Annotated in this window: 216 protein-coding genes, 4 tRNA genes, 3 pseudogenes and 1 riboswitch (2 of these 224 only partly in view); of the genes and pseudogenes, 159 read left to right on the forward strand and 64 right to left on the reverse strand. The window is 70.9% G+C overall.

Going from position 1 to position 227824, the window contains the following annotated elements; translation table 11 throughout:
• Positions 1-32: the 5' end (the start) of a GNAT family N-acetyltransferase gene (locus ACGF3C_RS07355; protein WP_393220749.1), read on the reverse strand. Its footprint begins 985 nt before the window's first position; only the first 32 of its 1017 coding nucleotides appear in the window; the start codon lies at positions 30-32; its stop codon lies beyond the left edge, outside the window.
• Positions 33-107: 75 nt separating this feature from the next.
• Positions 108-1628: a lytic murein transglycosylase gene (locus ACGF3C_RS07360; protein ID WP_393219696.1), complete on the reverse strand. Its 1521-nt coding sequence runs from the start codon at positions 1626-1628 to the stop codon at positions 108-110.
• 37 nt (positions 1629-1665) lie between these two features.
• Here ACGF3C_RS07360 and ACGF3C_RS07365 point away from each other — a divergent pair, with 37 nt between their 5' ends.
• Positions 1666-1875 carry a zinc ribbon domain-containing protein gene (locus ACGF3C_RS07365; RefSeq protein WP_357233008.1) on the forward strand — a complete coding sequence of 70 codons (210 nt, stop codon included), beginning with the start codon at positions 1666-1668 and terminating at the stop codon, positions 1873-1875.
• Positions 1876-2027: 152 nt separating this feature from the next.
• Complete coding sequence (locus ACGF3C_RS07370; protein WP_393219700.1) at positions 2028-4868, forward strand: ATP-binding protein; 2841 nt, start codon at positions 2028-2030, stop codon at positions 4866-4868.
• A gap of 262 nt (positions 4869-5130) precedes the next feature.
• Here the strand turns inward: ACGF3C_RS07370 and ACGF3C_RS07375 are convergent, their stop codons facing one another.
• Together ACGF3C_RS07375 and ACGF3C_RS07380 are read right to left on the reverse strand one after the other, a co-directional pair.
• Positions 5131-5667: a phospholipase gene (locus ACGF3C_RS07375; protein ID WP_355005744.1), complete on the reverse strand. Its 537-nt coding sequence runs from the start codon at positions 5665-5667 to the stop codon at positions 5131-5133.
• Between the two features lie 179 nt (positions 5668-5846).
• Positions 5847-7505, reverse strand: a complete 1659-nt coding sequence (locus ACGF3C_RS07380; RefSeq protein WP_393219704.1) for a glycoside hydrolase family 10 protein — start codon at positions 7503-7505, stop codon at positions 5847-5849.
• A 201-nt stretch (positions 7506-7706) separates the two neighbouring features.
• Here ACGF3C_RS07380 and ACGF3C_RS07385 point away from each other — a divergent pair, with 201 nt between their 5' ends.
• Positions 7707-9206, forward strand: a complete 1500-nt coding sequence (locus ACGF3C_RS07385; protein WP_357228802.1) for an amino acid permease — start codon at positions 7707-7709, stop codon at positions 9204-9206.
• A gap of 133 nt (positions 9207-9339) precedes the next feature.
• On the opposite strand, the gene ACGF3C_RS07390 is transcribed toward ACGF3C_RS07385, so the two are convergent.
• The 3 genes from ACGF3C_RS07390 to ACGF3C_RS07400 all read right to left on the reverse strand — a co-directional run bounded on the left by ACGF3C_RS07390 (position 9340) and on the right by ACGF3C_RS07400 (position 12339).
• Entirely contained in the window at positions 9340-10065 is a 726-nt protein-coding gene (locus ACGF3C_RS07390) for a methyltransferase domain-containing protein (protein ID WP_357228799.1), read from the reverse strand.
• Between the two features lie 289 nt (positions 10066-10354).
• Positions 10355-10663, reverse strand: coding sequence for a hypothetical protein (locus tag ACGF3C_RS07395; protein ID WP_357196436.1), 309 nt, complete (start codon positions 10661-10663; stop codon positions 10355-10357).
• 38 nt (positions 10664-10701) lie between these two features.
• Positions 10702-12339: an ABC-F family ATP-binding cassette domain-containing protein gene (locus ACGF3C_RS07400; protein WP_357228797.1), complete on the reverse strand. Its 1638-nt coding sequence runs from the start codon at positions 12337-12339 to the stop codon at positions 10702-10704.
• Between the two features lie 62 nt (positions 12340-12401).
• Here ACGF3C_RS07400 and ACGF3C_RS07405 point away from each other — a divergent pair, with 62 nt between their 5' ends.
• The 5 genes from ACGF3C_RS07405 to ACGF3C_RS07425 all read left to right on the forward strand — a co-directional run bounded on the left by ACGF3C_RS07405 (position 12402) and on the right by ACGF3C_RS07425 (position 15493).
• On the forward strand, positions 12402-13172 hold the full coding sequence (locus ACGF3C_RS07405) for an ROK family protein (RefSeq protein WP_124860484.1): 771 nt from the start codon (positions 12402-12404) through the stop codon (positions 13170-13172).
• A gap of 130 nt (positions 13173-13302) precedes the next feature.
• A complete protein-coding gene (locus ACGF3C_RS07410; RefSeq protein ID WP_355005736.1) occupies positions 13303-13671 on the forward strand; it encodes a tetratricopeptide repeat protein in 369 nt (122 codons plus the stop codon).
• A gap of 119 nt (positions 13672-13790) precedes the next feature.
• Positions 13791-14045 carry a Smr/MutS family protein gene (locus ACGF3C_RS07415; protein WP_007465523.1) on the forward strand — a complete coding sequence of 85 codons (255 nt, stop codon included), beginning with the start codon at positions 13791-13793 and terminating at the stop codon, positions 14043-14045.
• Positions 14046-14316: 271 nt separating this feature from the next.
• Positions 14317-14754, forward strand: a complete 438-nt coding sequence (locus tag ACGF3C_RS07420; protein WP_393219712.1) for a VOC family protein — start codon at positions 14317-14319, stop codon at positions 14752-14754.
• A gap of 172 nt (positions 14755-14926) precedes the next feature.
• Positions 14927-15493: an NUDIX hydrolase gene (locus ACGF3C_RS07425; protein ID WP_393219715.1), complete on the forward strand. Its 567-nt coding sequence runs from the start codon at positions 14927-14929 to the stop codon at positions 15491-15493.
• Here the strand turns inward: ACGF3C_RS07425 and ACGF3C_RS07430 are convergent, their stop codons facing one another.
• The gene (locus ACGF3C_RS07430) at positions 15494-16258 is read right to left on the reverse strand and encodes a helix-turn-helix domain-containing protein (protein WP_393219718.1); all 765 of its coding nucleotides are present in this window, start codon (positions 16256-16258) and stop codon (positions 15494-15496) included. It lies immediately after the preceding gene.
• A gap of 148 nt (positions 16259-16406) precedes the next feature.
• Between ACGF3C_RS07430 and ACGF3C_RS07435 the strand changes: the two genes are divergently transcribed.
• Positions 16407-16742, forward strand: coding sequence for a hypothetical protein (locus ACGF3C_RS07435; RefSeq protein WP_393219721.1), 336 nt, complete (start codon positions 16407-16409; stop codon positions 16740-16742).
• 196 nt (positions 16743-16938) lie between these two features.
• Entirely contained in the window at positions 16939-17157 is a 219-nt protein-coding gene (locus ACGF3C_RS07440; RefSeq protein WP_393219724.1) for a hypothetical protein, read from the forward strand.
• A gap of 19 nt (positions 17158-17176) precedes the next feature.
• On the opposite strand, the gene ACGF3C_RS07445 is transcribed toward ACGF3C_RS07440, so the two are convergent.
• The 3 genes and pseudogenes from ACGF3C_RS07445 to ACGF3C_RS07455 all read right to left on the reverse strand — a co-directional run bounded on the left by ACGF3C_RS07445 (position 17177) and on the right by ACGF3C_RS07455 (position 18576).
• Positions 17177-17377, reverse strand: a complete 201-nt coding sequence (locus ACGF3C_RS07445) for a hypothetical protein (RefSeq protein WP_393220828.1) — start codon at positions 17375-17377, stop codon at positions 17177-17179.
• 101 nt (positions 17378-17478) lie between these two features.
• Positions 17479-17919: pseudogene (locus tag ACGF3C_RS07450) on the reverse strand (GNAT family N-acetyltransferase); the annotation flags it as partial.
• 30 nt (positions 17920-17949) lie between these two features.
• On the reverse strand, positions 17950-18576 hold the full coding sequence (locus ACGF3C_RS07455) for a class I SAM-dependent methyltransferase (RefSeq protein WP_393219727.1): 627 nt from the start codon (positions 18574-18576) through the stop codon (positions 17950-17952).
• 190 nt (positions 18577-18766) lie between these two features.
• On the opposite strand from ACGF3C_RS07455, the gene ACGF3C_RS07460 reads away from it, so the two are divergent.
• From ACGF3C_RS07460 to ACGF3C_RS07470, 3 genes are all read left to right on the forward strand, one after another.
• Complete coding sequence (locus ACGF3C_RS07460; RefSeq protein WP_393219730.1) at positions 18767-19264, forward strand: NUDIX hydrolase; 498 nt, start codon at positions 18767-18769, stop codon at positions 19262-19264.
• Positions 19265-19404: 140 nt separating this feature from the next.
• On the forward strand, positions 19405-19599 hold the full coding sequence (locus ACGF3C_RS07465; protein WP_357230190.1) for a hypothetical protein: 195 nt from the start codon (positions 19405-19407) through the stop codon (positions 19597-19599).
• Entirely contained in the window at positions 19572-19895 is a 324-nt protein-coding gene (locus ACGF3C_RS07470) for a hypothetical protein (protein ID WP_357230191.1), read from the forward strand. The genes ACGF3C_RS07465 and ACGF3C_RS07470 overlap by 28 nt, the downstream gene beginning before the upstream one ends.
• An 87-nt stretch (positions 19896-19982) precedes the next feature.
• Here ACGF3C_RS07470 and ACGF3C_RS07475 read toward each other — a convergent pair whose 3' ends face one another.
• Entirely contained in the window at positions 19983-20474 is a 492-nt protein-coding gene (locus tag ACGF3C_RS07475; protein ID WP_393219735.1) for a GNAT family N-acetyltransferase, read from the reverse strand.
• 93 nt (positions 20475-20567) lie between these two features.
• On the opposite strand from ACGF3C_RS07475, the gene ACGF3C_RS07480 reads away from it, so the two are divergent.
• Positions 20568-20888: a metalloregulator ArsR/SmtB family transcription factor gene (locus ACGF3C_RS07480; RefSeq protein WP_366610663.1), complete on the forward strand. Its 321-nt coding sequence runs from the start codon at positions 20568-20570 to the stop codon at positions 20886-20888.
• On the forward strand, positions 20885-21367 hold the full coding sequence (locus ACGF3C_RS07485) for an SRPBCC family protein (protein WP_393219739.1): 483 nt from the start codon (positions 20885-20887) through the stop codon (positions 21365-21367). The genes ACGF3C_RS07480 and ACGF3C_RS07485 overlap by 4 nt, the downstream gene beginning before the upstream one ends.
• A gap of 159 nt (positions 21368-21526) precedes the next feature.
• Here the strand turns inward: ACGF3C_RS07485 and ACGF3C_RS07490 are convergent, their stop codons facing one another.
• A complete protein-coding gene (locus ACGF3C_RS07490) occupies positions 21527-23947 on the reverse strand; it encodes a M28 family peptidase (RefSeq protein WP_393219742.1) in 2421 nt (806 codons plus the stop codon).
• A 290-nt stretch (positions 23948-24237) separates the two neighbouring features.
• Between ACGF3C_RS07490 and ACGF3C_RS07495 the strand changes: the two genes are divergently transcribed.
• From ACGF3C_RS07495 to ACGF3C_RS07525, 7 genes are all read left to right on the forward strand, one after another.
• Positions 24238-25437, forward strand: a complete 1200-nt coding sequence (locus tag ACGF3C_RS07495; RefSeq protein WP_393219745.1) for a PP2C family protein-serine/threonine phosphatase — start codon at positions 24238-24240, stop codon at positions 25435-25437.
• Positions 25434-27158, forward strand: coding sequence for an ATP-binding protein (locus ACGF3C_RS07500; RefSeq protein ID WP_393219749.1), 1725 nt, complete (start codon positions 25434-25436; stop codon positions 27156-27158). Before ACGF3C_RS07495 ends, ACGF3C_RS07500 begins: the two co-directional genes overlap by 4 nt.
• A complete protein-coding gene (locus tag ACGF3C_RS07505) occupies positions 27155-27607 on the forward strand; it encodes a response regulator (protein ID WP_355005723.1) in 453 nt (150 codons plus the stop codon). Before ACGF3C_RS07500 ends, ACGF3C_RS07505 begins: the two co-directional genes overlap by 4 nt.
• On the forward strand, positions 27600-28409 hold the full coding sequence (locus ACGF3C_RS07510; protein ID WP_393219754.1) for an inositol monophosphatase family protein: 810 nt from the start codon (positions 27600-27602) through the stop codon (positions 28407-28409). Before ACGF3C_RS07505 ends, ACGF3C_RS07510 begins: the two co-directional genes overlap by 8 nt.
• A gap of 181 nt (positions 28410-28590) precedes the next feature.
• A complete protein-coding gene (locus tag ACGF3C_RS07515; protein WP_393219757.1) occupies positions 28591-29607 on the forward strand; it encodes a coiled-coil domain-containing protein in 1017 nt (338 codons plus the stop codon).
• Positions 29608-29643: 36 nt separating this feature from the next.
• Entirely contained in the window at positions 29644-31206 is a 1563-nt protein-coding gene (locus ACGF3C_RS07520; protein WP_393219760.1) for a fused MFS/spermidine synthase, read from the forward strand.
• Positions 31207-31277: 71 nt separating this feature from the next.
• Positions 31278-32930 (forward strand): protein kinase, encoded by a 1653-nt coding sequence (locus tag ACGF3C_RS07525; protein WP_393219763.1) that lies wholly within the window; start codon positions 31278-31280, stop codon positions 32928-32930.
• A 62-nt stretch (positions 32931-32992) separates the two neighbouring features.
• Here ACGF3C_RS07525 and ACGF3C_RS07530 read toward each other — a convergent pair whose 3' ends face one another.
• Together ACGF3C_RS07530 and ACGF3C_RS07535 are read right to left on the reverse strand one after the other, a co-directional pair.
• Entirely contained in the window at positions 32993-33661 is a 669-nt protein-coding gene (locus tag ACGF3C_RS07530) for a potassium channel family protein (protein ID WP_393219767.1), read from the reverse strand.
• A gap of 68 nt (positions 33662-33729) precedes the next feature.
• Positions 33730-35064, reverse strand: a complete 1335-nt coding sequence (locus tag ACGF3C_RS07535; RefSeq protein WP_393219770.1) for a TrkH family potassium uptake protein — start codon at positions 35062-35064, stop codon at positions 33730-33732.
• 139 nt (positions 35065-35203) lie between these two features.
• On the opposite strand from ACGF3C_RS07535, the gene ACGF3C_RS07540 reads away from it, so the two are divergent.
• The 8 genes from ACGF3C_RS07540 to ACGF3C_RS07575 all read left to right on the forward strand — a co-directional run bounded on the left by ACGF3C_RS07540 (position 35204) and on the right by ACGF3C_RS07575 (position 45080).
• Positions 35204-36325 (forward strand): glycerophosphodiester phosphodiesterase, encoded by a 1122-nt coding sequence (locus ACGF3C_RS07540; RefSeq protein WP_393219773.1) that lies wholly within the window; start codon positions 35204-35206, stop codon positions 36323-36325.
• A 582-nt stretch (positions 36326-36907) separates the two neighbouring features.
• Entirely contained in the window at positions 36908-38107 is a 1200-nt protein-coding gene (locus ACGF3C_RS07545; protein ID WP_112699098.1) for a substrate-binding domain-containing protein, read from the forward strand.
• A gap of 2 nt (positions 38108-38109) precedes the next feature.
• Positions 38110-38853 carry an ABC transporter ATP-binding protein gene (locus ACGF3C_RS07550; RefSeq protein ID WP_357229837.1) on the forward strand — a complete coding sequence of 248 codons (744 nt, stop codon included), beginning with the start codon at positions 38110-38112 and terminating at the stop codon, positions 38851-38853.
• A gap of 58 nt (positions 38854-38911) precedes the next feature.
• Complete coding sequence (locus ACGF3C_RS07555; RefSeq protein WP_357229835.1) at positions 38912-39637, forward strand: ABC transporter ATP-binding protein; 726 nt, start codon at positions 38912-38914, stop codon at positions 39635-39637.
• Positions 39637-40527: a branched-chain amino acid ABC transporter permease gene (locus ACGF3C_RS07560; RefSeq protein ID WP_091402581.1), complete on the forward strand. Its 891-nt coding sequence runs from the start codon at positions 39637-39639 to the stop codon at positions 40525-40527. Before ACGF3C_RS07555 ends, ACGF3C_RS07560 begins: the two co-directional genes overlap by 1 nt.
• Positions 40524-41627 carry a branched-chain amino acid ABC transporter permease gene (locus ACGF3C_RS07565; protein WP_357229833.1) on the forward strand — a complete coding sequence of 368 codons (1104 nt, stop codon included), beginning with the start codon at positions 40524-40526 and terminating at the stop codon, positions 41625-41627. Before ACGF3C_RS07560 ends, ACGF3C_RS07565 begins: the two co-directional genes overlap by 4 nt.
• A 113-nt stretch (positions 41628-41740) precedes the next feature.
• Positions 41741-43864, forward strand: a complete 2124-nt coding sequence (locus tag ACGF3C_RS07570) for a DEAD/DEAH box helicase (protein WP_393219780.1) — start codon at positions 41741-41743, stop codon at positions 43862-43864.
• Between the two features lie 289 nt (positions 43865-44153).
• The gene (locus ACGF3C_RS07575; RefSeq protein WP_393219784.1) at positions 44154-45080 is read left to right on the forward strand and encodes a hypothetical protein; all 927 of its coding nucleotides are present in this window, start codon (positions 44154-44156) and stop codon (positions 45078-45080) included.
• A gap of 123 nt (positions 45081-45203) precedes the next feature.
• On the opposite strand, the gene ACGF3C_RS07580 is transcribed toward ACGF3C_RS07575, so the two are convergent.
• Positions 45204-45620 (reverse strand): helix-turn-helix domain-containing protein, encoded by a 417-nt coding sequence (locus ACGF3C_RS07580; RefSeq protein WP_210785506.1) that lies wholly within the window; start codon positions 45618-45620, stop codon positions 45204-45206.
• A gap of 247 nt (positions 45621-45867) precedes the next feature.
• On the opposite strand from ACGF3C_RS07580, the gene ACGF3C_RS07585 reads away from it, so the two are divergent.
• A complete protein-coding gene (locus ACGF3C_RS07585; RefSeq protein ID WP_393219788.1) occupies positions 45868-46308 on the forward strand; it encodes a hypothetical protein in 441 nt (146 codons plus the stop codon).
• On the opposite strand, the gene ACGF3C_RS07590 is transcribed toward ACGF3C_RS07585, so the two are convergent.
• Positions 46305-47468, reverse strand: coding sequence for a class I SAM-dependent methyltransferase (locus ACGF3C_RS07590; protein ID WP_393219791.1), 1164 nt, complete (start codon positions 47466-47468; stop codon positions 46305-46307). The two genes, ACGF3C_RS07585 and ACGF3C_RS07590, sit on opposite strands and share 4 nt — an antisense overlap.
• An 88-nt stretch (positions 47469-47556) precedes the next feature.
• Positions 47557-49245 carry a DEAD/DEAH box helicase gene (locus ACGF3C_RS07595; RefSeq protein WP_357233827.1) on the reverse strand — a complete coding sequence of 563 codons (1689 nt, stop codon included), beginning with the start codon at positions 49243-49245 and terminating at the stop codon, positions 47557-47559.
• A 417-nt stretch (positions 49246-49662) separates the two neighbouring features.
• On the opposite strand from ACGF3C_RS07595, the gene ACGF3C_RS07600 reads away from it, so the two are divergent.
• Positions 49663-50304, forward strand: a complete 642-nt coding sequence (locus ACGF3C_RS07600) for a ferritin-like fold-containing protein (RefSeq protein ID WP_393219795.1) — start codon at positions 49663-49665, stop codon at positions 50302-50304.
• Between the two features lie 75 nt (positions 50305-50379).
• Here the strand turns inward: ACGF3C_RS07600 and ACGF3C_RS07605 are convergent, their stop codons facing one another.
• Both ACGF3C_RS07605 and ACGF3C_RS07610 read right to left on the reverse strand, forming a co-directional pair.
• Positions 50380-50607, reverse strand: a complete 228-nt coding sequence (locus tag ACGF3C_RS07605; RefSeq protein ID WP_088950288.1) for a DUF3107 domain-containing protein — start codon at positions 50605-50607, stop codon at positions 50380-50382.
• 64 nt (positions 50608-50671) lie between these two features.
• Positions 50672-51310 (reverse strand): TetR/AcrR family transcriptional regulator, encoded by a 639-nt coding sequence (locus ACGF3C_RS07610; RefSeq protein ID WP_030489514.1) that lies wholly within the window; start codon positions 51308-51310, stop codon positions 50672-50674.
• A gap of 1751 nt (positions 51311-53061) precedes the next feature.
• Here ACGF3C_RS07610 and ACGF3C_RS07615 point away from each other — a divergent pair.
• The 6 genes from ACGF3C_RS07615 (at position 53062) to ACGF3C_RS07640 (ending at position 59838) form a co-directional block, all read left to right on the forward strand.
• Entirely contained in the window at positions 53062-54714 is a 1653-nt protein-coding gene (locus tag ACGF3C_RS07615; protein ID WP_393220752.1) for a hypothetical protein, read from the forward strand.
• 23 nt (positions 54715-54737) lie between these two features.
• Positions 54738-55712: an alpha/beta fold hydrolase gene (locus ACGF3C_RS07620; RefSeq protein ID WP_393219799.1), complete on the forward strand. Its 975-nt coding sequence runs from the start codon at positions 54738-54740 to the stop codon at positions 55710-55712.
• Positions 55713-55717: 5 nt separating this feature from the next.
• Positions 55718-56566: a DUF3152 domain-containing protein gene (locus tag ACGF3C_RS07625; protein WP_393219802.1), complete on the forward strand. Its 849-nt coding sequence runs from the start codon at positions 55718-55720 to the stop codon at positions 56564-56566.
• Between the two features lie 96 nt (positions 56567-56662).
• Positions 56663-57484, forward strand: a complete 822-nt coding sequence (locus ACGF3C_RS07630) for a DUF3152 domain-containing protein (protein ID WP_393219805.1) — start codon at positions 56663-56665, stop codon at positions 57482-57484.
• A gap of 123 nt (positions 57485-57607) precedes the next feature.
• On the forward strand, positions 57608-58789 hold the full coding sequence (gene moeZ / locus ACGF3C_RS07635; protein ID WP_393219808.1) for an adenylyltransferase/sulfurtransferase MoeZ: 1182 nt from the start codon (positions 57608-57610) through the stop codon (positions 58787-58789).
• 212 nt (positions 58790-59001) lie between these two features.
• Positions 59002-59838 (forward strand): prenyltransferase/squalene oxidase repeat-containing protein, encoded by an 837-nt coding sequence (locus ACGF3C_RS07640; RefSeq protein WP_393219811.1) that lies wholly within the window; start codon positions 59002-59004, stop codon positions 59836-59838.
• A gap of 167 nt (positions 59839-60005) precedes the next feature.
• Here the strand turns inward: ACGF3C_RS07640 and ACGF3C_RS07645 are convergent, their stop codons facing one another.
• On the reverse strand, positions 60006-61247 hold the full coding sequence (locus tag ACGF3C_RS07645; RefSeq protein WP_355005703.1) for a glutamate-5-semialdehyde dehydrogenase: 1242 nt from the start codon (positions 61245-61247) through the stop codon (positions 60006-60008).
• 25 nt (positions 61248-61272) lie between these two features.
• Positions 61273-62430, reverse strand: coding sequence for a glutamate 5-kinase (gene proB / locus ACGF3C_RS07650; RefSeq protein WP_357232822.1), 1158 nt, complete (start codon positions 62428-62430; stop codon positions 61273-61275).
• A 13-nt stretch (positions 62431-62443) separates the two neighbouring features.
• Here proB and ACGF3C_RS07655 point away from each other — a divergent pair, with 13 nt between their 5' ends.
• From ACGF3C_RS07655 to ACGF3C_RS07665, 3 genes are read left to right on the forward strand one after another with little or no spacing between them, the layout of a single operon-like run.
• The gene (locus ACGF3C_RS07655; protein WP_357232824.1) at positions 62444-62758 is read left to right on the forward strand and encodes an MGMT family protein; all 315 of its coding nucleotides are present in this window, start codon (positions 62444-62446) and stop codon (positions 62756-62758) included.
• Between the two features lie 32 nt (positions 62759-62790).
• On the forward strand, positions 62791-64191 hold the full coding sequence (locus tag ACGF3C_RS07660; protein WP_357232826.1) for an MFS transporter: 1401 nt from the start codon (positions 62791-62793) through the stop codon (positions 64189-64191).
• The gene (locus ACGF3C_RS07665; RefSeq protein ID WP_393219818.1) at positions 64188-65696 is read left to right on the forward strand and encodes a pyridoxal phosphate-dependent decarboxylase family protein; all 1509 of its coding nucleotides are present in this window, start codon (positions 64188-64190) and stop codon (positions 65694-65696) included. The genes ACGF3C_RS07660 and ACGF3C_RS07665 overlap by 4 nt, the downstream gene beginning before the upstream one ends.
• Before the next feature lie 58 nt (positions 65697-65754).
• Here the strand turns inward: ACGF3C_RS07665 and ACGF3C_RS07670 are convergent, their stop codons facing one another.
• The 3 genes from ACGF3C_RS07670 to ACGF3C_RS07680 all read right to left on the reverse strand — a co-directional run bounded on the left by ACGF3C_RS07670 (position 65755) and on the right by ACGF3C_RS07680 (position 68365).
• Positions 65755-66312 (reverse strand): RNA polymerase sigma factor, encoded by a 558-nt coding sequence (locus ACGF3C_RS07670; protein WP_393219820.1) that lies wholly within the window; start codon positions 66310-66312, stop codon positions 65755-65757.
• 288 nt (positions 66313-66600) lie between these two features.
• Positions 66601-67812: a hypothetical protein gene (locus tag ACGF3C_RS07675; RefSeq protein WP_393219823.1), complete on the reverse strand. Its 1212-nt coding sequence runs from the start codon at positions 67810-67812 to the stop codon at positions 66601-66603.
• A complete protein-coding gene (locus ACGF3C_RS07680; RefSeq protein WP_393219826.1) occupies positions 67805-68365 on the reverse strand; it encodes an RNA polymerase sigma factor in 561 nt (186 codons plus the stop codon). Before ACGF3C_RS07680 ends, ACGF3C_RS07675 begins: the two co-directional genes overlap by 8 nt.
• A 195-nt stretch (positions 68366-68560) precedes the next feature.
• Here ACGF3C_RS07680 and ACGF3C_RS07685 point away from each other — a divergent pair, with 195 nt between their 5' ends.
• The gene (locus ACGF3C_RS07685; protein ID WP_124861683.1) at positions 68561-69142 is read left to right on the forward strand and encodes an NADH-quinone oxidoreductase subunit B; all 582 of its coding nucleotides are present in this window, start codon (positions 68561-68563) and stop codon (positions 69140-69142) included.
• 54 nt (positions 69143-69196) lie between these two features.
• Here ACGF3C_RS07685 and ACGF3C_RS07690 read toward each other — a convergent pair whose 3' ends face one another.
• Positions 69197-70123: a hypothetical protein gene (locus tag ACGF3C_RS07690; RefSeq protein ID WP_393219830.1), complete on the reverse strand. Its 927-nt coding sequence runs from the start codon at positions 70121-70123 to the stop codon at positions 69197-69199.
• A 178-nt stretch (positions 70124-70301) separates the two neighbouring features.
• Here ACGF3C_RS07690 and ACGF3C_RS07695 point away from each other — a divergent pair, with 178 nt between their 5' ends.
• Positions 70302-71618 (forward strand): DUF2252 domain-containing protein, encoded by a 1317-nt coding sequence (locus tag ACGF3C_RS07695; RefSeq protein ID WP_357231027.1) that lies wholly within the window; start codon positions 70302-70304, stop codon positions 71616-71618.
• A 16-nt stretch (positions 71619-71634) separates the two neighbouring features.
• On the opposite strand, the gene ACGF3C_RS07700 is transcribed toward ACGF3C_RS07695, so the two are convergent.
• Positions 71635-72681 (reverse strand): glucose 1-dehydrogenase, encoded by a 1047-nt coding sequence (locus ACGF3C_RS07700; protein WP_357231030.1) that lies wholly within the window; start codon positions 72679-72681, stop codon positions 71635-71637.
• A gap of 105 nt (positions 72682-72786) precedes the next feature.
• Between ACGF3C_RS07700 and ACGF3C_RS07705 the strand changes: the two are divergent.
• Positions 72787-73383 (forward strand): annotated as a pseudogene (locus tag ACGF3C_RS07705) (NADH-quinone oxidoreductase subunit C); the annotation flags it as partial.
• A 404-nt stretch (positions 73384-73787) separates the two neighbouring features.
• Positions 73788-74750 carry a complex I subunit 1 family protein gene (locus tag ACGF3C_RS07710; protein ID WP_355005693.1) on the forward strand — a complete coding sequence of 321 codons (963 nt, stop codon included), beginning with the start codon at positions 73788-73790 and terminating at the stop codon, positions 74748-74750.
• 290 nt (positions 74751-75040) lie between these two features.
• On the opposite strand, the gene ACGF3C_RS07715 is transcribed toward ACGF3C_RS07710, so the two are convergent.
• Positions 75041-76060, reverse strand: a complete 1020-nt coding sequence (locus ACGF3C_RS07715) for a glutathione S-transferase C-terminal domain-containing protein (RefSeq protein ID WP_357233939.1) — start codon at positions 76058-76060, stop codon at positions 75041-75043.
• An 81-nt stretch (positions 76061-76141) separates the two neighbouring features.
• Between ACGF3C_RS07715 and ACGF3C_RS07720 the strand changes: the two genes are divergently transcribed.
• From ACGF3C_RS07720 to ACGF3C_RS07760, 9 genes are all read left to right on the forward strand, one after another.
• Positions 76142-76570 carry an ester cyclase gene (locus ACGF3C_RS07720; protein ID WP_355005691.1) on the forward strand — a complete coding sequence of 143 codons (429 nt, stop codon included), beginning with the start codon at positions 76142-76144 and terminating at the stop codon, positions 76568-76570.
• Between the two features lie 103 nt (positions 76571-76673).
• Complete coding sequence (locus ACGF3C_RS07725; protein WP_393219835.1) at positions 76674-77270, forward strand: NuoI/complex I 23 kDa subunit family protein; 597 nt, start codon at positions 76674-76676, stop codon at positions 77268-77270.
• Between the two features lie 25 nt (positions 77271-77295).
• The gene (locus ACGF3C_RS07730) at positions 77296-77850 is read left to right on the forward strand and encodes an NADH-quinone oxidoreductase subunit J (RefSeq protein WP_355005689.1); all 555 of its coding nucleotides are present in this window, start codon (positions 77296-77298) and stop codon (positions 77848-77850) included.
• The gene (nuoK, locus tag ACGF3C_RS07735; RefSeq protein ID WP_357233947.1) at positions 77847-78209 is read left to right on the forward strand and encodes an NADH-quinone oxidoreductase subunit NuoK; all 363 of its coding nucleotides are present in this window, start codon (positions 77847-77849) and stop codon (positions 78207-78209) included. Before ACGF3C_RS07730 ends, nuoK begins: the two co-directional genes overlap by 4 nt.
• Positions 78206-80137 carry an NADH-quinone oxidoreductase subunit L gene (locus ACGF3C_RS07740; RefSeq protein WP_393219839.1) on the forward strand — a complete coding sequence of 644 codons (1932 nt, stop codon included), beginning with the start codon at positions 78206-78208 and terminating at the stop codon, positions 80135-80137. The genes nuoK and ACGF3C_RS07740 overlap by 4 nt, the downstream gene beginning before the upstream one ends.
• 114 nt (positions 80138-80251) lie before the next feature.
• The gene (locus ACGF3C_RS07745) at positions 80252-81760 is read left to right on the forward strand and encodes a NuoM family protein (RefSeq protein ID WP_393219842.1); all 1509 of its coding nucleotides are present in this window, start codon (positions 80252-80254) and stop codon (positions 81758-81760) included.
• A gap of 55 nt (positions 81761-81815) precedes the next feature.
• Entirely contained in the window at positions 81816-83303 is a 1488-nt protein-coding gene (locus ACGF3C_RS07750) for a proton-conducting transporter membrane subunit (protein WP_357232962.1), read from the forward strand.
• Positions 83304-83419: 116 nt separating this feature from the next.
• On the forward strand, positions 83420-84295 hold the full coding sequence (gene htpX, locus ACGF3C_RS07755; protein WP_124858758.1) for a zinc metalloprotease HtpX: 876 nt from the start codon (positions 83420-83422) through the stop codon (positions 84293-84295).
• 138 nt (positions 84296-84433) lie between these two features.
• Positions 84434-85693: an MFS transporter gene (locus tag ACGF3C_RS07760; RefSeq protein ID WP_393219847.1), complete on the forward strand. Its 1260-nt coding sequence runs from the start codon at positions 84434-84436 to the stop codon at positions 85691-85693.
• 266 nt (positions 85694-85959) lie between these two features.
• Here the strand turns inward: ACGF3C_RS07760 and ACGF3C_RS07765 are convergent, their stop codons facing one another.
• Complete coding sequence (locus tag ACGF3C_RS07765; protein WP_091402478.1) at positions 85960-86454, reverse strand: YajQ family cyclic di-GMP-binding protein; 495 nt, start codon at positions 86452-86454, stop codon at positions 85960-85962.
• Between the two features lie 147 nt (positions 86455-86601).
• Here ACGF3C_RS07765 and ACGF3C_RS07770 point away from each other — a divergent pair.
• A tRNA-Tyr gene (locus ACGF3C_RS07770) sits at positions 86602-86685 on the forward strand.
• Positions 86686-86900: 215 nt separating this feature from the next.
• Here the strand turns inward: ACGF3C_RS07770 and ACGF3C_RS07775 are convergent.
• Positions 86901-87833 (reverse strand): hypothetical protein, encoded by a 933-nt coding sequence (locus tag ACGF3C_RS07775; RefSeq protein ID WP_393219851.1) that lies wholly within the window; start codon positions 87831-87833, stop codon positions 86901-86903.
• A 1081-nt stretch (positions 87834-88914) separates the two neighbouring features.
• On the opposite strand from ACGF3C_RS07775, the gene ACGF3C_RS07780 reads away from it, so the two are divergent.
• The 56 genes from ACGF3C_RS07780 (at position 88915) to truA (ending at position 132348) form a co-directional block, all read left to right on the forward strand.
• The gene (locus ACGF3C_RS07780) at positions 88915-91440 is read left to right on the forward strand and encodes a putative bifunctional diguanylate cyclase/phosphodiesterase (protein WP_393219854.1); all 2526 of its coding nucleotides are present in this window, start codon (positions 88915-88917) and stop codon (positions 91438-91440) included.
• Positions 91441-91533: 93 nt separating this feature from the next.
• Positions 91534-91606, forward strand: a tRNA-Thr gene (locus ACGF3C_RS07785).
• Positions 91607-91630: 24 nt separating this feature from the next.
• Positions 91631-91703: transfer RNA gene (locus ACGF3C_RS07790), tRNA-Met, on the forward strand.
• Positions 91704-91835: 132 nt separating this feature from the next.
• Positions 91836-92003 (forward strand): 50S ribosomal protein L33, encoded by a 168-nt coding sequence (rpmG, locus tag ACGF3C_RS07795; RefSeq protein WP_007073056.1) that lies wholly within the window; start codon positions 91836-91838, stop codon positions 92001-92003.
• 127 nt (positions 92004-92130) lie between these two features.
• A complete protein-coding gene (locus tag ACGF3C_RS07800; RefSeq protein WP_238667525.1) occupies positions 92131-92577 on the forward strand; it encodes a MaoC family dehydratase N-terminal domain-containing protein in 447 nt (148 codons plus the stop codon).
• A 1-nt stretch (position 92578) separates the two neighbouring features.
• On the forward strand, positions 92579-92968 hold the full coding sequence (locus ACGF3C_RS07805; RefSeq protein ID WP_393219858.1) for a MaoC family dehydratase: 390 nt from the start codon (positions 92579-92581) through the stop codon (positions 92966-92968).
• A 129-nt stretch (positions 92969-93097) separates the two neighbouring features.
• A tRNA-Trp gene (locus ACGF3C_RS07810) sits at positions 93098-93170 on the forward strand.
• Positions 93171-93383: 213 nt separating this feature from the next.
• Positions 93384-93773, forward strand: coding sequence for a preprotein translocase subunit SecE (gene secE / locus ACGF3C_RS07815; RefSeq protein WP_091403530.1), 390 nt, complete (start codon positions 93384-93386; stop codon positions 93771-93773).
• A gap of 38 nt (positions 93774-93811) precedes the next feature.
• Positions 93812-94534: a transcription termination/antitermination protein NusG gene (gene nusG / locus ACGF3C_RS07820; protein WP_238667527.1), complete on the forward strand. Its 723-nt coding sequence runs from the start codon at positions 93812-93814 to the stop codon at positions 94532-94534.
• 186 nt (positions 94535-94720) lie between these two features.
• Positions 94721-95152, forward strand: coding sequence for a 50S ribosomal protein L11 (gene rplK, locus ACGF3C_RS07825; protein ID WP_124820953.1), 432 nt, complete (start codon positions 94721-94723; stop codon positions 95150-95152).
• A 78-nt stretch (positions 95153-95230) separates the two neighbouring features.
• Complete coding sequence (gene rplA / locus ACGF3C_RS07830) at positions 95231-95947, forward strand: 50S ribosomal protein L1 (RefSeq protein ID WP_091402424.1); 717 nt, start codon at positions 95231-95233, stop codon at positions 95945-95947.
• 80 nt (positions 95948-96027) lie between these two features.
• Positions 96028-96918, forward strand: coding sequence for an ATP-binding cassette domain-containing protein (locus ACGF3C_RS07835; protein ID WP_393219865.1), 891 nt, complete (start codon positions 96028-96030; stop codon positions 96916-96918).
• Positions 96915-97604 carry a hypothetical protein gene (locus tag ACGF3C_RS07840; RefSeq protein WP_393219868.1) on the forward strand — a complete coding sequence of 230 codons (690 nt, stop codon included), beginning with the start codon at positions 96915-96917 and terminating at the stop codon, positions 97602-97604. The genes ACGF3C_RS07835 and ACGF3C_RS07840 overlap by 4 nt, the downstream gene beginning before the upstream one ends.
• A gap of 334 nt (positions 97605-97938) precedes the next feature.
• The gene (rplJ, locus tag ACGF3C_RS07845; protein WP_112584808.1) at positions 97939-98484 is read left to right on the forward strand and encodes a 50S ribosomal protein L10; all 546 of its coding nucleotides are present in this window, start codon (positions 97939-97941) and stop codon (positions 98482-98484) included.
• A gap of 55 nt (positions 98485-98539) precedes the next feature.
• Positions 98540-98926: a 50S ribosomal protein L7/L12 gene (gene rplL / locus ACGF3C_RS07850; RefSeq protein ID WP_091402415.1), complete on the forward strand. Its 387-nt coding sequence runs from the start codon at positions 98540-98542 to the stop codon at positions 98924-98926.
• Between the two features lie 569 nt (positions 98927-99495).
• Complete coding sequence (locus ACGF3C_RS07855) at positions 99496-102927, forward strand: DNA-directed RNA polymerase subunit beta (RefSeq protein WP_393219872.1); 3432 nt, start codon at positions 99496-99498, stop codon at positions 102925-102927.
• 80 nt (positions 102928-103007) lie between these two features.
• Entirely contained in the window at positions 103008-106895 is a 3888-nt protein-coding gene (locus ACGF3C_RS07860; protein ID WP_393219875.1) for a DNA-directed RNA polymerase subunit beta', read from the forward strand.
• A 95-nt stretch (positions 106896-106990) separates the two neighbouring features.
• A complete protein-coding gene (locus ACGF3C_RS07865; RefSeq protein WP_210784125.1) occupies positions 106991-107359 on the forward strand; it encodes a hypothetical protein in 369 nt (122 codons plus the stop codon).
• Between the two features lie 688 nt (positions 107360-108047).
• A complete protein-coding gene (locus ACGF3C_RS07870) occupies positions 108048-108428 on the forward strand; it encodes a hypothetical protein (protein ID WP_393220755.1) in 381 nt (126 codons plus the stop codon).
• Positions 108429-108936: 508 nt separating this feature from the next.
• Entirely contained in the window at positions 108937-109311 is a 375-nt protein-coding gene (gene rpsL, locus ACGF3C_RS07875; RefSeq protein ID WP_007465318.1) for a 30S ribosomal protein S12, read from the forward strand.
• Position 109312: 1 nt separating this feature from the next.
• A complete protein-coding gene (gene rpsG, locus ACGF3C_RS07880; protein ID WP_030489583.1) occupies positions 109313-109783 on the forward strand; it encodes a 30S ribosomal protein S7 in 471 nt (156 codons plus the stop codon).
• 74 nt (positions 109784-109857) lie between these two features.
• Positions 109858-111954 carry an elongation factor G gene (gene fusA / locus ACGF3C_RS07885; protein ID WP_308193421.1) on the forward strand — a complete coding sequence of 699 codons (2097 nt, stop codon included), beginning with the start codon at positions 109858-109860 and terminating at the stop codon, positions 111952-111954.
• A 212-nt stretch (positions 111955-112166) separates the two neighbouring features.
• Entirely contained in the window at positions 112167-113360 is a 1194-nt protein-coding gene (tuf, locus tag ACGF3C_RS07890; protein WP_030489585.1) for an elongation factor Tu, read from the forward strand.
• Positions 113361-113710: 350 nt separating this feature from the next.
• Complete coding sequence (gene rpsJ, locus ACGF3C_RS07895; RefSeq protein WP_007073037.1) at positions 113711-114019, forward strand: 30S ribosomal protein S10; 309 nt, start codon at positions 113711-113713, stop codon at positions 114017-114019.
• A gap of 11 nt (positions 114020-114030) precedes the next feature.
• A complete protein-coding gene (rplC, locus tag ACGF3C_RS07900; protein WP_366612191.1) occupies positions 114031-114696 on the forward strand; it encodes a 50S ribosomal protein L3 in 666 nt (221 codons plus the stop codon).
• Positions 114693-115343, forward strand: coding sequence for a 50S ribosomal protein L4 (rplD, locus tag ACGF3C_RS07905; protein WP_030489587.1), 651 nt, complete (start codon positions 114693-114695; stop codon positions 115341-115343). Before rplC ends, rplD begins: the two co-directional genes overlap by 4 nt.
• Positions 115340-115642 carry a 50S ribosomal protein L23 gene (gene rplW / locus ACGF3C_RS07910; protein WP_007465304.1) on the forward strand — a complete coding sequence of 101 codons (303 nt, stop codon included), beginning with the start codon at positions 115340-115342 and terminating at the stop codon, positions 115640-115642. The genes rplD and rplW overlap by 4 nt, the downstream gene beginning before the upstream one ends.
• Positions 115643-115654: 12 nt before the next feature.
• Positions 115655-116494, forward strand: a complete 840-nt coding sequence (rplB, locus tag ACGF3C_RS07915; protein ID WP_053653944.1) for a 50S ribosomal protein L2 — start codon at positions 115655-115657, stop codon at positions 116492-116494.
• Between the two features lie 12 nt (positions 116495-116506).
• On the forward strand, positions 116507-116788 hold the full coding sequence (gene rpsS, locus ACGF3C_RS07920) for a 30S ribosomal protein S19 (RefSeq protein WP_007465299.1): 282 nt from the start codon (positions 116507-116509) through the stop codon (positions 116786-116788).
• A 42-nt stretch (positions 116789-116830) separates the two neighbouring features.
• A complete protein-coding gene (gene rplV / locus ACGF3C_RS07925; protein ID WP_007465297.1) occupies positions 116831-117289 on the forward strand; it encodes a 50S ribosomal protein L22 in 459 nt (152 codons plus the stop codon).
• The gene (gene rpsC / locus ACGF3C_RS07930; protein ID WP_091402401.1) at positions 117289-118158 is read left to right on the forward strand and encodes a 30S ribosomal protein S3; all 870 of its coding nucleotides are present in this window, start codon (positions 117289-117291) and stop codon (positions 118156-118158) included. The genes rplV and rpsC overlap by 1 nt, the downstream gene beginning before the upstream one ends.
• 3 nt (positions 118159-118161) lie before the next feature.
• Positions 118162-118587 (forward strand): 50S ribosomal protein L16, encoded by a 426-nt coding sequence (rplP, locus tag ACGF3C_RS07935; protein WP_053653940.1) that lies wholly within the window; start codon positions 118162-118164, stop codon positions 118585-118587.
• Positions 118587-118823: a 50S ribosomal protein L29 gene (gene rpmC, locus ACGF3C_RS07940; protein WP_007465283.1), complete on the forward strand. Its 237-nt coding sequence runs from the start codon at positions 118587-118589 to the stop codon at positions 118821-118823. The genes rplP and rpmC overlap by 1 nt, the downstream gene beginning before the upstream one ends.
• Complete coding sequence (gene rpsQ, locus ACGF3C_RS07945; RefSeq protein WP_112584814.1) at positions 118820-119098, forward strand: 30S ribosomal protein S17; 279 nt, start codon at positions 118820-118822, stop codon at positions 119096-119098. Before rpmC ends, rpsQ begins: the two co-directional genes overlap by 4 nt.
• Positions 119099-119195: 97 nt before the next feature.
• On the forward strand, positions 119196-119564 hold the full coding sequence (gene rplN / locus ACGF3C_RS07950; protein WP_007465279.1) for a 50S ribosomal protein L14: 369 nt from the start codon (positions 119196-119198) through the stop codon (positions 119562-119564).
• Positions 119561-119881, forward strand: coding sequence for a 50S ribosomal protein L24 (rplX, locus tag ACGF3C_RS07955; protein ID WP_172899047.1), 321 nt, complete (start codon positions 119561-119563; stop codon positions 119879-119881). The genes rplN and rplX overlap by 4 nt, the downstream gene beginning before the upstream one ends.
• Positions 119881-120447 carry a 50S ribosomal protein L5 gene (rplE, locus tag ACGF3C_RS07960; protein ID WP_196919809.1) on the forward strand — a complete coding sequence of 189 codons (567 nt, stop codon included), beginning with the start codon at positions 119881-119883 and terminating at the stop codon, positions 120445-120447. Before rplX ends, rplE begins: the two co-directional genes overlap by 1 nt.
• Position 120448: 1 nt before the next feature.
• Entirely contained in the window at positions 120449-120634 is a 186-nt protein-coding gene (locus tag ACGF3C_RS07965) for a type Z 30S ribosomal protein S14 (protein WP_007465272.1), read from the forward strand.
• Between the two features lie 116 nt (positions 120635-120750).
• Positions 120751-121158, forward strand: a complete 408-nt coding sequence (gene rpsH, locus ACGF3C_RS07970; protein ID WP_007465270.1) for a 30S ribosomal protein S8 — start codon at positions 120751-120753, stop codon at positions 121156-121158.
• A gap of 16 nt (positions 121159-121174) precedes the next feature.
• Positions 121175-121717, forward strand: a complete 543-nt coding sequence (rplF, locus tag ACGF3C_RS07975; RefSeq protein ID WP_357230387.1) for a 50S ribosomal protein L6 — start codon at positions 121175-121177, stop codon at positions 121715-121717.
• The gene (rplR, locus tag ACGF3C_RS07980; RefSeq protein ID WP_030329901.1) at positions 121714-122103 is read left to right on the forward strand and encodes a 50S ribosomal protein L18; all 390 of its coding nucleotides are present in this window, start codon (positions 121714-121716) and stop codon (positions 122101-122103) included. Before rplF ends, rplR begins: the two co-directional genes overlap by 4 nt.
• Positions 122104-122136: 33 nt before the next feature.
• A complete protein-coding gene (gene rpsE, locus ACGF3C_RS07985; RefSeq protein WP_357206394.1) occupies positions 122137-122751 on the forward strand; it encodes a 30S ribosomal protein S5 in 615 nt (204 codons plus the stop codon).
• Positions 122751-122933, forward strand: coding sequence for a 50S ribosomal protein L30 (gene rpmD, locus ACGF3C_RS07990; RefSeq protein WP_007465262.1), 183 nt, complete (start codon positions 122751-122753; stop codon positions 122931-122933). Before rpsE ends, rpmD begins: the two co-directional genes overlap by 1 nt.
• Positions 122933-123376, forward strand: a complete 444-nt coding sequence (rplO, locus tag ACGF3C_RS07995) for a 50S ribosomal protein L15 (RefSeq protein WP_030329906.1) — start codon at positions 122933-122935, stop codon at positions 123374-123376. Before rpmD ends, rplO begins: the two co-directional genes overlap by 1 nt.
• A gap of 232 nt (positions 123377-123608) precedes the next feature.
• Positions 123609-124937: a preprotein translocase subunit SecY gene (gene secY, locus ACGF3C_RS08000; RefSeq protein WP_357207564.1), complete on the forward strand. Its 1329-nt coding sequence runs from the start codon at positions 123609-123611 to the stop codon at positions 124935-124937.
• Positions 124938-125591, forward strand: coding sequence for an adenylate kinase (locus tag ACGF3C_RS08005; protein WP_088950228.1), 654 nt, complete (start codon positions 124938-124940; stop codon positions 125589-125591). It abuts the gene before it with no gap.
• An 87-nt stretch (positions 125592-125678) separates the two neighbouring features.
• Positions 125679-126530, forward strand: a complete 852-nt coding sequence (gene map, locus ACGF3C_RS08010; RefSeq protein ID WP_393219892.1) for a type I methionyl aminopeptidase — start codon at positions 125679-125681, stop codon at positions 126528-126530.
• Positions 126531-126666: 136 nt separating this feature from the next.
• Entirely contained in the window at positions 126667-127200 is a 534-nt protein-coding gene (locus ACGF3C_RS08015; protein ID WP_393220758.1) for a DUF1707 domain-containing protein, read from the forward strand.
• Positions 127201-127527: 327 nt separating this feature from the next.
• The gene (gene infA / locus ACGF3C_RS08020) at positions 127528-127749 is read left to right on the forward strand and encodes a translation initiation factor IF-1 (RefSeq protein ID WP_007073013.1); all 222 of its coding nucleotides are present in this window, start codon (positions 127528-127530) and stop codon (positions 127747-127749) included.
• Positions 127750-127840: 91 nt separating this feature from the next.
• Positions 127841-127954, forward strand: coding sequence for a 50S ribosomal protein L36 (rpmJ, locus tag ACGF3C_RS08025; RefSeq protein WP_043965539.1), 114 nt, complete (start codon positions 127841-127843; stop codon positions 127952-127954).
• Between the two features lie 266 nt (positions 127955-128220).
• The gene (rpsM, locus tag ACGF3C_RS08030) at positions 128221-128601 is read left to right on the forward strand and encodes a 30S ribosomal protein S13 (RefSeq protein WP_030329917.1); all 381 of its coding nucleotides are present in this window, start codon (positions 128221-128223) and stop codon (positions 128599-128601) included.
• Between the two features lie 87 nt (positions 128602-128688).
• Positions 128689-129096, forward strand: coding sequence for a 30S ribosomal protein S11 (gene rpsK, locus ACGF3C_RS08035; RefSeq protein ID WP_030329919.1), 408 nt, complete (start codon positions 128689-128691; stop codon positions 129094-129096).
• 13 nt (positions 129097-129109) lie between these two features.
• The gene (gene rpsD, locus ACGF3C_RS08040; RefSeq protein WP_030329921.1) at positions 129110-129736 is read left to right on the forward strand and encodes a 30S ribosomal protein S4; all 627 of its coding nucleotides are present in this window, start codon (positions 129110-129112) and stop codon (positions 129734-129736) included.
• A gap of 98 nt (positions 129737-129834) precedes the next feature.
• Positions 129835-130857 (forward strand): DNA-directed RNA polymerase subunit alpha, encoded by a 1023-nt coding sequence (locus tag ACGF3C_RS08045; protein WP_007465227.1) that lies wholly within the window; start codon positions 129835-129837, stop codon positions 130855-130857.
• Between the two features lie 34 nt (positions 130858-130891).
• Positions 130892-131449 carry a 50S ribosomal protein L17 gene (gene rplQ / locus ACGF3C_RS08050; RefSeq protein WP_091402374.1) on the forward strand — a complete coding sequence of 186 codons (558 nt, stop codon included), beginning with the start codon at positions 130892-130894 and terminating at the stop codon, positions 131447-131449.
• Between the two features lie 68 nt (positions 131450-131517).
• Complete coding sequence (gene truA, locus ACGF3C_RS08055) at positions 131518-132348, forward strand: tRNA pseudouridine(38-40) synthase TruA (protein WP_393219897.1); 831 nt, start codon at positions 131518-131520, stop codon at positions 132346-132348.
• Positions 132349-132360: 12 nt separating this feature from the next.
• On the opposite strand, the gene ACGF3C_RS08060 is transcribed toward truA, so the two are convergent.
• A complete protein-coding gene (locus ACGF3C_RS08060) occupies positions 132361-133470 on the reverse strand; it encodes a hypothetical protein (protein ID WP_393219900.1) in 1110 nt (369 codons plus the stop codon).
• A 102-nt stretch (positions 133471-133572) separates the two neighbouring features.
• Here ACGF3C_RS08060 and ACGF3C_RS08065 point away from each other — a divergent pair, with 102 nt between their 5' ends.
• From ACGF3C_RS08065 to ACGF3C_RS08080, 4 genes are read left to right on the forward strand one after another with little or no spacing between them, the layout of a single operon-like run.
• Positions 133573-134178 (forward strand): methyltransferase, encoded by a 606-nt coding sequence (locus ACGF3C_RS08065; RefSeq protein WP_357222592.1) that lies wholly within the window; start codon positions 133573-133575, stop codon positions 134176-134178.
• A 41-nt stretch (positions 134179-134219) separates the two neighbouring features.
• Positions 134220-135899, forward strand: a complete 1680-nt coding sequence (locus ACGF3C_RS08070; RefSeq protein ID WP_393219904.1) for an ABC-F family ATP-binding cassette domain-containing protein — start codon at positions 134220-134222, stop codon at positions 135897-135899.
• On the forward strand, positions 135896-136693 hold the full coding sequence (locus ACGF3C_RS08075) for a nucleotidyltransferase domain-containing protein (protein WP_357222596.1): 798 nt from the start codon (positions 135896-135898) through the stop codon (positions 136691-136693). The genes ACGF3C_RS08070 and ACGF3C_RS08075 overlap by 4 nt, the downstream gene beginning before the upstream one ends.
• Positions 136694-136730: 37 nt before the next feature.
• Positions 136731-137693: an aldo/keto reductase gene (locus tag ACGF3C_RS08080; RefSeq protein WP_357222598.1), complete on the forward strand. Its 963-nt coding sequence runs from the start codon at positions 136731-136733 to the stop codon at positions 137691-137693.
• Positions 137694-137838: 145 nt separating this feature from the next.
• On the opposite strand, the gene ACGF3C_RS08085 is transcribed toward ACGF3C_RS08080, so the two are convergent.
• Positions 137839-138387 carry a hypothetical protein gene (locus ACGF3C_RS08085; RefSeq protein WP_393219909.1) on the reverse strand — a complete coding sequence of 183 codons (549 nt, stop codon included), beginning with the start codon at positions 138385-138387 and terminating at the stop codon, positions 137839-137841.
• 66 nt (positions 138388-138453) lie between these two features.
• Complete coding sequence (locus tag ACGF3C_RS08090; protein ID WP_393219912.1) at positions 138454-144285, reverse strand: ThuA domain-containing protein; 5832 nt, start codon at positions 144283-144285, stop codon at positions 138454-138456.
• A gap of 313 nt (positions 144286-144598) precedes the next feature.
• Positions 144599-144708: riboswitch (TPP riboswitch) on the forward strand.
• Between ACGF3C_RS08090 and thiE the strand changes: the two genes are divergently transcribed.
• From thiE to thiC, 7 genes are all read left to right on the forward strand, one after another.
• Positions 144703-145329 (forward strand): thiamine phosphate synthase, encoded by a 627-nt coding sequence (thiE, locus tag ACGF3C_RS08095; RefSeq protein ID WP_357222604.1) that lies wholly within the window; start codon positions 144703-144705, stop codon positions 145327-145329. (Overlaps the previous riboswitch by 6 nt.)
• Positions 145323-146492, forward strand: coding sequence for a glycine oxidase ThiO (thiO, locus tag ACGF3C_RS08100; RefSeq protein WP_393219916.1), 1170 nt, complete (start codon positions 145323-145325; stop codon positions 146490-146492). The genes thiE and thiO overlap by 7 nt, the downstream gene beginning before the upstream one ends.
• Entirely contained in the window at positions 146483-146683 is a 201-nt protein-coding gene (thiS, locus tag ACGF3C_RS08105) for a sulfur carrier protein ThiS (protein WP_357222606.1), read from the forward strand. Before thiO ends, thiS begins: the two co-directional genes overlap by 10 nt.
• A complete protein-coding gene (locus ACGF3C_RS08110) occupies positions 146680-147459 on the forward strand; it encodes a thiazole synthase (protein WP_355009620.1) in 780 nt (259 codons plus the stop codon). The genes thiS and ACGF3C_RS08110 overlap by 4 nt, the downstream gene beginning before the upstream one ends.
• Complete coding sequence (locus ACGF3C_RS08115; protein ID WP_357222608.1) at positions 147456-148196, forward strand: thiamine phosphate synthase; 741 nt, start codon at positions 147456-147458, stop codon at positions 148194-148196. Before ACGF3C_RS08110 ends, ACGF3C_RS08115 begins: the two co-directional genes overlap by 4 nt.
• Complete coding sequence (gene thiD, locus ACGF3C_RS08120) at positions 148193-148978, forward strand: bifunctional hydroxymethylpyrimidine kinase/phosphomethylpyrimidine kinase (protein ID WP_357222611.1); 786 nt, start codon at positions 148193-148195, stop codon at positions 148976-148978. Before ACGF3C_RS08115 ends, thiD begins: the two co-directional genes overlap by 4 nt.
• 17 nt (positions 148979-148995) lie before the next feature.
• A complete protein-coding gene (gene thiC, locus ACGF3C_RS08125; RefSeq protein WP_357222613.1) occupies positions 148996-150588 on the forward strand; it encodes a phosphomethylpyrimidine synthase ThiC in 1593 nt (530 codons plus the stop codon).
• Positions 150589-150730: 142 nt separating this feature from the next.
• Here thiC and ACGF3C_RS08130 read toward each other — a convergent pair whose 3' ends face one another.
• From ACGF3C_RS08130 to ACGF3C_RS08145, 4 genes are all read right to left on the reverse strand, one after another.
• Complete coding sequence (locus ACGF3C_RS08130; RefSeq protein WP_393219922.1) at positions 150731-153718, reverse strand: hypothetical protein; 2988 nt, start codon at positions 153716-153718, stop codon at positions 150731-150733.
• A gap of 76 nt (positions 153719-153794) precedes the next feature.
• Positions 153795-154103 (reverse strand): cupin, encoded by a 309-nt coding sequence (locus ACGF3C_RS08135; RefSeq protein WP_357222617.1) that lies wholly within the window; start codon positions 154101-154103, stop codon positions 153795-153797.
• The gene (locus ACGF3C_RS08140; RefSeq protein WP_357222619.1) at positions 154100-155050 is read right to left on the reverse strand and encodes an LLM class F420-dependent oxidoreductase; all 951 of its coding nucleotides are present in this window, start codon (positions 155048-155050) and stop codon (positions 154100-154102) included. Before ACGF3C_RS08140 ends, ACGF3C_RS08135 begins: the two co-directional genes overlap by 4 nt.
• 2 nt (positions 155051-155052) lie before the next feature.
• Positions 155053-155838 (reverse strand): ABC transporter ATP-binding protein, encoded by a 786-nt coding sequence (locus ACGF3C_RS08145; RefSeq protein WP_355009627.1) that lies wholly within the window; start codon positions 155836-155838, stop codon positions 155053-155055.
• Positions 155839-156108: 270 nt separating this feature from the next.
• On the opposite strand from ACGF3C_RS08145, the gene ACGF3C_RS08150 reads away from it, so the two are divergent.
• The gene (locus ACGF3C_RS08150) at positions 156109-157140 is read left to right on the forward strand and encodes an ABC transporter substrate-binding protein (RefSeq protein WP_357222621.1); all 1032 of its coding nucleotides are present in this window, start codon (positions 156109-156111) and stop codon (positions 157138-157140) included.
• Between the two features lie 103 nt (positions 157141-157243).
• Positions 157244-158101, forward strand: coding sequence for an ABC transporter permease (locus ACGF3C_RS08155; RefSeq protein ID WP_393219928.1), 858 nt, complete (start codon positions 157244-157246; stop codon positions 158099-158101).
• Between the two features lie 203 nt (positions 158102-158304).
• On the opposite strand, the gene ACGF3C_RS08160 is transcribed toward ACGF3C_RS08155, so the two are convergent.
• Positions 158305-159483, reverse strand: coding sequence for an ABC transporter substrate-binding protein (locus ACGF3C_RS08160; RefSeq protein WP_357225304.1), 1179 nt, complete (start codon positions 159481-159483; stop codon positions 158305-158307).
• A gap of 444 nt (positions 159484-159927) precedes the next feature.
• Here ACGF3C_RS08160 and ACGF3C_RS08165 point away from each other — a divergent pair, with 444 nt between their 5' ends.
• The 4 genes from ACGF3C_RS08165 (at position 159928) to ACGF3C_RS08180 (ending at position 164537) form a co-directional block, all read left to right on the forward strand.
• Positions 159928-163074 (forward strand): nitrate- and nitrite sensing domain-containing protein, encoded by a 3147-nt coding sequence (locus tag ACGF3C_RS08165; protein WP_393219932.1) that lies wholly within the window; start codon positions 159928-159930, stop codon positions 163072-163074.
• Positions 163071-163478, forward strand: coding sequence for a roadblock/LC7 domain-containing protein (locus ACGF3C_RS08170; protein ID WP_007465177.1), 408 nt, complete (start codon positions 163071-163073; stop codon positions 163476-163478). Before ACGF3C_RS08165 ends, ACGF3C_RS08170 begins: the two co-directional genes overlap by 4 nt.
• A gap of 89 nt (positions 163479-163567) precedes the next feature.
• A complete protein-coding gene (locus ACGF3C_RS08175) occupies positions 163568-163933 on the forward strand; it encodes a DUF742 domain-containing protein (RefSeq protein ID WP_007465174.1) in 366 nt (121 codons plus the stop codon).
• A complete protein-coding gene (locus ACGF3C_RS08180; protein ID WP_030329978.1) occupies positions 163914-164537 on the forward strand; it encodes an ATP/GTP-binding protein in 624 nt (207 codons plus the stop codon). The genes ACGF3C_RS08175 and ACGF3C_RS08180 overlap by 20 nt, the downstream gene beginning before the upstream one ends.
• Before the next feature lie 92 nt (positions 164538-164629).
• Here the strand turns inward: ACGF3C_RS08180 and ACGF3C_RS08185 are convergent, their stop codons facing one another.
• The 6 genes from ACGF3C_RS08185 to ACGF3C_RS08210 form a co-directional block, all read right to left on the reverse strand.
• Positions 164630-165718, reverse strand: a complete 1089-nt coding sequence (locus ACGF3C_RS08185) for a uroporphyrinogen-III synthase (RefSeq protein ID WP_393219935.1) — start codon at positions 165716-165718, stop codon at positions 164630-164632.
• A complete protein-coding gene (nirD, locus tag ACGF3C_RS08190) occupies positions 165718-166065 on the reverse strand; it encodes a nitrite reductase small subunit NirD (RefSeq protein ID WP_357227454.1) in 348 nt (115 codons plus the stop codon). The genes ACGF3C_RS08185 and nirD overlap by 1 nt, the downstream gene beginning before the upstream one ends.
• Positions 166062-168599 (reverse strand): nitrite reductase large subunit NirB, encoded by a 2538-nt coding sequence (gene nirB / locus ACGF3C_RS08195; protein ID WP_393219938.1) that lies wholly within the window; start codon positions 168597-168599, stop codon positions 166062-166064. Before nirB ends, nirD begins: the two co-directional genes overlap by 4 nt.
• Entirely contained in the window at positions 168596-170035 is a 1440-nt protein-coding gene (locus ACGF3C_RS08200) for an FAD-dependent oxidoreductase (protein WP_393219941.1), read from the reverse strand. The genes nirB and ACGF3C_RS08200 overlap by 4 nt, the downstream gene beginning before the upstream one ends.
• Positions 170032-172251 carry a molybdopterin oxidoreductase family protein gene (locus tag ACGF3C_RS08205; protein WP_393219944.1) on the reverse strand — a complete coding sequence of 740 codons (2220 nt, stop codon included), beginning with the start codon at positions 172249-172251 and terminating at the stop codon, positions 170032-170034. The genes ACGF3C_RS08200 and ACGF3C_RS08205 overlap by 4 nt, the downstream gene beginning before the upstream one ends.
• Positions 172252-172458: 207 nt before the next feature.
• Positions 172459-172704 (reverse strand): hypothetical protein, encoded by a 246-nt coding sequence (locus ACGF3C_RS08210; RefSeq protein ID WP_393219947.1) that lies wholly within the window; start codon positions 172702-172704, stop codon positions 172459-172461.
• Between the two features lie 368 nt (positions 172705-173072).
• Here ACGF3C_RS08210 and ACGF3C_RS08215 point away from each other — a divergent pair, with 368 nt between their 5' ends.
• From ACGF3C_RS08215 to glmM, 7 genes are all read left to right on the forward strand, one after another.
• Positions 173073-173768, forward strand: coding sequence for a methyltransferase domain-containing protein (locus ACGF3C_RS08215; protein ID WP_357199084.1), 696 nt, complete (start codon positions 173073-173075; stop codon positions 173766-173768).
• Positions 173769-173857: 89 nt separating this feature from the next.
• The gene (locus tag ACGF3C_RS08220; protein WP_091403518.1) at positions 173858-174115 is read left to right on the forward strand and encodes a DUF6364 family protein; all 258 of its coding nucleotides are present in this window, start codon (positions 173858-173860) and stop codon (positions 174113-174115) included.
• A complete protein-coding gene (locus tag ACGF3C_RS08225) occupies positions 174105-174398 on the forward strand; it encodes a hypothetical protein (RefSeq protein ID WP_112676883.1) in 294 nt (97 codons plus the stop codon). Before ACGF3C_RS08220 ends, ACGF3C_RS08225 begins: the two co-directional genes overlap by 11 nt.
• 161 nt (positions 174399-174559) lie before the next feature.
• On the forward strand, positions 174560-175942 hold the full coding sequence (locus ACGF3C_RS08230; RefSeq protein ID WP_357199086.1) for a nitrate/nitrite transporter: 1383 nt from the start codon (positions 174560-174562) through the stop codon (positions 175940-175942).
• Positions 175943-176151: 209 nt separating this feature from the next.
• Positions 176152-176595 carry a 50S ribosomal protein L13 gene (gene rplM, locus ACGF3C_RS08235; protein WP_053653864.1) on the forward strand — a complete coding sequence of 148 codons (444 nt, stop codon included), beginning with the start codon at positions 176152-176154 and terminating at the stop codon, positions 176593-176595.
• A 20-nt stretch (positions 176596-176615) separates the two neighbouring features.
• Positions 176616-177089 carry a 30S ribosomal protein S9 gene (gene rpsI, locus ACGF3C_RS08240; protein ID WP_112626216.1) on the forward strand — a complete coding sequence of 158 codons (474 nt, stop codon included), beginning with the start codon at positions 176616-176618 and terminating at the stop codon, positions 177087-177089.
• Between the two features lie 120 nt (positions 177090-177209).
• Positions 177210-178565 carry a phosphoglucosamine mutase gene (gene glmM, locus ACGF3C_RS08245; RefSeq protein ID WP_091402319.1) on the forward strand — a complete coding sequence of 452 codons (1356 nt, stop codon included), beginning with the start codon at positions 177210-177212 and terminating at the stop codon, positions 178563-178565.
• A 72-nt stretch (positions 178566-178637) separates the two neighbouring features.
• Here the strand turns inward: glmM and ACGF3C_RS08250 are convergent, their stop codons facing one another.
• Together ACGF3C_RS08250 and ACGF3C_RS08255 are read right to left on the reverse strand one after the other, a co-directional pair.
• A complete protein-coding gene (locus ACGF3C_RS08250; protein WP_393219955.1) occupies positions 178638-179834 on the reverse strand; it encodes a pyridoxal phosphate-dependent aminotransferase in 1197 nt (398 codons plus the stop codon).
• A gap of 40 nt (positions 179835-179874) precedes the next feature.
• Positions 179875-180576 (reverse strand): MmpS family transport accessory protein, encoded by a 702-nt coding sequence (locus ACGF3C_RS08255; protein ID WP_393219958.1) that lies wholly within the window; start codon positions 180574-180576, stop codon positions 179875-179877.
• Positions 180577-181137: 561 nt separating this feature from the next.
• On the opposite strand from ACGF3C_RS08255, the gene glmS reads away from it, so the two are divergent.
• A complete protein-coding gene (glmS, locus tag ACGF3C_RS08260; protein WP_357228873.1) occupies positions 181138-183051 on the forward strand; it encodes a glutamine--fructose-6-phosphate transaminase (isomerizing) in 1914 nt (637 codons plus the stop codon).
• Between the two features lie 58 nt (positions 183052-183109).
• Here the strand turns inward: glmS and ACGF3C_RS08265 are convergent, their stop codons facing one another.
• Positions 183110-184702 carry an alpha/beta hydrolase gene (locus ACGF3C_RS08265; protein ID WP_393219962.1) on the reverse strand — a complete coding sequence of 531 codons (1593 nt, stop codon included), beginning with the start codon at positions 184700-184702 and terminating at the stop codon, positions 183110-183112.
• The gene (locus ACGF3C_RS08270; RefSeq protein ID WP_393219965.1) at positions 184699-185034 is read right to left on the reverse strand and encodes a hypothetical protein; all 336 of its coding nucleotides are present in this window, start codon (positions 185032-185034) and stop codon (positions 184699-184701) included. Before ACGF3C_RS08270 ends, ACGF3C_RS08265 begins: the two co-directional genes overlap by 4 nt.
• Positions 185035-185169: 135 nt before the next feature.
• On the opposite strand from ACGF3C_RS08270, the gene ACGF3C_RS08275 reads away from it, so the two are divergent.
• From ACGF3C_RS08275 to ung, 6 genes are all read left to right on the forward strand, one after another.
• Entirely contained in the window at positions 185170-185538 is a 369-nt protein-coding gene (locus ACGF3C_RS08275; protein WP_355009651.1) for a holo-ACP synthase, read from the forward strand.
• Positions 185539-185593: 55 nt separating this feature from the next.
• Entirely contained in the window at positions 185594-187063 is a 1470-nt protein-coding gene (locus tag ACGF3C_RS08280) for an NAD(P)H-hydrate dehydratase (protein ID WP_393219969.1), read from the forward strand.
• A gap of 90 nt (positions 187064-187153) precedes the next feature.
• Positions 187154-188272, forward strand: a complete 1119-nt coding sequence (alr, locus tag ACGF3C_RS08285) for an alanine racemase (RefSeq protein WP_355009653.1) — start codon at positions 187154-187156, stop codon at positions 188270-188272.
• Positions 188269-189372 (forward strand): alpha/beta fold hydrolase, encoded by a 1104-nt coding sequence (locus ACGF3C_RS08290; protein ID WP_393219973.1) that lies wholly within the window; start codon positions 188269-188271, stop codon positions 189370-189372. The genes alr and ACGF3C_RS08290 overlap by 4 nt, the downstream gene beginning before the upstream one ends.
• A complete protein-coding gene (gene tsaE, locus ACGF3C_RS08295; RefSeq protein ID WP_357261185.1) occupies positions 189369-189851 on the forward strand; it encodes a tRNA (adenosine(37)-N6)-threonylcarbamoyltransferase complex ATPase subunit type 1 TsaE in 483 nt (160 codons plus the stop codon). Before ACGF3C_RS08290 ends, tsaE begins: the two co-directional genes overlap by 4 nt.
• A 66-nt stretch (positions 189852-189917) precedes the next feature.
• Positions 189918-190619, forward strand: a complete 702-nt coding sequence (gene ung / locus ACGF3C_RS08300) for a uracil-DNA glycosylase (RefSeq protein WP_393219977.1) — start codon at positions 189918-189920, stop codon at positions 190617-190619.
• Between the two features lie 39 nt (positions 190620-190658).
• Here ung and ACGF3C_RS08305 read toward each other — a convergent pair whose 3' ends face one another.
• Positions 190659-191363, reverse strand: coding sequence for a helix-turn-helix domain-containing protein (locus ACGF3C_RS08305; RefSeq protein WP_393219980.1), 705 nt, complete (start codon positions 191361-191363; stop codon positions 190659-190661).
• Positions 191364-191884: 521 nt separating this feature from the next.
• Between ACGF3C_RS08305 and tsaB the strand changes: the two genes are divergently transcribed.
• Genes tsaB through ACGF3C_RS08325 form a run of 4 tightly spaced genes read left to right on the forward strand, consistent with a single transcriptional unit; the run spans position 191885 to position 194348 of the window.
• Positions 191885-192562: a tRNA (adenosine(37)-N6)-threonylcarbamoyltransferase complex dimerization subunit type 1 TsaB gene (gene tsaB, locus ACGF3C_RS08310; RefSeq protein ID WP_393219983.1), complete on the forward strand. Its 678-nt coding sequence runs from the start codon at positions 191885-191887 to the stop codon at positions 192560-192562.
• The gene (gene rimI / locus ACGF3C_RS08315; RefSeq protein ID WP_393219985.1) at positions 192559-193041 is read left to right on the forward strand and encodes a ribosomal protein S18-alanine N-acetyltransferase; all 483 of its coding nucleotides are present in this window, start codon (positions 192559-192561) and stop codon (positions 193039-193041) included. Before tsaB ends, rimI begins: the two co-directional genes overlap by 4 nt.
• Positions 193034-194080, forward strand: coding sequence for a tRNA (adenosine(37)-N6)-threonylcarbamoyltransferase complex transferase subunit TsaD (gene tsaD / locus ACGF3C_RS08320; RefSeq protein WP_355502014.1), 1047 nt, complete (start codon positions 193034-193036; stop codon positions 194078-194080). Before rimI ends, tsaD begins: the two co-directional genes overlap by 8 nt.
• A gap of 13 nt (positions 194081-194093) precedes the next feature.
• Positions 194094-194348: a hypothetical protein gene (locus tag ACGF3C_RS08325; protein WP_039906914.1), complete on the forward strand. Its 255-nt coding sequence runs from the start codon at positions 194094-194096 to the stop codon at positions 194346-194348.
• A gap of 33 nt (positions 194349-194381) precedes the next feature.
• Here the strand turns inward: ACGF3C_RS08325 and ACGF3C_RS08330 are convergent, their stop codons facing one another.
• From ACGF3C_RS08330 to ACGF3C_RS08360, 7 genes are all read right to left on the reverse strand, one after another.
• Complete coding sequence (locus ACGF3C_RS08330; protein ID WP_393219989.1) at positions 194382-195122, reverse strand: DUF4142 domain-containing protein; 741 nt, start codon at positions 195120-195122, stop codon at positions 194382-194384.
• A gap of 174 nt (positions 195123-195296) precedes the next feature.
• Complete coding sequence (locus tag ACGF3C_RS08335; protein ID WP_357206744.1) at positions 195297-196478, reverse strand: ROK family protein; 1182 nt, start codon at positions 196476-196478, stop codon at positions 195297-195299.
• A gap of 22 nt (positions 196479-196500) precedes the next feature.
• Positions 196501-197763 (reverse strand): sugar ABC transporter permease, encoded by a 1263-nt coding sequence (locus tag ACGF3C_RS08340; protein WP_393219993.1) that lies wholly within the window; start codon positions 197761-197763, stop codon positions 196501-196503.
• Positions 197760-198578: an ATP-binding cassette domain-containing protein gene (locus ACGF3C_RS08345; protein WP_357206748.1), complete on the reverse strand. Its 819-nt coding sequence runs from the start codon at positions 198576-198578 to the stop codon at positions 197760-197762. Before ACGF3C_RS08345 ends, ACGF3C_RS08340 begins: the two co-directional genes overlap by 4 nt.
• A gap of 115 nt (positions 198579-198693) precedes the next feature.
• The gene (locus tag ACGF3C_RS08350) at positions 198694-199779 is read right to left on the reverse strand and encodes a substrate-binding domain-containing protein (protein ID WP_357206750.1); all 1086 of its coding nucleotides are present in this window, start codon (positions 199777-199779) and stop codon (positions 198694-198696) included.
• 179 nt (positions 199780-199958) lie between these two features.
• A complete protein-coding gene (gene ybaK, locus ACGF3C_RS08355; RefSeq protein WP_393219997.1) occupies positions 199959-200438 on the reverse strand; it encodes a Cys-tRNA(Pro) deacylase in 480 nt (159 codons plus the stop codon).
• A 25-nt stretch (positions 200439-200463) separates the two neighbouring features.
• Positions 200464-201660 carry a methyltransferase domain-containing protein gene (locus tag ACGF3C_RS08360; protein ID WP_393220000.1) on the reverse strand — a complete coding sequence of 399 codons (1197 nt, stop codon included), beginning with the start codon at positions 201658-201660 and terminating at the stop codon, positions 200464-200466.
• A gap of 259 nt (positions 201661-201919) precedes the next feature.
• Here ACGF3C_RS08360 and groES point away from each other — a divergent pair, with 259 nt between their 5' ends.
• The 3 genes from groES (at position 201920) to ACGF3C_RS08375 (ending at position 205699) form a co-directional block, all read left to right on the forward strand.
• Positions 201920-202234: a co-chaperone GroES gene (gene groES, locus ACGF3C_RS08365; RefSeq protein WP_030330046.1), complete on the forward strand. Its 315-nt coding sequence runs from the start codon at positions 201920-201922 to the stop codon at positions 202232-202234.
• Positions 202235-202304: 70 nt separating this feature from the next.
• Positions 202305-203939 (forward strand): chaperonin GroEL, encoded by a 1635-nt coding sequence (gene groL, locus ACGF3C_RS08370; RefSeq protein WP_393220003.1) that lies wholly within the window; start codon positions 202305-202307, stop codon positions 203937-203939.
• A 134-nt stretch (positions 203940-204073) separates the two neighbouring features.
• Complete coding sequence (locus ACGF3C_RS08375) at positions 204074-205699, forward strand: molybdopterin-dependent oxidoreductase (RefSeq protein WP_393220006.1); 1626 nt, start codon at positions 204074-204076, stop codon at positions 205697-205699.
• A 582-nt stretch (positions 205700-206281) separates the two neighbouring features.
• Here ACGF3C_RS08375 and ACGF3C_RS08380 read toward each other — a convergent pair.
• Positions 206282-206842, reverse strand: coding sequence for a hypothetical protein (locus ACGF3C_RS08380; RefSeq protein WP_393220009.1), 561 nt, complete (start codon positions 206840-206842; stop codon positions 206282-206284).
• Between the two features lie 778 nt (positions 206843-207620).
• Positions 207621-208004: a WhiB family transcriptional regulator gene (locus ACGF3C_RS08385; protein WP_355010075.1), complete on the reverse strand. Its 384-nt coding sequence runs from the start codon at positions 208002-208004 to the stop codon at positions 207621-207623.
• A 253-nt stretch (positions 208005-208257) separates the two neighbouring features.
• Between ACGF3C_RS08385 and ACGF3C_RS08390 the strand changes: the two genes are divergently transcribed.
• A complete protein-coding gene (locus ACGF3C_RS08390) occupies positions 208258-209073 on the forward strand; it encodes a response regulator transcription factor (RefSeq protein ID WP_355010074.1) in 816 nt (271 codons plus the stop codon).
• 223 nt (positions 209074-209296) lie between these two features.
• Here the strand turns inward: ACGF3C_RS08390 and ACGF3C_RS08395 are convergent, their stop codons facing one another.
• Complete coding sequence (locus ACGF3C_RS08395) at positions 209297-209716, reverse strand: DUF5319 domain-containing protein (RefSeq protein WP_355010073.1); 420 nt, start codon at positions 209714-209716, stop codon at positions 209297-209299.
• Positions 209717-209902: 186 nt separating this feature from the next.
• On the opposite strand from ACGF3C_RS08395, the gene guaB reads away from it, so the two are divergent.
• Positions 209903-211465 carry an IMP dehydrogenase gene (gene guaB / locus ACGF3C_RS08400; RefSeq protein WP_357197765.1) on the forward strand — a complete coding sequence of 521 codons (1563 nt, stop codon included), beginning with the start codon at positions 209903-209905 and terminating at the stop codon, positions 211463-211465.
• Between the two features lie 30 nt (positions 211466-211495).
• Positions 211496-212614 (forward strand): GuaB3 family IMP dehydrogenase-related protein, encoded by a 1119-nt coding sequence (locus ACGF3C_RS08405; RefSeq protein ID WP_393220015.1) that lies wholly within the window; start codon positions 211496-211498, stop codon positions 212612-212614.
• A gap of 70 nt (positions 212615-212684) precedes the next feature.
• On the opposite strand, the gene ACGF3C_RS08410 is transcribed toward ACGF3C_RS08405, so the two are convergent.
• Positions 212685-213800, reverse strand: coding sequence for a sugar phosphate isomerase/epimerase (locus tag ACGF3C_RS08410; RefSeq protein ID WP_357229858.1), 1116 nt, complete (start codon positions 213798-213800; stop codon positions 212685-212687).
• Positions 213801-214019: 219 nt separating this feature from the next.
• Between ACGF3C_RS08410 and ACGF3C_RS08415 the strand changes: the two genes are divergently transcribed.
• Both ACGF3C_RS08415 and ACGF3C_RS08420 read left to right on the forward strand, forming a co-directional pair.
• Positions 214020-215423 carry a M1 family metallopeptidase gene (locus ACGF3C_RS08415; RefSeq protein ID WP_393220019.1) on the forward strand — a complete coding sequence of 468 codons (1404 nt, stop codon included), beginning with the start codon at positions 214020-214022 and terminating at the stop codon, positions 215421-215423.
• Positions 215424-215533: 110 nt separating this feature from the next.
• Positions 215534-216991, forward strand: coding sequence for a M1 family metallopeptidase (locus tag ACGF3C_RS08420; RefSeq protein WP_393220023.1), 1458 nt, complete (start codon positions 215534-215536; stop codon positions 216989-216991).
• 7 nt (positions 216992-216998) lie between these two features.
• Here the strand turns inward: ACGF3C_RS08420 and ACGF3C_RS08425 are convergent, their stop codons facing one another.
• A complete protein-coding gene (locus tag ACGF3C_RS08425; RefSeq protein ID WP_393220026.1) occupies positions 216999-218117 on the reverse strand; it encodes an LCP family protein in 1119 nt (372 codons plus the stop codon).
• A 145-nt stretch (positions 218118-218262) separates the two neighbouring features.
• Here ACGF3C_RS08425 and ACGF3C_RS08430 point away from each other — a divergent pair, with 145 nt between their 5' ends.
• The gene (locus ACGF3C_RS08430) at positions 218263-219960 is read left to right on the forward strand and encodes an FAD-dependent oxidoreductase (RefSeq protein WP_393220029.1); all 1698 of its coding nucleotides are present in this window, start codon (positions 218263-218265) and stop codon (positions 219958-219960) included.
• Between the two features lie 152 nt (positions 219961-220112).
• Positions 220113-221669 (forward strand): glutamine-hydrolyzing GMP synthase, encoded by a 1557-nt coding sequence (gene guaA / locus ACGF3C_RS08435; protein WP_355010065.1) that lies wholly within the window; start codon positions 220113-220115, stop codon positions 221667-221669.
• Between the two features lie 7 nt (positions 221670-221676).
• Here the strand turns inward: guaA and ACGF3C_RS08440 are convergent, their stop codons facing one another.
• Positions 221677-222045: a PspC domain-containing protein gene (locus ACGF3C_RS08440; RefSeq protein WP_393220033.1), complete on the reverse strand. Its 369-nt coding sequence runs from the start codon at positions 222043-222045 to the stop codon at positions 221677-221679.
• Positions 222046-222188: 143 nt separating this feature from the next.
• Between ACGF3C_RS08440 and ACGF3C_RS08445 the strand changes: the two genes are divergently transcribed.
• From ACGF3C_RS08445 to ACGF3C_RS08455, 3 genes are all read left to right on the forward strand, one after another.
• Positions 222189-223139, forward strand: coding sequence for an NUDIX hydrolase (locus ACGF3C_RS08445; protein WP_124856350.1), 951 nt, complete (start codon positions 222189-222191; stop codon positions 223137-223139).
• Positions 223140-223533: 394 nt separating this feature from the next.
• The gene (locus ACGF3C_RS08450; RefSeq protein WP_393220037.1) at positions 223534-224484 is read left to right on the forward strand and encodes an NUDIX hydrolase; all 951 of its coding nucleotides are present in this window, start codon (positions 223534-223536) and stop codon (positions 224482-224484) included.
• Positions 224485-224829: 345 nt separating this feature from the next.
• Positions 224830-225780, forward strand: a complete 951-nt coding sequence (locus tag ACGF3C_RS08455) for a CDP-alcohol phosphatidyltransferase family protein (protein ID WP_357233139.1) — start codon at positions 224830-224832, stop codon at positions 225778-225780.
• A gap of 57 nt (positions 225781-225837) precedes the next feature.
• Here ACGF3C_RS08455 and ACGF3C_RS08460 read toward each other — a convergent pair whose 3' ends face one another.
• Both ACGF3C_RS08460 and ACGF3C_RS08465 read right to left on the reverse strand, forming a co-directional pair.
• Positions 225838-227091 carry a phosphatidylserine decarboxylase gene (locus ACGF3C_RS08460; RefSeq protein ID WP_357233141.1) on the reverse strand — a complete coding sequence of 418 codons (1254 nt, stop codon included), beginning with the start codon at positions 227089-227091 and terminating at the stop codon, positions 225838-225840.
• Between the two features lie 598 nt (positions 227092-227689).
• Positions 227690-227824 (reverse strand): annotated as a pseudogene (locus tag ACGF3C_RS08465) (hypothetical protein); its annotated part runs 114 nt beyond the window's last position; the annotation flags it as partial.

Here is a 227824-nt window from a genome sequence, read left to right on the forward strand (position 1 = left end):
GACGCGGTCCTGGGGTCCCACTCGCGCACCATCACCCGTCTAGCTTGCCGCTAACAGAGGCCCGGGGGAAGTGTCCAGTTCTCCAACGTATCGAGACGATCACTTCACTAGCGACTGGCCCGTCCGTACCGGTTCGCGGTGTCGTAGACGTCCTGGGCGTACCGCCGTACGTCGTTGTAGGAGAGGATCGCGTTCCACCAGTCGCCCGCGATGCTCAGGTTCCGGCCGCCCTTGCAGAGGTAGTTCCCCGCTGCCAGTGCCGCGTCGTCCAGGTCATGCGGGTCCTTGACGCCGTCGTTGTCCGCGTCCGCGCCGATCTCCTGCCAGGTGGTCGGGATGAACTGCATCGGCCCGATGGCGCGGTCGAGGGTCGAGTTCCCGTCGAGCGCCCCACGGTCGGTGTCGATGATCCGCATCCGGCCGTCCTTGCCGTCCAGCGGCAGCCCGAAGATGTTGGGCACCGCCTTGCCGTCCTGCCCCAACTGCGCCCCGTTGGTCGACCCGTGATCCGATTCGACCTTTCCGATCGCGGCCAGCGTGGTCCAGCTCAGCGCACAGCTGCGGTTGGTCTGGGCGAGCACCAGCTCGGCGTAGCCGTACGCCTGCATGGCTACCGCCGGGACACCGACCTTGGCACCGACCTGCTGCGCCCAGCCGGCCAGGGCATCCGACGGTCGGCCACCGACCACCGACCCGGTCGGGAGCCCGTTGCCGGGCAACCCGCCGGAGGGCAGCGGAAGGGTCGGCAGCGGTCCGGTCGGCAGCGGCCCGGTGGGCAGCGGGCTGGTCGGCAGGCCGGAGGGCATCCCAGGCGCTGCCACCCCGCTCGGCGCGGCCGAGGCGTCGACGGCGACCGGGCGCGGTGCACGGATCGTGGCCGGTACGAGCAGCGCTCCCACCGCGCCGGTCGCCGCCACCAGTGCCAGCAGGAAGACACCGGGCAGGGTCAGCCGACCACTCGGCCGGCGCGCCCACGCGCGGGTCGCCTGGGTCGCTGCGGCTGCTGCCCGACGGGGTTGCAGCCGTACCGCGTGCGCGAACTGCACCCGCCGTCGGCGGGCCGGGTCGGACGCCGGCACGGCCGGGATCTCATCCACAGTGGTCTTCGCCGGATCTGCGGCGTCGGCTTTCGCGTCCTTGGCCTCGGGGGTGTAGGCCTTACCGGCTTCGGCCTTCGCGTCCTTGGCCTCAGCGGTCTTGGCCTCACCGGTCCTGGCCTCATCGGTCTTGGCCTTCGCGGTGTCGACCTTCGCGTCCTTGGCCTTGCCCGTCTCGGCGTTGGCTGCCGCAGCGAGGGGGTCGGCTGCGGGGCTTGCGGTCGGGACAGATTCGGCCGGGACCTCCGGGCCGGCGGCGCGCGAGTCCGGTTCGGACCCGGCGGAGTCGGCTGCGGAGGACTTCGCCGCTGGCGGAACCGCCGTGGCGGCTGGTGGCGTGGTGGCTGGTGACGTGCCCGGCGCGCCGGCGGAACGCCCGCTCAGCCAGGGGCGGCGGGGGCGGGGCACCTTGCGCGCCTGGTCGGGCGCTGCCCCGGAGCCTTCGAGCGGCCCGTCCAGCGGCGCGGCCGGTCGTAACGGTTGCACACGCGTGTCGTCCTCGCCGTCCACCACCTGTCGAGTATCACCCATGCTCCGCGAACCGTCAGATCCACGTACCCTGGGTGGCATGCCCCGGTACGAGTTCCGCTGCCGCGCCTGCGGCGACACCTTCGAGGTCAACCGTTCGATGGCGGCGGCCGGTGAGCCGGCCAGCTGCCCTCAGGGACACGCCGACACGGTCAAGCTTCTTTCCGCGGTCGCGGTCACCGGTCGCAGTGGTGGTGCCCCGGCACCCGCCGCTGGTGGTGGCTGCTGCGGCGGCGCCTGCGGCTGCTGATCGGGTCAATTCGCCGCCGCCTGGTGGGCCAGCCTTGCCGGGAGCGGGTCCGAGTGGCACGTTGAGGCGGCACTTGCCCGGCCGTTCTCACGATGTGTGATCGTTCGGACTCAGGCAGCATGAACCCGACGTCACGGGCGGAGGTTCCTCGCATGTCGCCACGGATCCAGCTCCCGAGCGGTTGGGTGACCTTCGTATTCACTGATATCGAGGGCTCCACACGGCTGGCTCAGCTGCTCGGCCCGGACTACCGCCCGGTGCTCGCCGAGCATCGACGGCTGCTGCGCCGCACGCTGGCCAGCACCGGTGGCGCGGAACTGCTGACCGAGGGCGACTCGTTCTTCCTGGCCTTCGAGGAAGCTTCCGCGGCGATGACCGCGTGTCTGACCGCTCAGCGGGCACTGTCCAGCCACGACTGGCCCACCCCCGAAGCCGCGCCCCGGGTGCGGATGGGCCTGCACACCGGCTATGCCGAGCCACGTGACGGCGAGTACGCCAGCGCCGAGGTGCACCGGGCCGCCCGGGTGGCGGCCGCCGCGCACGGCGGGCAGGTGCTCTGCACGGCGTCCACCGCCCGTCGGGCCGATCCGATGCCGCCGGGTGCGACCCTGCTCGACCTGGGGCTGCACCGGCTACGCGGCTTTGACGACCGTGAACGGCTGTTCCAACTCGTCGCACCGGGTCTGGAGCGACAGTTCCCCCGGCCCCGCACCGCTGACGCGGTGGCGCACAACCTGCCCACCCAGGTCACCTCGTTCGTCGGCCGGCAGGCCGAGCGCATCGAGCTGAGCCTGCTGGTGCGTCAGAACCGCCTGGTCACCGTGCTCGGCGCCGGCGGCGCGGGCAAGACCCGGCTCGCGGTGGAGTTGGCCAGCGGAGTTGTCGAGGCGTACCCGGACGGGGTCTGGTTCGTCGACATCGCCTCGGTGACCGACCCGGGGTTGGTGGCGTTCGCCATCGCCGCCGTGCTCGGCCTGCGTCCCGAGCCCGGTCGGCCGATGCTGGACACCCTCGTCGAGTACGCGGCCGGCCGTCGGATGCTGGTAGTACTGGACACCTGTGACACCCAACCGGCCGCCTGCGCCGAGGTGATCGCGCGGCTGCTGTCCGGTGGAAGCGGCGTACGGGTGCTGGCCACCAGTCGCGAGTCGTTCAGCCTGCCCGGCGAGGTGGTGTGGCGGATTCCGCCGCTCTCGGTCGACCCGCGCGCGGACGGCGCGGAGAGCGACGCGGTGGCGCTGCTGCTGGACCGCACGGCGGCGGCCCGTGGTGGTCGGCAGCCGGACCCGGCCGAGTCCGCCGACCTGCGGCGGGTCGTGCAGCGGTTGGACGGCCTGCCGCTCGCCATCGAGCTGGCCGCCGCCCGGCTGCGGGTGCTCTCGGTCGGTCAGCTCGCCGAGCGCCTGGACGACGTCCTCGGCACCCTCGACGCCGGCCGGGAGGACCCGGATCCGCCGCCGGTGGAGCGGGGCTGGTCCGGCAACCAGCAGGACACCGTGGACCTGGTCGCTGCGGCCGCCGGGGCGTCGCCACCCTCACCGGCGAGCCGAGCGGTGCAGCGCTCGGCCACCGAACGGCATCTGACCATGCAGGCCACCGTCACCTGGTCCTACCGGACGCTGGGGCCCCGGGCCGCCCGCCTGCTGCGGTGGCTGGCGGTCTTCGCCGGCCCGGTGGATCTGGCGACGGTGGAGTGGCTGCTGGGTGACGATCCGCTGGACCCGCTGTCGGTCCTGGTGGACAAGTCGATGGTGTTGGCCGAGCCGCGTGCCTCCGGCAGCACCTACCGGATGCTCGACCCCATCCGTGCGTACGCGGCGCGACGGCTGGCCGAGGCGGGCGAGGAGCAGGCCGCCCGGGACCGGCACGTGGCCTGGTCGGCGCACGCGTTGGACCGGGCCCACCTGGGCCAGGACGGCCGGCCGGTGACGCTGTCGCTGTATGCCCTCGATCCACTGGCCGGGGAGCTGCGCGCCGCGCTGCGGTGGTGCGCCACCGGCGGCAGCGCCCGTGCGGGTCTCGGCTTGGCGGGTGGGCTTGACCAGTGGTGGCTGGAGCGGGGCCTGGCCCGCGAGGGGCGGCTGTGGCTGTTCCGGCTGTACGGACGGATCGCTGAGACGGGGGAGCGGATCCCGGAGGCGGAGCTGGCTGCGGCGTACCACATGCATTCGCTGCATGCCAGCGCCGACGGTGAGTTCGCCGAGGAACTGCGCTACTCCCAGCGGGCGGAGGCAGCGGCCCGGCAGGCCGGCGACGCGGGTTTGCTGGCTCGGGTGCTCGCCGGCAGGGCGGCGCCGCTCGTCGACATGGGGCAGTTCGCCGAGGCCGAACGGGTGTGCCGGGAGGTCATCGACTGGGCGCACGGGCAGGACGTGGTCGGCGAGGCTCTGTTCGCGGTCTTCAGCCTGGCCGAGCTGCTCTGGCGGCGGGGTGCCCTGGAGGAGGCCGCAGAGCTGCTGGGCGCGGTGCGTCCGGTGGAGGCGGCCCGGCCCGTGGAGCGGGGACGGCGTTCGGTGGACATGCTGCTCGGCATGGTCGCGCTGGCCCGCGGCGACGTGATCGCCGCACACGAGCATCTGCTGGTGGCGCTGCGCTCCCGGATGGGTCACGGCTACCACGGGCGGGCGTGCGACACCTTGAACGCGGTAGCGGTGCGCTGCGCGATCGGCGGGGAGCGGTTGACCGCCGCCCGCCTGTTCGGAGCGGCACAGGCCACCCGGGCGAGCATGCGGGCCACCCCCGGCATCTTCGGGGGTTACTGGGCCGAGCAGCAGGGGGAGTTGCGCGCGGTGCTGGGCGACGCGGCCTTCGACGACGCGTACGGCGAGGGTGCGGAGCTGGGGCTGGACGAGGCCGCAGCGCTGGCACTCGACGTGGAACACCCGGACCTGGCGGCGGACTCGACCCGCTTCAGCACCGGCCTGTCCCAACCAACCCCCCGCCGTCCCGCCGACCCCGACCGCCACCCAGCCACCCGAACCGAACGCGCCTAACCCCACCCAGCCCCACCCTGCCTCGCCCCTGCCCTCCTCCCTCGCGCCCTCGCCCCGCCCCCCGGCCTTGCCCTGCCCTGCCCCGACCCGCCGATCTTGCTCTTTCTGTTGTGAGATACCGGTGCCAAAGCGGCATATCGACAACCGAAAGTGCAAGATCGGCGGGCCCGGGCGCGGGCGCGAGCGCGAGCGCGAGGTGCGAGGTGCGAGGGCGTGGGGTGGGGCGCGGGGCGGGGAGTGCGGGTGGGGGTGGGGGTGGGGGTTAGTGGGTTGCGGCGTTGGCTTCGGCTTGGGCCTTCATTCGGGCGGCGCGGTCGATGTCGGCCTGCTGGACGGCCGCTACCGAACCGAAGATGCTGACCGCCTGGTAGTAGGTCCAGGCCAGGCTGTAGCAGGCCGGCCGAACGACCGAGTTGTACGTGGTGCAGACACGCTTCAGGTCCTCGTAGAAGGCGTTGTCGAGGCGGGACTTGTTTGCGGAGAACTGGCCGACCGCCTTGTAGTTGCGGTAGCCGAAGTCGTGCCGGTAGCAGCCCAGGTTGAAGGTGAAGCCGAGCGGGTTGTCCGGGCTGGACGAGCAGTAGTCGGTGGACCAGTTGAAGTTGTACTCGGCCCAGGGTGCCCGGTTGACCCGGGCGCTGTTCCACGAGTTGTAGCTGGACGCGCTGGTCTGGGTCCAGCTGGACAGCACGGAGAGCTTCTGGGCGGGGGTGACGGCGGCGGCGGGTGAGGCGATGGCGAGGGTGGCGAGCAGCGCTGACGCGCCCGAGGCGAGCAGGGTGGCGAGACGTCGGGGCACGGGTTACCTCCGCGGGGGTGAGCGGGTGGGACGGAAGTTACCGGCGGGTTACCGGATGTCGATGAGTGTCGATCAGCTGATCAACTAGGTGGTATGCGCATCGCCAACTATTGGTGACATACGTCGAAACAGACGAATGCCCCGGACGCACGAGGCGTCCGGGGCATTCCGAGGGATGGTCAGCGCAGGACGAATGCCGGCGGGCTGGCGGGGCTCTCGTTGGCCGACCGGTCCACCGCGGTCAACTGGTAGGTGTAGCGCCGACCGGGCTCGGCCGACGTGTCCACCCAGGACTGGACGTTGCCGGGCGTGGCCCGGACGCTCTCGACCAGGTGCGCGGCGTCGGCAGTGGCGCACCGGCCGGGCAGGGTGGTGCCGTCGAACCGGTAGATCGCGTACGAGGTGGCGGTGCCGAGCGGGCCGACGCCGTCGGCGGGTTGCCGCCAGGTGAGCCGGACCCCGTCGGCCTGCCGCGTCGCCTTGGTGACCACCGGGAAGAGCAGCGGCCGCGCCGGCAGGTGGGGCATGGCCGGCACCAGCGCCGGGCGGGAGTAGTGCTCACCGGCGTAGATGTCGGTGGCGCCGAGCCGGTTGGCCCGTACCTGCACCGCGGAGAAGTGCACGTTGCCCCGCACCTCCGGGTACGACCGGTTGAGCGTCAGGTGGTCGGACAGCTCACGCGGGTTCTGCCAGTACGGCCCGTACGCCGGGTCTCCGCTCTTGTAGTCGGCCTGGCCGATGTAGAGCTGCACGCGGGTGCCGCGCACCGTCTCGGCCCACCACGGCACGAGGCGCGCGTAGTCGGCGGCCGGGTACTGGCCGATGTACCAGTAGAGCTGCGGCACCACGTAGTCGATCCACTCCTGCTTGATCCACTTACGGGTGTCGGCGGAGATGATGTCGTACGACTGGCTGCCGGTGGTGTCCGAACCGAGCGGGTCGGCGGTCTTGTTGCGCCAGATGCCGAACGGGCTGACCCCGAACTTCACCCACGGCTTCGCCGCCTTGATCTTGCCGTTCATCTCCTGTATCAGGAGGTTGATGTTGTCCCGCCGCCAGTCGGCCCGGTCGGTGAAGCCCCGGTTGTGGGCCGCGAAGGTCGCGTCGTCCGGCACCTGGTACGTGCCGCTGGGGTAGGGGTAGAAGTAGTCGTCGAAATGGACGCCGTCGATGTCGTACCGCTTGACTGCGTCCATCATGGCGGTCTGGACGAACTCGCGTACCTCGGGGATTCCGGGGTTGTAGTAGAGCCGGCTGCCGGCCACGCCGGCCGGTGGGTAGGCGAAGGTCCAGTCGGGGTGCTGCTGGGCCGGGTGGCCGGGGGCGAGCTGGGCGAGGTCCGCGCCGGCGCCACCGGGGGCCGGCATGGAGACACGGTACGGGTTGAACCAGGCGTGGAACTCCAGGTTCCGCTTGTGCGACTCGTCGACCAGGAAGGCCAGAGGGTCCCAGCCCGGGTCCTGGCCGCGTACCCCGGTCAGGTACTCCGACCAGGGCTCGTACGGCGAGGGCCAGAGCGCGTCGGCGGTGGGCCGGACCTGCACCACGACGGCGTTGTGGTGCAGTCGCCCGGCCAGGTCGAGCAGCTCGCGGTACTCGGTCTGCTGCGCGGCGATCCGGTCGGGGCTGGTCTGGGACGCCTTGCTGGGCCAGTCGATGTTGACCACCGACGAGATCCACATGGCCCGGAACTGCCGTTTCGGGGTGGCCGGGTCGGTGGCGCAGGTGGTGGTGGTGGTGTCGGCCGCGCTGGGCGCGGCACTCGCGGGGGTGGCGGTGACGAACGTACCGAGCAGGGCTGTGACCAGCCCGGCGACTCCGAGTCGGGTGGCTTTCATGCGGTGTGTCCCTTCGTTGGGGCTCCCGGATGTTTCGCGCGGTGCGCGGCAAGATTCGCCGTCGATGTCCGCGTTGCTGGTAGGAAATTTTCACAATCTGGCCGACGCCGCAAGAGTTCGTGGTTGACCAATCGCTCCGCTGGGTAGCAACGCCGGTCACCGGCCGCCACGGGGTGGTCGCACGGTGGGAGGGGTGACCGGGTGTCCGTGCTGCGCACAAAACCAATCAAGGACGTGATAGCCCAGGGTGAGGCGGACGGCAGCGACGGCCAGTTGGGGCTGAAGCGACGGCTCGGCGCGATCGACCTCACCGGCTTCGGCATCGGCATCGTGATCGGCACCGGCATCTTCACGCTCACCGGGATCGAGGCCCGGGACAGCGCCGGGCCGGGCGTGGTGATCTCCTTCGCCATCGCCGGCGTGGTGGCCCTGCTCGCCGCCCTCTGCTACGCCGAGCTGGCCTCCAGCGTGCCGACCGCCGGCAGCGCCTACACCTACGCGTACGCCACGATGGGCGAGATCGTCGCCTGGATCATCGGCTGGGACCTGCTGCTGGAGTTCGCTCTCGGCGCCGCGGTGGTGGCCCGAGGCTGGTCCGGCTACCTCGCCGAACTGCTCGACCTGCCGACCCGCTGGTTCGGCGAGGAGGGCAGCACCGTCAACGTGGGCGCCATCGCCATCGTGCTGATCCTCGGCGTCGTGGCGATCGTCGGCATCCGGGAATCCGCCCGGATCACCAACCTGCTGGTGCTGGTCAAGGTGGCCATCTGCGTCTTCGTGGTGGTAGCCGGGCTGTTCTTCGTCAAGGCCGCCAACCTCACCCCGTTCATCCCGCCGGCCGAGCCCGCCGGGAGCGGCGACGACGGCATCAAGCAGCCGGTCACCCAGGCGCTCTTCGGGCTTGAGCCGTCGGTCTTCGGCTTCGTCGGGGTGCTCAGCGCCGCCGCCGTGGTCTTCTTCGCGTACACCGGCTTCGAGGCCGTTGCCAACCTGGGCGAGGAGACGCGCAAGCCCAAGCGGGACCTCACCCTGGGTCTGCTCGGCACGCTGCTGATCTCCACTGTGCTCTACATCGGCGTCTCGCTGGTGGTGGTCGGGATGGTGCCGTACACCGAGATCGACCGGGGCGCCCCGATCGCGTCGGCCTTCGAGTCGGTCGGCGCGGGGTGGGCCGCAGTGCTGGTCTCCATCGCCGCGGTCGCGGGCCTGACCAGCGTCATCCTGGTCGACCTGGTGGCGATGGGCCGGATCGGCTTCGCCATCGCCCGGGACGGCTTGATCCCGCCCTCGATCGCGAAGGTGCACCCGCGTTGGGGCACCCCGTACCGGATCTCGGCGATCATGACGGTGGCGGTCGCGCTGCTGGCCGGCTTCCTGCCGCTGTCCGCGCTGGCCGACCTGGTCAGCATCGGCGCGCTCTGCGCGTTCGTCCTCGTCTCGGTGGCGGTGCCGATCCTGCGCCGCAAGCGGCCGGACCTGGAGCGGCCGTTCCGGGTGCCGTTCTCACCGGTGTTGCCGATCGTCTCGGCGCTGGCCTGCTTCTACCTGATGCTCAACCTGTCGGTGGAGACCTGGCTGCGGTTCCTGGCCTGGATGCTGCTCGGCGCGCTGATCTACTTCGGCTACGGCTACCGCCGCAACCGGCTGGCCCAGCACGAGCCCGCCGTCGCTCCTCCGACCCCCCGTGAGCCGACTGCCTGACCCGAGGGTGCGGAAGGGCCCGATCTGCGGGGCCCTTCCGCGCGACCTGCGCAGCTATGGTGCTGCGCGCCGCCGGCCTCGACGACCTCCGCGCCACCCACCGCCTGGAATTCCGCGAGTCCACCCGGATCCGCTAGTCGAAGAAGCGGGCCAGGTGGGACTGCGGTGCCGGGTCGGCGTCCGGGGGGAGGGGCGTCAGGTCGGCGAAGATCGAGGCGCCGTCGCAGCCCGCGTGCAGTGGGTACCAGCGCGGCGTGCCCGGTGGCCGTAGCTGGCAGATCCCCTTGAACGTCTGCACGTCCATCAGCCGGACGTGAGTCGGGTCGGCCACCGCGTTCACATGCCCCCACCAGGGGCTCATCACGTGCAGCACCCCGCCGGGGCGGAGCACCCGGTGACACTCGTCGACCAGCGGCAGGAAATCGATCAGGTGCTCCAGGATGTGCACCGCGAAGAGGACGTCCACCGAGTTGTCGGCGAGCGGCAGCGAGCCGGACAGGTCCGCCACCGCATCCACGCCGGGCGCCGGGTAGATGTCCAGCCCCAGGTTGCTCGACCACTGCTTGGTCGGCCCACAGCCGAGGTCAACCACCACCGGCGCCCGCCCGCCGATGCCGACCCGGCACCAGACGCCGTAGACACCGGCGAGCCGTCCGACCAGCTCCCGCACCAGCCGTAGCTGGGCGGGCTCGGCCACCTGGCCGCTCAGATGCGCCACCCCCCGGTCGAACCGCACATCGACCGCCAGGTCGCGCAACCGATCATCGTGGCGGACCTGATCCGCCCATGCCTGGGCGAGGAAATCATCGATCGCCCGCAGCCGGTCGGCCGAGGGCGGAGTCTGTGCCAAAGCGACCATTCGGGCCACCTCCCGCCGCGCGATACCCGCAATCCCGCCCGTTATGCCCCACTCGTCCACCTCGCCGCTCGCTGAGGCGAGGTCCGCCCACGCGCGTGTCGCGGGTCGCGGGCCGAGTCGCACTCATCGTGATGTCACACAGTCATCACGATGACTCCACGACATCACGGTCAACAGCGGCACGGGCTTCGCGCCGGCACGGGTCTCGCGCCGGCACGGGTCTCGCGCCGGCACGGGTCTCGCGCCGGCACGGGTCTCGCGCCGGCCGCCTCGGCCCGGAGCGGTCGGATCAGCCGGAGATGGTGCGTCGGCCGCCGCGCATTCGCTGGCGGGGTGGCGGGTCGGCAGGCTTCGGCCGCTTCAGGTGGTAGCGGTGCAGTTCGTGGTTGCCGGGCAGGGACGGGTCCTCGCTCATCGCGACCAACTCCCAGCCCTGGTCGCCGGCCCGGTTCAGGTGGGCCAGCGAGGTGTCGCCGTACGGCGTCACGTCGACCATCGAGCCGTCCGGGCCGTACCAGACGAAGACGACCTCCCAGCCGAGGTCGGTGGTCGCGGCCTGGCGGCGGCGGACCAGCAGGGCGTACTCCCACTTGAGCATGGCGTCATTCTCACCCCGCGCCGGCCCACGGGCACGGATCAATCCTCGGCGATCCGCCCGGCGTCGACCCGCAGTCGCCGGTTGGTCTCGATGGCCGCCAGCATCCGCCGGTCGTGAGTGACCAGCAGCAGCGTTCCGGGGTAGCTGGCCAGCGCCGATTCGAGCTGCTCGATGGCGGGCAGGTCCAGGTGGTTGGTGGGCTCGTCCAGCACCAGCAGGTTGACCCCACGGCCCTGGAGCAGGGCCAGCGCCGCCCGGGTGCGCTCACCGGGGGAGAGGGTGGCCGCCGGTCGGGGCACGTGCGCCCCCCGCAGGCCGAACTTGGCCAGCAGGGTCCGCGCGTCCGCCGGCGACAGGTGGGGTACGGCCGCCTCGAACGCGTCGATCAGCGGCATGTCGCCGAGGAACAGCCCGCGGGCCTGGTCCACCTCGCCGATCACCACGCCGGGCCCGAGCGAGGCGGTGCCCTCGTCCAGCGGCAGCCGGCCCAGCAGCGCGGCCAGCAGGGTGGACTTGCCCGAGCCGTTCGCCCCGGTCACCGCGACCCGGTCCGCCCAGTCGATCTGGAGGTCGACCGGGCCGAGGGTGAAGCCACCACGGCGTACCACGGCTCCGCGCAGCGTGGCCACGACGGCGCCGGCGCGGGGCGCGGCGGCGATCTCCATCCGCAGCTCCCACTCCTTGCGGGGCTCCTCGACCACGTCGAGCCGTTCGATCAGCCGATCGGTCTGCTTGGCCTTGGCGGCCTGCTTCTCGCTCGACTCGGCTCGCAACTTGCGGCCGATCTTGTCGTTGTCGGTGGCCTTGCGGCGGGCGTTCTTGACGCCCTTCTCCATCCAGCCACGCTGGGTCCGGGCCCGAGCCTCCAGCCCAGCCTTGGTCTCCGCGTACTCCTCGAAGTCCGCGCGGGCGTGCCGACGGGCCACCTCGCGCTCCTCCAGGTACGCCGCGTAGCCGCCACCGTAGTGGTTGACCTGCTGCTGTGGCAGGTCCAGCTCCAACACCCGGGTCACAGTGCGGGTGAGGAACTCCCGGTCGTGGCTGACCAGCACCGTGCCGGCGCGCAGCCCGGTGACGAACTCCTCCAGCCGTTCCAGCCCGGCCAGGTCCAGGTCGTTGGTCGGCTCGTCGAGCAGGAACACGTCGTACCGGCTGAGCAGCAGCGACGCCAGCCCGGCCCGGGCCGCCTGACCGCCGGAGAGCCCGGTCGTCGGGTGGTCCAGGTCGACCGCGAGCCCCAGGTCGGCGCTCACCTGCTCGGCGCGCTCGTCCAGGTCCGCGCCGCCGAGGGCGAGCCAGCGCTCCAGGGCGTCGCCGTACGCGTCGTCGGCGCCCGCCGCCCCTGCGGTCAGCGCCTCGGTCGCCGCGTCCAACGCCGCCTGCGCGGCGGTCACCCCGGTCCGGCGGGCCAGGAAGTCCCGTACCGTCTCGCCCGGTCGCCGTTCCGGCTCCTGCGGCAGGTGCCCCACGCTCGCGGTGGGCGGGCTGAGTCGCACGCTGCCGGCCTCGACCGGCAACAACCCGGCGAGGGTACGCAGCAGCGTCGACTTGCCGGCCCCGTTCGGCCCGACCAGCCCGACCACGTCGCCGGGGGCGACCACCAGGTCCAATCCGGCGAAGAGTGGGCGGTCGCCGTGCCCGGCGGCCAGGTCCTTGACGATCATCGTGGCGCTCATCAGGACGGCAGCCTATCCGGCCGCCTGCATATCACCGCTCCCCAGCGGGCAGACTCAACGACGTGGTGACCACACTGGCGATCGACTGTGGGGGCGGGGGCATCAAGGCGTCCGTGCTCGACGAGGCGGGAACGATGCGGGCCCGGCCGTTGCGGGTGCCCACCCCGTACCCGTTGCCGCCCGCGCTGTTTGTCCGGACCCTGCTGGATCTCGGCGGGCGCCTGCCAACGGCGGACCGGCTCACTGTCGGCGTACCCGGGATGATCCGGCACGGAGTGGTCGTGAGCACGCCGCACTACGTGACCCGCAGCGGCCCCCGCAGTCGGGTCGACCCGGACCTGCTCGCCGAGTGGTCCGGCTGGGACGCGCGCGGCGCGCTGGCCGACGCGTTCGGGGTGCCGGCGCTGGTGCTCAACGATGCCGAGGTGCACGGTGCCGGAGTGGTCGCCGGCACCGGCTGCGAGCTGGTGCTGACCCTGGGGACGGGGCTGGGCAGCGCGCTCTTCGACGGCGGGGTGCTCGCACCGCACCTGGAGCTGTCGCACGCGCCTGTGCGCTGGGGCACCACCTACGACACGTACGTCGGCGAGCCGGAACGGCGGCGGCTCGGCGACGCCTTCTGGTCCCGTCGGATCCGGCAGGTGGTGGACGGGCTCCGCCCGGTGTTCCGCTGGGACCGGCTCTACCTGGGTGGGGGCAACTCCCGACTGATCCGGCCCGAGCAGCTGGCCCGGATGGGCGACGACGTGGTGGTGGTGCCGAACACCGCCGGAATCGTCGGCGGTGTCCGCGCCTGGGAACTTTCGGCCGGACGACGCAACGCCCGCACCTGACCGTTCGACGCCTCTTCGGCGGCCATCGGCGGCCGGAAGTGACCTGATCTCGACCCCGGGAACAGTCGCCAAACGTCCGGTGTTGTGCCAGCGTCGGAACAGGTGACGGTGCGACCCGAGGAGGTGGCAGATGGATCTTCTGGCGGACTACCGGCGGGCGACCATGTTCTTCGAGACCGGTGACCCCAGCGGTGCAGCCCGACTGCTGGAGCCGATCATCGACGCCGAACCCGGCAACGCTGCGGTCCGGCAACTGCTGGCCCGGGCGTACTTCCAGTCGGCCCAGCTCAACCGGGCCGAGGAGCACCTGCGTGAGCTGGTCGAACGGGACCCGAGCGACCACTACGCGCACCACGTGCTCGGTCGGACGTTGGAGCGGCTGAACCGGCACACCGACGCGCTGCGGCACCTGCGGATCGCCGCAGCGATGTACGCGGCCAACGACGACTACCGGACCGCGCTGGAGCGGGTGGAAACCCGAGTGGGCGGTCGACGCTGAGCGCGCGGGTCGACGTGGCAGGGGCGGTCCTTCGGGGCCGCCCCTTCGTCGTCGTCGGACGACCTGGCGGACGTGCCTAGGATGGCGGACATGGGACCTGACCGGCCGGGGGCTGCGGCATGAAGCTCAAGCTGGACCTGCACGAGATCTTCAACAAGGGCCAGGACATCGACCGGGCGTTGCGCGGGATCATGGACGAGGCGGTGGCGAAGAAGGCCACCCTCGTCGAGATCATCCCCGGAAAGGGGTCCGGCCAGCTCAAGAAGCGGGTGCTGCGGTTCCTCGACCAGAAGGACGTCAAGCAGCTCTACCACCGCGTGGAGAAGGACTCGAAGAACTTCGGCCGCCTCTTCGTCCACTTCCGCTGGAAATAGCGACCGCATGGCCTCTGATCTGCCTTTCAAGGCTCTACTGAAGCCATCGAACCATGGTCATGCCGGTTCCAGGCCGCCAAGGGCTCGCGGAGCGTCTGCGCTGGCCGGGTCTCCGAGTCGGGGCGACTTCGCCACCGGCGAGGTCCAGCGGGGCGGTCCCCAGGAGCCTCGGTGGTTCACTGCGTGGACGTCTCAGCGGTGATGTCGTGGCGGGGATGCCCGGAGCCGGGCCGGCCGCTCGGTGTGGCCTTCGGCGGTCTACGGTGTGGCGATGTCAGAGCAGTGGTCCTTGACCGTCGACTGCGCGAGCCCGCGTGAGCTGGCCGCGTTCTGGTGCCTGGCGCTGGGGTACGTACCGGCCGCCCCACCAGAAGGGTTCGGCACCTGGGAGGCATGGCAGGCCCATTTCAAGGTTCCTGAGGACGAGTGGGACGACGGCGCCTTCATTGAGGACCCCGACGGGATCCGGCCCGGTATTTCGTTCCTGAAGGTGCCGGAGCCGAAGGTAGTCAAGAACCGCATGCACTTCGATATCCACGTCGGCGGCGGCAGGCACGAGCCGTTGGAGGTGCGCTGGCTGCGGGTCCAGGCGATGGTCGAGAAACTGGTGGCAGCGGGCGGGACCGTACTCCGGGTCGACGAACCGGACGGTACGCCTGACCACGTGACGATGGCAGACCCAGAGGGCAACGAGTTCGACGTCCTTTAGGCCTGTTCGGGCGGACAGTTGGCCAAGCCGCGGCCCTCAACAGCGTCACGCAGGTCCTGATACCGATGGGTCACGCAGGTCCCGAGCCCTGACTCCGTCGAGGTGAGTCTCGGATGGATCTTCGTCGTGTGGTGTGACGGTCCGTCTGCGCCAGCGGTCGGACACTGAGCTGGTGACGGAGGAGCAGGGTACCGAGCCGACGCGGTGGACGATTCACGGTGAGCGGGTGGTGGACGGCAGCCGGCGGGCGCGGTTGAGCATCGCCGACGTGGAGCTGCCGGACGGGGTCCGTTTCGAGCAGTACGTGATCCGGGCGCCCCGGTCAGCCATGGTCGCGGTGCTTGACGAGCAGGAGCGCCTGCTGCTGATGCGGCGGCACCGGTTCGTGTTCGACAGGTGGGTGTGGGAGCTGCCCGGGGGTTATGTCGACGACGGCGAGCAGCCGGCGAGCTGTGCGGTCCGGGAGGTCGAGGAGGAGACCGGGTGGCGTCCGGGTCCGGTGGAGCCGATGCTGTCGTTCCAGCCGTGGGTGGCGACCGCGGACGCCGAGAATCTTCTGTTCCTTGCACGCGAGGCGACACATATCGGTTCGCCGGTGGACGTTAACGAGGCCGAGCGGGTGGCCTGGGTGCCGTTGACGGAAGCACGGGACCTCGTGTCTCGGGGTGAGATCGTGGGATCGGGCACGGTGATCGCGGTGTTGGAGCTGGTCGCGCGCAAAGCCCGGGGCGAGCTGTAGTCAGCGGCGTTGACCGAGGGTCACGTCGACACGGTTGATGAAGTGTCGAACGGCTGGCCGGCGGCGGTGCGCTGTGAGTTTGGTTTGCAGGTCGCGTAGGTACCGGACGGCTCGGGCTGATCGCAGTTGAGAGGTCAGCGTGAGGGCTTTGGCCCCGATGACGCTGGCGCGATCGGGCTCGCCGTTATGGGCGTGGATGGATGCGAGAAGAGTGAGATTGAAGGCCTTTCCGCGTACGTAGCGTTCGTCCATCTGCAGTGAGCAGGCGGTGAAGCGTTCGGCCTGCTGGTAACGGCCGAGGGCATGGAAGCAGTGGCCGAACTTGGCTGACAGGTACGCCTCGTCGAAGTAGCCGAGCCATTGCGGGTCGCTGCTGCGGTCGGCCCGGTCGAGGGTCTGTTCTGCCTGGTGCAGTGCGGTGGTGCAGGCGCGTTCGTCGCGTGCGGCGGCGTGGGCATGAGCTTCCATGACCAGCGCCTCGGCGGTCAGCACTGCGAGGCCGAGCGACATCCGGGTCTCGTCCGGCATGCCGCAGCCGTCGGCGATCCGCTCCAGCACGTCGATGGAGGTGACCTTCCGGCCCGCTATCACCCGGCTGACATAGCCCTGTTCCAGGCCGACCACGGCCCCGATGCGCGTCTGACTAGCCCCCGTATGCCGGACAAGCAGCCGGACCAGAGTGCCGATGTCGCGGACACGCACTGCTGTCCTGACGTCCTGCCGCGCCCAGAAGCCGTCCGGAGTCTGAAGCTGGTCGACTGGCACAACCGGTCCTACCCGTCGTCGACTGACTACGCATCGTGCTCAACCTGGAGCCTAGGTCTGGTGCCCGCGCAGGTCGAGCCGCTCATGTCACCGTGACATGGCTAGCGGACATGGCCCAGAGGCCGCAGCCGGCAGGACCGTCTTGGGCATGTTGTTCGATATCGACAACCCACCAGTCGAGCCGCCCGATGGCTGCCGCCACCGGCTGCTGTGGCGTCTGTGCCGAGCACTGTGGGAAGACCACCGCCCCGACCGTGCCGGCCACTTCCTCATCGTCGGTCGCGTCCACGACGACCAGCTTGTGTCGTGCCGCCTGGCACGCCTCGCCGTAGAAGGCCTGCGAACTGCTAGCGGCGAGCAGTCCGCCGCGTCGCAGCTGTGGCTCGATATCGCCCGGAGCCGAATCGCCACGGGTGACCTCAACCTCATCGCCGTCATGGCGGAGGCAGGTTGGCACCGTAGCCGTGCGGGTCTGACGGAGTGAGGATGGCTGCTATTTACGGCCTGGCGGCCCTCATCGACCACGCCCAGGCTCAAGTCGCCGCTGCCGACGAACTTCTGAACCGCCACGACGAGGTCGGGCTCGACCTGTGCCGATGCGGCCGGCCGCATCCCTGCTCGGAGCGACTGGGGTGGCTCCAGAGGCGGGCGCACTTCGTACACCTCATTGGCGACCTACGGTGACCACCCACGGGCCGGTGCTGCCGTTCTGGACCTGCGGAGGCTGCAATGCGGCCTGGCCCTGCCGAACCCGACAGCAAGAACTACGCGCTGAGTACGAGGGCGCAGCCGTCTCCCTGGCGCTCTACATGGGTGCTCAACTGGTCTGCGCCTCGCGAGACCTGACCTGGGTGCCGGCGGGGGTTCTGCACCGTCGCTTCCTGGGTTGGACCCGGTGAGCATCTTCGGTGGCGGCGGTCAGAGGCTGGCGATGAGGAGTCCGCACACGGCCAGTGGAAGCACCGCGGACAGGCTGCCCAGCATGGCCGCCGAGCGGATCCGGGTACGGGCGATGAGGATCGCGAGCATGGCCAGGCTGACCAGCAGCGCGAGGAACAGCGCGGGCGTAGCCGTGTAGAGCCCGAAGAGCAGCGCCCGCGCCCGTTCCGAGTCGCACACCTCGGTGCAGCGTTACGCCTGTTCAGAGGTGAGGGTGGCACCATGCGCGTCAGCCCGATCTCAGCGACCATGGTGTCCGCGTCCTCGAACGACTCAACCGTGCGGAACCCCTCAGCGGCATACACCCTCGCAGCGAAGTTCGCCCGCTCCACGCTCAGCGACACCGTGCGGATGCCACGTTCTCGTGCGGCCTGCAGAACGGCGCGCAGAAGCGTCCGCCCCACGCCCCGGCCCCGCCAGGTTTCCACCACGCCGATAGTCAGCTCCGGCACGTCGTCACTCACGTACCCGTAGCCTGGATCGGCGGAGGTCAGGTACCGGAACCAGGCCGCGCCGATTGAACGACCAGCCGAGTCCACCGCAACCAGGCCGAAGTCGTCTGGTCGCATCCAGCCGGTGACGTAGTGAGCCAGCGCAGGGTTCGCCAGGATCTGTTCGCGCGACCAGTTGCGCTCAGGCAGCCAGTTCACGGCCTCCACGAGCATGTCGACCAGGAATTCGGAATCAGCAGAGGTGGCCGCGCGAATGCCGAGGTCAGTCACCGCCGTAGCCTCGCACAGGGCCGGGCCTGGTCAGCTCTGTGGTCGCTGCGCCCAGAAGAGGGTGTGCCCGCTGCTGCCTTCGGGGACGAAGTCCTCGGCGATGATTGCCAGCCCCGCCTGTCGCAGCCATGAGCGGTAACTGGAGGCATCGGCTTGGCTCCACCACATGGTGGCGTCGCCATCGAGCCAGTTGTCGTCGGTGCCTGTCCAGGCGCTGTTGCCGACGGTGGTGAGCAGCCAACCGCCGGGGCGTAACCAGGTGGCGATGCTCTTGATGAGCTGCGGTTGATCGGCCAGGGGCATGTGGATGACTGCGTACAGGCAGACCACGGCATTGAACGAGGCTGGCGGCAGGTCGAGCCCGGTGGCGTCGGCGCGGAGAAAGGTGCCGTTGGGCACTAGGCGGCGCGCCCGCTCGATCTGCACGTCGCTGATGTCTACGCCGGTCACGCGGTGTCCAGCGTTGGCGAGGAAGCGGGCGACCGGCACCCCACAGCCGCACCCGAGGTCGAGGACCGCTGCTGAGGCAGGCAGGCGCTTGTGTAAGCCGGCGAGCCAGGGAGCGTACTGACCGTCGTCAGCGTTGTCCGATCGATAGTGGTAGGAGAGTGCGTCGTACCCGCGTCGGACCACGTCACGCTCGTCACTCCCGCTCATTCCGGGAACGCTACGAGGCTCGGTGCCGCCTGCCGATCCCTTTATCTCGGTACGGCTGAGCCCTGCCAGCGGTAGAGGTCGCGCAGTAGGGAGATCTCGGCACCGTGATGCCCTCCATGGGGAACCGCTCGGAGGTGCACCACGACCGTCGCGGGCGTCGACGGTGATCGTCGACCCCTAGGGTGTTCTGATGTCGGCGGTTAACCTGCGGCGGTCGGCGCGTGCGGTCGTCCTCGATGAGGACGACCACGTTCTGCTGCTCAGACTCGCCATTCCCGATCCAGCGGGCACGATCGCCGTTTGGATCACTCCCGGGGGTGGTGTCGAGGACGGCGAGACGCCATTGGCCGCCCTGCGGCGAGAGCTTCGCGAAGAGGTCGGTCTTGCTCTCGATGTCGACCCGCCTCAGGTCTGGCACCAGGAGATCGTCGCCGCCGGGTTCGCGCCCGGCCACGATGGCGTGGTGAACGACTACTTCCTCGTTCGGACCGCGTCGTTCACGCCGCGCGGTTCGATGAGCGATGAGGAGCTCGCGGCCGAGCACGTCATCGGCTGGCGTTGGTGGTCGCTGTCAGAGATCAGGGAGTACGTCGGCCCGGAACTGTTCTCGCCTCGCGATCTCGCCACGCCCTTGGCCGAATTGATCAGTGCCGGAGTGCCGGCCCAGCCCGTTGCGCTCGGCCTGTGAACCACACCCCTGCGGGATCAGTTGCGGCGTCGCCGGTCCCAGCGAAGGCTTCGACGCCTACGGCGGGCGGCGCAGGTTGGGCGTGAGGATCGGCCGTACCGCCGACGCGGAAGCGCGAGGCAGCGTGCTCTCATGACCGCGTGAATCTGACGTCACTGATCCGGGCCAGTAAGCGGCAATTCCTGTTCGGCGCGGTGATGTGGTGTATCGGCGCCCCGCTCATCTTCTACGCCCTCTTCCAAGGGATGCTCACGCTCTACTTCATGGGGTTGGCGACGATGGCCGTCGGCACTGGCATCGTCGCCAGGTGCCTGCGGCAGACGGCTGGAAAGTGACCATGCCGGACTCGCTGAACGTGTGGGCGGGCTGGGCCTGCGTCGGGTTGGCCCTGCTGTTCGCACTCAATGGGGTGCGGCTCCTGCGGGAGGAGCGGCATCGACGTCCGACGACCAACCGGCCATTCAGCGGACGTGAGCTGATGTGGGAGAGCGTCGCGATGGCGTTGCTGGGAACCGGCAATCTGATCGGCGGATCATGGGTGTTGCTCGTCATTCCGGCAGTGATCATCATGATGGTGCTCCTCGCGCGGCTGTTTGCCCGCTCAGGCGGTCGAAGGCGTCAGTCGCGCTAGCCAGGTTAAGCCACCCAGGCTGTCACGCCGGCCGCAGTCGAGCCGGCCGGCGACCGACCGGGTGTGCGACCCGGGCGGCTGACGGTGTCATGGAAGGGTGCGCACCATCGTGTCCGCGTCCTCGAAGGACTCGACAGTGCGGAACCCCTCGGCGGCGTACAGCCTTGCGGCGAAGTTCGCTCGCTCCACGCTCAGCGACACCGTGCTGATGCCACGTGCTCGGGCGGCGTCGAGAACGGCCCGTAGTAGCGCCCGCCCCACACCTCGGCCCCTCCAGTTCTCCACCACGCCGATGGTCAACTCCGGCACGTCGTCACTCACGTACCCGTAGCCAGGGTCGGCGGCGGTCAGGTAGCGAAACCAGGCCGCGCCGACCGGCCGCCCAGCCTCATCCACCGCCAGCAGGCCGAAGTCGGTCGGCTGCATCCAGCCGGCGACGTAGTGCGCCAGTGCCGGATTCGCCAGGATCTGCTCGCGCGACCAGTTGCGCTCAGGCAGCCAGTTCACGGCCTCCACGAGCATGTCGACAAGGAAGTCGAAATCAACCGGGGTAGCTGCGCGGACGTCGAGATCAGTCACTCCCGGAGCCTCACACACAAGATCGATACGGCCAATGCCATTCCATCTGCGGACCTGCTTGACGAGCATGTCGGTAAGTCGTAGCTTACGTTCGTGGTGACTTACGGAGCACATTCGGGCTGGGAGGCGCTCGGCGATCCAAGCCGGCTCGCCATCGTCCAGCGCCTGGCCGAGCGGCCCTGTGCCGTCGGGGAGTTGGCGGACGAGCTTCCGATCAGCCGACCGGCCGTGTCGCAGCACCTCAAGGTGCTCAAAAGTGCCGGCCTCGTCATCGACCAGGCGATGGGAACCCGCCGGGTCTACCGGTTGAGTCCGGTGGGGTTGAGCGCGCTGCGGGACCAGCTCGACACCTTCTGGCGTCGAGCGCTCAACGGATATCAGGACGTCGTCGAAGAGACGGAGGAGAGTTCATGACGCAAGCAGCTACAGCAATGGTGCGCCGCCAGATCGTCGTCAACGCACCGGTCGAGCGGGCCTTCACCGTGTTCGCCGAGCGGTTCGGCGACTTCAAGCCACCCGAGCACACCCTGCTCGACGTCCCGGTCACCGCTACCGTGTTCGAGCCCAGGGTCGGCGGGCACATCTACGACGTCGGGGCCGACGGCAGCGAGTGCCGGTGGGCGCGCATCCTCGCGTACGAGCCGCCGACCCGGATCGTCTTCAGCTGGGACATCGGACCGACCTGGCAGATCGAGACGAACCTGGCCCTCACCAGCGAGGTGGAGATCCGATTCGTGGCCGAGACCCCGTCTCGGACCCGGGTCGAGCTTGAGCACCGGAACATCGACCGACACGGCCCCGGCTGGGAGTCGCTTCGGGACGGCGTCGACACCGACACCGGGTGGCCGCTGTACCTCAGTCGTTACGGGTCCTTCTTCGGCGCCGACAGCTAGCGGCGCGCGAACCGCTCGACGGAGGGAAATTTTCGGTTCAGTGGGCTGCGGCGACGGTAATCGCTGGCACCGGATCGGTGCCGGCCAACCGGAGCCGGTGGGCTGACCGGAGGAGAAGGTGGTCCGGCGACGAATCACTCGCCGGACCACCTCCAACCGTCAGAGGGGATAGGTGCGGGCGACCGCCAGCATCTCCGAGCTGTGCGACCCGACGACGCCGACGGCCGGCGGCCGGGGGCGGAAGCCGGGCAGCGCGTCCAACCCGTCACTGGCGTCCATCGCCCGCAGCGCGACCTGCCCGGCGATCGGGCGCACTGTCAACACGACCTCGATGCCCTCCGCCGGCGGGGCGTGGAACACCAGCCCGAAGCCCCACTTCCCGGCGCGGGGCTCCACCGGCACCGACCGCCCCGCCACGTCGGCGCGCAGCACGGTGGCGGTCGACGTGTCGACGTGCAGGGTGGCGAGCCGGGCCACCCGCTGCGGGGTGAGCCGCAGCCGCAGCGTGCGCTCGCCGCCCGCGGTGGCGTCGGCCACCACCTCCAGCTTCGGCGCCGGCAGGTTCGCCGACTGCGCCGGTCCGGCCCGCAACTCACCGTCGCCGAGCCCCGGGAAGTCGTCGCCGACATCGGTGACCCCGTCCACGTAGCCGTCCGTCCACGGCTGCGGGTCGCTCTCGTGGCTGAGCCAACGGGCCTGGCCGGTGCCGGCGTCCAGGGCGTACATCAGGTGGGTGGGAGCGGGGTGGGCGGCGTCGAACCGGTCGACGCCCAGGCCGACCCCGGCGAGCACCACCGCCGCCGCGGCGGCGGCGCCGGCCGGCAGCACCGCGAGCCGCCGGGCCCGCAGCGCGAGCAGACCACGCTGGCCGCCGGCCTGCGGGTGCAGCAGGTCGACCACCGGCAGGGCGACCAGGCCGAGCAGCACCGCGACCAGCGCGGCCACCCCGCCCATTGCCATCCCCAGCGCGGGGAAGAGCAGCACCACTGTGGGCAGCAGGATGACCACACCCACTGCCGCGGCGGCCGTCACCGCCACCACCGGCCACGGTCCGGTCTGCCGGGTACGCAGCGCGACGAGCCCGCCGAGGGCGCCGGCCAGCGCTGGCACTGTGGTGAGGTACGCCCCACCCGGTACCGCCACGGCGAGCAGCACCCCGAGCACTGCCAGCCAGGCCAGCCCGCCGACGGCCAGCGCGGCCGGGCCGATCCGGCGGCGGGTCAGCGCGTACCAGGTGAACAGGATGGCGGCGGCGAGCGCCAGGACGGCCAGCCGGTACCAGATCGGCCGGTACGGGTCGAGCAGTTCCGCGTACCCCGGTCGGATCGTGGTGATCGCCAGCCAGAGCAGTTGGGCGGCGACCGGCGCGGCGACGATCGGCACCAGGGCCAGCGCGAAGCCGGCGGCCAGCCGGCCGGTGCTGGCCCGGCCGCTGCGGCGGGTCAGCCAGCCCAGGGCGGCCACCAGTGCCACCGCGAGCAGGGCCAGCGGCACTGTGAGCCAGCCGGGGTAGCGGACCAGCCCGCCGGGGACGGGGAAGTAGGTGGCGTCGTGCCCGGAGCGCAGGTCGGTCAGGTCGGTGCCACCGAACTCCCGGGCGAGGCCCAAGGCGTTGTCCCCGTGCTGCTGGAGGCTGCCCCGGTCCATGGCGGCCGGGGTGTCCAACGGCGTGTGGTAGATCGCGCCCCCGTCGATGTACGCCGAGTTCAGCCCGACGAACTTCTGATCGAGGAAGGCGGTGAAGTCGGTGTCGTTGGGCAGCGCGCGGTAGATCTCCACAGCGAACGAGGTGCCGACCGGGTGTGGGGCGGCCCGGCCGAAGATGTCCACCAGCTTCGCGTTGTTCCGGGACGTCTCGAACATGATCACGGGCCCGGTGGAGCCCCGCGCCTCCAGGTTGAGCACCACACCGCCGTCGGCGGCCAGCGGGTGGCTGGCGGCGAACGCGGACGCGCCGCAGAGGCACGCCTCCTCGGCGTCGGTCAGGACGAAGACGATGTCGTTGCGCGGCCGGGGGCCGGTGGTCAGCGCGCGGGCCACCTCCAGGATCGTCGACGTGCCGGCCGCGTCGTCGTTGCCGCCCGGCCCGGTCTGCACCGAGTCGTAGTGGGCGACCAGGAAGACCCGGCCCGTCGAGTCGGTGCCCGGCATCCGGGCCACCACGTTGCGCACCCGGGCCAGCGTCGCCCCTCCCGCCGCCCCGCTGAGCTGACCGGCCTCCGGTGCCACGGTGTCCTGCACCTCGGTCTCCAGGCCCAGCCCCCGCAACTGCTGCTCAAGGTGAGCGCGGACCTGCTCGTTGGCCGGGCTGCCGGCGACGTGCGACCGGGCGGCGATCACCTGGACGTCCTCGTACGCCCGGCCGGCGCTGAACGCGTCCGCCGGGGCGTCGGCCGACCTCGGGGTGGGGGTGCGCAGGTCGAGCAGACTGCCGGCGCCGACGGCGGCCAGCGCGACCAGAGCCGCCGCGGCGGCCACGAGCCGCCGGCGCGGCCGGGTCAACGCGCGGTCGGCAAGGGGTACGCCCGGGACCGGACGGGGTGGCGTGCCCGTCGTGGCCGGGGTGGTGGGTGCTCCCACGGGAACTCCTCGGGGGGTGGTGGGGCCTGGGGTGGGATCATCCTGCCCGTCGGCGGTCGCTGAGGGGATGGCCGGTACGTCAGGCGTCCATCAGCCGCCCGGTTTGTCCGCGGCCGAGCAGTGATGCGCCCCATCCCCGCCCGCGCCGGAGGCATCGTGTTGTGTGCGACCGTTGTCTAATACAGGATCAGCGGGGCACTCGAAAGGAGCCCGACATCACCAGCGAACTCCCGCGTCTCGCGGCGGTGACCCGGCCGCACCGGGGGGCCGGCTCGGCCGGTTCCCCAGTTGTGCCGTACCCGCACGGTGGTCTGGCGCGGCACGCCAACCTGCCGCCGGGTGAGCGGCTGCGCGTGCTGCTGGTGGAGGACGACGAGGGCGACGCCTTCCTGGTCGGTGAGCTGCTCGCCGAGACGAACTCGATGATCGACCTGCTGGTCGCCACCAGCCTGCGCGAGGCGCGGCAGCGAATCACCAACGTCGACTGCGTCCTGCTCGACCTGGGTCTGCCCGACGCCCAGGGGCTGGACGGGCTGCGCCAGGTGTTGGAGATGTCCAGCGGCGCCGCGGTCTGCGTGCTGACCGGCCGCACCGACGAGCACCTGGGCGTCGTGGCGGTCGCCGAGGGCGCCCAGGACTACCTGGTCAAGGGCCAGGTCGACGGGGTGCTGCTGACCCGGGCGCTGCGCTACGCCGTGGAGCGTAAGCGCGCCGACGAAAACGCCCGACGGTTGCGCGAGGTCGAGCTGCGCCAGGCCGAGTCGGCCCGACTCGAACGCGGTCTGCTGCCCCAACCGCTGATGACCACCGACCAGGTCGCGGTGCACACCTTCTACCGGCCGGGCCGGCACGCCGCCCTGATCGGCGGGGACTTCTTCGACGTGGTGCAGACCCACCCGGACCGCCTCGACCTGATCGTCGGCGACGTCTGTGGGCACGGGGTGGACGAGGCCGCGCTCGGGGTCGAGCTGCGGGTGGCCTGGCGCGCCCTGGTGCTCGCCCGGGTGCCGGACGACGTGGTGCTGCCCGCTCTGGAGCAGGTGCTGATGAGCGAGCGCCGCCTCCAGGAGATCTTCGCGACGGTGGCCACCGTCAGACTGGACCTGGACGCCAACCGGGCCACCGTACGACTGGCCGGGCACCCGCCACCGCTGCTGCTCTCCGGCGGCCGGGTCGCCCCGGTGCCCGCGCCCGGCGGCCTGCTGCTGGGCGTACGACCTCGCCGGCCGATCGCCTACGACCTGGAGTTCGACACCGATGACTGGTCCCTGTTGATGTACACCGACGGCCTGATCGAGGGGCGGGTGGGTGCCGGCAACGAACGGCTCGACGTGCCGGGCCTCAGTGGCTTGCTGGACGAGCCGGCCAACCGTTCGGTGTCGCTGCCCGAGCTGCCGGCGTGGCTGGTCGGGCGGGCCGAGCGGCTCAACGGTGGGCCGCTCGCCGACGACGTGGCCATGCTGCTGGTCAGCCGGGGCGGTGGCCGGTGAGGCCGGTCATCGGCGGCTGGAGTCTCCGCCGCCGGGTGATCACCCTGCTCACCGTCGTGGGTTTTCTGTTGATCGGGCTGGCCGGCGCGGAAGCGGCGATGGCCGCCCGCAACCGCACCCAGATCGACGCGGTGCTGAACGAGACCGGCCCGTTGCGGGTGCAGTCCCAGGAACTGCTCAACGCGTTGCTCGACCAGGAGACGGCGATCCGCGGGTACGCGGTCAGCGGCGACCAGGACGACCTGAACCCCTACCGGGAAGGGCTCGCCCAGGAGCAGAGCGTCATCGTCTCGATGCGGAAGCTGCTAGACGACTATCCGGAGATCAGCCAGGAGCTGCGGACCGTCGAGGAGCGTGTCACGCAGTGGCGGCGGTCGGTCGCGGAGCCGGTGATCGTCACCACCGAGCAGAGCGGCACCAGCGCCGGGCAGGCGTTGGTCACCGAATCTGCCCGGCAACAGTTCGACGAGGTGCGCTCGGCGGTGAACGACCTCCAGGAGGAGGTCCTGGCCGCCCGGGAGCAGACCGCCGCCAACGTGCGTACCAGCAGCAACGTGCTGGTCGTCCTGCTGATCGTGGCCGCCCTGGTGGTGGTCATCGCCGGTACGGTGCTGCTGCTCTCGCTGGACCGGATGGTGGTCCGGCCGCTGACCGGCCTCGCCAACCAGGTCCGCGAGGTCGCCGAAGGCGACTACCAGCACCGCATCGCCACCGTCGGCCCGCCGGAGTTCATCCAACTCGGCGAGGACGTGGACGCGATGCGGCAGAAGATCGCCGCCGACCTGGCCGAGGTCCGGGCCGCCCGCGAGCGCATCGAGTGGGTGAACAGTCAGCTCCAGAAGCAGGCCGAGGAGTTGACCCGTTCCAACCGGGACCTGGAGCAGTTCGCGTACGTGGCCTCGCACGACCTGCAGGAGCCGCTGCGTAAGGTCGCCAGCTTCTGCCAGCTGCTCCAGCGCCGTTACGCCGGGCAGCTCGACGAGCGGGCCGACCAGTACATCGCCTTCGCCGTGGACGGCGCGCAACGGATGCAGCGCCTGATCAACGACCTGCTCGCGTTCTCCCGGATCGGGCGGCTCACCACCGGCTTCGTCGAGGTCGACCTCAACAAGGTGATGGGCGACGTGGCCGGCCAGACCGAGGCCGCCCGGCAGTACGCGGACGCCGAGTTGACCTGGACCGGGCTGCCGACGATCTCGGGTGAGGAACCGCTGCTCACCAACCTGCTGGCCAACCTGGTCAGCAACTCGATCAAGTTCCGCCGCCCGGACGTGCCGTCGAAGGTGCACGTCTCGGCCCGCCTGGTGGGTGCCGAGTGGGAGATCACCTGCCAGGACAACGGCATCGGGATCGAGCCGGAGTTCGCCGACAAGATCTTCGTGATCTTCCAGCGGCTGCACTCGAAGGACGCGTACCCGGGCACCGGCATCGGGTTGGCGATCGTCAAGAAGATCGTCGAGTACCACGGCGGCCGCGTCTGGGTGGACACCGACGTGCCCGAGGGCACCGCGATCCGGTTCACCCTGCCGGCCCTTCCCGAGGACGTCGCGGCGGCTGCCGCCGCCGATTCCGCGGTGGAGCCGACCGATGGTGACGCGACGCCCTCGACCGAGGCTCCGGCAGAGCTGATCGAGCAGGCCGACGGCCCGGACCAGCCGGACCGGGCCGACCCGACGCTGGAAAGCGGTAGAACGGGTGACATGAAGGAGACGGTGGGATGACCGCGCCGGCGGACGGCAAGAGCCCGATCGAGGTCCTGCTCGTCGAGGACGACCCGGGTGACGTGCTGATGACCCAGGAGGCGTTCGAGGAACACAAGCTGCGTAACCGGCTGACCGTCGTCTCCGACGGGGCCGAGGCGCTGGCCTACCTGCGCCGGGAAGGTCAGTACGCCGACGTGACGGCGCCCGACCTGATCCTGCTCGACCTCAACCTGCCCCGGCGCGACGGCCGGGAGGTGTTGGAAGAGATCAAGAAAGACCCGAACCTGCGCCGGATCCCGGTGGTGGTGCTCACCACCTCGCAGGCCGACGAGGACATCCTGCGCAGCTACCAGCTGCACGCCAACGCCTACGTGACCAAGCCGGTGGACTTCGAGCGCTTCATCTCGGTGGTCCGTCAGATCGACGAGTTCTTCGTCAGCGTGGTCAAGTTGCCGCCGCGTGGCTGACACCCTGCTGGACGACGTCGGCGGCCTGCTCTGGGAGGCCGCCGACCAGGTCGTGCTGCCACTGTTCCGCAAGCTCGACGACGATGACGTGTCGGAGAAGGCGCCCGGTGAGGTGGTCACCGTCGCGGACCGCCGGGCCGAGGAACTGCTCTCGGCGGGGCTGCGCCGGCTGCGGCCGGGCTCGAAGGTCGTCGGCGAGGAGGGTGTCGCCGACGATCCGGGGTTGCTGCGGCACCTCCGCGACGGCGGGGACGTCTGGCTGGTCGACCCGGTCGACGGGACCGCCAACTTCGCCGCCGGTCGCCGGCCGTTCGCCCTGATGGTGTCGCTGCTGACCGACGGGCGACCGGCCGCCGGCTGGATCCTCGACCCGCTGGCCGGCACTCTCGCCTCCGGCTCGGCGGACGAGGGCACCCTGCTCAACGGTCGACCGGTGGACGGCACCGGCTCGGTGCCGCCGCTCGGCGAGCTGCGCGGCGCGGCGATGACCCGGTTCCTGCCGCCGGAGACCCGCGACCGGGTCCGCGCCGGCGGGCGGCGGCTCGGTGAGCTGCTGCCCGGCCAGCACTGCGCCGGTCGGGAGTACCTGGACATCCTCACCGGCGAGCAGCAGTTCGTCCTCTTCTGGCGCACCCTGCCCTGGGACCACGGCCCAGGCACGCTGCTGGTCCGTGCCGCCGGGGGCGTCGCCCGCCGATTCGACGGCGTCGACTACCACCCCGCCGACGACGGCCGCGGTCTGCTCGTCGCCGCCAACGAGCAGGTCTGGGCCGACGTGCGCGAGGCGCTCCTCAGCCCCTGATCCGCGCGCTGCGCGACCGCCCTGGAACGCTGCGTCGACATCGAGGCAGCCTGAGGTTCAGCAGGCTGGTCACCGGCCCACGATCCGGTATCGTGACCGGCGGTCTCCGCCAGCGGGCCGCCGACCGGCGTCGCCATGCAGCGTTCAATCGGGGGCCGGCGGTCGACGGAAGGACGCTTTCGTGCCCAGGAACAGGTTCAGCCCGCGGCTCGGTCGCCGCGCTCTGTTCGCCGTGCTCGCCGCCGTCGCGCTGGTGCTCGGCGGTGCCGCGGTGCCCGCGTACGCGGAGCCGGACGAGGGTGGCAGCAAGAAGCTGCGGGACGCGCTGGAGCTGACCGCCAGGGGCCACATCGAGGCCAAGGCCAAGCTGGACAACTCCAAGCGTCGCCAGACCGCGCTGACCGGCGAGCTGACGACGATCGAGGGTCGGCTGGTCGGGCTCACCAGCCAGGTGGGTGAGGTGGCCGCCCAGTCGTACCGGGTGGGTCGGTTGAGCGCTGTCTCGATGCTGCTCAACACGGCCACGCCGGAGGCGTTCCTGGAACGCGCGGGCGACCTCGACCTGATGGCTCAGCGGGACAGCAAGCGGCTGCGTGACCTCACCGAGGCCCGGCTGCAGGCGCAGCAGGCCAAGGTGGCCATGGACGCCGAGGTTCGCGAGCAGCAGAAGCAACTCGCCGTGATGGCGAAGAAGAAGAAGGAAGCCGAGGAGGCGCTCGCCGAGGTCAGCTCCGGCGGCAGCAACGGTTTCAGTGGTGGCAGCTCCACCTCGGCGAAGCCGGCACCGCGTAACTCCGACGGGTCCTGGCCGTCGGAATCCTGCTCGGTGAAGGACCCGACGACCTCCGGGTGCATCACTCCGCGCACCCTCAACGCGCTCAAGCAGACCCAGGCGGCCGGCTACAAGCGGCACGTCTCCTGCAAGCGCAGTGGTGGCGGCGGCGAGCATCCGAAGGGCCGTGCCTGCGACTTCTCGGCCGCCACGAACGGCTTCGAGGACAAGAACGCGACCGGCGGCGACAAGGCGTACGGGGACAGCCTGGCCGCCTGGCACGTGCGCAACGCCGACCGGCTGGGCGTGCTCTACGTGATCTGGTACCGGCAGATCTGGCATCCCGGCACCGGGTGGCGCTCGTACAGTGGAAGCGGCTCTCCGGCGGCATCCCACACGAACCATGTTCATCTATCGATGTACTGACCCGGAGCACCAGCTTCGCTGCGTACCATCGCGACGATGAGCTCCCCACCGTCCGACGTAGCGGCCCTGCCGGCACCCCCGGCCCAGCCCGTGCCGATCACCGGCCGGGCGCTGCCCAACGGCCTGGCCGCGTTCCTGGTCTTCTTCTCCAGCGGTGCCGTGCTGGTGCTGGAGACCGTCGCCCTGCGCCTGGTCGGCCCGTACGTCGGGGTGACCCTCCAGGTGACCAGCTCCGTGATCGGCATCGCGTTGGCCGCCATCGCGTACGGCGCGTGGTCCGGTGGCTGGCTGGCCGACCGGCGCAACCCGCGGGGCCTGCTCGCGCCGGCGTTGGTGCTGGCCGGCATCGCCACCGCTGTCACCCTGCCCGTCGTCCGGTACGCCGGTGAGGTGTTGCGCGGTGGTGCGGCCAGCGGCATCCTGCTGCTGGTCGCGTTGGCGGTGTTCGTGCCGGCCGCGCTGCTGGCCGCGGTCACCCCGCTGGTCGTGAAACTCCAGCTCGCCGACCTGCGCCGCACCGGCCAGGTGGTCGGTCGACTCTCCGGGATCGGCACCCTGGGCGGCATCACCGCGACCCTGCTGACCGGGTTCGTGCTGGTCGCCGCGCTGCGCAGCACCGTCATCCTGCTTGCCCTGGCGCTCGCGCTCGGGCTGGTCGGCATCGGCCTCGGCTGGTACCTGCGCCGAGAGGAGCCCACCGAGCTGCCCGGTCCGGCCCGGGCCCGGGCCGCGCTGGCCGTGCTCGGCCTGGCCGGGGCGGGGCTGAGCACCGTGGCACCCAACCCGTGCGACATCGAGACGGCGTACCACTGCGCCCGGGTCACCGCGGACCCTTCCCGGCCCAGCGGACGGACGCTGCTGCTCAACTCCGCCCAGCACTCGTACGTGGACCTCGCCGACCCGAAACACCTGGAGTACGCGTACACGAAGTGGATCGGCGCGGTCGGCGACGTCGCCGCGCCGGCCGGGCAGCGCCTGGACGCGCTGCACCTGGGCGGCGGTGGGTTCACGGTGCCGCGCTACCTGACCGCGACCCGACCGGGCACCGACAACCTGGTGTTCGAGATCGACGGCGGGCTGGTCGAGCTGGGTGAGCAGGAGCTGGGCGTACGGCCGGGGCCGGACCTGCGGGCGGTGGTGGGTGACGCCCGGATGCTGGTTGCCGCCGAGCCGACCGACAGCCGTGACCTGGTGGTCGGCGATGCGTTCGGGCACCTGGTGGTGCCCTGGCACCTGGCCACCCGGGAGATGGCCGCCGACGTGCGGCGGGTGACCCGCCCCGGCGGCGTGTACGTGCAGAACGTCATCGACTACCCGCCGCTGCGGTTCATCCGCGCCGAGTTGGCCACGGTGGCCGCCGAGTTCGGGCACGTCGCGTTGATCGCGCCACCGGAAGCGCTCGCTGAGGAGCGGGGCTCCAACTTCCTCATCGTCGGCTCCGACGCGCCGTTGCCGCTGGAAGCCGTCCGGGCCCGGCTGGCCGAGGTGGACCCGAAGGTCAGCCTGCTGTCCGGTGCGGCGCTGACGGACTTCGTCGGTCAGGCGATGGTGTTGACAGACGACTACGCCCCCGTTGACCAACTGCTGGCCACCGCCTGATCGGGTGACAATCCTGACCGATTCCGATACTCCAGGTGTAGGCGGGCCGTTACTGGGCAACATCGCTCACCATGGGCGGTGGGGACCGGAACGGCGCGCAGTTGCTCGATGAGCGGTACCGGCTGATCGAGCAGCTCGGCGCGGGTGGCATGTCGGTGGTCTGGCGTGGCTATGACGAGGTGCTGGGTCGCCAGGTCGCGGTGAAGGTGTTGGCCTCCCGGCTGGCCAGCGACCGGGCCTTCCGCCACCGCATCCGGATCGAGGCGCAGGCCGCCGCGCGGCTCTGCCACCCCAACATCACCAATGTGTACGACTACGGCGAGTCCGAGCAGGTCGGTCTCACCGTGCCGTACGTGGTGATGGAGCTGGTCGACGGCGCTTCGCTGGCCAGCCGGCTGGGTCGGGAGAGCCAACTGCCGTGGCGGGAGGCGGTGACCATCGGCGCCGAGGTCAGCTCCGCGCTGGCCACCGCGCACGCTCGCGGAGTGGTGCACCGCGACGTCACACCGGGCAACGTCATGCTCACCTCGACCGGCGTCAAGGTGGTCGACTTCGGCATCTCCGCGCTCGTCGGGGAGAGCGAGAAGGGTCCGGACGGCGCGCTGTTGGGCACTCCCGCGTACCTCGCCCCGGAGCGGCTGGACAACGGTCAGGTCTCCCCGGCCACCGACGTGTACGCGGTTGGGCTGCTGCTCTACCGAATGCTCACCGGTCGACTGCCGTGGCTGGCCAGCACTACCACCCAGATGCTGCGCGCCCACATGTACAACGACCCGGAGCCGATGCCCACCGTCCCGGGGCTGCCCGACGGGGTGGCCGACCTGGTCGGACGCTGCCTGGCCAAGCGACCCGCGGACCGGCCGGCCACCGCCGAGCTGACCCGGACGCTCGCCGAGGCGGCCGGCATGCTCGCGGCGGTGCCGGTCTCCCCGGCCGCCGGGCCGCTGGACGCGGCGATGCTCGGCAGTGCGCGTACCACCATCCTGCCCTGGTCGGCGGCGACCGACGCGTTGCCGCTGTCGCGGACCCGTAACCGTCGGACGCAGCAGCGGGTGACCCGGCGTCGGCGGGTGGAGGCCGGCGTGGCCGCCGTCGGGCTGATCGCTGTCACCGGGGCGATGTGGGGGTTCACCTCGCGCAGCCCGGCCAGCGGAGAGGACCGGCCGACGACCGAGGCTCGGATGGGGATGCCGACGGCGGCGCCCTGCGAGGTGGCGTACGCGTTGCGCACCGACTCCGGCACCGACTTCTCCGCCGAGCTGACGCTGACCAACACCGGTGGCCGTGAGCTGCGGGACTGGGCGATGAGCTTCACCTTCCCCGGGCAGCAGAAGGTGACGAAGGCGGAGCCCGCGCCGGTGCACCAGCAGGGGAGCACGGTGCTGATCCGACCGGCGGCCCAACGCACCACGCTGGCCCCCGGTGCGGCCGAGAAGGTGACCCTCACCGGCAAGTACAGCGGGGCGAACCCGTTGCCTGTCGAGTTCCGACTCGGCGAGGCGACCTGCGGGGTTCGGGTTTCCGGCGTCGCCGGCAGCGCTCCGTCCACGGCCCCGCCGGCCAAGGCCGCCACGGTGAAGGCCCCGCCGAAGAAGACGACGGCACGCGGCGGCTCCGGCGCGGGCGGCGGCGCGTCGAAGGCCAAGCCACCGAAGCCTGCGAAGGCCCCGGCGAAGCCCGCGAAGCCCGCGAAGGCCGCCGGTGGTGGCCCGGGAAAAGTGTGAAGGTGACCAAGGGGCCGCGTGGTCACCGGAAGTGAGCAGGCCAGCGTAGGGGCTGTAACAGGTCAGCGCATCCCCGCGAATCGCTGCACCTGGTCGATCCCACCCTCGACGATGAGCACCCCGCCCTGGGCAAGCGTGGTGTCGTCGGAGGTGTACCGGAAGCGTTCGCCCGGCAGTTTGGCGCCGATCACGCGTACCCCGAAGCGCTCCTCCGGTCTCAGGTCGAGCAGGGTGCGCCCGACCAGGGACTCCGGCACCCGGACGGTGGCGATGGCGAAGTCGTCGTCGAACTCGATGAAGTCGAGCAACCGGCTGACGATCAGGTGCGCGACCCGGTCCCCGGTCTCCGCCTCCGGAAAGATCACGTGGTGCGCGCCCACCGACGCCAGGATCTTGGCGTGCTTCTGCGAGGTGGCCCGCGCCCAGATCTCGGGTACGCCCAGCTCGACCAGCGCCAACACGGTGAGCACACTCGCCTCCACCGAAGCCCCGATGGCCACCACGGCCCGCCCGAAAGTGGTGATGCCCAGCTGCCGCAGCGCTCCCTCCTCGGTCGCGTCGGCCTGAACCACCCGGTCGAGCTGCGCCGACCAGCGCTGCACCTTCGTCGGGCTGCGGTCGATCGCCAACACCTCGCGGTCCATCCGGGTCAGCGACCCGGCCAGGTGGCAACCGAATCGACCCAGCCCGATCACCACGATGCCGCCGCTGTCCGCCCGTCTAGCCGACACCTCGGCCCTCCCTGCTTCCAATGGCGTGTCTCCGGTGTGCGGGCCGGCCGACACCTCCGGAACACGTCCTAGCCGACAATGGGTTGCTCCTGGGGATAGCGGTAGAGCCGGCGTCGGGTGTTCAGGGCGATCGCCGACCCCAGGGTGAGCGTCCCGACGCGGCCGATGAACATCAGCACGGTCAGCGCCAGTTGGCCGCCGGGCGGCAGTTCGGCGGCCAGACCGATGGTCAGACCGGTGGTGCTGAACGCCGAGGTGATCTCGAACAGGGCCGCGACGAAGCGGACGCCCTCGGTGAACAGCAGCAACAACATGGTTCCGGCCATCACCAACGCGACGCTGAGCAGCGCCACGGTGATCGCCTGCCGCTGGCTCGCGGTGGCCACCCGCCGGTGCCCGATCGTCACGTCGGGCTCACCGCGCAGCTCCGCCCAGATGGTGAACGCCAGCAGGAAGAACGTGGAGACCTTGATGCCCCCGGCCGTGCTGGCGCTGCCGCCGCCGATGAACATCAGCACGATCAGCAGGGGATAGCTCTCCTCCTGGAGAGCGGTGATGTCCAGGACGCTGAAGCCGCCGGTGCGGCTCAGCGCGATCTGGGTGAACGACGCGAGGACCTTCCCGGGTACGTCGTACTGGCCGATCGTGCTCGTGTTGGTCCATTCGGCGGCGAGCAGGCCACCGAAGCCGAGCAGCAGCAGCACCGCGCTGCCCCAGATGGTCAACTTCGTCGCCACCGCCCAGCGGGTCGGCTGCCGCCATTCGCGGACCGCCTCGAAGAGGGCGGGAAACCCGAGACCGCCGATGATCGCGCCGATCGCCAGGGGCAGCGACACCCACGGATCACGGCTGAAGGCCAGCAGGCCATCGGTGTAGAGCGCGAAGCCACCGTTGTTGAACGCCTGCACGGCGTGGAAGACGCCCGACCAGAGAGCCTCGGAGAACGGGTAGTCGTAGGTCAGCCAGAGTCGACCGGCGACCAGCACTGTCATCACCGCCTCGCAGGCGAAGACGGTCAGCGCGATCCGGCGGAGCAGCCGACCCACGTCACCGAGGCCGAACTCCGCCGTCTCGGCCTGCACCAGCAACCGGTTGCGCAGTCCGAGCTGACTGGAAACCACCAGGATGACCAACGCGGCGACGGTGAGGATGCCGAGGCCGCCGAGCTGAGTGAGCAGGGTGATCACCAGCAGGCCCCAGCCGGACCAGTAGTTCGGCGTGTCGGTGATCGCCATGCCGGTGACCGACACGGCCGAGGTGGCGGTGAAGAGCGCCGTGACCACTGGTGGGCGTACGTGTTCGGCGGTCGCCCAGCGCGCCATGAGCAACCCGGTACCGAGCAGGATCGGCACCAGGAACGCGAACGGCACCAGCCGCACGGGATTGCGGAAGAACCGGTGCACCAGACAATCTTCCTGTCCGCCCGCGTCCCCGGAGTGGGAACGGGCATTCCGGAGATTCATCTGCCGGCCAGCCATCGACCAACTCCTGGCAAATCACGGGCGGTCTGCTTACCCGGACCATCGATGACAGGAGACGGCGTTGCGACGTACCCTCTCGACCCTCGGCGTGGCCAGCGCTCTGCTCGCCGCCGCCGTGGCACTGCCGACAATGGCCGCGGCCGAACCAACGGCCGACGCGAACCGCTCCCGGGCCAACGACCGACCAATAGTGATCGGTCACCGTGGCGCCAGCGGCTACCGGCCGGAGCACACGCTGGAGGCGTACCGGTTGGCGATCCGGATGGGTGCCGACTACATCGAGCCGGACCTGGTCTCCACCTCCGACGGCGTGCTGGTCGCCCGGCACGAGAACGAGATCTCCGGCACCACCGACGTGTCGACCCGCCCGGAGTTCGCGGCCCGTAGGACGACGAAGACCATCGACGGTGTCGCGGTGGCCGGGTGGTTCACCGAGGACTTCACCCTCGCCGAGCTGAAGACGCTGCGGGCCAAGGAGCGACTGCCGCAGGTACGCGTGGCGAACACCGCCTTCGACGGCCGCTTCGAGGTGCCCACCCTCCAGGAAGTCATCGACCTGGCCCGGACCGAGGGGCGGGCACGGGGCCGCACCATCGGCATCTACCCGGAGACCAAGCACCCGAGCTACTTCGCGTCGATCAAGCTGCCGTTGGAGGAGCCGCTGCTGCGGGTGCTGCGGCAGAACAAGCTGGACCGGAAGAACTCGCCGGTCTTCATCCAGTCGTTCGAGACGGCCAACCTGCGACGCCTGAGCCGACTCACCGACGTGAAGCTGGTCCAACTGCTCGACGCGACCGGCCGCCCGTACGACTTCACCGTCGCCGGCGACGCCCGCACCTACCAGGATCTGGTCACGCCGGCCGGGCTGAAGTGGATCGCCGGGTACGCCGACGGCATCGGAGCGAACAAGAACCTGATCGTTCCCCGGAACGCTGCCGGCGCCCTGCTCGCCCCCACCAACGTCGTACGCGACGCGCACCGGGAGCGCCTGCTCGTGCACTCCTGGACGTTCCGGGCCGAGAACCAGTTCCTCCCGGCGGACTTCCGGATCGGCGCCGACCCGAACGCGCGCGGCGACATCACCGCCGAGTACGAGCTCTTCCTCGGCTTGGGCCTCGACGGGGTCTTCAGCGACCACCCGGACACCGCAGTCGCCGCCCTGGCCGGCCGCGCCGCGCGCTGACCCACTCCGCGCCCCCTGGGAGTCCCCGCCGAGCTGACCTCGGCCCGGAGCTGATCCGCTCCGAGTCGACGACCGGGCCGACACGCCCGGCCCACGCGCTGGCCCGTCGTCCGCCACCCGGACGACGGGCCAGCCCTGTGCCCGCCCGCCTGAAGGGGCCCCCGGGGTGCGGGCATCACGCGTGGAGAAGGGGCTCCTGGTCGGTCACCGTAGGTGGAGCGAGAAGATCGCGCCGATCATGCGGTTTCGGTTGTCGACATGGGTGGAATGCGGCTTGTGTCGGGACAGGAAGTGCAAGATCGCGGAGCAGGGGCAGCGCGGTGCGGGGCGGTGCGGTGCGGCGCGGTGCGGCTGACCGAACCGGGGCGAATGGCGCGGGGCGACACACGGTTCGGTTGGTCCGTGGGGGTTCGGGCCATCGAGGGCATGAGCTCCCGGCTGGTAATGCGGCCCGTTGTAACCTCCGGCCACCTCAATCCTGTTACTTGTGTGTTTCCGCCACATAGCTCGTGGGTGACGTCACTTCTAGCGTGAGCCGTCACGAAGAAGTTCTCTCCCTCTGAGTCCTCATGTGGAGTCGCAATGACGGTCCGGACGACGCGGCGGGCGTTCCTCTCCGCCGCCACGATGATGGCCGCGGCGCTGGCCGCCACGGCCTGTGGCAGCCCGCAGGACACCGCCACCGGCGGCGGCGACAGTGCCGCACCGGTCAAGGTCGGCCTGGTGTACTCCCAGTCGGGAGCCCTGGCCAGTTACGGAAAGCAGTACATCGAGGGGTTCAAGGCGGGGCTGGACTTCGCCACCCAGGGCACCGGCAAGGTCGGTGACCGGAAGATCGAGCTGACCGAGGTCGACGACGCCGGCGATCCGGCCAAGGCGGTCTCCGCGGCGAAGGACCTGATCGGCAAGGGCACGAAGATCATCGCCGGCTCCACCGCCTCCGGTGTGGCGCTCCAGGTGGCGCCGATCGCGGCGCAGAACAAGGTGCTGTTCATCTCCGGTCCGGCCGCCACGGACGCGGTGACCGGCGCGAACAAGTACACCTTCCGCTCCGGTCGGCAGTCGTACCAGGACGTGGTGACCGCCAAGTCGTTCATCGGCGACCCCACCGGCAAGAAGGTGGTGGTCTTCGCCCAGGACGGCGCGTTCGGTGACGCCAACGAGGCCGCCGTCAAGGCTGTCATCGGCAGCGCGGGCGCGACGGTGAGCAGCGTCCGGGCCCCGGCCAGTGCCACCGAGTTCACCCCGTTCGCCAGTCAGATCAAGGCCGCCAAGCCGGACCTGCTCTTCGTGGCGTGGGCGGGCACGACCGCCCCGGCCATGTGGCAGACCCTCGACCAACAGGGCGTCCTCTCGTCCACCACTGTCGTCACCGGCCTGGACATCCGCGCCTCGTGGCCGACCTTCGGTGCCGCCGGCGCGAAGATCTCCTTCCTGTCGCACTACTTCGACGGTGCCAGCGACACCGAGGCCAGCAAGGCGCTGAAGGCAAAGGTCAACACCATCGACCTGTTCCACCCGGACGGCTTCGCCGCCGCGCAGATGGTGGTCCGCGCCGCGCAGGAGGGTGGGGACGACGTCGACAAGATGGTCACCGCTCTGGAGGGCTGGAGCTTCGACGGGGTCAAGGGCAAGATGACCATCCGGGCCGCCGACCACGCGCTGCTCCAGCCGATGTTCCAGGCCAAGCTGACCGGCAGTGGCACCGCGTTCACGGCGACCGCGCAGAAGAGCCTCACCGGTGACGAGACCGCGCCGCCGGCCGTGGCCATGAAGGGCTGACCATGCTCGCCACCCGCGGTCTGACCTGGCGGATCGGTGAGGTCGCCATCGTCGACAGCGTCTACCTCGACCTGGCGCCCGGGGAGTTCCTGGGCGTCATCGGGCCGAACGGCGCCGGTAAGACCTCACTGTTCAACCTGATCACCGGCCTGCGCCGGGCCACTGAGGGCCGGGTCGTCCTGGACGGGCAGGACATCGGGGAGCTCCCGCCGCACCGGCGGGCCCGCCTCGGTCTGGGCCGTACCTTCCAGGCGTCCTCGGTCTTCGGCTCGCTGAGCGTGCGGGAGAACGTCCGGCTCGCCGTACAGGCGCACCGCGGGGGCTCAATGGCGTTGTGGCGGCGGGCGGCGGCCGACCGGGAGGTCGCCGTCGCCGCCGACGCGGCGCTCGACCGGGTCGGCCTCGCCCACCGGGGTACGGCCCTCGCCGGCACCCTGGCCCACGGCGAGAAGCGCAAGCTGGAGATCGCCCTGCTGCTCGCCGGTGAACCGCGGGTGATGCTGCTGGACGAGCCGATGGCCGGGGTCAGCGCCGAGGACGTGCCGGAGCTGGTCGCCGTCATCAAGTCGTTGACCGGCGACAGCGGCCGGGCGGTGCTGATGGTCGAACACCACATGGACGTCATCCTGGAACTGGCCGACCGCATCGCCGTCATGCACCACGGTGCGCTGCTGGCCTGCGACACCCCGGAGACGGTGATGGCCAACCCCACAGTGCAAGAGGCCTATCTGGGGGAGTCGCTGTGAGCGCGAGGAGTGAGCCGGGTTTGCGAGCCCCGCAGTCGCGAACGGAGGCATCTCAGTGATGGAACCGATCCTCAGTGTGGAGGACCTGTCGGTCCGGATCTCCGGGCTGCACATCCTCCAGGGGGTGTCCTTCACTGTCGCCCCGACCGGCGTGACAGTGCTGCTCGGTCGCAACGGCGTCGGCAAGACCACCACGCTGCGCGCGATCGTCGGCCTCACCCCGCCGGCCGGGGAGGTCCGCGGCACCATCCGGATGGGCGCGCAGAGTCTGCTGGCCCGGCCGACGCACCGGCTGGTCCGCGGTGGGCTCGGCTACGTGCCCGAGGACCGCTGCGTGTTCGCCGGGCTCACCGTCGCGGAGAACCTGCGGCTCGCCGAGCGGCGCGGCACCACCCCGGCGTACGACAAGGTCTTCGCGCTCTTTCCGGAGCTGGACCGACGCGGACGGCAACGGGCCGGTTCGCTGTCCGGCGGGCAGCAGCAGATGCTCGCCATCGGTCGGGTGCTGCTCAACGACAACCGGCTGCTGCTCGTCGACGAGCCGACCAAGGGGTTGGCGCCGAAGGTGGTGACCGAGGTGGCCGAGGTGTTGGAACGGGTCGCGGAGTCGGTGCCGGTGCTGCTGGTCGAGCAGAACCTCGCCGTCGTACGCCGACTGGCCCGCGACGCGGTCGTGCTGGCCGCCGGCAAGGTGGCCTGGACCGGCGACGCCCACGAGTTGCTGTTGGAGACCGCGTTGACGAAGTCACTGCTCGGTGTCGGCTCGGCGGAGGTGTCGCACTGATGGGCACCGTGATTCTGTTGGCGCTGACCGGGCTCGGGCTGGCGGCGCTGTACTTCCTAGTCGCGTCCGGCCTGTCCCTGGTCTTCGGCCTGGCCGACGTGCTCAACTTCGCGCACGGGCTGTTCCTCGGCGTCGGCGCGTACGGCACCTGGTGGGCGGCGGGCAACCTGCCGGGCGCCGGCCCGGACGGGTTCGGCTTCGTGTTCGCTGTGGCCTTCGGGGTGGCCGCCGGCACGCTGGTCGCGATCCTGGTCGAGCTGGTGCTGATCCGCCCGCTGTACTCCCGCACCATCGAGCAGGTGCTGGTCACCGTCGGGCTGTCGCTGGCCGGGGTGGCGCTGCTCCAGGCCACCTGGGGTGCGGACGCCCGTCCGTTCCCGCGTCCGGACTGGACCCGGCAGGTGACCGGGATCTTCGGCGCGCAGGTGCCCAACGGTGGCCTGCTGCTGATCATCGCGGCGGTGCTGGTGCTCGGCGCGATCCTGGCGTTCCTGCGGTGGACCCGGTACGGCCTGGTGATCCGGGCCGGCGTGGAGAACCGGGAGATGGTGACCGCGCTGGGCATCGACGTCCGCAAGGCGTTCACGCTGGTCTTCGCGATCGGTGGGGCGGCCGCGGCGCTCGCCGGCGCGCTCGGCGGGGTCTACTTCGGCACCGTCTCGCCCGGGCAGGGCGGCTCGCTGCTGATCTTCGCGTTCATCGTGGTGGTGATCGGCGGGATGGGCTCGGTCGTCGGCTCCGCGTACGCGGCGGTCGTGGTCGGGCTGGTGCAGCAGTTCGTCAACTACTACGGCACGTCCGGGCTGGGCGACATCTGCGTGGTCGGGCTGCTGGCCGTGGTGCTGCTGCTGCGCCCGCAGGGCATCGCCGGAAAGGTGGCAACGGCATGACGGTGATCGACGCTCCTCCCGCGCAGGTGCCCGACGAGTTGACCCCGCAGCGGGGGCGGTGGCACCGGGTGCGCCCGTTCCTGCCGCTGGTAGCGCTTGTCGTGCTGGCGATCCTGCCGTACTCGACGATCTCCCTACCGGGGATCTTCGAGGGGCCGGTCAACTCACCCGGCACCCTGCAGATTCTCGCCATCTGCCTGATCTTCGGCGGGCTGGCGGCCGGGTACGACCTGCTCTTCGGCCGGACCGGGATGCTCTCCTTCGGGCACGCGCTGTACTTCGCCGCCGGTGTCTACGGCACCGACATCCTGGTCACCAGGGCCGGTCTGCCGCTGTGGCAGGCGGCGCTGCTGACCATCACCGGCGGCACCATCCTCGCCGCGCTGCTCGGCGCTGTGGCGCTGCGTACCGTGGGCATCGCGTTCGCCATGGTCACGCTGGCCTTCGCCCAGGTGGGCGCGATCCTGGTGGCCCGGGACTTCGGCGGGCTCACCGGTGGCGAGGAGGGCCTGCCGCTGGACGTGTCAGGGCTGCCCGCCGGGCTGGTCGGGGTGACGAACACTGTCAACCTGTACTGGTTGGCGCTGGCGTACCTGACGCTGGTGGTCTTCGTGGTGCACCGGGTGAGCGGCTCACCGACCGGTCGGGTGCTCGCCGGGCTGCGTGACGACGAGCGGCGGATCGGCGTGCTCGGGTTGGACCCGTACCGCTACAAGCTGGTGGCGTTCACCTTGGCCGGCGGGTTGGCGTCGGCGGGCGGGGTGGTCTACGTCCTGATCGTCGGCGGCGCGTCGCCGCACATCACGTCCTCCGAGCTGACCCTGTCGCTGCTGGTCATGGTGGTGCTCGGCGGGCCGGGCACCCGGTGGGGTCCGGTGCTCGGTGGTGTCCTCTACATGTACCTGGACCACCGGCTCACCGCCTTCGGCACGAGCGACGCGGTGGACAACCTGCCGGCCGTCCTCAGCCGTCCGCTGAGCCAGCCGCTGTTCGTCCTGGGCACTGTCTTCATTTTGGCCGTCTACTTCTTCCCAGGCGGCCTGACCAGTCTGGCCCCCCGCCTGTCCCACCTGACCCGAGCCCTCCGCCCCCGCCGATAACCCCGGGCTGATCTACCCGTTGATCAAGAGGTTTGCGTCAGATTCCGACCGGATGGTGACGCAAACCTCTTGATCAACAGGGGTATGACGGACGGCGCTGGTAGAAATGCCGGGTGAAGACAGCAGAGCGGGCAGCGGTACGCGAGCGGGCCGAGGCGGTGCTGCGCCGGCTGGCCGGCGACCACGCCCGGCTGCGCGAGGATCAGTGGCGCGCCATCGAGGCGCTGGTCGTCGACCGGCGGCGGGTGCTCTGCGTCCAGCGCACCGGTTGGGGCAAGTCGGCTGTCTACTTCGTGGCCACCGCCCTGCTGCGGGAGCGGGGGGAGCACGGCCCGACAGTCATCGTCTCGCCGCTGCTGGCGTTGATGCGCAACCAGGTCGAGGCCGCCGCGCGGGCCGGCATCCGGGCCCGCACGATCAACTCGGCGAACCTCGACGAGTGGGACGAGATCACCGCCGAGATCCAGACCGGCGCTGTGGACGTGCTGCTGATCAGCCCGGAACGCCTCAACAACCCGGATTTCCGCGACGGCGTCCTGCCGAAGTTGGCCGCCACCACCGGCCTGCTGGTGGTCGACGAGGCGCACTGCGTCTCCGACTGGGGGCACGACTTCCGGCCGGACTACCGGCGGCTGCGGACGTTCCTCGCCGAGCTGCCCGAACGCACCCCCGTGCTGGCAACCACCGCCACCGCCAATGCCCGGGTCACCCAGGACGTCGCCGAGCAGCTGGGCGACGCCCTCATCCTGCGCGGCACCCTGGACCGCGAGTCGCTGCGCCTCGGGGTGCTCGACCTGCCCAGCCCGGCGCACCGGCTGGCCTGGCTCGCCGACCACCTGGACCAGCTGCCCGGCTCGGGCATCGTCTACACGCTGACAGTGGCCGCAGCCGGGGAGACCGCCGAGTTCCTGCGCTCCCGGGGCTACCCGGTCGCCTCGTACAGCGGGCAGTCCGACGACGCCGACCGGCGCGCCGCCGAACAGGACCTGCTCGACAACAAGATCAAGGCGTTGGTCGCCACCAGCGCCCTCGGCATGGGCTTCGACAAGCCTGACCTGGGCTTCGTCGTCCACCTCGGCGCGCCACCCTCGCCGATCGCGTACTACCAGCAGGTCGGCCGCGCGGGCCGCGCCGTCGAGCACGCCGAGGTGCTGCTGCTGCCCGGCGTCGAGGACGCAGCGATCTGGCGTTACTTCGCCTCGCTGGCGTTCCCGCCGGAGCAGCAGGTCCGGGCCGTGCTGGCCGCCCTGCACACCGACCGCCCGCTCTCCACGCAGGCCCTCGAACCCCTCGTCGACCTGCGCCGGGCCCGGCTGGAGCTGATGCTCAAGGTGCTCGACGTGGACGGCGCGGTCCGCCGGGTGCGCGGTGGTTGGCTCGCCACCGGCGAGCCGTGGATCTACGACGAGGCCCGGTTGCGCCGCGTCGCCGAGGCGCGCACCGTCGAGCAACAGGCCATGCGGGAGTACGCGACGACGTCCGACTGCCGGATGCGGTATCTACGGGAACGCCTGGACGACACCGAGGCGGTCGACTGCGGCCGATGCGACAGGTGCGCCGACCCACTCTTCGCCGCAGACGTGTCGACAGCAGCGCTCGCCGCCGCGCAGACCTTCCTGGGTCGACCCGGCGTGGAGATCGCTCCGAAGAAGCTCTGGCCGACCGGGCTCGACGCGGTGGGCGTACCCCTCAAGGGCCGGATCGCCCCCGCGGAGCAGGCGCTGCCGGGCCGGGCCGTCGGGCGCCTCTCCGACCTGGGCTGGGGCAGCCGGTTGCGTGCCCTCGTCGGCCCGGAAGCGCCGGACGCGCCGGTGCCCGACGATGTCGCCGGCGCGGTCGTGGAGGTGCTGAAAGCGTGGGCGCACGGCGACAACCCGTGGCCTCGTCGGCCGGTGGCGGTGGTCGCTGTCGGTTCCCGGCGGCGGCCCCGGCTGCTCGGCTCGCTGGCCGAGCGGATCGCCACAGTGGGCCGGCTTCCGCTGCTCGGCGAGGTCACCGCAGCCGGCCCCGACGGCCCGGCCGGGCCGCGCGGCAACAGCGCCCAACGGGTACGCGCGCTGCACGACGCCTTCACCGTGCCGGCCGACCTGGCCGACGCCCTGGCCGAGCTGGACGGCCCGGTGCTGCTCGTCGACGATCTGATCGACTCGGGCTGGACGATGACGCTGGTGGCCCGGGCCCTGCGTCGGGCCGGCGCGACCGACGTGCTTCCGCTCGCCCTCGCCGTGGCCGGCTGACCCGCTGCCCGCACGTCGGTTTCCCTCGGCGATGTTCGGGTCTGCGCTGCGGTCCGTGCCTGTTCGGGGCGTTGCCCGGCGCTGCGGCGCGATCTGCGCCGGTCGGGGTGGGAAAGTTCCCGGGCGGTGTCGAGTGCGACGGTCGCCACGCTGTCCGGGCGTCGGCCTGACCCGGCCGGGCGCGACGGTACCGTGGTCGGCATGACCGACCAGCAGCCCTTCACCCGTGCGCGGACCATTGCGGGCAGGATCGCTGGCGGCGAGGCCGGTCAGGCGCTGGGCGTCGGTCGTGGCTGACCAGGGCCCCGTCGAGCCGGACCGGAGCACCCTCCGGCTGGCGCTGGTGGTCGGCGGGCTGGTGCTGGCGGTGCTGCTCGGCTTCGGCCTCGGCCGGCTGAACGCCAACGGCGCTGTCACCGGCAGCCCGTCGTTGGCCGCCGAGCACACCGACCCACCGGGCGTCGCGCCGCACAACCACGGCAGTGTCACGGCCACCGATCAGGGCGCGGCCGTCGAGCCGGGCGGTCTGGCGGTCAGCTCGGCCGGGTTCACCCTGGTGCCTCTGGCCACCGAGTTCGTGGCGGGTCGCCCGGGTCAGCTCCGCTTCCAGGTGCGCGACGCGCAGCGCCGGCCGATCAGCCGGTTCGCCATCGTGCACGACAAGCCGATGCACCTCATCGTCGTCCGGCGGGACCTGACCGGTTATCAGCACCTGCACCCGACCATGGCGGCGGACGGCACCTGGTCGGTGCCGTTGACCCTCGCGCAGCCCGGCCTCTGGCGCGCGTACGCCGATTTCACGGTGGTCACCGACAACGGCGCGCAGACCGCTGTGACCCTCGGCGCGGACCTGGTGGCCCCCGGCGACTACCGACCCCGTCCACTGCCGGGGCCGGCCACATCGACGACCGTGGACGGCTTCACCGTCGGCTACCAGGGCACCGCGCAGGCCGGGGCGACAGTGCCGCTGACCTTCCGGGTGGATGGTGCTGGTGGCGCAACCCAGTTGGAGCGGTACCTCGGGGCGTACGGGCACCTGGTGGCGTTGCGCGAGGGCGACCTCGGCTATCTGCACGTGCACCCGGAGGCCGAGTTGGTGGACGGTCAGATCAAGTTCTGGTTGACCACCCCTGGTGCGGGCCGCTACCGCCTCTACCTCGACTTCCAGGTGAACGCGGAAGTCCGAACGGCCGAGTTCACCCTGACCGTCCCCTAGCCCGGCTCCCCGACCACTGTCCCGTTGATCATGAAGTTATTGCCCTTCGCCTCGGCGTGTCGTGGCAATAACTTCATGATCAACGGCATCAAGGGGCGAGGCCCGGGGCCGGGGCGGGGCGGGTCAGCTGGCTCGGCGGATGGGGCGGCGGGCCAGGTAGCGGAGCAGGTCGCGGATGTGGTGCTTCTCCTCGGCGGGGACCGTGGGGTCGGCCAGCCGGTCCAGGATGGCCCGGACGTCGGCCTCGACCGGGCCGTCGTCGTGGCGTCGGCGAGGAGCGGGCCCGGCGTCGGGCAGGCCGAGCGCGCGGAACGCGGCAGCGACCGGCAGATCCAGCGCGGCGCAGAAGCCGCGCACCTTGGCCAACTCGGGATAGTCCTGCCAGTCGCCGGCCAGCCAGCGGAAGACGGTGGAGCGGCCCACGCCCGTGTGCGAGGCAAGATCAGTCACGGTCCAGCCACGTTCGTCGCGAGCGTCATCGATGGCGCGCCGGACGAAGCGAGCAAAGGCCATCTGCGGTGATACGTCGGCTGATCCCATCCCTGCGTGTCTTCCCCCCTGCCGGAGCACCGGGACGATGCGCCTTCCGAGGGTAGTACGCGAGAAGCCGGAAACAATTGACTGACCGCACAAACTGTCCCGTGGGCGAGACTTTTCTCTGGAAGCGTGTGTGCAGAACGAAAATTGCATCGAGCGATCTTCATCGTTCTTCCATTAAGCTCGGTGCCCGTCCCGACATCGCGTCTGTCGCCTGCCGCCTCCGACCGGACCATCGCCGAGGAGCACCATGGCCGAATTGAGCCGCCCCCAGCCGTACCAGCCCGGTGCGGTGAGCCTCTTCTTCGTCGCCAAGGCCGGCGTCTTCGCCGCCGCGTTCTGGATCTGGTTGCTGGTCCTGGTGCTCCGCACCGACTCCGCGACCGGTCTCGAGGTGCTGGCCGCCACCGGTGCCATCACCACCACGCTGGTCGCTGTCCTGCTCGGCGCCCGGATGGCGTTGCAACACAACGCCGCCATCCGGCACGCCGAGGTGAAGAAGCTGCTGGTCGACATCTCCTGGAACGCCTTCGCGGCAGCCGGCAACGCCGAGACCGAGGGCAAGGTCGTGCCATTCCCGACCGCCCCGGTCGACGGTGACTGGGCCGTCCAGCGGCCCGCCGCCGACCGGGTGTCTGTCCTCGACCGTGGTGCCAGCGAGCGCAACGGTGGCCGGGGCCGCCGACGCTAGTCGCCCGGGGGTGCCTCTTCGGCGGCCAGCAGGGTCTCCAGCCGGGGAGTGACCTGCCACTGGTCCACCAGCTCGCGGTACTCCGCGCGCTGTGGCCCGGTCGCCCCGGCACCGGTACGACGGGCGCGGATCAGCAGGTTACGCGGGGTGTGCTGCGAGTCCACGAACTCCACCACCTCGGTCCGGTAGCCGTGCACCCGCAGCAACCCGGCGCGCAGCGCGTCGGTGAGCACGTCGGCGAAGCGCTCGCGCAGGATGCCCTGCCGGGTCAGCAGCTCGTACGGGGTCGGGGCGGGATGGGCGCGGAGCTGCTTCGCCAGATCGTGGTGGCAGCACGGCGCGGCCAGCACCCAACGGGCCTCCCAGCGCACCGCGCGGGCCAGCGCCTCGTCGGTGGCGGTGTCGCAGGCGTGCAGCGCCAGCACCAGGTCGGGCGCGGGGTCGACGACAGCGTCGGCGATCGTCCCGGCCACGAAGCTGACCTGGTCGGCCCAGCCGAGCCGCTGCGCCAGCTCGGTGTTGCGCCGCCGCTGGTCCTCCCGGACGTCCACGCCGACCAGTTGGACGTCGAGCCCCCGACTTGTCAGGTAGCGGTACGCCGCGAACGTCAGGTAGGCGTTGCCGCAGCCCAGGTCGACCACCCGTAGCGAACCCGTCAGGTCGTCGGGCAGGGTAGCGGCCAGGGCCCGCAGGAACGCGTCCACCTGGCGGCGCTTGGCCGCCGAGCCGCCGATCTCGGCGAAGATCGGGTCACCGGGGTCGAGCAGGTATTCCTTCGCCCGGTCGTTCCCGGTGGGCGTCGCCACCGGACGGGACGTCGCGGCCCGATGCACCTGCGCCTCGCCGGACTTGGTCACCCGCAGCTGAAGGGTCGCGTCGGCCGTCTCGACGTGCCAGTTGCCGAACGGCTCGGCCAGCAGTTCGTCGATCGCCGCAGCGGCCTCCGGGCCGGAGGCGAGGTTGCGGGTGTAGGGGCGAGCACCGTCGGACGTGGTGATCTGCATCCGGGGCCCGGCCTTGAGCCGCACCGGCCGCAGTTCGGCCCGCTCAACTGTGGGGCGGCGACCGCGTCGACGTCCGGCGGCGACCGCCCGGGTCAGCGCGGGGTCGAGCAGCAGCGCCCGAACCTCGGTCAGGGCGGCGTCCAGTGGTTGCGGCATCGTTCCATCTTCGGCAGGTGGGGTGGGAGAAGGGAACATCCCCCGTACCGCGCGAGGCGGTGCGGGGGATGTCAGGTGTGGCTGGTGGTCAGTCCGCTGTCGCTTCGGCCGGCGTACCCGCATCGGAACCGCCACCACGGCGGCGGCGTCGGCGACGCGGCTTGGACGCCTCGCCCTCGGACGCGGTGGCCGGCTCGGACGGGCCGGCGTCGGCGGAGATCACCGCCGTCGTCTCGGCCGTGACCGCCTCGCCGGCCCGGCGGCGACGCCGACGGCGAGGGGTACGGGTGCCTTCGTCGGCGGCGTCGGCCGCAGGTGCCTCGGCGGCGGCCGGCGTGGCGGCGTCGGAGCGGTCGCGGCGGCCATCGCCCCGACCACGGCGCTCGCCGCGACCCTCACCACGACTCTCGCCGCGTCGGGGGCCACGACCACCGCTGTCGCCCCGACGGGAGCGGGTCGTCCCACCCAGATCCTCTTCGATCTCGGCGGACAGCCCGGCCCGGGTGCGCTCGGCCGTGGGCAGCGTGCCGCTGACCTCGGTGGAGATGTGCAGGTCGGTGTAGAGGTGCGGCGACGTGTGGTACGTCTCCGGCGGCTCCGGCATCTCCAGACCGAGGGTCTTGTCGATGATCCGCCAGCGCGGCATGTCGTCCCAGTCGACGAAGGTCACCGCGACACCCGTCGCGCCGGCCCGGCCGGTACGACCGATCCGGTGGGTGTAGGTGTCCTGGTCTTCCGGGCAGTCGTAGTTGATGACGTGGGTGACGCCTGTGACGTCCAGCCCACGGGCCGCCACGTCGGTGGCGACCAGGATGTCGATCTTGCCGGCCCGGAAGGCCCGCAGCGCCCGCTCACGGGCACCCTGGCCGAGGTCACCATGTACGGCGGCGACCGCGAAGCCACGGAAGTCGAGATCCTCGGCGACCCGGTCGGCCGCCCGCTTGGTACGCGTGAAGATCATGGTCAGCCCGCGCCCCTCCGCCTGGAGGATGCGCGCCACCACCTCGACCTTGTTCATCGAGTGGGTGCGGTAGACCAACTGCTGGGTCTGCGGCGACGGGCCGGTCTCGGCGGTGTGCCCGGCGTGGATCGTCATCGGCTGGCGCAGGAAGCGCCGCGACAGGGTGACGATCGGGTCCGGCATGGTGGCCGAGAAGAGCATCGTCTGCCGGTCTTCCGGAAGCATCGCCAGGATCTTCTCGACGTCGTCGAGGAAGCCCAGGTCGAGCATCCGGTCGGCCTCGTCGAGGACGAGCGCGTGCACCCGGTCGAGCCGGAGGTGCTTCTGCTTCTGCAGGTCCATCAGTCGGCCGGGCGTGCCGACCAGGATCTCGACGCCCTTGCGCAGCGCGTCGATCTGCGGCTCGTACGCCACGCCGCCGTAGATCGGCAGCACCCGGACGCCACGCGTCCGGCCGGCGGCGGCCAGGTCCTTGGCGACCTGGATGCCCAGCTCACGGGTGGGGACGACGACCAGCGCCTGGGGGACGCCGTCGCTGCCCTCGCCCGGGGCGAAGACCCGGTCGAGCAGCGGTACGCCGAAGCCGAGGGTCTTGCCGGTGCCGGTGGGCGCCTGGCCGATCAGGTCGACGCCGCGCAGCGCGATCGGGATCGCGTACTCCTGGATGGCGAAGGCGCGGGTGATGCCGGCCGAGGCCAGGGCCTCGACGGTCTCGGCGCGGGCGCCGAGTGCGGCGAACGTGGGGGCCTCCGGTCGAACCGGGGCGGTGGGGGCCAGTTCCTGGCCGTCCAGCAAATCTTGAGTCAGGTCGCTCATGTGGATGTGGGGGTGCCCTCTCGTGGGTGCGCCCGTCATGTCCTCAGGGCGCGTTCGGTATGACGCGGGCCACACGGTCGGCGGCAGATTGCCGAGCCGGACCGGGCCGCACGCGCGCCGCGGGCTGAGCTTCGATCAGATCGGCGCCCACGGCAACTGCTCCATGTTACCTGAACAGGCATACCCCCGTCCCGATTCCCAGTCGGCCACTCGCCACGCGGGGCAAGCAATTGTGACCCACCCCACACCAGCCCCCAGTCCCGCCCGCGCCCTCGTTCGCCGCGCCCCGCCCCCGCCAGCGTCGATCATGGAGTTGCGGTAGTGGACAAAAGGTTCAAAAACCCAGCAACCGGGCACCATGACTTCGTGATCGGCGGGGGCCAGCGCGGAGGGCAGCCACGCGATAGCCTGCCGCTCGTGTCCGCCTCCGGTTCCGCGTACGCCGATTTGCTGGGTCTGGTCGCCTTCGGCGAGCTGCTCGCCTTCGAGCGGATGGCGGGTGATGCCCGGCTCGCTCCTGACCTGCGCCGCCGGGCAGCGCTCAACGAGATGGCCGCGGCTGAGATCGCCAACTACCGGCGCCTCGCCGACCGGCTCACCGCGTTGGGCGTACCGCCCGAGGATGCGATGGCGCCCTATGTCGAGCCGTTGCAGGCGTACCACGACTCGACCGAGCCGCGGGACTGGGCGGAGGTGGTGACGAAGGCGTACGTGGGCGACGCGATCACCGACGACTTCGTTCGCGAGATTGCCGACGCGCTGGAGGAACCGGACCGGGCGCTGGTGCTGGACGTCCTGCACGACTCCCGGTACGCGGACTTCGCCGCTGCGGAGATCCGGGTGGCCGTCGCCGACGACCCCCGGGTGGCCGGTCGGCTCTCCATGTGGGCCCGACGGCTGGTGGGTGAGGCGTTGTCCCAGGCCGGCCGTGTCGCCGCCGAGCGGGCCACCCTCACCGCGCTGATCGCACACGACGGCCGGGTCGACGTGCCGGGGCTGTTCGGCAGGCTCACCACCGCGCACACCGCGCGAATGGCCGCCGCCGGGCTGAACAACTGACCACCCGGCCGGGTCGGCCGGCTCCGGCCTGCGGCAGGTGGGCCGAGTGCCGACCTGCCGCGATGGCCGGACCGGTCAGCGGACGGTGAACCCGACCGCCCGGGACGACGCCTCGGCGATCTCGACGTAGGCGACCTTCTCGACCGGAACGATGACCCGCCGGCCCTTCTCGTCGGTCAGGGAGAGCGTGCCGCCGTTGCCGGCGAAGGCGTCGGTCACGATCTGCTCGATCTCGGCCGGCGACTGCGCGCTGTCCACTACCAGCTCGCGTGGCGCGTACTGCACGCCGATCTTGACCTCCACTGTGCCTCCTCAACTGGGGCGAGAGAACCGCCCTGCGAAGGCTATCCGATCACGGGCCCGGCGGTCAGGCTGACTCACCTTGCAGCGGGAAGCTCGCGATGCCCCGCCACGACAGCGCGGCCACCAACGCCTCAGCTTCGGCCTTCGGCACCTGTCGGCCGCCGGCCAGCCAGAACTGTGCGGCCGTCTCCGCCGCGCCGACCAGCCCGGAGGCCAGCAGCTCGGCGTGCGCCCGACTCACCCCGGTGTCGGAGATGATGGTGTCGGTGATCGCCGCGATGCAGCCCTGCTCGACCCGCTCCACCCGCTGCCGTACGGCCGGGTCGTTGCGCAGGTCCGATTCGAAGACGAGCCGGAACGCCTCGCTCTCGTGGTCGACGAAGTCGAAGTACGCCCGTACCGACGCGCTGACACGTTCCTTGTTGTCGCTGGTACCGCGCATCGCATCCTGCACCTGAGCGACGATGGCGTCACAGTGCGTGTCGAGCAGCGCCAGGTAGAGATCCATCTTTCCGGGAAAGTGTTGGTAGAGCACCGGCTTCGAGACCCCGGCCCGCTCGGCGATGTCGTCCATCGCGGCGGCGTGGTAGCCCTGCGCGACGAACACCTCCTGCGCCGCAGCGAGAAGCTGCTTACGACGCGCGGAGCGAGGCAGGCGGGTGGGCCGGCCAGCGGTCTGTGCACCGTTCCCCGCAGCGGTCATGGGATCCTCCGAGTTCTCCGTACGAGCCGGCATTTTCCCCCCAGACCGGGCGAGGCCCGTGACCTCGGTCGTGGAAATGGCCCGCCGCTGTAACTTATCGCCACTCTCGGCACACGGTAGCCTCAGCGGGGGCGACCAAGGAGCGCGCGGTGAGTGAAACAGGGCAACCCGGAGCCGCCACCCCGGGAGATCACGGTGACGGAGCGGGTCAGCACGACGACCCGAGCCGTTCCGTCAGTGGGTGGGCGCCTCAGGCGGGTGGGTGGCCCCGAGCCGCCGACCACGAGGACGCCCGGGATGAGGCGCCGCGCTGGCAGCCCGACCCCGCGTCGGGCTGGCGGAGCTCCTCGACACGGCACGGTGACCTGCCATCGCCGCTGGTGGGGCGGTCGGGCGACCCGGAGTCGCCGACCCGCACCAACGGCCACCAGGTCAACGGCGTGCACCACCCGGACGACGTCAACGGCGTCCACCACCCCGGTCTCGAACCGCCCTCGGGGCGCCCCACGCCGGTGAGCGCACCACCCGGGCTGCCCGAGGAGGGTCGCCTCGGGGCGGCCGGCGACCGGCTCGTGGTGCCCGCCCAACGTCCCGCACCGCCAGCGGAGCAGGGTGCCGTCGAGTCCGACCCGGGCCCCGCCCCACACTCCAGCGCCGATCCGGCTGCCGCGCACCGTGCCCGCTGGGCCGAGCCCGGCTTGCCCACCTCGGCCCCGCCGGCCGTCCAGGTGCCACCCGTCGGCACCGCGGCGTCGGGTTTCGAGGTTCCACCCGGTTTCCACGCGCCGATCGCCGAGCGGCTGGCCGCCGACGAGAGTCCGACCGCCCCACGCGACTGGCGGGACCCGCTCGCACCCGAGCCCGCAGCCACCTCGGGACGCAACCCGGGCCCGGCCGCCTCCGCCGACGAGGGCGAGCCCGGTCGCGCTTCCGAGGGTTCCCGCCCGGCAGACACGCATCGCGCCGGCGAGGCGCATCGCACCGGGGACGCGCAGCGTCCCGGCGAAACGCACCGGGCCGGGGAGTCGTCGGCCATCGAGCCCGACTGGTCGGGGCCGAGCTGGAACCGCCCGAGCTGGGGTGGCGGGTGGGCCCCGCCCTGGTCCCGCCAGGACGACGAGCCGGCTGGCCCGGCTGCACGGGACGAGTCGGCGCCGGACTGGGTCGGCGAACCCCACCAGCCGTACGAGCCGGTGCGCGCCGAGGTGCCCCGTCCGTACGAGCCGGTGCGCGCCGAGGTGCCCCGTCCGTACGAACCCGGCCGGGTCGAATCCGCGTCCACCCCGGAACGCCCCGCCGAACCGACCAGTGGTCCGCCTGCTGAGCGTCCGTCCTGGGCGGGTTCCGGGGCGACCGGCGGACCCCGGTCCGACCGCCCGTCCTGGGCTGGCGGGGCCGATCCCGACCCCACCAACGCGTCGCCCGCGCGGCCCTCCTGGGCCGGGGGGGCCGATCCGACGCCGACCAGCCTGCCGCCGGTGCGGCCGTCCTGGGCCGGCGGGTCCGAGGCGGCGACCAGTGTGCCGCCGGTACGACCGTCCTGGGCCGGCGGTTCCGAACCGCCCGCCACCGGCGCGGCGGCGACGCGACCGTCCTGGGCCGGCGGCGCCGATCCGGCGCCGGCCAGCTCCCCGCCGACGCGACCCTCCTGGGCCTCCAGCCCCGCATCGTCCGACCCGCCCCTACCGGCCGAGGCGACGCCTCCGGTACCCGCCGGACCGCCGCCGGCTCCGGCCGGGCCACCGCCCACGGTGACCGACGCGCCACCGGCTCCGGCAGGCCCGTCGCTGGTCGCGGAGCGCTCGTCCTGGACCGGCGGTTCGCCGACGGCGAGCAGTTCCGGGGCCGAGCGGCCGGACTGGTCCGAGGGCCGGCTCCCGGCCACCCCGGTCGAGCGCCCGTCATGGCCGGCCAGCCGGTCGGCCAGCACCGGTGGGGGCGACGGAGGCGAGACGCCTGGCCGGGCCCGGCCCGACGTCCGACCGACCGGGCCGTTCCGGCTCCGGCCGGCGACACCCGAGCCCGGTCCGTCACCCGTCGAGCCGCCCACACCGGCCGCGCCGGTGAACGGCTCGCCATCGACTGACGCCACCCTGCCCTCCACCGCAGCGGTTCCGCCCACCAACCCCAAGGGTTCCGGCCGCCGCGATCAGTCCGCACCGACGTCCGCCTCCGCCTCCGCCTACGCGGCGCGCCGATCCGCTCCCGACCCGACGTCCCCGGCCGACGATGGCCGGCAGTCGGCTGCGAGCGCGGTGGTGCTGCCGCAGCGCGTCCCCGCGGAACCGGACGTGCCCGTCGTGCCGGAGCCGCCAGCCGTGGAGCCACCCGCCGAAACTCCGGAACTGGCCCGCATCGCCACTCACCTGCGCCGGGACGACGAGCCAGCCCCACTGCGCGAGCGCCCCGAGGGGTTCGATGTCAACGCGATCCTGGACGCCGTCCGGGAGGTGGCCGGTGTCCGCGACGCGGCCCTGCGCCGCACTCCGGCGGGTGCGCACAGTCTGCGACTGGACCTGGCCGACGGTGCCGACCCGGCCGAGGTGAGCCGGCAGGTGGCCCGGCTGCTCCAGGAGCGGATGGGGTTGGCCGCGGCCCCGCAGAACGTGCCCGGCCTGCCCAGCACGCCACCACCACCGGTTCGCCGTCGCGCGGCCGAGCCCGCCGAGCGACGTGCCCCGGAGACTCGAAACGCGGCTTCGCGCGACCCCGGCGAGGTTCGCTCGGCCGAGCCGCCGACGGTCGCCCGCCCGTCAAGCGGTCGGGTCGAGTCCCTGCCGGCCGGGCCGGAGCAGCGGACCGGCACGGACCCGACGCGCCGCCGCCGGTCGAACGCTCCGCACCGGGGGCGCGCCACGGTGGAGGAACCAGGGTCGGTCTCGTCCGCGCCGGCCGGCGCCGCGACCGGTAGCCCGGCGACGCTGGGCACGTCGTACTCCGGTGGTCAGGTGACCACGACGGAGTCGGCGCCGTCGCGGCCACTGGAGACCGGCGGTACGCCGGGGCCCCGGGTGGTGATCGACCACGTGCAGGTCAGCACCTTCGGCCTGGACGCGAACGTGGAGGTCCGGCTGCTTGCCGGGGGCGACAGCGCCTCCGGGTACGCCACCGGGCCGGCGGTGGACGGCTACGTGTTGCGGCTCTGCGCGGTGGCGGCGGCGGCCGCGGTGGACGAGTTGCTGCGCGGTGCCGAGAACGCCGAGCGGGGGCGCTGTTTCGTCGAGCACGCCGCCGTGGTGCCCTTCGGCAACTGCGAGGTGGCCACCGTTGTGGCGCTGCTGGTCTGTGAGGGCTGGGTCGAGCAGCTCGCCGGGTCGGCCCTGGTCGCGGGTGATCCGCGTCAGGCTGTGGTCCGGGCGACGCTGGCGGCGGTCAACCGTCGGCTTGAGGCGCTGCTGTCCTGAGTGGTTCGAGGCAGACTGGAGCAATGAGACGCGCCACCCTCTGGCCGGATAACCTGCTCCCCGACGACCGCGTCCCGCCGCCATGGCCGGGCCGGGAGGTCCGCCTCGACGGCCGGCTCACGTACGTCCGGGACACCCCGGCCACCGCCGCCGGTGCGGAGCCGGCGTTGTACGTGCACGGGTTGGGCGGGTCGTCGCAGAACTGGACCGACCTGGCCGGTCTGCTCGCCGACCGGCTGGACGGTCAGGCCATCGACCTGCCCGGCTTCGGCCGTAGCGAGCCGGGCCCGAGCTACACGATTCCGGCCTTCGCGAATCTGGTCGTCCGCTGGATCGAGCATTCCGGTCGAGGGCCGGTGCACCTGTTCGGCAATTCGCTGGGTGGCGCGGTCGCGGTCCAGGTCGCCGCGCTCCGGCCGGATCTGGTCCGCACCCTCACCCTGATATCCCCGGCGCTGCCGTTCCTGGATTTCCGGCGCTCGTTGCAGGGGCGGATGCTGCCGGTGCTCGCCATTCCGCGAGGTGAGCGGCTGGTCGCCCGGCATCTCACCCAGCTTGCTCCCGAGGTGATGGCCCAGCAGGTGCTGGAGGCGTGCGTCGCCGACCTCAGCCGGATCTGCGATCAGCGCCGGGCCGAGGCGCTGGAGGAGATCCGGGTGCGGTACGAGGCCGAGCACTACGCCGCCGCGTACGTCCGGACGTTCCGTGGGCTGGTCTCCAGCTTCCTGCGGGCGTACCTGCGGGGGCCGGGGTCGCTGTGGCGCCTCGCCGAGGCGGTACGCGCACCGACCCTTGTGGTGGGCGGTCTGCAGGACCGTCTGGTCGACGTGCGGGTCGGGCCGCAGACCGCCCGGCTCATTCCGGACAGCCGACTGATGATGCTCGAGGGCGTCGGCCATGTGGCGCAGTTGGAGGTTCCCCGGCTGGTCGCCCGCGCGGTGGTCGGCCTGCTCACCGAAACGGGGGACGCCGCGGGGCGGTCTGATCTGGCAGGCTGACCTGGATGCTCAGCTCAGCCCGCCATTCTGCTCGCCGTCGGCGACGTGTCGCGCTGGTCGCCCAACTGGTGGCGGTGGTGGTGGCCGTCGGCGCGGCGGTGACCGTGATCGCCGAAGGGCCGGGTGGGCACCCGGGCGCTGAGCGGTTGGCCGCCGAGGAGATCAGCGCGCCGCCGCCGCTGGTGGCCGGGCCGCTGCCGCCCGCCCCTTCGCCCTCCGGCGCGATCACGCCGAGCCTGCCCCCGGTGTTGCGGGTGCCCGGCGCGGTTCCGAGCGCGGGCACGGGCGGGTTCGGCTACGACGCCCGTTCCGGCCCGGTGCTGGGGCGGGCCGGTGAGCTGCGGCGTTACCGGGTCGCTGTGGAGTCGGGCAGCGCGGAGGACGTCACCGAGTTCGCCGAGGCGGTGGAGGCGGCGCTGGCCGGGCCGGGCAGTTGGGTCGACAGCGGCAGGTTGCGGCTCCAGCAGGTGCCGGGGGCTGCGCCTCGGGACTTCACCGTCTACCTGGCCACCGCCCGCACCGCGGGTCGGATGTGCGCGAAGGGTGGGGTCGACATCCGGATCGACGGCCGCCCGTACACGTCCTGTCGCGCGCCCGGCCAGGTGATCATCAACCTGGATCGGTGGCGGTTGTCAGTGCCGCACTTCGTCTCGGCCGGTGTGCCGCTGACGGTCTACCGGACGTACGTGGTCAACCACGAGGTGGGTCACCAGCTCGGGCATCGGCACGAGCGCTGCCCCGGCAAGGGCCGGCCGGCTCCGGTGATGATGCAGCAGACGCTGTTCCTCAACGGCTGCCGGGTCAACCCCTGGCCGTACCTGAACGGGCGTCGGTACACGGGCCCCGCTCTCTGAGTACGACACGCCGACCATTGACCCCTCCATCAGGCGTCTTGTGGCAATAGCGGCAAAAACGGAGAAATGCCCGAATAATCTGGCAGGCTTGATCCTATGACGCCGTCGTCCCCTTACGGCCCGCCCCGGCCGCCCGAGCCCAGCTCGGCGTTGCGGGGTGCGCGTCCCGCGTTCGTCCGGATGCACCGGCGTCGTCGTCGCAGCATGCTGCTCGGTCTGCTCGTGCTCGCGGGCGCCATCGGGGTGACTGTGAGCCGGGGCGGCGAACCATCGGTCGAGCCTCCGGCCACCACGCAGGGCGGAATGGGCCACGGAGGTGGGGCGGCCGCGCACCCGGCGCCCACCGGCTATCCGTCGGTCGGAGCGGGACGCTTCACGGCAGCCGACGGCGAGACACCGGTGTACGGCACGGACGGGCCGCTGCACCGGTACCGGGTCGTCGTGGAACGCGGCGCCGGCCAGGACGCCGACGTGTTCGCCTCCCGGGTGGACGAGGTGCTGACCGACCCGCGCAGTTGGATCGCGTCCGATGAGCTGCGGGTGCAACGGGTGGCCGACGCAGGGGCCGCCGACTTCACCATCTACCTGGCCACCCCGGTCACGTCCGAGCGGATGTGCGCCGAGGGTGGGTTGACCACCGAGCGCTACACCTCCTGTCGCCTGCCCGGTCAGGTCATCATCAACCTGGCCCGCTGGATGGAGGCGGTCCCCGACTACGGCGCCCCGCTGGACACCTACCGGACCTACGTCATCAACCACGAGGTGGGCCACGAGTTCGGCGCGGAGCACGAGGCGTGTCCGGGCCCGGGGGAGCCCGCCCCGGTGATGCAGCAGCAGACGTACGGCCTGCAAGGCTGCGTCGCCAACGCCTGGCCGTACCTCGACGGTCGTCGCTACGCGGGGGACATCGTCCCCTGATCCGCCGGGTCCTCGGTTATTCCCGCTCCCGCATACCGGACCACGTGTCGTCCCTCATGGCCGAGGAGGGCTCCCGCGAGCAACAATGGCGCGGTTCACACCGCCGATCCCGGGGAGTCCACCGTGTCGTTGCCCCCGCTCGTCGAGCCCGCCGCCGAGCTGACCGTAGACGAGATCCGCCGCTACTCACGCCACTTGATCATCCCGGACGTCGGGGTGACCGGCCAGAAGCGGCTGAAGAACGCCCGGGTGCTCTGTGTGGGCGCCGGCGGCCTCGGGTCGCCCGCCCTGTTGTACCTCGCCGCGGCTGGGGTCGGCACGCTCGGCATCATCGACTTCGACACCGTCGACGAGTCGAACCTCCAGCGCCAGGTCATCCACGGCGTCTCCGACATCGGCCGGTCCAAGGCCGAGTCGGCCGCCGCGTCGATCCGCGAGATCAACCCCCTGGTGAAGGTGGAGATCCACAACACCGCGCTGGACCGCGAGAACGTCCGCGAGATCTTCGCCCAGTACGACCTGATCGTCGACGGCACCGACAACTTCGCCACCCGCTACATGGTGAACGACGCGGCGGTGCTGCTGGGTAAGCCGTACGTCTGGGGGTCGATCTACCGCTTCGACGGCCAGGCGTCGGTGTTCTGGGCCGAGCACGGCCCCTGCTACCGCTGCCTCTACCCGGAGCCGCCGCCGCCCGGCATGGTTCCCTCCTGCGCCGAGGGCGGCGTGCTCGGCGTGCTCTGCGCGTCGATCGGTTCGATCCAGGTGAACGAGGCGATCAAGCTGCTCACCGGCATCGGTGAGCCGCTGGTCGGCCGCCTCATGGTCTACGACGCCCTGGAGATGGAATACCGCAAGATCAAGGTCCGCAAGGACCCGAACTGCGCGCTCTGCGGCGACAACCCGACGGTCACCGACCTGCTGGAAGACTACGAGGACTTCTGCGGCGCGGTCTCCGAGGAGGCCCAGGAGGCGACGCTCGACTCGACCATCACCGCACTGGAGCTCAAGGAGTGGCAGGACGCAGGCAAGGACATCTTCCTCGTCGACGTACGCGAGCCGGCCGAGTACGAGATCGTCCAGATCCCCGGCGCCACCCTGATCCCCAAGGGCGACATCATCTCCGGTGAGGCCCTCGCCAAGCTGCCACAGGACCGGCAGATCGTGCTGCACTGCAAGTCGGGCGTCCGCTCGGCGGAGGCGCTCGCCGCGCTCAAGGCGGCCGGTTTCAAGGACGCCGTGCACGTTCAGGGCGGCGTGCTCTCCTGGATCAAGCAGATCGACCCGTCGCTGCCCGCGTACTGACCGATCGAGCCGGGGCGGCCACGCCGCCGTGCCGGGGCGGCCACGCCGCCGTGCCGGGGCGGCCACGCCGCCGTGCTGGCGCGGCCCGCGCGACCGCCCCGGCAAATCGACGCAGATGACGCCGAGCGGCCGTCCGGCCGGAGCGACGCAGCCATCCCGGGCTGGCCGATTCTCCGAGGCGGCATCGCGTCTGCGCAGGTAGCGTCTCCGCCGTGGTCGACTTGGAAGCCGCGATCGGGTTCGTCGTGGCGCACGGGGATGCGGTGGAACGCGCCCGCCTCTCCTGGCTCCGCAACGGCACGGCCGTGCCCGCCGAGTTGCTGGAGACGGCCGAGGTAGGCCAGTCACCGGACGGCGGTTGGCCGGCCACCTGGGGCGGCGAGGTCGCCTCGATCGACGCCACCTGCTTCCGGCTCGTCGAGCTGGACGACCTGGGGGCGCTCGGCCGTCCCGCCGCCCGCCGCGCCCTGGACTGGCTGGCGTCCCGGCAGCAGGCCGACGGCGGTTGGGAAGAGGACGCGTCGCTGGCCGACTCGGCACCGGAGTGGGCCCGTCCCGGCGACCCGGAGGCCGGGTTCCTCGTGTCGGCCAACGCCGGCTTCTGGCTCACCGTCGCCGGGCTGGACGCCCGGGCGTCGGGTCCGCTCGACCATCGGGTCGGCGGGGCGTACGCCGGGGTGGTGCAGGCGGCGGCCCACTCGCTCGCCGCGCGGCTGCGCCCGGACGGTAGCTGGCCGTCGTACCTCGCGGCGGGCTGGCTGAGCGCGGCCGTGCTGCACCGGCAGGAGATGTTCCAGGAGTCCGCCCGGATCCAGGTGGCGCTCGCCGAACGGATGCCGAAGATGTCCCCCGGGGACGTGGCGTGGCTGGCGGCCACGTTGCGCCGCGCCGGCGTCGACCCACAGGACTGGATCATGGTGCGGGCGCTGCGCCGGCTGACCGAGACCCAGCGCAGCGACGGCGGCTGGGAGAGCGACGACGGCCACCAGTTCGACGTGCACGTCACGCTGGCCGCGATCCGGGCGGCCCGCCCCGCGCCGCCCGGCTGAGCCGCCCGCCCCGCCCCGCCCCGCCCCCGCCCTGCCCCCGGCGATCTTGCAGTTTCTGTCGCGGATATGCAAATAAATGCCCCTTATGCCGGGGCAGAAACTGCAAGATCGCGGGCGCGGGGCGCGGGGCGCGGGGCGCGGGGCGCGGGGCGCGGGGCGCGGGGGCGTTAGCGCACGTGTCCGTCGCCGGTTACGACGTACTTGGTGCTGGTCAGCTCGGGCAGGCCCATCGGGCCGCGAGCGTGCAGCTTCTGGGTGGAGATGCCGATCTCCGCACCGAAGCCGAACTCGCCGCCGTCGGTGAACCGGGTCGACGCGTTCACCATCACCGCCGCCGCGTCCACCCGCGCGACGAAGTCACGGGCCGCGCTCGCCGAGTCGGTGACGATCGCCTCGGTGTGGCCGGTGCCGAAGCGGCGGATGTGCGCGACCGCCGCGTCCAGCGAGTCGACCACCGCCACCGAGATGTCGGCGGACAGGTACTCGGTTGCGTAGTCCTCCTCGGTTGCCGGGACCACTGCGGCGGAGTGGGCGGCCACCTCGGGTGAGCCGTGCACTGTCACCCCCGCCTCGGCGAACGCGGCCAGCACCAGCGGCAGGAACGCGTCGGCGATGCCCGCGTGCACCAGCAGCGACTCGGCCGTGTTGCAGGTGGACAGGCGTTGCGTCTTGGCGTTCAGCGTCACCGCGACGGCCTTCGCCAGGTCGGCGGCGGCGTCGACGTAGACGTGGCAGTTGCCCACCCCGGTCTCGATCACCGGCACTGTCGACTCCTCGACCACTGTGCGGATCAGCGACGCGCCACCGCGCGGGATGAGCACGTCGACGAGACCCCGGGCGCGCATCAGCTCCTTGACCGAGTCACGGGAGCTGGCGTCGAGCAACTGCACCGCGTCGGCGGGCAGACCGGCCCCGGCGACGGCGTCACGCAGCACCGCGACCAGTGCGGCGTTCGAGTGCGCTGCCGACGACGACCCGCGCAGCAGCGCCGCGTTGCCGGACTTGAGGCAGATCCCGGCGGCGTCCACCGTCACGTTGGGCCGCGCCTCGTAGATGATGCCGACCACCCCGAACGGCACCCGGATCTGGCGCAGCTCCAGGCCGTTGGGCAGGGTGGACCCGCGGACCACCTCGCCGACCGGGTCGGGCAACGCGGCCATCTCACGCAGCGCGTCGGCGATCCCGGCGACCCGGCCCGCGTCGAGCGCGAGCCGGTCCAGCACTGCCGCGCTCAGCCCGGCCTCGCGGCCGGCCGCCAGGTCCGTCTCGTTCGCGCTCAGGATCTCCGGGGTACGCGCCACGAGCGCGTCGGCCATCGCCACCAGCGCGGCGTCCTTGACGGTACGGGTGGCAGTGGCCAGGTCGGCGGCGGCGTCCCGCGCCCGCTTCGCCTGCTCGACGACGCTCATCGACTACTCCTCAGCTGGCAGTGGCTTACAGCAGCACCAGGTCGTCGCGGTGGACGACCTCTCGTTCGTACGCCGGGCCGAGCGCCGCGGCGAGTTCGGACGTGGAGCGGCCGAGCAGCCCGGGTAGCTCCACCGCGTCGTAGTTGACCAGCCCTCGGGCGACCGACGCGCCGGCGGTGTCCACCAGGTCCACCGGGTCGCCGGCGGTGAATGTGCCGTCCACGGCGGTGATGCCGGCCGGGAGCAGCGACTTGCGCCGCCCGACGACGGCGGCGACCGCGCCCGGGTCGAGGTGCAGCCGGCCCCGGGGTGAGGTGGCGTGGGCCAGCCAGAACAACCGGGCCGTCGGACGTCGCCGCTGCGGGTGGAAGAGCGTGCCGACCGGTTCGCCGGCCAGCGCCGGCGTGGCCAGGTCGGCGGCGGTGAGCACCACCGGGATGCCGAAGCCGGTGGCGATCCGCGCGGCCTCGACCTTGGTCACCATGCCACCGGTGCCGACGCCGGACCGGCCGGCCCCGCCGATGGTGATGCCGGCGAGGTCCGTGTCGTCGCGCACCTCGGCGATCCGGGTGGAGCGCGGGTTGGTGGGGTCCCCGGTCCAGAGCGCGTCCACGTCGGAGAGGAGCACCAGCAGGTCGGCGTGCACCAGCGCGGCCACCAGGGCGGCCAGCCGGTCGTTGTCGCCGAAGCGGATCTCCTGGGTGGCCACCGTGTCGTTCTCGTTGACGATCGGCACCGCCCGCAGGTCGAGCAGCTTGCGCAGCGTCCGGTACGCGTTGCGGTAGTGCGCTCGCCGGGTCACGTCGTCGACGGTGAGCAGCACCTGCCCGACGGTGCGGCCGTGCCGGGCGAAGCTGGCCGCGTACCGGCCGATCAGCAGCCCCTGCCCGACGCTGGCGGCGGCCTGCTGGGTCGCCAGGTCGCGCGGGCGTCGGGACAGCCCGAGCGGGGCGAGCCCGGCGGCGATGGCGCCGGAGGAGACCAGCACCACCTCTCGCCCCTCGGCGGTGAGTCGACCGAGGGTGTCGACCAGCGTGTCGACGCGCTCGTCGGCCAGCCCGCCGGTGGCGGTGGTCAACGAGGAGGATCCGATCTTGACGACGACCCGCCGGGCCGTCGTGACTGCGTCGCGCACCCGACCATTCTGCGTGGTCACCGCCGCACCGCCCGGCGGCGTTCCCATATGGTGGCGGATTGTGACTCCAGACGAGTACGTCGAGGCGGTTCTCGACCTGGTCGAGCGGATCCCGGAGGGCCGGGTCATGTCGTACGGCGCGGTGGCCGACGCGCTGTCCGAGCGCTCGGGCCGCGCCTCGGCCCGGTTGGTCGGCACCATCATGGCCCGGCACGGGGGCTCGGTGCCCTGGCATCGGGTGGTGACCGCGAGTGGTCGACTGCCGCCGGGGCACGAGCGGGAGGCGCGGTCCCGACTGCGGGCCGAGGGGGTGCCGCTGCGCGGCGAGGGTGTGGACATCGCGGCGGCGGGCTGGTCGCCCGATGAGGGGATGTGACCCCCGACTCAACGTGAGTAATGTTCGGCCCCATGAAAACGCCGCCGGGCCCCGGCTCGCTGCCTCGACGGGTGCACGCCGGCTACGCGCTCGGCTCCCTGGCGACCGGAGCGTTCGGCACCGTGCCCGGTCTGCTGCTGCTGCCGTACCTGACCGACACGCTGGGCGTAGCCGCCGGGCTGGCCGCGCTGCTGGTGCTGTTGCCCAAGGCCTGGGACGTGCTGGTCAACCCGGTCGCCGGGCGGATCTCCGACCGCACCCGGTCGCGGTGGGGCGCCCGCCGGCCGTACCTGCTCGTCGCCGGCCTCGCGCTCGCCGTCCTGTTCGCGTCGATCTTCGCCGCGCCGTTCGGTAACGGCTCGGGCGCTGCGGCGTACGTGGCGTTCGCCTTCCTCGCCACCGCCACCGCGTTCGCCTTCTTCCAGGTGCCCTACGTGGCGATGCCGGCGGAGCTGACCGGCGACTACGCCGAGCGAACCCGGTTGATGACCTGGCGGATCGCGGTGCTGGCGCTGGCCATCCTGGTCTCCGGCGCGGTCGCGCCGCTGGTGGTCAGCGCCGGTGGTGACGGCGTGGCCGGGCACCGCTGGATGGGCCTGTTCGTGGCGGTGCTGATCGCCCTCGGCGCCCTCGGCGCGTTCCTGGGCACCCGGTCCGCGCCGACCGGCACCGTGGGCGAAAGCGAGCCGACGCTGCGCGCCCAACTCGCCGTGGCCGGCGCCAACCGTCCGTTCCGGGCACTGCTGATCTGCTTCGTGGTGCAGTCCGCCGGGGTGGCGACGATCCTGGCCGGGGTCAACTACTTCGCGGGGCAGATCCTGCGCGACGAGGAGAGCGGGCCGACACTGCTCTTCGTCTGCTTCGTCGGGCCGGCGCTGCTGGTGATGCCGGTCTGGAGCCGGATCGGTGCCCGGCTGGGCAAGCGCACCGCCCTGGTGGTCGCCTCGCTGATCCTTGCCGTCGGGGCCTTCGCCCTGGTCGCCGCGCCGGTGCTGCCGGCGGTCGCCGTCTATCTTCTGGTCGCGCTGATCGGCGTGGGGTACGCCGGACAGCAGGTCTTCGCATTGGCGATGTTGCCGGACTGCATCGCGCACGAGACGGCGCGCACCGGCCGACGGCAGGCGGGCGTCTTCACCGGGCTGTGGACCGCCGGGGAGACCTTCGGCCTGGCGCTCGGCCCGGGCATCTACGGACTGGTGCTCCAGCTCTCCGGCTACGTGTCCTCCGACACCGGCTCGGCGGCGGCCCAGTCCGACACGGCGAGGCTGGGCGTCCTCCTCGGCTTCACGCTGATCCCGGCGCTGCTGATCGCCCCGCCGATCCTCCTGCTCCGCCAGTACACCCTCACCGCCCACAGCGACCTGGTCGATCATGGAGTTGTGCTGGGGGACGACAGCGTTGACCGCCACGAGAAGGGCACCGTTACCCCATGATCGACGAGAGCAGGGTTGAGGCCGGAGCACTTTCCGCCACCGGGGTTCCGGCGGAAGAGGTTCTGGAAGAGGTGCGCAAGCTGCGGGCGGGTGACGCGCCCACCCACGGGGGACGGCTGTTCGCCTACGTCTACGACCCGGCGGTCCCGGGGCTGGACAAGCTGGCCGCCGCCGCCCACCGGGAGAGCGCGCACGTCAACGGGTTGGACCCGACCGCGTTCCCGTCCCTGCTGGCCATGGAGAACGCGCTTGTCGGCGCCGCCGGCCGGGTGCTGGGCGCCGGCCCCGGCACCACCGCCCCGGACGTCGTCGGCAGCGTCACCAGCGGCGGCACCGAGTCACTGATCCTCGCCGTCAAGACCGCCCGGGACGCCCACCCGGAGATCGCCGAACCCCGGATCGTGGTGCCGTCGAGCGCACACGCGGCATTCGCCAAGGCGGCGCACTACCTGCGGGTGGCGCTGGACGTCGTGCCCGTCTCCCCGGAGACGCTGCGTCCCGACCCGGCCGCGATGGCCGCCGCGATCCGCCCGGAGACAGTGCTGGTCGCCTGCTCCGCGCCGTCGTACGCGCACGGCGTGGTGGACCCGGTCACGCAGATCGCGGCCGCCGCGGCCGAGGCCGAGGTGCGCTGCCACGTGGACGCCTGCTTCGGCGGCTGGACCCTGCCGTACCTGCGTCGGCTCGGGGAGCCGGTGCCGCCGTTCGACTTCGCGGTGCCCGGGGTCACCTCCATCTCGGTCGACCTGCACAAGTACGCGTACGCGCCGAAGGGGGTGTCGGTGCTGCTGCACCGCGACGCCACGCTGCGCGCCCCGCAGTACTTCGCGTACGCCGACTGGCCCGGCTACACCATGATCAATCCGGTGATCGCGTCCACCCGCTCGGGCGGCCCGATCGCCGCCGCGTACGCCACGTTGCGGCACCTGGGCGACGAGGGTTACCTGCGGCTGACCGCCCTCACCCGGGACGCGGTGGCCGGGCTGGCCGACGCGGTCCGCGCCGTCGACGGGCTGCGGCTGATGGCCGAGCCGGAGTCGACGGTCGTCTGCTTCACCGCCACCGACGGTGGCCCCGACCTGTTCGTCCTGGTCGACGAGCTGACCGCGCGGGGCTGGCACACCCAACCCCAGCTGTCGTACGACGGCCTGCCCGCCAGCGTGCACCTCACGGTGACCGCCGCTGTCGCGCCCCGGGTCGCCGAGTTCGGGCCGGACCTGACCGCCGCGGTGGCCGCAGCCAGGGCCGCCGGCCCGGTGCGGCTGCCCGTCGAGCTGGCGGCACTGGTCGGCGCGCTGACCCCCGAGGCGCTGACCCCGGACCTGATCGTCGGCCTGGCCGCCGGGCTGGGCCTGGGTGGCGAGGAGGGGTCGGATGCGGGACCGCTGCCGGAGCGGATGGCACTGGTGAACACACTGCTCGACGCCGCGCCATCGGCGCTGCGCGAGCGGTTGCTCGTGGAATTCGTCAGTCTGCTGCAACGCCCCAGTTGGGCGCCGAGCTGACCGTGCGGCTACGGGCCCGGCCTGGGGTGCCGGCCGGGCCCGTAGCCGCGGGTCGATGTCAGACCTTGCCGGTCTCCTCGATGCTCTCGTCGAGCAGTTCCGCCAGCGCTGTCCGGCCGCGGTGCAACCAGGACTTGATGGTGCCCTCGGCCACCCCCTCCTGACTCGCTATCTCATTGACCGGCAGGTCGGCGAGGTAGCGCAGGATGACGGCCCGCCGGTGGTGGGCGGGCAGTTGGGCCAGCGCGGCGTCGATCGCCACCCGATCGGGCGTCGGCCCGGCCATCGTGGCCTCGGCCCGCCGTTGCCGGAGCAGGTGGTTGCGCGCGGTTTGGAGCCGTCGCCAACGGCTCCGGGCGAGGTTCAGGGCGACCTGTCGGACCCAGGCGACCGGGTCGTCGTACCGGGCCAGCTGGTCCCACCGGGTCAGGGCCCGGCAGAACGCCTCCTGCGCGAAATCCTGGGCCTGTGAGAGGTCGCCCACGTAGGCACTCAGTTGGCTGGTCACGTTGCGAAAGTGCGCGTGGTAGAAGTCGTCGAAGCTCACTGTCGTGCTGCGCTCTCCGGCCTTCGCGGCAATTGCCGCCGGTGGCTCGTTGGCACGGGTCCCCGTCATCACTGTCACTGCCTCCCCGTTCGCCGTCGGGCCCGTACCCGAGGCGGTCGTACCACTCGCTCAGCGGGGATCGTTTCCGTGGTCCCCGTTGTCGGCGGTCCTGCTCGGCGCGCCGTACCCCCGTAGAAGCCCGCAACGGGCCTCGGGGTTGCCGTCGACGCTGTGGATCGACTGTCGTATGGGGGACTGAGTGGCGAGGCGGGGTCGGACGCGGGCCAGCGCCCGCGTGGTGGGCGGAGCGCCGGCCGCGTCGTACGCCCCCGTGGCGTACGACGCGGCCGGCGACCGTCAGCCGTAGGTCAACGTCATCTGAACCAGGTTGTCGGCGCTGTTGACGTCCGGCAGGACGTCACGTTCGCTGTCCATCGGCTGGACGTCCACGTCCGCCTTGTTCGTGCTCAGCGTGATCCCTTCGAGCACCCGGAAGTCCAGGTCCAACCGCATCTCCGCCCCGGCGGCCAGCTGACCCAGGCGGCAGGTGATCGGTTCGACGCTGTCGTGGACGCCCGCGCACGTGCCCCACCCGTCGACGTCCGCGCGCACCACAGCGGGCACGCCCAACCGCAGCACCACGTGGGCGACCGGGCCCGTGCCCCGGTTACGGATCCGCACCGTGGCCGTACCCGTCCGGGAGCCGTCGTCGGCAGTTCTCAGCACGAGGTCACCGGTGGTGACGGAGACGTCCGCCAGGTTCGGGTTCGGACCGAAGCTCGTCGGCCCGGAGACCTGGCTGAAGGCGTCACCCTTCCAGCGGTAGCCCCGCCACTGCCGTTGTGACCACCTGGCGTTCCAGCCACCCCCGGGAGCGATGTCACCGACCTGAACGCGAACCGTGCCGTCGCCCACGACATCCAGCGCGAACAGCCACTCCGGCTTGTCGATGGTGGTCGCGACCACCCGGCCGACAGTCGTCGCCTTTCCTTCCTCGTCGCGGTCGAAGGCGACCACCTGCATCGGCCCGCGGGTGCCGAGCACGCACTGCACGAGAGCCACGGTCTCCACCGCGCCGTCTCCGTCGATGTCGCCGTGGTCGAGCGCCAAAAGCCAGTTCGCGCCCTCCCGGGCGTCGCCGGTGAGCCGCGTCTGCGACGTCGGGCAGCCTCGTCCGGCCCGCCACGCCGGCAGGGTCACCGGCACCCCCAGCAGCTGGGCCCGGCTGAGCCGGCCGTCCGGCACCCCGATGGTCGGGCTGGCACTGGTCCCGGCAGGGCTGGGGGTCGGACTCGTCGGCGTCGGCGCCGGCGTCGGTGACGCCGAGATGCTCGGCGTCGGGTCGACCGGACCAGGCCGATGGTCCGGGCCGCTCAACGCCGCGTATCCGACGGCCGACCCGCCGAACAGGGCGAGCGCCGTCGTGGCGGTGGCAGCCAGCCGGCGTCGGCCGCGGCCTCGTACGGTCCGTCGAACGGCGGCGGGCCCCGGCGCCTCGACCTCCGCCAGCGCGGTACGGCGGTAACGGGCGAACTCTTCGGCGAGGTCAAGAATCTCCTGCTCAGACATCCCGCACCTCCTCATTGGTGTCGCGTAGGTGAGCGGCGAGCGCGGTTCGGCCCCGGTGCAGCCAGGACTTGACAGTCCCTTCGGCGACCTGTTCCTGGGCGGCGATCTCCGCGACCGTCAGGTCGGCGAGGTAGTGCAGTACGACGGCCCGCCGCTGTTTCGGCGGCAACTTCGCCAACGCGGTGTCGACGGCGACCCGGTCGGGGCTCGGCTCCGCGACGTGTGTCTCGCGCTGCCGCAGCAGCCACTGCTGGGCGGTCCGCAGCCGCCGCCAGCGGTTGTGGCCGAGATTCCACGCGACCCGACGGACCCAGGCCAGGGGGTCCTGGTATCCGGCGAGCCGGTCCCAGCGGGCGTACGCCCGACAGAACGCCTCCTGAACCAGGTCCTGTGCCTGCCCCCGGTCACCGGTGTACGCGGTCAGTTGCACCACCAGACCGCGGTAGTGGGCGTGGTAGAAGTCGTCGAATACCAGCTCTGCCGGCGCGGAGGTCGCGGCTCCCGGTGGGTCCGGTGGGCGCCCACCCACCGGCACATCTCGTGTCACAAGCACTTGTCCTCCCCGTGGCGACTGCCGGCGTCGTGTTCGCCAGCACCGGTCACACAAGCGAGCGCACCGGTAGGTTGCGCGTCAATCGCTGCCGATCCTTGTCGGCTCGGGGACAATTGGTGGACCGCTCGGGCCGATCACCGCCGGACCGCACGGACGCCGGCTGTGATTCACTGTCGGTGAGGAGAGGGGGCGGTCGTGCAGCTGCCGGCAGTGCTCGGCGAGCCGATCCGGTTCGTGCTGAACTGGGGGCGCCGCTACTCGCTCTGGGTGTTCAACTTCGGTCTGGCCTGCTGTGCCATCGAGTTCATCGCCACCAGCATGGGTCGGCACGACTTCATCCGACTCGGCGTGATCCCGTTCGCCCACGGCCCCCGCCAGGCCGACCTGATGGTGGTCTCCGGCACGGTGACCGACAAGATGGCCCCGGCGATCAAGCGCCTGTACGACCAGATGCCCGAGCCGAAGTACGTCATCTCGTTCGGCGCCTGCTCCAACTGCGGCGGCCCCTACTGGGATTCGTACTCGGTGACCAAGGGCGTCGACCAGCTCATCCCGGTCGACGTGTACGTGCCCGGCTGCCCGCCCCGGCCGGAGGCGCTGCTGCACGGCATCCTTCGCCTGCAGGAGAAGATCGCCGCCGAGCAGTCCGGCATCGGAGGTGTGCCGCAACGGGACGTGCTGGCCGCGCCGCTGGACGCCCCGCCCCGCGAGGCCGCCGCGCCCCGCTCGGTCGACTCGCTCACCGCCCCGCCGGTACGCCCACCAGCCGCGAGCTGAGGGCGGCCGGCCGCCACCCGGAGCTGACCCGGGCGACGGCCGACCGTCGGCAGGTCAGCTGGCCGGCAATGCCAGGGTGAACGTGACGGTGTTGTCGCTGGGGTCGACGTCGGGAACTGTCTCGTTCCAGTAGAGGGTGGCCAGCTCTACGGTGATCGGGGTCGCCTCGTCCGCCGGGTCGGTCGGCCGGCTGATGAACAGCGCCACGTCGCGCTCCTCACCCTGCATCAGCAGCCCGCCCGGCACGAATGCCTGTGGGCCGTACACCGGGCCGTCGAAGGGCTCGGTGAACCGGATCATCGACCCGGCGGGCAGCTGCCTGGCAGTCAGCGAGTTGGCGAGCTGCCGGGCGTCACCCGCGTACCGGACCCGGAGCGGCACCCGCCGGGTGTTCTCGGGGCCGTCGGTCACCGGGCCGGCCAGCTCGACGGACGCGTTCGCCTGGGCGTCCTGCACGTACGTCTGCGGGCGGGCGAGCTTGCCGTCGAGGGAGCGGAACTGTGCGCTGAACGGCACCGTGCCCAGGGATCCGGTGTCGTACGAGTAGGCGGTGACCAGGCCTCCGTCCGCAATCATCGGGTAGCTGCGAGGGGTGGTCAGCACCTGGAACTCCACAGTCGCCCGGCGAGACTCGCCCGGGGCCAGATCGTTGCCACGCGGCAGGGCGCAGGTGCGGACCAACAGCCCTTCCTCTACGCCGTCCGATTCGCAGCGTGACTCCACGCCCCCGGAGAAGGAGCCCGCCACGGCCTCGCGGATCCGGAAGTAGAAGCCCTGCGTGCTGTCACTGTTGTTGGTGATGGTCACCCGAAGGCTGCCCCGGTAGCCGCGTTCGGTCGGCTCGAGCACCAGCCGGCTCAGCGAGAACGTGGGGGCGTCGGCGGAGACCGACGGTGCGGCCGAGGCTGGTCCGGCCCCGCCGATCGTCGCCGTCAGGCCGAGTAGTGCGGCGGTGAGTAGAGTCCCCGTTTTGCGGAGCATCTGTATCTGGTCCTCCATGGTCGACGCCCGGCGAGGGACCTGTCGCCGGTCGTGGCGATGCCTCGATCGACGAACGTAACCATGGTGTCCGGGCCCCCGCGCCGTGACCCGGACAGCATGATCGATGGATGGGCCGTTCGCCACCCCGTTGTGGACCCGCCGCACTAGCCTGCGCACTATGAGCAGCTCAGGGGACCAGCGCTCCGCCCACATCGTCGACGTGCTCACCGAGGAGTTCGGCGCGTCGATGGCTATCGACCCGGCCGCCTTCCGCCGCAAGTTCCGCAAGATGGCGGCGTCGCCGTTCGCCTTCTACCGGGGCAGCGCCGCGCTGTTCTACGCCGACCAGCTCGGCGACTTCGCCGACGACCGGTTCCTGAACGAGCAGACCAGCCGGGTGTGGATCCACGGTGACCTGCACGCGGAGAACTTCGGCACCTACATGAACGCCTCCGGGCAGCTCGTGTTCAACGTCAACGACTTCGACGAGGCGTACGTCGGGCCGTTCACCTGGGACCTGCGCCGGCTCGCTGCCAGCGTGGCGCTGCTCGGCTACGGCAAGGCGCTCTCCGACACGGCGATCGGGGAGCTGGTTGCCGGGTTCGCCCGGTCGTACCTGACCGAGCTGCGGGCCATCGCCGCCGGCGGTGACGACGCGATCGGTTCGATCACCCTGGACAACGCCGACGGGGTGCTACGCCGGGTGCTCCAACAGGCCCGGCTCAACACCCGCGTGGACCTGCTCGCCGCGCAGACCACCATCGACAACTACGAGCGACGTTTCTCCATCGGCGACGGCGTCTTCGAGATCGACGACGCCACCCGGGACCTGGTCAGCGCCGCCTTCCAGGAATACCTGGGCACCCTGCCGAACGCCTCGACGCAGCTGCGCCCGGTGGCGGCGCGGATCAAGGACGTGGTGCTGCGCAAGGGGGTGGGCATCGGCTCGGCCGGGCTGCCGTCGTACAACCTGCTGCTGGAGGGGCACACCCAGGCGCTGGAGAACGACGTCGTCATCTACATGAAGCAGGCTCAGGTGCCGGCCGTGGCGCGGTACGTCACCGACGAGTCGGTCCGCGGCTACTTCCAGCACCAGGGGCACCGGACCGCCGAGTCGCAGCGGGCGTTGCAGGCGCACGCCGACCCGTGGCTGGGCTTCACCGAGCTGAATGGGGCCGGTCAGCTGGTCGCCGAGGTTTCCCCGTACGCCGCCGACCTGGACTGGTCGGACGTGAACGAGCCGGAGGAACTGACCGGCGTTCTCGTCGACCTCGGTCGGGCGGTGGCCCGGATGCACTCGGTCGCCGACGACGAATCCAGTCACGACCTGGTGGACTACTCCACCGAGGAGGCGATCGTCGCGGCGGTCGACGCCGACGAGTCGGGATTCGTCGCCCACCTGGTGGACTTCGCCCACGCGTACGGGGTGCGCGCCCGCCAGGACCACCAGCTCTTCGTCGACCTGTTCCGCAACGGTCGACTGCCGGGCATCTGATCGGGCGCGGCGTCGCTCAGGACGCGAACTCCAGCACCACCTTGATGTCGTCCGGCCCGGGGGTGTACGCGTCGGCGTACCGGTTCACCGGCACCCGCCGGGTGATCAGCGACTCGAGCCAGATCTGGTCGGCGCGGGCGAGCGCCTGCGCCGCCATGTTCCAGTGCCGCCGGTTGGCGTTCACCGAGCCGAACACCACGTTGTTCTCCAGCACCAGGGCCCGGTTCAGCGCCCCGGCGTCGAAGTCGATGCTCCGGCCACCGCTGGACACCCCGGCGAGGCAGACGATCCCGGTCGGGGCCGCCTTGCACATGACGTCGAGGACCACTGTGGGAGCGCCGGTGCACTCGATCACCACGTCCGGCTCGAAGGGCAGGTCGTTGACCGGCACGGTGTGATAGGTGGCGCCCAGCCCGGCGACCAGCTCCGGCTTCGGCCCCTCGGTGTTGCGGTCCAGCACGTGGACGGTGAGCCCGCGCTGGGTGCCGAGCAACGCGGCCAGCAGCCCGATCGGCCCGGCCCCGGTCACCAGGACGGTCTGCGGCTGCCACTCGGCCCGGTGCCCGATCCGCTCGATGTGGTCCCACGCCTTCGCCACCACACTTGTCGGCTCCAGCAGCACGCCCACCTGGGCCAGCGTCGGATCGAGCGCGACAGCGAACCGCGGTTCCACCCGCCAGCGGTCCCGGGCGAACCCGGCCAGTGCCTTGATGCCATGTTCGGTGTACTGACCGTTACGGCACATGTCCCACTCGCCGACCGCGCAGTTCGGGCAGGGCACCGGGTCGGGATACCTGACGATTCCGGCCACCAGGTCACCGGGTTGCAGGGTGCCGCTGGAGTCCTCGATCACCCGGCCCAGTGACTCGTGCCCGATGACCAGGCGGTCGGCACCCGGCGGCGCCTCGCCGTACTCCCCGGCGATGATCTCGTGGTCGGTGCCGCAGATCCCCACCGCCAGCGCCTCGACCAGGACAGAGCCCTCCTCGGCAGCCGGCTCCGGCTGATCGTCGACGAGGCTCAGCGAGTTGGCGACCCCAGGTCTTACCGTCACAGCGCGCACGTCCTCATCTTTCCCCGCCCAGGCGCGCGCCGCGCCCAAAGCCGGCAGATCGCCGGGCATCGGCGGCGGCCAGGTGCGGCCTCGGCCGGCACTAGGATCAGCGGCATGACTCCCGAAGAGGTCGGCGCTCGACTGGTCGCGCTGCTCGCGCCGGCTGAGGCGACGCCGTCGGTCTCCGGCGGGCAACGTTTCGCCAGGGCCACCATCGACGTGCCACCCACGAGTTGGCTCACAGCGGTTTCGGCCGCTCGTGACGACGCCGAGCTGGCCTGTGACTTCTTCGACTGGCTCTCCGCCGTCGACGAGTTGGCCGAGGGCTTCGACGTGGTGGCGCACCTCTGGTCGACGCGACTGCGGCACGGCGTGCTGCTGCGTACGCGGTTGCCGAGAAGCGCGCCCACTGTCACCTCGGTGGTCGACGTCTACCCCGGAGCCGCCTGGCACGAGCGGGAGACGCACGAGATGTTCGGCATCGACTTCGCCGGGCATGAGGAGCTGCTGCCGCTGCTGCTGCCGCCGGAGTTCGAGGGCCACCCGTTGCGTAAGGAGTTCGTGCTGGCTTCCCGGGTGGCGAAGCCCTGGCCGGGCGCGAAGGAGCCGGGCGAGTCCGAGGCCGGCGGCGGGCGTCGACCGATCCGCCCGCCGGGCGTACCCGCTCCGGGCGAGTGGGGGCCCACGCCCACCCCGGCCGGCGCCGGTGGAGTGGGGGAGGGCCCGCGTGGCGGCACCCCCGCCAGACCGGCCCGTGAGCGTCCGGCGCGGCCCGCCCCGGGGGCCCGTCCGGCGCGTACTCCCCGACCGGTCGGCACCACCGACGGCCCTATCCCTGCCGACCAGCCCGCGCCCGACGCAGGCCCGGCCGCACCTGACCAACCTGGCACCGGCCCGACTGCCGCGCCCGCGTCCGGCGCGGCCACATCTGCCGAGCCCGTGTCCGGCGGGCCGGCTGCCGAGCACGTGCCCGGCGTCGACGAGATCGGCCACGTCGCGTCCGGCGCGGCCGCATCGGACAAGCCCGGCGAGGGCTCGGCCGCGTCGGGTGGCGAGCCGGTCGCGGACCCGCCGGGCCGCGATGGCCGGAGCGACCACGACGGGGGTACGGCCTGATGCCGCTCTGGGTGGAGTTGGTGCTCCGGATCGGCGGCGTGGTGGTCGCTTTCCTCACCCTGCCGTTGCTTGTCGGCCAGGCCGAGCACAAGGTGATGGCGCACATGCAGGGTCGGCTCGGCCCGATGTACGCGGGCGGCTTTCACGGCTGGGCGCAGCTCGTGGCCGACGGGGTCAAGTTCGTGCAGAAGGAGGACATCACCCCGCGCGAGGCGGACCGGGCGGTGTTCCGGTTGGCGCCGGCGGTGGCCCTGGTGCCCTACCTGCTGGTGTTGCTCGTCATTCCGCTCGGTCCGAACGACCTGGTCGGGCAACCGTTGGACATCGGCCTCTTCTTCGTGCTGGCCGTGGTCGGCGTCGGGGTGGTGGCGGTGCTGATGTCGGCGTGGGCGTCGGCCAACAAGTACAGCCTGCTGGGCGGGTTGCGCGGGGCGGCCCAGCTGCTCGGTTACGAGCTGCCGCTGGTGCTGGCCGCCGCGTCGGTGGCGATGGCGGCCGGCACGCTCAGCCTGTCGGGCATCGTCGAGGCGTGGCAGCCGTGGTGGCTGCTCTGGCAGGCACCCGCGATGATCATCTTTTTCGTCGCCGGGCTGGCCGAGATCCGTCGACCACCGTTCGACATGCCGGTGGCCGACTCGGAGCTGGTCTTCGGCTACATGACCGAGTACACCGGTCTGCGGTTCGCGTTCTTCCTGCTCGCCGAGTACGTCGGCATCGTGGTGATCGCCGCGCTGACCACTGTGCTGTTCCTGGGTGGTTGGCAGGGCCCGTTCGCCGACGACCAGTTGGGCTGGCTCTGGACGCTGCTCAAGATCTTCGCGGTCTCCTTCGTGATCATCTGGCTCCGGGTTTCCTACCCGCGCCTACGCGAGGACCAACTCCAACGCCTCTGCTGGCTGGTCCTGGTCCCGGCCGCGCTGGCGCAACTGGTCCTGACCGCAGCCGTCCGCATAGCGCTGTAACCCCGCCCCGCCCGGCCTCACCCCGGCCCTGCCCGGCCCTGCCGCACCTGCTGCGTCGATCATGGAGTTGTGGTGGGTGACAAAGCGCCCGTACAGGAGTAGTCCAGGCACCACAACTCCATGATCGACAGGGTCGAGAGGTCATCGACCCGCGATCTTGCACTTACTGTGCCGACAGAAGGGGCAAATTGCTCGAACCGGCAACCGGAACTGCAAGATCGACGGCGCAGGCGGCGCAGGCGGGGCGGGCGCGGCGGGCAAGGCGCGCGCGGGCGCGGGGGGGGGCTTGTTTAGGGCAGCGGGGTGTGGGCGGGGTTTACGGGCTCGACCGGGGGTGGGGGTGGGGTGCCGTCGCCGAAGGGGCGGCCGCCCAGCGCTTCCCGACCGTGTGGGGTGAGCCAGTTGGACAGGTCCGGGCCGAGCGGCACGATCCCGGTCGGGTTGATGTCGCGGTGTACCTCGTAGTAGTGCCGCTTGATGTGGTCGAAGTCGATGGTGTCGCCGAAACCGGGAGTCTGGAACAGGTCCCGGGCGTACGCCCACAGCACCGGCATCTCGCTCAGCTTCTGCCGGTTGCACTTGAAGTGGCCGTGGTAGACCGGATCGAAGCGGACCAGCGTGGTGAACAGTCGTACGTCGGCCTCGGTGATGGTGTCGCCGACCAGGTAGCGCTGGTCGGCCAACAGCTCGGTGAGCCAGTCCAGCCGGTCGAAGAGCCGGTGGTACGCCTTGTCGTACGCCTCCTGGTTGCCCGCGAACCCGCACCGGTAGACGCCGTTGTTGACGTCCCGGAACACCACGGCGTTGACCTCGTCGATCTGCTCCCGCAGGTGCTCGGGGTAGAGCTGCGGTGCGCCCTCGCGGTGGTACGCCCTCCACTGCGTGGACAGGTCCAGGCTCATCTGCGCGTAGTCGTTGGTCACCACCTGCCCGGTCGGCACGTCGACGATCGCCGGCACTGTGATGCCGCGCTCGTAGCCGGGGAAGCGCTTGAAGTACGCCTCCTGGATGCGCTCGATGCCGAGCACCGGGTCCCGGCCGTCGGGGTCGAGGTCGAAGGTCCAGCTCCGGGCGTCGTGGGTCGGGCCGGCCACCGCCATCGACATGGCGTCCTCCAGACCGAGCAACCGCCGCACGATGATCAGTCGGTTGGCCCACGGGCAGGCCCGGCTGACCGCCAGCCGGTACCGGCCCGGCTCGACCGGGTATCCGTCGCGCCCGTCCTCGGTGATCCGGGTGGCGATGTACCGCTGGTCGCGGGTGAACTCGCCGCCCGGCTCGACGTACTTGCCGCCTTTTTCCTCGCCCACGTCGCCCTCCCGGTCTGGTCTGTTGTCTCTACCCAATCCTCGCGGATCTACGGCGCACAGTGGTCCGGATACCCTGCCGGCATGACGGATGTGGAGGCGGCGGCCCGGCGGTTCATCGCCGATGTGTGGAATGCCCGCCAGGAGGAGTCGGCGTACGAGCTGGTCGCCGAGGAGTGCCCGGGGCTGGGCGGCACCGGGCCGGAGGCGACGTTGGCCTGGCACCGCGAGCGTCGGGCGGCCTTCCCGGACCTCCGCTACAAGATCGTCGACGTGGTCGCGGCCGGCGAGCGGGTGGCGGTGCACTGGCGGGCCGCCGGCACCCACGCCGGGCAGTTCGGGCCGGTGCCGCCGACCGGGCAGGTGGTCAGCTATTCGGGGGCGACGTTCCTGCGTTTCGACACTGCGGGCCGGATCGTCGAGGTGTGGAGCTGCAACGAGTTGTTCCAGTTGTTGCAACAACTCGGTGTCGAGATGCTCCCACCGGCCGTCGTCGGCGGACCCGGGGCGTGATCCGGCTGTTCCGCAGGTGACCGCGCTCCTCGGGTGAGCCCTGAGGTCGTCGACCTGTGGGTGGTGGTCGCGCGCGCAGTGGCCACAGGGCAGGATGGTCGACATGAGCGACCCCAGCGAGCGCGGTGACACCAGCGAGCGCGGCCTCCCCGGCGCGGGCCTGGTGAAGGGGCTGGCGGTCACCCTCAAGACGATGACCAGCCGGTCGACCACTCAGCAGTACCCCGATGTGGCCCCTGAGCTGCCGCCCCGTTCGCGTGGGGTGATCGTGTTGTCGGAGGAGAACTGCACGGTCTGCATGCTCTGCGCCCGGGAGTGTCCGGACTGGTGCATCTACATCGACTCGCACAAGGAGGAGGTGGTGGTGCCCGGCGCCGCCCGCCCCCGCCAGCGCAACGTGCTCGACAAGTTCGACATCGACTTCTCGCTCTGCATGTACTGCGGCATCTGCATCGAGGTCTGCCCGTTCGACGCGCTCTACTGGTCACCGGAGTTCGAGTACGCCGAGTACGACATCAAGGACCTGCTGCACGACAAGGACCACCTCGGTCAGTGGATGGCCACCGTTCCGCCGCCGCCCGCGCACGACCCGAACGGCGAGCCGGCCAAGGAGGAGACCTCCGCCGCGCGCAAGGCGGCCGCCGCACGTCCCGCTCCGCCGGCGGTACGCCCCGACGCCGACCAGGACCCGGCGTCGTGAGCGCCCGGGCCGGAAGGGCGCTCCGGTGACCGGCGCGGACGTGCTGCTGCTCGCCCTCGGCGCGGTGGCGGTCGGCGCGGGCGTGCTGGTGGTGACCACGAAGCACCTGGTCCGGGCCGGGCTCTACCTGGTGGTGTGCCTGGGCGCGTTGGCTGGTGACTTCCTGGTGCTCAGCGCCGAGCTGGTGGCCTGGGTGCAGGTGCTGATCTACGTGGGCGCGGTGGTGGTCCTGCTGCTGTTCGCGGTGATGCTGACCCGGGCCCCGATCGGCGCTTCCGACGACCTGGACCGGCCGGGCTGGCCGGCCGCGCTGATCGGTGGCGGCGCCGGGCTGGGGCTGGCCGCGCTGCTGGTCGACGCGTACCGCTGGAGCACGGTCACGTTGCCTGACGCCGGCACCGCCGAGCGGCTGGGTGAGCAGATCTTCCAGTCCTGGGTGCTGCCGTTCGAGGTGCTGTCGGTGCTGCTGCTCTCCGCGCTGGTGGGCGCGATCGTGCTGTCCCGGCCGGACATCGGCCGTGCCGCCCCGCAACGCGACGCAGGCGACCTGGTCGACAGCGAGCCCGGGGGGCGCCGGTGAGGCCGGTCATCCCGTACGTCACCGCCGCGCTGCTGTTCGGCCTCGGCGTGTACGGCGTACTGCGCCGCCGCAACGCGGTGCTGGTGCTGATGTCGGTCGAGTTGATGCTCAACGCCGTCAACCTGATCCTGGTCACCGCGGACACCACCGCCCGCGCCGTGCTCCCGCACTCGGGGCAGGTCTTCGCGCTGTTCGTCATCGTCCTCGCCGCCGCCGAGATCGGGGTGGGGCTGGCGATCGTCCTTCAGCTCTACCGGTTGCGGGCGACCGTCGCGGTGGATGACGTGCCGCTCACCGAGTCGCCGGATCCCTCCGGTGGGCGCGAGCCGGTCGTCGCAGACTCGGAGGCTGGCCGGTGACCGGGCTGCTCGGGGCGCTGCTGCCCGCCGTACCGCTGGTCGCCGGGTTGCTCGGTCTTCTGCTGCCACCGGCCCCTCGGCGCGACAGCGCGACCGGCGGCGACCGGGCCCGGTCGGCCGCCGTGGCGCTCGGCGTCACCGGTGCGGCCGGCGCGCTGGCGGTGGCCGTCGCTCTGCTGTTCACCGTCGACGGGCCGACGGAGACGTCGGCCACCTGGGTCGACTTCGGCGGGCTGGCGGTGACCCTCGGCGTACGACTGGACGGCGCCGCCGCGCTTGTCGCGGTGGCGGTCACCGCTGTCGCCCTGGCCGTGCAGGTCTACTCGATTGGCTACCTGCGGCGCGGTCCACACGACGACGTCGACGTGGATCACCGCTACCCGCCCTACGCCGCCCAGATCAGCCTCTTCACCGGTGCCATGCTGCTGGTGGTGGTCGCCGGCGACCTGATCATGCTGTTGGTCGGCTGGGAGGTGATGGGCCTCTGCTCGTACCTCCTGATCGCCCACGACCGCCGACTGGCCGGCGCCCCCGCCGCCGCCATGAAGGCGTTCCTGGTGACCCGGGTCGGTGACGTCGGGTTCCTGCTCGGCATCGCTCTGCTGGGTGTGTCGACGGGCAGCTTCCGGATCGCCGACGTGCTCGCCCACGACCATTCCGGCGCGACGTTGACCGCTGCCGGCCTGCTGCTGCTCGCCGGTGTGGCCGGCAAGAGCGCGCAGTTCCCGCTGCACACCTGGTTGCCGGACGCGATGGCCGGCCCGACCCCGATCTCCGCGCTGATCCACGCCGCGACGATGGTCGCCGCCGGGGTGTACGCGGTGGCCCGGCTCTACCCGCTGTTCACGGCCGCGCCGGTGACGCTGACGGTGCTGGGGGTGCTCGGCGCGATCACGCTGCTGCTCGGCGCGCTCGCCGCCACCGCCCAGGACGACATCAAACGCGTGCTGGCCTGGTCGACGGTGTCCCAACTGGGTTACATGACCGGCGCGCTGGCGGTCGGTTCACCGTCGGCCGCACTGTTCCACCTGCTCACCCATGCCGCCTTCAAGGCGCTGCTGTTCCTCGCCGCCGGTGCCGTGATCCACGCCGTCGGCACCACGCTGATGTCGGAGATGGGCGGGCTGCGGCGCAGCATGCCGGTGACGTTCTGGTGCACTGTGGTGGGCCTTGGCGCGTTGGCCGGGGTGCCGCCGTTGGCCGGTTTCTGGAGCAAGGACGGCGTGCTGACGGTGGCCGAGTCGGCCGCGCTGGAGGGCACCGGGCCGGCCCCGTCCTGGGTGGGCTGGATCGTCTGGATCGCCGGGCTGATCGGCGTGGCGGTCACCGCCTGGTACGCGGGTCGGCTGCTGTTGCGCGCCTTCTTCGGCGCCCCGCGCCTGCCCCTGGTCCAGCCGCACGACCCGCCGGCCGTGCTCCGCTGGCCGGTGCTGCTGCTGGCCGTGCCGGCCGCGCTGCTCGGTCTGGCCGGGTTCGTCGGGGCGTTCGCCGACCGCCTGCGGTTCCCCACCGTCCCGGTGGCGGGCTCCGAGGACGGCCTGGTCCACCTGGGGCCGGGGGTGCTGCTGCCGCTGGCGTTCCTGCTGTTCGGCGCCGCGCTGGTGACGCTGGGCTGGCGGCGCGACCCGGCCGCCGACCCGGCCGCGGCGCTGGGTCCGCTGCGGCCGGTCTTCGCCAGCGCGTTCCGGCTCGACGACGTCCAGCGCACCCTCGTGGTACGTCCCGTCCGTGCACTGGCCCGCGCCGCGCGCACGGGTGACGAGGTGGTGGTGGACGGCGCGGTCGAGGGCAGTGGGCGAGCCGCGTCCGGTCTGGGCGCGGGGCTGGCCGCGCTGCACCGCGCGGCGCTGCCCCGGGCCGCCGCCGGCGTACTGGCCGGTGCTCTGCTGATCGGCCTGGCCGCCGCCGTGTTGGGAGTTGTCCAGTGAGCGCGAGGAGTGAGCCGGGTTTGCGAGCCTCGCAGTCGCGAACAGAGGCGGTCCAGTGAGCGCGAGGAGTGAGCCGGGTTTGCGAGCCTCGCAGTCGCGAACAGAGGCGGTCCAGTGACGTTGGGGCAGGGGTTGCTGGTCGCGGTGCTGGCGGCGCCGGCGCTGGGTGCGGTCGCGGTGGCGGCGACGCCCCGGGACCGGGCGGCCCGGCTGGTCGGCACTGTCGCGGCGGCGTTGACCCTGCTGGCAGCGGTGCCGCTGGTGTTCGACCGTCGGGGCTGGGTCGTCTGGTCGGGCAACGAGCCGGCGGTGCGCCCGTGGCACCAACTGGACCTGCCCTGGGTGCCCGGTCTGGAGTTGCGCTTCCACCTCGGCGTCGACGGCATCTCCTGGCCGCTGGTGGTGTTGACCGCGCTGCTCACGTTGCTCTGCTGCGCGTACACGATGTGGCGGGTTCCGGACGGCGGTAGCGGCCGGGCGCTCGTCGCGCTGCTGCTGGTGGTCGAGGTGGGCATCCTGGGCACTTTCCTCGCCCTGGACGTGGTGTTGTTCTTCCTCTTCTTCGAGGTCGTCCTGCTGCCGATGTACGCGATCATCGCCGGCTGGGGTGGCGCGGACCGGCGTCGGGCGGCCCGGAAGTTCGCCCTCTACACGCTGTTCGGCTCGGTGCTGCTGCTGGTCGGCGTGTACGTCGTGGTCGCCGCCGCCGGCACCGCCGACCTGGTGACGCTGACCGGTGGCGCGGGGATGTCCCGGGGCACCCAGTTGGCCGCGTTCACTTTGCTCGCGTTGGCGTTCGCGGTGAAGAGCCCGCTGTGGCCGTTGCACTCCTGGCTGCCCGACGCGCACACCCAGGCACCCACAGTGGGCAGTGTCGTGTTGGCCGGTGTGCTGCTGAAGATGGGCACGTACGGCCTGATCAGGGTCGCGGTGGGGGTGGCGCCGGAGGGAGCCCGTTGGGCCGCGCCGGTGCTCGGTGTGCTCGCCGTCGCCGCGATCCTGATCGGTTCGCTGGTCTGCCTGGCCCAGTCGGAGGTGAAGCGGCTCATCGCGTACTCCAGCGTGGGGCACATGGGCTTCGTGCTGTTGGGCGTCGCCACGCTGACCGCCACCGGCATCCAGGCGGCGTTGATCGGCAACGTCGCGCACGGGGTGATCACCGGCCTGCTGTTCTTCCTGGCCGGGGCGGTGAAGGACCGTACCGGCACGGGCACCCTCACCGAGCTGTCCGGGCTGCGGGAGACCTCGCCCCGGTTGGCGGGTCTGCTCGCGTTCGCGGCGGTCGCGTCGCTGGGCCTGCCCGGCCTGGCCGGTTTCTGGGGCGAGGCGTTCGCGGTGATCGCCGCCGTGCAGGTGGGCGGTCCGCTCTGGACCACCCTCGGGGTGCTGGCGGCGGTCGGTGGGGCGCTCACCGCCGCGTACTTCCTGCGGTTGCTACGCCAGGTCACCCACAACCGGCCGAGCCCCGCCGTCGGTCGGGTCGGCCCCGGCCTGGCCGGTGCGGAGTTGACCGCCTGGGTGCCGCTGGTGTTGCTCGCGTTGGCCATCGGGTTGGCGCCGACGCTGGTCCTCGGCGTCGCCGAGGCTCCCGTCGACGCCCTGATCGGGGTGGTTTCGCGGTGAGCGCGAGGAGTGCAGCGGAGCGGAGCCCCGCAGTCGCGAACGAAGGCGAGCCCCGATGAACGTCGTGCAGAGCGTGGACAGCGTCGCGCTGCTGCCGGCCTATCTGGCCGCCGGCACGGCCGTGCTCGTGCTCATCACCGATCTGCTCGTGGCCCGGCCACGGGCCACCATCGCCGTGGCCGCGCTCGGCGCGCTCGGCACCGCCGTCGGCTCCGCGCTGGTCGGGGCGGGTGCCGAGCGGCGGACGTTCTGCGTGGGTGCCGACTGCTCGTGGATCTTCGGCGGTCGGGCGGCAGTGGTCGCCGTGGTGGTCGCGCTGCTCACGGTGGGCGTGCTCGGGCTGTCGGTGCCCGCGCTGCGGGCCGGGCGCTCACCGGTCGGGGAGTACGCCTTCCTGTTGGCCTGCTCGATGACCGGCGGCGTGGTGCTCGGCGCGGCCGGCGACCTGATCACGCTGATCGTCGCGCTGGAGACGCTGACCCTGCCGCTGTACGTGCTGGTCGGCCTGCGCCGGGGCAGCCTCGCGAGCGCCGAGGCGGCCCTGACCTTCTTCGTGGTCAGCGTGGTGGCGACCACGCTGACCCTGCTCGGCGCGGCCCTTCTGTACGCGGTGACCGGTGGGCTGCACCTGGACCGGCTCGGTGCGTTGATCGCCGAGCAGCCAGAGGTGCGGGACCTGCCGTTGACCACCGCCGCGGTGGCGGTGCTGCTGGTCGGCCTGGCCTTCAAGGTGGCGGCGGTGCCGTTCCACGCCTGGGCGCCGGCCACCTACGACGGCGCGCCGCTGCCGGTGGCCGCGTACCTGTCCACAGCGTCGAAGCTGGGCGGCCTGGTCGCCCTGCTCGCCGTGGTGCAACGGGCGCTGCCGGCGGACCAGACCGGTCCGGTGCTCGCCCTGCTCGCCGTGCTCACCATGACCGTCGGCAACCTGGTCGCCCTGCGTCAGCGGCGGACCGTCCGGCTGCTCGCCTGGTCGTCCGTCGCGCAGGCCGGGTACATCCTCGCCCCGTTGGGAGCGTTGGCGCTGGCCGCCGGACGCACGGACGAGGCACGGTCCGCCGCGTACGCGGCTGCCATCGCGTACGCCGTCTTCTTCGTGGTGTTGGAGCTGGCCGCGTTCGCCGCAGTGACCGCGCTGCGGCCGGCGGGTGCGGACGGCGGCACGCTGGACGACCTGCGCGGGGCAGCCCGCCGGCACCCGTGGCGAGCTGCGGCGTTCGGTCTCGCGCTGGTGGGTCTGGCCGGTCTGCCGCCGGGGCTGGCTGGCCTGTTCGCGAAGGTGACGGTGGTCCGGGCGCTGCTGGACGGTGGCGCGGCCTGGCTGGCGCTGGTGGTGGCGGTGAACGCCGTGATCGGGCTCGCCTACTACCTGCGGGTGACCGCCGCGCTGTGGGCACCGACGCCCCTCGCCGCCCCGAACGTCGGCGGTGCCGCGGCCGTACCCGTGGTGGGTGTGGTGGGGGTGGTGCTGGCGGTGGCGACGGTGGCCGCCGTGGTGCTGGGTGTCGCCCCGCAGCTGGTGCTCGACCTGGCCGGCCGTTGACCTGACCTGCGACTTCGGTCTCAGTGAACTCTCAGCGTTGTAACGGATGGTTGACGGGTACCGGGTTGTTGAACCGGTCAGCGGATCCCGGCGATCCGTGCACCGAAGGAGACATCGTGCACCACAACCGTCTGAAGACCGCAGCGCTGCTCGGCCTGCTCAGCGCCCTGATCCTGGCGGTGGGCTACTGGTTCGGCGGCAGCGGCGGCCTGGTCATCGCCGTCGTCGTGTCTCTGGTCATGAACGGCGTCACCTACTTCTACTCCGACAAGCTCGCACTGCGCTCGATGGGGGCGCAACCGGTCACCGAGGCGCAGTTCCCCGAGCTGTACCGGATGGTCCGGGAGTTGGCCACCGACGCCCGGCAGCCGATGCCGCGGCTCTACGTCAGCCCCACCGCGCAGCCCAACGCGTTCGCCACCGGTCGCAACCCGCAGCACGCGGCCGTCTGCGTGACCCAGGGCATCACCGAGATCCTCGACTACCGTGAGCTGCGCGGCGTGATCGGGCACGAGCTGTCCCACGTCTACAACCGGGACATCCTGATCTCCAGCGTGGCGGCCGGCCTGGCCAGCATCATCACCCTGCTGGCGAACCTCGCCTTCTTCATCCCGCTGGGCGGCGGGGACGACGAGGATCGACCCAACCCGGCTGTGCTGCTGCTCACCCTGATCCTGGGCCCGATCGCGGCCACTGTGATCCAGTTGGCGATCAGCCGGAGCCGCGAGTTCCAGGCGGACGCCTCGGGCGCCGAGCTGAGCCGCGACCCCCTGGCCCTGGCCAGCGCGCTCCGCAAGATCGACGCGGTGGCCCGACGTCGGCCGTTGCCGGCCCAGGGGCAGCTCACCAGCACCGCCCACCTCATGATCGCCAACCCGTTCCGGGGTGGCGGCATGGCGGCGCTCTTCTCCACCCACCCCAAGATGGAGGACCGCGTCGCCCGGCTGGAGCAGATGGCCCGCAACTCGGGGCCGGTCCAGTTCCAGCGCTGACCCGCTGAAAACACCGCCTCCGCCCGTACCTGGCCACGCCAGGTACGGGCGGAGTGCTGTATTTCCGTTGTCTAGCGGCAGAGTGATGGCGTTAGGGTCATAACGGCTCACGCTCATTACATCCTCGGGAGGTTCACGGTGACCGCGCTGCGTCAGTACCTGGGTGTCTGGCGGATCCCCGGCGCGCCCATGCTGCTGATCTTCGGCATCATCGGGCGGCTCGGAATCGGCATGACCCCGCTGGCGCTGCTCCTGGTCGTCGAGCAGGTGACCGGGCGCTACTCGCTGGCCGCCATCGCCGGCGGCATCTACGCCCTCGCCGGCGCCGCGCTCAGCCCGGTGGCCGGACGGATCGCCGACCGGGTCGGCCCCAGCCCCGTCCTGCTGCTCACCGCCGTGGCCCACCCGCTGGCACTCATCGGGCTGCTGCTGGCCAGCCGCTCCGGCGACGACGCGCTCCCCGTCATCTACCTCGCCGCAGGCGTGGCCGGTGCCACCTACCCGCCGCTCAGCGCCGCCATCCGAGGCGCCTGGAACGACCTGACCGGCCCCAACTCCGGCCGATACCACCTGCGCAACACCGCGCTGGCCGCCGAGACCACACTGTTCGAAATCGTCTTCGTCCTCGGCCCACTGCTCGTCGCCGGCTTCGTCCTCGTCGCCGACGCGGCGGCCGCGCTGATCGGTGCGGCAGTGGTCACCCTGGTCGGCACGACCACCGTGGCCCTCGGGCAGGTCATGCGCGGCTGGCGTCCGCACCCGCAGGAACACCACGCGCGCGGCCTCGGCCCGCTACGGGTCGCCGGCTTCCCGGCCCTGCTGATCTGCGTCGCCGGCCTCGGCATCGCCTTCGGGGCCGCCGGTGTGATCGTGCCGGCGTTCGCGAGCGACCACGCCACCGGCGACCCGGAGAGCCTCGCCGGCGTCCTGCTCGCCGTCTGGGGGGTCGGCAGCGCCACCGGTGGGATCTGGTTCGGCGTCCGCAAGCCGGCACCGAACATGACCCGACAGTTCGCCCTGCTGCTCGCCGCGGTGGCCGCCACCTTCGCCGTGTTCGCGGTGATGCCCACCCCGCTCGCGCTGGGTGTCGCGCTGGTTGTCGGCGGGGCCGCCATCGCGCCCGCGCTGACCCTGGAGAACACCCTGGTCGGCCGGATCGCCCCGACCGGGATGTTGAACGAGGCGTACACCTGGGTGGTCACCGTCGCTGTGGCGTCGAGCGCCGCCGGCGGCTCGGTGGCCGGCGTGATCGTCGACCACGCCGGTGGCGTCCGCTGGGCGTTCCTGTTCGCCGGGGCTGCGGTCGCCGTCGGGGCCGCGGTCGCCGCACTACCCGCCGGGCCCATCGCCCGCGCGGAAACCACTGCGGTACGCGCCGAACACCCCGTCCCCGTCTGACCTGCCGTCTTCAGGCTGGTCGGCCTGCGTTGTGGTCGGCCCGCGTCCTGGTCGGCCCGCGTCCTGGTCGGCCCGCGTCCTGGTCGGCCCGCGTCCTGGTCGGCCCGCGTCGTGGTCGGCCCGCGTCGTGGTCGGGTTGCCCTTGATCGACTCGGGTTCCTGAAAGTCGCGGTGTCCCATCCGCCCGGACGCCCCGACTCTCAGGAAGCCGAGTCGATCTCAGCTGGACGCCCTGTGGCCGGGGACCGGATCGCTGTGGATAGCCGTCAGCGGTAGTTGTTGAACTGGAGGGCGACGCCGAAGTCCTCGCCCTTGAGCAGCGAGATGACCGCCTGGAGGTCGTCCCTCTTCTTGCCGGTGACCCGCAGCTGGTCGCCCTGAATCTGCGCCTGCACGCCCTTGGGGCCCTCTTCGCGGATCTTCTTGCTGATGGCCTTGGCCTTGTCCGTCTCGATGCCCTGGATCACCTTGCAGTCGATCTTGAAGATCTTGCCCGACGGGCGCGGCTCCCCAGCATCCAGCGACTTCAGCGAGATGTTCCGCTTGACGAGCTTCTCCTTGAACACGTCCAGTGCGGCGCGGACGCGCTCCTCGGTCTCCGCCTGAAGGCCGATCGCCTCCTCGCCAGACCAGGAGATCTCAGCGCCGGTGCCGCGGAAGTCGAACCGCGTCGCAAGCTCCTTCTCCGCCTGACGAAGGGCGTTGTCGACCTCCTGACGGTCAACCTTGCTCACGATGTCGAACGACGGGTTCGCTGCCATGATTCTGCTCCTGCTGTCCGGCGGTCTGGGCCTGCCGTCGGCCGCCGACCAGCGGCACGACCCCCTGACCGTACCCGGTTGCGTAGGTGCCGGGGGGAGCCGCTATCCTTGCTTCCGCCGCCGCGTTACGACGCGGTGGGGTGCCCTGGCGGGTTGCCCGAGCGGCCAATGGGAGCGGACTGTAAATCCGTCGCGAAAGCTTCAGAGGTTCGAATCCTCTACCCGCCACCAGGTGCAGACACGGCCCCTGACCAGCAGAGATGCGGATCGGGGGCCGTTGTCATTGTCCGGCCCAGCGCACCGTTGCCGACCGCACGCGAGGCGCGATGATCTGCGCGAGCAGCCTGCGGGCGATGATCCTCCAAGACGGCGGCGCAAGGACTGCCTCTTGGCGCTTTCAGCGTGCCGGCCAGCACGGCCCCCCACGTCAAAAGGCGAGCCAGCGGTCAGCGCGGGTGGTAGACGACCGCTCTGACACCCGAGACAGTGCGGATCGAGGCGGCGATGCGGCCACGGTCATCGAGGCCGACGAACTCGCCGTACATGCTGATCCCGGCGAGGCTCAGGTCGTGCAGAACGCCGCGTCGCCACAGCGCCGGGCGGGAGATTCCGTCGCTGGCCGCGGAGGTGGCCAGGATCTCGCCGCGGTTGTTGATCGCCCGCAGTTCGGTGGTGTTGCCGCCGAGAGTGCCGACGTCCAGGGCTCGGCCGTGCCGCCAGAGGATGCCGCGCGGGAACTGGTCAGCCGAGAACTGCCAGCCGATCACCCGGCCGCGGTCGTTGAGGGCGTAGGTGTTGCTGCGGTTGAAGGGGCCGGCGCCGAGGTCGGTGACCCGGCCGCTGTGCCATCGGACGGCGTGGAAGCCGTCGGGTGGCAGGTACACCCCACCTGAGACCTGGCCGTGTTCGTTGATGTCGGACACCTCGGTGAGAGGCAGGGACCGGGCATGGCCGTTCGTCCACAAAACGGGGCCTTCGTCGGTGCGGCCGACAACCTGGCCGCGGTTGTTGATCGCCAGGGGTAGGGCGGACGGACCCAACGGCTGCACCACACCGTGATCCCAGACGTACCCGCCGGAGCCGTCGGCGGGGTAGCCGACGACCTGCCCGCGGTCGTTGACGTCGGTCGGGGTGAAGGCACCGAGATCGGTCATCCGGCCGTGGCGCCAGAGGAATCCGCGGTAGCTGCCGTCGGTGGCTTGGGCGCGGCCGACCACGTCGCCGCGGTTGTTCATGGCGCTGACGAAGCTGTTGTCGCCGCCGAGGGTGCCGAGCTCCACCAGGCGGTAGCCGGGTGCCGGGGCGGGAGTTGCGGCGGACACGGTTGGTGCCGCCGTCAAGGCGGCCGCGAGGAAAGCTGCGCCGAGGATGGATGGCATGGGACGGCTCCCTTCGGAGCGTTGCCGGGCGAACCCTGTGCACAGGCTAGGCGGATCCCGTCGCTCGGCCAGAGTGCCGTCACATGGCCGACTGCCCCGCCATCCTGCCCACTAGTGGAACCGTTGTTCGGTGACGCACCGGTGGGCGGTCTCACTCGCGAGTCCCTTGTCGACACCGTGGCGCTGTACTGGCTGACCGGTACCGGCATCCTGCCCGCCCGGTGGTACTGGGAGCAGGAGCGGTTTCAAGCAGCGGCCCAGGCGGCCGGTCAGACTCCGCCACCGGTCACGGTGCCGGTCGACTTCACCACGTTCCCCGGCGAGATCTGGGCCGCTCCGCGGAGCAGTGCCGAGGCTGCCTACCCCGGAATTGCGTACGTCAATGAGGCTGACCGCGGTGGGCACTTCGCGTCCTGCGCTGCCATCCTCAGCGGCCGTGGGCCGGACGTGACCGGCCTGCCCGCCGCGAGCGGGTGTCGCCGAGGGCGGTTCACAGGGTGGCGGCGGCGCTGGAGTTGCATAGATGATTGCGGTTTGCCGCATGAGGCGTCACAATCTGCTTCGGGAAAGTCACGCATGATCGGGGCGTTCAGCCCGCAAGGCGAGCCTCGTACGACTGGCCGGCACAGCAGGTCGAGGTCCGGTAGGAGTGCTAAGCCGCATAGGAGTTGTTAGCGGAGCTTGTCGTTTCTTGAGGGGCGGCGATCGGTCGGACGGTAAGACGATCTGGCCAGACGTGGTGGGTGGACAGGCCGACCGGTTCGTAATTCCCCGTCCGCAGCCCGGGGCCGTCGTGGAACTTTCCCCCCTGCCACCGCTGTGGCACCATCGGGGAACGCAGTTTTCTGACACCCTTGGTGGTAGGAGTTTCCGATGTCTGGTCTAACGCGTGGCCGGCTGCTCGGTCTGATCGTGGCGATGGGTCTTGTCGTGTCCGCTGTCGGGGGCGTTGTCGTCAGCAGTGAGATGCAGGCGACAGGGGTTGAGTGGGGTGCTCCGGTCAGCAGCAGTGGCACGGGAGCCGTTGTCAACGAGCGTTGATGTCGGCGCGCTTCAGCGCCACCGATGAGGGGACACGAGCGTGCCGGGCAACAACGTCCCCCGCCGTTCAACGGAACGTGCCTGGCTGATCACCGGCCCCCTGGCTTCTCTCGCTATCCTCATCACCACATTCCTGGCCGTTACTGAAACCATAAAACCCCGCGACCTTCTGGTTGCGGGGTTGCTCGTGCTTGTGATGGTGGTGGCCGGCGTACCGACTCTGAGCTTCGTCGTCCGACGTCAGGCCGTCGTGGTCACCCTCACCGAGATCCCGTTGGTGCTGGGGCTGTACTGGCTCTCGCCGGTGCTCGTGGTCCTGATCGCGACGATCGCCGCGGTGGTCACTCAGGCTCACCGTCGCTACCTGCCCCCCAAGTTCTGGTTCAACGTCGCCCGGGATGCCGCCGGCGTGTCGGTGGCGGGCGTGGTCGTGGTGGCGGCGCCGCCGCTCGACGGGGTTGGGCCCGCCACCTGGGGGGTCCTGTTTCTCGCGGTCAGCGCGAACACGCTGATCAGCCTGGCCTCGGTCGTCGGCGTGATCAGCCTGTTGCAGGGCTGGCAGGGGCTGCGGGGTACGACGGCGATGGCCGTGCAGGTCTTCCTCACCACAGCGCTGAACGTGGCGGTGGGGCTGCTCATCCTGATCGCGCTGGTGACGACACTGTGGTCGACGTTGCTCCTGGTGGCCATCACCGTCGCCGGCGTCATGCTCTACCGCGCGTACTCCCGGTTCCTTCGTCAGCACCGGACCCTCGGCGACATGTACGAGTTGACCCGGGCGATGACCAGCGCCGGCCACGAGGGGGCGCTCGCGGACGTGCTGCTCGATCGGATCCGCACCCTCATGCAGGCCGAGTACGCGACCCTCTGGCTTCCGGCGCAGCGCCGGCATCCGGAGGTGCTGCTGACCGCACGGCTGGACGACCGGGGGCTGCTCGACGTGGCGCCCACCCCGGTGGTGATTCGTGAGCGGGCTTTCGAGGCGGGCCACAACGTCACCCTCGGGCGACTGCTGGGCGGCGATGCGGAGTTGCGTCGCGCGATCGCCGGCCGTCAGGTGAAGGACGTCATCGTCGTGCCGCTGCGGTCGGGGAAGGTGGTGATCGGCACGTTGGAGGTGGTCAACCGCCTCAGCGACGTCGGCCACTTCACCAAGGCCGATGTGCCCGTGCTGGAGACGGTGGCGGCGCACGCGGCCGTCGCGTTGGAGAATTCGCGACTGGTCGACCGGCTGCGGCACGACGCGTACCACGACACGTTGACCGGGCTGCCGAACCGGCGGCGCATCACCGGCGCTCTTGACGAATCGGTCAAGATCGGCGCGCCGGACGAGGTGGTTGCGCTGCTGCTCTTCGACGTCGACGGGCTGCGCCAGGTCAACGAGTCCCTGGGGCACGCGGCCGGGGACAAGGTCCTCACCGAGGTCGCCAATCGGTTGCGGGCCAGCGCGCCGTCGTCGGCTCTGGTCGGCCGTGCCGGTGGGGACGAGTTCCTGGTGACGTTGCGGTTGGAGAGCGCCGAGGCGGCGGTCGAGTTGGCTGCCCAACTGCGCGACCAGATCCGCGACGAGATGGTCTTCGACGCGCTCACCCTCGACGTGGACACCGCCGTCGGGGTGGCCGTACACCCGGATCATGGCAGCGACGCGGCGACCCTGCTGCTTCGGGTCGACCTCGCCGCCACCGCGGCCAAGTCGGTACCGGGCAGCGTGCAGCTGTTCAATCCCGCGCTGGAGTCCCGTTCGCTGCGCCGGTTGGGTCTGGCCGGCGATCTGCGCCGAGCACTGGACCAGGACGAGCTGGAGGTCTACTTCCAGCCCAAGGTGACTCTGCGGGACCGGCGCCTGGTGGGTGTGGAGTGTCTGGCCCGCTGGGAGCACCCGGCGCACGGCACTGTCGCGCCCGAGGACTTCGTGGCGGTGGCCGAGCACACCGGCCAGCTGAGCCGGCTCACCGAGGTGGTGCTCCGGGAGGGCCTTCGGCGCAGCCGGGACTGGGCGCTGGCCGACCAGCCGCTGCCCATCGCGGTCAACCTCTCGGCCCGTACGCTCATCGACCGACACTTCCCGGATCGGGTCCAGGAGTTGTTGACCGAGTACAAGGTGCCGGCGCAGCGCCTCACCCTGGAGATCACCGAGTCGGGGGTGCTGGACGGCACGGACCGGCCCATCCCCACCCTGCAACGGCTGCGGGATCTCGGCGTACGACTGTCGGTGGACGACTTCGGCACCGGTGACTCGTCCCTGGCGCACCTGCGCCGGCTGCCGGTGCACGAGGTGAAGGTGGACCGCTCCTTCGTGCAGGGCATGGCGACCGACCCGGGGGACCTGGCGATCGTCAACGCGGTCGTCACCCTCTCCCAGCAGTTCGGCCTGACGGTGGTGGCCGAGGGGGTGGAGAGCGAGCTGACCCTGGAGCTTCTCCAGGACATCGGCTGCGAGATCGGGCAGGGTTTCCTGTTCAGCCGGCCACTGCCGTACGAGCGGTTGGCTGCCTGGTTCGGCGCCCAGGTCGAGCCGGAGACGACCTCGAACGGAGAGCTTCCGCGCCTGCGTGTCGTGCCCTGAGCAGGGCGCGGACGATCACCGGGGATCCGATTTCACCTGTCGAGCCGGGCCGTGTACTCTTACTCCTGCGCGCCCCACGGGGAGATCGCGCAGGCCCCCTTAGCTCAGTCGGCAGAGCGTCTCCATGGTAAGGAGAAGGTCTACGGTTCGATTCCGTAAGGGGGCTCGAGGGTTCAGCTGGACCCATCGCAGCGGTGTAGCTCAGATGGTAGAGCAAGCGGCTCATAATCGCTGTGTCGCCGGTTCAAGTCCGGCCACCGCTACTCTCGTCTTCCGGGCTCGTTGCCGGTGGTCGTAAGAATGGGCGCTTCCGGCGCCCACTTTGCATGTCCGCGCTGTCAGCGTCTAGGCTGGCGCGTCGTAGTTGTTTCCGTTAGCGAGGAAGGCACTCCGCCGTGGCGAAGGCTACCGATGTCCGGCCGAAGATCACTTTGGCGTGTGTGGAGTGCAAGGAGCGCAACTACATCACGCGCAAGAACCGGCGCAACGACCCCGACCGCATCGAGCTGAAGAAGTTCTGCCCGCGCGACGGTCGGCACACGGTCCACCGCGAGACCCGCTGACTGCTGGCCGGCCTCAGGGGCCGGCCGTTGTCGAAGCTTTCCAATCGCCGATCTGACCGGTTTGGTGCGGCTCCGCCGCCGCCTACCGATCAGGTCGGCGATTGGGCTTTCCGTGTAGGTTCGCGGCATGCCTCTGGACCCTTCCTTCGTCGGCCGGACGTATCCGCCGACCGCCCCCTACCAGGTGGGGCGAGAAAAGATCCGCGAGTTCGCCAGCGCCATCGGCGCCACCGACCCGGCCCACCACGACCCGGAGGCCGCGCGGGCGCTGGGCCACGCCGACGTGGTGGCCCCGCCGACCTTCCCGGTGATCGTGACGATGGCCGCGAGCAGCCAGATCATCGAGGACCCGGCCCTGGGTGTCGACTACAGCCGCCTGGTGCACGGTGACCAGCGGTTCGCGTACACCCGGCCGGTGGTCGCCGGCGACGAGCTGGTCTGCACCAACACCATCGAGGACGTCAGCACCAGGGGTGGGCACGGCTTCCTGACCACGCGCACCGACGTGAGCACCGTCGGCGGGGAACCCGTGGTGGCGGTCTGGGCCAGGTATGTCATTCGCGGGGAGGCGTGAGATGGAGTTGCCAGCACAGACGTTTCAGGTGACCCGCGCGGACCTGGTCCGCTACGCCGGCGCCTCGGGCGACTTCAACCCGATCCACTGGAGCGACCGGGTCGCCACCACTGTGGGTCTGCCCGGGGTGATCGCCCACGGCATGTTCACCATGGCCCTGGTCGGGCGGGCGGTCACCGAGTGGGCCGGGTCCCCGGACGCGGTGGTCGAGTACGGCGTGCGTTTCACCCGGCCCGTGGTGGTCCCCGACGACCAGGGGACCGAGATCGAGGTGACGGCGCGGGTCCGCGAGGTGACCGAGGACGGTCTCACCCGGCTCGACGTGACCGCCACCTGCCTGGGTGAGAAGGTGCTGTCGCAGGCGCGGGCAACCATCCGGACGGCAGGCTGAACCGAGCCCGCCACGCGTGGCGGAGAGACCGGTTGGGAAAGTCGGGCGGCTACCCGTACACTGGTCCGCCGTGGGGCAAGTGACCCCTGCTCGGTCGTCTGTGGCCGCGTGGGGCGAGTGTTGCCACATAGGGGTGTAGCTCAATTGGCAGAGCAGCGGTCTCCAAAACCGCAGGCTGCAGGTTCAAGTCCTGTCACCCCTGCGCCTCAGGCCTGACCGTTCCCGTGGGTCGCGCCGCCACCTGGCGGCGTCCGGCCCGTGGTGGTGGCATCGGCGGGGTGGCTCCGAGGCAATCGGGGCCCTCCGGGTGATCCACCGGCCGCGGCCCGTCGCGGGACGGTTGGGTCCGGCCGGCGTGACCAGCGCCGCGTGCGCCACTCGGCGTACGACCCCAGATTCCGCGACGGAGGGCGAAGTGGCCGACAACAAGCGGCGCGACGACGACGGCGACGATCGTCTGGACGACGAGGTCGTCGACGACGTGGCCGACGACGACGCCTCCGGCGCGGACGAGCCGGTTTCCCGGGGAGGCACCGCCACGCGGTCCCGTGCCCGGGCGGAGTCGGCGGACAGCCGGCCGACCACGCGGTCGGAAACGGGTCGGGTGGGCGTCTTCGGCCGCATCGCCCGGTTCTTCCGCGAGGTCGTAGCTGAACTGCGTAAGGTCATCTGGCCGACCCGCAAGGAGTTGCTGACCTACACCGCCGTGGTGGTGGCGTTCGTCGCGGTGATGCTGACGATCGTGGGTGTGCTGGACTTCGGCTTCGCCAAGGTCGTGTTGTTTGTCTTTGGCAACTCGGACTGACCGGCTGCCTCCAGCCATAGTGACGGAAGTGAGCGAGCGTGCCTGAGTACGACGAGACCGCCGGACCGGTGGACGAGCAGTCCACGGTCGCGACGGCGGCTGGTGACGAGTCGGTCGAGGCCGCCAGCGAGCCGGAGTTCCCTACGACCGAGCCCGCACCGGACGAGGACTACGACCCCGTCGCGGAGCTGAGGCAGAAGCTTCGCTACGCGCCGGGTGACTGGTACGTGGTGCACTCGTACGCCGGCTACGAGAACAAGGTCAAGACCAACCTCGAGACCCGGATCACGAGCCTCGACATGGAGGACTTCATCTACCAGGTCGAGGTGCCGACCCGGGAAGAGGTCGAGGTCAAGAACGGTAAGCGTTCGCAGATCCAGGCCAAGGTCTTCCCGGGTTACATCCTGGTCCGGATGGAGCTGACCGCCGAGTCGTACTCCTGCGTTCGGAACACCCCGGGTGTGACCGGCTTCGTCGGCGCGACCGACCGGGCCGACCGGCCCGCTCCGCTCTCGCTCGACGAGGTGCTGAAGTGGCTGGCGCCGGCTGTCGAGACCGAGCAGAAGAAGTCGAAGCCGGAGATCAAGGTCCTCGACTTCGAGGTGGGCGATTCCGTCACCGTCACCGACGGCGCGTTCGCGTCGCTGCCGGCCACGATCAGCGAGATCAACGCCGACCAGCAGAAGCTCAAGGTGCTGGTGTCGATCTTCGGTCGTGAGACTCCGGTGGAGCTCAACTTCAACCAGGTCGCCAAGATCTGATTGGTCGTCGGCGGCGGGCCCGGCCCGCCGCCGACGTCGGCGTACGCGCTCTCGCTCGACCTCGGCGGACGAGTGGGCTGCGGCCTGCGCTACTCTTGAATGTCGCCGCTGTCGCACCGCGCTGACCGTGCGCGCCCGAGGGCGGCGACAGCCGCATTTTCCCAGCTCCAAGCCCCAGGAAGTGACATGCCTCCGAAGAAGAAGCTCGTCAAGACGTTCACGCTTCAGCTGCCGGCGGGCCAGGCCACGCCGGCGCCGCCGGTCGGCCCCGCGCTCGGCCAGCACGGCGTGAACATCATGGAGTTCTGCAAGTCCTACAACGCGCAGACCGAGTCTCAGCGGGGCGACATCGTCCCCGCCGAGATCAGCGTGTACGAGGACCGGTCCTTCACGTTCGTGCTGAAGACCCCGCCCGCCGCCCGGCTGCTGATCAAGGCCGCCGGTGTGCAGAAGGGCTCGGGTGTTCCGCAGTCCGAGAAGGTCGGCTCGGTCAGCCGCGCCCAGCTGCGTGAGATCGCCGAGAAGAAGATGGCCGATCTCAACGCCAACGACATCGCCCAGGCCGAGAAGATCATCGCCGGCACCGCCCGGTCGATGGGCATCACCGTCAACGACTGACGTCGGCCCCGACCTTCGTTCCGACCGTGGGAGGGCTCGCGCCGAGCGGCCCGCCAGAGACCACAGGAGTAATCAGCAATGCAGCGCAGCAAGAGCTACCGCAAGGCCGCCGACGTCATCGACCGGTCGAAGCTCTACACCCCCACCGAGGCCGTGAAGCTGGCCAAGGAGACCACCAACGTCAAGTTCGACGCCACGGTCGAGGTCGCCATGCGCCTCGGCGTCGACCCCCGCAAGGCGGACCAGATGGTCCGCGGCACGGTCAACCTGCCGCACGGCACCGGTAAGACCGCCCGCGTGATCGTGTTCGCCAGCGGCGCGAAGGCCGAAGAGGCCGCCGCCGCGGGTGCGGACGAGGTGGGCACCGATGAGCTGGTCGCCCGCATCCAGGGTGGTTGGCTCGACTTCGACGCGGCGATCGCCACGCCGGACCAGATGGCCAAGATCGGCCGGATCGCGCGGATCCTGGGCCCGCGCGGTCTCATGCCGAACCCGAAGACCGGCACGGTGACCATGGACGTCACCAAGGCGGTGCAGGACATCAAGGGCGGCAAGATCACCTTCCGGGTGGACAAGCACTCCAACCTGCACCTGATCATCGGCAAGGCCTCCTTCACGGAGACCCAGCTGGTGGACAACTACGCTGCGGTGCTCGACGAGGTGCTGCGTGCCAAGCCGTCCGCGGCCAAGGGCAAGTACCTCCGCAAGGTCATCCTGACCACCACGATGGGCCCGGGTGTCCCGGTCGACCCGAACCTGGTGAAGAACCTTCGGGAGGACCAGGCCGACGCCTGAGTCGACAGTTCGCTCCGCCGGGGCGCCGCCACGACCGTGGCGGCGCCCCGGCGCGTTCGAGGTGTGGCAGGCTCGACGCCATGCGGCTGGAGAACGTCTGGTTGCGGTACCACCGGCGAGGGCCGTGGGTGCTGCAAGGCATCGACGTGCGAATCGGTCCCGGCGAGGTGGCGATCGTGCTGGGTCGCAACGGGGTGGGCAAGTCGACACTGCTCCAGGTGGCCGCGGGGGTCCTCCGCCCGGGCCGTGGCCAGGTCACCGGCCGGCCGGCACGGGTGGGCTGGGTGCCGGAGCGTTTCCCGGCGGACCAACCGTTCACGGTGACCCGCTATCTGACCGGGATGGCCCGGGTGGCGGGGCTGGGCCGGGCCGCGGCCGACGACGCGGTGACCTCCTGGACGGACCGGCTCGGGCTGTCCGCCTTCCGCTCGGTCCGGTTGCCGGAGCTGTCCAAGGGCACCGCGCAGAAGGTCGGCCTCGCCCAGGCGCTGCTGCGCCCACCGGGCCTGCTGGTGCTCGACGAGCCGTGGGAGGGGCTGGACGCCGCCACCCGTGAGCTGGTGCCCGAGCTGATCGCCGAGGTGCTCGCCGCCGACGGGTCCGTCCTGGTCAGCGACCATCGCGGCGAGACGGTCCGGCTCCCGGCCGCGCGCCGCTGGCTGGTGGCCGACGGCTCGCTCTCCGAGGAGACGTCGTCGACGGACGAGACGATCGCGGTGGTCGAGGTCGCGGTGCCGGCCGCGCGGGTCGCCGGCACCGTCGCCCGGTTGCGCGCCGAGGGCCATCAGGTGCTGCGGGTACGCTCCGACGCCTCCACCGCCACGTCCCAGGCCCTACCCGTCGAGCCGCTCCGGTCGGCCGGTGCCGCCCGACCCGCCGAGCCGTCGCTCGGAATGGCCGGGGAGTTGACGGCGGGCCGGCCGGACACCGCCGACGCGGCTGTCGAGTCGGCAGCGGGGGAGACCCGGTGAGCGCCCTGGTCCGGATGCGGTTGGCCGGTTTCCTGCGAACCGGCCGGGCGTTGGCGCCGTTGCTCGCCGGCCTGATCACGCTCGGCACCCTCTACGGCGGTGGTCGCGCCCAGCCGGCGGAGGCGTACGGCGTTTCCGCGGTGGTGCTCTTTCCGGTGCTCGCCTGGCAGACCAAGATCCTCTTGGATGTCGAGCCGGACGTGCAGCGTCGGCTGGCGCAGGTGACTGTCGGGGTGGCCCGGGAGCGGTTGGCCGGGCTGCTCGCCGCCGCGGTGGCGGCGCTGGTGACGGTGGCCGTCGCGCTGCTTTTTCCGTGGCTGGTCGGCGGAGTGTCCGGTCCGGTCGACCCGGGGGATCGGTCGATTCCGGTCGGGCTCGCGCTGGGATTGTGGGCGCACGTGCTGGTCGTACCCGCTGCGGTTGCTCTTGGGGCGCTGGCCAGCCGGGCGTCGGTGGGCGGTGCCGGGTACGGCGTCGCGGTGTTGGCCCTCGGCGGGGTCGGCGCTGTGGTGTTCGGCCTTAGCGGCTCGGTGGCACCCTGGCTGGCACCGCCGATCATGGCCGCCGCTCGCACCACCGCCGGCGACGCCGCCGCGTTGACAGTGCTGGGGCTGAGCGGGTGGGCGCTGGCCTGGAGCGCCGCGGTCGTCGGCGGCTACCTGTGGCGTCGGCGGGCCCAGGGCTGACAGGGTCGGTGACCCAGCTCACCAGGGGCGATTTGGCGCTCGTGAGCTGGGCGCGTACTGTTCACACAGTCATCCGTGTTCTCATGGATGAGGAACCACCCAGAGACCGCTGGTCACCGTGCTTCGGCACGGTCGAAGGTCCCGCGACAACGGGCGACCCGCGTAGGGCGGCAAGCGTAACTCGGCAGTGAGCATGGTCCGCCGACCATGACGAACCGCCGGCCCTCGCCCCGTGCGCCCTGCGCCGGGGCTTTTTCGTTGTCGCGCTGCCTCCGCCCCCGTTCCGGCTTCGGCCGAGACGGGGACCAGCCTCGAGTAACGAGAGAGGAGGGACATGGCGGACAAGCCGATCCGGGCCGACAAGGCCACGGCCGTCGCTGAGCTGACCGAGAGCTTCCGCAGCTCGGGCGCCACCGTGCTGACCGAGTACCGCGGTCTGACGGTTTCCCAGCTCACCCAGCTTCGGCGCTCGCTCGGCGCCGACACCAGCTACACGGTCGCGAAGAACACGCTGGCCAAGCGTGCTGCGACGGACGCGGGCATCACCGGCCTCGACGAGCTGTTCACCGGTCCTACCGCGCTGACTTTCGTTTCGGGCGACGTCGTCGAGGCGGCGAAGGGGCTTCGCGACTTCGCGAAGGCCAACCCGAAGCTCGTCATCAAGGGCGGTGTCTTCGAGGGCAAGGCCATCACTGCGGCCGAGGTCACGAAGCTCGCCGACCTGGAGTCCCGCGAGGTGCTGCTGGCCAAGCTGGCCGGCGCGATGAAGGGCAACCTGAGCAAGGCCGCGGCCCTGTTCCAGGCCCCGCTGTCGAAGACCGCCCGTCTGGCGGCTGCACTGCAGGACAAGCGCGAGAAGGAGGGCGCCGAGGCGGCCTGAGGCCCCCACGGCGCACCAGTTCTTTACTTAACAGAATCAGGAAAGGACGCCAGATATGGCGAAGCTCAGCACCGACGAGCTGCTCGACGCGTTCAAGGAGATGACGCTGATCGAGCTCTCTGAGTTCGTGAAGCAGTTCGAGACGACCTTCGAGGTCACCGCTGCCGCTCCGGTCGCGATCGCCCAGGGTGGCGGTGGCGGCGGCGCTGCTGCCGAGGCCGAGCCGGAGCAGGACGAATTCGACGTCATCCTCGAGGCTGACGGCGGCAAGAAGATCCAGGTCATCAAGGTCGTGCGTGAGCTGACCGGCCTGGGCCTCAAGGAGGCCAAGGACGCGGTCGAGTCCGCGCCGAAGGCCATCCTGGAGAAGGTCAACAAGGAGACCGCCGACAAGGCGAAGGCCAAGCTCGAGGGTGAGGGCGCCAAGGTCACCCTCAAGTGACCTGACGTTCCACCAACGCGTACCCGGCTCGTGAGCTGGGACACCATCGCGTCGCGGCGGGCGGTGATCCGACACGGATCACCGCCCGCCGTATTGGTGGATCCGGGCGCGACCGGTCCTGAGCTGGGCTCCGACCGTGGGTACCCTTGACCCGAACGAGCGTGGTGGGTCGCCCTCCAGTGGGAAACAAGGGACAACCCGGATACCGGCCCTTGACGCGGCCCGGGGCTGCCAGGCACGCTGACACCAGCAAGACACCGCGCTTGCGACGGCCACGACGTGGGTATGACAGCGGCGGCACCATCGGCCGCTGTAACCCGAGCGGCCCAGTGGGGAGTTGCGTTCTGAGCGGCCCGGCAGACCCCGGTTGACGGGGGCCGAGGCGCGCTCCGCAAACAACCTGCGGGGTGGGCTGGACAGCGGTTAGCCTCTCGGCTACACTGCTAGTTTGCGCTGCCTTCCGACTTGACCCCTGCTTGGAAATGTCCGTTTACGGATATTTCTGGTGGGGTCATTGGAGTGCACGCGTACCAGCCGTTCTGCAGCACCGGTCCTCGGAAGGACGCATCTTGGCAGCTTCCCGCCCTGCGAAGACCAGTCGTACGTCGAGCGCATTCGCTCCCCGCCGAGTTTCATTCGGCAGGATCACCGAACACCTCGAGGTCCCCAACCTCCTTGCCATTCAGAACGAGTCCTTCGACTGGCTCGTCGGCAACGAGGCTTGGCAGGGCCGGTCGGCGGACGACCCGCACGCACGATCGGGTCTCGCGGAGATCCTTGAAGAGATCAGTCCCATTGAGGACTTCTCCGGCACCATGTCGCTCTCCTTCTCGGCGCCGCGCTTCGACGAGGTCAAGGCCTCGATCGAGGAGTGCAAGGAGAAGGACCTGACCTACTGCGCTCCGCTCTTCGTGACCGCGGAGTTCACCAACAACACCACTGGCGAGATCAAGAGCCAGACGGTGTTCATGGGTGACTTCCCGATGATGACGCCCAAGGGCACCTTCGTCATCAACGGCACCGAGCGCGTCGTGGTCAGCCAGCTCGTCCGGTCTCCGGGCGTGTACTTCGACAAGCAGCCGGACAAGACCTCCGACCGCGACCTCTCCAGCGTCAAGGTCATCCCGAGTCGGGGTGCCTGGCTGGAGTTCGACATCGATAAGCGCGACACGGTCGGTGTGCGCATCGACCGTAAGCGTCGGCAGGCCGTCACCGTCCTGCTCAAGGCCATCGGATGGTCGGCCGAGCGAATTCGTGAGAAGTTCGGCTGGTCCGAGCTGATGATGACCACGCTCGAGAAGGACCACATCGCCGGCGCCGACGAGGCTCTGCTCGACATCTACCGCAAGCTGCGCCCTGGCGAGCCGCCGACGCGCGAGAACGCCCAGACCCTGCTCGACAACCTCTTCTTCAACCCGAAGAGGTACGACGTCGCCAAGGTCGGGCGCTACAAGTTCAACAAGAAGCTGGAAGTCGACGTGCCGATCACCACCGGCACGCTGACCGAGGACGACATCGTCGCCACCGTGGAATACCTGTGCCGGCTGCACGCCGGTGAGGACGGCTACGAGGCCGACGACATCGACCACTTCGGCAACCGACGCCTCCGTACCGTGGGCGAGCTGATCCAGAACCAGGTTCGGGTCGGCCTGTCCCGGATGGAGCGGGTCGTCCGCGAGCGGATGACCACGCAGGACGTCGAGGCGATCACCCCGCAGACCCTGATCAACATCCGCCCGGTGGTGGCGGCGATCAAGGAGTTCTTCGGGACGTCCCAGCTGTCCCAGTTCATGGACCAGACCAACCCGCTGGCGGGCCTGACCCACCGGCGTCGGCTGAGCGCGCTCGGCCCGGGTGGTCTGTCCCGGGAGCGGGCCGGCTTCGAGGTCCGCGACGTGCACCCGTCCCACTACGGCCGGATGTGCCCGATCGAGACGCCGGAAGGCCCGAACATCGGCCTGATCGGCGCGCTGTCCACCTTCGCCCGGGTCAACCCGTTCGGCTTCATCGAGACGCCGTACCGGAAGGTCGTCGAGGGTCGGGTCACCGACCAGATCGACTACCTGACCGCAGACGAGGAGGACCGGTTCGTCAAGGCCCAGGCCAACGCGCGCCTGAAGGCTGACGGCACGTTCGCCGAGGAGCGGGTGCTCTGCCGTCGTAAGGGCGGCGAGACCGAGGACGTCCTCCCCGGTGCCGTCGACTACATGGACGTCTCGCCCCGGCAGATGACCTCGGTCGCGACCGCCATGATCCCGTTCCTCGAGCACGACGACGCCAACCGGGCACTGATGGGCGCGAACATGCAGCGCCAGGCGGTGCCGCTGGTCAAGGCCGAGGCGCCGCTCGTGGGTACGGGCATGGAGTACCGGGCCGCTGTCGACGCTGGCGACGTGGTGGTCGCTGAGGTCGGCGGTGTGATCGAGGATCTCTGTGCCGACTACGTCACCATCCACCAGGATGACGGCCACCGCCGGACGTACCTGCTGCACAAGTTCCGCCGCTCCAACGCCGGCTCCTGCGTCAACCAGAAGCCGGTCGTCTTCGAGGGCGACCGCGTCGAGGCCGGTCAGGTCATCGCCGACGGTCCGTGCACCGACGAGGGCGAGATGGCACTCGGACGCAACCTGCTGGTGGCGTTCATGTGCTGGGAGGGCCACAACTACGAGGACGCGATCATCCTGTCGCAGCGCCTCGTGCAGCAGGACGTGCTCACCTCGATTCACATCGAGGAGCACGAGGTCGACGCCCGGGACACCAAGCTCGGCCCGGAGGAGATCACCCGCGACATCCCGAACGTCAGCGAGGAAATGCTCGCTGACCTCGACGAGCGCGGCATCATCCGGATCGGCGCCGAGGTCGTCCCCGGTGACATCCTGGTCGGCAAGGTCACGCCCAAGGGTGAGACCGAGCTGACCCCGGAGGAGCGCCTGCTCCGCGCGATCTTCGGTGAGAAGGCGCGTGAGGTTCGGGACACCTCGCTGAAGGTGCCGCACGGCGAGACCGGCACGGTCATCGGTGTGCGCACGTTCTCCCGCGAGGACGGCGACGAGTTGCCGCCGGGTGTCAACGAGCTGGTCCGGGTCTACGTCGCCCAGAAGCGCAAGATCCAGGACGGCGACAAGCTCGCCGGCCGGCACGGCAACAAGGGCGTCATCTCGAAGATCCTGCCGGTCGAGGACATGCCGTTCCTCGAGGACGGCACCCCGGTCGACATCGTGCTCAACCCGCTCGGTGTGCCGAGCCGGATGAACATCGGCCAGGTGCTGGAGACCCACCTCGGTTGGGTCGCCAAGACCGGTTGGAAGGTCGAGGGCGACGACGCCGAGTGGAAGCGCCAGCTCCGCTCGATCGACGCGCACGAGTCCGAGGGCGACACCAACGTGGCCACCCCGGTCTTCGACGGTGCCCGCGAGGAGGAGATCTCCGGTCTGCTCGAGTCGACCCTGCCCAACCGGGACGGCAAGCAGCTGATCGGTCGTACCGGCAAGGCGCAGCTCTTCGACGGTCGTTCCGGTGAGCCTCTGCCGGACCCGATCGCGGTCGGCTACGTCTACATCCTGAAGCTCAACCACCTGGTCGACGACAAGATCCACGCTCGCTCGACCGGCCCGTACTCGATGATCACGCAGCAGCCGCTGGGTGGTAAGGCGCAGTTCGGTGGTCAGCGTTTCGGTGAGATGGAGTGCTGGGCGATGCAGGCGTACGGCGCTGCCTACGCCCTGCAGGAGCTACTCACGATCAAGTCCGACGACGTGCTCGGCCGCGTGAAGGTCTACGAGGCCATCGTCAAGGGCGAGAACATCCCGGAGCCGGGCATCCCGGAGTCGTTCAAGGTGCTGCTCAAGGAGCTGCAGTCGCTGTGCCTCAACGTTGAGGTGCTCTCCAGCGACGGTGTGGCCCTGGAAATGCGCGAGACCGACGACGAGGTGTTCCGGGCCGCTGAGGAGCTGGGCATCGACCTGTCCCGGCGCGAGCCGAGCTCGGTCGAAGAGGTCTGAGGTGAGCGGTCGGGGGCCGGCTCGCCGGCCCCCGACCCCACCCGAGAATTAGCAGTACAGACGACGACATAGGGGACATAGTGCTCGACGTCAACTTCTTCGACGAGCTGCGCATTGGTCTCGCCACCGCCGACGACATCCGTCAGTGGTCGCACGGCGAGGTCAAGAAGCCTGAGACGATCAACTACCGCACCCTGAAGCCGGAAAAGGACGGGCTCTTCTGCGAGAAGATCTTCGGTCCGCAGCGGGACTGGGAGTGCTACTGCGGTAAGTACAAGCGCGTTCGGTTCAAGGGCATCATCTGTGAGCGCTGCGGCGTCGAGGTGACTCGCTCCAAGGTCCGCCGTGAGCGGATGGGGCACATCGAGCTCGCCGCTCCGGTGACCCACATCTGGTACTTCAAGGGCGTTCCGAGCCGGCTGGGTTACCTGCTGGACCTCGCCCCCAAGGACCTCGAGAAGATCATCTACTTCGCCTCGTACGTCGTGACGAGCGTGGACGCGGAGTCGCGTCACCGCGACCTCTCGACGATCGAGAACGAGATCCTGGCTGAGAAGCGGCAGTCCGAGAACAGCCGCGACTCGGAGATCGAGAAGCGGGCCGCCAAGCTCGAGGCCGACCTGGCCGAGCTGGAGGCCGAGGGTGCCAAGGCGGACGTCCGGCGCAAGGTCAAGGAGGGCGGAGAGCGCGAGATGCGCCAGATCCGCGACCGGGCCCAGCGCGAGATCGACCGCCTGGACGAGGTGCTGGACACCTTCCGCAAGCTGGAGCCGAAGCAGCTGGTCACCGACGAGCTGCTCTACCGCGAGCTGCGCGACCGGTTCGGTGAGTACTTCACCGGGTCCATGGGCGCCGAGGCGATCAAGGCGCTGGTCCAGAACATGGACCTCGACGCCGAGGCCGAGAGCCTGCGGGAGACCATCCGGTCCGGCAAGGGTCAGCGGAAGATCCGGGCGCTCAAGCGACTCAAGGTCGTCGCGGCGTTCCTGAACACCCGCAACTCGCCGCTCGGCATGGTGCTGGACTGCGTCCCGGTCATCCCGCCGGACCTGCGCCCGATGGTGCAGCTCGACGGTGGCCGCTTCGCGACCTCCGACCTGAACGACCTGTACCGCCGCGTGATCAACCGGAACAACCGCCTCAAGCGGCTGATCGACCTCGGCGCGCCCGAGATCATCGTCAACAACGAGAAGCGGATGCTCCAGGAGGCCGTCGACGCGCTGTTCGACAACGGCCGTCGCGGCCGGCCGGTCACCGGCCCGGGTAACCGCCCGCTCAAGTCGCTGTCCGACATGCTCAAGGGCAAGCAGGGCCGGTTCCGCCAGAACCTGCTGGGCAAGCGCGTCGACTACTCCGGCCGTTCGGTCATCGTGGTCGGCCCGAAGCTCAAGCTGCACCAGTGCGGTCTGCCCAAGCAGATGGCGCTGGAGCTGTTCAAGCCCTTCGTGATGAAGCGGCTGGTCGACCTCAACCACGCACAGAACATCAAGTCCGCCAAGCGGATGGTCGAGCGTCAGCGCCCGGTCGTGTGGGACGTGCTGGAAGAGGTCATCGGCGAGCACCCGGTGCTGCTCAACCGGGCGCCGACCCTGCACCGCCTGGGCATCCAGGCCTTCGAGCCGCAGCTGGTCGAGGGCAAGGCGATCCAGATCCACCCGCTGGTCTGCACCGCGTTCAACGCCGACTTCGACGGTGACCAGATGGCGGTGCACGTGCCGCTGTCCGCCGAGGCTCAGGCCGAGGCGCGGATCCTGATGCTGTCGTCGAACAACATCCTCAAGCCGGCCGACGGTAAGCCGGTCACCATGCCTACCCAGGACATGGTCATCGGTCTGTACCACCTCACCCACCTCACCGCCGGTGAGAAGGGCGAGGGCCGGGCGTTCAGCTCTGACGCCGAGGCGCGGATGGCCTTCGACAACGGCGAGCTGCACCTGCAGGCGCCGGTGAAGATCCGCCTGCGTGACGTGGTCGGGGTCGACAACGGCTCTGGTGCCGAGGCGTGGACCGCCCCGGAGGGCTGGGTCGAGGGTGACCCGCTGACCGTGGAGACCACCCTGGGTCGGGTGCTGTTCAACGAGACGCTGCCGCAGGGCTACCGCTTCGTGAACTACGAGATCCGCAAGGGTCAGCTCTCCGCGATCGTCAACGACCTCGCCGAGCGCTTCCCCAAGGTGGCGCTGGCCGCCACCCTGGACGGGCTCAAGGAGGCCGGTTTCCACTGGGCCACCTGGTCCGGCGTGACGATCGGCATGGAGGACGTCATCGCTCCGCCACGTAAGGCGGAGATCCTGGCGCGGTACGAGAAGGACGCCGACCAGATCGACAAGCAGTACCAGCGTGGTCTGATGACCGCCGAGGAGCGTCGCGGCGAGCTCATCGAGATCTGGACCAAGGCGACCAACGAGGTCGCCAAGGAGATGGACACCGCGCTGCCGCAGGAGAACCCGCTGTGGAAGATGATCAACTCGGGTGCTCGCGGTAACCTGCTCCAGCTCCGGCAGATCGCGGCGATCCGTGGTCTGGTGGCCAACCCCAAGGGCGAGATCATCCCGCGGCCGATCAAGGCCAGCTACCGGGAGGGTCTGTCCGTGCTGGAGTACTTCATCTCCACGCACGGTGCTCGTAAGGGTCTCGCCGACACCGCGCTGCGGACCGCCGACTCGGGTTACCTGACCCGTCGTCTGGTGGACGTCTCGCAGGACGTCATCATCCGCGAAGAGGACTGCGGCACCGACCGGGCGATCCCGATGCAGATCGGCGAGAAGCTGGACGGCAAGCTCGTGGTCCACACCCACGCCGAGACCAGCGTGCACGCCCGTACGCTCGCGGACGACATCAAGGGGCCGGACGGCACCGTGGTGGCCGAGCGCGGTCAGGACATCAACTCCATCGGGGTCGACAAGATCGTCGCCGCTGGTGTGGAGACGGTCCGGGTGCGCAGCGTGCTCACCTGCGAGTCGAAGCTGGGCGTCTGCGCGGCCTGCTACGGCCGGTCGCTGCCGACCGGTAAGTCGGTCGACATCGGCGAGGCGGTCGGCATCATCGCCGCCCAGTCCATCGGTGAGCCCGGTACGCAGCTGACGATGCGTACCTTCCACACCGGTGGTGTCGCGGGTGAGGACATCACCCAGGGTCTCCCGCGTGTTCAGGAGATCTTCGAGGCTCGGGTCCCGAAGGGTAAGGCGCCCATCGCCGACACCCCCGGTCGGATCCGGATCGAGGACGGCGAGCGCTCGCGAAAGATCATCGTGGTGCCGGACGACGGCAGCGAAGAGATCGTCTACGACAAGATCTCGAAGCGGGTCAAGCTCCGTACCCACGACGGCGGTCACGTCGCGGTCGGCGAGAAGCTGACCGAGGGCACCATCGACCCGCACGAGTTGCTGCGGATCATGGGTCCGCGGGCGGTCCAGGTCCACCTGACCAGTGAGGTCCAGGAGGTCTACCGCTCGCAGGGTGTGCTCATCCACGACAAGCACATCGAGATCATCATCCGCCAGATGCTCAAGCGGGTGACGGTCATCGACTCCGGCTCGACCGAGTTCCTGCCGGGTGTGCTCGTCGACCGGGCGCTGTTCGAGTCGGAGAACCGCCGGCTCGTCTCGGAGGGCGGCGAGCCCGCCGCTGGTCGTCCGGTGCTGATGGGTATCACCAAGGCCTCGCTGGCCACCGACTCCTGGCTCTCGGCGGCCTCCTTCCAGGAGACCACCCGGGTGCTGACCGACGCTGCGATCAACTCGCGCAGCGACTCGCTGGTCGGCCTCAAGGAGAACGTGATCATCGGAAAGCTCATCCCGGCCGGTACCGGCATCAGCAAGTACCGCAACGTCCGGGTCGAGCCGACCGAGGAGGCCAAGGCCAAGGTCTACTCGATGACCGGTTACCCGGAGACCGACTACGGGTTCGGGCCGGCCGGCGGGCAGGCCGTGCCGCTGGACGACTTCGACTTCGGGTCGTACCGCTAAGCACCAGTCACACGACGAGGCCCCCGGTGAAAGCCGGGGGCCTCGTCGTGTCCGTGCCAACCCACCGCTTGCGCCGGGTTCGGCATGATGGGGGGATGACGACCGCACCCGGGCAGGTGTCCGTCGCCCAGCAGGGCGTGCGCCACCCGCTTGACCCGGACCCGGCCCGCGCCACGAAGGCACGGGCGGTCTTCGCGCTGGGCCTGCTCGGCATGCTGACCGGGTTGTTCATCGGTGGCGTGGTGCCGGCCACTGTGGCCCTGCAACTGGCCCGGCAGGCGCGCCGGGAGGCGTACGCCTCGGGGGGTTTCCTGACCGGCGGCGTCTGGCTGCGGCGGGGGGAGTGGATGGCCTGGACCGGCCTGGTGCTGGTCGCGGTCAGCGTCGTGGCCGCTGTGGTCATCGGGGTGGTCCGGTTGGCCGGCGCCCCGTTCGGCCACGACTACCCCGCGAACATGGACTGAGCCACCGGTGGCCGCGCCCGGCGCGGGCGGCGGTGCTGCCGGCGGTAGCCTGGCCGGTGTCCACCGTGTGACGGTGGCGGCCTTTCGACAGGAGGACCTCGTGACGGAACCGGCGCGGCCCCCTGCGGACGAACCGGCTGGTCCGCCGGACGTGCCGGCTCCGCCACCCGAGCCGAGCGACTGGGCGCGACCCGGCCCGAGCGACGAGACCCACCAGCCGGCGTCCACCCCGGGCCCGCAGCCCCCTGCGGCGCCGCCTCCCGGTTGGGGTCCGAACGGCTGGGGCGCCACCGCGACGCCCGGCTCCGACCAGCCGTACCCGGTCTCCAGCGCACCGACCTCCACCCCGCAGGGCTGGGGCCCGCCCACCTCAGGGCCGGGAGTGCCGCCCGGCTGGGGCCCGCCGCCGGCTGGTTCGGGAGTGCCGTACGGCTGGGGCCCGTCCTCGTCCGCACCGGCTGTGCCGCCAGGCTGGGGTCCGTACCCGTCTGCGCCGTCTGCGCCGCCCGGGTGGGGCCCGTCGCCGTCCGGGCCGGTTGCGCCGCACGGCTGGGGCCCGTCGTCGTCCGGGCCCGGGGCGCCGCACGGCTGGGGACCGCCGCCGCCGGGGCACGGCCCCGGGTGGGGTGGCACGCCGGAGCGTTCCGTACCGCCGCCCACCGACGACCAACGCCGGCCGCCGAAGCGGGTGGAGGCGGTTTCGGGTACGCCGTTCGGCGTCGTGCACCTGGACGTGGCACCGGTCACCTCCGGGCTGGCCATCGGGGCGGTGGTTGCGGGGATCGCCGCACTTCTGGTCTCACTGCTGGTGATCTGCTTCGGAGTGGCTTTCAAGAACGACGGCGGGGCCTGGGCCTCCGGGGCGTTCGCCGCGCTGGGTGTGCTGGCCGGCGGGGCGGCGGTCGTCATCGGGCTGCTCGGCCGGCGACAGATCCGGCGGCCGACCGTCCCCTCCGCGGTCCAGTTCACCGGTCGCGGGCTGGCGATGGCCGGGATCAGCTGCGGCGCGGCGGGGGCGCTGCTCAGCCTGCTGGGCCTGGGCCTTGCCCTGCTTCTCACACTGACGTGAGGGTCATCACCGACAGATCCGGCACCTGACAGCGGTTTTCCGCGGAAGGCTTCCGGTCGCCCCGGGGGCGATGGGTGCTTCTGCGGGGAAGCCGGTACACTTGTATTCGTAGGTGCCCATCGCGGGCGACGGGGCAGGACGAGATCCGGCCGGCTGGTGTGAGACAGTCGCCGGGCCATTCCGTTTTGACCTGGGCGGTTGTGGTAGGTACTCTTTCCCCTTGTGCCCGGGCATGCCCGGGCAACTCGTGCGTGCGCTGTTTCCGGCTTACGGACGGCGGCACGACAAGCCAAGGATCCGGAGCGGGGCGACCCGCGCGCCGGTGACAAAACCCGCTACGAACGCGAGAGCGTCGCAACGGGGCCGTGACGAGGGCGACACGCCCGACCGCGGGTGCCGGGGTCTCCGCAAGGCGACCCTGGTCGGAATGTAGGAGAGCCGGTCATCAGGCCGGTTAACGAGCAGACGGCGCGGCCGCGGATGCGGCCGAAGGGAGCGGAGAAACCCGGTGCCCACGATCCAGCAGCTGGTCCGAAAGGGCCGCCAGGCGAAGACGACCAAGACCAAGACCCCGGCGCTGAAGGGTTCCCCTCAGCGGCGCGGCGTGTGCACCCGCGTGTACACCACCACCCCGAAGAAGCCGAACTCGGCGCTGCGCAAGGTCGCTCGCGTGAAGCTCAGCAGCCAGATCGAGGTGACCGCCTACATCCCCGGCGTCGGTCACAACCTGCAGGAGCACTCGATCGTGCTCGTTCGCGGCGGCCGGGTGAAGGACCTCCCCGGCGTGCGTTACAAGATCGTTCGCGGCTCGCTGGACACCCAGGGCGTCCGCAACCGCAAGCAGGCGCGCAGCCGTTACGGCGCGAAGAAGGAGAAGAGCTGACATGCCGCGTAAGGGACCCGCTCCGCGGCGGCCACTGGTCGCTGACCCGGTGTACAACTCGCCGCTGGTCACCCAGCTGGTGAACAAGATCCTGCTCCGTGGCAAGCGTCAGCTCGCCGAGACCATCGTGTACGCGGCTCTCGAGGGCTGCCGCGAGAAGTCCGGCACCGACCCGGTCGTCACCCTCAAGCGGGCGATGGACAACGTCAAGCCGACCCTCGAGGTGCGCAGCCGTCGTGTCGGTGGCGCCACCTACCAGGTTCCGGTCGAGGTCCGCCCGACCCGGGCGACGACCCTGGGCCTGCGCTGGCTGGTCACGTACTCCCGCGCCCGGCGCGAGAAGACCATGGTCGAGCGGCTGATGAACGAGCTGCTGGACGCGAGCAACGGCCTCGGTGCCGCCGTCAAGCGGCGCGAGGACACGCACAAGATGGCCGAGTCGAACAAGGCCTTCGCGCACTACCGCTGGTAACACCCTGGTTCCGGCGCCTCCGGGCGCCGGAACCGCCACCAGTTGTGTCGAGACGACGATAAGTAGGGATTGAAGTGGCCGCCGCAGACGCGCTCGCCAAGGTACGCAACATCGGCATCATGGCGCACATCGATGCCGGTAAGACCACGACCACCGAGCGAATCCTGTTCTACACCGGCATCACGTACAAGATCGGTGAGGTCCACGAGGGCGCTGCCGTCATGGACTGGATGGAGCAGGAGCAGGAGCGTGGTATCACCATCACCTCCGCTGCTACCAAGTGTGAGTGGAAAGACCACACGATCCAGATCATCGACACGCCCGGCCACGTCGACTTCACGGTCGAGGTCGAGCGGTCGCTGCGGGTCCTGGATGGTGCGGTAGCGGTCTACGACGGTGTCGCCGGCGTGGAACCGCAGACGGAGAACGTCTGGCGGCAGGCCGACAAGTACAACGTCCCGCGTATGTGCTTCGTCAACAAGCTCGACCGGACCGGCGCCGACTTCTTCCGCTGCGTGCAGATGATGATCGACCGGTTGAACGCCACCCCGCTGGTGCTCCAGATCCCGATCGGGCTCGAGGGTGACCACATCGGTGTCGTCGACCTGATCGGCATGCGCGCGCTCACCTGGCGTGGGGAGACCCAGAAGGGTGAGGACTACGCGGTCGAGGAGATCCCGGCCGAGCTGGCCGACTCCGCCGCCGAGTGGCGCGAGAAGCTGATGGAGACCCTCGCCGACGTCGACGACGCGGTGATGGAGAAGTACCTGGAGGGCGACGAGATCTCCGTCGAGGAGATCAAGGCCGCCATCCGGCGTGCCACCATCGCCGGCAAGGCCAACCCGGTGCTCTGCGGCTCGGCGTTCAAGAACAAGGGCGTTCAGCCCATGCTCGACGCCGTGGTCGACTTCCTGCCGTCGCCGCTGGACGTTCCGGCGATCGAGGGTACGGCCACCGACGGCGAGACCCCGCTGCTGCGTAAGCCGTCCAACTCGGAGCCCTTCTCCGGCCTGGCCTTCAAGATCCAGACGGACAAGCACCTGGGCAAGCTCACCTACGTGCGGGTCTACTCCGGCACGCTCGATTCCGGTTCTCAGGTGGTCAACTCCACCAAGGACCGCAAGGAGCGCATCGGCAAGATCTACCAGATGCACGCCAACAAGCGGGAAGAGCGTCCGTCGGCGCAGGCCGGCGACATCATCGCCGTGCAGGGTCTCAAGCAGACCACCACCGGCGACACTCTCTCCGACCCGGCGAACCCGGTCATCCTGGAGTCGATGACCTTCCCGGAGCCGGTCATCTCGGTGGCGATCGAGCCGAAGACCAAGTCCGACCAGGAGAAGCTGGGCACCGCCATCCAGCGCCTGGCCGAGGAGGACCCGACCTTCCGCGTCCAGCTGGACGAGGAGACCGGTCAGACGGTCATCTCCGGCATGGGTGAGCTGCACCTGGACATCCTGGTCGACCGGATGCGCCGCGAGTTCAACGTCGAGGCCAACGTCGGCAAGCCGCAGGTGGCGTACCGCGAGACCATCCGCCGCAAGGTGGACAAGGTCGAGTACACCCACAAGAAGCAGACCGGTGGTTCCGGCCAGTACGCCCGCGTGATCGTGAGCGTCGAGCCGCTTCCGCTGGACAACGACTCGCCGACCTACGAGTTCGCCAACGCCGTCAGCGGCGGCCGCATCCCCCGGGAGTTCATCCCCTCGGTGGACGCCGGTGCGCAGGACGCGCTGCAGTACGGCATCCTGGCGGGCTTCCCGCTGGTCGGCGTGAAGCTGACCCTGCTGGACGGCCAGTACCACGAGGTCGACTCGTCGGAAATGGCATTCAAGATCGCCGGCTCGATGGTGATGAAGGACGCGGCCCGCAAGGCCGATCCGGCACTGCTCGAGCCGATGATGGCCGTTGAAGTCACCACTCCTGAGGAGAACATGGGTGACGTCATCGGTGACCTCAACTCCCGCCGCGGCATCATCCAGGCGATGGAGGAGCGCAGCGGCGCCCGCATCGTCCGGGCCCTGGTGCCGTTGTCGGAGATGTTCGGCTACGTCGGCGACCTGCGGTCGAAGACCCAGGGCCGGGCTAGCTACAGCATGCAGTTCGACTCCTACGCCGAGGTTCCGCAGAGCGTCGCGAAGGAGATCATCGCCAAGGCAACGGGCGAGTAGCGCTCTGAGCAGGTGATTCGTGGTTGGTCGCGGGAGGGTTCACCCGCCCGCGGCCACCACGATCGGATCGCGTGAGACCGGGCCTGTAGGCTTCATCGCCGCAGAACCCACAAAGGCTCTCCGGCCTTCGGGCCGGAAAGGCTGTCGACAGAGTCCTAAGCGCCGACCGGCGCGCCGGGCGTACGAACCAAGAAGTCCACAGGAGGACACCAGTGGCGAAGGCTAAGTTCGAGCGGACTAAGCCGCACGTCAACATCGGCACCATTGGTCACATCGACCACGGTAAGACGACGCTGACGGCGGCCATCACCAAGGTCCTGCACGACCAGTACCCGGACCTGAACCCCTACACGCCGTTCGACGAGATCGACAAGGCGCCGGAGGAGAAGGCCCGCGGTATCACGATCTCGATCGCGCACGTCGAGTACCAGACCGAGTCGCGGCACTACGCGCACGTCGACTGCCCTGGGCACGCCGACTACATCAAGAACATGATCACCGGTGCCGCGCAGATGGACGGCGCGATCCTGGTGGTCGCGGCGACCGACGGCCCGATGCCGCAGACCCGCGAGCACGTGCTGCTGGCCCGTCAGGTCGGTGTGCCGTACATCGTCGTGGCGCTCAACAAGAGCGACATGGTCGATGACGAGGAGCTCCTGGAGCTCGTCGAGCTCGAGGTCCGTGAGCTGCTCTCCTCGCAGGAGTACCCGGGTGACGACCTGCCGGTCGTTCGGGTTTCGGCGCTGAAGGCCCTCGAGGGTGACCCCGAGTGGACCGGCAAGCTGCTGGACCTGATGACCGCTGTCGACACCTCGATCCCGCAGCCGGAGCGCGAGGTTGACAAGCCGTTCCTGATGCCGGTTGAGGACGTCTTCACGATCACTGGTCGTGGCACCGTCGTCACCGGTCGCGTGGAGCGCGGCGTTCTCCTGCCGAACGAGGATGTTGAGCTCGTCGGTATCAAGGAGAAGAGCTTCAAGACCAAGGTCACCGCGATCGAGATGTTCCGGAAGACCCTGGACGACGCCCGCGCAGGTGAGAACGTCGGCCTGCTGCTGCGTGGTACCAAGCGCGACGAGGTCGAGCGCGGCATGGTCGTCGTGAAGCCGGGCTCGAACACCCCGCACACGGAGTTCGAGGCGACGGTCTACATCCTCTCCAAGGAGGAGGGTGGCCGTCACACCCCGTTCTTCCAGAACTACCGTCCCCAGTTCTACTTCCGGACCACGGACGTCACCGGTGTCGTCACCCTCCCCGAGGGCACCGAGATGGTCATGCCGGGTGACAACACGTCCATGTCGGTGAAGCTGATCCAGCCCATCGCCATGGAGGAGAACCTCAAGTTCGCGATCCGCGAGGGTGGCCGCACCGTCGGCGCCGGGTTCGTCACCAAGATTAACAAGTGAACTAGGTAACCCCGATTAGACCCGCCGCCGGTCGTGCGGCATACTAGTCAGGTTGCGTAACGACAGTTCGTCGCCTGTGTTCGGCTTTCGCTGAACCTCCGGGTGGCGAGGCAGTCGAGCGTAGGGTGGTTGGCGGCCCAGTCGCCAACCACCCTCGCACGGCGTTCAGGTCGCGGTAGTGCGATCGGCGCCTTGACCCCCAGTGCGGTCAGCACCACTCCGGTACGTAGGGGCGGAGCTCGGCCCGAGGGCGCGACACGCCCGACCGCGGGGGTCGGCGAAGTGGGCCTGTACCAGCCGGTACAGGCGCCCGCAACACAGCGGCATCGAGAGAAGGAACAGAAGCCACCATGGCGGGACAGAAGATCCGCATCCGGCTCAAGGCCTATGACCACGAGGTCGTCGACTCCTCGGCTCGGAAGATCGTCGAGACGGTGACGCGCACCGGGGCGCAGGTCGCGGGCCCGGTGCCGCTGCCCACGGAGATCAACCGTTTCTGCGTTATCCGCTCGCCGCACAAGTACAAGGACTCGCGCGAGCACTTCGAGATGCGCACTCACAAGCGGCTGATCGACATCATCGACCCGACCCCGAAGACGGTCGACTCGCTCATGCGCCTCGACCTGCCGGCTGGCGTCGACATCGAGATCAAGCTGTAGGGACCGGACAAATGGACAGGCAAGTCAAGGGGATCCTGGGCGCCAAGCTCGGCATGACCCAGGTCTGGGAGAACAACCGCGTTGTTCCCGTGACCGTGGTCGAGGCCGGCCCGTGCGTCATCAGCCAGGTTCGTAGCGCCGAGAAGGACGGTTACTCCGCGGTCCAGCTCGCGTACGGCACCATCGACCCGCGCAAGGTCAAGAAGCCGGTCAGCGGGCACTACGCCAAGGCGGACGTGGCGCCGCGCCGGCACATCGTCGAGCTGCGCACCACCGACGCCGGGGAATACTCGCTCGGGCAGGAAGTCACTGTCGAGGAGTTCCCGGCCGGCGTCACCATCGACGTCACCGGCAAGACCAAGGGCAAGGGCTACGCCGGCCCGATGAAGCGGCACGGCTTCCACGGCCTGGGCGCCGGGCACGGCGTCGAGCGCAAGCACCGCTCGCCCGGCTCCATCGGCGCCTGCGCCACTCCGGGGCGTGTCTTCAAGGGCACCCGGATGGCCGGCCGTATGGGTGGCGTTCGGTACACCGTGCAGAACCTCACCGTCCAGGCGGTCGACACCGAGAACAACCTGCTGCTCGTCCGGGGTGCCATTCCTGGTCCCAAGGGCGCGCTCGTTCTGGTCCGTACCGCGGCCAAGAGCAAGGTGAAGAAGGGCGGTGCGGCCAAGTGACCACCGTTGACGTGCGCACCGTCGAAGGCACCACCAGCGGCTCCGTGGAGCTGCCGGAGGACATCTTCGACGTGCAGGCCAACGTCGCGCTGATGCACCAGGTCGTGGTGGCCCAGCTCGCGGCGGCCCGACAGGGCACGCACAAGGCCAAGACCCGCGGCGAGGTCGCCGGTGGCGGCAAGAAGCCGTACAAGCAGAAGGGCACCGGTCGCGCCCGGCAGGGCTCGATCCGCGCGCCGCAGTTCGCCGGCGGTGGCGTCGTGCACGGTCCCGTGCCGCGCGACTACAGCCAGCGGACCCCGAAGAAGATGAAGGCCGCCGCTCTGCGGGGTGCCCTCTCCGACCGGGCCCGCGCCGGGCAGGTGCACGTCGTCGAGGCGTTCGTCTCGGGCGAGAAGCCGTCGACCAAGGCGGCCCTGGCCACGCTGACCAAGCTCACCGAGGCCCGTCGGGTCCTGGTCGTGCTGAGCAGCACCGACGAGCTGAACTGGGTGTCGCTGCGCAATGAGCCGCGGGTGCACCTGATCGAGTCCGGCCAGCTGAACACGTACGACGTGCTCGTGGCCGACGACGTGGTCTTCACCAAGGACGCCCTGGACGAGTTCCTGGGCGTGCCCGCCGAGACCACCGAGGAGGGTGGCAAGTGAGCACGATCGCCGACCCGCGCGACATCATCGTGGCGCCGGTCGTCTCGGAGAAGAGCTACAGCGAGCTGAACCGGAACTGGTACACCTTCCTGGTGCACCCGGACGCGAACAAGACCGAGATCAAGATCGCTATCCAGCAGATCTTCAACGTCCGCGTCCTGACGGTCAACACGCTCAACCGCCAGGGTAAGCGCAAGCGCACCAAGACCGGCTTCGGTCAGCGCAAGGCGACCAAGCGGGCGATCGTGAAGCTGGCTGACGGTGACCGTATCGAGGCCTTCGGCGGCCCGGTCAGCTGAGGGGTGTAGACAATGGCTATCCGTAAGTACAAGCCGACGACGCCGGGCCGACGTGGCTCGAGTGTCGCTGACTTCGCCGAGATCACCCGGTCCACGCCGGAGAAGTCGCTGCTGGCTCCGTTGCCGAAGAAGGGCGGGCGTAACGCCCACGGCCGGATCACCACGCGGCACCACGGTGGCGGTCACAAGCGTCAGTACCGTCTGATCGACTTCAAGCGGGTCGACAAGGACGGCGTGCCGGCGAAGGTCGCTCACATCGAGTACGACCCGAACCGCACGGCGCGCATCGCGCTGCTGCACTACGCCGACGGCGAGAAGCGCTACATCCTCGCGCCGAAGGACATGAAGCAGGGCGACCGCGTCGAGTCCGGTCCGGGCGCCGACATCAAGCCGGGTAACAACCTGCCGCTGCGCAACATCCCGGTCGGTACCACGATCCACAACGTGGAGCTGCGTCCGGGTGGCGGGGCCAAGCTGGCCCGTTCCGCCGGCGTCGGTATCCAGCTGCTCGGCCGCGAGGGCGCGTACGCGACCCTGCGTATGCCGTCCGGCGAGATCCGGCGGGTGGACGTGCGCTGCCGCGCCAGCGTCGGCGAGATCGGCAACGCCGATCAGTCGAACATCAACTGGGGTAAGGCCGGCCGGATGCGGTGGAAGGGCAAGCGCCCGACCGTCCGTGGTGTCGCCATGAACCCGGTCGACCACCCGCACGGTGGTGGTGAGGGTAAGACCTCCGGTGGTCGCCACCCGGTCAACCCGCAGGGTAAGCCCGAGGGCCGCACCCGCCGTAAGGGCCAGCCGAGTGACCGGCTGATCGTCCGCCGTCGCTACGCCACGCGTAAGCGCGGCTGAGGGAGATAAGACATGCCTCGCAGCCTGAAGAAGGGCCCGTTCGTAGACGACCACCTGCTCAAGAAGGTGGAAGTTCAGAACGACAAGGGCTCCAAGAACGTGATCAAGACCTGGTCGCGGCGCTCGACGATCATCCCCGAGATGCTGGGGCACACGATCGCCGTGCATGACGGACGCAAGCACGTCCCGGTGTTCGTGACCGAGGCGATGGTCGGGCACAAGCTCGGCGAGTTCGCGCTGACCCGCACGTTCAAGGGTCACGAGAAGGACGACCGGAAGAGCCGTCGGCGCTGACGCCGCCAGGCATACGGATAGAGGGAACAAGGGGTTACAGCGATGCCAGGAAAGGGCGACGCTCCGGTGCTTCCGGGCGCGCGGGCGGTTGCGCGGCACGTGCGCATCTCGCCGATGAAGGCGCGCCGGGTGGTCAACCTCGTCCGCGGCCTGCCCGCGAAGGAGGCGCTCACGGTGCTGCAGTTCGCGCCGCAGGCTGCGAGCGAGCAGGTGTACAAGGTGCTCGCTAGCGCGATCGCCAACGCGGAGAACAACGAGCGGCTGGACCCCGACGCGCTGCTCGTCAGCGAGGCCTTCGTGGACGAGGGCCCGACGATGAAGCGGTTCCAGCCGCGGGCGCAGGGTCGGGCGTACCGAATCCGCAAGCGCACCTGCCACATCACTGTGGCGGTCGAAGCGGTCGCGCCGGCAGCGCCGAGGAAGGCCGCGGCGAAGAAGGCCGCCCCGGCCACGGAGGCCGCACCGGCCGAAGCGCAGAGCAAGACGGAGGACGCCGAGTAATGGGTCAGAAGGTTCACCCCACTGGGTTCCGGCTCGGCATCTCGACCGACTGGAAGTCCCGCTGGTTCGCGGACAAGCTCTACAAGGACTACATCGGCGAGGATGTCAAGATCCGCCGCATGATGTCCAAGGGCCTCGAGCGTGCCGGGATTTCCAAGGTCGACATCGAGCGCACCCGCGACCGGGTCCGGGTCGACATCCACACCGCCCGGCCGGGCATCGTCATCGGCCGTAAGGGTGCGGAGGCCGACCGGATCCGCGGCGAGCTTGAGAAGCTCACCGGCAAGCAGGTTCAGCTGAACATCATCGAGGTGAAGAACCCCGAGTCGGACGCTCAGCTGGTCGCGCAGGGCGTGGCCGAGCAGCTGTCCAGCCGGGTCAGCTTCCGTCGGGCGATGCGCAAGGCCATGCAGTCGGCGATGAAGAACCCGGTCTGCAAGGGCATCCGGGTTCAGGTCTCGGGTCGCCTCGGCGGCGCCGAGATGAGCCGGACCGAGTTCTACCGTGAGGGCCGGGTTCCGCTGCACACGCTGCGGGCCAACATCGAGTACGGCTTCTTCGAGGCCCGTACCACGTTCGGTCGGATCGGTGTGAAGGTCTGGATCTACAAGGGCGACGCCGTCCCGGGCCGGGAAGCTCCGGCCGAGGCCGGTCCGTCCCGCCCGCGTCGTGGTGAGCGCGGCGACCGTCCCGAGCGTCCGCGCCGTGGCCGGTCGGGTTCGTCCGGCACCACGGCTGGTGGCACCGAGGCCGGTCGGGCTGCTGCGACCACCATCGCGCAGCAGGCCGAGACGCCGAGCGGCGAGCCGGTCGACAGCGCAGCTGTCGCCGCCACTGCTGCTCCGGCAGAAACGCAGCAGGAGGGCTGACAGATGCTGATGCCGCGCAAGCCCCCGAAGGGCTTCCGCAAGCCGCACCACCCGGACCGCAGTGGCGCGTCCAAGGGTGGTAACCGGGTGGTGTTCGGCGAGTTCGGGATCCAGGCTCTCGAGCCGGCGTACGTGACGAACCGGCAGATCGAGTCGGCACGTATCGCGATGACTCGCCACATCAAGCGTGGTGGCAAGGTCTGGATCACGATCTTCCCGGACCAGGCCCTCACCAAGAAGCCTGCCGAGACCCGGATGGGTTCCGGTAAGGGTTCGCCCGAGTGGTGGGTTGCCAACGTCAAGCCGGGGCGGGTTCTCTTCGAGATGTCCTTCCCCAACGAGCAGACCGCGCGAGAGGCCATGCGTCGCGCGATCCACAAGCTCCCGATGAAGTGCCGCATTGTTACGCGCGAAGTGGGTGAATCCTGATGGCAGCGGGCGTTAAGGCGACCGAGCTGCGTGAGCTCTCCGAAGAGGAGCTGGTCACGAAGCTGCGGGAGGCCAAGGCGGAGCTGTTCAACCTCCGCGTGCAGGCCGCAACCGGGCAGCTGGACAACAACCGGCGGTTGCAGGTCATCCGTCGGGAGATCGCCCGGATCTACACGATCATGCGCGAGCGCGAGCTGGGGCTCTCGGCCGCGCCGACTGAGGTGACTGCATCATGACCGAAGACACCGCCACCGCCACCGCGCGGTCCCGCCGCAAGGTCCGTGAGGGCCTGGTGGTCAGCGACAAGATGGACAAGACCGTCGTGGTCGAGGTCGAGGACCGGGTTCGGCACGCTCTGTACGGCAAGATCATGCGCCGTACGAGCAAGCTGAAGGTGCACGACGAGCAGAACGCCGCTGGCACCGGTGACCGGGTTCTCATCATGGAGACCCGGCCGCTGAGCGCCACCAAGCGTTGGCGGATCGTGGAGATCCTGGAAAAGGCCAAGTAGCGAAGGCTCGAGCTCGCCCGGCGTTGCGTCGGGCGTTGGTTCCGCCAGGCTCCGGCCGCTACGGCGGCCGGAGAACCGGCAGACATAGGAGATAGACGTGATTCAGCAGGAGTCGCGACTGCGCGTCGCCGACAACACGGGTGCTCGGGAGATCCTGTGCATCCGGGTTCTCGGTGGCTCCGGTCGGCGCTACGCGAGTATCGGCGACGTCATCGTGGCCACCGTCAAGGACGCGATCCCGGGTGCCGGTGTGAAGAAGGGCGACGTCGTCAAGGCTGTCGTCGTTCGCACGGCCAAGGAGAGGCGGCGTCCGGACGGCTCGTACATCCGCTTCGACGAGAACGCCGCCGTCATCATCAAGGACGGCGGGGACCCGCGTGGAACCCGTATCTTCGGCCCGGTGGGCCGGGAGCTGCGGGACAAGCGGTTCATGAAGATTATTTCCCTCGCGCCGGAGGTGTTGTGACCGTGAAGGTCAAGAAGGGCGACACGGTCGTCGTCATCGCCGGCAAGGACAAGGGTGCCAAGGGCAAGGTCATTCAGGCCTACCCGCGGCAGGACAAGGTCCTGGTCGAGGGCGTGAACCGGGTCAAGAAGCACACCCGCATCAGCACCACCCAGCGTGGCGCCAAGACCGGCGGCATCGTCACCCAGGAGGCCCCGATCCACGTCTCGAACGTGCAGGTCCTGGACTCCGACGGCAAGCCGACCCGCGTCGGTTACCGGATCGACGACAACGGCCAGAAGGTCCGCATCGCGCGTAGCACCGGTAAGGACCTGTGATGACCACGGCTACCGAAAAGACCCTGCCGCGCCTCAAGGAGCGGTACCGCAACGAGATCGTGGCCCAGCTGCGTGAGCAGCACAGCTACGGCAACCCCATGCAGGTGCCGCGGCTGGTCAAGATCGTCGTCAACATGGGTGTCGGCGAGGCTGCTCGCGACGCCAAGCTGATCGACGGCGCGGTCCGCGACCTCGCCACGATCACCGGCCAGAAGCCGCAGGTGCGGCGGGCGACCAAGTCCATCGCGCAGTTCAAGCTCCGCGAGGGCATGCCGATCGGCGCGAAGGTCACCCTTCGCGGCGACCGGATGTGGGAGTTCATGGACCGGCTGCTCTCCATCGCGCTGCCGCGTATCCGCGACTTCCGCGGTCTGGACGGGCGCAAGCTGGACGGGCACGGCAACTACACGTTCGGTCTGACCGAGCAGTCGGTGTTCCACGAGATCGACCAGGACCGGATCGATCGCCAGCGGGGCATGGACATCACGGTGGTCACGACCGCCACGACCGACGACGAGGGCCGGGCGCTGCTCAAGCTCCTGGGCTTCCCGTTCAAGGAGAACTGAGATGGCCAAGAAGGCGCTGATCATCAAGGCGGCCGCGAAGCCGAAGTTCTCGGTTCGCGCGTACACCCGCTGCCAGCGGTGCGGGCGTCCGAAGGCGGTCTACCGCAAGTTCGGGCTCTGCCGGGTCTGCATCCGGGAGATGGCTCACCGCGGTGAGCTGCCGGGCGTGTCCAAGGCTTCCTGGTAAGGGCGACCGCGTCCCGGCCGTCGGCCGGGAACTCCTGCACCGATTAGGTATTGCTCTTCGCCGTAGGCCCGGGGCTGATGCCCCGGGAACCCCGGCGAGAAAGGCTGACGAAATCCATGACGATGACCGACCCGATCGCAGACATGCTCACGCGTCTGCGTAACGCCAACCAGGCGTACCACGATCAGGTGAAGATGCCCTACTCCAAGATCAAGGCGAACATCGCCGAGGTCTTGAAGGCCGAGGGTTACATCGCCACCTGGTCGGTCGAGGAGCCCGAGGAGGGCGCCGTCGGCAAGCGACTGGTCGTCGAGCTGAAGTACGGCCAGAACCGCGAGCGGAGCCTGGCCGGCATCAAGCGCGTGTCCAAGCCCGGTCTCCGGGTGTACGCCAAGTCGGACGGGCTCCCGCGGGTGCTCGGTGGGCTGGGCGTGGCGATCATTTCGACGTCCCAGGGGCTGCTGACCGACCGGCAGGCCCGCAAGCGGAGTGTTGGCGGGGAAGTCCTCGCCTTCGTCTGGTAACGGGAGACAGGTAGAAATGTCGCGAATTGGACGTAAGTCGATCCCGGTGCCAGCCGGCGTCGACATCACGATCGACGGGCAGACCATCAAGGTCAAGGGCCCCAAGGGCCAGCTCCAGCACACCCTCGCCGAGCCGATCAAGGTCGAGCGGGCCGAGGATGGGCAGCTGAGCGTCAACCGGCCGAACGACGAGCGCAAGGCCAAGGAACTCCACGGCCTGAGCCGTACGCTGGTTGCCAACATGATCGTCGGGGTCACCGAGGGCTACCGCAAGAGCCTGGAGATCGCCGGCACCGGTTACCGGGTCACCGCCAAGGGTTCGGACCTCGAGTTCGCGCTCGGGTTCTCGCACCCGGTGGTCGTCCCCGCCCCGGCGGGCATCACCTTCACGGTGGAGCGGCCGACCCTGTTCCACGTGGCTGGCATCGACAAGCAGCAGGTCGGTGAGGTCGCCGCCAACATCCGGAAGATCCGCCCGCCGGAGCCCTACAAGGGCAAGGGCGTCAAGTACCAGGGCGAGGTCATCCGCCGCAAGGCTGGAAAGGCAGGTAAGAAGTGAGCGCCACGCTGCTCAAGCGCCGCCGCGGTGTCGCCGCCAAGCGCGCCGTTGGGCGTGCGCGTCGACACTTCCGCGTCCGCAAGAACGTCAGCGGTACGGCCGAGCGTCCGCGCCTGGTCGTCACCCGCTCGCTGCGGCACATGGTCGCCCAGATCGTCGACGACACCAAGGGTCACACCCTGGCGTCGGCGTCGACCCTGGACGCCTCGCTGCGCGGTGCGGAGGGCGACAAGAGCGCCCTGGCTGGCAAGGTGGGCGCGCTGCTCGCCGAGCGGGCCAAGGCCGCCGGCGTCTCCAAGGTCGTCTTCGACCGCGGCGGCAACCGGTACGCGGGGCGAGTCGCCGCGCTTGCCGACGCCGCCCGCGAAGCCGGGCTCGAGTTCTAACAACCCCGTCACGAGAGAGAAGGAAGGCTGCTGATGCCAGGTCAACAGCGCCGTGGCGGCGGGTCCGGTGGCAACGAGGGTGGTCGCCGCGACAACCGCCGTGAGGGCGGCCGCGGAAACGCGCCCGTCGAGAAGACCCCGCACCTTGAGCGGGTCGTCGCGATCAACCGCGTCGCCAAGGTCGTGAAGGGTGGTCGTCGCTTCAGCTTCACCGCCCTGGTGATCGTGGGCGACGGCGACGGCACGGTCGGCGTGGGCTACGGAAAGGCCAAGGAGGTGCCCGCGGCCATCGCCAAGGGTGTCGAGGAGGCCAAGAAGCACTTCTTCAAGGTCCCGCGGATCGGTCAGTCGATCCCGCACCCGGTGACGGGTGAGGACGCCGCTGGTGTGGTGCTGCTCAAGCCGGCCTCGGCCGGTACGGGTGTCATCGCCGGTGGACCGGTGCGTGCCGTGCTGGAGTGCGCTGGGATCCACGACGTGCTCTCCAAGAGCCTCGGTTCGTCGAACCCGATCAACATCGTGCACGCCACCGTGGCGGCCCTGAAGGGGCTTGAGTCCCCCGAGCAGGTCGCGGCGCGTCGTGGTCTGCCGGTGGAGGACGTCGCGCCGGCCGCCATGCTGGCGTCGCGTGCGGGGGTGGCGAACTGATGGCACGCCTGAAGGTCACCCAGCTCCGGTCCGGTATCGGGACCAAGCACAACCAGCGTGAGTCGCTGCGTTCGCTCGGTCTCAAGCGGATCAACGACGTGGTGGTCAAGGAGGACCGGCCCGAGATCCGCGGCATGATCTTCACTGTGAGCCACCTCGTGAAGGTCGAGGAGGTCGAGTAATGACGATCAAGGTGCATCACCTGCGCCCGGCGCCCGGTTCCAAGACCGCGAAGACCCGTGTGGGTCGCGGTGAGGGTTCCAAGGGCAAGACCGCTGGTCGCGGTACCAAGGGCTCCAAGGCTCGCAAGAACATCTCGGCGGCGTTCGAGGGTGGGCAGATGCCCATCCACATGCGCCTGCCGAAGATGAAGGGCTTCAAGAACAAGTTCAAGGTGGTCTTCCAGGTTGTCAACCTGGACCGACTCGCTGAGCTGTTCCCGAATGGTGGTCAGGTCGGCCCGCTGGAGCTCGTTGAGTCCGGCGCGGTCCGCAAGGGTCACCCGGTCAAGGTCCTCGGTACCGGGGATCTCGGCGGTGTGGCGCTCCAGGTGTCCGCGCACGCGTTCAGTGCGTCGGCCAAGGAGAAGATCGCTGCCGCCGGTGGCTCCGTCACCGAGCTGTAAGGCGTACGACCATGGCGCCCGTCCAGTTGAGAGCAACTGGCGGGCGCCATGGTCTGCCTGGGCCGTGAGCGCCCGGTAACATCGGAATCGATTTATGTAGTCGGGCACATCTGCCCGGACCGGGGTGAGGCTGTTAGAGTCCCATCCCAGCCATGGATTGCGGGCACTCGCCCGTGATCCACCCCGACCCGCCAGGGATCACCGGCGGCCCGCCTCGCGCAGGAGGAAGAAGTTGCTGTCCGCCTTTCTCAGTGCGTTCCGTACGCCTGACCTGCGCAAGAAGCTGCTGTTCACAGTAGGCATCATCGCGGTCTACCGGCTGGGTGCAACGCTCCCCAGCCCGGGCGTCTCGTACGGCAACGTGCAGAAGTGCCTCGACACCATCCAGGGTGACACCACCGGGGTGGTGAACCTTCTCAACCTCTTCTCCGGCGGAGCGCTGCTGCAGCTCTCGGTCTTCGCGCTGGGCATCATGCCCTACATCACCGCGTCGATCATCCTGCAGCTGCTGACCGTCGTGATCCCCCGCCTGGAGCAGCTCCGCAAGGAGGGCCAGGCCGGTCAGGCGAAGATCACCCAGTACACCCGCTACCTGACCCTCGGTCTCGGTGTGCTGCAGGCCTCGGCGTTCGTGGCGCTGGCCCGCTCGGGCCAGCTGTTCCAGAACCGCTGCGACCAGTTCCCGATCATCCCCACCGGCACCGGCATCCCGGACTGGCTGACCCTGACCATCCTGGTGATGACGATGACCGCCGGCACCGGCATGGTCATGTGGCTCGGTGAGCTGATCACCGACCGCGGCGTCGGCAACGGCATGTCCGTCCTGATCTTCACCTCGATCGCGGCGCGGCTGCCCAGCGAGGGCTGGCAGATCAAGACCAGCAAGGGCTGGGACATGTTCGCCCTGGTCATCGCGCTGGTTCTGGTGGTCATCACCGCTGTCACCTTCATCGAGCAGTCGCAGCGCCGGATCCCGGTGCAGTACGCCAAGCGGATGATCGGCCGGCGGATGTACGGCGGCACCTCGACCTACATCCCGCTCAAGGTCAACCAGGCGGGTGTGATCCCGGTCATCTTCGGGTCGTCGCTGCTCTACCTGCCGCAGTTGGCGCTGCAGTTCTTCGACCAGACCGACCCGGGCAAGACCCAGTCGTGGATCCAGAACAACCTGGTCAACCCGAGCAGCCCGATCTACATCGCGGTCTACTTCCTGCTGATCATCTTCTTCACGTACTTCTACGTCTCGATCACGTTCAACCCGACCGAGGTCGCGGACAACATGAAGAAGTACGGCGGGTTCGTGCCGGGTATCCGCCCGGGCAAGCCCACCGCCGACTACCTGGACTTCATCCTCAGCCGGATCACCCTGCCGGGCGCGCTGTACCTCGGCATCATCTCGATCCTGCCGAACTTCTTCTTCATCTGGCTGGACAACCAGCAGTACCAGAACTTCCCGTTCGGCGGCACCGCTGTGCTCATCATGGTCGGCGTCGGTCTGGAGACCGTGAAGCAGATCGAGAGCCAACTCATGCAGCGGAACTACGAAGGGTTCCTGCGGTAGATGAGACTCGTTCTGGTTGGCCCGCCGGGCGCGGGCAAGGGCACGCAGGCCGAGTTCATCGCCGCGCACCTCTCGGTGCCGAAGATTTCGACCGGAGACATCTTCCGGTCGAACGTCACCCAGGGCACGCCGCTCGGTGTCGAGGCGAAGCGGTACATGGATGCGGGCGAGCTGGTTCCGGACGAGGTCACCATCAACATGGTCCGGGACCGGCTGGCCGAGCCCGACGCCAGCGAGGGTTTCCTGCTCGACGGCTTCCCGCGGACGACACCGCAGGCTGCCGCTCTGGACAAGCTCCTGGCCGATCTGGGCACCGCCCTGGATCTGGTCCTGGAGCTGGTCGTCGACGACGACGAGGTGATCCGGCGGCTCTCCGGCAGGCGCACCTGCCGGGGCTGCGGCAAGATCTGGCACGTCGAGTTCGACGCCACCACCCGGCCCGGCATCTGTGACCGGTGCGGCGCCGAGCTGTTCCAGCGCGACGACGACAAGCCGGAGACGATCGCAACGCGGCTCCGCGAGTACAGCGAGAAGACCGCGCCCCTGGTCGACTACTACGGCGCTCAGGGCAAGCTGGTCGGGATCGACGCCACCGGGCCGGTGGAGGACGTCACCACCCGGGCCATCGACGCGCTGCGGTCGTACGGCGGCTGAGGTCCGGCCGGGCCACGGCGGATAGAGTGCGAACAGCGGGGTACGCGTTATGTGCCCCGCTGTTCGGCAACGAAAGGTAACCGCTCCATGCGTCGTCCCCAGCTGGACATCCAGCTGAAGACCCCTGACCAGATCGAGAAGATGCGGGCCGCCGGGCTGGTGGTGGCCGAGGCGTTGCGTCGTATGCGGGAGGCTGTCGCCCCCGGTGTGAGCACCGCCGATCTGGACGCCATCGCGGAGGCGACCATCCGCGAGGCGGGCGGTGTTCCGTCGTTCAAGGGCTACCACGGTTTCCCGGCGTCAATCTGCTCCTCGGTCAACGAGCAGATCGTGCACGCCATCCCGTCGCCGCAGCAGGTGCTCCAGGCCGGTGACCTGATCTCCATCGACTGCGGCGCGGTGCTGGACGGGTGGCACGGCGACTCCGCGATCACTGTCGGGGTCGGTGACGTCGACCCGGCGCTGTTGAAGATGGCCGAAGTCGCTGAGGACGCCATGTGGGCCGGTATCGCCGCTGCTGCGCGTGGTGCGGCCAGCGGCAAGGGCCGCCTCACCGACATCTCGCACGCTGTGGAGACCGCCGTCCGCAAGGGCGGCCGGTACGGCATCGTCGACGGTTACGGCGGGCACGGCATCGGCACCGAGATGCACCAGGACCCACACGTGCTCAATCACGGTCGGCCGGGCAAGGGTCCGCGACTGGTCACCGGGATGGCCCTGGCCATCGAGCCGATGATCACCATGGCGTCCCCGCGTACCGTCGAGTTGGCCGACGGGTGGACGGTCGTCACCCGGGACGGCTCGGTGGCCGCGCACGTCGAGCACTCGATGGCGCTGCTGCCGGACGGCGTCTGGGTGCTCACCGCGTTCGATGGTGGCCGGGCCCGCCTGGGCGACCTGGTGACCGCCCGCCAACCCGCGGCCACAAAAATTCTCTAATCTCCTCTGTCGATCATGAAGTTATTGCCCCGACACGCCGGTGGGGCGGGCAACAGCTTCATGATTGACCGCTGCCAGGGGCGGGCGGGAGTGGCGCGACGGTGGCATGCTTGCCGGCATGGACGGGCGCGACGGGATGCGAGCCGCGGACGCGGACCGTGCGGCGGTGGCTGACCGGTTGCGGGTCGCCCTCGACGAGGGCCGACTGGATCTGCACGAGTACGACGAGCGGTTGCAGCAGGCCTACGCGGCACGCACGTACGCCGACCTCGAGGGCCTGCTGACCGACCTGCCGCCGGTGACGCCGGTGCAGAGGTCGGGCCTGGCGCCGGTCGCCGGGTCGACGATGAGCCCGCTGGATGACCAGCTCGATCCGGCCGTCAGCAGGGGCGTGACCGCCCGCTGGTTGGCCGAGGTGTGGTTCCCGTACCTGCGGGTGATCGCCATCGTGGTGACCATCTGGGCGGCGACGTCGGTGCTCAGCAAGGACCTGCTCTACTTCTGGCCGGTCTGGGTGGCCGGGCCGTGGGGCGCGGTGCTGGTGGTCCGCACGGTCAGCGGGCTGGCTGCGAAGGAGCCCCAGCGCCAGGCCGTCAAGCGCCAACGCCGCCGGGAGCGCAAGCAGGCAAAGCGCGCCCTCAAACCCGACAACGACGAACCAACCCCCTGAACCCCACCAGCCCCAACCCGCGGCCGGACTCGCCGTGATTCGTTGATCATGGAGTTGTTGCTGCCGAATGCGGCGTGTCGTGACAACAACTCCATGATCAACAGGGCTGAGGGTGGACTCGCGCGGGTTGGTGGGTGGTCGGTTTGGCGGGGGACCGCAGGCCGGCGTACACTTTCAGATCGGCGCACAGCGTCCACTCCGGCATGCCCACCCTGCGCTTCGGTGGGAGCTGGAGCCGCGGCTGGCGCGGGCTTCTGATTCTGATCAGATTTCCGTGTAAGACGTTGTGGGCCGCCCGGTGCAATCGACGTCAGGACAGCGGAGGACATGCCGAAAAAAGACGGAGCCATTGAGATCGAGGGTCGGGTCATCGAGCCCCTGCCGAACGCCATGTTCCGGGTGGAGCTCGCGAACGGCCACAAGGTGTTGGCTCACATCAGCGGGAAGATGCGGCAGCACTACATCCGTATCCTTCCGGAGGACCGGGTCGTCGTCGAACTTTCGCCGTACGACCTGACCCGCGGGCGCATCGTCTACCGCTACAAGTAGTCCTGACGACGGCCGGGAAGTCCCGTGTCCGTCTTCGACGTCCGGTGCCGCGCAGAGCGCGTAACCGGGCCAGATGGGAAGTAAGGCAACCGTGAAGGTCAAGCCGAGCGTCAAGAGGATCTGCAACAAGTGCCGGGTTATCCGCCGGCACGGCCGGGTCATGGTCATCTGCAGCGACCCGCGCCACAAGCAGCGCCAGGGCTGACTCAGCCCGTCCGGCCGGAGCACGGCCGGGTGGCGTTGGTCCAGGCAGATCCCCAGCGACACACACATCACACATGCTCGTCCCAGCCACGAGCGGTACGCCAGACGTACCTCTGCGTGGCTGACCCCCGGTCGGAGGCCGGGGCCCGCTCGGGCAGCGACCGATCCCGGTCGCCGGCGCTCACCGCGTCGGAAGGACGGGACGGCCGGTAGCGGGGTGGGACGGGTCCACACCTCCGCCACACATCACGAGGAGTACGCCCGCACATGGCACGTCTAGTCGGCGTGGACCTCCCCCGCGAAAAGCGGTTGGAGATCGCGCTCACCTACATCTTCGGGGTCGGTCGTACCCGCGCCCTGGAGACACTCGCCGCCACCGGCATCTCGCCGGACAAGCGCGCTCGGGACCTCACGGACGAGGAGCTCGTGCAGCTCCGCGACCACATCGAGGGCAACTACAAGGTTGAAGGCGACCTGCGCCGCGAGGTCGCCGCTGACATCCGCCGCAAGGTTGAGATCGGCTGCTACGCCGGCATCCGGCACCGCCGGGGCCTGCCCGTGCGTGGCCAGCGGACCAAGACCAACGCCCGGACCCGCAAGGGCCCGAAGCGGACCGTCGCCGGCAAGAAGAAGCCCGGCAAGAAGTAGTTCTTAACCGGATGACGGGATCGGCCGCCGCCGAGGCGGGTCAGGCTGCAACCCAGTCCGGAAAGTCAACTAGGAGCGCACAGACTTATGCCACCGAAGGCTCGTGCCGGAGCCGCTGTAAAGAAGGTCCGGCGCAAGGAACGCAAGAACGTCGCCCACGGGCAGGCGCACATCAAGAGCACGTTCAACAACACCATCGTGTCCATCACGGACCCGACCGGTGCGGTCATCTCCTGGGCCTCCGCTGGCCAGGTCGGCTTCAAGGGCTCCCGCAAGTCGACTCCGTTCGCTGCGCAGCTGGCCGCCGAGGCTGCCGCGCGTCGCGCCATGGAGCACGGCATGCGCAAGGTCGACGTGTTCGTCAAGGGCCCCGGCTCCGGCCGGGAAACCGCCATCCGTTCGCTGCAGGCAGTGGGCCTCGAGGTCGGGCAGATCGCCGACGTCACCCCGCAGCCGCACAACGGGTGCCGTCCGCCGAAGCGTCGCCGGGTCTGAGAGGTAGAGAGAGATGGCTCGTTACACCGGTGCAGACTGCCGCCGTTGCCGGCGGGAGAAGATGAAGCTGTTCCTCAAGGGCAGCAAGTGCGATGGTCCGAAGTGCCCGTTCGAGTCCCGGCCGTTCCCGCCCGGGCAGCACGGCCGCGGCCGCACGAAGGAGACGGAGTACCTGCTCCAGCTCCGCGAGAAGCAGAAGGCCCGTCGGGTTTACGGCGTGCTGGAGAAGCAGTTCCGCGGTTACTACGAGGAAGCCGTTGGCAAGCAGGCCAAGACCGGTGAGGTCCTCCTGCAGATCCTCGAGTCGCGGCTGGACAACGTCGTTTACCGGGCCGGCTTCGCCCACTCGCGGGACATGGCCCGCCAGTTGGTCAAGCACGGTCACTTCACGGTGAACGGCAAGAAGGTCGACATCCCGTCGTACCGCGTCAAGGAGCACGACATCATCGAGGTTCGGGGCAAGAGCAAGGAGCTCACCCCGTTCATCGTCGCGCAGGCTCAGGCCGGCTCGAAGACGGTTCCGGCGTGGCTTGAGGCCATCCCGAGCCAGATGAAGGTGCTCGTGCACTCCCTCCCGGCCCGGCAGGTCATCGACACGCAGGTCCAGGAGCAGTTGATCGTCGAGCTCTACTCCAAGTAGTCCGAGCTCGTTCGGTGGCCCGCCCTTCGGGGCGGGCCACCGGAACAGTTTGTGTCGTGGGCGTCAAATAGCGGGCGCCCCGGAAGAGAAGAGAAAAGATGCTCATCAGCCAGCGACCCTCCCTCTCCGAGGAGTCGATCAACGAGACCCGGTCCCGGTTCGCCATCGAGCCGCTGGAGCCGGGCTTCGGCTACACCCTGGGTAACTCGCTGCGGCGTACGCTGCTGTCGTCGATCCCGGGCGCGGCCGTCACCTCGATCAAGATCGACGGTGTGCTGCACGAGTTCACCACGATCCCCGGTGTCAAGGAGGACGTGGTCGAGCTCGTCATGAACATCAAGGAGCTGTGCGTCAGCTCCGAGCACGACGAGCCGGTCAGCATGTACCTGCGTAAGCAGGGCCCGGGCGACGTGACCGCGGGCGACATCCAGCCCCCGGCCGGCGTCTCGGTGCACAACCCGGATCTCAAGCTCGCCACCCTGAACGGCAAGGGCCGGCTCGACATGGAGCTGACCGTCGAGCGGGGCCGGGGCTACGTGACGGCGGCGCAGAACAAGCAGTCCGGCGCCGAGATCGGCCGTATCCCGGTCGACTCGATCTACTCGCCGGTGCTGAAGGTGACCTACCGCGTCGAGGCGACCCGTGTCGAGCAGCGCACCGACTTCGACCGGCTGATCATCGACGTCGAGACCAAGCCGTCGATGGGTCCGCGTACCGCGCTGGCCTCCGCCGGTTCGACGCTGGTGGAGCTGTTCGGGCTCGCCCGGGAGCTGGACGAGACCGCCGAGGGCATCGACATCGGGCCGTCCCCGCAGGACGCCCAGCTGGCGGCGGACCTCGCTCTGCCGATCGAGGAGCTGGACCTCACCGTCCGCTCCTACAACTGCCTCAAGCGCGAGGGCATCAACTCCGTTGGTGAGCTCATCGGGCGTACCGAGGCCGACCTCCTCGACATTCGCAACTTCGGTCAGAAGTCGATCGACGAGGTCAAGATGAAGCTCGCCGGGATGGGTCTCGGGCTGAAGGACTCGGCTCCGAACTTCGACCCGGCGCACGTCGTGGACACCTTCGGCGAGGCCGACTACGACACCGACGACTACCGCGAGACCGAGCAGCTCTAGTCCGCGCTGCCGCCACAACTGAGGAGCACCAAAAATGCCCACGCCCACCAAGGGCCCCCGCCTCGGCGGCAGCCCCTCGCACGAGCGGCTGATGCTGGCCAACCTGGCGACCGCGCTGTTCCAGCACGGGAAGATCCAGACCACCGAGACGAAGGCCCGGCGGCTGCGCCCGCTGGCCGAGCAGCTCATCACCAAGGCCAAGCGCGGTGACCTCGCCTCGCGGCGTCGGGTGCTGGGTGTCGTCAAGGACAAGGACGTGGTCTACGCCCTGTTCGACCAGATCGCGCCCCGGTACTCCAACCGCCCCGGCGGTTACACCCGGATCGTGAAGACCGGTCCGCGCAAGGGTGACAACGCGCCGATGGCCATCATCGAGCTGGTGGAGGAGCTTCAGGTCGCCGAGCCGAAGGCGAACAAGAAGACCGCCGCCCGCAAGGCCGCGCAGCAGGACAAGGTCGAGGCGCTCGCCCCGGCCGACGAGGCCCCGAAGTCGGCTCCGGCCGACCAGGACTCCGAGGCGCCGGTGTCGGCGTCCGGTGACACCGACGCCGCCCGCGAGGACAGCGACGAGGCCACCGAGAACAAGGCCTGATCAAGGGCATCGTCGGGCCCGGCACCCCCATCGGGGTGCCGGGCCCGACCCGTGACAGGAGGTACGAGGTGGACGAGCGGATCCGGCTGCGGCTGGACGTCTCGTACGACGGCACCGACTTCTCCGGCTGGGCAGCCCAGCCGACCAGGCGCACCGTCGCGGGGGTGCTCGTCGAGACCCTGGACCTGGTCCTCGGCGTCGGTACCGCCACCGGGCTGACGGTGGCCGGGCGGACCGACGCGGGAGTGCACGCCACCGGTCAGGTGTGCCACGTGGACCTGCCCGTGGACGTGTGGCGCCAGCACGAGGGGCGGCTGCTGCGTCGTCTGGCCCGGCTGCTCCCCACCGACGTGCGGGTACGGGCGATGACCGAGGTGCCGGCCGACTTCGACGCCCGGTTCTCGGCCACCTTCCGGCGCTACGAGTACCGGGTCACCGACGCGCCTTTCGGCGCCGAGCCGTTGCGCCGCCACGAGGTGCTGGCCTGGCCGAAGCCGTTGGACCTGGCCGCGCTGAACGCCGCCGCCAGCGGGCTGGTGGGGGAGCACGACTTCGCCGCGTACTGCCGGCGCAAGGAGCACGCCACCACACTGCGCGAGGTGACCTGGCTGGACTGGCGTCGCGACCCGGACGGGATCCTGGTCGCCACCGTGCAGGCGGACGCGTTCTGTCAGGCGATGGTGCGCAGCCTGGTGGGAGCCATGCTGGTGGCCGGGGACGGCCGCCGCCCGGTCGAGTGGCCGGGAACTCTGCTCACCCAGCGGGAGCGGTCCAGCGAGGTGACGGTGGCCCCCGCGCGCGGGCTGACCCTGGTCGCCGTCGGCTACCCGGCCGATCCGGCCGAGTACGCCCAGCGGGCGACCCTCACCCGCCGGTTGCGGGTCCCGATCGAGGGCTGACCGTCCGCACTGTCAGTCGCCGGGCAGATCGCCCTGGTCGGCGTTGCTGCCGGTAGGTGCCGCCGTCGGTTGCGAGGCGGTGCCACCGTCGGCCCGGCTCTGCAGCACGCCCCGGCTGAGGTGCAACTCGATCATGTCGAACAGGATCTCGCGGACCTTGGCGTCTCCCGCCTTGACCGCTGTGCCGTCCTTGCGGACCACCAGCGCGTACGCCAGGTAGTGGCCTCGGACCTGCCAGCCGACGCGTGCCGGGGCGTTGGCCAGGACATCGGTGCCGTCGCCGTCGTTCGCGATCAGGCCACGGAAACGGCCCTGCCGCTCGTCGAGAAGTTGCCGGAGCCGGTCTCGGGCTCGTTCCGCGCTGACCTTGTCGGTGAGGTTGAACAGGCCGGCGGTGACCAGGTGGCTGTCGTCGGGCGTACTCAGGGTGGCCCGGACGATCTGGTTGCAGCCGAGCCGGACCAGCAGGTCGGCGACCTCGTCGGTGGCGGCGACGGCGCAACTGCCGCTGGACTGTGTCTTGAGCACCTGGTAGCTCGGCTGGCCGTCGGTGAGCTTCAGCTCCTTGCCGGGGAAGAGTTCCTTGGCGGTGAGCGGAGCCTGGTCGGTGTCCCGGGAGTCGAGGGCCAGCCGTTCCGCCGGCGGCGACGTGGGGGCGGCGTTCGGCTGGTTCGTCGGGTTGCTCTGCGGCTGCTCGCCGCGGTCGATGAGCAGCGCGGCGGCGCCGAGGCCGCAGAGGGCGAGCAGCACCAGGACGGCCGCGCCGCCGATCAGCGCCTGCCACAGTCGACCGCCGCCGCGCCGGGAGGGCGGCTCCGCCGCCGTCGCCGAGGTGTAGATCTGGCTGCGCGGCGGTGCGGGTGGGATGTCGGCGCGTGTCGGCACTGTCTGCGGCGCATCGGCGTGGGCGGCCGGCCCGAGCTGCGGCACCTCGGCACGAGCCGGTGCCGGCTGCGACGAGGGCAGCGAGAGCTGGTTCGGGCGGGGCAGCGACGGCGTGGGGAAGCGTGACGGAGAGGGCCCGGCCGGCGGGGGCGGACCGGCGCCGAGCACCGACAGGTCGGACCCGGGCTCCGGGTACTCCTCGAAAGCGTCCTCATCGGACTGGTACCGATACACCATGTCGCCCAGAGTAGGAGCCATTGTCCCTTTAGGTGGTAATTTCGGGGAAATGTACGTGTGGGCCGTGTCAGGTCCGCCCCGGACCGGTGCGAGAATTGTCGGGTGACCGGCGACCACTACTTCACCGCTCAGCCCACCAGCGACGCCCCGGCGCGCGAGGTCGAGTTCACCGTCGCCGACCGCGACTACCGGCTCACCTCGGCCGGCGGGGTGTTCTCCGCCAGCCGGCTCGACCCGGGCACCGCGGTGCTGCTGCGCAAGGCCGAGCTGCCCGCCGACGACACCACCGGTGACCTGCTCGACCTCGGCTGCGGGTTCGGGCCGATCAGCTGCGTGCTGGCCGACCTCGCGCCCAGCAGCACCATCTGGGCCGTCGACGTCAACGCCCGGGCCCGCGAACTGACCGCAGCCAACGCGGCTCGGGTCGGTGCCGCCGACCGGGTCCGGGTCAGCGCGCCGGACGACGTTCCGGACGGCGTCCGCTTCGCCCAGATCTGGTCGAATCCGCCCATCCGGATCGGCAAGGAAGGCCTGCACGACCTGTTGCTGCGCTGGCTGCCCCGACTCGCCCCGGACGGCGTCGGCTGGTTGGTCGTCGCCCGACACCTCGGCGGCGACTCGCTGCAACGCTGGCTCACCGAGCAGAGCTGGCAGGTCGAGCGGTACGCCAGCCAGAAAGGCTTCCGGGTGCTGCGCGTCACCCGGTAATTGGATGTACCCTCCGACCCTCACTGGGGCAGGATCCCGGCGTGGGATACGTGGACGTGGCAGCGGTCGGGCACATCCTGCCCGACGGTCGGGAACTCTTCGCCGACGTGTCGTTCCGGGTCGGGGAGGGCAGCAAGGTCGCCCTGGTCGGGCCGAACGGCGCGGGAAAGACGACGCTGCTGAGGATGGTCGCCGGCGACCTGCCGGTGCGCAGCGGCGTCGTCGCGCGGGCCGGCGGGCTGGGTGTGATGCGCCAGTTCATCGGCATGATCGGCGACGAGTCGACCCTCGCCGACCTGGCGTTGTCGCTGGCCCCGCCGGCGCTTCGCGACGCCGGCCGGCGGCTCGGCGAGACCGAGGCGACCATGCGGGCGACCGAGGCCCACGGCAAGTTCAGCAACGCCGCGGGCAAGGCCCAGCTGGCGTACGCCGATGCGCTCGGCGCCTGGGGCGAGGCCGGCGGGTACGACGCCGAGGTGCTCTTCGACACCGTCGCGACCATCGTGCTCGGTAAGCCGTGGGACGCCGTACGGGACCGTGCGGTGCGGACCCTCTCCGGCGGCCAGCAGAAGCGCTTCGCCCTGGAGTTGCTGCTGCGCGGCCCGGACGAGGTGCTGCTGCTCGACGAACCGGACAACTTCCTCGACGTGCCCGGCAAGCGCTGGCTGGAGGCGCGACTGCGCGAGTCGACGAAGTCGGTGCTCTACGTCTCGCACGACCGCGAGCTGCTGGCCCAGAGCGCCGACCGGGTGGTCGCCGTCGAGGGTGGCAGTGCCTGGGTGCACCCGGGCGGCTTCGCCAGCTGGTACGAGGCTCGGGTGGCTCGGCACGCCCGCCTCGACGAGCTGCGCCGGCGCTGGGACGAGGAGCACCAGAAGCTGCGCGAGCTGATGCTGATGTACAAGCAGAAGGCCGCGTACAACGACGGGTTGGCCTCGCGCTACCAGGCCGCGCAGACCCGGTTGCGCAAGTTCGAGGAGGCCGGGCCGCCGCCCGTACCGCCGAAGGACCAGGACATCCGGATGCGGCTCAGCGGCGGGCGGACCGGCAAGCGCGCGGTCGTCTGCGAGCAGTTGGAGCTCGACGGCCTGACATTCCCCTTCGACCTGGAGATCTGGTACGGCGACCGGGTGGCGGTGCTCGGTGCCAACGGCACCGGCAAGTCGCACTTCCTGCGGCTGCTGGCCCGCGGCGGCACCGACCCGGACCCGGCGAACGGCCCGGTCGACGGCGCGGGCGCGCTCGCTCCGGTGATGCACGAGGGGTCGGCCCGCCTCGGTGCCCGGGTCCGCCCCGGGCACTTCTCCCAGACTCACGACCGGCCGGAGCTGATGTCGAAGACGCTCGTCGAGATCCTCTGGCGGGGCGACGAGCACCGCACCGGGATGGACCGGCACGCGGCGATGGGTGTGCTCAGTCGCTACGAGCTGGCCGCGCAGGGCGACCAGCGCTTCGGGACGCTCTCCGGCGGGCAGCAGGCCCGGTTCCTGGTGCTGCTGTTGGAGCTGTCCGGGGCGACCCTGCTGCTGCTCGACGAGCCCACCGACAACCTCGACCTGGCCAGTGCGGAAGCTCTCGAAACGGGCCTGAACGCCTTCGAGGGGACGGTGATCGCTGTCACCCACGACCGTTGGTTCACCCGCTCCTTCGACAGGTTCGTGCTGTTCCGAGGCGACAACGAGGTGGTGGAGACCCCGGAACCGGTCTGGGATGTCGGGTGATCCCCACCGACCTGCCCGACCGCCTGTGCGCCGTCGAGGGGGTGGTCGCCGTGGCGCTCGGCGGCAGCCGGGCGCGCGGCGAGCAGCGCCCGGACTCCGACTGGGACCTGGGCCTGTACTACCGGGGTGAGCTGGACCTGCCGGCGCTGCGTGCGGTGGCCGCGACGGTCGCCGACACCGCCGTCGCGCTCACCGCCCCCGGTGGTTGGGGGCAGTGGGTGGACGGGGGTGGTTGGCTGCGGATCGGCGGGGTCGCCGTGGACTGGATCTACCGGGACCTCGACCGGGTGCACAGCGCCTGGGCGGACTGCCGGGCCGGCCGGTACGAGGTCGGGGTGCAGGCCGGGCACCCGCTCGGGTTCTACTCGTCCGCCTACGTCGGCGAGGTGGCGTTGGGCCAGGTGCTGGCGGACCCGACCGGCCAGCTGACCGCGCTGAAGGAGCAGGCCCGGGACTATCCGCCCGCGTTGGCCGACGCGCTCGTGGCCGGCGGCTGGGAGGCCGGGTTTCTGTTGGCCGGCGCGGCCAAGGCCGCCGCAGGCGGGGACAGCGGGTACGTCGCCGGCTGCCTGTTCCGGGCGGTCGGAGTGCTCGCCCAGGTGCTGCACGCCCGGGCTGGCCACTGGTTGATCAACGAGAAGGGGATGATCGCCGCAGCGGGCCGGCTGCCGGGGGCGCCTCCGCGTTTCGCGCAGCGGGCGCAGGCACTGCTCGGTGGCGTCGGCCGCAGTCCGGCCGAGCTGGCCGCGACCATCAACGCCGCCCGTGAGCTGGTCACCGAGGTGGTCGGCTGAGCCGCCGCCGAGGTGGCCCGCACCGAGCCGGCATAGGGTGGATCGCGTGACTGACATGACCTATCGCCGGCTGGGCGACTCCGGGCTCGTGGTGTCCGTGGTCGGCATCGGCTGCAACAACTTCGGCCGCAAGTTGGACCTCGACGGCACCCGGGCGGTGGTGGACGCGGCACTGGACGCCGGGATCACCCTGTTCGACACCGCCGACATCTACGGCGAGCCGCAGGGCGGATCCGAGGAACTGCTCGGGCAGGCGCTCAAGGGCCGCCGGGACGACGTGGTGGTGGCTACCAAGTTCGGCATGGACATGAACGGTCTCAACGGACCGGACTACGGCGCGCGGGGTGCGCGGCGCTACATCGCCCGCGCGGTGGAGGCGTCGCTGCGCCGGCTCGGCACCGACCACATCGACCTGTACCAGATGCACGAGCCTGACCCGGGCACCCCGATCGACGAGACCCTCGCCGCCCTGGACGACCTGGTCCGTGACGGCAAGGTGCGCTACCTGGGCAACTCCAACTTCGCCGGCTGGCAGATCGCCGACGCGGACTGGGTCGCCTCGTCCAACGGCCGGTCCCGCTTCATCAGCGCGCAGAACCACTACAGCCTGGTGGAGCGGTCCGTGGAGGCCGAAGTGATCCCGGCGTGTGAGCGGTTCGGTCTCGGCATGCTGCCGTTCTTCCCGCTCGCCAACGGCCTGCTCACCGGCAAGTACAAGCGGGAGGGTCAGCCGCCGGCCGGCAGCCGGCTCTCCGGTGGTGGCCGGTACGCGGAGCGGCTCGCCGCGGCCGACTGGGACACCATCGAGGCGATCGAGGCGTACGCGGCCGAGCGGGGTCTGACGATGCTCCAGGTGGCGATCGGCGGACTGGCCGCCCAGCCGGCGGTGACCTCGGTGATCGCCGGTGCCACCACGCCCGAGCAGGTGCGTGCCAACGCCGCCGCCGGCGTCTGGGAGCCCAGCGACGACGATCTGGCGGCGCTGCGCGCCATCCTCTGACGGCGCGCGCTGTCGCTGATCCACCCGCGTTCCGTGAAATCGGGGCATCTGCGGTCTGCGGAAGCCCCGACTTCACGGAAGCCGCGACGATGACAGGGCCGGGCCGCTCGTCGCGGCCCGGCCCTGTCATGCACTGCTGCTTCGGTCAGGTGGTGCGTCGGCGGCCGAACAGCATGGCCACCCCCATCGCGACGGCGACGAGCACGAGACCGGCCGCCGCGAGCGGCCACCAGGCGGCGCTGCCGACGTCATCCGTCGGCGTGGTCACCGCGACCGGCGCGGGCGCCGGCGGCGACTGCGCCGTCTTAGCCTGCACCGTGGCGGTGGCCTTGCCCGCCAGGGGAGCGGGGGAGTTCACCGACACCTTCCACGTGCCGGTGGAGAGCACCGGGCCGCTGCTGTAGAAACCCTGCCCCTCGGGCTGCGGTTCGAGCTGCACCGGCCCGACCCGCTGCCCGTCCGGACCGGTGGCGGTGAGGACCAGCCGCACCACCTGCTCCAGCCGGCGGCCATCGGCGTAGGTGGCCTGGATGGTGACGCCCTGAGCCCCGTCGCCGGCCACAGTGAGTTTGAGCTTGTCGGCCTGCGCCGCCGGAGCGGCCTGGGCGCCATGCGCCGCCGGGGCGGCGGACAGGGTCAGGGCCAGCCCGACGAACACGGCGGCCAACGCCTTGCGGATACCGGTCACGGACATCTCCGTTCCTCCCGATGAGGGAGGCCCCTCCCCGACGCCGCAGCGCCGGGGAGGGGCCTCGTCGGATCAGAGCTGGCGACCGGGTGCCAGCCGGGTGGCATCGCCACCAAGCCGTCCGGTGCCCTTGACCGAGTCACCGTCGTTCGCCTTGACCCCGGCCTTGCTGGCCGCGCCGCCGAGACGAACGATCATGGCATCGGCGTCCCGGATCAGGACGTCCCGGACCTCCGCCTCGCCCACCAGCGCGGTGTCGGAGGCGAGCGTCCGGAACGCGGTCAGCTGCCGGACAGCCGCCTTGTCGTCGCCGGCCGCCTCGGACGCACGGACAGCGTCGAGCTTGTTCGACAGCTGCTTGTGCGCCTTGGTCGAGAGCCGCCCCGTCGCCTTGAACCGGTCCAGCAGACTCTGCATGTCCCGGAACGAGGTGGTGACGAAGAACCGGACCGTCGAGGTGGTCTTGTTGCCCGCCTTGTCGGTCGCGGTCACGGTCAGCTCGTGCAGGCCGAGCGACAGGTCGTACATGGCCTGCAGGGTGCCACTGGTGTACGCCTGGCCGTCGAGCTGACCGACCACGCTCGCGATGCCCGAGCTCGGGTCAACGGCCTGCCAGGCCACCCGGACGTCCTGGCTGTCGCCGTAGAGCTGGCCGTCGGCCAGCCCGGACACCAGCAGCGTCGGCTTGGTGCCGTCGATGCGCAGCACCGCCGACTTCAGCGTCTCGACGTTGCCCGCCTTGTCCGCCGAGCGGAACAGCAGCTCGTGCTGCCCGTCGCCGGTCACCTCGATCGGCGTCGAGTACGGCGCCCACGCACCACCGTCGAGCGACCACTCCACCGTCTTGACGCCGGAACCGGCGTCGGTGGCGGCCAGCACGACCGGGATGGTCCCGTTGTGCCAACCGGCGTCGTTCGCCGGAGCGAACGTCGCCGAGGTCACCGGCGCGGTGGCGTCGATCTTGACCGAGACGGTCTTGGTCGCCTCCACGTTGCCGGCCTTGTCCGTCGAGCGGAACCGGAGCTCGTGCTCGCCGTCCCCGCTGACCGCCACCGGAGCGGTGTACGCCGTCCAGGTGGTGGCTCCGTCCAGCTGGTACTCCGTACCGGCGAGCCCGCTACCGCCGGCCTCGTCGGCACCGGTGAGCGTGATCGTCACCGGCCCGGTGTGCCACCCGTCGGTCGGGGTGCCGGAAACCGCCGCAGTGGTCACCGGTGCCGTCTCGTCGGCCACCTCCGTGCTGAGCCGGAAGTAGTCGAACGAGGCGGTCTTCGACGCCGTCTGGTTGGCGCCGAGGGTGAACAACCCGACCTTCGGGGTGGCACCCACCGCGCTGTTGGTCAGCGCCTCCAACGCGGTCCAGGTCGTCCCGTCGGCCGAGTACGACGCGGTGAACGTGTCGCCCGTGCGGGCCAGCCGCAGGTGCCACACCGCCGAGGTCAGGTTGCCCGCCTCGGGCTGCGGGTTCTGGACCACCCCGGCGATCTCGCTGCGGAACTCGATCCGCCGCGTCACCGCCTGGCCGGCCTGGTTGTCCGCGATGAAGTCGAGCTTCAGGTAGTTGTCGTCGTCCGCCTGCACGAGCAGACCCGCCTGCTGGTACTGCTCGTTCAGCAGGCTGCCGTCGACCTTCGTCTCCAGGGTCCAGTCGCCGGACGGCGCGGTCTGGAGGATGAAGTTCTTCGGCCCGGTGTTGTCGGTGCCGTAGATGTCACCGTTGGGCACGTCGATCCGCAACGCGCCATCGGTGACCCGGTAACCGCTCGGGTCCTCCCGCGTGATTGCGTCCCACCGGCACTTGTCGAGCGTGCTGCCGGTGAACTCGTCCGACGGGTCGACCGGGCCGGCCGGAGCGTCCGGCGTGACCTGGAACGAGTCGAACGCGGCGTCGACAACGGGGGCTTCGGTGCCACCGTTGAGCGCGAAGACCCCGATCCGCGGGTTGGTGATGCCCTCGAGCGCGGCCGAACGGCCGACCGGGGTGAACGTCTGACCGTCGCCCGAGGCGGACGCGGTCAGGTTCGTCCCGTCGCTGGTGATCCGCAGGTACACGGTGTCACCGGCAGGTGCGTTGGTGGCGTCGGCGGCCTCGTTGCGAGGAGTGGCAGCCGTCTCCCGGATGAACTCCACCCGACGGCTGCCGTTGTACAGCAGGTCCACCTTGGCGTAGTTGTCGTCGTCGCCGTACACCAGCAGACCTGCCTGCTGGTAGTTGGCCGTCACCGGCAGGGTGACCTTGGTGGTCATCTCCCACGCGCCGGTCGGGGCCGCCTGGAGCACCAGGTTCGTGGCGTCGTTGCGAGCGCCGTAGAGGTCACCAACGCCAGTGGGCAGCCGGAGCGCGCCGCCACTGAGCGAGTAGAGCTGGTTCTCCCGGATCACGCTGGTCCAGCGGGCCTTGTCGAGGCTGTTGCCGTTGAAGTCGTCCGAACGCGCCCCGAAGCAGGACGTGTCCGGAGCGTCGACCCGCACCGGCACCGTGGCGTACGACTTGGCGCCCTTGCTGTCGGTCACCGTGAGGGTGGCCGTGAAGGTGCCCGCGGTGGTGTAGGTGTGGCTGGCGTCCAGGGTGGTCGCCGTGCCTCCGTCACCGAAGTCCCAGGCGTACGTCAACGGGGTGTCGCCCTCGGCGTCGGTGGCCGTGCCGTCGAAGGCGACGGTGACCGGTGCGGTGCCGGTGCCCGGGGTGGCCGTGGCGCTGACCACCGGCGGCCCGTTCTCGGTGACACCGCGGCCGACGAAGTCCATCCAGTTGACGTTGAACAGCGAACCACTTCCGCCGTTCGGATCGCGCGCCAGGAAGTACAGCGAGCCGCTCGCGGCACCGGTGACCGGCGCGCTCACGTCCGTGTACGTCTGCCACGCCCCGGTCGACGGTACGACGGCCGTGGCGACCACCGGTCCGTCGACAGCACCGGCGCGCACCTCGATCCGACCGCCAGCGGCGGCGGAGGCGGCCCGGAACCGGATCTCGGTGATGTTGGTCAGGTTCGCCGGGGCGACCGACCACCAGTCACCGTCCTCGATGAAGGCGATGCTCTGACCGCCACCGGCGGTGTCGGCGCCGGCCTCGCGCTGCACGCCGGGGTCTCCACCGCCGGTGCTCACCGGGGCGCGCCCGGTGGCGGTGAAGTACTCGGCCTGCTTCTGCTTCGGCTGCAGGACCTCGATCTGCCGGCCGGTCAGGGCACCGGAGCCCCCGGCACCACCCTCGTCGGTGTAGGTGGCCTCGAAGACCGCGAAGACGTTCGCCTCGGCGCCGTGCCCGGAGGCGAGCGACGTCTGGACGGTGCCGGTGCAGCCGGTGTGCTGCTCCAGCGGGTGGGCGTGCTCGTCGTGACCGAGCAGCACCTGCAGCCCGACCCGGGCGCAGTCAATCTCCCCGTCCTCGGGGTCGGTCACCTTGATGGTGTACCGGACCTGGTCACCCCAGTTGAAGAAGCCACCGTCCGGCGGGAACTCGATGGTGACCGTCGGCGCGGTGTTGCCGACCGTCACCGGCACGTTGGCCACCGCGGTACGACCCTTGGGGTTGGTGACGGTGAGCTGGGCGGTGTAGTTGCCCGCCGTGGCGTACGTGTGGGTCGGGTTGGCCTCGGTCGAGGTCTGCCCGTCGCCGAACGTCCAGGCGTAGGTGAGCGTGCCACCGTCCGGGTCCCGGGAGCCGGCGCTGGAGAACGTGACGGCCAACGGCGCCGGACCCGAGGTCGGGTTGGCGGACGCCGCCGCGATGGGCGCACGGTCACCGGCGGTGTAGTCGATCCGGTAGACGCCGGAGTTGTCGTTGTTGCCACCGAAGCCGCTGCCCCACTCGATCAGGTACAGCGCGCCGTCCGGGCCGAACTCGAAGTCCATCGGCCGGATCATGCTCATGCCGGTGAGCAACTGGTTGATGTCCACCAACGACTTGCCGTCGGGGGTCACCTGCATGGTGTACATCTTGTTCTGGTTCCACTCGCCGAGCAGAGCCTTGCCGTCGTAGTACGCCGGCCACTTGCGGTTCGAGTTCAGGTCGGCGTCGTAACGGTAGACCGGGCCACCCATCGGGGCGCCGCCGCCGCCGATCTCCGGGTAGCGCGCGTCACCGGCGTACCCGTAGTCGACGGTCGCCGGGACCACCGGCGGGAGGTTGGTCAGGCCGGTGTTGTTCGGCGAGTTGTTGACCGGTGCGGCGCAGTCGAACTTCGGGCCGCTCGGACCGGACGGGAACGTGTAGTCGTTGTACGCCTCGTTCGTGCCCGTGCAGTACGGCCAGCCGTAGTTGCCCGGGGTGACGATGTTCCACTCGACCAGACCGCGGGGGCCACGGTTCGGGTTGTCGGTGTTGGCGTCCGGCCCGTAGTCGCCGACGTACAGCGTGTTGGTCTTCGGGTCGGTGCCGATCCGGAACGGGTTGCGGAAGCCCATCGCGTAGATCTCGGGACGGGTCTTCTCGGTGCCCGCCGGGAAGAGGTTGCCCGTCGGGACCGTGTACGTGCCGTCGTCCTCCGGGTGGATCCGGATCACCTTGCCGCGCAGGTCGTTGGTGTTCGCGGAGGTGCGCTGCGCGTCGTAGTCCTGGCGGCCCGCCCGCTCGTCGAGCGGCGAGTACGAGTTCGACTCGAACGGGTTGGTGTTGTCACCGGTGGCCAGGTAGAGGTTGCCGTCGCCGTCGAAGGTCATGCTGCCGCCGGCGTGGCAGCAGGTGTTGCGCTGGGTGTCGACCCGGAGCACCTGCTTCTCGCTGGCCAGGCTGATGGTGTCGCCGGTGACCGTGAAGCGGGACAGCAGGTTGCGGGTGACCCCGTCGTTCGGGGCGTAGTACAGGTACACCCAGTTGTTAGTGGCGAAGTCCGGGTCGAGCCGGATGCCGATGAGGCCGTCCTCGTTGCCGGTGAAGACGTCCAGGTCGACGGCGGTGACGGTGTTGCCGGTGTCCGGCTTCACGATCTGCACGCGACCGTCACGCTCGATGTAGAAGACCCGCCCGTCGGGGGCGATGTCCAGCTCCATCGGGTTGCTGGTGTTGCTGTCCAGCGTGACCTTCTCGAAGTTCGAGGTCTTCGAGGCGCCGCAGTCGGCGTTCTCGACGCCGGCCGCGGTGCGGATGCCGCCGAGCAGGTGGGACAGGAACTCGGGCTCGGCGTACGACTCCCGGGTGTGCCCCAAACCGGTGTACCAGGAGCGGCCACCGTCGTAGTCCTGACACCAGGCGACCGGGTGGTCCGCACCCATCGCACCGGCGCCGGGGGTGTAGCTCTTCTCGTCCAGGCTGGCCAGCACGTGCACGTCCGGCCGGGGGTTGCTCTGGTAGTTGTACCACTCGTCGAACCGGGACCACCGGTCCGGCAACCCGGCCGTGGACGGGTGGGCGTGGTCCTCCACCTTGACGGTGGCCGTCTGGTTCTGCGGGTGGTTGGCGAAGTACGCGCCGACCAGGTCGCCGTACCAGGCCCAGCTGTACTCGGTGTCCGACGCGGCGTGGATGCCGACGTAGCCGCCGCCGGCCTTCACGTAGCGCTCGAACGCCGCCTGCTGGTCGGCGTTGAGCACGTCACCGGTGGTGGAGAGCCAGATCACCGCCTTGTACTTCGCCAGGTTGGCGTCGTTGAATGCTGCGCCGTCCTCGGAGTTGTCCACTGTGAATCCGTTGGCGGCGCCGAGCTGCTGGATGGCGGCGATGCCGGTGGGGATCGAGTCGTGCCGGAAGCCGGCGGTCTTGGAGAAGATCAGGACGGAGAAGGGATCGGCCGCGGCCTTTGGCGCCTTCGGCACCACCTGGCTGACCGGGGCTGCGGCTTTCGCATCCCGTGGGGGAACCTGGGCGGCCGCCTGCGCGGGCGCGCCGAACAGGGTGGTCGAGGCCATGGCCAGGGAGATCAGGGTTGCGGTGATTGGTACGCGGGCACGACGAGAACGGGACACGCCGCCTCCTGTGTCGTAGTGACAGAGCTCGCGGGAGTCGGCTCGCCGAAGGCCGTCCCTGATGGAGCCGGTGGTCACACCGTGCCAAGGTGCCCCCACCGACATTTTGTCGAATCGCTGAACAAATTAATTCGGCTGGCTCGATGTCGGGCAAGATGCGGACGGGTAACGGTTCTGCAACGGGGGGCGACATTCCGAACAGGACCGTATGAAGTGCCCCATTGGATCTCACTCGTTTTTGACGCGCCGGCCCGGCCGGCCACCGCCGACCCCGCGCCTTGGCAGGCCGACGGATCTGTCGTACGGTGACACGCAAGTAACCCACGGGAGCCCGGTGTACCGGGCTGAGAGGGGGGCTGACAGCCCCCGACCGTCGAACCTGATCCGGATAATGCCGGCGCAGGGAGGAGCGTTGCCGTGCCGTCCCTGGGGCGATTGCATCTCATCACCGACACCCGACCCGGTCGCGACCCACTCGCCGTGGTCCGCGCCGCCCTCACCGTGGCCCATGCCGACCTGGTGGTGCAGGTGCGGGTCGAGGATTCCGCCACCGACCGCGAGGCGTACGAGCTGACCGGGCGGGTGTTGGCGCTCTGCGCGCCGTACCGGGCGACCTGCCTGGTCAACGACCGGTTGCACGTGGCGCTGGCGTTCGGCGCGGCAGGTGGGCACGTCGGCGCCGACGACCTGCCGGTCGCCGCCGCCCGCCGGGTGCTCGGCCCCACCGGTGTGCTGGGCGCCACCGCTCGCGCACCGGGCCCGGCGGCCGAGGCCGTCGCGGCGGGCGCCAGTTACCTGGGCGTCGGTCCGTGTCACGCCACCAGCACCAAGACCGGCCTGCCGGACCCCATCGGGCCCGCCGGAGTACGCGCCGTCGTCGACGCCGTCGACGTTCCGGTCATCGCGATCGGCGGAGTGACCGCGGCCCGGGTGCCGGCCCTGCGGGCCGCCGGGGCGTACGGGGTGGCGGTGGTCGGCGCCGTTTCCTCCGCCGCCGACCCGGCACGGGCAACCGCCGAGCTGATCGAGGCCCTGACGTGCTGACCGGCCGGTCCCCGTCACCGCCGTCGAGCGACCGGGTCCGGCCGGACGTGGCAGTGGTGGGGGCGGGGCCGATCGGGCTGGCCATCGCCTGGCGTTGCGCCGCTCGCGGGCTGCGGGTGGTGGTGCACGACCCGGTGCCCGGTTCGGGGGCGTCGGCGGTGGCCGCCGGCATGCTCTCCCCGGTCGCCGAGGCGTACTTCGGTGAGCGGCAGCTGACCGGGTTGCTCTTGGCATCCGCTGCCCGCTGGCCGGGGTTCGCCGCCGAGTTGACCGAGACGACCGGGGTCGAGATCGGCTATCGGACCGAGGGCACCCTGATGGTCGGGCTCACCGGCGACGACCTGGCCGAGGCGCGCCGGCTGTGGGCGTACCAGCAGGGGTTGGGCCTGCCCGTGACGCCGCTGCGCCCCAGCGAGCTGCGCGACAGTGAACCGGCGCTCGCCCCACGGGTGCGCGGTGGCGCGCTCGCGCCCACCGACCATCAGGTCGACCCCCGGCTGCTGGTGCCGGCGCTGCGCACGGCCGCGCAGCGGGCCGGCGCGGTGCTCGTGCCGCAGCAGGTCCGGGAACTGTCCGATGTGGACGCGACGGTCACCGTTGTCGCCGCCGGCTGCGGGGCCACAGCGCTCACCGGCCTGCCCGTGCGGCCGGTGAAGGGTCAGATCCTCCGGCTCCGCGCGCCCGACGGCGTCGCGCCGGGCTTCCGGCACGTGATCCGGGGGTACGCCGACGGCGAGCACGTCTACCTGGTGCCCCGCGCCGACGGCGAGGTGGTGCTCGGCGCGACGGTCGAGGAGCGCTCGGACACCACTGTCACCGCCGGTGCTGTGCAACGGCTGCTGCGCGCCGGGGTCGACCTGCTGCCCGAGCTGGCCGAGTACGACCTGGTCGAGGCGGTCGCCGGGCTACGCCCGGGCACCCCGGACAACGCGCCGATCCTCGGGCCGCTGCCCGACCGACCGGACGTCCTGGTCGCCACCGGGCACCACCGGCACGGCATCGTGCTCACCCCGATCACCGCTGACCTGATCGCCGACCTGGTCCTGGGCGGCGTACCCGACCCGATGCTCGCGCCCTTCCGGGCCGACCGCTTCTTCGGCGGTGCCACGGTGGCCGCGTCCTGCCGACCTGAACCGAGTGTGGAGGGGGACCTGTGGAGTTGACAGTGAACGGGGCCGGGCGCAGCGTCGCCGCCGGCGCGTCAGTGGCGGATCTGGTCCGCGACATCGTGGCGCACCCACGTGGGGTGGCGGTCGCGGTCAACGGCGAGGTGGTGCCCCGGACCGGCTGGCCGGCCCGGCCACTGCGCGACGGTGACCGGGTCGAGGTGCTCACCGCGGCGCAGGGCGGGTGAGCGGCGTGCCGTTCGAGCTGGGTGGGGAGACCTTCACCTCACGGCTGATCCTCGGCACCGGCGGTGCCGCGAACCTGTACGTCCTGGAGCAGGCGATCCGGGCGTCCGGCACCGAGCTGGTCACAGTGGCGCTGCGCCGGGTGGGCACGGCACCGGGCTCCACGGGTGGGCTGCTGGAGCTGCTGGACCGGTGCGGCGTACGCCTGCTGCCGAACACCGCCGGCTGCCACACCGCGACCGAGGCGGTGAAGGTGGCCCGGTTGGCCCGGGACGCGTTCGACACCGACTGGGTCAAGCTGGAGGTGATCGGCGACGAGCGGACGCTCCTGCCCGACGGGGTGGAGCTGCTCCGCGCCGCCGAGGAGTTGGTCGCCGACGGTTTCACAGTGCTGCCGTACACCAGCGACGACCCGGTGCTCGCCCGCCGCCTCGCCGACGTGGGCTGCGCCGCGGTGATGCCGGCCGGCTCCCCGATCGGCTCGGGGCTCGGCATCGGCAACCCGCACCACATTCGACTCATCCGGCAGGGTGTGGACGTGCCGGTGATCCTCGACGCCGGCATCGGCACCGCGTCCGACGCGGCGCTGGCAATGGAGCTGGGCTGTGACGGGGTGCTGCTGGCCAGCGCTGTCACCCGGGCGGCCGACCCGGTGGCAATGGCCACCGCGATGCGGTACGCCGTCGAGGCGGGCCGACTGGCGGCCCAGGCCGGCCGGATCGAGCGCCGCTTCCACGCGCTCGCCTCCACCCCCGACGAGGGAAGACCCGAGCTGTGACACCGCCGTCCGGGGTTGTCGTGTTGACCGATCGGCGCGTCGCGCGGGAGGGGCTCGACCGGGTCCTGGCGGGAGCCGTGGCCGGGGGAGTGCGCTGGGTGGTGCTGCGGGAGAAGGATCTGCCCCGCGCCGAACGCGCCGCTCTCGCCGCCGACCTGCGCGCGATCCTCGCCGACGTCGGCGGAACCCTCGTCGTGGCCGGCCCCGACCCGCTCGGCGGCGACGCCGTGCACCTGCCCGCCGCCGGCCCGTACCCGCCCCCGAAACACGGCCTGGTCGGCCGCTCCTGCCACCACCAACCCGAGCTGGACCGCCTGACCACCGAGCACTACGCCACCATCTCCCCGGTCTGGCCCACGAAGACAAAACCGGGTTACGGCCCACCCCTGGATGTTGCGGGGCTGGGCAGCCTGGTCCGCGCCAGCCCGGTGCCCCTGCTCGCCCTCGGCGGAGTCGAGACACCAGAACAGGTGACCGCCTGCGTCGAGGCGGGAGCCGTCGGAGTAGCAGTGCTGGGCGCACTGATGCGAGCCAAAGACCCCGCCGAAACAGCCGCCATCCTGACCAGCGCCTATGCCAAGGCGGTCACCCCCAAGCTGAGCCAAACCCGGCGCGGGGTCACCCAGATCCCCACGTCGGGGCTGCGGCCGACAGTGCCCACGCAGGGATCAAGCCTGACCGCCCGGAGTGGGCACTGTCGGCCGCAGCCCGAAACCGCAACCAAAGAGGGCAAATGACCCCGCCAACACTGCTCACCATCGCCGGCTCGGACTCCGGCGGCGGCGCCGGCATCCAGGCCGATCTCAAGGTCTTCGCCGCGCTGGGCGCGTACGGCACCAGCGTCCTCACGGCGGTCACCGCGCAGAACACCCGGGGTGTCGACGCGGTGCTGCCGCTGCCCCCGCGCACCGTCGCCGAACAGTTGGACAGCGTGCTCACCGATTTCACAGTCTGTGCCGTGAAGACGGGGATGCTCGGCACCCCGGCGATCGCGGACGTGGTGGCCGAGGCCGCCCGGGACGACCGGCTGCCCCACCTCGTCGTCGACCCGGTGCTGGTCGCCACGAGCGGTCACCGGCTCGGCGTGGTGGGCGCGGTGGAGCGGCTGCTGCCGTACGCCACTGTGGCGACCCCGAACTGCGCGGAGGCCGCGGCGATCACCGGACGTCCGGTGGACGACGTGGCCGCGATGGTCGCGGCCGCCGAGGCCCTGGTGGCCGGCGGCCCGGAGTACGTGGTGGTCACCGGCGGTGACCTGGACGGGGGCGAGGCGGTCGACGTGCTGCACGGCGGCGGCGTCACCACAGTGTTGCGCGCACCCCGGGTGACCACCCGGCACACCCACGGCACCGGGTGCTCGTTCTCGGCGGCGATCGCGGTGCGGCTCGGTCTCGGCGACCCGGTGCCGGCCGCCGTGGGGGCCGCCAAGGAGTACGTGCTCCGTGCGCTGACCGGCGCGCGGGGTTGGGAGCTGGGCGCGGGGCGCGGGCCGCTGAACCACTTCGGCTGGCCCGCTTGATCACCAGGGAGGCTGTCATGCACGCACGAGGCAAGGTGTACGTCGAGGGTTCACGGCCGGATGTCCGGGTGCCGTTCGCGGAGGTGGGGCTGACCGGTGACCTGCCGCCGGTGCGGCTCTACGACACGTCCGGCCCGGGGTCGGACCCGTTGGTGGGGTTGCCCGCGCTGCGCGGTCGGTGGATCGCCGAGCGGGGTGACGTGGCGCCCGTACGGGGTGCGGGTACCCCGCTGGCCGGGGTGGGCAATCGCCGGCCCACCCAATTGGCGTACGCGCGGGCCGGTGTGGTGACGCCGGAGATGGAGTTCGTGGCGATCCGGGAGAACGTCGAACCGGAACTCGTGCGGGCCGAGATCGCCGCCGGTCGGGCGGTGCTCCCGCTCAACGTCAACCACCCGGAGTGCGAGCCGGCGATCATCGGTAAGGCGTTCCTGGTCAAGGTGAACGCCAACATCGGCACCTCGGCGGTCAGCTCGTCGGTCGCCGAGGAGGTGGAGAAGCTGACCTGGGCCACCCGCTGGGGCGCGGACACCGTGATGGACCTGTCCACGGGTAAGCGGATCCACGAGACCCGGGAGGCGATCGTGCGGAACTCGCCGGTGCCGATCGGGACGGTGCCGATCTACCAGGCGTTGGAGAAGGTCGGCGGCGACCCGGTGAAGTTGAGCTGGGAGGTGTTCCGGGAGACAGTGATCGAGCAGGCCGAGCAGGGCGTGGACTACATGACTGTGCACGCCGGGGTGCTCCTGCCGTACGTGCCGCTGGCCGTGGACCGGGTGACCGGGATCGTCTCCCGGGGCGGTTCGATCATGGCGGCGTGGTGCCTGGCGCACCACGAGGAGAACTTCCTCTACACCAACTTCGAGGAGCTGTGCGCGCTGCTCGCGCGTTACGACGTGACGTTCTCCCTCGGCGACGGGCTGCGCCCCGGGTCGATCGCCGACGCCAACGACGAGGCGCAGTTCGCCGAGCTGCGCACCCTCGGTGAGCTGACGAAGATCGCCTGGGCGTACGACGTCCAGGTGATGATCGAGGGCCCCGGGCACGTACCGATGCACAAGATCAAGGAGAACGTGGACCTTCAGCAGGAGTGGTGCCACGAGGCGCCCTTCTACACGCTCGGTCCGCTGACCACCGACATCGCGCCCGCGTACGACCACATCACCTCGGCGATCGGCGCCGCGATGATCGGCATGTTCGGCACCGCGATGCTCTGCTACGTCACGCCGAAGGAGCACCTCGGCCTGCCGGACCGCGACGACGTGAAGGCGGGCGTGATCGCGTACAAGATCGCGGCACACGCGGCGGACCTGGCCAAGGGGCACCCGGGCGCGCAGGCCTGGGACGACGCCCTGTCGAAGGCGCGGTTCGAGTTCCGTTGGGAGGATCAGTTCAACCTCTCGCTGGATCCGGAGACCGCACGCTCGTACCACGACGCGACCCTGCCGGCGGAGCCGGCGAAGACCGCACACTTCTGCTCGATGTGTGGCCCGAAGTTCTGCTCCATGAAGATCACCCAAGAGCTCAAGGAGTACGCGGCGCGCGGCATGAAGGACAAGTCGGAGGAGTTCGTCTCCGGCGGGAGCCGGGTCTACCTGCCGCTCGCCTGACCTCCCTGCGGGCGTAGGCCGTCCCTGTGTTGCGAGGCGACGCAGGGACGGCCCGCGTGGCCGGTGTCGGCCTGCGCGGCCCGGCGCGTGGCGATGTCGCGGGGTCGGTCAGACGACCGGTCGGTGCGTCTGCGTGGTGGAGTCAGTCGCGGTGGTGTCGACCGGTGGAGCGCAACGACCGGCGGCTGTTCTCCTGCTCGGGCTCGTTGTCCGACACCGGCTTGCTCAGACCGGCGACCCAGTCGACGAATTCCTCGTCCTGGGATGCCAGCGGCTCCGCTTCATCCGACGTCTTCGGGCTCTCCTCGTCGGCGCGGGAGCGGTTGCGTCGGAACAGCCCACCGAGTCGCCCTCGTCGGGAGGGCTGCTCTGCCACCTTCGGTTGCGTCGGTTCTGCCGACGTGGTGTCGGTAGGCGACAGATCGCCGGTGGCGGTGGCGGCACGGGCGGGCGCGCCCTCTGGCCGGCCCGGGTGTTCGGCCGGAGCGGTCTCGCCGGCTTCCGTTGGCGCTGTCCGTGCCGTCGAGCTGTCCTGCGATCCCGCGGACCCGCGGCGTCGAGAGGTGTCGAACGCGTTCCAGGTGCCGGCCCGGCTCAGGTCCGGCAACGGTGCCCGATGCCGGGGCCTCGGCATCGGCCCGGTCGGCGCGTCAGGACTGCTCGACCCCTCCGATGCCGTTGCCCCCGGCTCGGAGGCCTGCGGTGGCACCGTCCACGTCGAGGTGACCGGCCAGGCCGACGGCGCGGGCGTCCACCGGTCCGTGTCCGGGTCGTTGGCGGCGGTGGCCGCGAACAACCCGGCGGCCGGAACGTCCTCGGCGGCGGACCGCGCGCTGTCGGTGCCACGAGCCCCGGCGATCGCGGAATCGCTGGTCGAGTCGGCCGCTGCTGCCTTGCTGTCCGTGCCGGCCTTCGGGACGCGCGGGGTGGCTTCCGCGCCAACCTGGCCGGCAGTGGTGGCCGGTGCTGGTGTCGCTCCGGTCCCGGTGGTCGGGGTCTGTGTGGCGTCGGTCGTCGTGCTGGGGGACTCCGGGTTGGCCGGCACCCGCGTCGCGCCGGTTTCGGCGGTCGTCGACGCGGCCGGTGCTCGCTTCGCGCCGGTAGCGGTGGTCCGGTCTGCTGCCGTGTCGGAGGCAGCAGCCGAGGCGATCTCGGAGGTCGAACTCGACAGCTCACCCAGGCTTCCCTGGCTGGACGCCAGAGTGTCGGTGGCGGTGCTGTCGGCGGACCTGCCCGACCGGGTGCCCTTCGTGGCGCGGCCGGTGGTCGTCTCGGGGGTGGTCGTCGCGTCGGTGGTCGCCTTGCTTGCGGTCGTCCCGCTTGCGGTCGTCCCGTCGGTGGTCGTCTCGCGAGCGGTCGTCTTGCTGGGGGTTGCCGAACCGGCAGAGGACGTGCCGTCGACCACGTCGGAGGCGGTGGCGTCCGGGTTGGCTTTCGGCTTGCGGCTGCGTCGCGGCTTGATCGTCGGCGGCGCCTCGGACGTGCCGTGGTCGGGCGTGCCAGCGGTGTTCGGGGCTGGCTCCGTGCCCGTCGAGGCCGTGGCGTCGGGATTGGGAGCCTCAGTGCCAGGCGATGCCGTGCTGGTCGCCTCGGTGCCGCTGCCCGTGCTGGTCGGGCCGGAACCGGGTGCGCCCGTGGCGCTCGCCGTGTCGGCGGACTTGCGGGTGGTGCGCCCACCGGTCGGCCTGCCACTGGTCGCTGTGCTGCCGCTCGGGTCCTTCGCTGTGCTGCTGGTCGGGTCCGCCGCTGTGCTGCTGGTCGGCTCGTCGACAGCCCGGCCGGCCGCCGGGGTCGCGGCGTCGGCGCGGCCGGCCGTCGTGCCGGTCGCGGTGGCGTCGGTGACGATGCTGACATCCGCGCCGGCCGAGGGCTCGGTAGTGGCCGGGACATCATGCTGACGCGGGGGCGTCTGCCCAGCGGCGGTGAACTCACCGGTCGGCGCGGTCAGCCAGGCCGCGGGCTGAGCCGGTGCGGCGGCAGCAGCCGGTGCGGCGGGAGTAGCAGTGGCGGGAGCCGGACCGTGCTGTCCGCTCGCTGTGGTCTCCGGCCAGTCCCAGTGGGCCGGGACGGTGCGTACGGCATCGGGATCGCCCGCCGCCCATGGACCCGCAACGACGCCGACGGGCTTCGTGCGGGTGGCCAGCTCCGTGTCGGTGTCCTCGGCGCTGTCCGTGTCCGGCGCGCTGGCAGTGTCGTTCGGAGCGCTGGTCAGCGCCGGGCCGACGGACAGCGGGCGCAGGATGGCGGTGGGCTCGATCGCCTGCGGATCGGTGGTACGGGTGCCCATCGGCCAACGCAGCAGCGCGGCGGCGGCCGCGCCGAGCGCTCCGGCGAGGATCGCGATCAACGAGCCGTAGTAGGGGGCGGTCTGGTAGCGGTCCACCGCGTCGCCCGGACCGGCGGTCAGGTAGGCGAACGCCACCAGCACCGGACCGGCCACCCCTGTCGCTCCGCTGACCAGTGGAGCCTGACCCCGCGAGCGAGCCAGCCCGGCGGTCGCCGCGCCGGCCAGCAGCGCCACGATGGGCAGCAGGAGCATCGCCAGCCGCTGTGCGGCGGCGTCGTCGAGCCAACTCGGTTCCAGTACGCCGAGCCGGACGGTCGGCAGTGGGCCGGCCGTGCCGAGCGACGGTAGGACGGAGATCAGCGCCAGCAGCCAGACCGTGCCGGCCACGGCCGCCATGTTCCACCCCAGCTCGGGCCGGAACAGGACGGCGATCGCCGCGCCCGCCCCGATCACCGCACCGACCATGGCGCAGATGCCCACCGCCCAGACCGGGTCAACGGAGATCAGCTCCGCAGCGCGGGCGGGCTGCATGCAGAGCGGGGCGATGACTGTGGCACCGAGCGCTGCCGCGCCGCCGACCGCCAACTGCCGCCCGGTGCTGGCCGCCGGAGCGTCACGGCGAGCGAGGCGTCCGGTCAGGACGGCGCCGGCGACGGCTGCGTTGGCGGCGAACCAGCCCACCCAGACCAGCTGGGCCGGCCACTGGTTGACTGTCGTACCGGTGAATGCGCCGGTCAGGCGGACGATGCCGAAACCGTACGCGACGCCGAGCTGGCCGGCTCCGGCCAGCACGCTCACCCCGAGCGCCGTGAGCAGCAGTCTGCCCCAGGTCCGAAAGGCCATGTCCGGCACGTTACGCACCCGGTACACCCGATAGCCAACGGCGCGCCGCGCGGCACGCCGGTGGCCATCGGCGGGTCTACTTGAGTTCGACCAGTCGAGCCAGGTAAGTCGTATCCCCGACATTGGTCAGCATGTGCACCGCGCCAGGGTCCCGGTAGACGACACCACCGGTGGGCTCGTCGGCGTCGATCAGGGTGCCGTCGACGGTCTGTACGACGTTCTTGGCGCCCTCGATCGCCACCACCAGGTAGGGGTGGTCGTGCCGGTGCAGCGGTTGCCGCTCGCCCGGCTCGAGGCGGATGTGCCAGACCCGGACCCGGTCGTTCTCGTACACGATCTCCTGGCCCACCGGTCCGAGTTCGGTTCCGTCGATCACGTCGGTCATCGTGCTCCGTCCAGTTGGGGCAGCACCTCGGCGGCGATCAGCTCAAGGTGGTCGAGATCATCGAAGTCGATCAGGCGCAGGTGGACCCGGGTGGTACCGATCGCGGCGAACTCGCCGAGCCGCTGCGCGAGCTGCGCGGGGGAGCCGACCACCGGGTCCTCCGGTGGCAGAGCGCTCTTCTCGTGCAGAGGGGCGGCCCGACGCTGGGCCTCCGCGTCGGTCCGGCCGATGGCGACGACGATCCCGGCGGACAGCACCAACGGGGCGCGCCCGGACTCCGTCCGTCCGGTGCGCTCACACGTCTCGCGCACCCGGTCGTACGCCTCGGCGGTGGCGGCCACGGACTTGAACGGCATGTTGAACTCGTCGGCGTACCGGGCGGCCAGTTCGGGTGTGCGCTTGGGGCCACGCCCGCCCACGATGATCGGCGGGCCGGGCACCTGCACCGGCTTGGGCAGGGCGGGAGCGTCCACCAGCCGGTAGTGGTCGCCGGTGAAGCTGTAGGTCTCGCCGGGTGGGGTTCCCCACAGCCCGGTGATCACCTCAAGCTGCTCGGCCAGCCGGTCGAAACGCTCGCCGACCGCCGGGAACGGGATGCCGTACGAGGTGTGCTCGCGCTCGTACCAGCCGGCGCCGATGCCGAGGTCGACCCGGCCGCCGCTCATCTGGTCGACCTGCGCGACCATCACCGCGAGGGGGCCTGGCAGGCGGAACGTGGCCGACGTCACCAGGGTGCCGAGTCGGATCCGCTCGGTTTCCCGGGCCAGCGCGGCGAGGGTCAGCCAGGCGTCGGTGGGGCCGGGCAGGCCCGGGTCGGCGCCCATCGACTGGTAGTGGTCGGCGCGGAGGAAACCTTCGTAGCCGCAGGCCTCGACCAGCCGGGCGAACCGGAGCTGGGTGTCGTAGCTGGCGCCACGGTTCGGCTCGGTGAAGACCGACACCCGCATGGTCAGTGTCCTTCCGCGCCGGCGGTGGCCGGCTGTTCGCGTTCCATCAGCAGTTCGTGCAGGTCGGCGCTGACCTGGGCGACGTCGGCCAGGTGGGCGTTGCGGCCCAGGGTGCGGGGCCGGGGGATGTTCACGTCGACGACCTTGCGGATCCGGCCGGGGCGCGGGCTCAGCACGACCACCCGGTCGGCGAGCAGCACCGCCTCGTCGATCGAGTGGGTGACGAAGACGATGGTCGGCTTGTTCTCCATGTGCACCCGCTGGAGTTCGCCGGAGAGTTCCTCGCGGGTGAGCGCGTCCAGTGCGGAGAACGGCTCGTCCATCAGCATCACCCGGGGCTCACCGATCAACGACCGGCACAGCGACACCCGCTGCTGCATTCCGCCGGAGAGTTCGTGCGGCAGCCGCTTCTCGAAGCCGGCCAACCCGGCCACGTCGAGCAGTTGCCGGGCCCGCTCCCGGTGCTTGGCGCGGCTCCAGCCGAAGATCTCCACCGGCAGCAGGACGTTGTCCAGCACGGTGCGCCAGGGCAGCAGCGCCGGCTTCTGGAACAGCATGGCGATGTCCTGGCGGGGGCGGGCGATCGGCGTACCCGCGACGGTGATCTCACCGGCGCTCAGCGGGAGCAGCCCGGCGATCAGCCGCAGCAGTGTGGACTTGCCGCAGCCGGAGCGGCCGAGCACGGCGACGAACTCGCCCTCGGCGACGTCGAGGTTGATACCGCGCAGCGCCTCCACCCGGCCGGATCGGCCCTCGAAGGTACGGGACACCCCGGACAGTCGGATCATCTCCGGCGTACCTCCGCTGAGTGGACGGTCAGGAATCCGACAAAGGCTAGCCGCCCTCCCGAGGTATCGCACCGGCTGGGGTGGTCGTCAGGTTGTTTCCGTTCCGCAACCCGATACGCCTGGCGTCGCAACTGTGGGTTTCTCGTACGCTGTGCCCGCGAAGAGTCCCCCCACGACGGCGGTGCCCGGCTTCCACCCCTCCTGCCGGCCCGTCACGACAACCCCCTCCGGTGGCCTGCCGGCCCCGGTCGGAAAGGACATGGTGCACTGATGAGAAGGCTGACCCGTACGGTCGCTACGGCCGCGCTGGCCACCGCCCTCGCCCTTGTCTCCGCCTGCAGCAGCGGGTCGGATTCGGCCGACGATGCCAAGGGCGGCGACGGGACGACGCTGACGAAGGTGACCTACCTCACCTCGTTCGGTAACTTCGGCCGTGACTCCTACGCCTGGGTGGCGAAGGACAAGGGCTTCTTCAAGGAAGCCGGTTTCGACGTCGAGATCAAGGCCGGTCAGGGCACCGGTGGTGTGATCCAGACCGTCGTCGGCGGCCAGGCCGACTTCGGCCCGATCGACCTGACCGGCGGCCTGCTCCAGCTCGGCAACGGCCAGGCGAAGGACTTCACCGCGGTGGCCGCGATCCAGCAGCGCACCATGGCGGGCATCGCCACCGTCGAGGGCAAGAACATCAGCTCGCCAAAGGACCTGGAGGGCAAGAAGCTCGCCGACACCCCCGGCTCCGTCGTCCGCAACCTGTTCCCGACGTACGCCCGGCTCGCCGGTGTGGACGCGACCAAGGTGACCTGGGTCAACGGTGAGGCGCAGAACCTGATCGGCACGCTGGCCGCGGGCTCGGTCGACGGCATCGGTCAGTTCGTCGTCGGTCAGCCGACCATCGAGGCGGTGGCCAAGAAGAAGGCCGTCATGCTGCCGTACAGCAACGTGATGCAGGACCTCTACGGCAACGTGCTGATCACCTCCTCGAAGATCGCCAAGGAGAAGCCCGAGATGGTGAAGAAGTTCACCGCGGCGCTGCTCAAGGGCCTGGAGTACAGCCTGGCGAACTCCAAGGAGGCCGCCGACATCCTGAAGAAGAACGTCGACGCCACCAACCCGGTCTCCGCCGCCGCCGAGCTGGAGCTGATGGCCGCGTACGTCCGTTCCGGCAACACCGGCACCGCGATCGGCACCCTGGACAGCGGTCGGGTCGCCAAGAGCATCGCCATCCTGCAGGGCGCCGGCGCGCTGAAGCAGAACATCACCCCCGAGCAGATCATCGACTTCAGCCTCGCGCCGAAGGCCTGATCGTCCGGTCGTCATCAGGGGGTACGTCCCGCCGATCCCGGTGGGGCGTACCCCCGTCGCTCGTCGGCCCCCGGCGGGCCGTGGGATTTCGAGGAGGACAGAGATGACCGACGTCCGGTCAGCGGACCCGGCGGTGGCGGAACCCCCGCCCCCGAGTGCCGGCCCCGAGGTGGGGCGCGCGGGTCGAGGTGCCGGTCTGCGGGCCGGGGCCGAGGCGGTGCTGCCCGCGGTCGGCATCCTGGTCGCGCTGGCGGCATGGTGGCTGATCGCCCGGCTGGAGCTGGTTCACCCCGCCGCCCTGCCCCCACCCGGCGACGTGCTCACCGCGTTCGTCGACAAGCCGGTGCAGCTGCTGGAGCACACTTGGGACACCACGTTGGAGATCCTGACCGGGTTCGCCCTCTCGGTGGCCGCCGGTGTGCTGATCGGCCTCTCCCTGGCCAGCTCCCGCACCGTGGAGCGGATGTTCACGCCACTGCTGGTCGCTGTGAACGCGGTGCCGAAGATCACGCTGGGTCCGCTGCTGGTGGTGGCGCTCGGCTGGGGCCAGAAGCCGATCCTGACCATGGTGTTCCTGCTCTGCTTCTTCCCGATCGTGCTGTCCACCGCGACCGGGTTGACCACCACGCCGGCCGACCTGGCCGAACTGGTGCGGTCCTGGAACGCCTCCCGCTGGCAGGCGTTCCGCAAGGTGCGCTTCCCGGCCGCGTTGCCGCAGATCTTCGTCGGGCTCAAGGTGGCCATGCCACTGGCCGCGATCGGCGCGGTGATCGGTGAGTTCCAGGCCGGCGAGAGTGGCCTCGGCTACGTCATCACGCAGTACGCCGGCGTCGGCGACACCGCCACCGCCTGGGCGGCGATCATGCTGGTGGCGCTGGTGAGCATCCTGCTCTACTCGGCGCTCCTGCTGATCGAGCGGTTCGCCCTGCCCTGGGTGCGAGAAACCACAAGCAGCCGCTAACCACCCACATCAAGATCAACCCCAATGAACGCGAAGGGCCGGCCCCCACTTGGAGGCCGGCCCGTTCCATCGAAGCCGCAGGCGAGAAGGGTGTGGCCGACCGTGCCCGGCGCAGGGATCAAGCCTGACCGCCCGGAGCCGGGCACGGTCGGCCACACCCCCACCCGGCACCCGACGAACCCGCCAGATGAAAGGCCCGAGCGCTACCCAGCCAACCGCCAGCGCCCGTTGCGGGCAACCAGCGTGGTGAGCGCCTGCGGCATCAGGCCGCTGTGGTTGTCCGGCGTCATGCGGATCGGGCCGGAGAGGCCGTCCATCTGGGACGTCTCCAGCACGTCACGGATGCCGTTGCGGTCCACCTTCCCGATCTCACCACCGGCGCGCAGTTCGGCGTCGGCGATGAGCTGGACGGCGTCCGCGGCGAACGACGAGGACCCGTTGTAGCCGCCGAAGCGGGCCGTGTAGTCCTGGAACCACTGCCGCCTTGCCGCCTTGGCCGGCGTGGTCGCGATCACGTCATCGATCACCATGGTCTGCGTGAAGATCAGCGTGGCCTTCTCGGTCGCCTTGGCCGCCGCGCCGAGGAAGAGGTCCCCGGCCGCTCCCGCGTCGAAGTAGATCGACCCACGGAAGATGGTCTGCTGGACGCTGGTGGCGGCCAGTGTCGCCTGCTCCGGCGGGGTCCAGAAGACCATCGCGTCCGGCTTGCCCGACGCGAGCTGCTGGACCTGCTGGCTGACGTCGGTGTCGGTGGTCTTGACCCGCTGCTGTCGGAGCGTGATCTTGGCCTTGTCGAGCTCGCTCTTGAGCGCTGTCGCGCCCTCCTGCCCGTAGTCGTCGTCGCTGACCAGCATCCCCACCTTACGGATGTTGTTGCGGCGCAGTTCGGTGGTCAGTGCGGCGGCGCTGTCCGGGGCGTTGGGGCCCAGCTTGAACACGTAGCGCCGTTCAGCGGCCGGCGCGGCGATCGCGCCGGAAGCGGCTAGCGCAATGGTGGGAATCCGCTTCTCGTTGATGGTCCCGACGGCTCCGACCGCGCATTCGTTGCAGCCGCCCATGATGATGGCGCTGACCTTCGAATCGCTGCTGAAGTCGACGATGTTGCGAAGTGACTCGGCTGAGTCGGAACGGTTGTCCTTCACCTTCAGGTCGATCCTCCGGCCGTTCAGTGCTCCGGAGGCGTTCAACTGATCGACCTTGAGTTCGAGGGCGCGCTGGTATGTCCGGCCAACGGTGGCTGCGGCGCCGGACAGTTCGAGATCGGCGGCGATCACGATCGGACTCGTGTCCTTCTCCGCCTCACCAAACTGGCAGCCGGTGAGCGTGGTGGCCACTACGGCCGATGCGAGCGCCGCGATGGTCGCGGAGCGGATGGGGCTCAACTCAGTCCTCCAGGTGCGGGCGCGGGCGCTGCCCGGTCACCGCCGCTAATCCGTCCTCAGTGGAGGACGGGATCTCCTCTGCCGTACGGTGTGCGCGAAGCCTGCAAAACCTTGCCAATGGCCGGCGCTGTGGTCAAGCGCGGACCCCGGCAGCATTTTCGGGACGGCCATCCCACATGCTGGGGTAACGCAATGTTTGCAAAAGCTCACTTTGCATACACGCGTGACCACTCTGGAGTTACATGCCCTGTTCAGGGGCTTGCGGAAATGAAGGTATCAGTTGCCCGGATCACGGGATGCGCTCCGTCCGACCGTTTCCTACCTCACTGCGGCTTCCCAAACACGATCATCTCTGATGAAATCGCGGCCGTGCCGCGCGTGGTCCCCTCCGCTTACGGCATGGCTCGGCGGCTCAGGCGGGGAAGAAACGACGGAGGCGATGTCGTGAGCACCGGACCGACGACCCTGCCCGCACTCGGCGATAGTGGTCGGCCTTCGCGCCGACGGATGCCGAGACTGCGTGACGCCCGGATCCGGTCCAAGTTGGCGTTGATTCTGGTCGTCCCGGTGGCGGCGGTGATCGCGCTGGCCACGGTCCGCCTGATCTCCGTCGGCGAGGGCGCGTTCGACGCCACCCAGGCCCGGTCACTGACGGCCCTCTCCGTCGACGTCAGCGCCCTCACCCAGGACCTCCAGTCCGAACGGATGGCGGCGGCCGCCTACCTCGCCGCTCCGCAGCAGCCGGCCGACGCGTACAACCTGCGGGTCCGCCAGACGCAGCAGCGGGTGGACGAGTACCGCGCCGAGCGGGGCCGGATCGGCGACGTGCCGGCCGCCCTGCGGGACCGGCTGGCCGCCATCGACGACCACCTGGCCACCCTGGACGGCACCCGTCAGGAGGTGTTGGACCGCCGGCAGATGGCGGTCGCCGAGGCGACGCTCCGCTACGGAGTCATCCTCACCGACCTGGTCTCGTACGGTGACGGTCTGGCCCAGCTGCCCGGCTCGGAGAGCCTGGCGGACAGCCGCCGCGCGGTCGCCGCCTTCGCCCGCGCCAAGGCTTCCGTCGCCGAGGAAGAGGCCGTCGCCTTCACCGCGCTGACGGCCGGCCAGCTCGACTCGGAGCAGTTCTCCTCCTTCGTGGCAACGTTGACCGGTCAGCAGGAGGCCCTGGTCGCCTTCTCGCTGGCCGCCGACCCGGTGCAGCGCGCCCTGGTCGACAGCACCGTCTCCGGCGACGCCGTCGGCCTGGCCGACCGGGTGGCCACCGACATCACCCGCTCGGTCGGGCAGCGCCCACTGGTCACCGCGCAGGACGCCACCGCGGCGATCGGCGCCGTGAACGACCTGATGCGCTGGGCCGAGATCCAACTGCAGGACCGACTGCTCCAGCAGGCCGACCAGGCCCGCTCGGACGTCATCCGGCAGGCAGTGGTCGAGTCGATCCTGGTGCTGTTGACCCTGATCATCGCCGTGTCGTTGGCCGTGGTGCTGGCCCGCTCGCTCAACCACTCGCTGCGCCGACTGCGCGAGGGCGCGCTGTCCGTGGCCAACCACGACCTGCCCGACGCCGTGCAGCGGTTGCAGAACATGGGCAGCGTGGGTGACGGCGGGGTGGACGAGATCGTCCGCCAGGTCCGGGACCCGATCCAGTTGAACAGCCGCGACGAGGTCGGTCAGGTGGCGCTGGCCTTCAACGTCGTACACCGGGAGGCGGTGCGGGTCGCCGCCGAGCAGGCGGCACTGCGTACCAGCGTCTCGGCGATGTTCCTCAACCTGGCCCGCCGCAGTCAGACCCTGGTCGACCGCATGATCGGCGAGCTGGACGCGATCGAGCGCGGCGAGGAGGACCCGAAGCGGCTCGCGCAGCTCTTCGAACTGGACCACCTGGCCACTCGAATGCGCCGCAACGACGAGAACCTGCTCGTCCTGGCCGGCGCCGACTCCGCCGCACCGCGTCACGACGACGCGCTGGTGGTGGACGTGCTGCGCGCCGCCCAGTCCGAGGTCGAGCTCTACAACCGCATCGAGTTCGGCACCGTGGACACCGACATCTCGGTGGCCGCGCACGCGGTGAACGACGTGGTACGCCTCGTCGCCGAGCTGCTCGACAACGCCACCCGGTTCTCACCGCCGAACACCACAGTGGTCGCCGACGGTCGCCGGATCCGTGACTACGTGCTGATCCAGATCGAGGACCGCGGGCTCGGCCTCACCGACGACCAGCTCGACTCGCTCAACCGGCGGCTCGCCGCCCCGCCGAGCGTGGACGTCGCCGCGTTCCGACTGATGGGTCTGGCCGTGGTGAGTCGGCTCGCCTCCCGCTACGGCATCCGGGTGGAGTTGCGCCGCAACGTCGAGGGCGGCACCGTCGCCCAGGTGACGCTGCCCGCCGCCACCGTGGTGCTGCCCAGCAACCGGGGCCGCGAGCAGGTGCTCACCCGGCCGCGTCAGCCGATGGCAGTGGAGCAGACGCCGCTCTCCTCGGCCGGCCACGCCGAGCAGTTCGCCGGTGCTGCCACGACGGCGGCGACGCTGCCCGACCAGTGGCGGACCAGCTCGCCGGCGCCGGCCCAGTGGCAGTCGCCGCTGGATTCGCGGGACACCACCCCGGCCGTGCAGGCCGGTGGCTACACCGGTCCGCGCTCGCCGATGCCGCCGGCACCCGCCGCCCCGGCACCCGCCGCCCCGGCACCCGCCGCCCCGGCGCCCGCCGCACCGCTGCCGCCGGCCCGGCCGGCCTACAGCAGCGGTGCGGGCGCCTCGCTGGGCAGCCCGACTGTGGCGTACCCGACGGTCGACCCACTGCCTCGGCGTGGCTCCACCTCGGACACCGCGGATGGGCGTGGCGCCCAGGGCCTCCCGGTCGGGCCGGTCGCCGGGCCGGGCGCGGTGGCACCGCCAGCCGTTCCGTCGGTGCCCGCCGCGCCGGTCAGCACCCGGCCGGACTTCCCGGCCGAGGCTCCGATCTTCCGGGAGATGGAGGCGGTCTGGTTCCGGTCGCACGGCGACGACGCCACCGCGATCTTCACCCGGCCCAACTTCGACGAGCCGCCCGCGCCAGCCACCACCGCAATGGCCGACACCGGCCTGCGCACCGGCAACGGCGGCCAGCCGAGCGCCGGGACGGTGCCGGCCGCCTCGCCGGCCCGACCGAAACTGCCGACCCGTACCCCGGGCGGCACCGACGGCACAGCCACCCTGGGCGACGGCCCCGGCGCCACAATGGACGGCTTCGGGGCGCGTACGTCGGCGCCGCCGACGTACGCCTCGCCCCCGGCCGCCCCGACGGCTCCGCCCGCGCCCGCCCCCGACCCGGCAGCATGGCGTACGGCGGCCGACGAGGGCTGGTCCCGGGCCAGCCGGGCTGCCGAGCCGGCTCCCGCCGGCACCACCCGCTCCGGCTTGCCCAAGCGGGTGCCGCAGCAACAGCTCGTGCCGGGTGGCATCGAACCGAAGAGCGGCCGGGACCGCAGCCGGCGGACCCCGGACGAAGTACGTGGCCTGCTGTCGGCCTACCACCGCGGTGTGCAGCGCGGTCGGACGGCCGGAACGGACCTGAACAGCACCTCGACCAAGGAGAGCCGATGAACAGGCCAGCTGCCATGCAGGACATGGGTTGGCTGCTCACCAACTTCGCCGACAGCGTGGCGGGCATCGCCCACGTGGTGGCGGTGTCCGCAGACGGGCTGTTGCTCGCGTCCTCCCGGGATCTGCCGGGGGACCGGGCCGACCAGCTCGCCGCGATCACCTCCGGGGTGGTGAGCCTGACCGAGGGCGCGGCCCGGATGTTCAGCGCGGGCGGGGTGTTGCAGACAGTCATCGAGATGGACAGCGGGTATCTCTTCCTGATGTCGATCAGCGACGGCTCCTCGATGGCCGTGCTGGCCGCGCGCAGCTGCGACGTGGGCCAGGTGGGCTACGAGATGGCGCTGCTGGTCGAGCGGGTGGGTGCCGCGCTGGTGCCGCTGCCGCGCGACGCGGTGCGCTCTTAGCACCGGAAGCCGGCGCTCGTTCCGAGCGCCGGACCAGGGACGAGAGACGGCACAGTCCGGCTCAGCAGGTGACGAGGAGGTGATCGGGAATGGACCAACGACGCGCTGACCCGCGTGGCGCGCTGGTGCGTCCTTACGCGGTCACCCGTGGTCGTACCGAGCCCCGGCAGGACATCGCCCTCGAGGCCGTCCTGACCGCCTCTCCGACCCAGGTCGCCGAGTCCCGCTTCGCCGGGCACGACAAGCACCGCATCGCCACGGTCTGTGAGGGCCGAGCACAGTCGCTGGCGGAGATCGCCGCGTATACCCGGATGCCGCTGGGCGTCGCCCGGGTGTTGGTCGCCGACATGGTGGCCGAGAGCCTGCTGACGTTACACACTGCTGCTCCCGCCGAGGGGTTCGAGGAGCGGATGGAACTGCTTGGAAGGGTGCTAAGTGGACTTCGCAGGCTATGACCCCGCAGGGGGGCGGCCGGGCCGGGGAATCGTCTCCGCGAAGATCGTCGTCGCGGGCGGATTCGGCGTCGGTAAGACGACACTGGTCGGGGCGATCTCCGAGATCACACCGCTGACCACCGAGGCGTTGATGACCGCGGCGGGTGTCGGCATCGACGACCCGTCCAAGGTGCCGGGCAAGGAGACCACAACGGTCGCCATGGACTTCGGCCGGATCACAATGGCCCAGGACCTGATCCTGTACCTCTTCGGTACACCGGGTCAGACTCGGTTCTGGTTCATGTGGGACGAGATCATCCGGGGGGCGGTGGGTGCCGCCGTGCTGGTGGACACCCGCCGGATCACCGACGCCTTCGCCCCGCTGGACTACTTCGAGAACCGCAACCTGCCGTACGTGGTGGCGCTGAACAAGTTCGACGGCGCACCGCAGTACGAGGCCGAGGAGGTCCGCGAAGCGCTGGCCATCTCGCCGCAGGTGCCGCTGGTGATGACCGACGCCCGGCAGCGGGACTCGGTCAAGCAGGTGCTGGTGACGGTGGTCGAGCACGCCATGCTCCGGCTCCAGTCCGAGCACGGGCGGGGCTTCCCGACGCCGGTCGGCTGAAACGTCGCGTCACGGCCGGCAGGCTACGGCCGGCCGTGACGAGTTTAGGGCGTGTGGCAGTGCCCTCGGCCCGACCGGGGACTCCGCACGCCCTAGTCGACCCGCAGCCGGTAGCCGCGCTTCACCACGGTCTGCACCACGCGGGGCGCGCGCAGCCCGGCCCGGAGCCGGGCGACGGCCATCTCGACGGCGTGCTCGTCCGCGCCCCGGGGCAGGGTCCTCAGCAACGCCGTGCGGGACAACACCCGACCCGGGGTCTGGGCCAGCGCCCGCAGCACCGCCATCGGCGCGGGCGCGAGCGGCCGCAGCTCGCCGTCGATCACCGCGGCGTGCCCGCGCAACGTGAGCAGGTGCCCGCCGGCCTTGAACGTCACGGTCCGGCGGGGCAGCTCGTCGACGATGGTCCGCACCAGTGCGCCCAACCGGGCCCGGCCGGGCGCGCTCACCGGCACCCCGTGCCGCAGCAGCGGCTCGGCGGTCACCGCCCCGACGCAGCTGGCCAGCACGTCGGTGCGCAACGCCGACAGCACCGCGTCGGTACGGTCGCCGGCGGCCCGCAGCAACGCCTCGGCCGCCGGTGCCGAGGTGAACGTCACCGCGTCCACCAGCCGACCGGCGATCAGGTCGATCAGCCGGTGCAGCGGCGCCGGATCGGTCGGCGGCGCCCAGCGGTAGACCGGCACCTCGATGACAGTGGCGCCCGCCGCCTCCAACGCGAGCGTGCACTCGGGTTGCCGCTCGCCGTGCAGCTGCATGGCGATGACCTGCCCGGCGACGCCACGCCGGCGCAGGTGCTCGACCACCTCGTCGCAGCTCTCCGAGGCGGGTGACCACTGGTCGTGCAGCCCGGCCGCCCGGATCGCACCGCGTGCCTTCGGGCCGCGCGCCACCACGTACGAGCTGGCCAGCACGGAGCGCAGTGGCTCGGCCAGCCCCCAGCCCTCGGCCGCCTCCAACCAGCCGCGCATGCCGATGCCGGTGTTGGCCATCAGGATGTCCGGTGGTTGGTCGAGGCAGGCGCGGGTCGCCTCGCGCAGCTCGGTGTCGTCGGACAGCGGCACGATCCGCAGCGCCGGGGCGAGCACCACCCGGGCGCCCCGTCGTTCGAGCAGCGCGGCCAACTCGTCGCGCCGCCGGTCGGCGGTCACCCCGATGGTGAAGCCCGCCAGTTCTTCGCGCATCAACCCTCCTGTCGCAGCCGCACCTCGACCAGCCCGTCGCGGCACCGTGCGTCGTGCCGAGCCACCGCCACCCCGGGCAGGTCGAGGCAGTGCCCGCTGCGCAGGTCGTACACCTGCTTGTGCAGCGGTGACGCGACGGTCGGCACGCCGCCGCGGCTGCCGACGATGCCCCGGGACAGCACGTACGCCCCGGAGACCGGATCGCGGTTGTCGATCGCGAACAGCTCGTCGGCGGTCCGGAAGAGAGCGATCTGCACCCCGTCGACCAGTGCGGCGACGCCCCGGTCCGGTTCCAACCGGTCGAGCGGGCAGACGGTGGTCCAGGTCAGCGTGAGGGTCTGGGTCATCGCCGTACCTCCGGTAGGCCGAGGGTGACCGGTTGCCGACGGTGACCGTTGGTCGCCTCGGATCCGGTCGGGGACTGGTCGCGTACGGGAACCGGCTGGCCGCGTTCCCGGATGAAGGTGATCGACGGGTCGGGTACGTCGGGGGCGTTGACGAAGGAGGTGTAGCGGCGCAGCCGATCCGGGTCGTCCAGGACGTCGCGCCACTCGTCGGAGTACGACGAGACGTGTCGGGCCATCGCCGCGTCAAGGTCCTCGCAGAGCCCGAGCGAGTCGTCCACGATCACCGAGCGCAGGTGGTCCAGGCCACTGTCCATCGCCTCGATCCAGCCGGCGGTGCGTTGCAGCCGGTCGGCGGTGCGGATGTAGTAGATGAGGAACCTGTCGATCAGCCTGATCAGGGCGTCAGTGGTCAGGTCGGTGGCGAACAGGTCGGCGTGCCGGGGTCGGAAACCGCCGTTGCCGCCGACGTAGAGATTCCAGCCGGTCTCGGTGGCGATGATGCCGAAGTCCTTGCTGCGTGCCTCCGCGCACTCCCGGGCGCAACCGGAGACCGCCGACTTCAGCTTGTGTGGAGCACGCAGTCCGCGATAGCGCAGCTCCAGCGCGACGGCCAGGCCCACCGAGTCCTGCACCCCGTACCGGCACCAGGTCTCGCCCACGCACGACTTCACAGTGCGCAGCGCCTTGCCGTACGCGTGCCCGGACTCGAAGCCGGCGTCGACCAGCCGCCGCCAGATCTGCGGCAGCTGCTCGACCCGCGCCCCGAACAGGTCGATCCGCTGCCCGCCGGTGATCTTCGTGTAGAGCTGAAAGTCCCGGGCGACCTCGCCGATCACGATCAGCTTCTCCGGGGTGATCTCGCCGCCCGGGATCCGGGGCACCACCGAGTAGCTGCCGTCGCGTTGCAGGTTGGCCAGGAAGTGGTCGTTGGTGTCCTGCAACGACGCCTGTTCGCCGTCGAGCACGTGCCCGCTGCCCAGCGAGGCGAGGATGGACGCCACCACCGGTTTGCAGATGTCGCAGCCGCGGCCCCGACCGTGCTCGGCGACCAGCCGGGAGAAGGTGCGGATGCCGCGGACGCGGACGATCTCGAACAGCTCCCGCCGGCTGACGTCGAAGTGCTCGCAGAGCGCGCTGGACTGCGCCACCCCGGCCGCGTCCAGGAGCTGCTTCAGCATCGGCACGCAGGAGCCGCAGCTGGTGCCGGCCCGGGTGCACGCCTTCAACGCCGGCACGTCCGCGCAACCGTCGGCGATGGCGGCGTCCACATCGCCCCGGGTCACCGCGTTGCAGGAGCAGACCTGCGCGGCGGCGGGCAGCGCCCCGGCGTCCGCGCCGCCGCCGTCCGGAGCGAGCAGCGCCAACGGCGCGGCCGGCAGCGGGCCGCCCACGCTGGCCCGCAGCGTCGGGTACGCGCTGGCGTCACCCACCAGCACCCCGCCGAGCAGTGTGTGCGCGTCGTCGGAGAGGACCAGCTTCGCGTAGACCCGGGTGGCCGGGTCGGTGAACGTGACGTCCAGGCAGCCCTCGGTCGTGCCGTGGGCGTCGCCGAACGAGGCCACGTCGACCCCGAGCAGCTTGAGTTTGGTGGCGGTGTCCGCGCCGGGGAAGGTCGCCGCGCCACCGACCAGCCGATCGGCCACCACCTCGGCCGTCGCATACCCCGGCGCGACCAGACCGTGGCAGGTGCCGTCGACCGCCGCGCACTCTCCGACGGCCCAGATCCGCTCGTCGGCGGTACGACAGGTCTCGTCGACCAGCACCCCGCCGCGCGGGCCCAGCGGCAGACCGGCGTCCCGGGCCAACTGGTCCCGGGGCCGGATGCCGGCGGCCACCACCACCAGCTCGGCGTCGAGGGCGGTGCCGTCGGACAGTTCCAGGGCCGCGACGCCGCCGTCCGGGCCGGGCCGGATCGCTGTGGTCGCCACCCCGAGATGGGTCCGTACGCCCAGTTCGTCGACGTAGCGGCGGAGCATCGCGCCGCCGGCCTGGTCCACCTGCACCGGCATCAGCCGGGGCGCGAACTCGACCACGTCGGTGCTGAGGCCGAGCAGTCGCAGGGCATTGGCGGCCTCCAGGCCGAGCAGCCCACCACCGATCACCGCGCCGACCCGTCGGCCCCGCGCGTACGCCCGGATCGCCGCCAGGTCGTCCAGGGTCCGGTAGACGAAGACCCCGGGCAGCTCCGTGCCGGCCACCGGCGGCACGAACGCGTACGACCCGGTGGCGAGCACCAGCGCGTCGTAGCGGTATTCGCCGACGGCGGTGGTCACCACCTGGCGGTCCCGGTCGACGGCGGTGGCCGGCTCGCCGAGGCGCACCCGCACCCCGTCGTGTGGGGTGTGCAGGTTGAGTTCGCTCTCACTGACCCCGTCGAAGTACGCCGAGAGTCGCACCCGGTCGTACGCCGGGCGCCCCTCCTCGGCCAGCACCGTCACCCGCCAGTCGCCCTGTGGGTCACGGGCGCGCAGCGCGTCCACGAAACGCTGCCCGACCATGCCGTTGCCGATGACGATCAGTTCGCCGCCGCTCATCGCGTCACCTCCACCGATTCCGCCTGGCTCAGCCAGTCGACGATGCCGCTCACCGCGTCCCGGCATCCGCCGCATCCGGTGCCGGCCCGGGTCGCGGCCACCACCGCATCGACGGTCCGGGCGCCGGAGCGCCAGCTTCTGACCAGTGCGCCCTTGCTCACCGTGTTGCACTGACAGACCGTGGCCGCGTCCGGCATCAGCGCCGGTGAGGCGGCCGGCGTCGCGCCGACCGTGCCGAGCGCCCGGCCGAGCAGCAGCGCCCGGCGGTCACTCGGCACCGGCTGGGCACGGTCGAAGAGTTGGATCACCGTGCCGACCGCCGGGTTGTCGCCGAGCAGGATCGCGCCGATCAGCCGCTCGTCCCGGATCCGCAACCGGGCGTAGGTGCCCCGGGTCGGGTCGGCGAACGTCAACTCCTCGCCCGGTCCGCCACCGGCCGGGTCACCCATCGAGGCCAGGTCGATCCCGGCGGCCTTCAGCCGGGTCACCACCGGCCGGGGCCGGTACCGGGCCAGTGGGTCCGTGCCGCTCAGCACGTCCGCGAGCACCTGGGCCTGGGCCCAGGCGGGCGCGACCAGCCCGGTGAGCAGGCCGTCGTGCTCGGCGCAGTCGCCGATCGCCGAGATGGACCGGTCGCTGGTGCGCAGCCGGTCGTCCACCACCACGCCGCGCCGCACGATCAGGCCGGCGGCCTGCGCGAGTGTGGTGTCCGGGCGTACGCCACAGGAGAGCACCAGCAGGTCGGCGCGGAGCGTCCGGCCGTCGGCGAGGTCGAGGCGGACGCCGCTGGCGTCCGCGACCACGCCGGTCGCCGAAACCCCCAGTTGGACGGTGACGCCGAAACCGGCGAGCGTGCCCGCGAGCACCGCGCCGGCGGTCGGGTCCAGTTGCCGTTCCATCAGGTGTTCTCGCGGGTGCACGACAGTGGTGGCCAGCCCTCGGGTGGCCAGCCCTCGGGCGGCTTCCAGGCCGAGCAACCCGCCGCCGAGCACCAGTGCGCTGCGAGCGCCGTCCGCCGCGGCGAGGATCCGCCGGCAGTCGTCCAGGGTCCGAAAGGGCACCACCCGCTCCGGCAGGTTCGCCGGGTCGAGGCCGGGCAGTGGCGGCACCACCGCACGGGCGCCGGTGGCGAGCACCAGGTGGTCGTATCCGATTCGTTCGCCGTCGTCGGTGCGGACCTCCCGGGCGGACCTGTCGACGGCGGTCACCGGTACGCCGCTGCGCAGGTCGACGCCGTGCCCGGCGGCTTCGGTCAGCTCCACGTCCGGCTCGTCGATCCGGCCGGCCAGCAGTGTGGAGAGCAGGATCCGGTTGTACGCGCGGTGCGGCTCGGCCCCGAGGACTGTGACCTTCCGGTCTCCCTCCCGGGCGTGCAGCTCACCGGCGAGGCGCGCGCCCGCCATCCCGTTGCCGACGATGACCACCCGGGCGGTCATGCCTTCTCCACCCGGACCGCGCAGATCTTGAACTCGGGCATCCCGGAGATCGGGTCCACCGCGTCGTTCGTCACCGAGTTGGCGCGTCCCGCCCCCGCGTAGTGGAACGGGGCGAACACGGTGTCGGGTCGGATCCCGGCGCTGAGCCGGGCCGGCGCGCGGAACTCCCCTCGGCGCGAGGTGACCCGCACCGGGTCGCCGTCGTCGATGCCCAGCCGGGTGGCCAGGTCGGGGTGCAGTTCGACGAACGCCTCCGGGGCGGCACGGCGGAGCGCCGCAACCCGTCGGGTCTGGGTGCCCGACTGGTACTGCGCCAGCACCCGACCGGTGGTGAAGTGCAGCGGGTACGTGGCGCAGACCTCCTCGGCGGCCGGCCGATGGTCGACGGGGTGGAAGCGGGCCCGGCCGTCCGGGGTGGCGAACCTCGTGGCGAAGAGTCGGGGCGTGTCCGGCCCGTCCTCGGTCGCACACGGCCAGTAGACCCCGTCGTCGGCGTCGATCCGGTCCCAGCTGATGCCGGCGTAGTCGGCGGCCCCGCCAGCGGAGGCGCGGCGCAGCTCGGCGAAGACGACAGCCGGGTCGGCCGGGAACCGAGCCGCCGCCACGGCTTCCGGTCGCGTGTCGGCCAACGCCACGCCGGCCGGTCCGGGGCTCGCTGGTGCGGCGTCTGCCGGTCGCGTGTCGGCCGGTTGGGCGGTGGGCGCCTCGGCGGCTGCCAGCCGCACCGCCAGGTCGGAGATGATGGCGAGGTCGGTGCGGACGCCCGGCGGGGGAGGCCGTAGCGCGCGCCGACGCAGCACCCGACCTTCCAGGTTGGTCATGGTGCCGTCCTCCTCGGCCCACTGCGCGGTGGGCAGCACCACGTCCGCCAGCGCGGCCGTCTCGGAGAGCAGGAGGTCCGCGACGACAAGCAGGTCGAGGTCGCGCAGCCGGCCCTCGATGCGGGCCGCCCGGGGTGCCGAGACCACCGGGTTCGACCCGAACACCAGCAACGCGCGCGGGCCACCAGGGGCGCCGAGCGAGTCGAGCAGTTTGTAGGCGGGCACTCCCGGGCCGGGCAGTTCGTCGGCCGGCACGCCCCAGACCCCGGCCACGTGCTCGCGGGCCGCCGGGTCGTCGATCCGCCGGTAGCCGGGGAGCTGGTCGGCCTTCTGCCCGTGCTCCCGCCCGCCCTGGCCGTTGCCCTGGCCGGTGAGGCAGCCGTACCCCGAACCGTCGCGGCCGGGCAGACCGAGGGCGAGAGCGAGATTGACGTACGCGGTGACGGTGTCCACCCCCTTGGCGTGCTGCTCGGCGCCGCGCGCAGTCAGGATGATCACGCGACCGCCGGTGCCCAGCGCTCGGGCGGTCGCCTCCAGGTCGGCCACCGGCACCCCGGAGAGCTGTTCCGCGCGGGCCGGCCACCAGGCGGCGACGCCTCGGCGGACCGCGTCGAATCCGGTGGTGCGGTCGGCCACGTAGGCCCGGTCGACCCAACCTTCGGTGAGAGCGATGTGCAGCAGCGCGTTGGCCACCGCGAGGTCGGTGCCGGGCAGCGGTTGCAGGTGCAGGTCTGCCTGGCGGGCGGTGGCGGTGACCCGGGGGTCGACGACGATCAGTTTCCCGCCGTTGCGGCGCTGCTCGGTGAGCCAGCGCACCAGCGGCGGCATGGTCTCCGCCGGGTTCGCTCCGACCAGCAGCAGCGTGTCGGCCCGTCCCAGGTCGGCGAGGGGGAACGGCAGCCCGCGGTCGATGCCGAAGGCCCGCATCCCGGCGGCCGCCGCCGAGGACATGCAGAACCGTCCGTTGTAGTCGATGTGCCTGGTGCGCAGCCCGATCCGGGCGAACTTCCCCAACGCGTACGCCTTCTCGTTGGTCAGGCCACCACCGCCGAAGACGGCGACCGCGTCCCGGCCGGCGTCGTCCTGAACGGCGCGGATGCCGGCGACCACCCGGTCGAGTGCGGTGTCCCAGCTCGCCGGGTGCAGTTCGCCGGTGGCCGCGTCGCGCACCAGCGGAGTGGTCAGCCGATCCGGGTGGTCGAGTAGTTCGGCGGCGGTCCACCCCTTCTGGCAGAGCCCGCCCCGGTTGGTGGGGAACTGGCGCGGGTGGACCGTCACACCGGTGTCGTCAGCGCGCAGTGTCATCCCGCACTGCAGTGCGCAGTACGGGCAGTGCGTCGCCACTTCCCGGGGCGTCAGCCCCGGTGGAGTCGCCGACCGTGCACCGTCTGTCATGTCGGGAAAGCGTGCCGCCGGGCGGTTTCCGGTCCGGGTCCCTTCTGTTTCGGTCCTGTCAAGTGGGGCTCACACCGCACAGGGGCAGCGAGCGCGTTGGAGGGTGCGGGTCGGATCCTGTGGAGCTGAATCGCCGACGACATCGGTGGTCGATTCGTTCGCGACATCAGCTCTGAAGCGACAACACACCTCACCTCGTGGGTGCCGTCAGGGCAGGTCGGCGCGGTGTGGGCGCCGGGTCACTGGCAGCCAGCCCAGAAACCGGGCGTGAAGTGCTCGCAGGTCGGGGCGAACCCCCAGGGAGTACAGGTCGTCGAACGCGTCCTGCATGTTCGCTGCCAGGTAGAACGCCAGGGCGATCGAGTGGCCGTAGAACTCGGTCGTGAGGTGAAGCTGAGCCGGCGAACACGGCCAGGCAGCGGCGCAGTTACGGCAGAGCCACGACGGTCGCATCGGATGGTGCGGACGAGGGCGGCGGGTCATCCGACCGTCACCGGGACCGCACCTGATGGGCGTGCGGGTGGTCGGGCGACGGGCCGGCGGGGCGGCGGGGCGGGCGGGCCCGGCCAGATCAGGCCCGCGGACATCACGAACAGCGACCGGCGCGACCGCGTCACCGTTCGCGGCCAGCTCGTAACCGTCGATCCACAGCCACCCGTCGTAGGTCGGCCAGTCGAGAACGAATCACGCGGACGAAGATCGGACGCAGGAACTGCGCACTCGCGGCGCGGGTCCGGTGCAGGACCTCACCCGCCAGCCGCGCCGTCGCCGCCGCAGTGCTTATAATGTGGGAAAATCGTCTCACTTCTTGGGAGACCACGATGAGCGTGACGGACGTCTTCGACGCCGTGGCCGGCACGTACGACGAGGCGCGCAGGCGGCTGGTGCCGTGCTTCGACAGCTTCTACGGCACCGCCGTCCAGGTGGCCGCGCCGCCGTTGCGGGCCGCGCTCGCCGCCGGGCGTACCCCGCAGGTTCTGGACCTGGGCGCGGGCACCGGCCTGCTCTCGTTGCTGCTCGCCGCGGCGGTGCCCGGAGTCCGGCTGACCCTGGTGGACGGAGCGCCGGCGATGCTCGCCCGCGCCACCGACCAGCTGGACGCGCGGTCCGTGCCACACCGAACGGTCCACGCCGACCTGGCCGACGAACTGCCGCCGGGCCGGTACGACGCGGTGGTCAGCGCGCTGGCGATCCACCACCTGGACGACGCCGGCAAGCGCGTGCTCTACCGGCGCGCCGCCGCCGCGTTGGCACCGGGTGGGGTGTTCGTCAACGCCGAGCAGGTGGCCGGCCCGACGCCGGAACTGGACCGGCGCTACGACGAGGTGTGGATGCAACGGATCACCGAGCTGGGTGCGTCCCCCGACGAGATCGCTGCTTCCCGGGAGCGGATGCGCCACGACCGCCCGGCGACAGTGGCCGACCAGTGTCGGTGGCTCGCCGAGGCGGGCCTGGTCGACGTCGACTGCTACTTCAAGGAGTGGCGCTTCGCGGTGTTCGGCGGCCGGGCCGGGTGAGCCCGACGGAATGTGCGTTTCACCGCCCGGGGGCGAGCCGGTGAGCGCAGGGATGACTGTCGGTCATACCTCTGGGTAATCTGCTCGGCATGACTGCCAAGGTGACTCTCTCGTTCACGGACGAGACCATCGAGGAGGCGCGGCGGTTCGCCAAGCGCGAAGGGCTGTCGCTCTCCGCATGGATGGACCAGGCCGCCCGGGAGAAGGCGCTGCGCGAGGTCTTCACCGCGCACGCCGCCGCCGTGGGCCGCGCCAGCCTGGATCTGGAGTCTGCCGCGCTCGCCGACGCCCGCGAGGTGGGCATGGTCAACGACCTGTTCTCCGGCGGACGGCCGCGTGCTGCGTAGGGGTGAGATCTGGCGCATCGAAGGCGCCCGGGAACGCCTCGGCCTCGTGATTAGCTCGGACGTCTACAACTCCACCGACGTGCCCATCGTGATCGTGGTCGAGGTGGTCGAGGAATCGCTCCTGCGGGACTCGCCGCTCGCCGTGTCGATGGGCCGGTACGTGGTGATGCCCGACCGGATCTCCTCGCCCATGAAGAAGTGGTTCACCGCGTGCGTGGACGTCGCCGACACCGAGACCATGCTCCGGGTCGGTCGGGCGCTGCGCATCCTCCAGCAGCTCTGACCGGAAGGGCAGCCCTGCGCACGCCGCCCCCGGTGGCGTGCTCACCATCGCCGCCGGCCCGTGGTGCGATCCCCGTTTCCGGCCCGACCCGCGACGGGCACTGCCAGGTAACCGGCCGTTCCTAGCGTTTCTGCTCGTCACATCGACGAGGAGGAGCCGCCGTGAGCACGCTCACCAGCACCGTAGTCACCGCCGAGCCGCCCGCCGTCACCGGTCGTCGGCAGCCGCTGCACGACTGGCGCCCCGAGGACCCGGACTTCTGGCAGGCCACCGGCGCGCCGATCGCCCGGCGCAACCTCTGGGTCTCCATCTTCGCGGAGCACGTCGGCTTCTCGGTGTGGAGTCTCTGGTCGGTCACAGTGCTCTTCCTCGGCCCCGCGTACGGCATCGATCCGGCCGGGAAATTCCTGCTCACCGCCGTGCCGGCCGCCCTGGGCGCGGTGCTGCGACTGCCGTACACGCTGGCGGTGGCCCGCTTCGGCGGACGACGCTGGACGATCATCAGCGCACTGCTGTTGCTGGTGCCCGCGGTCCCGATGACGGTGCTGCTGGAACCCGGCGTGTCCTACACCACCCTGATGGTGCTCGCCTGCCTCACCGGGGTCGGCGGTGGCAACTTCGCCTCCTCGATGGCGAACATCAACCTGTTCTACCCACAGCGGCTCAAGGGGCGGGCGCTCGGGCTCAACGCCGGTGGCGGCAACCTGGGCGTACCCGCTGTGCAGTTGGTCGGCCTGGCCGTCCTTGCCACCGCTGGTGCCGCGTACCCCCGGTTGGTGCCGGCGGTCTACCTGCCGCTGATCGTGCTGGCCGCGCTGGCGGCGGCCCGCTGGTTGGACACCGTGCCCGGGGCGCGCAACGAGCCGGGCGCGTTGCGGGAGGCGGCCCGCGACCCGCACACGTGGGTGATGTCGCTGCTCTACATCGGCACCTTCGGCTCGTTCATCGGCTTCGGTTTCGCCTTCGGGCAGGTGCTCCAGCTCCAGTTCGCCGAGCGGTTCCCGACCCCGGTCGACGCCGCCTGGCTGACGTTTCTGGGCCCGCTGGTCGGCTCGCTGATCCGGCCGCTGGGTGGTCATCTCGCCGACCGCTTGGGCGGGGCACGGGTGACCTTCTGGAACTTCGTGGCGATGGCGGCCGGCGCGAGCACAGTGCTGTACGCGGCCCGGGAGCGTTCGTTCGGGCTCTACCTCGCGGGGTTCCTCGCCCTCTTCGTCTTCTCCGGCGTCGGCAACGGCTCCACGTACAAGATGATTCCGGCGATCTTCCGGGCCCGGTCGGCGGACGCGGTGGCCACGGGTCAGCGTGATCCGGAGGCCGCCGCGCGGTGGGCGCGGCGGATGACCGGCGCGTTGATCGGCATCGCGGGTGCGATCGGCGCCTTCGGCGGGGTGCTGGTCAACATCGCGTTCCGCCAGTCGTTCCTCAGCTCGGGCAACGCCGACGCCGCCTACCTGGCCTTCATCGGCTGGTACGCGTTGTGCTTCGCGGTCACCTGGGTGGTCTACCGCCGTCCGAGGGCCGGTCGACTCACCAACGTGTGAGCTGAGACACCCTCGGCGCGTCGCCGCGCGGGACCGCACCCCCGTTTTGACCTGCGGACCGGGCGCCGGGTATCGTTGCCTGCTGTTGTACGACATCCAGAGGCGTGCCCCTTCAGGTACGCTTGGTCGTTCGTGCGCGCTGGTCCGGCCTGCTAGATCTGGTCACCTCGGCGCGCGACCCCAGACCGACGACGAGACAAGGTAGACCTGTGCGTACGTACAGCCCGAAGCCGGGTGAGATCGAGCGTCAGTGGCACGTCATCGACGCCTCTGATGTCGTGCTGGGCCGCCTGGCCACCCACGCCGCCACGTTGCTGCGTGGTAAGCACAAGCCGACTTTCGCGCCGCACGTCGACACGGGCGACTTTGTCGTCATCGTGAACGCGGGCAAGGTTGCGTTGACCGGCAACAAGCGCCAGACCAAGGTCGCTTACCGCCACTCCGGTTACCCGGGTGGTCTGAAGCAGATCGGCTACGACGAGCTGCTGACCAAGCGTCCCGAGCGGGCCATCGAGCTGGCTGTGAAGGGGATGCTCCCGCACAACAAGCTCGGCCGTCAGCTGATCAAGAAGCTGAAGGTCTACGCCGGTGCCGAGCACCCGCACCTCGCGCAGCAGCCGGTGCCGTTCGAGATCAAGCAGATCGCGCAGTGAGCGCGGGCGAAGGAAGCAGCATGACCGACATCATCGAGACCGAGGTCGCCCCGGAAGCCCCCGAGGCCACCGAGGCGCCGGCGCCCGTTGCCCGCGCGCCTCGTGGTGACCGGCCGATCCAGACCGTGGGCCGCCGCAAGGAGGCCATCGTCCGGGTCCGCATCGTCCCGGGCACCGGCAAGATCACCTGTAACGGCCAGGACCTTGAGGCCTACTTCCCGAGCAAGGTGCACCAGCAGCTCATCAAGGACCCGCTGGTCACCGCTGAGAAGCTCGAGCAGTTCGACGTGATCGCCAACCTGCGTGGCGGCGGCACCACCGGCCAGGCCGGTGCGCTTCGGCTGGGCATCGCCCGCGCGTTGATCATCAACGAGCCGGACGACCGCCCCGCCCTCAAGAAGGCCGGCTTCCTCACCCGTGACGCCCGGGTCAAGGAGAGCAAGAAGTACGGCCTCAAGAAGGCCCGTAAGGCTCCCCAGTACTCGAAGCGCTGATCTTTCCCAGCGCGTTGTACTTCTGACGGACGGCCGGTCCGCCTCCCCCTCGTCGGGGGGAGGTGGGTCGGCCGTTCCGCTTTCTCCTCACTGGCAGTGCACTTTCGGAGGTTGGCGGGTATGGGTCGGTTGTTCGGCACGGACGGCGTACGCGGGCGGGCGAACGCGGATCTCACCCCGGAATTGGCGCTGGCGCTCGCGGTGGCCGCCGCGCACACACTCGCCGAGACGGACCGCAGTCATCCGCCGCTCGCCGTCGTCGGTCGCGACACCCGCGCCAGCGGCGAGATGCTGGAGGCCGCCGTGGTCGCCGGGCTGACCAGCGCCGGTGCCAACGTGGTGCGGGTCGGTGTGCTGCCCACCCCGGCGGTGGCGTTCCTCACCGCCGAGGCCAAGGCCGACCTGGGTGTGATGCTCTCCGCGTCGCACAACCCGATGCCGGACAACGGCATCAAGCTCTTCGCCGCCGGCGGGCACAAGTTGCCCGACGAGATCGAGATGCAGATCGAGGCGGCCGTCGAGACGAACGCCACCACCGCCTGGGACCGGCCGATCGGTGCCGGCGTCGGCCGTGTGCACGACCTGCTCGACGGTGCCGACCACTACGTCCAGCACCTGGTGGGCACCGTTCCGCACCGGCTCGACGGGATCAAGGTCGTGGTCGACTGCGCCAACGGCGCAGCCGCCGAGGTCGCCCCCGTCGCCTACCGGGAGGCCGGCGCCGAGGTCATCGCCATCCACGCGGAGCCCGACGGGCTGAACATCAACGACGACTGTGGCTCCAACCACATCGAGGCGCTGCGCGCCGCCGTGGTCGAGCACGGCGCTCACCTGGGCATCGCCCACGACGGCGACGCCGACCGCTGCCTGGCGGTCACCGCCGACGGCGACGAGGTGGACGGCGACCAGGTCATGGCGATCCTCGCGCTGGCCATGCGGGACGCCGGCACGCTCACCCAGGACACCCTGGTGGCCACCGTGATGAGCAACCTCGGGCTGCGGCTCGCGATGTCCGCGCAGGGCATCCGCCTGATCGAGACCAAGGTCGGTGACCGCTACGTGCTGGAGGAGCTGCGCGCCTCCGGGCTGGCGCTCGGCGGTGAGCAGAGCGGCCACATCGTGATGCCCGCGCACGCCACCACCGGCGACGGGGTGCTGACCGGTCTGCACCTGATGGCTCGGATGGCGGCCACCGGCCAGTCCCTCGCCGAGTTGGCCTCGGTGGTCACCAAGCTGCCCCAGGTGCTGATCAACGTGCCGGTCGGCGACCGGACCGTCGGCGCCGCCGCACCCGCGGTACGCGCCGAGGTCGAGCGGGCCGAGGCGGAGCTGGGGGAGACCGGCCGGGTGCTGCTGCGCCCGTCGGGCACCGAGCCGCTGGTCCGGGTGATGGTCGAAGCGGCCACCGAGGCGACAGCCCGTGAGGTCGCCGAGCGGATCGCCGAGCTGGTCCGCACCGCGAGCCCGGTCGCCTAGCTCTGTTGGACGCTGTGGAGCTGAACCGTTTACGGCATCAGCTCCACAGCCGCCGGGCGTGCCGGATCGACGTCAGCGGCTCGGGCCCAGAGCGTGCAGCCGGCTGACCGCCTCGGTCAGCACCTCCGGGCGCTTGCAGAAGGCGAACCTGACCAGCCGCCGGCCCGCGTCGACGTCGTCGTAGAAGACCTGGGTGGGCACCGCCACCACGCCGCAGCGCTCCGGCAACGAGCGGCAGAACTCCACCCCGTCCCGGCCGCCGAGGGCGGTGATGTCGGCGGTGACGAAGTACGTCCCCTCCGAGTCGAGCACCTCGAAACCGGCGTCGGTCAGACCACCGACGAGCTGGTCCCGCCGCTGCTGGAGACCGTCCCGGAAGCCGGTGTAGTAGGCGTCCGGCAGGGCCAGCGCCACGGCCACCGCCGGTTGCAGCGGCGCGGCGTTGACATAGGTGAGGAACTGCTTCACCCGGAGCAGCGCCGAGACCAGCGCCGCCGGGCCGCTCGCCCAGCCGACCTTCCACCCCGTGCAGGAGAACGTCTTGCCGGCCGACGAGATGCGCAGCGTCCGCTCCCGCATCCCGGGCAGGCTGGCCAGCGGCACGTGCGGGCTCGACGCGTCGGTGAAGACCAGGTGCTCGTACACCTCGTCGGTGACCGCGTACGCGCCGAACTCCTGACACAACTCGGCGACCTGCGCCAACTCGGCCGGGGTGAAGACCTTGCCGGTCGGATTGTGCGGCGAGTTCAGCAGCACCAGCCGGGTGCGCGGGCCGAACGCCGCACGCAGCGCCGCCGGGTCGAAGGCGTACCGGCCGTCGGCCGAGGGGCGCAACGTCACCGGCCGGCGGACCGCGCCGGCCAACGCGATCGAGGCGGCGTACGAGTCGTAGTACGGCTCGAAGCACACCACCTCGTCGCCCGGTTCGCAGAGCGCGAGGATGCTCGCCGCGACCGCCTCGGTCGCGCCCGCCGTGATCACGATCTCGCTGTCCGGGTCGTAAGCCAGGTCGAAGAACCGCCGCTGATGCGCCGCGACGGCCGCGCGCAGGGCGGGGATCCCCGGGCCGGGCGGGTACTGGTTCTGCCCGTTGCGCAGCGCCTCGGCGGCGGCGGCCAGCATCTCCGGCGGGCCGTCGGTGTCGGGAAACCCCTGGCCGAGGTTGACCGCGCCGGTGCGTACGGCGAGGGCGGACATCTCGGCGAAGATCGTCGTTCCGAACGGCCGCATCCGGGCCACCAACGGGTCGACATCGGTGCTCGTCGTCACCTGCGCCAGCCTACGGCCATACCCGGCTCGGACCCCAGCCTCAGTCGCGCCCGCAACTGGTCGACCAGTACCCCCGGGTCTTGTCGACGACCGGCTTGCCGGCACCGGTGACAGTGACCGTGCAGTCGAGTGGTCTCTCACCCTCATCGTCGGCCCATCTGGCCTCCACCATGACCCGGCTCTTGCCGTTGGTCCGGATGGTGGTCCGCCAGGGCAGCTTCTGGCCGTCGACGTGGATGAGGTCGCTTTCGGCGTCGAAGTACGCGAGGTCGACGACACCCGACCCGCTGAGCTGGTAGACCACCGTCACGGGTGCCGGTCCTGACGTCGGCCGGGTGACCGGCTTCTTGCTGGGGGTGGGGGACGTGGTGGGAAGCTGCGGGGCGGTGGGTCGCTCCGGGATGATCGGCCCGGTGGTGGGCGCCGTCCAGCCGTCGTCGTCGGGGACGACCCACGGCTCCTCGGCGACCGGGTCCGGGTCTGTCTGATCGAGCCACAGGCCGGCCACGCAGAGGCAACCACACACCAGTAGGACGAGTGCCACGACGGCCGCGACGACGATCCCGACGATCCGCCCGCTGCTCGTGGTCGTCTTGCCGGGGGCCTGCGGATACCCGGGGTAGGCGTGGGGCGGCGGATAACCGGGCGGCGGCCAGCCGGTGCCGGGGGACGGATAGCCGGGCGGCGGATAGCCGGTGCCGGCTGGCGGCCAGCCAGCGGTCTGCGGCTGCCCGCCGGGCATGGGCCACCCCGTCGGCGGTGGCGATCCGGCCGATGGCGGGCCTGAGGAGTCGGGCGACCACGGGGGTGTCTGCGGGTCGGGCGACCACGGCGTCGCGGACGGTTGTGGCGTCCACTGGGTGGCGGGCGGCGACGGCGTCCACGGCGCGGCCGGCGGGGGTGGCTCCCAGGGTGCCTGCGGGGCCCACGGCTGGCCCGGCGCCAGCGGGTCGGGGGCTGGAGACGAAGCCGTGGACGGCGGCGCCGTCGGGTCCGGCGGAAGTGCGGGGGAAGCCGGGTCCGGAGCGGACGAGGGAATCGGGTCGGGCGGCGGCGCGTCGGACATGGCTGCTCCGGGCGGGAGTGGGTATGGGACGAACGGGCCGTGGACGGGAGCGCCAAACCCGCCGAGAGACTTCCGCACCCGAAGGCGTGTCGCAACCCCGCCCTGCGGCGCGGGGCGCGAGGGGCCTGTGACGCTCGTCCCGTTGCGGCCGCGTAGGCACTGATCGCTCAGATTCCGTGATTGATAACCCGACTTTCGAGCAACCAACGTGAGTGAAACTGGGTTAGGCTGCGGGCCATGTGTGGAATCGTGGGATACGCGGGCGCGCGCCCCGCACTCGGCATCGTCCTCGACGGGCTGCGGCGGCTGGAATACCGTGGCTACGACTCGGCAGGCGTCGCGATCGTCTGTGACGATCAGCTGCTGACCGAGAAGAAGGCCGGCAAGCTGGCCAACCTGGAGAAGGTGCTGTCCGAGCGGGCCGCCGACGACCCGACCTCCTGCGCGGCCAGCCCGATCGGCATCGGTGACGGCACCACCGGCATCGGCCACACCCGGTGGGCCACCCACGGCGGCCCGACCGACCGCAACGCCCACCCACACGTCGCCCCCGACGGGCGGGTCGCGGTGATCCACAACGGCATCATCGAGAACTTCGCCAAGCTCCGCGCCGAGCTGGAGGCCGACGGCGTCCAGTTCACCAGCGACACCGACACCGAGTGCGCCGCGCACCTGCTCGCCGCCGCGCTGGCCGACCTGCGCGCCGCCGGCCAGCCGGACAGCCCGCAACTGCTCGCCGCCGGCATGCGCGTGGTCTGCCAGCGCCTGGAGGGCGCGTTCACACTGCTCGCCGTGGACGCCGCCGTGCCCGGTGCGGTCGTCGGCGCCCGGCGCAACTCGCCGCTGGTGGTCGGCCGGGGCGACGGGGAAAACTACCTGGCCAGCGACGTGGCCGCGTTCATCGAGCACACCCGGGAAGCGGTCGAGCTGGGCCAGGACCAGATCGTGTTGATCACCGGTGACAGCATCGAGATCACCGACTTCGAGGGCCAGCCCGCCGCCGGCCAGGACTTCCACATCGACTGGGACTCCTCGGCCGCGGAGAAGGGCGGCTACGACTGGTTCATGCTCAAGGAGATCGAGGAACAGCCGCAGGCCATCGCCGACACGCTGCTGGGCCGGCTCACCGAGAGCGGTGAGATCGCCCTCGACGAGGTCCGCCTCAGCGACCAGGATCTGCGCGACGTCGACAAGATCTTCATCGTGGCCTGCGGCACCGCGTACCACGCTGGCATGGTCGCCAAGTACGCCATCGAGCACTGGACCCGGATCCCGTGCGAGGTGGAGCTGGCCAGCGAGTTCCGCTATCGCGACCCGGTGCTCGACCGGTCCACGCTGATCGTGGTCATCTCGCAGTCCGGCGAGACCATGGACACCCTGATGGCGCTGCGCCACGCCAAGGAGCAGAAGGCCCGGGTGCTGGCGATCTGCAACACCAACGGCTCGACCATCCCCCGCGAGTCCGACGCTGTGCTCTACACCCACGGTGGGCCGGAGATCGCCGTCGCCTCCACCAAGGCGTTCCTCACCCAGGTCGTCGCCTGCTATCTCATCGGCCTGCACCTGGCCCAGGTGCGCGGCATCAAGTTCGCCGACGAGGTGGGCGCGGTGGTCGCGCAGTTGCAGGAGATCCCCGGCAAGCTGCGTGAGCTGCTCGACCGGATCGAGCCCGTCCGCGAGCTGGCCCGGGAGCTGAAGTCCGAGCCGACGGTGCTGTTCATCGGCCGGCACGTCGGCTACCCGGTGGCCCTGGAAGGCGCGCTGAAGCTCAAGGAGTTGGCGTACATGCACGCCGAGGGCTTCGCCGCCGGTGAGCTGAAGCACGGCCCGATCGCCCTGATCGACAAGGGCACCCCGGTTATCTGCGTGGTGCCCTCGCCGGTGGGCCGGGGCATGCTGCACGACAAGGTCGTCTCCAACATCCAGGAGGTACGGGCGCGGGGCGCGCGGACCATCGTGATCGCGGAGGAGGGCGACGAGGCGGTCGTCCGGTACGCCGACCACCTGATCTACGTGCCGCGTACGCCCACCCTGCTGGCCCCACTCGTCACCACTGTCCCGTTGCAGGTGCTCGCCGCCGAGATCGCCGCCGCCCGGGGACACGACGTGGACCAGCCCCGCAACCTGGCCAAGTCGGTCACCGTCGAGTAGGCACCCCGCACGTCAGGAACCCCGGTCGCCGCGTCCCGCGGCGGCCGGGGTTCCGTCGTCACCGGCCCAGCACGACACGGGCCATCCCGTCCAGCGCCGGGTTTCCCGCCTCCCAGTAGCCGGTGTGCCCGCCACGGCCGCTGGGGAGCACCCGCCCGCCGAAGCCGGGATCGGCCGGGTCGTGACCGAACCACAGCTCGTGCCCCGTCCGGCCGGGCCAACCCAGCACGGCGGCGAGTGGTGCCGCTCCGAACAGGGCCCGCCGGCCCAGCTCATCCGGCGACCGGGCCGCCCGGATCACGTCGTCGGGGGCGCTGCTCGCCCAGACCTCCCCGGTCGGCACGCCCAGCTCGGTGGCGTGCGACGCGCCGACACCGGGGGAGCCGACGAGGACCAGCGCGTCGGCGGCCAGGCCGTGCTCCCGGGCGGCAACACCCACCACCAGCGACCCGTAGCTGTGCCCGAGCACCGTCTGCCGGGCCGGCGGCCCGTCGTGGCTGACGCGCAGCCCCTCCTGGAAGCGGTGCAACGCCGGGCCGGCGTCCCGGGCCTGACCCGCCGAGGCGGCCTCGGTCAGCAGATCCGGAGCGTCGTAGTCCAACCAGAGCACCGCCGCGCTGCGCTCATCCGGGGCGAGCGCGGCGCACCGCTCCAGCACCCGGGCCGCCCTGCCCAGCTCGCCGGAGGCGTCGTCCAGGCCGGCGGTCATCCCCGGCACGTAGGTCAGCACCCGGTCGGCGTGGTCCGGGTCGCCGAGCGCCACCACCGCCCGGCCCTCACCCGCCGGATCCAACCCGAGCAGGTACGCCCGCGGCGCCTCGCCGGCCGTCAGCCGGCCGACCAGCGCGTCCAGACCGGCCAGCCGCCCGGCCACCCCGCGCAACCGGATCAACGCGAGCGGCCCCGGCGGCACCTGGGACAGCAGCCGTCGCCGCTCGGCCAGCAACTCCGTACGCCAGGCGTCGAGCCGTAACCGGTTGGCCTGGTCCCGGGCAGCCACCGGCAGCCCGTCCAGCCGGCCCACCAGGGCCGGCTCGCGAACGGTCAGCCACCGTCGCTGCGCCGGCGTCAACCCGGACCACCAGGCGCTGACCAGCGCGGGCGCGGCACCGAGGGCCGGTCGGCCCGGCGGGGGCGGGGACGCCCAACCGGTGCCGGCGGCCCTGGCCAGCTCATCCAACCGGTCCGCGGCGACCCGGTCCGCAGCGGCTGCCCCGTCGAGCGCGGCCCGCAGGGCCGCGGCCACTCCAGCCGCGGCGACCCCGGCCCGCTCAGTAGGTCGATACCGGGCGGGATCGACCCGCACCGCACCCGAGCGGTCCACCAGCAGGCCGGCCGCATCGGCCTGGGCGACCGCCTGGGAGAGCCGCGCCTTCGCCACCGCCAGCCCACCGGACAACTCCGCCAGCACCTGGTCGACCTCGATCAGCGCTGGTGCGATCGAGGCCAGCTCGTCACGCAGGCCGTTGAGGCGGGTGTCCGCCGCCATGGCTGCCGTACCCGACCAACCGTCCCGCAACCGCCCGGTGGCCGCCCGCAGCTCGCCGAGGCGCCGATCGAGTGGCCTCGCCAACCCCGCCCACGCCACCCCGGCGGCCCGCCACGCACCAGGATCGACAGCCCACAGCTGTCGGTAACCGACGCTGCTCACCGAGGTAGGGAGGCGAACCGGCCGGCGGCCCGGTCGTCCACCGTCTCGTACGCGTCGGCCGCCGCCCGGACGCCGCCGGACGTCGCCGCGACCCGGTCACCCAGCCGGCATAACCAGGCGTGCACGGCCGCCTCCAACCCGGCCAGCGCCGCGCCGGCTCGCCATTCGGGCGCCGCCACCACCAGCCCGGGCAACCCCGGGAGGCCCAACGCCAACCGGTGCGCCTCGTCGTCGAGCAGGACGGCGACCGCCCGCAACTTCTCCGGCTGAACGGCGAACGGCTCGTCGGTCATGGCCACACCCCCGTGGACGATCGGCATCGACGCGCTCACGCTAGGCACCTGCCCGAGGCCGCGCGGTGCCCTGTGGACAGCCGACGTCGAGGCGTACCCCGGGGTGTCCACAGGCGTTGCCCAGCGCGAGCCCGACGGCTAATCTGCGGCCTCGACCGCCGGTAGGGTGGTGTGGTGATCGTCGCTGTCGGCATCGACGTGGTCCTGGTCGACCGGTTCGCCCGGGCCCTGGCACGGACGCCGCTGCTCGCCGACCGGCTCTTCACCGAGGCCGAGCGGCACACCCGCTCCGGCAGCCCGCGCTCGCCCGAGTCGCTCGCCGCCCGGTTCGCCGCCAAGGAGGCGGTGGCCAAGGCGCTCGGCGCCCCGGCCGGGCTCAACTGGCACGACTGCGAGATCGTGCCCGACCCGGCTGGCCGCCCCTGGCTGGCCGTCTCCGGCACTGTCGCGGCGGTGGCCGACGCGCGCGGGGTCAACCACTGGCATCTCTCGTTGTCGCACGACGGCGGGATCGCGTCGGCGATGGTGGTCGCGGAACGATGACGTCGGCCGGGAGGGCCGGTCAGGTCCGCCCGCTAACTGAATGGGACACGGTGGCATGAGAGCGGTGTGGCGGGTGGCCGACGTACGGGCGGCCGAGGCGGGGTTGATGGGCACGCTGCCGGAGGGGACGCTGATGCAGCGGGCCGCCGCCGGCCTGGCCCGCCGGGCCGCGCTCCTGCTCGCCGAGCGGGGCGGAGTCTACGGGGGCCGGGTGCTGCTGCTGGTCGGCTCCGGTGACAACGGCGGCGACGCGCTGTACGCGGGGGAGCGGTTGGCCCGGCGAGGTGTCCACGTGTCCGCCCTGCTGCTCACCCCCGGGCGGGCGCACGCCGCCGGCCTGGCCGCGCTGCGAGCCGCTGGCGGTCGGCTGGTCCGAGACCCGGCCGGCCCGATCGACCTGGTCGTCGACGGCATCGTCGGCATCGGTGGCACCGGTGGGCTACGGGCGAACGCGGACGAGGTGGTCCAGCGCCTCGGCGAGCTGCGCGGACGCGACGGGGGACGGGCCACGGTGCTGGCGGTCGACGTGCCCAGCGGGGTCGCGGTCGACACCGGCCACGTGCCGCTGTCCGCGTCCGGCCGGCCCACAGCGGTCCGCGCCGACGTGACGGTGGCCTTCGGCGCGCTGAAGCCCGCCCTGGTGGTCGGCCCGGCCGCCGCGCTGGCCGGGCAGGTCGAGCTGGTCGACATCGGGCTGCGGCCGTGGCTGCGCGGCACCCCGGCGCTGCGGGTCACCGAATGGTCCGACCTGGTCGACTGGTGGCCTCAGCTGGGCGCGGCGTCGGAGAAGTACACCCGGGGCGTGGTGGGGGTGTCGACCGGTTCGGCGGCCTACCCGGGTGCGGCGGTGCTCTCCGTGGGCGGCGCCCTGGCCGGGCCCACCGGCCTGGTCCGCTACGCCGGCAGCGCCCGAGCCGAGGTGCTGCACCAGCACCCTTCGGTGATCGCCAGCGGGCGGGTCGCCGACGCGGGCCGGGTGCAGGCCTGGGTCTGCGGCTCCGGGCTGGGCACCGGCACCGACGCGGCGGCCGAGCTGCGCGCCGTACTGGCCGCCCCGGTGCCGGTGGTGCTCGACGCCGACGCTCTGACCCTGCTGGTGGACGGCTCGCTCGCCGACCGGCTGCGGGGTCGGGACGCGCCCATCGTGGTCACCCCGCACGACCGCGAGTTCACCCGTCTCTGCGGGGAGGAGCCGGGCGTCGACCGGGTCGGCGCCGCGCTGCGGCTGGCCGCCTGGATGAACGCGGTGGTGCTGCTCAAGGGCGATCGCACGGTGATCGGCACGCCGGACGGTCGGGCGTACGTCAACCCGACCGGCACCCCGGCGCTGGCCACCGGCGGCACCGGCGACGTGTTGGCCGGGCTGCTCGGCTCGTTGCTGGCGGCCGGGGTACCCGCCGATCGGGCCGCCGCCTCGGCCGCGTACCTGCATGGGCTCGCCGGGCGGGAGGCGGCCCGGGGTGGCCCGGTGACCGCGCCCGACGTGGCGACCGCGCTGCGTCCGGTGCTGGCCCGGCTGGGCTGAACGGGGTGGTTCCGGGCGCGCTGACCGGATCGCCGCGTCGGGACGTGCGTCGCCGCCCGCGGTGATCACGGCGGAAAGTAGGCTGGGTGCATGTGGCAGGCCGAGGTACGCGTCGATCTTGACGCCATCCGCGAGAACGTGAGCAGGCTCCGATCCGGCACCACCGCCGAGTTGATGGCAGTGGTCAAGGCCGACGGGTACGGCCACGGCATGCTTCCGGCCGCCCGCGCGGCGCTCGACGCCGGCGCTGACTGGCTCGGCGTCTGCACCCTCGACGAGGCCCTCACCCTGCGGCGGGCCGGGGTGACGGTGCCGGTGCTGGCCTGGCTGCTCGCCCCCGGGTTGCCGCTGCACGAGGGGGTCAGTGCCGGGGTGGACCTGGGCGCGGCCAGCCTGACGCAACTGGACGAGATGATCGAGGCGAGTCGCCTCGCCGGGCGTCCCGCCCGCCTGCACCTCAAGATCGATACGGGGCTGTCCCGGGGCGGTGCGACAGTCGCCGACTGGCCCGCGCTGCTGGACGCCGCGGCGAAGGCGCAGGCCGACGGCCTGGTCGAGGTGGTCGGCGTGTGGAGCCACTTCGTGTACGCGGACTCGCCCGGCCACCCCACCACCGACCGCCAACTGGCCGTCTTCCACGAAGCGCTGGCCATGGTCGAGCGGGCCGGGCTGCGACCGCGCTGGCGGCACCTCGCCAACTCGGCCGCCACCCTCACCCGCCCGGACACCCACTTCGACCTGGTCCGGCCCGGCCTGGCCATCTACGGCCTGTCACCGGTGGCCGGCGAGACGTACGGGTTGCGGCCGGCCATGACCGCCCGCGCCCGGGTGATGCTCACCAAGCGGGTGCCCGCCGGCACCGGTATCTCCTACGGGCACGCCTACACCACGCAGGCCGACGCGAACCTGGCCGTGGTGCCGCTCGGGTACGCCGACGGGGTTCCCCGACACGCGTCCAACACCGGCCCGGTCCAGCTCGGCGGCGTACGCCGGACGATATCGGGCCGGGTCTGCATGGACCAGTTCGTGCTCGACTGCGGGGACGACCCGGTGGCCGACGGCGACGTGGCGACGCTCTTCGGCAGCGGCGTCGACGGCGAACCGACGGCGGACGACTGGGCCGAGGCGGTCGGCACGATCAACTACGAGATCGTGACGCGGTTCGGCGGCACGCGGGTGCCCCGGGTCTACGACGGCGAGAAACCATGAGTTATCGCATTCCGCGTCCGCGGTCGGCTGCGGGCCGGGTAGCGGGGATCGTCGGCGCGGCGGTCGGGGTGGCCGCGGCAGGTCTGGCGGCTGGCGTCGCGACCGAGCGGACCCTGGTCCGTCGGCTCAAGGCCGATCCGGCCGACCGCTACGCGCACGAGACGTTCGACAAGCAGCGGTACGACGAGGCGTTCCGCCTGGAGTTGCCGGACGGCACCGACATCCACGTCGAGGTGGTCGAGCCCACCCGGCCGGTGCCGGGGCACCCGACTGTGGTGCTGGTGCACGGTTTCTGCCTGGACATGGGGACGTTCCACTTCCAGCGCCAGATGCTCGCCGCCCGCGGTGACTACCGGATCGTGGCGTACGACCAGCCCGGTCACGGCCGGTCCGGACGGCTGGAGACCGGGGAGTACGACCTCGCCGTGCTTGGCCGAACGCTGCGTCAGGTGATCGACCGAACCGCCCCGGACGGGCCGCTGGTGCTGGTCGGCCACTCGATGGGCGGCATGACGATCATGGCGTTCGCCGAGTTGTTCGGAGAGCTGTTCGGTGACCGGGTGGTGGGCACCGTTCTGATGGCCACGTCGGGCGGGCTCATCGCGGAGACCAAGCTGGTCGCGCCCGCGCTGCTCGGCCGGGTCGGCGGTCCGATGCTCTACATGGTCAGCAACGCCACCCGGTACGGCGGGCCGGTGATCGACAAGGCCCGCAAGTCGACGTCGAACGTGGCCTGGTTACTGACCCGCAAGTACGGCTTCGGCACCCGCAAGCCCAGCCCGTCGCTGGTGTCCTACGTGGAGACGATGAACTCCCGGACGTCGGCCGACACGGTGACCCGCTACCTGCGGACCCTGGCCACCCACTCGCGCTTCCCGGCGCTGGCGGCGCTGGCGGCGACTCCGGTGCTCGTGGTGGTCGGCGACAAGGACATGATCACGCCGGTGACCCACTCCGAGGAGATCGTCCGCCGGTTGCCGCACGCCGAGTTCGTGAAGATCAAGGACAGCGGTCACATGGTGATGTTGGAGCACGCGGACGAGGTCAACGCCGCCCTGGCGCGGTTCCTGGAGTCATTGCAGAGCGTGGAGGAACGGTGAGTCACGTCGTCAAGCTGCCGACCGTCGAAGACACTCGGGACTTCGGCCGGCGGCTGGCCGGGCTGCTGCGCGCCGGCGACCTGGTGCTGTTGACCGGCCCGTTGGGTGCCGGCAAGACCGCGCTCACCCAGGGCGTCGGGGCCGGGCTCGGTGTCCTCGGGGACATCACCTCGCCGACCTTCGTGATCGCCCGGGTGCACCGCCCCGATCCGGCCCGGGGCGGCCGGGTGGCGCTCGTGCACGCCGACGCGTACCGGTTGGGTGACGCCACCGACCCGCGCGCCGAGATCGACGACCTGGACCTCGACGCCTCGGTGGACGACTCGGTAACAGTGGTGGAGTGGGGCGAGGGCCTGGTGGAGCAGTTGGTGGACGCGCACCTACGGGTTCGCATCGACCGCCGCGACGACGACACCCGCGTCGTCGAGCTGGACCCGATCGGCGGTGACTGGGCCCGGCGGCTCGCCGACCTGGGCTAGGTCGGTGGCTGTCGTACCCGATGCCTAGAGTGCGGGGGACCGACCCGCGCTGTGAAGAGGTTCCCGATGCCCGACGACGCCCCCGCCCTGGATCTGCTGGCCCTGCTGCCGGAGCAGTGGCGCACAGTGCTCACCCCGCACCTCGACCCGGCACGCACCGCCGCGCTCGGCGAGTTCGTCGCCCGGGAATACGCGACGCAGACGGTCTTTCCTCCGCAGGAGGATCTGTTCTCGGCATACCGGCTGTGCCCGCCGCAGGGCGTTCGGGTGCTCATCCTCGGGCAGGATCCCTACCACCGGGCCGGGCAGGCTCATGGGTTGAGCTTCAGCGTCCGCGACGGTGTGACGGTGCCGCCGTCGTTGCGCAACGTCTTCAAGGAGCTGGGCGAGGACGTGGGCGTCCCCAAGCCGCGCAGCGGCAACCTCGACGGGTGGGCCGCCCAGGGGGTTCTGCTGCTCAACGCGGTGCTGACCGTCCGGCAGGCCACCCCGGGCTCGCACGCCAACGCCGGCTGGGAAGAGTTCACCGACGCGACGATCCGGGCACTGGACGCGGCACCGGACCGGGTGGTCTTCCTGCTCTGGGGCGGCTACGCCCGCAAGAAGGCCGCGCTGGTCACCAACCCGCAGCACGTGGTGCTGGAGGCGGGTCACCCGAGCCCGATGAACCCGCGCGGCTTCCTCGGTAGCCGCCCGTTCAGCGCCGCCAACAAGGCACTCGCCGACGCCGGCCTGCCCACCATCGATTGGGAGCGCACTGCCGGCTGAGCCGCTCGTCGACGTTGCACCGCCGGGCCGGCAGCTGACTCAGCTGTCGCTGGCCAACTGCCGGTTGCGGTAGCGGCGTAACAGTCCGGCGGCGCGCGGCTCGCTGAGTTCCAGCTCGACGAGCGGCACCACCTGGTAGATCCTTTCGCCGTGGCGCACCTCGATCGTCTCGGGCAGCTCGTCGCACATCGTGGCCCTGATCTCCCCGTACCGGGTCGACCACCGGTGTTCGCCCGGCTCCTCGGGCTCCAACCACACCCCGCCGAACTCACCCCAGCGGTCGTTCCACCGCTGCCCGTAGTTCGTTTCCAGCCAGCGGGTGAACGGTTTGGAGTCCTGCCAACGCAGGGCGATCTCCAGCGCGTCGACCGGCACCGGCGCGCCCTGTAGCAACGCCGCTGTGCAACCGGTGATCACCTGTGGGAAGTCGGTGAGCCGGTCCAGCAGCCGATCCAGCCCCAACCCGTCGATCCGTTCGGCGATCGGCCGGGCGGCCAAGCCGTCGATCTGGGCGTCGAGGTGCGCGTCCAACGGCTCGACTCCGACGACCAACTGCACGTCCATCGCGGCAAACAGCCGTTCCAGCACCGGGATGGTCGGCGCTCGCTCACCACGTTCGAACCGGGCCACCGCGGCCTGGTCGACCTCGGCCAACGCGGCCAACTGACGTTGGCTCAGGTCGCGCAGCTGTCGTTGCTGCCGCAAGGCAGCACCAAGCAGGGCGACAAGGCGAGTCGATGACATCCCGGCATCGTGGACCACGGGTGAGATGCCCGCGATCCCGCTGCGGCAGGTCGGCGGCTTGCGGCGCGATCCGCGCGCCCTGATACGCCGAGCGCATGACCTGGCGGGCCTCACTTCGATGAGCGTGATGTCTGTGAGTCATCACGATGACTCACAGACATCAGGCTGATTAGCGGGTGTGGTTCCAGCGCTCGTCCCTGGCTAGCCGTTGGGCCGGCGGCCAACGGCGGCGGGGCGGTCCGCGGCGGGGTGGCAGGGGCGGCGCGAGGCGGGGCGGGGTGGGGCGGTGTGGGGCGACGTGAGACGAAGGGCGAACGCGGGTGGCCGGGGGCAAGGTCCGGGCGAGAGCGGGCGAGAGCGGCCGAGAGCGGGGCGAGGGGCGAAGGCGGGTGGCGGGGCGGGCAAGGTCGGTACAAGGTCCGGGCGAGAGGGGGTGGGGCGGGCGAGGTCGGGGCGAGGGGCGAAGGGGGGTGGCGGGGCGTGACCGGGAGGGCTGGGCGGGGCGGCTAGGCTGGCTTACCGTGCTCGTACTCGTGGTGGACAGCTCGACCCCCGCGGTCACCGCGGCGCTGGTGGAGATCTCGGCAGACGGCGTGGCGTCGCGGGCGCACCGGTGCACGGTCGATGCTCGCGCGCACGGTGAGCTGCTCGCGCCCCAGGTGGATGCGGTCCTCGCCGACGCTGACGCGCGCCCGCGTGACCTGGCGGCCATCGTCGCCGGGCTCGGCCCGGGTCCGTTCACCGGGCTACGGGTCGGCCTGGTCACCGCCGCGACAATGGGTCAGGTGCTGGGGATCCCCACGTACGGTGTCTGTTCGCTGGACGCCATCGGGTACCCGGAGGCGTCCGGCACGCCGGTCCTGGCCGCCAGCGACGCCCGGCGCAAGGAGCTCTACTGGGCCGTCTACGACGGCGCCGGCCAGCGGATCGTCGGGCCCGAGGTGTCCGCGCCGGCGGTCGCCGCCGCGCGGGCCCGCGAACTGGGCGCGACGATCGCGGTCGGTGACGGGGCGCACCGGTACGCAGACGTCCTGGACCTGCCCGTCCGGGTCGAGCCGCGCTATCCGGACGCGACAGTGCTGGCGTTGCTCGCCGCCGAGCGGATCCGGGCGGGGGCGTCCAGTGAGCGGCTCACTCCGCTCTACCTGCGACGCCCCGACGCGGTGGCGGCGACCGGCCGCAAACCGGTCCTGCCATGACCGCGGTACGGCTCGAACCGTTCCGCTGGTGGCACATCGACGACGTGCTGCCGATCGAGGCGGACCTCTTCGGCGCTGAGAAGTGGTCGCCCGCCATGTTCTGGAGCGAGCTCGCCAACGGGCACCACTACCGGGTCGCCGTCGACGCGGACGGTTCAGTGCTCGGCTACGCCGGGCTCGCCGGCGGTCCGCCGGACGAGGTGTGGGTACAGAACATCGCCGTCCGCCGGGACGCCCAGCGGCGCGGCGTAGGCCGTGCCCTGCTGGAGGAGTTGCTCGCCGAGGCGGTCCGGCGCGACGCCAGCAGCACCCTGCTGGAGGTCGCCGTGGACAACGCCGCAGCTCAGCGGCTCTACGCGACGTACGGTTTCGAGCCGATCGGGGTGCGGCGCGGCTACTACCAACCGAGCAACACAGACGCGCTGGTCATGCGGCGCGACGCCGAGCCGACCGGGAACGGACCACACGACAATGGCTGACGAACCACTGATCCTGGGTATCGAGACCTCCTGCGACGAGACCGGTGTCGGCATCGTGCGGGGGCACACCCTGCTGGCCGACGCGCTCGCCTCCAGCGTCGAGGAACACGCCCGGTTCGGAGGTGTGGTACCGGAGGTGGCCAGCCGGGCCCACCTGGAGGCCATCGTGCCGACCATGGACCGGGCCCTGACCGAGGCCGGCGTCACGCTGGCCGACATCGACGCGATCGCTGTCACCTCGGGGCCGGGGCTGGCCGGTGCGTTGCTGGTCGGCGTCGCTGCCGCCAAGGGGTACGCGGTCGCCGCCGAGAAGCCCATCTACGGCGTCAACCACCTCGCCGCCCACGTCGCGGTGGACACCCTTGAGCACGGCCCACTGCCCGAACCCGCCATCGCGCTCCTGGTGTCCGGCGGCCACTCGTCCCTCTTGCTGGTGGACGACCTGGCCCGGGGTGTCACCCCGCTCGGCGCCACCATCGACGACGCGGCCGGGGAAGCGTTCGACAAGGTCGCCCGGCTGCTCGGGTTGCCGTTCCCGGGAGGTCCGCCCATCGACCGGGAGGCCCGGGCCGGCGATGCCGCCTCGATCGCCTTCCCCCGCGGTCTGACCGCCGCGAAGGATCTCGCCGCCCACCGGTACGACTTCTCGTTCTCGGGCCTGAAGACGGCTGTGGCCCGGTGGGTCGAGGCCCGTCAGCGTGCCGGTGAGCCGGTTCCGGTGGCCGACGTGGCCGCGTCCTTCCAGGAGGCGGTCTGTGACGTCCTGACCAACAAGGCGCTCGCCGCCTGCCGGGCGCAGGGCATCGAGACCCTGGTCATCGGCGGGGGAGTGGCGGCGAACTCGCGGCTGCGGGCGATGGCCGAGCAACGAGCCGAGAAGTACGGCATCCGGGTCCGGGTACCCCGGCCGAAGCTGTGCACCGACAACGGCGCGATGGTGGCCGCGCTCGGTTCGCACCTGGTCGCCGCCGGGGTCGCTCCGAGCCGACTGGACCTGCCAGCCGATTCGGCGCTGCCGTTGACCACGGTCAGCGTGTGACGGGGGCGCGGACATGATCGTGCGGATGTGGGAGGCGCGCGCCGAGGCGTACGGAGTCGCCGACCTGATCACCTGGGTGTGCGACACCGCCCTGCCCGAGTTGGAGCACGACCCGCTCCACGTCTCCAGCGAGGTCTTCTCCTCCACCGACCACCGAGTGGTGGTGATCTCCAAGTGGCGCAGCAGCCCCCGCCCGCTGCCGGACCCGCCAGCCCTGCTGGTGGCCCGCGCCCCGCATTCCTGGGACTTTACCCAGGTGGACCGGTAACGCGAGCCACCATCCAGGCAGCTGCCTGATCGGTCAGCTGCGGCGCAACATCCGGTAGGTGGCGATTCCGCCGGTGCCCAGCGCGGCGAGGAAGACCAGCCAGACGACGGTGCTGCTGACACCGACCTGCGGGCCGGAGTTGGCCGAGGCGGCGGCCAGGAGCCCGTCCTCGCCCGGGGCGGGCAGCGCGGCCGGCGGCAGCTCCGGCCACCGAACCAGTCCGGTTGACTCCAGCATCTGCATGTGATGCGTGACGAAGGCGGTGGCGTCCTCGCAGAGCTTGCGGACGGTGGCGTCCCGGGTGCTGGCCCGTACTGCGCTGATCACCGGGAGAATGCCGCCATGAGCGACCCGGAGGCGGGTTACGAAGATCTGGTCGAACCGGGCGCCGGAGGCGTCCTTCATCTCCGTCAGCCAGCCCTTTTGTTGGGCCGTCGGCTCGCTCGGGATGCTCGCGCCCAGCTTGTTGGCCGCCTCGACCACGAGTTCATCGAGCTTCTGGTGCTCGCCGGCGATGCCGGCGCCGATCTCCCGTACCTTCGCCGACTGTCCCTTCTCGGCGGCCATCTGGCCGGCCGGCATCTCCCACAGCCCGGCCAACCGCACCCCGTTGAGCAGTGTCATGTCGGCGGCGTTGAGCTGTCGCCCGCCGGCGGGGGCGGCGATGGCCGCGCCGGGCAGGACACCGACCCCCGCGATGATCGCGATGAGCAGCATCGCCGCTCGGTGGGTCCGGGTGCCCAGTCGGCGATGGGCGGATCTGAGCGGTGCCATGTCTGTGGTGCCTCCTCGGTCCGGACCGAACGCGTCTGGACCGGGCAGCCGCGCCTTGCCGGTTGCCCGTCCGCCCACTGGTACGGGCTGATCGTGCGATCAGTTCATCGCTGAGCGACCCGGATCCGCGGGTGACAGCGAGCAACTCCAGATCCACGCCGGACAGCGTACGGATCAACCCACGTCGAGGGGGTCGGCGAGGAGCCGTTCGAAGGCCAGCTCGGCGGCGCCGATCAGGGGCGCGTCCGTACCCAGTTTCGGCGTACGCAGCCGGACGTGCTCCAGGCAGGCGCCGAGCGCGTTGGAGTTGAGCCGGCTGCGGATCTGGGCCGCCGCCGCGAGGTAGAGGTCACGCATGGTGCCGCCGAAGATGACCATCTCGGGGTTGAAGACGTTCACCAGGTTGGCCACCCCGAAGCCGAGCCAGTCGCCGGCCTGGCGGACCGCCGTCTGGGCGCGGGCGTCCCCGCGGTCGGCCGCGTCGAAGACCTCCAGCAGCGCGTCGCGGCCCCGGGCGTCGGAGCGTCCGGCGGCACGCAACAGGCCGTGCTCGCCGATCTCGGTCTCCCAGCAACCCCGGGACCCGCACTCACAGGGTTTGCCGTCGCGAACCACCTTCATGTGGCCGACCTCGCCGCCGTACCCGCCGTGCCCGGTCAGCCGGCGCCCACCGGCGATGATGCCGGCACCCACGCCGACGTCGCCGTACAGGTAGAGAACGTTGTCACAGCCCGCAGCCACACCTCGTGCGTGCTCGGCGAACGCGGCGACGTCGGCCACGTTGCCCACTGTGACCGGTACGTCGATGCCCAACTCGTCGGCGAGGGCAGCGCCGATCGGCTCGTCCACCCAACCGGTGGTGGGGCCGAGCCGGACCAGGCCGTCGTCCCGGCGAACCATGCCGCAGACCGCGACGCCGGCGCCGACGCAGATCGCGTCCGCCGGCACCAGTTGCTGCATCTCCTTGACCGCGCCGGCCAGCAGCGGCGCGGCCTCCGCGGCCAGCAGACCGCGCGGCCGGTCCAGGTCCCGACGGTCCAGGACCGCGCCACCCAACCCGATCCGGGCGGCGCGCAGCCGGTCCACCTCCACCGAGTACGCGTACGCGTAGACCCGGGTCGACTCGGGCCGGACGACCAGTGACGGTCGTCCGGCCCGGCCGGTTTCCTTCGGAGCGCCTTCGCTGACCAGCCCCACCGCGGACAGGTCGGCGGTGAGCGCGCCGATGGTGCTGCGGTTGAGGCCCAGCGTGGTGGTCAGCTCGGCACGCGTGGTCGCCCCGTTGACGTGCACGTGCCGCAGCAGGGCCCCGAGGTTCTGCCGTCGGACGTCATCCTGGCTCGGTCCTGGGCGCATGCTGGTGCTACCTCCCGCGCGGTCAGCGGGTGCCGGTGGCTGCCGCGCGGCGGCGGGAGAGCGCGTCGACGCTGGCGGCGAGCAGCAGCACGACGCCCGTGACCACGTACTTGACTCCCGCGTCGTACCCCATCAGGCCCATTCCGTTTTCGATGACCGCGACCACCGCGCCGCCGAGTACGGCGTCGAGGACGCGGCCCTTGCCACCGAAGAGGCTGGTGCCACCGATCACGGCTGCGCCGACCGCGTAGAGCAGTACGTTACTGCCCCCGGTGTTCGGGTCGACCGAGTTGGCCCGGCTGGCCGCCACGATGCCACCGATGGCGGCCATCGAGGAGCAGATCACGAAGACCGAGACCCGGATCCGGTCGACGCCGATGCCGGCCCGGCGGGCAGCTTCGCGGTTGCCGCCCACGGCGTAGATGTGCCGGCCGTAGCTGGTGCGTTGGAGCACGAAGGTCCAGATGATCAGCAGCACCGCGATGATCGGCACCACGATCGGTACACCCTTGAGTGAGCTGATCAGGACGTTGCGGCTGCGCTCCAGGTTGAGCACGTACACCGCGGTGCCGAGGATGACGGCGAGCCCGCCGATCCGCAGCGCCACCACCGCGAGCGGGTCGGTGATCAGGCCGCGGGCCACCCGGGTGCGGTGGCGCAGCAGTTGCACCGCCGCGTAGCCGATGACCGCGAGGGCGGTCAGCGCCCAGCCCAGCGTGGGGGCGAGGTTGCGGTTGGCGATGGCGACCAGCACGTCGTCGCGGACGGAGATGTTGGTGCCCTCTTTGACGAGCAGCAGTACGACGCCCTGGAAGGCGAGGAAGCCGGCGAGGGTGACCACGAAGGACGGAATGCCGATCTTCGCGACGAGCATGCCGAGCGTGGTGCCGATGACCACACCGGTGGCGACGGCGGCGAGCACGGCGACCCACCAGGGGTAGCCGAGCACTGTGACCACATTGGCCAGCACCGCAGCGCAGACGCCGCTGGCGAAGCCGGCGGAGAGGTCGATCTCGCCGAGCAGCAGCACGAAGACCAGGCCCATCGCGATCAGCGTGACCGCCGCGCCCTGGGTGAAGAGGTTGGCGAAGTTGCCGGCCGACAGGAACGACGACGGCCGCATGATCGCGAAGACGGTGCAGAGCACGATCAGGCCGAGGACGGCTGGTAGCGCGCCGACGTCGCCACCGCGTACCCGGCTCAGGTAGTTGCGGAAGTGGCCCCCGATGGTCGGCGTCGGTGTGACGGCGGCGGGGCCGTCCTTCCGCACGGCGGTGGTGGTCATCGGGCGCCTCCTGAGATCGAGTCGGCCGCCTGCGGGCCGTCGCCGTTGCTGCCCGGGTCGGTGGCGAGGCCGAGCCCGCCCGAGCGCCCGGCGGTGATCAGCTCGACCACCTGGGCGTGGGTGATGTCGGTGGTCTTCACCTGGGCGACCATCTGGCCGAGGTACAGCGCGGCGATCCGGTCGGAGACGGCGAAGACGTCGTTCATGTTGTGCGAGATGAGCACCACGGCCAGGCCGTTGTCGGCGAGGCGTCGGACCAGTTCGAGCACCTGGGCGGTCTGTGCCACGCCGAGCGCCGCGGTCGGCTCGTCCAGGATGACGAGCTTGCTGTTCCAGAGCACCGCCTTGGCGATGGCCACGGTCTGTCGTTGACCGCCGGAGAGGCTGGACACGTGCTGCCGGAGTGAGGTGACGGTGCGGATGGAGAGCCCCGCCAGGGTTTCGGCGGCGAGCTGTTCCATGGTCGGCTCGTCGAGGACGATGCCGCTGCGCTTCTCCCGGCCGAGGAACATGTTCTGCACGATGTCCAGGTTGTCGCAGAGCGCGAGGTCCTGGTAGACGACCTCGATGCCGAGCGTGGCAGCGTCGCGGGGGCTGCCGATGTGCACCGGTTCACCGTTGAACAGGAACTCTCCGGCGTCGGTGGGGTGGATGCCGCTGATGCACTTCACCAGGGTCGACTTGCCGGCGCCGTTGTCGCCGACCAATGCGGTCACTTCACCCGGGTGGACGGTCAGGGCGACGTCGCGGAGCACCTGGACGGGACCGAAGCTCTTGTCGATCCCGCGGAGTTCCAGCAGGGGGGTCGCGGACACGGGGGTCTCCTTCTTAAGGGAGGGTCGGGGCCCGTCCGGCGGGCGCCGCCCGGCACGGGAGGGGTGCTCCCGTGCCGGGCGGCGATGGTCGTTCCGGCGGGTACTGCGGCGTCGGTCAGCTGATGCCGGCTTCGGCGCAGAACTTGGTGTACGCCGCGGTGCAGACCTCTTCCTTGGTCACGTAGCCGTCGGCGATGACGTCCTTGACGCTCTCCTTGTAGATGGCCTTCGGGGTGAGCAGCACCGAGGGCACGTCCCGGTCACCGTCCTTGACCGTCTGGCCGGTGTCCTTCTTCTCACCCTTGGCGAGGGCGATGGCCAGGTCGGAGGCGGCCTTGGCCTCTTCCCGGACTGCCTTGTAGACGGTCATGCACTGGTCACCGGCGAGGATGTTCTGCAGGCCCTCGGTGCTGGCGTCCTGCCCGGTCACCGGCACCTTGCCGTTGAGCTTGTTCTTCTTCAGGATCGAGATGGCCGCGTTGCCGAGACCGTCGTTGGCGGCCAGCACGCCGTCGATCTTGCCGTTGGCCGTGGTGAGCTGCTGCTCGAAGATCGTCGCGGCCTGCGCGTTGTCCCACGCCGGCACCGCGTCCTCAGGGCCCTTGACGTATTCCTTGGAGTCGAACTTCGGCTTGAGTACCGAGTCGTAGCCGGCCTTGAACAGGGTGGCGTTGTTGTCGGTGGGGGAGCCGTTCAGGTACGCCACGACGGGGTTCTTGGCGCCCTTCTCGGTCAGGCACTTCGACAGACCCTCGCCCTGGAGCTTGCCGACGGTCTCGTTGTCGAAGCTGACGTAGTACTGGGCGGAGCCGCCGAGGGTGAGCCGGTCGTAGTCGATGGTGGCGACGCCCTGCGACTTGGCCTTGTCGAGCACTGCCTTGCCGGTGCCGGAGTCCAGGTTGACGATCATCAGAGCGGTCACGCCGCTGGTGATCATCTGGTCGGCGATGGTCTGGAAGGCGGTCTTGTCGTTCTGGGCGTTCTGGATGTCGTACTGGACGCCGGCGGCCTTGAACGCCTCCTCCAGGAACCGGCGGTCCGCGGTCTCCCAGCGGGCCGAGGACTTGCTGTCCGGGAGGATCACGCCGATCTTGGGGGTCTTGGCGGAGGCGGCCTTGTCGCCGGAGTCGTCGCCACAGGCGGTCAAGCCGCCGGTCGTGAGCAGGCCCACGGCGGCGATGGTGAGGATCCCCTTACGCATGTGCAGGGTCCTTTCGGAGGTGGGGGAGGTGTTGTTTTGTTGTGTCCGGCAACGTATTTCGGGTCACACCGGCTCCACAAGACCGCGCAGGTGCATAGTTTGTTGGGAGCGATAACAATTCAGCAACGCGACTGTTACTCCGCGGGTATCCCACGGGGGTGTCGACGTAACGACTGTCGTCAGTGGGTCTGCAACGGCGCGGTACGGGCGTCGGTCAGCGCCACCAGATCCGCCGCGGCCAGTTCGAGTTGCAGACCACGCCGACCAGCCGAGACGTAGATCGTCGGGAGATCCAGCGCGGATTCGTCCAGCACGGTGGGCAACCGTCGACGCTGCCCGAGCGGGCTGATCCCACCGCGTACGTAGCCGGTGGCCCGCTCGGCGACCGCCCGGTCGGCCAACGCCGCCCGCTTGCCGCCGACCGCAGCCGCGAGAGCCTTCAGATCCAACTCGCCGGTGACCGGAACGACCGCCACGGTGAGCGCGCCGTCGACGTCGGTCACCAGAGTCTTGAACACGCGCTCCGGTGCCACGCCGAGCGCCACCGCCACCAACGCGCCGTAGTTCGGGGCGTCCGGCGCCACCCGGTACGGATGGGTGCGATGCGCGATGCCCCGCTTGACCAAGAGTGCCGTTGCCGGCGTGCCCTGTCCCGCCACAGCGAAGACGCTAGTCGAGACGGCGCTAGTCGACCGGCCGGCCGATCAGCACCGTCGGTGCGCCGCCGACCCGGGTGAGCACCAGACTCGCCGCCGCGTCCCCGGCCAGCCGCAGGTCCCGCCGGAGCTGCTCCGGGGTGAGCGCCGAACCCCGCTTCAGGATCTCCACCCGGCCCACCCGGCGCTCCCGCAGCAGCGCCCGCAGGCGCTTGAGCGAGAACGGCAACACGTCGGTGATCTCCAGGCAGCGCGCGTACGGGGTGCGGACCGGCTGGTCGGCGTAGAGGTAGGCGATGCTCGGATCGCCCAGGTTGGCGTCCAGTTCGCTGGCCAGTTCGGCCACGAGGTGCGCGCGCACCACCGCCGGGTCCGGGTCGTACAGGTAGCGACGCGGCGGCCCGGCCGGCGCCTCGGCGGCACCCGAGCCGGTGAGCTGGTGGCTGTGGGCCTCGGCGCCTCGCTGGCGGTGGAGGGTGGCGCGACGGGGCACCTCCGCCATCTCGCCGCACCAGAGCGCGGCCTCGACCAGGTCGCCGTCCACGCCGACCCACTCGGCCTCCGCCCCGGCCGGGATGAGCGCGTGGTCCAGGCCCGGCGCGACCTTCACCACGGTGCGCGGCACCCGCTCGGCCAACCCGGTGACGAAGTCCCACGGTGGCGAGTAGGCGCGCGGGTCGAAGATCCGCCGCCCGGTGCCGGTGGCGCGGCGGGCCGGGTCGCAGAAGACCCCGTCGACCCTTGCCACGTCGAACCCGGTCGCGTCGCCGCACTCGACGGTGAAGAGCTCGGCCAGGCCGGCCGCCTCGGCGTTGGCGGCGGCCATCGCCGCGGTCACCGGGTCAGCCTCCACCCCGTACACCCGGATGCCGGCGCGGGCGGCGGCCAGCGCGTCGGCCCCGAGCCCGCACCCGAGATCGGCCAGGGTCCGCACGCCGGCCGCGTGCAACCGGGCGGCTCGACGGTCGGCGACCACCCGGCGGGTGGCCTGCTCCAGGCCGGGGCGGGTGAGGAACATCCCAGCGGCGGCCGAGCCGAACTTGCCCACCGCCCGGTGGCGCAGCTCGGCCTGGGTCAACGCCGCCGCGGCCAACGTCGGCGGCACCCCGGTCGCGCGCAGGGCCGACGCCGCGACCAGTGGATCACCGCCGGCCAGGTCGGCCGCCGCGGTGAGCGCGGCCGACCCCTCAGGGGTACGCAGCGCCGCCAACTGATCGAGATCCACCCGGCCATTGTCCCGTCCGACTCGGAAAACTTGGCTGGCGGGGCGCGACGCGCTGGCACTCTCCTTGACGGAGTGCTAGCCACGGAATAACCTGCGATTAGCACTCTCACCCTGAGGGTGCCAGCTTCCGGGTCTCGCGACCCGGGTGCGCACGCCAGGCGGACCGGCACCCGCGACGACGGCACCGCCCGGTGGCATGAGGCAGATTGACGCTGGTCAGCCCCGCTGGCCAGCAACGAAACCAGTACCCCAGGAGGGTATGCCCGTGACTACCGCGACCAAGGTTGCGATCAAGCCGCTCGAGGACCGCATCGTGGTCCAGGCGAACGAGGCTGAGACCACCACGGCGTCGGGCATCGTGATCCCCGACACCGCCAAGGAGAAGCCGCAGGAGGGCACCGTCCTCGCTGTGGGCCCGGGGCGCGTCGACGACAACGGCAACCGGGTTCCGGTTGACGTGCAGGTCGGCGACACCGTCCTTTACTCGAAGTACGGCGGCACCGAGGTCAAGTACGCCGGCGAGGAGTACCTGGTGCTCTCCGCCCGCGACGTCCTCGCGGTCATCGAGAAGTAAGCAACCGATCAGTGCCACTGCCCCGGTCCGGCTCGCCGGGCCGGGGCAATGGCGCTTCGAAGGGACATTAATGGCGAAGATCCTGAGCTTCTCGGACGACGCCCGGCACCTGCTGGAGCACGGTGTCAACGCCCTCGCGGACGCGGTCAAGGTCACCCTCGGCCCGCGCGGGCGCAACGTCGTCCTGGACAAGAAATTCGGTGCGCCGACGATCACCAACGATGGTGTGACCATCGCCAAGGAGATCGAGCTCACCAACCCGTACGAGAACCTTGGCGCGCAGCTGGTCAAGGAGGTGGCGACCAAGACCAACGACGTCGCCGGCGACGGCACCACCACCGCGACCGTGCTGGCCCAGGCGATGGTTCGCGAGGGTCTGCGCAACGTGACCGCCGGGACCAACCCGGCCGGTCTCAAGCGGGGCATCGACGCGGCGGCCATGAAGGTCTCCGAGGCGCTGCTCGGCAAGGCCGCCGAGGTCACCAGCAAGGAGTCGATCGCGAACGTGGCGACGATCTCCGCGCAGGACTCCACGATCGGCGATCTGATCGCCGAGGCGATGGAGCGCGTCGGCCGCGACGGTGTCATCACCGTCGAGGAAGGCTCGATGCTCACCACCGAACTGGACGTGACCGAAGGTCTCCAGTTCGACAAGGGCTTCATCTCGCCGAACTTCGTCACCGACCTGGAGGGTCAGGAATCCGTCCTTGAGGACGCGTACATCCTGGTCACCACCCAGAAGATCTCGGCGATCGAGGAGCTGCTGCCGCTGCTGGAGAAGGTCCTGCAGAACAGCAAGCCCCTGCTGATCATCGCCGAGGACGTGGACGGCCAGGCGCTCTCCACCCTGGTGGTCAACTCGCTGCGTAAGACCCTCAAGGTCTGCGCGGTCAAGGCCCCCGGCTTCGGTGACCGGCGCAAGGCAATGCTCCAGGACATCGCGATCTCCACGGGCGCCGAGCTGGTCGCCCCGGAGCTGGGCTACAAGCTCGACCAGGTCGGCCTGGAGGTGCTCGGCACCGCCCGGCGCGTCGTGGTCGACAAGGAGAACACCACGATCGTCGACGGCGGTGGCCAGAAGGCCGACGTCACCGACCGGGTCTCCCAGATCCGCAAGGAGATCGAGGCCTCCGACTCCGACTGGGACCGGGAGAAGCTGGCCGAGCGGCTGGCGAAGCTCTCCGGTGGCATCGCCGTCATCAAGGCCGGCGCGGCGACCGAGGTCGAGATGAAGGAGCGCAAGCACCGCATCGAGGACGCCATCGCGGCGACCAAGGCTGCGGTCGAGGAGGGCACCGTGCCCGGCGGCGGCGCCGCCCTGGTGCAGATCCTCTCGGTGCTCGACGACGACCTGGGCTTCACCGGTGACGAGAAGGTTGGCGTCTCGGTCGTGCGCAAGGCGCTCGTCGAGCCGCTGCGCTGGATCGCCCAGAACGCCGGTCACGACGGCTACGTCGTGACGCAGAAGGTCGCCGACCTCACGTGGGGCAACGGCCTCGACGCCGCCAAGGGCGAGTACGTCGACCTGGTCAAGGCCGGCATCATCGACCCGGTGAAGGTGACCCGCAACGCGGTCACCAACGCCGCCTCGATCGCCGGTCTGCTGCTCACCACGGAGAGCCTCGTGGTGGACAAGCCGGAGCAGGCCGAGCCGGCCGCCGCCGGCGGGCACGGCCACGGCCACCAGCACGGCCCGGGCTTCTGATCCGGTAGCGACACCCGTTCCGGGGCGCACCGCCGTCAGGCGGTGCGCCCCGGCTCGTGCCTGCGGGCTGCCAGGTCATTACCGAACGCTGACGTTGTTGGCGACCGGGCGAGATGATCGCGCACACTGGGCCGATGAGCACCACGTCACGGCGGTACGCCGCGTTGGCCGGAATCACCGCCGCCGCCGTCGCGATCGGGATCGCCGAACCGGTCGCGGTGTTGACCGGTCCCCGGTCGGCGCCCCTGGTCGCGGTCGGCGGGGTCGTCGTCGACGCCGTCCCCGAATCGCTGAAGCAACTCGCCATCGACCTCTTCGGCACCGCCGACAAGATCGCGCTGCTGGTCGGCACGGCCGTGTTGCTGGGAGGCTTCGCCGCCGTCTTCGGCGTACTGGCGGTCCGCCGACTGGCGTTCGGCCTGGCCGGCATCGCCGCGTTCGGCGCCATCGGCGTGGCAGCCGCGTTGACCCGCTCCGGTGCTGACCTCGCCGACGCGCTGCCATCCCTGGTCGGCGCCGGTCTCGGTGCCCTGGTGCTCTGGCTGTTCATCGGCGGACCGTTCGAGCTGGACCCCTGGTCCTGGTCACCACCCACGCCGCCCGCTGCTCCGGTGTCCCCGGCAGGGCCGGTGCCGGTGACTCCCGCCGGGCCGACGACGGCGGTCGAAGCGGTCGGGCCTGCCGAAGTGGACCCGGAGTCGCGGCGACGGTTCCTCACCGGCAGCGGAGTGCTGCTAGGCACGGCCGTGGTGGCCGGCCTCGGTGGGCGGTGGCTGGCAGGGCGGCGCGGCGTGTCCGCAGCCCGCGACGCGATCCGCCTGCCCGCGCCGGTCGCCCCCGCGCCGGCCGTACCGGCGGGCGCGGACCTCTCACTGACGCAGCTCGCGCCGTACGTCACCCCGAACTTCGGGTTCTACCGGATCGACACCGCGCTGGTGGTGCCCCAGGTCGACCCGGACACCTGGCGGCTGCGGATCCACGGACGGGTCGGCAGGGAACGCACCTACAGCTACGCGGATCTGCTGGCCCGACCACTGGTCGAGCGGTACGTCACGTTGGCCTGCGTCTCCAACGAGGTGGGCGGGGACCTGATCGGCAATGCCCTGTGGCTCGGCGTACCCCTGCGGGAACTGCTGGACGAGGTCGAGCCGGACGACGACGCCGACCAGGTCGTCGGCCGGTCGGTCGACGGCTGGACCTGCGGCACCCCCACCGCCGCGCTGCGCGACGGACGGGACGCGCTGCTGGCCGTCGGGATGAACGGCGAGCCACTGCCGGTCGAGCACGGCTTCCCGGTCCGAGTGGTGGTGCCGGGCCTCTACGGCTACGTGTCGGCCTGCAAATGGGTGACCGAACTGGAGCTGACCCGGTTCGCCGACTTCGACGCGTACTGGGTGCCGCGCGGCTGGTCCCCCCAGGGGCCGATCAAGACCCAGTCCCGGATCGACACGCCCAGGGGACGTAACCGGCTGACCGCCGGCCCGGTGACCGTCGCCGGGGTGGCCTGGGCGCAGCACCGGGGCATCCGCCGAGTCGAGGTACGCGTCGACGACGGCCCGTGGCAGGAAGCCGCGCTGGCCCCCACCGTGTCGGTGGACACCTGGGTGCAATGGTCCTGGCGCTGGGACGCCACACCTGGCGAGCACCGACTCCAGGTCCGCGCGACCGACGCGACAGGCGAAACCCAGACCGAACGTACGCAGGACGTCGTCCCGGATGGTGCCACCGGCTGGCACACGGTCACCGTCACCGTCCGCTGACCCCCTGGCACGACGTCGCCCGCGCGGGTGCGCCACCGAATCGGCGGGCTGTGTTGGCGGCGTGTGCTGTGCGGTCGGCGGGCTGCGTCCGTGTTCTGGCCTGCGGGTTGGTGGGCTGTGTCCGCGGCTGCCTGCCGGCTCCCGAGACTGCCCATGGGCCGGCGGGCCCGCTGACTGACCGGTCATATCCGGAAGCGCGTGCAGATCTTGGACAGTTTCCGTCAGCACCGAACGGAAAGTGTCCAAGATCTGCGGGGCCAAGTCGGTTGGTCGACGTCAGTTGTCTCCGTTGGGGCCAGTTCGGCACTCTCCGGCCCCGGCCCACGACCGGGCTTCCTCAGCCGCCTGCGGCGGCTTCTTCAGCGGCAGCCGCCTGCGGCCGGCGCTCCCAGCGGCTGCACCCATCGCCGGGGGCCGGTGGTTTGGGAACGGCGGTCAGCGTCAGCGGCCGCAGGGCGGTGGTCGGCGGCCGCTGACGGTGGCGGTCGGCGATCGGTGGCAGCAGGAAGGCCGCTGGCCGGCACCCCGGTGTTGCGGGTGCCGGCCAGCGGTCGGTGTGCTGTTGCCGTGCGGTGGTGCGGGTCAGCTGTTCCAGTGCTGGGCGACCAGGTCGGTGGCCTGCTGCTCCCACTGGGCGTAGGCGTCCGGGTAGGCCGAGACCTGCACGGTCTGCGCGGCGTCGGTCAGGGGCATGTCCTGCCACCCGTCGACCTGCTTGAGGCCCTTGAGGAACGCGGTGGTGGAGTACTCGGGGTTGGTGATCTGCTCGGGTGTGCCCCAACCGCTGGTCGGGCGCTGCTGGAACAGGCCCAGCGAGTCGTGGTCATTCTTGTCGCCGAGGTGGCCGAGGTTCTCCAGCTTGGACTCCTGCAGGCTCGTCGCGATCGAGATGACCGCGGCCCGCTCGGGCAGGCCGGCCTTCTTCGTGGCGGCGATGATCGCCTTCACGTTGGCGGTCTGCTCGTCGTTGAGGGTGATCCGGGACTGGTCGCCCTGCGGCTTCGGCGCCGACGACTGCACGGCCACGGCGACGGGCTTGGCGTCGACCGGGTTGGCGTGGGCGGCGATCGGACCGGCGAACACACCACCGGCGAACGCGAGACCAGCAACGGACAGCATGCTCTTACGAATGATGGTGTTCATGGGGGTAGCTCCTTCGGGGGTAGGACACCCGCACCGTCAAAGGGGGGGACGGCGGTGAGGGTGTGAGCACCTCGTCCGGCGCTGCACTTCACAAAGGGGGAAAAGTCTGGGGGGGTGACGCCTGGTCGGGCGTCAGGGTCGGCGACCTGCCGAGCGGGGGCTCGTGGCGCCGGGTCTGTGTAACGACCGGGGGGCCGGGGTGATTCCGGGGTCGGCCCATCCATCGGCACCCTCATTGAGGCGGTGCCCGTTCGGTCGTTCGTGGGGACTGTAACGACCGGGCGGAGGTCGGCATTCCAACCTGCGCGACCTGCATCCCACACCCCTGAGGGTCAGGCGGCTGGTCGGTGGTACTGCGATCGTCAGGGTATGTAACGACCCCGGCCCGGCCATGATTCCGCCCCACGAGTGTGCCCCGTCACGGGACGGAGATCGCATAACTCGCAGAAGCCCACGGCCCGCGTCAAGCCCGAATGCCCCGGACCGGGCAAACCTCCCAGGCTGGCCGTCTCGGCTAGCCCTTCGGGCCGCGCACTCCGCTTGATCCACTCGGCATCGTCGAAAACGCGGTGTCCAGCTGGGCAGGATGCCCCGACATCAAGGAACCCGTGTTGATCAGCACGGCCGCTCACTCCGAACCCCTGCCGCAGCCGCGATGGCAGGGCGCAGGGGCAGGGAGAGACCCTGACCACGCGAAACCGCGGAAACCGCCTGAAACGCGCGAACCGCGCCTCCGGGACGGAGGCGCGGTTCGCGGATGTCGGGGACGTGTGCCTGGTCAGGCGACGTTGCGTTGGGCCGGGACGGTCGACTTGTGCGGGCGACCCAGGCGGGCCTCCAGCCGTGCGACGTCGACCCGGGCGTGCCGGCGGTCTGCCAGGTCCTCCCAGCCGACGGCGAGCAGTCGCAGGCGCTCCGACTCGCTGAAGCCGCCCCACACGCCGTAAGGCTCTCGTACCGACAGGGCGTGAGCGGCGCACTCGGCGCGTACCGGGCAGGCGCGGCAGACCGACTTGGCAGTGGACTCGCGACGCAGCCGGGAAGAACCACGCTCACCGTCGGGGTGGAAGAACTGGGCGCTGTCGCGCCCTCGGCAGGCACCGAGTCGCTGCCAGTCCCAGAGATCGACGATGGGTCCGGGCAGTCTACGTACGTTCGACATCAGCACCCCTCCTCCCGCGCGGCTCCGCGAGAATCCTTATGGCCGGCATCCGGGCGGCGGGCCGCGCAGGCGCACCGTTCCCGGCCTGGATCTCCCGGTACCCGGGCTGTCGTCAACTCACACGTGTGTGATCGAAAACGTCCGAGAAATTGCGGCTTTTGCCCCATCTGTCGGAAAAGTTCGAAGGATTGCCGGGAACCCCCTCCCCAGCCGACCGCGTCATGGTCTGCTCGTTGGCGGAGAGGAGACCACAGTGCGTACCGTTCTTGTGTGCGTTCGGACACCACTCGCGGCCCAGCACCTTACTTCTGCTGCCGCGCGGCTGGGGTTGTCCGCGATCGTTCGTACCGCCGTCTCTGATCCCGAGGTGATGCTGCGGCTGGCCGAGCGACCGGCCGACGTGGTGCTGGCCGACACGGCCCTCACCCGGCCGGACAGCGCCGGCTTTGTCCGCCGGGTGTTGGCGCGTGCGCCGCAGGCGGCGGTGCTGCTGCTCGGCACCGAGGAGTCCGAGGCCGCGGCGGCCACCATCAGCGCCGGCGCCCGAGGGCTCATCCAGAATGTCGATCATGATCTGACCAGCGCGGTGGCGAAGGCGCTCCTGCTGCTCACCGCGCCTGGCCGAGCCTCCCGGCAGCGGATCACCGATCCGGCCCGCGACGCGGCGGCGGTGGGTGGTTCCGGCCGCTCCGGGCCGTCGCCGCGCGGTTCCGGCGAGCCCGGCTGGACGGCCACAGCAGCCGACGGGCCGGCCGGGGTGGCGTCGGTGCCGGTACAGCGGGGCGACGACGAGGCGGAGGCGGGGACCGGCGAGTCGCCGGCGCAGACCGACCCGGGCCGTCCCGCCCCGAACGCCCGACCCAGTCGGGCGTCGATCGGCCTCACCGAGCGTGAGCTTCAGGTGCTGCTGGGCATGGCCGAGGGCAAGAGCAACGCGGAGATCGGCCGGGAACTGTTCGTCTCGGAGGACACCGTCAAGACGCACGCCCGCCGGCTGTTCCGCAAGCTTGGCGCCCGGGACCGGGCGCACGCGGTGGCGGCGGGCTTCCGCGCCGGTCTGGTGGCCTGACACCCGGGCAACGCCGCCGCACGGCACGCCGCGCAAAAGCGAGCACGCCGCACGGCACGCCGCGCAAAAGCGAGCACGCCGCACGGCACGCCATGCAGTTCGGGGCACGCCGCACGGCACGCCGCGCAGTCGGGGCACGCCACGCGGCAGCGGAGCATCCGGCGGGTCGGCGGGAGGCAGCCCAAGCGACAGCAGGGGTACGCCGCGCAGCCGCCCGGCGGGGCTACTTGGTGGCGGTCGGGGTGTCCGGCTCGTCCTCGGTGCCCTCGGACAGGGTGTCGTGCACCCCGTCCGCGTACCCCCGGGCGTAGTCCCAGGTCACGTAGTGGTCCGGGTCGGGGTCGTAGGCGGGTTCGTGCACCCGGGGCCGACCCGAGTTGAGCAGGTGCCGCAGGTTGCCGCGGAGCAGGTCCCAGTCGAAGTAGTGCGGTTCGCGACAGTCCTCGCATTCGATCACGAGCCCGCGAACCCCGATCGGGGCCAGCAGGGCCTGGTAGATCTCCAGGTCAGCGAGGTCTTCCAGCACATCCTGCCGCTCGACGTCGGTCAGCGGATCCGGCGTCGCGTCATCGCCCGGGTCATCCAGACCCGCAGTCGGATCGGCCGGGTCGCCGTTGAACGGGTCGATGGGCTCGTCGTGCACCCCCTCACCGTAGACCCAACGCGGCGCGAACGTCCGCCCCCCGGTCTCCGCGCCGGCCCGGCCTGCCACGGACGGGTCGCCCAGCTCACTGGGTACGATGAAGCGACGTGCCGGCTTCGTGGTGCGCTCCGGTGCCCGCCCGCGCCACCTCGCTGAAGCCCATCCGAGCAGCTCAGGGGAGCAATCGTGGAAAATTCGCCCAGCACCGATCTTCCGGCCGGCGGCGAGCACGCCGACCTGGGCGGCCACCTGCCCGAGCTGCCGGCCGGCTCCGCCCGGGTGGTTCCGCTCGGCCTCACCTTCGATGACGTGCTGCTTCAGCCGGGCGAGTCGGACGTGGTGCCCAGCCGTGTGAATACCCGGACGAAGCTCACCCGCAACATCGAGTTGTCCATTCCGCTGCTGTCCAGCGCGATGGACACGGTGACCGAGGCCCGGATGGCGATCGCCATGGCCCGCCAGGGCGGCATCGGCGTGTTGCACCGCAACCTCTCGCTGGAGGACCAGGCACACCAGGTCGACCTGGTGAAGCGCTCGGAGTCCGGCATGATCACCAACCCGGTGACCGCGAGCCCGGACGACACGCTGCGCGAGGTCGACGAGCTGTGCGGGCGTTACCGCATCTCCGGTGTTCCGGTGGTGGACGGCGACGGCCAGCTGGTCGGCATCGTCACCAACCGGGACATGCGTTTCGTCTCCGAGCCGAACACTCCGGTTCGCGAGATCATGACCCACACCCCGCTGGTCACCGCGCGGGTCGGGGTGAGCAAGGACGAGGCACTGGCGCTGCTGCGTCAGCACAAGGTCGAGAAGCTGCCGATCGTCGACGACTCGGGCCGGCTGCGTGGCCTGATCACCGTCAAGGACTTCACCAAGAGCGAGCAGTACCCGGACGCCAGCAAGGACGACGCCGGCCGGCTGCGGGTCGCCGCCGCCATCGGTGTGGGCGAGGACGCGTACAAGCGGGCCCGTGCACTTGTCGACGCGGGCGTCGACGTGCTGATCGTGGACACCGCGCACGGTCACCAGCGGGCCGTGCTGGACATGGTCCGCCGGCTGAAGGCCGACGTGACGGTTGACATCATGGGCGGCAACGTGGCCACGTACGCGGGTGCGAAGGCGCTTGTCGACGCCGGCGCCGACGGCGTCAAGGTGGGCGTGGGGCCGGGCGCGATCTGCACCACCCGCATCGTCGCCGGGGTCGGCGTGCCGCAGGTGACCGCGATCATGGAGGCGGCCCGGGCCGCCCGCCCGGCCGGTGTGCCGGTGATCGGCGACGGCGGCATCCAGTATTCCGGCGACATCGCCAAGGCCCTGGTGGCCGGCGCGGACACGGTGATGCTCGGCAGCCTGCTGGCCGGTTGCGAGGAGAGCCCCGGCGAGCTGATCTTCGTCAACGGTAAGCAGTTCAAGACGTACCGCGGGATGGGGTCGCTCGGCGCGATGCAGTCCCGGGGTCAGGCCAAGTCGTACAGCAAGGACCGTTACTTCCAGCAGGACGTGCTCAGCGACGACAAGCTGGTTCCCGAGGGCGTGGAGGGCCAGGTGCCCTACCGGGGGCCGCTGTCCCGGGTCGCCCACCAGCTGGTCGGCGGGCTGCGGCTGGCGATGGGGTACGCCGGTGCGGAGAACATCCCCGATCTGCACCGCCGGGGCCAGCTCATCCGGATCACCGCGGCTGGTCTGAAGGAGAGCCACCCGCACGACATCCAGATGACCGTCGAGGCGCCCAACTACCACACCCGCTGATCCAACACCCCCAACCACCTGGAGTCCCCCATGCGTGACGTGGTCGAGATCGGGCTGGGCAAGACCGCGCAGCGCGGCTACCACCTGGACGACATCGCCATCGTGCCGAGCCGTCGTACCCGGGACGTCGACGACGTCTCGACGTCGTGGCAGCTCGACGCGTACCCGTTCGGCATTCCGTGCGTCGGCCACCCCTCCGACGCCACCATGAGCCCGGCCTCCGCGGTGCGGCTCGGCCAGCTCGGCGGCCTCGGCGTGCTCAACGTCGAGGGGCTCTGGACCCGCTACGAGAACCCGACCAAGGTGCTGGACGAGCTGGCCGGCCTCGACGAGGAGGCCCGCGCCACCAAGCGGCTCCAGGAGGTGTACGCCGAGCCGATCCGCCCGGACCTGATCGCCGAGCGGGTCCGCGAGCTGCGCGCCGGTGGCGGCACCGTGGCGGTGCGGGTCTCCCCGCAGCACACCCTCGCGCTGGCGCCGGTGATCCTGGACGCCGGGGTGGACATCCTCGTCATCCAGGGCACCATCGTCTCGGCCGAGCACGTGTCGACCACCGATGAGCCGCTGAACCTCAAGGAGTTCATCGCCGACCTCGACCTGCCGGTGATCGTCGGTGGTTGCACCGACTACAAGACGGCGCTGCACCTGATGCGCACCGGCGCGGCCGGCGTGATCGTGGGCATCGGGGGCGACGAGTGGTCGACCACCGAGTCGGTGCTGGGCATTCGGGTGCCGATGGCCACCGCGATCGCCGACGCCGCGGCGGCCCGCCGCGACTACCTGGACGAGACCGGTGGCCGGTACGTGCACCTGATCGCCGACGGTGACATCCAGACCTCGGGCGACATCGCCAAGGCGCTCGGCTGCGGCGCGGACGCGGTGATGCTCGGTGAGCCGCTGTCGCTCTGCGACGAGGCCCCTGCCGGTGGTGCCTGGTGGCACTCGGCGGCGAGTCACCCGTCGCTGCCCCGGGGTGCCTTCGAGGCTTCCGGTGAGCCGCTCGGGTCGATGGAGCAGTTGCTCTTCGGGCCGGCGGACGAGGCCGACGGCCAGCTCAACCTGTTCGGTGGGCTGCGTCGGGCGATGGCCAAGTGCGGTTACCGCGACCTGAAGGAGTTCCAGAAGGTCGGTCTGGTCCTCGACCGCTGACCGATCCGTTCGGCGCCGAAAGGCCGGCCTCGCACCAGGCGGGGCCGGCCTTCGTCGCGTTCAGCGGGAGTTACTTCTCCACGTAGATCGTCAGGTCGGACATGTTGCGGTAGCTGGTCGCCGCGAAGTCGAGCGACTGGCCCTTGTTGTCCGCGCCGCCGGGGGCGGTGTCCATCTCCCAGTTGGCGTGGTGGAAGTTGCGCTCGCCGATGGTCTGGAAGAACTGCTGGAAGTTGAGGTCGCCGTCGCCCAGCGGGGTCATCTGGTACCCGTTGGGAACGCTGGTGTCCCGGTCGCCGTCCTTGGCGTGGAAGAGCGGGAACCGGGTGGTCCGGTCGGCCACGGTGAGGATCGGGTCGAACAGGTCGGTCACCTCCTGGCCGGCCGGGTTGACGTACTTCTGGTGCTTGTAACGGGCCACGTAGGCCCAGTAGATGTCCAGCTCGAAGAAGACGTACCTCGGGTCGGTGATCTCGAAGAAGTACTCCAGTCGGCGGATGCCGGAGGACCGGGTCTGCCGGCCCTGCTCGTCGCGTGGGCCCCGGTCGATCAGGAAGTTGTACGCGGCGTCGTGGTTGTGCGTGTAGAGCCGCATGCCCCGGGCCTTGGCCTGCCGGCCCAGCTCGTTCCAGATGTCCGCGGCGGCGTCCCACTCTGCCTTGTACGCGCTGCTGGTCGGGTCGCTGCCGGTGCCGATGTTCTTCATGCCGAGTTCCTCGGCGATGTCCAGCTGTTGCTGGAAGGTGGCCGGCTGGATCGTGGCGTGGGTGCCGTTGGCCACCAGGCCGTTGTCGTCGAGGATCTTGCGGATCTCGGCGGGGGTGATCTGCCGGCCCAGGATCTCGGTGCTCTGGGTGTAGCCGGCGAACTCGATCTCCTTGTAACCGATCTCGGCGAGTCGGGCGAGGACGCGCTCGAAGCCGTACGGCACCCCGCTGTCGTCGGGCGCGGCGGTGATCCGGTCGCGGACGCTGTAGAGGATGATGCCGCGGTTGCGGGCCGGGATCAGCGGCTCCACCCGTAGCTTGCTCGCGTTGCCGGGGTTGGCGAGCGCGGGGGTGCCGGTGGCGAGGACGGGTAGGCCGGCCGCGCCGATCGCGGCGGCGGCGCCGGCGGAGGCGGCGAGCAGGGATCGGCGGCTGAGCCGGCCGGTGGGGGTGGCGTCGGGGGCGGTGTGGTCTGGCATGGTTCCACCTTTCGCGACGGTGGTCGGAGACAGACACTAACGTCGGTCTAAGTCGAAAGATAGGTTCGATCGACGGCAGCTTTTGTTTGATCCGACGAAAGTTACTGATGATCGTCGATACCGGCCGCGCGGCCCGCGATGCTGACTACGCTCGTCCTGACCGCACCGCGCAGGAGGCCGAGAGACGCAGGAGGCCGCAACGCCGCAGGAGGGGTGGGCATGGTCCGGACCGGACGGAGACTGCGCGTCGCCGCGCTGACCTGCGCGATCTTGCTGGCAGTCACCGGTTGCACCGGCGACGACCGCGACGGATTCCGGCCAGGCGCCGCCGACGTCAGCGACCCGTACGTGCCGGGGCACGGCAACGGCGGTTACGACGTCGGGCACTACGGCCTCGACGTCCGCTACGACCCGTCGACCGACCGGCTGAGCGGTCGAGCCGTCATCACGGCCACCGCCACCCAGGACCTGTCCCGGTTCAACCTGGATCTGGTCGGCCTGGAGGTCCGCGCGGTCAGCGTGGGTGACGCGGCGGCCGAGCACCGGCGCGGCGACGGCGAGTTGGTGGTGACCCCCCGCGACGGACTGCCGCGCGGCCGGCAGTTCACAGTCACTGTCGAGTACGCGGGCGTCCCCACTGCCGTCGACGACGGGGCGTTGGGCAGCGGTGGTTTCCTGCACACCGCCGACGGCGCGGTGGCGCTCGGCCAACCCGACTCGGCCGCCACCTGGTTCCCGGTCAACGACCACCCGTCGGACAAGGCCACCTACGACCTGGCGGTGACCGTCCCGGACGGCCTGGCCGCGCTGAGCAACGGCGTACCCGGGCCGAAGAGCAGCGCCGACGGCTGGACCACCTGGCGCTGGTCGGAGCGCGCCCCGATGGCCAGCTATCTGAGCACGCTCGTGATCGGCGACTACCGGGTGGTGACCGGCACGCACGCGGGTCGACCGATGGTCACGGCGGTGGCCGCGAGCCTGCCGGAGACCGGCGGCGCGGCCACCTCGCTGGCCCGCACCGGCGCGATCGTCGACTTCCTGGCCAGCCGCTTCGGCCCGTACCCGTTCGACTCGTACGGGGGGATCGTGATCGCCGACGACCGGATCGGGTACGCGCTGGAGACCCAGTCCCGGCCGGTCTACGGGCCTGGCTTCTTCGCGGACGACCGGCCGAACCCGAGCGTCGTCGCGCACGAACTGGCGCACCAGTGGTTCGGCGACAGCGTGTCGCTCACCAGGTGGAGCGACATCTGGCTCAACGAGGGTTTCGCCAGCTACGCCGAGTGGTTGTGGGAGGAGCACGACGGCGGCCGGACCGCCCAGCGCAACTTCGAAATCCAGTACGCGGCGACCGACTGGACGCAGCCGTCGGTCGAGCCGGGCCGGGAGCAGATGTTCGGCACTGCCGTCTACAAGCGCGGGGCGCTCGCCGTGCACGCGTTGCGCCGGACCGTCGGCGACGACCTCTTCTTCCGCATCCTGCGTACCTGGACCACCGAGCGGGCGGCGGGCAACGCGACCACGGCGGACCTCGTCGCGCTGGCCGAGCGGGTCGCCGGGCGGCAACTGCGTCCGCTCTTCGACGCCTGGTTGGTCGGTGGGTCGGCTCCCACACTGCCGTGATCCGGCCCCGCTGCCCGGTCGATATGCTGCCGCCTGCGAACGGCGGGTAGGCGCCGGTTCGCGTGGGACTGCGGAGGCCGTGACCGGCCACCGTGCGGAAAGGGTGTGGGATGCGCGGGACGCGGCACAGACTGCGAGTGGCTGCCGGCCTGCTGGTGGCCGGTGCGCTCGCACTGTCCGGATGCGACTCGGCGGGCCCGGAGGCGGCCCCGTCACCGAGCGCGTCCCCCACTCCGGCGCGGACGTTCGCCGCAGGCGCCGACGGGGTCGGCGACGCCTACTTCCCGACCTACGGCAACGGCGGCTACGACGTCGGGCGGTACACGGTGAAGGTGCGCTACGACCCGGCCAAGGACCAGTTGACGGGTACGACAACGGTGCGGGCCACCGCGACCACCGACCTGTCGTCGTTCAACCTCGACCTGGCCGGCCTGACCGTCAGCGCGGTCACTGTGGACGGCGCACCGGCGACCCACAGCCGCAAGCGGAACGAGCTGGTGATCAAGCCGGCTTCCGGGCTGGTCAACGGCAACGGGTTCGTCGCCGAGGTCACCTACGCGGGCAAGCCGAAGCCGCTGAAGAACGAGGCGCTCGGTGACGGGGGCTTCCTGCACACCGCCGACGGTGCCATCGCGCTGGGTCAGCCCGAGTCGGCCAGCACCTGGTTCCCGGTCAACGACCACCCGTCGGACAAGGCGGCCTACGACTTCGAGGTCACCGTTCCGGACGGCCTCACCGCGATCAGCAACGGCGTCCCCGGCGGGAAGACCAGCACGGGCGGTTGGACCACCTGGAAGTGGTCGGAGAAGTCGCCGATGGCCAGCTATCTGAGCACGCTGGTGATCGGCAAGTTCCGGATCACCACCGGCGAGCACAAGGGCCGCCCGGTCTACAACGCGGTCACCACCACCGAGCCCAAGGGGAACGCGGACGCGTCCATAGCGCAGACCGTCGCGGTGGCCGACTACCTGGAGAGTGTGTTCGGGCCGTACCCGTTCGGCGCGTACGGCGGTGTGGTGATCTCCGACAGCCGGATCTCCTACGCCCTGGAGACGCAGAGCCGACCGGTGTACGCGGCGAGCTTCTTCCGGCAGGGCGAGAACACCGAGGTCGTCGCCCACGAGCTGGCCCACCAGTGGTTCGGCGACAGCGTCGCGTTGGCCAGGTGGGAGGACATCTGGCTCAACGAGGGCTTCGCGACGTACGCGGAGTGGCTCTGGGCCGAGCACACCGAGGCGTACACCGCCAAGGAGGCGTTCGACAACCGGTACGCCAGCATGTCCGCGCGGGTGTGGCAGACACCGCCGGGCAAGCCGGGCGTGGAGAAGCTGTTCAGCGAGTCGGTGTACCAGCGCGGCGGCATGACCCTGCACGCCCTGCGGGTGGCCGTCGGCGACAAGGCGTTCTTCGAGATCATCAAGACCTGGGCGGCGGAGAAGCGCGACGGCACCGCCACCACTGCCGAGTTCGTGGCAGTGGCCGAGCGGGTCTCCGGCAGGCAGCTCGACGCGCTCTTCGACGCCTGGCTCTACGGCACGAAGAAGCCCGCCCAGCCCAAGCGGCTCTGAGCCGCGGTCAGTTCTTCACGACAAGCTTGGGGTGGGCGGCCAGGTAGGCGTCGGCACGGCCGGCGCGGAGTTCGGTGAGGAACTTCCGGCCCTCGGTGGTGAGCTGTTCACCCCGGTAGGCGCTGCCCTTGCCGACGCCGGAGCCGGGTAGCCCCACCAGCGTGAAACGGTTCTCCGGCAGGCCACTGAGGGCGTACGCGATGTCGACGATCCGGCGTCCGCCCACGTAGACGAGCGTGTCCCCCAGCGCGGAGACCACCTGGTCGACGCGCTCGGGTTGCTTGGCCAGGCCCTCGTCCAGGATCTTGCGGGTCATCGCCCGGATCAGCTGCTGCTGGTGGCGCTGCCGGGCGTAGTCACCGCCGGTGATGTAGCGCTGCCGGGCGTAGTCCAGCGCCTGCCAGCCGTTGAGGTGCATCTCGCCCTTCTCGTAGACCTGCTGCGGCCCCTTGTATCCGCCCGGCGCGCTCTCCCGGTACTTGCCGTCCGGTCGGCGGTGCAGCGACTCGACCCGCTGGTCGATGTAGATGTCCACCCCACCGAGGGCGTTGACCAGCCGGTCGAACCCGGTGAAGGTGAGCACCGCCCCCGCGTCGATGCGCAGCCCGGTGTAGCCGCTGACAGTGCTGCGCAGCAGCTCGTACCCCTGGGCCGTGCTGGGTTGTTTGGGTTTGCCCGGCACCCGGCTGCCGAAGCTCATGGCGTGCGTGAGTTTGGTCTTGCCGCCCTTGTAGCCGGCCTTCGGGAACGCCGGGATGTCCACCAGCAGGTCGCGGGGGAGCGAGAAGAGGTACGCCCGATCCAACCCCTTGGGTACGTGCAGCACCAGCACGGCGTCGGAGTGCGGCTCCCAACCGGGCACGCTGACCCGGGTGTCCACACCCACCAGCAGCAGGTTGAGCGGGCCGGTGATGTCCGCGCCCGGCGGTGGGCCGCTGGGGCTCGGCGTCGGCGTGCCGACGGGTGACGGGGTCGGTGAGCCGGCCAGCGGAGCGCCGCCCGGCTTGCTGTCGCCGGTCAGCCGGGTGACCACCACGGTGCCGGCCGCGATCAGCGCGACGACGGCGAGGGCCGCCAACCCCAGCAGCAGCCACCGTCGGCGCGGCGCCATCGACCCGAGAACCATCCTGGATTCCTTCCACCCGTCTGGTGAACAACGCTCCGACGGGTGCTCCGGGTTGCGGCCGGGAGGCGCCGGGTCGGTCGGCCGGAGCATGATCGCGCGAAAAGTGCCGCTGGCGCGAGCGCTACTCGCGAGTAATGATGCCTGTATGCGGTACGACGTGGTCGTCATCGGGTCCGGCTTCGGTGGCAGCGTCACCGCGCTCCGGCTGGCCGAGAAGGGTTACTCGGTCGCGGTGCTGGAAGCCGGCCGCCGCTTCGCCGACGACGAGTTCCCGCAGACGTCCTGGCGGGTCCGCCGGTTCCTCTGGGCACCCAAGCTGGGCTGCTACGGCATCCAACGGCTCACCCTGCTCCGCCCGGCCGGTCGGCGATCCGGCGGTGGGGTGCTGGTGCTCTCCGGCGCCGGGGTGGGCGGCGGTTCGCTCGTCTACGCGAACACCCTCTACGAACCGCTGCCGGCCTTCTACGACGACCCGCAGTGGCGGGACATCACCGACTGGCGCGACGAGTTGGCCCACCACTACGACCAGGCCAAACGAATGCTCGGCGTCACCACGTACCCGGTGCACACCGGCGCGGACCGCGCCATGCGCGCGGTGGCCGAGCGGATGGGGGTGGGGCACACCTTCCACGCCACCCCGGTGGGCGTGCACATCGGCCGGCCCGGCGAGCGGATCGCCGACCCGTACTTCGGCGGTGCCGGCCCGGAACGCACCGGCTGCCTGCACTGCGGTTCGTGCATGACCGGCTGCCGGCACGGGGCGAAGAACACCCTCGTCAAGAACTACCTCTGGCTCGCCGAAAAGCTCGGGGTCACAGTCCGTCAGTTGACCACGGTGACCGCCGTCCGGCCCGCCGACGGCGGCGGGTACGAGGTGCACACCGAACGCACCGGCGCCTGGCTGCGCAAGGGTCGGCAGGTCATTCACGCGGACCAGGTGGTCTTCGCCGCCGGGGCGCTCGGCACCCAGCGACTGCTGCACGGGATGCGGGCCGACGGTGCGCTACCCGGGCTCTCGCCCCGCCTCGGTGAGCTGACCCGGACCAACTCGGAGGCGATCCTCGGCGCCTCGGTGCCCCGTCGACGGGCCCGGTCCGAGCGGTTGGACTACACCGAGGGGGTGGCCATCACCAGTTCGTTCCACCCGGACCCGCAGACACACGTCGAGCCGGTCCGCTACGGGCGGGGCTCGAACGCGATGGGGCTGCTCCAGTCGCTGCTGGTCGACGGCGGCCCGCACCGGGTGCGCCGCTGGCTGGGCAGCATCGTGCGGCAGCCCGGGTTGGCGGCGCGGATGCTGTCGGTACGCGGCTGGTCGGAACGGACGGTGATCGCCCTGGTCATGCAGTCCGTGGACAACTCGCTGACCACCCGGTGGCGGCGTGGCCCACTCGGCAGCAGGTTGGTCACCGGCCCGGGCCACGGCGCGCCCAGCCCCACCTGGATCCCCGCTGGCAACACGGCCGCCCGAATGCTCGCCGACGAGATCGGCGGCACCCCGGGCGGCTCCCTCACCGAACCGTTCGACATCCCGATGACCGCGCACATCCTGGGCGGGGCGGTCATCGGCGCCACCCCGGCCGACGGGGTGATCGACCCCTGGCACCGGGTGTACGGGCACGTCGGGCTGCACGTGGTCGACGGCGCGGCCGTCTCGGCCAACCTGGGCGTGAACCCGTCCCTGACGATCACCGCACAGGCGGAACGGGCGATGTCCTTCTGGCCCAACAAGGGCGACGAGGATTTCCGCCCGCCGCTCGGCTCCCCGTACCGCCGCCTTCCACCCGTATCCCCGCAAAACCCGGCGGTCCCGCCGCACGCCCCGGGCGCGCTGCGACAGTGACCCGCCGCCACCTCCGCGATCTTGCACTTTCGGTCGCCGTTGGGCGGCATTCGTGGCCTTTGTCGGGGCAGAAAGTGCAAGATCGCCGGGAGAGTGGATTGCCGGCGAGCCGGTGCCGGCAGCGGCCGTGACTGTCGGTAGGCTTCGTGCACATGAGCCTGCCTCGCCCAGTCCTCGTGGTGGACTTCGGAGCCCAGTACGCCCAGCTCATCGCCCGCCGGGTCCGTGAGGCGAAGGTCTACTCCGAGATCGTGCCGCACTCGATGCCGATCGCCGAGATGCTGGCGAAGAACCCCGCCGCGATCATCCTGTCCGGCGGCCCGTCCAGCGTCTACGCCCCGGACGCGCCGCAGATCGACGCGGGCGTGTTCAGCGCCGACGTGCCGGTCTTCGGCATCTGCTACGGCTTCCAGGCGATGGCCCAGGCGCTCGGCGGCACCGTCACCAGGACCGGCAACCGTGAGTACGGTGGCACCCCGCTGCGCCCCCGCCTCCTCGACCCCGGTGTGCTGCTGCGTGACCTGCCGGCGGACCTGCCGGTCTGGATGAGCCACGGCGACTGCGTCACCGAGGCGCCCGAGGGCTTCACAGTGACCGCCGAGTCGGCGGGCGCCCCGGTCGCCGCCTTCGAGGACCTGGCCGGTCGACGGGCCGGCGTGCAGTTCCACCCGGAGGTCGGCCACACCGCGCACGGCCAGGAGATGCTGACCCGCTTCCTCTACGACATCGCCGGCATCGAGCCGACCTGGACTCCCGAGAACATCATCGACGAGCAGGTCGCCCGGATCCGCGCCCAGATCGGCGACAAGGAGGTCATCTGCGGCCTCTCCGGCGGGGTCGACTCGGCGGTCGCCGCGGCGCTCGTGCACAAGGCCGTCGGTGACCAGCTCACCTGCGTCTTCGTCGATCACGGCCTGCTGCGCGCCGGCGAGGCCGAGCAGGTCGAGAAGGACTACGTCAGTGCCACCGGCATCAAGCTGAAGGTGGTCGACGCCACCGACCGGTTCCTCGGCGCGCTCGCCGGGGTGACCGACCCGGAGCAGAAGCGCAAGATCATCGGTCGGGAGTTCATCCGGGTCTTCGAGGCCGCGGCCCGCGAGATCGCCGCACACGGCGACGTCGAATTCCTCGTCCAGGGCACCCTCTACCCCGACGTGGTGGAGTCCGGCGGCGGCACCGGCACCGCCAACATCAAGAGCCACCACAACGTCGGCGGCCTCCCGGAAGACCTGAAGTTCGCGCTGGTCGAGCCGCTGCGCACCCTGTTCAAGGACGAGGTCCGCACGCTCGGCCTCCAGTTGGGCCTGCCCGAGGCGATGGTCTGGCGGCACCCGTTCCCCGGCCCCGGTCTGGCCATCCGGATCATCGGCGCGGTCGACCAGGAGCGGCTCGACCTGCTCCGCCAGGCCGACCTGATCGCCCGCGAGGAGCTGACCGCCGCCGGCCTCGACCGGGGTGTCTGGCAGTTCCCCGTGGTGCTGCTCGCCGACGTGCGCAGCGTCGGTGTGCAGGGAGACGGGCGCAGCTACGGGCACCCCGTGGTGCTGCGCCCGGTCTCCAGCGAGGACGCGATGACCGCCGACTGGTCCCGGCTGCCCTACGACATCGTGGCCCGGATCTCCACCCGGATCACCAACGAGGTAGCCGAGGTCAACCGGGTGGTCCTGGACGTCACCAGCAAGCCGCCGGGCACCATCGAGTGGGAGTGAGCGCCGCTCAGGCCGCCGGCGGCGGGCTGGACGGCGTCGTCGGCGGGTAGGGCGGCGTCGAGGCGTACCCCTGCGGTGGTCCGCCGGGCGCGGGCCCGGCGGTGGGCGGCGGGCCGTTCTGCGGCGCGACGCCCGCGGCGTGCGGCCAGGCCGGCGCGCCGCTGGGCTCCTCCGGCATCAGGAACCACATGATCGGGTACGCGAACAGCGCGAGCCCGCCGGTGAGCAGTCCGGTGACCGCGAAGATCACCCGGACCAGTGTGGGATCGACGGCGAAGTAGCGGCCGACGCCGCTGGCCACCCCGGCGACCATGCGGTCGGTGGTGGGTCGCCGGAGCTGCTTGTACGGGGCGTGGGGAGCGGTGGTCGATGTCATACCCCCACAGTCCGCGCTGGCGCCCGGCCCGCCCTCGGTGACCGCCCGGATCCTTACCCTGACCAATCCCTGACCGGGGCCAGATAGTCAGGAATCCGACTCTTTTCCGTTCCGGTAACCCGGCCCGGGGAGAATTTGCTCCCGTGACCACCTTGCTCAAGCCGCTCCGCAGGATCGCGGCATACGCAGTTTGTGCTGATTCAAGCGGCCGAGTCCTGCTGGTCCGCGCATCGGAGCGCTCCGGCACCCCCGGCACGTGGTCGCTGCCCGGAGGGGCGGTCGACCACGGCGAGGACCCGAACCACACGGTCGTCCGCGAGACCGCCGCCGAAACCGGTCTCTCCGTCGCCGTCTCCGGCCTGGCCGACGTGCTCGCCGACATGCGGGCACTTCCCGACCGCGGCATCACCATCCACACCGACCGCCTGATCTACCGGGTTGCCGTGCGTGGTGGCACCCTCGCCGACCGGGTCGGCGAGCGCCCCACCGACCTGGCCCGGTGGTACACCCTCGACGAGGCGCGCGAGCTGCCGCTGCGCTCGTTCACCGCACGCGCCCTCGGGCTGCCCGCCTCCTCGGCCGACGTGGTGCCCGACGAGGCACCCGAGTTCCCCTCCTTCTACGCCGTGCCCGGCCCCGACGGGCTGCACCGGGCCCAGCGCTTCGCCGCGTACGCGGTCTGCACCGACCCCGCCGGCCGAGTGCTGCTCACCCGCATCTCCGACGGCTACCCCGGCGCCGGCTGCTGGCACCTACCCGGAGGCGGCACCGACTACGGCGAACAGCCCGGCGCGGCACTCATCCGGGAGCTGATCGAGGAAACCGGCCAGGCCGGCCGCCTCGTCGAGCTGCTCGGCGTCGCGAGTCACCGCGACGCCGCCTCACTCGGCCCCGAGGGTTACCCGATCGACTGGCACGGCGTACGCGCCTTCTACCGGGTCGTCGTCGACCAGCCCAACCCGCTGACCGTGGCCGACGTGGGCGGCTCCACCTGCGAGGCCCGCTGGTTCGGCCGCGAGGAGTTGGGCGCCCTCCCCACCGACCGCCTCACCGAGGTGACCGCCGAAGCAGTCCAGGCCGCCCAACTCACCTGACCCCGAGGGGTCGTCCGGCTTCGGTAGGTCCATGCCCAGCCTGTGATCCACTCGGGTTCCTTGAAAACGCGGTATCCCGGGCGCTGGATTACCGCGCCTTCCGTGAACCCGAGTGGATCACCGTCAGTCTCGACTCCGGCAACGCGAATGGACTCCACAGTGCGGGCTGATGGAGCGACGCGAACCGGGTCGCACAACGGGCTTAGGGTTCTTCACGGGGCTGATCGGTCGTCGTCAAGGGCCGGCTACCTCGGCCTGAACGCGCGGTTCGCCGAGCTCTGCGGGTTTCCCGTGCCCTGCCTCGCATTGATCATGAAGTTATCGTCTGAACGCGAGTTGGACGACGGTAACTTGATGATCAACAGTTGTGGGTGCGAAGCGGGGGCGAGCGAAGGTGCAATTCGCGCGGCGAGTCGGAGCGTACGGGCTTTTGCGGGACTCGGGCCGGGTCCTGGTCGTTCGGGACGGGGCGGAGGGCGAGTTTCCCGGGGCCTGGCGGTTGCCCGGCGGTGCCGTCAGGCATGCCGAGGACCCGGAGCGCGCCGTGATCCGCCAGGTCGACGAGCAGGTCGGGTTGACGGTTGCGGTGACGCGACTACTCGCGGTGGTTGCCGATGTGGCCACCTTTTCGGAGGACATGGCTTCGCTGCACAGTGACCGGCTGCTGTTCGACCTCAGCACGCCCCACGACGCGCTGCCTCACGGCGCGGAGCGTGAGAGTGCGCGGCCCGGGGGCGGGTCGCGCGGCGTCGGGGCTGGTCTGGTCGATCAGGCTTCCTGGCTTTCGCTGGCGGAGGCGGCGCAGTTGCCGCTGACCCCGTTCACCGCCGAGGCGCTCGGCCTGCCGGTCACCCCACTGCCGCCGGCGGCGCACCGGTCGCGGGACCTGTTGCCGCCGCAGCACCCCGACCGTCGGCTGCGCTTCGGGGCGTACGGGCTGGTCACCGACCCCGCTGGGCGGATCCTGCTCACCCAGATCGCGGAGGGCTACCCGGGGGCCGGTCTGTGGCATCTGCCTGGCGGGGGCACCGATCACGGCGAGCAGCCGACCACCGGGCTGCTGCGGGAGTTGGTCGAGGAGGGCGGGCAGGTGGGCCGGGTGGTGGAGCTTCTCGGCGTCAACAATCTGCACAATCCCGCCGCGCTGGGCCCGGAGGGTCGACCTCTGGACTGGCATGGCGTACGGGTGATCTATCGGGTGCTGGTGGACGTACCTACCGACGCGGTGGTCACCGAGTCCGCCGGGGGGTCGACGGCGCGGGCGGGGTGGTTCAGCCGCGAGGAGGCCACTGACCTGCCGTTGAGCGACATCGCTGCCGTGGCAATCGGACAGAGTGGTCGATAGCACACCGCTCGGCGAGCCGAGTTGGTGACCCTCCGGTACAGTCAAAGGCGGGAATGATGGAGGAAAAGGGCGATGAAGCCCGGGATGGGAACAAGCGAGCGGTTCGAGCGGTTTAAGTCAGATACAAGTACCGCCGGCAGCTATCGCCAAGCCATGTTCCCCTATGCGATGGTGTACTCCGCAAAACGGCTGCCGGACCATGCAAGGTCCGGCACGAGACAGCCGGACACCCGCCACGTGGCGGTCAGCAGATCCGGTGATGGAGGAAACGTGCCGAGAGCCCCATGGCGCCGGCGTCGTACTACTGACAGTCCGCGCCCCGCAGGGCGTCGCTGGGCGGGCCGGTTGCGCCGCAGCAGCACGTTCGCCCGCCAGGTGCTGTTGGTCCGGGTCGGCCGCCGTGACGGCGACCTGCACCCGACCGACCTGGCCCCGACCGAGCACCGGTACGCCGATCGGCAGCGCCGTCGCTACGGCCTGGACCGGCTCAGCCGACCGACACTGGGTGTGGACCCGACACTGGGCCTGGACCGAGGCGACGTCGAGGCGGTCATGCCGGTCAGCCCGGCGATGCCGCCGATGACGCAGACCGACGAGGCCCACACGATCCCGCTGCTTCCCGGCGAGCGCACCATCGCGCGCCGGATGAAGTTCGGCCTGGTCAACGCCTGCACGCTGGCCAGCCTGATGCTCGGCATGCTGGCCATCTTCCTGGCCATGCAGGGCGAGGTGCGCATGGCGGCGCTCTGCCTGATCGCGTGCGTCGGCTTCGACGGTCTGGACGGCGCCCTGGCCCGACGGCTCGGGGTGGCCAGCCCGTTCGGCGCGCAGATGGACTCCCTGGCCGACATGTGCTCGTTCGGTCTCGCCGCGCCGGTAGTGGTCTACGCCTCGCTCGCCGGTTCCGTCTCCACGGCGGCGGCGGCGGTGGCGTGCGCCCTGGTCGCGGCGTGCGCCGCGATCCGACTGGCCCGCTTCAACGTCTCGCCGAAGGACGGCAGGTTCTTCTGCGGGGTGCCCACCACCATGGCGGCCGCGGTCCTCGCCGTGACAGTGGCGATCGGCCTGCCGGTGCCCGGTGCCGTGCTGGTCGCCGGTGTGGCGCTGCTGGCCTTCGCGATGGTGTCGAGCTTCCCGTACGCCAAGCTCGCCCGCCTGGTGAAGCTGCCGCCGTGGCTCTGGCTGGCCCCGGTGATCGGCGCACTGGTCGACATCCGGCTCACGTTCGCCCTGATCGTGGTGGGCTACCTGGTCAGCGGGCCGGTTCTCTGGCTGCGGCAACGTCGTACCGCCTGATGTGAACAGACAGAACGGGGCGCCGCGGTCAGCGGCGCCCCGTTCTTCGTCTGCGGGTCAGCGCCAGCGGGCGATGACCGTGGACCCGCCGACCACCTTGTCGCCCGGCCCGACCAGCGGGTCGGCGGCCTCGGCGGGCAGGTAGACGTCGGTCCGGGAGCCGAACCGGATCAGCCCGAAGCGCTCGCCCTTGGCCAGCAGCGCGCCGATCGGCGCGCGCTGCACGATCCGGCGGGCGATCAGCCCGGTCCGCTGCGCGACCACCACGGTGCCGCGAGCGGTGTCCAGCACGGTGTACGCGGCGACGTTGTGCTCGGCGTCCGGCTTCATCGCGTTGACGAAGCCGCCATCGGCCACGAAGTAGTCCACCACCTTGCCGGCGACCGGAGCGCGGTTGACGTGCACGTCCAGCACCGACAGGAAGACCGCGATCCGTAGCCACTCGCCGTCGCCGAAGCGCTCGTCGTGCAGCCGCTGCACCGACAGGACCTTCCCGTCCGCGCTGGCGACCACGGCGCTCGGGTCCTCCGGCACGTCCCGTTCGGGGTCCCGGAAGAACGCGGCGACCGGCCCGGCGGCCAGGGCCGGCAGCAGCCACAGCTTGGACGACGGGCGCGCCACCCGGGCCAGCGCCGCGAGGCCCAGCGCGATGCCCGCCGCCGCCACGCCGTTGGAGTCGATGTGCATGCCCCGGGTCACCGGCACGCTCGACGGCCGGTACGCGGGGGCCAGGCTGTCGGCAGCGGCCGGGCTGGCCGGGGTGAACCGCAGTCGGTACACCCGCACCGGTGGCGAGTTGCGCAGCACCAGATCGGCGCCGACGCCGTAGAGGGCGTCCTGTCGGGCCAGCTCGGCGGCGGCACCCTCGGTCCGGCCGGGGGTGGCGACGGTCGCCACGCTCAGCACCGCCCCGTCGGTCAGGTACTTGACCAACCCCTCGACGCCGCTGCGGGTGGCCTCGGCGGTGCCGGTGAACGCCTCAGCGGCGATGACGACCTCGGCGGCCTCGGCCTCGGCCAGCGAGTCGACGACGCTCACCCGGTCGGCCACCCAGCGACCCTGGGCTGTGACGTGCTCGCTGAGCGCGGCAGCGCCGAACGGCTCGGCGGGCACCACGGTGAGCCGGTCACCGGGAAGCAGCGCATCGACCGCTGCGGCCAGCACCGCGGAGTCCGGGGTCACCCCGACCAGCAGGGCGGCCTTGGGGTCGTTGATCCGGGCCAGCTCGGCGACGAGGGTACGGGCGGCTCGCTCGCCGATGCGGACCGGACCGGACCGGCCGGTGGTACGCACGGCGGGGGACTGGGTCATGTCGGGCGGGCTCCTGACGGGGGTAGAGACGGGAATCGCGGCGGGACCGCCATGGGCGGGACGGGCCGGCCGGCGGAGGCGAGATCTCCACCAGCCAGCATATGCGTCCGTCCGCGCCGGCCGCACCGCCGTGGGGATGCGGTGGACCGACGCGGACGGCCGTCCGAGGTCAGGCTTGCCTGCGCGGACCCTCGTGCTCGTCACCCGGCTGGTCGCCGGTGCCCCCGACCGGTTGGTCGGACCGGGTCGGCTCGTCCCCCTCGGACGAGGCCGGGCGGGCGAGGTTCCCGACGGTCGGCTCGTCGTCTCCGTTGTCGGGTCGGCCGGGGATGGGTTCGGTCGACGGCTCCGACGGCGGATGTGCCAGCCAGGCCGGGTGGATCACGTCGGCGCTCGGCACGTCCTGCGCCCGCACCTCGGTCGTCGGCGTCTCCAACGTCGGGTTCGAGATGAGCGTCGGGTCCGAGATGAGCGTCGGGTCGGAGGAGGGAGCGTCCCAGGTGGACCGTTCGGCTTCCCAGACCGGCAGGGCCGCGCCGGACGTCGACGTGGCGGCACCGGAGACGGGTGCGCCGGAGACGGGTCCGCCTGAGACGGACGTGCCGGAGACGGGCGCGACCGCCTCGGCGGCGCCGGCCTCGGCAACCGGTTCCGGCTGGTTCGGTCGACTCGAGCGCAGCGCGCCGACCAGACCGAAGACCCCGATCAGGATGAGTGCGCCGGCCAGGAACCA

The organism is Micromonospora sp. NPDC047762 (assembly GCF_043204655.1).
GTDB lineage: Bacteria > Actinomycetota > Actinomycetes > Mycobacteriales > Micromonosporaceae > Micromonospora.

What these genes read in the sequence shown, in the direction of transcription:
- ACGF3C_RS07360 (WP_393219696.1), bottom strand. Translation starts at nt 1,628, where the DNA reads ATGGGTGATACTCGACAGGTGGTGGACGGCGAGGACGACACGCGTGTG.
- ACGF3C_RS07365 (WP_357233008.1), top strand. Translation starts at nt 1,666, where the DNA reads ATGCCCCGGTACGAGTTCCGCTGCCGCGCCTGCGGCGACACCTTCGAG.
- ACGF3C_RS07370 (WP_393219700.1), top strand. Translation starts at nt 2,028, where the DNA reads ATGTCGCCACGGATCCAGCTCCCGAGCGGTTGGGTGACCTTCGTATTC.
- ACGF3C_RS07380 (WP_393219704.1), bottom strand. Translation starts at nt 7,505, where the DNA reads ATGAAAGCCACCCGACTCGGAGTCGCCGGGCTGGTCACAGCCCTGCTC.
- ACGF3C_RS07390 (WP_357228799.1), bottom strand. Translation starts at nt 10,065, where the DNA reads ATGGTCGCTTTGGCACAGACTCCGCCCTCGGCCGACCGGCTGCGGGCG.
- ACGF3C_RS07395 (WP_357196436.1), bottom strand. Translation starts at nt 10,663, where the DNA reads ATGCTCAAGTGGGAGTACGCCCTGCTGGTCCGCCGCCGCCAGGCCGCG.
- ACGF3C_RS07400 (WP_357228797.1), bottom strand. Translation starts at nt 12,339, where the DNA reads ATGAGCGCCACGATGATCGTCAAGGACCTGGCCGCCGGGCACGGCGAC.
- ACGF3C_RS07410 (WP_355005736.1), top strand. Translation starts at nt 13,303, where the DNA reads ATGGATCTTCTGGCGGACTACCGGCGGGCGACCATGTTCTTCGAGACC.
- ACGF3C_RS07415 (WP_007465523.1), top strand. Translation starts at nt 13,791, where the DNA reads ATGAAGCTCAAGCTGGACCTGCACGAGATCTTCAACAAGGGCCAGGAC.
- ACGF3C_RS07420 (WP_393219712.1), top strand. Translation starts at nt 14,317, where the DNA reads ATGTCAGAGCAGTGGTCCTTGACCGTCGACTGCGCGAGCCCGCGTGAG.
- ACGF3C_RS07435 (WP_393219721.1), top strand. Translation starts at nt 16,407, where the DNA reads ATGTTGTTCGATATCGACAACCCACCAGTCGAGCCGCCCGATGGCTGC.
- ACGF3C_RS07455 (WP_393219727.1), bottom strand. Translation starts at nt 18,576, where the DNA reads ATGAGCGGGAGTGACGAGCGTGACGTGGTCCGACGCGGGTACGACGCA.
- ACGF3C_RS07460 (WP_393219730.1), top strand. Translation starts at nt 18,767, where the DNA reads ATGTCGGCGGTTAACCTGCGGCGGTCGGCGCGTGCGGTCGTCCTCGAT.
- ACGF3C_RS07485 (WP_393219739.1), top strand. Translation starts at nt 20,885, where the DNA reads ATGACGCAAGCAGCTACAGCAATGGTGCGCCGCCAGATCGTCGTCAAC.
- ACGF3C_RS07505 (WP_355005723.1), top strand. Translation starts at nt 27,155, where the DNA reads ATGACCGCGCCGGCGGACGGCAAGAGCCCGATCGAGGTCCTGCTCGTC.
- ACGF3C_RS07520 (WP_393219760.1), top strand. Translation starts at nt 29,644, where the DNA reads ATGAGCTCCCCACCGTCCGACGTAGCGGCCCTGCCGGCACCCCCGGCC.
- ACGF3C_RS07525 (WP_393219763.1), top strand. Translation starts at nt 31,278, where the DNA reads ATGGGCGGTGGGGACCGGAACGGCGCGCAGTTGCTCGATGAGCGGTAC.
- ACGF3C_RS07545 (WP_112699098.1), top strand. Translation starts at nt 36,908, where the DNA reads ATGACGGTCCGGACGACGCGGCGGGCGTTCCTCTCCGCCGCCACGATG.
- ACGF3C_RS07550 (WP_357229837.1), top strand. Translation starts at nt 38,110, where the DNA reads ATGCTCGCCACCCGCGGTCTGACCTGGCGGATCGGTGAGGTCGCCATC.
- ACGF3C_RS07555 (WP_357229835.1), top strand. Translation starts at nt 38,912, where the DNA reads ATGGAACCGATCCTCAGTGTGGAGGACCTGTCGGTCCGGATCTCCGGG.
- ACGF3C_RS07560 (WP_091402581.1), top strand. Translation starts at nt 39,637, where the DNA reads ATGGGCACCGTGATTCTGTTGGCGCTGACCGGGCTCGGGCTGGCGGCG.
- ACGF3C_RS07565 (WP_357229833.1), top strand. Translation starts at nt 40,524, where the DNA reads ATGACGGTGATCGACGCTCCTCCCGCGCAGGTGCCCGACGAGTTGACC.
- ACGF3C_RS07580 (WP_210785506.1), bottom strand. Translation starts at nt 45,620, where the DNA reads ATGGGATCAGCCGACGTATCACCGCAGATGGCCTTTGCTCGCTTCGTC.
- ACGF3C_RS07585 (WP_393219788.1), top strand. Translation starts at nt 45,868, where the DNA reads ATGGCCGAATTGAGCCGCCCCCAGCCGTACCAGCCCGGTGCGGTGAGC.
- ACGF3C_RS07590 (WP_393219791.1), bottom strand. Translation starts at nt 47,468, where the DNA reads ATGCCGCAACCACTGGACGCCGCCCTGACCGAGGTTCGGGCGCTGCTG.
- ACGF3C_RS07595 (WP_357233827.1), bottom strand. Translation starts at nt 49,245, where the DNA reads ATGAGCGACCTGACTCAAGATTTGCTGGACGGCCAGGAACTGGCCCCC.
- ACGF3C_RS07610 (WP_030489514.1), bottom strand. Translation starts at nt 51,310, where the DNA reads ATGACCGCTGCGGGGAACGGTGCACAGACCGCTGGCCGGCCCACCCGC.
- ACGF3C_RS07620 (WP_393219799.1), top strand. Translation starts at nt 54,738, where the DNA reads ATGAGACGCGCCACCCTCTGGCCGGATAACCTGCTCCCCGACGACCGC.
- ACGF3C_RS07625 (WP_393219802.1), top strand. Translation starts at nt 55,718, where the DNA reads ATGCTCAGCTCAGCCCGCCATTCTGCTCGCCGTCGGCGACGTGTCGCG.
- ACGF3C_RS07630 (WP_393219805.1), top strand. Translation starts at nt 56,663, where the DNA reads ATGACGCCGTCGTCCCCTTACGGCCCGCCCCGGCCGCCCGAGCCCAGC.
- ACGF3C_RS07645 (WP_355005703.1), bottom strand. Translation starts at nt 61,247, where the DNA reads ATGAGCGTCGTCGAGCAGGCGAAGCGGGCGCGGGACGCCGCCGCCGAC.
- proB (WP_357232822.1), bottom strand. Translation starts at nt 62,430, where the DNA reads ATGGGAACGCCGCCGGGCGGTGCGGCGGTGACCACGCAGAATGGTCGG.
- ACGF3C_RS07660 (WP_357232826.1), top strand. Translation starts at nt 62,791, where the DNA reads ATGAAAACGCCGCCGGGCCCCGGCTCGCTGCCTCGACGGGTGCACGCC.
- ACGF3C_RS07665 (WP_393219818.1), top strand. Translation starts at nt 64,188, where the DNA reads ATGATCGACGAGAGCAGGGTTGAGGCCGGAGCACTTTCCGCCACCGGG.
- ACGF3C_RS07670 (WP_393219820.1), bottom strand. Translation starts at nt 66,312, where the DNA reads ATGACGGGGACCCGTGCCAACGAGCCACCGGCGGCAATTGCCGCGAAG.
- ACGF3C_RS07675 (WP_393219823.1), bottom strand. Translation starts at nt 67,812, where the DNA reads ATGTCTGAGCAGGAGATTCTTGACCTCGCCGAAGAGTTCGCCCGTTAC.
- ACGF3C_RS07690 (WP_393219830.1), bottom strand. Translation starts at nt 70,123, where the DNA reads ATGCTCCGCAAAACGGGGACTCTACTCACCGCCGCACTACTCGGCCTG.
- ACGF3C_RS07695 (WP_357231027.1), top strand. Translation starts at nt 70,302, where the DNA reads ATGAGCAGCTCAGGGGACCAGCGCTCCGCCCACATCGTCGACGTGCTC.
- ACGF3C_RS07710 (WP_355005693.1), top strand. Translation starts at nt 73,788, where the DNA reads ATGCCGCTCTGGGTGGAGTTGGTGCTCCGGATCGGCGGCGTGGTGGTC.
- ACGF3C_RS07720 (WP_355005691.1), top strand. Translation starts at nt 76,142, where the DNA reads ATGACGGATGTGGAGGCGGCGGCCCGGCGGTTCATCGCCGATGTGTGG.
- ACGF3C_RS07725 (WP_393219835.1), top strand. Translation starts at nt 76,674, where the DNA reads ATGAGCGACCCCAGCGAGCGCGGTGACACCAGCGAGCGCGGCCTCCCC.
- ACGF3C_RS07750 (WP_357232962.1), top strand. Translation starts at nt 81,816, where the DNA reads ATGAACGTCGTGCAGAGCGTGGACAGCGTCGCGCTGCTGCCGGCCTAT.
- ACGF3C_RS07765 (WP_091402478.1), bottom strand. Translation starts at nt 86,454, where the DNA reads ATGGCAGCGAACCCGTCGTTCGACATCGTGAGCAAGGTTGACCGTCAG.
- ACGF3C_RS07775 (WP_393219851.1), bottom strand. Translation starts at nt 87,833, where the DNA reads ATGCCATCCATCCTCGGCGCAGCTTTCCTCGCGGCCGCCTTGACGGCG.
- ACGF3C_RS07800 (WP_238667525.1), top strand. Translation starts at nt 92,131, where the DNA reads ATGCCTCTGGACCCTTCCTTCGTCGGCCGGACGTATCCGCCGACCGCC.
- ACGF3C_RS07805 (WP_393219858.1), top strand. Translation starts at nt 92,579, where the DNA reads ATGGAGTTGCCAGCACAGACGTTTCAGGTGACCCGCGCGGACCTGGTC.
- rplK (WP_124820953.1), top strand. Translation starts at nt 94,721, where the DNA reads ATGCCTCCGAAGAAGAAGCTCGTCAAGACGTTCACGCTTCAGCTGCCG.
- rplA (WP_091402424.1), top strand. Translation starts at nt 95,231, where the DNA reads ATGCAGCGCAGCAAGAGCTACCGCAAGGCCGCCGACGTCATCGACCGG.
- ACGF3C_RS07835 (WP_393219865.1), top strand. Translation starts at nt 96,028, where the DNA reads ATGCGGCTGGAGAACGTCTGGTTGCGGTACCACCGGCGAGGGCCGTGG.
- rplJ (WP_112584808.1), top strand. Translation starts at nt 97,939, where the DNA reads ATGGCGGACAAGCCGATCCGGGCCGACAAGGCCACGGCCGTCGCTGAG.
- rplL (WP_091402415.1), top strand. Translation starts at nt 98,540, where the DNA reads ATGGCGAAGCTCAGCACCGACGAGCTGCTCGACGCGTTCAAGGAGATG.
- ACGF3C_RS07865 (WP_210784125.1), top strand. Translation starts at nt 106,991, where the DNA reads ATGACGACCGCACCCGGGCAGGTGTCCGTCGCCCAGCAGGGCGTGCGC.
- rpsG (WP_030489583.1), top strand. Translation starts at nt 109,313, where the DNA reads ATGCCGCGTAAGGGACCCGCTCCGCGGCGGCCACTGGTCGCTGACCCG.
- rpsJ (WP_007073037.1), top strand. Translation starts at nt 113,711, where the DNA reads ATGGCGGGACAGAAGATCCGCATCCGGCTCAAGGCCTATGACCACGAG.
- rplC (WP_366612191.1), top strand. Translation starts at nt 114,031, where the DNA reads ATGGACAGGCAAGTCAAGGGGATCCTGGGCGCCAAGCTCGGCATGACC.
- rplB (WP_053653944.1), top strand. Translation starts at nt 115,655, where the DNA reads ATGGCTATCCGTAAGTACAAGCCGACGACGCCGGGCCGACGTGGCTCG.
- rpsS (WP_007465299.1), top strand. Translation starts at nt 116,507, where the DNA reads ATGCCTCGCAGCCTGAAGAAGGGCCCGTTCGTAGACGACCACCTGCTC.
- rplV (WP_007465297.1), top strand. Translation starts at nt 116,831, where the DNA reads ATGCCAGGAAAGGGCGACGCTCCGGTGCTTCCGGGCGCGCGGGCGGTT.
- rpsC (WP_091402401.1), top strand. Translation starts at nt 117,289, where the DNA reads ATGGGTCAGAAGGTTCACCCCACTGGGTTCCGGCTCGGCATCTCGACC.
- rplP (WP_053653940.1), top strand. Translation starts at nt 118,162, where the DNA reads ATGCTGATGCCGCGCAAGCCCCCGAAGGGCTTCCGCAAGCCGCACCAC.
- rpmC (WP_007465283.1), top strand. Translation starts at nt 118,587, where the DNA reads ATGGCAGCGGGCGTTAAGGCGACCGAGCTGCGTGAGCTCTCCGAAGAG.
- rpsQ (WP_112584814.1), top strand. Translation starts at nt 118,820, where the DNA reads ATGACCGAAGACACCGCCACCGCCACCGCGCGGTCCCGCCGCAAGGTC.
- rplE (WP_196919809.1), top strand. Translation starts at nt 119,881, where the DNA reads ATGACCACGGCTACCGAAAAGACCCTGCCGCGCCTCAAGGAGCGGTAC.
- ACGF3C_RS07965 (WP_007465272.1), top strand. Translation starts at nt 120,449, where the DNA reads ATGGCCAAGAAGGCGCTGATCATCAAGGCGGCCGCGAAGCCGAAGTTC.
- rpsH (WP_007465270.1), top strand. Translation starts at nt 120,751, where the DNA reads ATGACGATGACCGACCCGATCGCAGACATGCTCACGCGTCTGCGTAAC.
- rplF (WP_357230387.1), top strand. Translation starts at nt 121,175, where the DNA reads ATGTCGCGAATTGGACGTAAGTCGATCCCGGTGCCAGCCGGCGTCGAC.
- rpsE (WP_357206394.1), top strand. Translation starts at nt 122,137, where the DNA reads ATGCCAGGTCAACAGCGCCGTGGCGGCGGGTCCGGTGGCAACGAGGGT.
- rpmD (WP_007465262.1), top strand. Translation starts at nt 122,751, where the DNA reads ATGGCACGCCTGAAGGTCACCCAGCTCCGGTCCGGTATCGGGACCAAG.
- rplO (WP_030329906.1), top strand. Translation starts at nt 122,933, where the DNA reads ATGACGATCAAGGTGCATCACCTGCGCCCGGCGCCCGGTTCCAAGACC.
- ACGF3C_RS08005 (WP_088950228.1), top strand. Translation starts at nt 124,938, where the DNA reads ATGAGACTCGTTCTGGTTGGCCCGCCGGGCGCGGGCAAGGGCACGCAG.
- map (WP_393219892.1), top strand. Translation starts at nt 125,679, where the DNA reads ATGCGTCGTCCCCAGCTGGACATCCAGCTGAAGACCCCTGACCAGATC.
- ACGF3C_RS08015 (WP_393220758.1), top strand. Translation starts at nt 126,667, where the DNA reads ATGCGAGCCGCGGACGCGGACCGTGCGGCGGTGGCTGACCGGTTGCGG.
- infA (WP_007073013.1), top strand. Translation starts at nt 127,528, where the DNA reads ATGCCGAAAAAAGACGGAGCCATTGAGATCGAGGGTCGGGTCATCGAG.
- rpsM (WP_030329917.1), top strand. Translation starts at nt 128,221, where the DNA reads ATGGCACGTCTAGTCGGCGTGGACCTCCCCCGCGAAAAGCGGTTGGAG.
- rpsK (WP_030329919.1), top strand. Translation starts at nt 128,689, where the DNA reads ATGCCACCGAAGGCTCGTGCCGGAGCCGCTGTAAAGAAGGTCCGGCGC.
- rpsD (WP_030329921.1), top strand. Translation starts at nt 129,110, where the DNA reads ATGGCTCGTTACACCGGTGCAGACTGCCGCCGTTGCCGGCGGGAGAAG.
- ACGF3C_RS08045 (WP_007465227.1), top strand. Translation starts at nt 129,835, where the DNA reads ATGCTCATCAGCCAGCGACCCTCCCTCTCCGAGGAGTCGATCAACGAG.
- rplQ (WP_091402374.1), top strand. Translation starts at nt 130,892, where the DNA reads ATGCCCACGCCCACCAAGGGCCCCCGCCTCGGCGGCAGCCCCTCGCAC.
- ACGF3C_RS08060 (WP_393219900.1), bottom strand. Translation starts at nt 133,470, where the DNA reads ATGGTGTATCGGTACCAGTCCGATGAGGACGCTTTCGAGGAGTACCCG.
- ACGF3C_RS08085 (WP_393219909.1), bottom strand. Translation starts at nt 138,387, where the DNA reads ATGTCCGTGACCGGTATCCGCAAGGCGTTGGCCGCCGTGTTCGTCGGG.
- thiD (WP_357222611.1), top strand. Translation starts at nt 148,193, where the DNA reads ATGACCCCGCCAACACTGCTCACCATCGCCGGCTCGGACTCCGGCGGC.
- thiC (WP_357222613.1), top strand. Translation starts at nt 148,996, where the DNA reads ATGCACGCACGAGGCAAGGTGTACGTCGAGGGTTCACGGCCGGATGTC.
- ACGF3C_RS08130 (WP_393219922.1), bottom strand. Translation starts at nt 153,718, where the DNA reads ATGGCCTTTCGGACCTGGGGCAGACTGCTGCTCACGGCGCTCGGGGTG.
- ACGF3C_RS08135 (WP_357222617.1), bottom strand. Translation starts at nt 154,103, where the DNA reads ATGACCGACGTGATCGACGGAACCGAACTCGGACCGGTGGGCCAGGAG.
- ACGF3C_RS08140 (WP_357222619.1), bottom strand. Translation starts at nt 155,050, where the DNA reads ATGCGGGTGTCGGTCTTCACCGAGCCGAACCGTGGCGCCAGCTACGAC.
- ACGF3C_RS08145 (WP_355009627.1), bottom strand. Translation starts at nt 155,838, where the DNA reads ATGATCCGACTGTCCGGGGTGTCCCGTACCTTCGAGGGCCGATCCGGC.
- ACGF3C_RS08150 (WP_357222621.1), top strand. Translation starts at nt 156,109, where the DNA reads ATGAGAAGGCTGACCCGTACGGTCGCTACGGCCGCGCTGGCCACCGCC.
- ACGF3C_RS08155 (WP_393219928.1), top strand. Translation starts at nt 157,244, where the DNA reads ATGACCGACGTCCGGTCAGCGGACCCGGCGGTGGCGGAACCCCCGCCC.
- ACGF3C_RS08170 (WP_007465177.1), top strand. Translation starts at nt 163,071, where the DNA reads ATGAACAGGCCAGCTGCCATGCAGGACATGGGTTGGCTGCTCACCAAC.
- ACGF3C_RS08175 (WP_007465174.1), top strand. Translation starts at nt 163,568, where the DNA reads ATGGACCAACGACGCGCTGACCCGCGTGGCGCGCTGGTGCGTCCTTAC.
- ACGF3C_RS08185 (WP_393219935.1), bottom strand. Translation starts at nt 165,718, where the DNA reads ATGCGCGAAGAACTGGCGGGCTTCACCATCGGGGTGACCGCCGACCGG.
- nirD (WP_357227454.1), bottom strand. Translation starts at nt 166,065, where the DNA reads ATGACCCAGACCCTCACGCTGACCTGGACCACCGTCTGCCCGCTCGAC.
- nirB (WP_393219938.1), bottom strand. Translation starts at nt 168,599, where the DNA reads ATGAGCGGCGGCGAACTGATCGTCATCGGCAACGGCATGGTCGGGCAG.
- ACGF3C_RS08200 (WP_393219941.1), bottom strand. Translation starts at nt 170,035, where the DNA reads ATGACCGCCCGGGTGGTCATCGTCGGCAACGGGATGGCGGGCGCGCGC.
- ACGF3C_RS08205 (WP_393219944.1), bottom strand. Translation starts at nt 172,251, where the DNA reads ATGACAGACGGTGCACGGTCGGCGACTCCACCGGGGCTGACGCCCCGG.
- ACGF3C_RS08210 (WP_393219947.1), bottom strand. Translation starts at nt 172,704, where the DNA reads ATGCGACCGTCGTGGCTCTGCCGTAACTGCGCCGCTGCCTGGCCGTGT.
- ACGF3C_RS08215 (WP_357199084.1), top strand. Translation starts at nt 173,073, where the DNA reads ATGAGCGTGACGGACGTCTTCGACGCCGTGGCCGGCACGTACGACGAG.
- ACGF3C_RS08220 (WP_091403518.1), top strand. Translation starts at nt 173,858, where the DNA reads ATGACTGCCAAGGTGACTCTCTCGTTCACGGACGAGACCATCGAGGAG.
- rpsI (WP_112626216.1), top strand. Translation starts at nt 176,616, where the DNA reads ATGACCGACATCATCGAGACCGAGGTCGCCCCGGAAGCCCCCGAGGCC.
- glmM (WP_091402319.1), top strand. Translation starts at nt 177,210, where the DNA reads ATGGGTCGGTTGTTCGGCACGGACGGCGTACGCGGGCGGGCGAACGCG.
- ACGF3C_RS08255 (WP_393219958.1), bottom strand. Translation starts at nt 180,576, where the DNA reads ATGCCCGGCGGGCAGCCGCAGACCGCTGGCTGGCCGCCAGCCGGCACC.
- glmS (WP_357228873.1), top strand. Translation starts at nt 181,138, where the DNA reads ATGTGTGGAATCGTGGGATACGCGGGCGCGCGCCCCGCACTCGGCATC.
- ACGF3C_RS08280 (WP_393219969.1), top strand. Translation starts at nt 185,594, where the DNA reads ATGAGAGCGGTGTGGCGGGTGGCCGACGTACGGGCGGCCGAGGCGGGG.
- alr (WP_355009653.1), top strand. Translation starts at nt 187,154, where the DNA reads ATGTGGCAGGCCGAGGTACGCGTCGATCTTGACGCCATCCGCGAGAAC.
- ACGF3C_RS08290 (WP_393219973.1), top strand. Translation starts at nt 188,269, where the DNA reads ATGAGTTATCGCATTCCGCGTCCGCGGTCGGCTGCGGGCCGGGTAGCG.
- ung (WP_393219977.1), top strand. Translation starts at nt 189,918, where the DNA reads ATGCCCGACGACGCCCCCGCCCTGGATCTGCTGGCCCTGCTGCCGGAG.
- ACGF3C_RS08305 (WP_393219980.1), bottom strand. Translation starts at nt 191,363, where the DNA reads ATGTCATCGACTCGCCTTGTCGCCCTGCTTGGTGCTGCCTTGCGGCAG.
- rimI (WP_393219985.1), top strand. Translation starts at nt 192,559, where the DNA reads ATGACCGCGGTACGGCTCGAACCGTTCCGCTGGTGGCACATCGACGAC.
- tsaD (WP_355502014.1), top strand. Translation starts at nt 193,034, where the DNA reads ATGGCTGACGAACCACTGATCCTGGGTATCGAGACCTCCTGCGACGAG.
- ACGF3C_RS08325 (WP_039906914.1), top strand. Translation starts at nt 194,094, where the DNA reads ATGATCGTGCGGATGTGGGAGGCGCGCGCCGAGGCGTACGGAGTCGCC.
- ACGF3C_RS08330 (WP_393219989.1), bottom strand. Translation starts at nt 195,122, where the DNA reads ATGGCACCGCTCAGATCCGCCCATCGCCGACTGGGCACCCGGACCCAC.
- ACGF3C_RS08335 (WP_357206744.1), bottom strand. Translation starts at nt 196,478, where the DNA reads ATGCGCCCAGGACCGAGCCAGGATGACGTCCGACGGCAGAACCTCGGG.
- ACGF3C_RS08340 (WP_393219993.1), bottom strand. Translation starts at nt 197,763, where the DNA reads ATGACCACCACCGCCGTGCGGAAGGACGGCCCCGCCGCCGTCACACCG.
- ACGF3C_RS08350 (WP_357206750.1), bottom strand. Translation starts at nt 199,779, where the DNA reads ATGCGTAAGGGGATCCTCACCATCGCCGCCGTGGGCCTGCTCACGACC.
- groES (WP_030330046.1), top strand. Translation starts at nt 201,920, where the DNA reads ATGCCCGTGACTACCGCGACCAAGGTTGCGATCAAGCCGCTCGAGGAC.
- groL (WP_393220003.1), top strand. Translation starts at nt 202,305, where the DNA reads ATGGCGAAGATCCTGAGCTTCTCGGACGACGCCCGGCACCTGCTGGAG.
- ACGF3C_RS08375 (WP_393220006.1), top strand. Translation starts at nt 204,074, where the DNA reads ATGAGCACCACGTCACGGCGGTACGCCGCGTTGGCCGGAATCACCGCC.
- ACGF3C_RS08380 (WP_393220009.1), bottom strand. Translation starts at nt 206,842, where the DNA reads ATGAACACCATCATTCGTAAGAGCATGCTGTCCGTTGCTGGTCTCGCG.
- ACGF3C_RS08385 (WP_355010075.1), bottom strand. Translation starts at nt 208,004, where the DNA reads ATGTCGAACGTACGTAGACTGCCCGGACCCATCGTCGATCTCTGGGAC.
- ACGF3C_RS08405 (WP_393220015.1), top strand. Translation starts at nt 211,496, where the DNA reads ATGCGTGACGTGGTCGAGATCGGGCTGGGCAAGACCGCGCAGCGCGGC.
- ACGF3C_RS08410 (WP_357229858.1), bottom strand. Translation starts at nt 213,800, where the DNA reads ATGCCAGACCACACCGCCCCCGACGCCACCCCCACCGGCCGGCTCAGC.
- ACGF3C_RS08415 (WP_393220019.1), top strand. Translation starts at nt 214,020, where the DNA reads ATGGTCCGGACCGGACGGAGACTGCGCGTCGCCGCGCTGACCTGCGCG.
- ACGF3C_RS08420 (WP_393220023.1), top strand. Translation starts at nt 215,534, where the DNA reads ATGCGCGGGACGCGGCACAGACTGCGAGTGGCTGCCGGCCTGCTGGTG.
- ACGF3C_RS08425 (WP_393220026.1), bottom strand. Translation starts at nt 218,117, where the DNA reads ATGGTTCTCGGGTCGATGGCGCCGCGCCGACGGTGGCTGCTGCTGGGG.
- ACGF3C_RS08430 (WP_393220029.1), top strand. Translation starts at nt 218,263, where the DNA reads ATGCGGTACGACGTGGTCGTCATCGGGTCCGGCTTCGGTGGCAGCGTC.
- guaA (WP_355010065.1), top strand. Translation starts at nt 220,113, where the DNA reads ATGAGCCTGCCTCGCCCAGTCCTCGTGGTGGACTTCGGAGCCCAGTAC.
- ACGF3C_RS08440 (WP_393220033.1), bottom strand. Translation starts at nt 222,045, where the DNA reads ATGACATCGACCACCGCTCCCCACGCCCCGTACAAGCAGCTCCGGCGA.
- ACGF3C_RS08460 (WP_357233141.1), bottom strand. Translation starts at nt 227,091, where the DNA reads ATGACCCAGTCCCCCGCCGTGCGTACCACCGGCCGGTCCGGTCCGGTC.